This window comes from Paraburkholderia sp. GW821-FHT02A12 (assembly GCF_059422005.1).
Window position 1 is genome coordinate 686226 of sequence record NZ_JBWKWA010000001.1, and the last position, 230686, is coordinate 916911.

The following is a 230686-nucleotide window of genomic DNA, read 5'->3' on the forward strand; positions in this document are numbered from 1 at the left end:
GCCGCATACACATCGAATCCGGGACCGTCGTGCTGTCGTTGAACGTAGACCGCGGATTGCTCGCCGTGGCCAGCGATATCGCCATACATCGCCGTGGCGAGCCGCAGGTCGGTGGCCTGGGTGCGTTGCGTGGTTGCCCAACGGTAGCGTGTCGTGAGCGATGTGCAGCCTCGCATGGCGAGCTTGCCGTCGTTTTCGCCGAGGCAGTGCCGCAGCGGTGTGTAGACGAGGCCAAAGTCCCAGGGCGTCCAGCGTTGCGCCGTGTCCCATTCGTCGCAGGTCTCGGAGATCAGGAAGCCGTCGCGCTCGGCGATGCATTGCGATGTCGCGACGCTCACGAGCGCGGCGTTGCGCGCATTGCCGGGATAGACGGCCAGCGGTTGCCAATGCCATTGCTGGGTTCGCGAATCTGTGCACGCGGCAAGAAGGGGCTCGCGGCCGGCGCCGTTGGAACTCAGGCAGCGGTTCGACGCCGCATTGAACAGTTGCACGGGATGCGCCTGGAAATCCGCTACGGGGCGATCCGTGCGATCGGCAAACGCATAGCGGCGCGCGACCCAGTTACCGTCCCACTGATACTCGCCGAATACGTGCGAATACTCGCTGCCGTCGATCGCAAAGTAGCTGGCGACGATGTCGCGCTTGCGCTGCACCTCGGCGGCGGGGAGATTGGCGGGCCAGCCGCCCGTCGGATAGGTGATGTGGTATTCGATCGGCACGCTTTTGCGCAGCGTCTGGGCGACGCGGCGCGTAATGCGCGCCGCGTAAATATGATCGGGATGCTCGATAAACGGCACCGTGTCCGGATTGAGCGTGAAGATCTGCGAGGCCTCCGCGAGTATCACTTTCAGCGTCGCCGACAGGGAGGCCCGGTCGTATTGCACGCGAGCGGAGCCGTCCGCGTTCATCGGATAAGTCGAAAGCGTTGCGCTCTGTTCCCACAGCAGGCCGAGCGGTTCGCGTCCGCCGCGCACGCCGCCGCCGGGCAGACGAAGCTCGAGCAAGCGGACTTGCGGCTTCGACTTCAGCACCATTTGATGAACCAGCTTGCCGGCGATCGGGATACTGGATTCGATCCACTCGTCAGGCACGCCGGCCATGCGTGCATAAGCGAGCCGGGACGCCCGCTCGCGGGTCTGCACGTAGGCGAAATCCGCACCGTTGGCTCCGCCGATCAGATGGACCGTGGTGATACACCAGCCTGCGTCGAGACGTTCGTTGATGGCGGGGTCCACGAACAGCAGATCGTCGTCGAGGTGGGCGACGACGGTGACGAGCGTACCGGCGCCGCAGTCGGCCGCTCGCGCTGAGCGAGGCGCGACGACGGCGAAGAAAACGAGCAGAAGGAAAACAATGGATGAATCGCGAACGAGCGGAGCTGCCATGGATCGCATGTTGATTCGAGTCCTGACGGAGAACCCGATCTTACTGGACCGCCCTGACCCCGCACGTTCGCGAACTCACAATCGGAACCGGATTGTGCGCCGACAGCAGCGCATGGATCCATGCCGGCCGATGCATGCGCTAGCGGAAATACGCCTTGGTATTTTCGTGGACGTCGTCGCGCGCCAGCAGCTCGGCAGGTGTGAGCCATAGATACTCGCTGTGCTGCTCGAGCCGCCCGACCAGCGCGGTGCTGGCGAGCGTCAGCGAATACGCGAGGACGATGTAGTGGGTCGAGACGTCCGGCTCGTCTGCGAAGTTGTCGTTGTAGTGGTGCTCGAAAACCCCTTCGAAGCGCGCCGCGGAGCGATCCAGTTTCGTGATGCCCAGTTCTGCATCGACGATGCGGGCGAACGCCGCATCGAGGGTTTCGTCCTTGAGAATGCGCCCGCCGGGCACGAACCATGTGCGGCGCGCGGGGCGGTTGCGGCGATAGCCGACCAACACGCGGCCGGTGGAATCGCTGACGATCAGATCGATCGAGATCAGGGGCGTCAGACGGACGATGTCCAGGAAATCGATCTCTGACAGCAGCATGCCATCTCCTGCAAGTAGAGCGGGGGGGAACGAAAGTTGCACATAAGGCGCTATTTTACGCGGGCAAAAAGACCGGCGAACCTGTCGCGACGCGCCGAAGTATCGTCACTTCGCGACAGCGGCCGGCGGCGGGCGTTGATTGTGCGTTGCCGACGCTCGCGCGTCGGCTTATCGCGAAACGTAGCCCTCCGGCGTCGTGACGGCGTCCCTGAAAACGCCTGCGTTGGCGGAGACCACATAGATGGGGGCCGGAGACAGCTTGAGGCTGGCCACGCCATCGCGATACGGCAGTGTCGACGCGTTTCCCATCATGTCGAAAACGGTTACTTCACCCGACGTGCCCGGCGCATCGACCCTAAGACGAAAGTCGGCATTCTGACCCGTGCCGAAGCCCGCTTTGGCGTTCCATTTCTCGTTGCCATGGGTCCAGAGCGCGGTGACCACGCGGCCGTTGCCGAGCCGGCGAAATGCGTAGGCGTAGACGCCGTTAGGCACGCCCTTGAGCGGGCCGAGCGTGTCGGTTCCGTCGATGATCCGCGTCATCGCCGCCGTGGCGAGCGCTGCGGGTTTCGGGCTGATGCGAGTCGGGCCGTAAGCGCCGGTCGGATGGTCGAGCTCGAAGAACAGCCCGTAGCCGGGCGCGGCGTCCGGCATATCCGCGAGATAGAAAAGGTAGGTCATGTCCGCGCCTTCGCCGAGCAGGATCAGGTGCGTGCGCGCCACCACGGCCGCCTGTGCGTACAGCACGTTCCAGCCCGGATAGTTTTTGCCGTAGGACTCGCCGATGTCGTAACTGATGCCGGTTTCGGTCACGAACAGACGCGCGCCAGGTTTCAGGTATTGACGCATCTGGTGGCGCAGCGCCCGCATCGATGCGGGCAGCGCATTGGCCGCCACGGCCGGATCGCCGGCATTGGCGAGCCGCTCGGGCGGATGCGACGGGGACGTCCCGGCATCGTAATAGCCGTGAATGCTCAACCCGTCCAGATAGCGGCCGATACCGAGCGGACCGAGACGGCCGAGCCACTGGACGTTGCCTTGTACCGACGAATAGGTCAAACCCATCACCACGGCGTGCGGATCGGTCGAGTGGATGCCGCGCCAGACAGCCTCGTACAACGCGACGAAATTCGCGTCGCTGTCGCGCCACGGCAGCCCGCCATCCGCATCCGGCTCCCAGGTGACCTGATAGTAGTTGTCCCGCTGCTTGGGGAAATAGGTCATACGTACGCGGTTGGATTCCGCGCCTACTTTGGCCATGTAGTCCTTGAATTGCGCGAGCGAGGTCGGCGCGTAGCTGTGAGTCTCTTTGCCGGTCGGGCTTGCCCACTTCGGAATTCCGTCGAGCTGGATCAGACGCATGATGTCGCCGCGCCGGAAGAAGGGCGTCAGCTGCCGCGCCGCGGGGTCGAAGGTGCCGGCCTTGTCGGGCTCCTCCATGTACCAGTTGCGATTGTCGTTTGCCCATGACAGGCCGAGCGCCGTATAGACCGGCCGATAGCCGTCGCCATCGCAGCAGTGCTGACCGGGCGCCAGATAGGCGGTGCCTTGTCCGCCGAATCGATGCAGGTCCTGATACGGAAAACCTACGGGCGGCAATGCGGCGGATGTGTCGGGCAGCACGCCGAAGGTGACGATGCCCGCCGGACGTGTGCCGCGCGACTCGAACTGTCCGTGTGCACGCTCCAGCGAAGCGGAAATCGCGAAGTAGCCGGAGAGTGTCGACGCGCAAGTGAGTGTCGATACGGAGGCACCCGCAGGGACGGGGAATCGGCCGCTTGCGCGCACAACATTCCAGCTGTCGCGCATCTGCCAGGTGAGCGTATCGCCTTGTGTCGGCCGCGCCGTGAAGGTGACTGCAAACGGCTTGCCTGATGCGAAGAGGCGCGTTCCGTCACTGGGCGTATCCGCTTCGAGCAGGTCGCCGCTGCCGGCCGCGCCGGCTTGTGTGGCGGGGGCGGAGCAGCGCAGCCCCTGGCCGGCAGGCACGCGTGATGCTGGGCGCGCGACAGCCGCTTCCGGGGCCGCATTCTGTGGCGTGTTCCGACTCGCGGAGAGTGCCACGGCGCAGCGCTTGTCCTCGCCGAACGCCGGGTCGCCGAACACGCTGTTATTGCATTCGGTGCCGTTCGAGAACGTCTTCACGACGTGCCGCCCGGCCGTGCCGTACAGCACGTCTCGCGTGCCGCTGAATCGGCAAGTTTCGTTTTCCGCTGCACACGGCGTCCATGTCCGGCCATCGGCTGCGAAGCTAGCACTGCTGCCGGCCGCGTTGTTAGCCGCGCTGTTAGCAGCTATGTCGGCATTGCTCGCGCTGTCCTGTCCCGAAGCGCCAAGCGCGTTGCTGCTTGCGCCGGCGAAGCCAGTGACAAACGCCGCCGTCAAAGCAGCGATCCGCAGCCTGGGGACCCGGGCTGCAAAGGCGCTGGCGAGCGGCCGCAGCGCGCGATATTCGCGTACGTTCAGCATGTGTTTCCCATCCTCGTTCGGTGCGTGCCGCCACGGCGAAGGCGTGTCGGCGCGTGTCGGCGAACTGCTAGTCCACCAGGTCAGACCCGCCTTTGGCTACCTCGTACCGCGAACTGTTGCGTAAACCGCATAGTGTATTTCCGCAATTCGTTGGCGGAATTGTGCCGCCTCTCATACGACAGAATCCGCCACTGGCCCGTCTATTGCCGTATGGTCTGAAGTTGTCTTACTTGCGTGTTTCACGTTTGAAACATTAATCGTCACGTTTATATTCTTAAGCCTCGCTAACAAAGAATTAAATAATTGCATCTCGCTAAAATTGTTTTATATTCGAGACTCGCTTTAGATATCTCTGCCGGCTAATTGTATCGTCCGAAGAAAGTTTGCCGGTGCGCTCCCCGGGAGCAAGGCTAGTAAAGATAAGGCGGCTACGCTCATTCTGTCGGTTTGATTGGTAAAAGTCACTTCAAATCAATGGGATGTTGGGTTTATCAAACAGATGTTCAAGCATTCCGGGCAGTGGCTGTATGTGTGCTGGCACACAAAAAATCGTAACTAATACACATGTGAAATTCGCGAAATGTAAATTCATTCATGTGTGGAATTGATTTTTTTAATTCGTTGAAAAATTAGTGGTCGATGGTCGTTCCGAAAATAACTGGCTGGCCACCATGGCGAAGCGCCAACATGTCTGCTCTTTCGGTCATGGCGGTTAAATGCTTGATTGGGGATGGCTATGATGCACCGCACAGAGAAGCCTTCTGTGCCGGTCGTTCAAGGTGAAAAGTAGATCCGTTTTCTGGTGAGGATGACTATGACCTGTGCGAGTCTCGAGTCTTCAATGCTGCGCTGGGTGCATGCGCCGAACAAGAGTATGCGTCGCATCGCGATACTGATGTTCAACGAATGCTCGCTGCTGGGCGCGGGCGTCGTTGCCGAAGTGTTCCAGGCGGCAAACGAACTTGCCTCGTCCGGTTCAGGCGGGTGGCTGTACGACGTTTCCTTCCTGTCGGCCGACGGCGGCATGGTGACCTGTTCCTCCGCACTACGCGTCTGGACCGACGGGCTCGACGCCCGGCACTACAGCGGTTTCGATGCGTTGTACGTCGCCGGCGGCAAAGGCGCGCCCGCAGCCGCTTCCGACGAACGGCTCATCGCCTGGCTGCGGCGGGTTCGCCGCAACACGGGCATGGTTCGTCCGATCGGAGAAGGGCGCTCGCTGCTGGAGGCTGCGTCCCTCGCCGACAGTCAGGAATCCGGCGATTTCCGCCAACAGTCCGTCCCGCCAAGCCAGACCGAACAGAACGGCGACACCGGCGACCGGCTCGAATCGATGAGAAGCGCGCTTGCCATGGTCAAACGCGATCTGGGCGGCACCGCTGCACGCACCGTTGCAGAACGCCTGCTCGCCGACTCCTGCGCGAATCTGGCGCCGCTGCTCGGCGAAGACGGCGGCCTGAGCCCAGGCGACAAAGTCCGCGCGGCGGCTCGCTGGTTGCAAGAGAACTGTCAGCAGGCCATTTCGATTGCCGACGCAGCCCAGTTCGCCGCGATGAGCGAGCGCAACTTCCTGCGCCGCTTCAAGATGGAAATGGGCATCACGCCCTCGAGTTTCCTGTTGCATGAACGCCTTGCGGTGACCTGCAGCCTGTTGACCGAATCGGAATTGCCGGTCGACAAGATTGCCCGGCGCACCGGCATGGGCAATGGCGACCGGCTTGCGAAGGTGTTCCGCAAACGTATGAGAATTTCCCCCACGGAATTCCGGATTCAGAGCCGCCGCATGGTTGGCGAATAGCGCGCGCTGCTCCTCGGCCGGGCGCCCCGGCAGCGCAGTGATTGGATGAGCAGGTTCGTTGATTCTTGGGGATTGTAAGGAATGCGAATATGTTGACAAATGGAGCAGTGAGCGCTGCGTCGGTGGGCCCGGATGGTGCTTGCGACGGGACAGCCGGTTCGCGTTGCACGCGGATTGCGCCGGTCATTCTTGCGGGTGGCTCGGGCACGCGGCTGTGGCCGGTGTCGCGCGAAAACTATCCGAAGCAACTGATCGACGTGGTCGGCTCCGACTCGCTGTTGCAGGCAACCGCGCGGCGCATGGAGGGATTTCCCCCAGGCTGGAACGTGGATGCCGCGCCGATCATCGTCTGCGGCGAGGAGCACCGCTTCGTGATCGCCGAGCAGCTTCGTGAGAACGGCGTCGAGGCGCGTCTGATCGTCGAACCTGCGCGGCGCGATACGGCGCCGGCGTTGACGCTCGCCGCCTCGCTCGCGTGTGCGGACGGAGACGACGCCATTCTCATCGTGATGCCTGCCGACCATTCGATTGCCGACGTGCGCGCGTTGCAGGGCGCGCTCGAATGCGCCGCGAGGCACGCGGAGCGCGGCGCGATCGCCACGCTGGGCGTGCCGCCGACACGTCCCGATACGGGCTTCGGCTATATCCGCATCGGCGCCGAACTGCCCGACGGCGGCCACGTGATCGACGGTTTCGTCGAGAAGCCGGCAGAAGAAATCGCGGCGCAGTATGTGGCGGCCGGCACGTATTGGTGGAACAGCGGCATTTTCATCGTGCGGGCGCGCGTCTGGCTCGATACCTTGCAGCGCCTGCAGCCGGACATGCACGCCGCGTGCGAACGCGCATTCGCCAACGGTCATACCGAAGGCGCGTATTTCCGTCCGCTGGTGGACGCCTTTCTGAGCACGTCAGCGGACTCGATCGACTACGCGGTGATGGAGCGTCTGGGCGACGCGGACACGTCATCCGGCGCGGTCCCTGCCGGCGTCGTCGTGCGGCTCGATGCGGGCTGGTCGGATCTGGGTTCATGGGACGCTGTGTGGGCCGCGATGGAGAAGGACTCCTGCGGGAACGCGAGCCGTGGCCGTGTGACTTTTGAAGGCGCGGTGTCGAGTTACGCCCATTCGGAAGGGCGGCTCGTCGCCTGCGTCGGCACGAGCAACGTCGTGGTAGTCGAAACAGCCGACGCCGTGCTGGTGGTCGACCGCTCCCATGTGCAGGACGTGAAAGGGCTGGTGGCGCGCTTCAAGGCGCAGCACGCGCCCGAGGCCGACGCGCATCGCAAGGTGCGGCGGCCATGGGGTTTCTACGATTCCATCGATCGCGGCGAGCGCTTCCAGGTAAAGCGCATTGTCGTCACGCCCGGCGCCCAGCTTTCTTTGCAACTGCATCACCATCGCGCCGAGCACTGGGTCGTGGTGCGCGGCACGGCGCTCGTCACGCGCGGCGACGAGCAGTTTCTGCTGAGCGAAAACGAATCGACCTTCATTCCACTGGGCACACGTCACCGGCTCGAAAACCCGGGGAAAGTGCCGCTCGAAATCATTGAAGTCCAGTCAGGCACGTATCTGGGTGAAGACGACATTGTGAGGTTCAACGACAGCTACGGCCGCTGCTCCTAACGGCGGGCCGGGAATCATCTGCGGAAACGAACGGTAAGAACGAGGTAAGCAAAATGCGCAAGTTTCAGGATTTGCTCGCGCGAGTGTTCGATGTTGCGTTAGTGCTCGTGGGAGCGGCAGTGGCGTCCCAGATCCGTTTCGATTACCTCGCCCAATCCGGTTTCTATTGGGCGCTGGTGATGTTTTCCGCCGCGTTTGCGCTGGCCACATTTCCGGCGTTCGGCGTCTATGAATCATGGCGCGGCCGTTCAAAGCTGGGGCTGGCCGGCCAGGTTTCGCTTGCGTGGCTGATGGTGCAGGGCAGCGCGCTGGTACTGATGTACTCGCTGCATCGCATCGACTTCGTGTCGAGACTTTGGTTCTCCTACTGGACCGCGGTGACGGGCGGCCTGCTGATCGCCTACCGGCTGATCACGCATGCGGTGCTGGCGCGTGCCCGCAGCGCCGGCCTGAACCTGCATCAGGTCGCGATCGTCGGCAGCGGCTCGCAGTGCGACGCGATCATTCGCCGGATCGATTCGGCGCCCGGCACGGGTTTCCGCGCCACAGCCGTCTATAACACACACCCAGAGGTGTCCGCTGTCGCCAGCGCGCGCGTGCCGGTCTTCGATTCGGTGGATGCGCTCGCCGACTACATCCGTACCAACGACGTGCACGAGCTTTGGCTCATGTTGTCGCTTGCCGAAGAGCCGCTGATCTGCAAGCTGATCAGCGAGTTTCGCGACGATCTGGTGAATATCCGCTTCATGCCGGACGTGCGCAGCATTGCGTTGTTCGACGGCAGCGGCGTCATCGATCTGCTCGGCGTGCCGGCGATCAACCTTGTCGCCTCGCCGCTTTCCGCCAGTTCGATGCTGAAGAAGGAAATCTTCGACCGCCTGTTCGCGGCGAGCGCATTGATCGGCCTCGCGCCGCTCCTGCTCGCGATCGCGATCACGGTGAAGCTCTCGTCCCGTGGCCCGGTGCTGTTCAAACAGAAGCGCAAAGGCGCGGACGGGCGCGTCTTCACGATCTACAAGTTCCGCTCGATGCGTCTGCATACCGAGGAGAAAGGCAGCCTCAAGCAGGCGACGCGCGACGATCCGCGCGTCACGAAAGTCGGCGCGTTTCTGCGCCGCACGAGCCTCGACGAGCTGCCGCAGTTTTTCAACGTGCTGCGTGGCGACATGTCGGTCGTAGGACCGCGTCCCCATGCGCTCGAGCACGACGACCTCTATCAGAAGGTGGTCGCCGGCTACATCAATCGCTATCGGATCAAGCCGGGCATTACCGGCTGGGCGCAGATCAACGGCTTTCGTGGCGAAACCGACCGCATCGAGAAGATGGAGCGTCGCGTCGCGCACGACCTGTACTACCTGGGACATTGGTCGTTCGCACTCGACATGCGGATCATCGGCGTGACGATCGTCGCGGGACTGAGGCATCGAAACGCTTACTAAGTAGTTAACAAGCACGAGGGACGCTGTCTCCCACGAGGACAGCGACCTGGCGCAAGGAGGAAACATCATGGGCTCGCTTGGGATACGTACAGGAAGCGTTTTGGTTTGCGCAATTGCAGCTCTGCTGTCCGCGTGCTCGCTGGCACCGGGCCAGCGGATGATTACGCCTGCCGCGGTGCAGGATACGGGTGGGGATTACAGCACGGAGGCGGCGCAGCAGGTGCAGATACCGATTACCGATATCAACCTGTCGTTGCTGCGCAAGATGAACGCTGCGACGGCGTCTGCGGCACTGACTCCGCAGACGGCCGCTTTGTTCGGCAAACCGACTGCTTACAAGGTCGGTCCGGGCGATGTGCTGCAGATCGTCGTGTGGGATCACCCGGAACTCGCGGCGGCGCTCGGACAACCCGCGGCGAATCAGAAACCGTCGGATGCGGCGCCCGGCTTTCTGATCGATGACAGCGGCAACGTGCAGTTTCCGTATGCAGGCACTGTGCACGTCGCCGGGCAAGACGTCGCGACGATCCAGCGCGAACTGCATAACCGCCTGAGTAAGGTGTACCAGAAGCCCGAGGTCACGGTGCGAGTCGCGTCGTTCCGTGCGGCGCAGGTCTATGTCGACGGCGAAGTGCGGACGCCCGGCGCGCAGTCTCTCAACGACATTCCGATGTCGCTGACCAGCGCGATCAACCAGGGCGGCGGCTTCAGTGCTAACGCGGACCGCAGCCGCGTGGAGCTGGTGCGCAACGGCGTCACCTATCCGCTCAACGTGGACGATCTGATCAAACGCGGCCGCAATCCGTCGGACATCTATCTGCAACCCGGCGACCTGGTGCGCGTGGCTTCGCGCGAAGACAGCGGCGTGTATGTGATGGGCGAGGTCAACAAGCCGGCGACCATCATGCCGATGCGCAACGGTTCGCTGACGCTTTCGCAGGCGATCTCGGATAGCGGCAGCTTCGATTCGAACACGGCCCAGACGAGGCAGTTGTTCGTGATCCGCAACTCGATGAGCGAGCAGCCGCAGGTCTATCACCTCGATGCGACTTCGCCTGTGTCGATGCTGCTCGCCAACCAGTTCGAGCTTCAGCCGAAGGACGTGGTGTACGTCGGCCAGGGTTCGCTCGTTCGCTTCAACCGTGTGCTGAACCTGCTGCTGCCGGCGATCAATGCCGCCGTAACGGGAGCTGTGCTCGCGAAATAAAACTATCTGTCGAGATCTTGAACCGCCGGGCTTTGCTGGGTGATGAAAATGGCAATCAACTTCGAAAACCGCTACACCGACGTGTCCGCGCAGGATGAGCTCAACCTGTCGGACTATCTGCGTACGATCGTGCGTGGCTGGCGCACGATCGTGATGGCGATGCTGATTGCGCTGGCGCTGGGGTGCGCCTACGCGTTTCTCGCACCGCCGACTTACCGCGCGGATGTGCTGTTCCATGTCGAGGACAAGACCGGCAACAACAACGCCAACGGCAAGGAGTCGTTGCCGCCGCTCACCGGCATGTTCGACACCAAGCCGTCGACGGCGGCGGAGATCGAGTTGCTGAAGTCGCGTCTGGTCACCGAGGAAACCGTCAGGACGCTGCACCTCGACATCTCGGCGACGCCGCGCTATCTGCCATTTGTCGGCGGGATGATCGCCGGTCTGGTGAATGGGGAGTGGGGTTTCAGGCTGCCGTCGTTCATCAACCTGTCCGCTTACGCGTGGGGCAGCGAGCGTATCTCGGTGTCGCGCTTCGACACCGCGAAGGAGCTTTATGACACGACCTTCACGCTGATCAAAGGCAATGACGGATCGTATGTGCTGCGCGACAGGAACGGCATCGCCATTCTGTCCGGCCATGTCGGCGAGACCGTGCAGACCGATACCGCCGACGGGCCGATTGCGCTGCGGGTCGATGCGCTGGTCGGGCCTGCCGGTGCGCGTTTCGAATTGCAGCGCGCCTCGACGCTGAGCACCGTCGACCGGCTGCAAAAGGCGCTGGTGGTCGCCGAAACCACGCTTCAGTCCGGCGTGATTCGCGCAAGCCTTGAAGGCGGCAACAGCGCGTTGACCGCGAATATCGTCAACAGCATGGCGCGCCAATTCATCCGCCAGGATGTCGAAAGCCGCTCGACCGAAGCCGAGCACATGCTGGCGTTCCTCGATCAGCAACTACCCGGCTTGCGCAAGGAACTCGACGACGCCGAGCAACGCTATAACAAGTTCCGCAACACGCACGGCACAGTCGATCTCGGCGAAGAAAGCCGGCTGTTGCTTCAGCAGATCGTCGACAACAAGACCAAACTGCTCGACCTGCAGCAGCAGCGCGCGGAGATGTCGACCCGCTTCACGGCGAATCACCCGGCGGTGGCGGCACTCGACGCACAGATCGCGGCCTTGCAGGGCGCCCAGAACAACATGAACCGCAGCGTGGCCGTGATGCCGGATACCGAACAGAGCGCGTTGCGGCTGCTGCGCGACGTGCACGTCGACACGGAGCTCTATACCAATCTGCTCAATAGCGCGCAGCAACTCAGGGTGGCGAAAGCCGGCCAGGTGGGCAGCGTGCGCGTGGTGGATTTTGCCGAGGCGCCGGACGAACCGGTGCGTCCGAAGCGCGTGCTGGCGATCCTGATCGCGCTCGGCGGCGGCTTGCTGATCGGCGTCATGCTGACCTTCATCAAGCGGGCGATGTATGGCGGCGTGGAGCGTCCGGACGAGATCGAGGCCGTGCTCGGCGTGCCGGTGTTCGCTGTGGTGCCGAGAAGCCAGCATCAGCTGCGGCTGCAGGAAAACGTCATGCTGCGCCGCCGCGGGCTTCACGTGCTGGCCGAGCAGGCGCCGCAGGACATCGCCGTGGAAGGCGTGCGCAATCTGCGGACCTCGCTGCAGCTGTCGCTCGACCACGCCGACAACAACGTCGTGATGATCACGGGCTCGAGGCCCGATACCGGCAAGTCGTTCCTGTCGGTGAATCTGTCGGCGCTGGTCGCGTCCGCGAACAAGCGCGTGCTGATCATCGACGGCGACATGCGGCGCGGCGACGTCCATTCGCATTTCGGTATCGGACACCAGCCAGGGCTCTCGGACGTGCTGAGCGGCGGCGATCTGCATTCCATGATCCAGCGCGACGTCCTGCCCGGACTCGACGTGCTGGCCAAGGGCACGCTGCCCGCGCATCCGTCCGAGCTGCTGATGAGCAAACGCTTCGAGACGATGCTCGACGAATTGAAGTCGAGGTACGACCTCATCATCGTCGACACGCCACCCGTGCTCGCCGTGACCGACTCGACCGTCATCGGCAAATACGCGGGCACGGCGCTGCTGGTGGTGCGCTACGGCCGCCATCCATTGAACGAGATATCCGAGACCGCCAAGCGGCTGCACAACGGCGGCGTGTTGCTCAAAGGCGTGCTGCTCACCGACGTGCCGCAGGAAGGGGCATTCCTCGGTTCGGGCTATCACGGCGGCTACTACGGATACGACAGCATCGCCGGTTGAGGCGGCGGCCAGCGGCCGACCACCACCATTCAACCGCGCCGGGGGAAAGGCATCGACATGTTCACCGAGGAGATTGCTTTATGAAACGCAAGGTCGCGCTCATTACCGGCATCACTGGACAGGACGGGTCGTACCTGGCTGAGTTGCTGCTCGCCAAGGACTACGACGTGCATGGCATCAAACGCAGGTCATCGCTGTTCAACACCGACCGGATCGATCATCTTTACCGCGATCCACACGACCCGGAGCAGAGGCTCTTCCTGCATCACGCCGACCTGACCGACTCGACGAGCATCTTGCGGGTGATCCAGCGCGTCGAGCCGGACGAAATCTACAACCTCGCGGCCCAGAGCCACGTGGCGGTGTCGTTCGAGGAACCCGAATACACAGCCAACGCGGATGGCCTCGGCACCTTGCGCATTCTCGAAGCGATCAGGATTCTGGGGCTGCAGCACAAGACGCGCTTTTATCAGGCCTCGACATCGGAACTGTACGGTCTGGTGCAGCAGATTCCGCAATCGGAGACGACGCCGTTCTATCCGCGCAGCCCGTACGCGGTCGCCAAGCTCTTTGCCTACTGGACGACCGTCAATTACCGCGAGGCCTATGGGCTCTACGCGTGCAACGGGATTCTGTTCAATCACGAATCGCCGGTGCGCGGCGAGACCTTCGTGACGCGCAAGATCACGCGCGCCATGGCGCGTATTGCCGTCGGCATGCAGAAGACGCTGTACCTCGGCAATCTGTCGGCGCTGCGCGACTGGGGCCACGCGCGCGATTACGTCGAGATGCAATGGCGCATGCTGCAACAGGAGCAGCCCGAGGATTATGTGATCGCCACCGGCGTGCAGTACAGCGTGCGCGAATTCGTTCAGCGTGCCGCCGCTGAACTGGGCGCGACGGTGCGCTTCGAAGGCACCGGCGTGGATGAAGTCGGAATTGTCGAGAAGGTCGAGGGACGCGAATTCAAGATGTCGCCGGGCGATGTGATCGTGCGCGTCGATCCGCGCTACTTCAGGCCGGCGGAAGTCGACACACTGCTCGGCGATCCGTCGAAAGCGCACATGCTTCTCGGCTGGCGGCCGACCACGCCGTTCAGCGCGCTCGTCAAGGAAATGGTGCGCGCCGATTACCAGATCGCGAGACGCGATGCGCTCGTCACGCTGGCCGGCTTCACGGCACTGGAACATCACGAGTGACGGCGATGAATAAACATGCACACATCTTCGTCGCGGGCCACCGTGGCATGGTCGGCTCCGCGCTGGTTCGGCGCCTCCTCGCCGATGGCTATCGCAACATCGTCACGCGTTCCAGGACGGAACTCGATCTCACGGATCAGGCGGCCGTGAATCGCTTCTTCGAGGCGGAACAGATCGACGTCGTGCTGCTGGCGGCCGCGCGAGTGGGCGGCATTCTCGCCAATGCGACGAGACCTGGCGAATTCATCTACGAAAACCTCGTGATCGAAACCAACGTGATCCATGCCGCGTATCGAGCCCACGTCGAGCGGCTGGTGTTCTTCGGCTCGTCGTGCATTTATCCGAAACAATGCCCGCAGCCGATTCGCGAAGAGTATCTGCTGACTTCGGCGCTCGAACCGACCAACGATGCGTATGCCATCGCGAAGATCGCCGGCCTCAAGCTGTGCGACGCCTATAACCGCGAGTACAACACCCAGTTCGTCGCGTTGATGCCGACCAATCTGTACGGCCCGAACGACAACTACGACCTGAACAGCAGCCACGTATTGCCGGCCCTGCTGCGCAAGGCGCACGAAGCGAAGGTGAGCGGCGCCGCCACGTTGACGGTGTGGGGTTCGGGCACGCCGCGCCGCGAGTTTCTGCACGTCGACGACCTGGCGGCAGCGACGGTCTTCATCCTCGAGCACAACGTGACCGAGGGCCTGTTCAACGTCGGCGTCGGCGACGACCTGTCGATACGCGAACTCGCCGAATGCATCAACAAGGTGGTCGGCTTCGAGGGACAACTCGTATTCGATACGTCCAAACCGGACGGCACGCCGCGCAAGCTGCTCGACGTATCGCGGCTGGCGCGGATGGACTGGCACGCGACGATCGGCCTCGAGGAGGGCATCGCGGCCACGTATCGTGATTTCGTTGCATCACACGCCGGCTCGACGCCCGCTGCTGCCTTGCAGGCGTAGGCGGGCACAGCGAGCTGTCGAGCGCTGTTTTCGGATCTTCAGGAACGCTTGGGGCTCTTCGCGCGGGCAGTGCGCGCAACGGGCACAAAGACGATTTTTCGAGGGGTGACATACAAATGACAGCGTCAGTCACGATCTTCCACAACGTCGTATGGTCGCGCCATAAAGGTGTTGTGTTCTCCGCCTTGCATAACATTTCCGCGTCCGGAGCGATTCGCTACTCGATGGTCCAGATAGCGGATACGGAACACGACCGGGTCGGCTTTTCCGACGTCGACTATTCGTATCATCGCTATCCGATGCAGAAGCTGTTCGACGGTTGCTATGAAGACGTGCCCACGCTGAAGATGATCGCGCGGCTCACGTGGGAAGTGCTGCGCGCCAGGTCCGACCTGATCATCCTGCCGGGCTATCACCGTCCGGAATACTGGGCGATGCTGGCGGCATGCATTGTGACCGGCAAGCGGCGCGCGGTATTCGTCGATTCGACCGCGCGCGATCGGCCGAAGAGGCTTCTTACGTCGATCCCGAAACGAGTGTTCTTCTCGCTCTGCGACGGCTACTTCGGTTTCGGCGAACGCAGCCGCGATTATCTGCTGTCGCTCGGCGCCAAGCGGGACAAGATTTTCGTGCCGTGCCAGGCCGCCGCGTTGCCCGGGTCGTTTTCGCCGGAGCGCGCGCTGGTCGATCGGGTCGAGAGCCGTGCCGGCAATCCGCCGGTGTTCCTGTATGTCGGCCGTCTTTCCGAGGAGAAGGGCATCGGCACGCTGATCGAAGCCTTCGCCGGATTGCGGCGGCGGATTCCGGCAGCGAAATTGCGCATTGTCGGCACCGGGCCGATGGCCGAGGTCCTGCACGCGAAGGTCGCCGAACTCGAGCTCGGCACGGCCGTGACCTTCGCCGGCAGTCTGCAGGACGAGCCGCTGACACACGAGTACTACGGCGCGACCTGCCTCGTGCTGCCGAGCTATAGCGAGCCCTGGGGACTGGTCGTCAACGAGGCGCTCGCGCATGGCTGCCCGGCCGTCGTCAGTGAGAGTTGCGGCTGTGTGCCGGAACTCGTGATCGACGGCCTCAGCGGTTATGCGTTCGCCGCCGGCGATGTCGCCGCGTTGCAGCGCACGATGCTCAAGGCGATCGAGGCTTTCGCCGACGCGGGCGGAACCGCGCGCCGCTGCATGGACGTGATTCGCCGCTTCGATCCGCCTTCGGCCGCCGCCAATATTGCGCGCGGCTGCGCGCTGATGCTGAGCGACTGACGCGCGTTGCCCGGCCGAGTCGCGTAAGCGAAGTTCCAACCCGTTCTGGCTGCCACCATGAAGATCCTGATATACGGCCTCAACTACGCGCCTGAACTGACCGGGACGGGCAAGTACACGGCCGAAATGGCCGTGCTTCTGGCCGGCGGCGGGCACGAGGTTCGGGTGGTGTGCGCGCCGCCTTATTACCCGGAATGGCGGGTTGCAGCGGGATATTCGTGGTGGCGGTTCCGCCGCGAAATGCGCGACGGCGTGACGGTCCGGCGCGCGCCGCTATGGGTGCCGTCGCGGCCCAGCGGCATGAAGCGGATGGCGCATCTCGCGAGCTTCGCGATGACGTCGTTGCCGCTGCTTGCCATGCAGGCGCGATGGCGTCCGGATGCGGTCGTGCTGATTGCCCCGACGCTGATGTGCGCGCCCGGCGCGCTCATGCTGGCGCGCATCGCGCAGGCGAGCGCGTGGCTGCATATTCAGGACTACGAGGTCGACGCGGCATTCGATCTCGGTCTGCTGAAGAGTTCGCGCGCCGGCCGTTTCGCGCGCTGGATCGAAAGCGCGTTGCTGCGGCGCTTCGATGCGGTGTCGTCGATTTCCTGGCAAATGACCACGCGCGCGCTGATGAAGGGCGTGGACCCGGCGCGGATCGTGTGCCTGCCCAACTGGGTTGACGCTTCGACGATTTTTCCGCTCGCGCACGCGAGCGAATATCGGCGCCAGCTGCATATTCCGCACGGACAGAAGGTGGTTCTGTACTCGGGCAACATGGGCGCGAAGCAGGGCATCGAAACGCTCGCCGATGCTGCGGCATTGCTCGCCGGACGCTCCGATGTCACGTTCGTTTTCTGCGGCTGCGGGGCCGCGAAACAGGGTTTGCTCGAACGCTGCGCGGCATTGTCGAACTGCATTTTCATTCCGTTGCAGCCGGCAGAGCGTCTGAACGAATTGCTCAACCTCGCCGATATCCACGTTTTGCCGCAGCGCGGCGATGCAGCGGATCTGGTGATGCCGTCCAAGCTCACCGGCATGTTCGCAAGCGGACGCGCTGTCGTGGCGATGGCGCGTCGAGGTACGGGTCTATTCGACGAGGTAGCGCCACGTGGCGTGGTGGTGCCGCCTGACGACGTGCCTGCGCTTGCCGCGGCGATCGGCGCGTTGGCGAGCAATCCGGCGCGCCGTGCGGAACTGGGCATCGCTGCACGCGAGTATGCCGAGCGCGCGCTGTCGCCGCAGGCGACGATCCGTACATTCGAGGAGCGGCTTGCAATGCTGGTCCGCGCAGCGGGAGCGGAACAACGCGCAAAAGGCCCGGCAACGCGTTTTAGCCCGAGACCTTCGACTGCTGCGACGACGGCGACGGCGACGACGACTGCGACGGCGACGCGGACCAAGCCGGCCACCGCGGAGGAAGTCGCGCCGGATTGATCCGGCCCACGGCGCGGTTATGAATGCGACATCACCACGGAGCGCGATAAACGCCGTGCTTGCCGGTGCCGGTGAGGTCGTACGGGTCGGCGTAAGTGGTCTTCGCCGCTCCTGCGGGCAGCAGGGCGTCGTTCGGGTTCGGACGGGGCTGGGCGGCGCCGCGCGCATTGCCGTTGGCGGCCGCGACCGGCGCCTTGTGGCGCTGACCTTTGAGCGGTGCCGCCTGCCCGCCCGGACCCGCTGCGGTCACGCTCATGCGCTGCTCGTCGAGCAGGGCCGCCTGCTGGGCGTCGACGGTATTGCGTCGCGGCAAGTCTGTCGGGCTGCTGTATTCCTGCGGTGCGCCGAGCAACTTCTCTTCGCTCGCACGATGAGCCGCCCGGCCGCCTTTCTTCGGCGCCATAGCGTCGCCGCCGTAGCCGGGAGCAGGAGCCGCGGCCGGCGCAGCCGGTGCGGGGGCGGCCCCCTGGGCGAGCGCCGGGGGGGCGCAGCATACGCACGATGCAATGGCGGCGAACAGCGAGGTAGCGGTATGACGAAGCGAGGTGTTCATCGTTTTCCCCAGACAGATGCGGTCGCGATAAGCCTATCGTGCGCCAGGCAGCACGCACGTAGCCGCCAAAACGCCTCCGTGTACGGCCATAACGCAAAGCGTCGCTGGGAGCCGCAACATAATGACACCACGCGCCGTACAGATGGGTATGTTTACTACCTCGCGTATCAGGAGAGAACTGATGGGTAACGTTGCCGACGATCCGCAGATCGGCCGCATGCCGGACGTACCCGCTGCGCCGGACGTGAACGGCGTGCGCGAAAACGGCCGCGTCATCGATCTGAGTCTTGCTGGAAAGGGAAACTACCGCGCGAAGCGCGGCATCCTCATCGAGCTCATCTGGTTTGTCGTTGAAGCCTGTTTGATCAACAACAAGCTGCTGCCCCTTTCATTCATCCGCGTCGCGCTGCTGCGGCTGTTCGGCGCGAAGATCGGCACCGGTTGCCGGTTCGTCCATCCACTGCGCGTGAAGGCGCCGTGGAATCTCGAGGTGGGCGAGAACTGCTGGTTCGGCGTCGACGTCTGGATCTACAACCAGGCCATGATCCGCATCGGCTCGAACGTCTGCATCTCTCAGGGTACGTTTCTGAGCGCCGGATCTCACGACATGCGCAGCACGATGGATCTGCGCGTCGCCCCCATCGTCATCGAGGACGGTGTCTGGATTACGTCGAAGTGCGTCGTGCAGATGGGCGTGACGATCGGCCGTTCGGCCGTGGTGACGCCTTTGTCCGTCGTGCATCGTTCGCTTGAGCCGGGCGGCGTGTATGGCGGCAATCCATGCCGCTTCATCAGGAATCGCTTCGATTCCGTGGCTTGAAGCACAGATACAGAACCGCAGCGTCACTACGCTGAGGAGGCCGAGGTCGTTGCCCGCCGGGATGTCGGCGGCTGCAATGGGTTTGTCGATCGACGATTGCCGCTCGATGCCCGCTGTGGCTCCGATGACGGTTCGGAGACGGCGTGTGCGCGGTTTCTTGCCGGCCCGGCAAGAAACCGCGCACTCAAGAATTGCATGAAGAAAGATGGGGAGCAGGGATGTTTATCGATACTCGCAACGTTGAACAAAACACGGTCATCGAGACGGCAGTCTGCATCATTGGCGGCGGAGTGGCGGGCATCACGCTCGCACTCGAGATGGCGAGGGCGGGGGTCGACACCTGCATGCTCGAAAGCGGCGGCTTTGGCCCCGACGACGAAACGCGCGATCTCTATCGCGGTGAGAGCGCCGGTCTTCCCTATTCATTCGCGGACGGCTCCCGCAGCCGCTACTTCGGCGGCGGCAGCAATTGCTGGGGCGGATGGTGCCGCCCGCTGGATCCGTGGGACTTCGAGAAGCGCGACTGGATACCGCACAGCGGCTGGCCCTTCGGTCTCGACGAACTGGCGCCGTATTACGCGCGCACGCACGAGCTGCTGAAGCTCGGCCCGCAAAATTTCGACCCTGCTTACTGGGAGCGCGAGATCGGGCGCCATGACGTACGCCGCATTCCGCTCGCGACCGGCGATATGCGCGACACCGTGGCCCAGTTCAGCCCGCCTGTGCGCTTCGGCAAGCTGTATCGCGACGAGCTGTCCCGTTCGTCGCGCGTGCGGGTGTTCCTGTATGCGAACGTGCTGAACATCGACGCCGACGCCCAGGCGTCGAGCATTTCGCGAGTCCAGGTGGCGACGCTCAGCGGACGCAGGATGTCGGTGGTGAGCACGATCTTCGTGCTGGCGACGGGCGGCATCGAGAACGCGCGCCTGCTGCTCGCATCGAACAATGTCCAGGCCGCGGGCCTCGGCAATGGCAACGATCTGGTGGGCCGCTTCTTCATGGACCATCCGCGGATGATGTCGGGGACAGTGCGTTTTCGCCCAGGACTCGCGCGCAACAAACTGTATGACATCAAGTACCACTATCAGAATGCCGCGGTTTCCGCGCACGGCACGAAGATCTCCTCACAGTTCGCGCCGAAGCAGGAACTGATGGAGCGCGAGAAATTGCTCAATTCGCGCGTGTGGCTCTACTCGCGCTTTTACGGCGAGGGCAGTAAAGGGTCCGAGGCGCTGATCCGCTGCAAGGAAGCGCTGTTGTCCAAAGACCAGCCGGGCCGCAGCCTGAAGGCCGACCTCATCACCATGGCCTCACATCCGCTCGACACCGTGGGCTACGGCTTGACGCGGCTGTATCAGTGGCCGGCGCTCATTACCGGCGTGACGCTGCAGGCCATCGTCGAAGCGGAGCCCAATCGCGACAGCCGCGTCACCTTGTGCGCTCAGCGCGACCGGCTCGGCATGCCGCGCGTCAAGGTGGAATGGCGGCTTGGCGCACAGGTCCAGCGCACCTTCGACAGAACCTTCGCGTTGCTTGCGCAGGAGTTGCAGATGGCGGGGATCGCGGACGTCGAGCTCGACGCGCCGCTCGAGGGCCGGCCGTGGCCCGCGAAGCTGGAGGGAACGTGGCACCACATGGGCACGACGCGCATGCACGATTCGCCGCGCGAAGGCGTGGTCGATCGCGACTGCAAGGTGCACGGGATCGGCAATCTCTATGTGGCCGGCAGTTCGGTCTTTCCGACGGTCGGCGCCAACTTTCCGACCATCACGATTGCCGCGCTGTCGCTGCGCCTCGCCGGGCATCTGGTCCGGCAACTCGATACGCCGGACGTGGTGGGCAACAGCAGAGTCGACGCGGCCAACAGCTGCACGATGACGATGCCGACCCAGGCTCAAATCGACACCTTGCCGATCGCAGCCACCTCGTTGACGCCGTTGATGAAGGAACAGTGACCCGGAAGGAAGAGTGACCCGGCCGGTGACGGGATGCCGCGCGCATCCTCTCACTGGCTTTGCTGGGTCGCTTCCCGCAGGGCGGCGAGCGTGGGTTCGCGCATGTCGACGCTGCCTCTGCTTTCAAGCAGAGCCGTCAATGCGCCGACCATGGTTTCGATCCGGAAGCGCGCATGGAAGGTGCGGCATGCTTGCGCGCGCATGTGCTCCCGGGCGGCGTCGTCGAGTTCATACCAGCGCACGAGGTTCTGTTCGATGCCGTCGACGGTGTCGGCAGCCACGAGGCCCGCGCCGTCCGCTTCGATCTCGCGCCAGACGTTGACCTTATCGGAGATCAGCGCCGGCAGTCCGCAGCCGAGCGCTTCGGCAACCGCCACGCCAAAGTTCTCCTGGTGCGACGGCAGAACGAACACCTCGCTTGCGTGAAACGCGCCCCACTTGAGATCGCCTTGCAGCATGCCCGGCAGGCTGACGCGATGCGCGACGCCGGCCGCGAGTGCCTGCGCGCGCAGCTGCGCAACCCAGCCGGTCTCGTCGGGTCCCGCGATGACGAGATGCCATGCCGGATCGCCGCCGGCGATGCGCGCGAAGGCATCGATCAGCAGATCGCAGCCTTTCTTGGCATGCACGCGGCCGAGAAACAGCATGATGCGTTTGCCGCGCAAACCCGGCACGGCTTGCAGGAACGCTTCGCGTACGGACCCGGCGTCGAGCGGCGGAACCGTCGTGCCGAACGGCACGATCCGTTCATTGGCGCGGTACAGCCAGAAAGATTGCCGCGCGCGAGTGCGCTCTTCTTCCGTCGTGAAGATGACGGCGCGCGCGTCGCGCAGCACACGGTATTCGGCCCACGGCCAATACAACCATTTCTTGAGGTGCTTGAGCGGGTACGCCTGTTTGAACCACGGATCGAGCATGCCGTGAACGTACACGTAGTACGGCACCTCGCTTCTTCTTAGCGTCTTCCACGCGGCAAGGCCGTGGTATTGCCACAAGCCGTGGACGATAACCGCGTCGAAGCGGCGCGCGTTGGCGTGGAGCCAGGGCGCGAGGCGCGCGCTGTAGCTGTACCGGCTGGTGACCGGGCCAAAGGCGTGCACCGGAAACGGAAAGGCCGCGAGGTACGCGTCGCCCGGCGCGTCGCAGGTGGCCACTTCGATCTGGTGTCCGGCTTCTTGCATCGCTACGCCGCTGCGGCGTACGCCTTCTACGGGGCCGCCGGCGCATGGATCGACGCTTGCGAGCAGGTGGAGGATTTTCATCGGACGAGATTCGATCGACTGACGCTGTGCGTCGACGGCGTGCCGGACGACGCGAGCGGGCCGAAGTGGCCGGACCCGGCCGTGACGTTTGCCGAATGTGAGATGCCCAAGGTTGCCGCGAGGTCCGCGCGGCCCATGCCGGGCTGGATCCTGCCCGGCAACTCGGGCACGACCACCGGGCGCATGCGCTGCGGCTTGCGAAGCCGCTTCGGCCTCGCCGGGAGTGCGCGTTGCAGCCGCGCATGCGTCGCGATCATCAAGCCGAGCGCGATGCCGAACACCAGTCCCGAGAAACGCGGTCCGAGCGGATTGCCGCCTATCGACGTAGCCGGCAGCGCGGCAAACAGCATGATGGCTCGCCCCAGTACGGGGAGCATCGGCGCGTCCGGCACGACCGCTCGCCAGTGACGATAGGAGAGAAAACAGATCGCGAGGGCGACCAATACGGCAAGCGGCATGCCGATGCCGAACAGCAGCCCGCCCGCGAACAACTGATACACCCAGAAGTTATGACCGGCCGCCCATTCCCTGATCGCATAGAAGTCTTTCTCGCTGATCTGGCCGGCGAGATCCGGCAGGTAGGCGGGGGAGTAGCGATAGTAGTGTCCGAGGCCCGCGCCGAATAGCAGCGTCGCGGGATCCGCGGTGACCTGGTCGTACTGATCGCGCATTTCGGCGAGCCGGGTGATGGTGGTTGGGTCCTTGCCGGCGGCGGTTTCCTCCGACGCGAAAATACGCTGCGTCCAGTGCTGGGTGACGGTGGGGAAGCTCAATGCCGCCACGCCTGCCACGCCGGCGATCACCACGCCGGCGATCAGGCTGCGCGCGAGCGCGCGCCAGATCTGCTGAACCGTCGGCGCACACAGTCCCATCGCGATCAGGAACAGCAACACCGTACCCACCAGCAAGCTGCGTGTGACGCTCAGCAACTCGACGATCACGCTGAAGGCGAACACCGCAACGGTAAAGAAGGAAAAGCGCTTCGCGACGACGAATTCGTGCAGCAGCACGCCTTGCAGTCCGAGCAGCGTGACGGAGATGATCCGGTACCGGACCTCCTCGAGACCGCCGCCCGTCGCCATGCCGTACGCGAAGGTGAACACGAGGCTAATTGTGTTGGCAACGAGCAGGGCTTTCTCGAACTGCGAGATTCGATATTCGCTCCATGGGCGGCAGGCCACGACGTAGCCCAGCAGGAACAGCAGGAATGGCAGCAGGACACGCAGATAGTTGCCGGTGTCGTTGCCCTGCACCCACTGGGCGATGACGCTGCCTAGCACGCACAGAAGAAGGCTAAGGGTGACGAATGAGCGCAGGCGTGAGCGGTCGTGAAAGCGCGGCGCAATCAGCGCCAGGCTCAGTCCCGCGGCAAGCGCCGGAAGGACGAACACGAACTGGGCGAAGTGGCCTGTGTTTGCGTCGGTCGCTTTGTAGTCCAGCGCAAGCGGTAACAGAAAAATCCAAATCCACAGCGTCGCATACTGATGGCGCATTGTTGACCCTCCCCGGCGCCGTTGGTCTATACCAGACGGTCTCGCGTAAGTTCATTGTGCGGGAATATCCCCGCTTGCCAATTCCGCCTGCCGGTTTCGTCGCCGATTGCCTGGGTTCTGGCGACAGAGGAAAGGCCGACTGTTGCGTGACGTACCCGGCCGTCTTCAGCTTGTCGGGCAATGCCTTGATGTTGGCGCGCACGCGCGCGTAACGCCACCGAAGATGCAAAAAGGGACATTGGCCCGCGCAGGGTGTCAGGGGAGAAGAACATGAAATTATTCGGCGGCGCGAGACCCGTAACAGCCGGCAGGGCAATCGAGCTCGATTTCCTCCGCGGCATCGCCATTATCGCGGTGATGGGGTTTCACTTTCATGCTGTCCATACGAATAACTTTCTACTCCAGATTATTGAGTACCCGCTGAAAAATTTCGGACGTGAAGGCGTGAATCTGTTTTTCACGCTGAGCGGCTTTCTGGTGGGCGGTCTCCTGCTCCGGCAGTACGCCGAAAAAGGTCACGTCGACGCACGGCGTTTTATCATCCGGCGTATCTTTCGCATCTGGCCCGCGTATTACGTGCTGCTCGCTTTCCATCTGCTGGCGGGCCGCCACCCGTGGAATACGTTTCTGTTCCAGAACCTGGCCCATCTGCAGAACTATCTGGGCACCTCGATTACCCAGACCTGGAGCCTCGCGGTCGAAGAACACTTTTACCTCGTATTGCCGGCGCTCCTGTTGCTGTTCGCCCGCTGGCGTCTGGGCGTGTGGACCATCGTCAGCATCCTCACCGCAATCTGCGCGGTGGTGCTCACGGCACGCTGCTTCGCGGTGGCGGGCGGAAACCTGGAAGGCGCCTTCGCCTACACGCAGTACCGGATCGACAGTTTGCTGGTCGGCGTGATTCTGTCCGCGGTCTACTGGATGAGACCGGCCGTCTATCAGCGGTTGGCGAAGCGCACGTGGTTGCTGGTCGCAATGGTCGCCGTGCTGTGCGCGTGGCTTGCGTTCGCGACGAAAAATCTGGCGCTGGACGAAAGCATCGGCTACACGATTCAGGCGCTCGGCTTTGCCGCGTTGCTCGTGCTGGCGCTCGAACATTCCGGATCGCTTCGCTCTTCGATGGCCTATCGCGCGATTGCATGGGTCGGCCTTTATTCTTACGGCATCTACCTATGGCATTCGCTTGCTCTCGCACCCGGCGACATGCTGATTCACAAAGCGACCGCGCTTGGCCTCGCGCCGAGCCTGACGTGGATTCTTGCCCTGACCGCGCAGTTCGCGATCGCTATCCTGATCGGTTATGTGACCACGCGCGCGATCGAATTTCCGTTCCTGCTCATGCGCAACGCGCTCTTTCCGGAAAAGCGCAGCAGTGCGGTGCGCGAAGAGGCGCTCGCCGCCGAAAGCCCGCCATCGCGGCATCGGCAATCAACGACAACCCGCGCGCGGCCGGCCGCCGAGGGCACCAGTCCGACGACCGCCGAGCCTGCCGAGCCGCGCATCGCGGTGCTCGCCGCGCGGCGCGGCGCCGAGCCGGGCGCGGGCAGCGAACCGGCCGGCTGATCGCGCGCGGGTTGCCGAGGGTTGCCGCTGGTTGCCGGCGTATGCCAGGGTGTGCCGGGATGCGCCGCGGGTTGCCGGCGTATGCCAAGGTGTGCCGGAATGTGCCGCGGGTTGCCGGCGTGTGCCAAGGTGCGCCGGAATGTGCCGCTGGTTTCAGGCCATCTGCTGAAGCAAGGTTTGCTTGAATTGACCGAGCGTATGCCGCGACAGCAGATCTTCGCGTGCGGACGGGACGGCCTCGGGCGCATGCGGCCACGAGGTGGCGATTTCGGTGATGGCCTTGCCGATCGACGCCGTACTCAGGTCGCTCAATATCGGCCCCAGTTCACAGCGCCGGCTGAACCAGCCGATCAACCCGTCTTCGGTCGCGATTACCGGCTTGCCGAAGCGGTACGCCTGCACGAGCACGCCGCTCATCCCGTAGTGTCCCTTGTAGCCCAGCCAGACAGCGTCGCAGGCGGAGAACAGATCGCGCTCGAGATCGTTTGAGATGAACGCGTCGAGAACCAGCGGTGCGGGTTTCAGGCCGCGGACGTGGTTGCGCATGAAATGGCGCGTGCCCGCGTCCTGCTCGCCGGCGACGATCAGCGTGGGGGCGTTGTCCAGACGCGTCAGCGCCTCGACCAGTTCGTAGATGCCTTTGCGCTCGGTGATGGCGCCGTACACCAGCAGATAGCGCTGCTCGGGGTCCAGTCCGAGCCGTTCGCGGGCGAGCACGGGGTTTTCCGCATGTTCATCCGGAAAGGGGTCCGCCACGTAGGCGATCGCCGCGCTTGCCTTCGATGCGCTGCGTGCCGACCACTCCGGCAGCGTGGGATCGATGGTGAGCAGCGTGCGCAATCCCGCCGATCTCACCGCGCGTTTGAAGAGCTGCGCCTTGATCGCATTGACCAACGGACGGTCGGGCGCCTTGATGCCGACCTTGTGATGATGAAAGGTCGCGCGCATCGTGATGCCGATCCACGGCGTCTTGCCGAATGGCGAGCCGAGAAACGGCAGCGCATAAAAGAAATAGTCGACGTACGGAACGATCACGAGCCTGATCGGTTGCGCGCGGCTGACGATCTTGTACACGCGCTTGAAATAGCGGTGAAAGCGCCAGTATTCGTTGGGGTCGCGCAACAGGCCGCGGGGACGCTCCTCCGGATCGACAAACGCGATTTCCATGTCGCGCCGGTTGGCGGCGACGATCTGCCGGGCGAGCCGATGATCCTCGTTGGCGCTCTCGGTGGCGAGAATGCACGGATACCCGGCTTCCGCACAAGCCTGCATGGTCCACTCGACATAACGCCAGCGATGGCCGGTGAGATTGGGCTCGACAATCAGGACGTAGTCTTGTTCCATCGCGTCGGTTGACATGTGCGGCATGTGCTGTATGTGCGTTGTGGAAAAGCGCCAGGACGGCGGCTCTCGCGCACCCTCACGCGCATTGTTAACGGATCAACGTTAGCACCGCCGGCGCGAGGGGACCCGTCAATTTGACCTGATCCGTGGGTAAACGTACTAGAGCGCAATGGCTTCGGCTGAAGTGGCCTAGCTGATGGCGGTTGTTGCCGATTCTCTCGCGGTAAGGTCGTGGATGGAGTTCGATGAAAACGTCGCCAGCGTGGCTGGTGCACCTCACTCATTATGCGTCGGCGGCATATCGCAGCGATTCCGTTCAATCGTTGCGTGGCCGGGGATCAGCGGCGTTCCGATTCGACGGAGAAACAGCTTGCGGGCGATCAGGCTTCCGGCGCTTTCGATGGCGACCAGTTTCGGCGCGAGTGCGGCGACTTGGGTGTTGCTGCAGCAGTTCGTCGTGCGTGGACTGGTCGCGATCAAGTTTCTTGCGATTGGCCGGATGCTCGGACCGGCGGCGATCGGCAGCGTGAGCGTGGCGCTGCTCGCAGTAGCCATTGCCGAGGCGCTGTCGGACACCGGCCTCGCGCAGGCGGTCGTTCAAGGTGAACATCCGCCGACCCGTTCGCAACTCGGTGCGGTATGGACGACCCTGACGGCGCGCGGTGTGCTCATCTCGCTGCTGCTGGTCGCGCTGGCGCCGGTGCTGGGCAGCCAGTTTCACCTCGACGGCTCGCTTGTGTTGCTGCAACTCGCCGCGACGCTGCCGCTGTTGCGCGGCCTGGCTTCCCCCGCTTACTTCGTCGTGCAGCGTGAGCGGCGCTTCCAGCATATCGCCGGTGTCGAAGTGGCGGCGGCGTTTGTCGATTGTTCGGCCGGGCTCGCCCTTGCGTATTTCGGTGCCGGCGCGGCCTCGGTGCTGCTCGGTCTGGTGGCCGGCGAAACGCTGAAAAGCACGCTCACGTGGCTGACGATGAAGCCGCGCCCGCCGGTGCGCGCCGTGTGGTCGGGCATCGGTCAATACGTGGGCTTTAGCCGCTGGATCTGGGCAAGCAGTGTCATCAATCTGCTGCTGAATCAGTTCGACAAGGTGGTCGTCGGCAAGCTGCTCGGGCCGACGCAACTGGGCGGCTATCAGATGTCGTCGCGGCTCGCGCAAATGCTGCTGGCCGACGCCGCAATCGCCATGTCGCAATACCTGTTCCCGACCTTCGCGGCGCATCATCGCAGGAATCCGCACGCCGCGTCGCGGCTGATCAAGATCTATCTTCTGGTGATCGCACTGGGTCTGGCGGGATTCGTCGAAGTGCTGAGGCTGATTGCGCAACCGCTGTTCTCCCTGATTCTCGGTGCTGCGTGGCTGCCCGCGGTGCCACTGTTCAGAATCCTGGTGATCAACATGGCGATCGGCGCGTTGATCGCGGTGCTGGTCGCGTATCTGCGTGCGGTGGGCGACGCGAAGGCGACCGTGCATGCATCGCTGATCCAGGTCGTCGTGCTGCTTATCAGCGTTCCTCTTGCAGTCCACTGGTGGGGTGTCACGGGGATCGCGTGGTCGATGACTCTCGGTCTTGGCTGCGCGGCGGCCTGGATGCTGTTTCGAACGCTGACTGCAAGGGCTTCATGATGCGTGTTCTTCATCTCGTTCTGGCGCCGCGGCTGTCCGGCGCCGAAGTCCTCGCGAAGGATCTCGCCATCGATCAGTGCGCCGACGGCATGGCGGTGTGCGTCGCGTCGCTGTTGCCGTCGCATGCGGAATACATGCCGCTGCGGGACGAACTCCAGGGGCACGGCGTGCTGTGCTGGTTTCCGCAGCGGCGGCATCGCGCGGCCCGCAAGCTGTGGAATCTGTTCTTCACGGTGCGCCGCTTCCGTCCGGACGTGATTTTCGCGCACGCCACGATTCCGTCGTTCTACGCACGCGCGTTGCCGCTTCGCGTGCCGGTCGTCTATGTCATGCATTCGGCGACCAATGACTTCGAGCGCCCGCTGTTCCGGCGCGTCGAACACATCCTCTCGGGACGTGCCCGGGCCGTGATCGGTGTCTCGCAGCAGGGCGTGACGGACTACGCGCAGACCATCGGACCGCATCCGTCGATGATTGTCGTTCCCAACGGTGTGGACCTCGCGCGCTTCGCCTTCACCGACGGTGGGGAACGCAACGGCCGCGCGCCGCAGATCGTGCAGATCGGCAGATATGCGTCGGTGAAGAATCAGCTTCTGACGGTGCGCGCCTTCAGCGAGGTGCTCAAGCAGGTGGAAGACGCGCGCCTGACGTTGTACGGCGTGGTTGAAGATTCCGGCTATCAGCGTGCGGTCATCGAGCTGGTGGACCAGTTGGGTCTTGCGGACCGTGCCGTGGTTGCCGGGCCGCGCTCCGATGTGGCGAGCGTGCTGTCGGAGTCGAGCGTGTTCGCCATGCCGTCGCGCTCCGAGGCGCACAGCGTGGCGTTTCTTGAAGCGCTGGCTTCGGGCATTCCGATCGTTGCCAGCAAGATTCCGTCGTTTGCATTCGCGAACGGCTATCCGTGCGTTCAGCTTGTCGATACCGACAATGTGCAAAGCTATGCCGACGCCATTGTTATCGCGCTCGGGCAGGCGCGCGCGCAACGCTCGCTGGCCGGTTTGACGCTCAGGGATACCGCCGCCCGTTACCGGGCGATTGCGCATCAAGTGTGTCCTGCTGTGCCGGCCCGGTAGTGGGCTGGTATTGGCCCGGTGGTGGCCCCCGGTAATGGCCCGGTAGTTCGCGAAAGGAGGCCGGGCCGCCGGCAGTCCTGGCTGGATCGATCGTCCAATGACGCTTCAATGATGGATTGCCGGGTTGCTCTCCTCGTGCGGCGGGGCGGGCGCAGGATCGGCCGTCACAACGCTCGCGACTTCCGACTCCCGCATGGCGCGCTCGACGAGGCGCTTTGCTTCTCCGCTGCTCGAATCGACGAGTAGCGCGTTGCCGGCGTTGTGCCAGACGCACGGCCAGTGCGCGATGTATTCGCAGCCTCGCGCGACGCTGAGCAACGAGTCGCGCTGCTGTTCGCGCTCGCTCAGCGTGGAGCGCATGCGCAACGCGTCGGGGTTGCCCGGTTGGGCGGCGATGGCCGCCGAGAGCCTTGCTTTGGTCGCCGACAAATTGCTCTTTTGCAGATCGGCGCGCGCGGCTCGGAGATGCTTCGAAACGTCGGCGCGAGGTTTGTCCGGTTTGCTGACGGTGCGCTTCACATCGGGCGACACCGCCGCTGCCACTGCGACTGCCGCTGCAACTGCCGCGCGATGTGGAGCTGGCGGCGTCACGGCGGCGAGCCGCTTGGCAACGGCAACAGGCGGCTTCGCTTTCTGAACCATCACTCTGCCGGCTACCGCTGGGGCGCTGATGTCCGAGTCGCTGCTCTGTCTGATGAAGCCCAGATACGCGACGGATGCCAGCACGAGAGAGAGGATGCCAACGGCCGCCGGCCGGAGCAGTCTTCGATGGCTGGGCACGGTGGCCGTCGGCTCGCACTCGCAGGTCAGGTAGAACGAATCGCTGACGGCCCTCGAGGACGGACGCCACGGCTTCGGCAGCGGCAGCCGCAGCCGCAGCCGCGTGGCAGGCATCGGCCGGGTTGGGCCCAGCGCAATGTTGGTGGACGACGACGTGCTGGACGAAGCCACTGCCGGGCGCACGTCGAGTGCATTGATTGAGCGCGCATGGCACCAAGGGCAGGACGTGAAGCGTCCGGCTAGCAGCGCTCCGCAGTGCCCGCATCGGGGGAAATCGTGCTGATCGGACGTGATGTCGCTAAGCATTGCCATGTCGCAAACGGGCGTCGACTGCCGGCGCCGCGGTCAGAAAGAACAGGGCACAGCAACGAGGCTGCAACAGGGATTACTGCATGACGACGTATCCCCGCGCTTGCATGCAGGCCCCATATGCCGCCCAGTACCGTGTCATCGGCGGTTCGGGCGCCGGCAGCGGCGGCAGCGTCACATCGGACCCTTGGGCCGTCTGTGGCGCACTGGCCGCCGCCGTCTCCGAGGCGCCGCTCTTCGCGCTGCCCGACGCTGCCGCGGCCGAAGCCGTGGCGGTCGTCGTGGTGGTCCCCGATGCCGCTGTCGCCGCCGTCGCCGTTGCAGCGCTCGCTGCAGGCGCGCTTGCCGCTGGCGCCGACGCGGCAGCAGGCATGCTCGCGCCCATCGGGATCGCTGAAAAGCTGCTGGGGGGCAACGGCGGCCTCGACGGGGCACCCGTCGACAAGGCTTTCGACGCCGCGGGTTTGCGCGGCGGAATTTGCGGTTCGTGGACGATGTCGACTTTCGTCTGACGGTTGGCGGTGGCAAAGCACATCGCCGTGTCGATGCTGTGCTGATACGGGCTCTGACTTCGAATCGGATAGATCACCGGCTGCCACGCTTGAGCAGCACTGCTGAATAACAGCAGCGACAGCAGCGTCAAACCGGTCGATATTCTTGGTTTCATCGCAGACGCTCCCACAGCGATGTTTCGGCGATCTCGGGCAGCTCCGCCGCCGCGCTTCGCAGGTATGTCTTCGCAGGTATGTCTCATGGCAGCAGAACCTGCCGCTGAAAGGCGGCGGATGAACGCCAAGGCTGCCTGATCAGCGTAACACCGCTCTTTGTCGATCGAATGCACCGGATAGCGCGCGAAAACGCCATCCTGCAGTCGAATCAGGACATATTTGTTAGTTGGCGGGCGGTTTGGCGCAATTTGTAGGGGATATCCCTAGGCGTGGACCGAGCCGGCAACTTTATTAAATCACTGTTTTTCAAGAACAATCAACGTCTTTCCAGGTTGCGGCGAGGCTGGCGGAGCGCGTTCACTCGCTACCTGTTTCTGCAAATTCAGCCACGAGCAGCCACGAGCGCCACGAGCGCCGCGAAGCTATCCCGGGCACGGTCCCGTCGACTGCCGCACCTGCAATAGTGCACGCACCTCGTATCCGTGTTGCGGCCGTTTGCCGTCGAGCGCGTCGAGCAGGTGCTGTGCCGCGAGCCGTCCGATCTCGGCCGTGTCGACTCGCATCGTCGTCAGCGCCGGGCGCATTTCCTTCGCGATCGCGAGATCGTCGAAGCCTGTCACGGATAATTCGCCGGGAATCGCGATGCCCAGTTCCTCGGCCTCGCGCAGCACGCCAAGCGCAATGTGATCGTTGCCGCAGATGATCGCGGTCGGGTGCTCGCCCGGCAACTGCCAGATCGAGCGCAGGCTGCGCCGCCCGAAGCCGATCGTCGATTCGCCTTCGAACATGTGCTCCGGCCGTACGGCGAGGCCGTGGCGTTCGAGCGTCGAGCGGATGCCCGCGACGCGCGCCTGCACGCGATCGTTGTCGCGCGTCGGCTGGATGCAGACGGCGAACGAGCGGTGCCCGAGGCCGAGCAGATGCTCGGTGATCTCCGCGTAGGCCGCGTGATTGTCGAAGCCGATGCAGTCGTGCGGACTGCCCTCGCGATACGCATACGTGACCGCGTAGGGCACGCGATAGAGCCGCAATGCATCGAACAGTTCGGCCGGATGCGCCTCGCCCACGACGGCCATCGCCTCGACGCCGCGCGCGAGCATCGCGCGCACCTGCACGAGCGCCTGCGCCGGATCGTAGTTCGAACAGCCGAGCACGAGGGTGATGCCGCGTGCGGCGAAGGCCGCCTGCATACCGCTCACCTGCGAGGCGAACACGTGGTCATCGAGCGTCGGAATGATGATGCCGGCAATGTGGCTGCGCGTGGAGGCGAGGGCGCGTCCCGCCGCATTCGGAAACCAGTTGAGCGTGAGCGCGGCATGCTCGACGCGCCCGCGCACGTTCTCCGAGACCTTGTCCGGCTCGTTGTAGACGCGCGACACGGTCGCCGTCGATACTCCCGCGAGCCTCGCGACATCGGAAAGCACAGTGCGGCCCGTGTTGCGGCGGGCACGGCTGGTCGGGGTCCGGGCGGCGGGCGGCGGGTCGAAGGAGTCGGGCATCGGGTCGGGAAGCAGAGGGTGAGTTGGGGGAACGGCCGCCATCTTACCGCCGCATGCGCGCGCGACGCGTGAGCGAACATGGCCGTCGGCGCAGACGTCCCGGTTATCGCGAAGCTCTGACGGGAGACGCCCGTGAACCTAGCAGCCCGAACCGGGCGCGGCGATGCGCGCACGGAAATGCTCGGTGCCGGCGACGATCTTGTCGAGCACCGCATCGAGCGCCCAGAAGCGTTCGCGCACGTCATAGTCGATCACGCGGCAGCGTATCGAGTCGAACGTGCCGATGCGCTGGTGGTAGATCTTCGCGAGCGCCGGATAGCCGAGTGCTTCGGATACGGCGGCGAGCACGAGAAACGTCGCCAGTTCTTCGGCAAGCGCCGGATCCTGAGCCGCATCGTTGCGCAGCCACTTGTACAGGTCAGGGTGGAAGTTCGTGAACACGCCGTTGAAGCCGGCCGAGCCGGCCTTCATCGCGTCCCACGCGATCGCCGCGTTCGCGTTCAGGATCTTCAGCGGCGAACCCTGCGCGAGCGCGACGCGCCGCTTGACGGTATCGAGATCGCAGCTCACGTCCTTCAGCATGATGAAGCGGCCGGTATCGATGCACATCTTCAGTTCGTCGTCGGAGAGAAGCCGCCGGTACGGCGCCGGGCATTCGTATAGACCGAGCGGGATGTCTGACGGAAGGCGCGCGAGGAGCCGCTTGAGATTCGCGCCGAAGACCTCCGTGCCCTCGCGCTTCGGGTCGAGCCGGTTGGTCACGAGCACGATGCCCTGAGCCCCCGTGCCCGCGGCGACGTTGAGCTCTTCGGCCTGGGCATCGGGGTCGTCGCTGATGTGGCCGGACACCACGACGGGAATGCGGCCCGCCACTTTCTCGACCACGAAGCGGCCCAGCGCGCCGCGCTCGGCGAGGCTCAGGAACTGCATCTCGCTCGACTGCGCGACGGCGAACAGCGCGTCGGAGCCGTGCGCGATATACCACTCGATCAGGCGTTCGAGCCCGGCGTAGTCGATCGCGCCGGAGGCGTCGAACGGGGTCAGCATCACGGGGACGATGCCTTCGATCGAGGCGGTGGTTTGCGTAGTTTGCGCAGTTTGCATAGAGGTCGTCATGTTTATCTCTCGGAGAGGTTTGTATTGGCCGGGACGCGCACTGAGGTCACGCCGGCGCTCGAGCGGTGTCGGCACGCGCGGGCTGGTCCTCGATCGGCTTGCGCACGAGCAGCAGATAGCTCATCGCGCCGACGAACGCGATGCCCGCAGCCGTCAGCAGTGCGGGTACGAACGACCAGTTCTGCGCGATGTAGCCGGTCAGGATCGGCGCGAGCGCACCGCCTAAAAAGCCGCCGAAATTCTGGATCGCGCCGAGCGAGCCGACGCGGTTCGGCGGGGCGGCGGCGGTTGCGAGGGCCCAGGAGCTGGCGGATGCCGCGTTGGCCAGGAAAATCACCACCGAGATGCACACGATCGCGATCGTGTTGCTCTCGACGAGCGCAGCCGGAATCGTGAACGTGACCATGCCGAGCATCGCAATCACCACCGCGTTGCGGCGGCTCGCGACGGGGCTCGTGCTGCGGCTCGTGATGAGGTCGGAAAACCAGCCGGCCGTGAGCGAGCCGAGAAAGCCGCAGAAGAACGGCACCGATGCCGCGACGCCCGTATGCAGCAAGCTCATGTGACGCTCCATCGTCAGGTAGCCCGGCAGCCAGGTGAGGTACACCCAGTTCAGGTAGACCGAGCCGAAGAAGCCGATCAGCATGCCCCACGTCGTTCCATGCGAAAAGAGCGAACGCCAGTCGGCGAAGCTCAGCGAGGGCGCCGGCTTGCGATCTGCTTCGTCGCCTTCGAGATAGCGCCGCTCGGCGTCGGTCATCGTGGCCTTTGCGGGATCGCGATATACCGCGAGCCAGACGACCGCCACGATCAGGCCGGCGATGCCCGTCACGATGAATGCCCAGCGCCAGTGAAACTGCACGACGAGGATCGACAGGCAGAGCGGCGCGAGTGCCGTGCCGAGCGGGGACGCCGAGTTGAAGATGCCGGTCGGCTTGCCGCGCGCGCGCAGCGGAAACCAGTTGCTGACGACGCGCGCCGCCGACGGAAACTGCGGGGCCTCGCCGATGCCGAGCATGATCCGCGCAACGATGAACCAGCCGAAGGTCGAGACGAAGCCGCCGGCGGCCTGCGCGAGCGACCAGACGATCAGGCCGATGCCGAGCAGCTTGCGCGGACCGATCCGGTCGACGAGCCCGCCCACCGGCAACTGGAATAGCGCATAGCTCCAGGAGAACGCGGAGAGCAGCAGCCCCATCTGACCCAGCGACAGGCCAAGGTCATGGCGGATCAGCGAATTGGCGACGGCGAGTGTGCCGCGGTCCAGATAGTTGACGATGCCGCTCACCATCAGCAGCGAGAGCGCCACGATCTGGGCGCGGCGGATTCTCGGCGGTGCCTGCTCGTGACTCGGGGTTGCGCTCATGATCGTTGTCTCCGTTTCATGTTTTGGCTTGAGATGTGGCGGGCCGCGCCGATGCGATGTCAGGCGGCGGGAAGAGATCCATGTTGGCGCTGCCGACAACAACGACGTGCTCCCGAGTTTTTGGCGCCGCTGCCTACGGGGTCAGCATTTTTCAATGGAGACATCGTTGATGTACGTTAGCGCTTACATTTTGACTCGACGCCGAGGCATTAGCATGCTGTTTTTCGATTGGTCACGCACAAGCGGCTTCGTGTTAGCGCTTACATTGTGTGTCGCACTGAAGGGTGTTGCAAGCGCGAGAGCGGGTTTGGCGGGTAAACACCGATCATCCGCGGCCGAACGCGCCACAACCTTTCCCATCGCACGGGAACAGTGCTGTACCGCACCATCGCTGTGCCTGGCCGCGTCAGGATATGTCGTGCCGCTGACAGGATGCGTCACGTGGCATCGTTTTTTCCGGCTTCCTGGAACGCCGAACACCGAATTTCCCCGTGTGGCACGGCATATGCGTATAGAGCCCGCATAGGATCAAAGTCGATCTATCTTCATTCGAATTAATAGCAGCAACCTCGTAACGGGCATTTGGACAACGGCGTCCCCCGAATCCAGTCATCTGATTGGGTTCGCGGGACGCTTTTTTTTCGGAACGACGATGACAGACAAAGCAACCCGCATCGACCTCTTCAGCCTGCGCACGCCACCGATGCGCGCTTTCCATCTGACGTGGATGGCGTTCTTCGTCTGCTTCTTTGCGTGGTTTGCCTGTGCACCATTGATGCCGCTGATCAAGAGCGAATTCGGGCTTTCCGTCGACCAGGTCGCCAATATCAACATCGCCGCGGTCGCCGTCACGATCCTCGTGCGGCTGGTGATTGGTCCGCTATGCGACCGCTACGGCCCGCGCAAGATCTATTGCGGCCTGATGCTCGCGGGTGTGTTTCCGGTGCTCGGCGCGGCGCTATCCAGCGGCTATGAGAGCTTCCTGCTGTGCCGCCTGGGCATCGGTGCGGTCGGCGCCAGCTTCGTCATTACCCAGTATCACACCTCGATGATGTTCGCGCCGAACGTGGTCGGTACTGCCAACGCGACGACGGCCGGGTGGGGCAATGCCGGGGCAGGCGCTGCACAGGCGCTCGTACCGTTGCTGCTGGCGGCGGTCATGGTGCTCGGCGCAGGACAGTCGTCGGCGTGGCGCCTTGCGCTGGTGGTGCCGGGCCTTGCGATGCCGGTCATGGCGATGTTTTACTGGCGCTTCACGCAGGATTGCCCGCAAGGAAACTTTGCGGAACTGCGGGCGCTCGGAATCGCGATCGACGGCGGCAAGAAGGGCGGTTGGGCGAGCTTTCGAGCAGCCTGCGCGAACTATCGCGTCTGGATGCTGTTCACCACCTACGCAGCGTGTTTCGGCGTCGAGGTCTTCATTCACAACGTCGCCGCGATCTATTACGTCGATCATTTCCACCTGTCGCTGAAGGCGGCGGGCATCGCCGCCGGCAGCTTCGGTCTACTCGCCCTGTTTGCGCGCGCGCTGGGTGGCTGGCTGTCGGACAAGGTTGCCGCGCGGCGAGGCCTCGACGTCCGCGCAACTTTGCTGTTCGCGCTGATCGTCGGCGAAGGTTTGGGCCTCGTGGGCTTCGCGCACGCGGACAGCGTCGCACTGGCCGTGATCGCCATGCTGGTTTTCGGTCTGTTCACGCATATGGCTTGCGGCGCGACCTACGCGCTGGTGCCGTTCATCGACCGCAAGGCGCTGGGCGGCGTCGCGGGCGTGATTGGCGCCGGTGGCAATGTCGGCGCGGTGGCCGCGGGCTTCCTGATGAAAGGCGTCGCCAGCGTCCAGCAGACGCTGGCGATGCTCGGCATCCTGGTCACGCTTTCCGCGTTATGTGCACTGGCGGTGCGCTTCAGCGGTGAACACAAGGCCCGCGAAGCGGCGCTACGCGAGCGCGCGCTGGCTGGCGCCGGCGCCAACAGTATTGCAAATTGACGGAACCGTCTTCGCATCAAGATTGCCGTTGAAGGTAAAGGTCGCGGAACGGGTGTCCGTCAGATCCTTGAGTGCATTGGCGCAATTGTGGGTCCGTGGTTCGGATCGCGGGCGCATCGATTGCATGTGCCGGCGTCGTTGCCGGCGATCCAGGAAAGCCAGTATCCAGGCCATGCAGGCGATGACATTCGTCAGGCGCGCTGCACGGAGAAGGTGCTGCACCGCACTGCCATTGTGCTTTGCCGCATCAGAATGCATCAAGCCGCTTTGGGCAGACGCGTCTTGCGATACGCCTTTCCCTTGCGCAGGGCTCAACGGCGGTGAGTTGTCCCGCATGGCATGGCCTTTGCGTAATCCAAGGCAGCGGATCAACGATGATCCGGCCAGCACGCACCAGAAGTCACTCTGTAGATCACTGCTTGTTTTGGACAACGGCGTCCCCGAATTCAGTCACTTGACGATTGAATCCGCGGGACGCCTTTTTATTTGCCGGACGAAAATCATGCCGCGAACCGCGTTGGAAATGGATGGGACTCCAGTCATGAACGTTATCGTCATTGGCCACGGCATGGTGGGGCACAAGCTCCTCGAATGCCTTGTGAACGACGCGAGGTCCGCGCTGCACGTCACCGTGCTGTGCGAGGAGCCTCGTCCCGCGTATGACCGCGTGCATCTGTCCGAATTCTTCGCCGGCAAATCGGCGGACGATCTCTCGCTGGTCGAGCCGGGTTTCTTCGAACGCCAGAACGTGCTGCTCAGGCTCAACGCGAAGGCGGTTTCGATCGACCGGGAGGCCCGCACGGTGAGCATCTCGACCGGCGAGACGCTTTCCTATGACAAACTGGTGCTCGCCACCGGTTCCTCGCCGTTTGTTCCGCCGATGGCGGGCAGCGATCGTGAGGATTGCTTCGTCTATCGCACCATCGAGGATCTCGAGGCGATGCAGGCGTGCGGCGCGCGGGCGAAGTCGGGTGTGGTGGTAGGCGGCGGCCTGCTGGGGCTTGAATGCGCGAAGGCGCTGCATGATATGGGATTGGCCGCGCATGTCGTCGAGTTCGCACCGCGCCTGATGGCGGTGCAGGTCGACGACGGCGGCGGACGGGTTCTGCGCAGCAAGATCGAGGAGTTGGGCGTGCAGGTCCACACCGGCAAGCACACGCTCGCGATCGTCGATGGCGAATCGGGCACCCACCGCATGCAGTTCGCCGACGGCACGCATCTCGACACCGACATGATTGTGTTCTCCGCCGGGATCCGTCCGCGCGATGAGATTGCGCGTGCCTGCGGGCTGGAACTGGGCCCGCGCGGCGGCATTGCGATCGACGACACCTGCCGCACGAGCGATCCTGACATCTATGCGATCGGCGAATGCGCGGCGTGGAACGGCATGGTGTATGGCCTTGTGGCGCCGGGGTATGACATGGCACGCGTCACAGCGAAGCAATTGCTGGGCGATCAAGCCGGTTTCGCCGGCGCCGACATGAGCACCAAGCTCAAGCTGATGGGCGTGGACGTCGCGAGCATCGGCGACGCGCATGGCAAGACGCCGGGCAGCCGCGCGTACCAGTTCAGCGACGAACGCAAGCAGGTCTACAAGAAGCTGGTGGTGTCGGAGTGCGGCAAGCAACTGCTCGGCGCCGTGATGGTCGGCGATGCGACCGAATACGGCACGCTGCTGCAGATGATGCTGAACCGCATCGAATTGCCGGACGCACCGGAATTCCTGATCCTGCCGCAAGGCGACGGCAAGGCCAAGCCCGGACTTGGGGTCGACGCGCTGCCCGAGGCCGCGCAGATCTGCTCGTGCAACAACGTCTCGAAGGGCGAAATCTGCGCGGCGGTGTGTGCGGGCGCGACCAGTATCGGCGCTGTGAAGAGCGCAACATGCGCCGGCACCTCGTGCGGCGGCTGCGTACCGCTCGTCACCCAGGTGATGAAGGCCGAGATGAAGAAACAGGGGCTCGCGGTCAACAACCACCTGTGCGAGCACTTCCCGTATTCGCGCCAGGAGCTGTATCACATCGTGCGTGTCGAGGGCGTACGCAGCTTCGGCGAATTGCTCGCGAAGCATGGTCATGGGCTCGGCTGCGATATCTGCAAGCCGGCGGTGGCGAGCATCCTCGCGTCGTGCTGGAACGAATTCGTGCTGAAGAAAGAGCACGCGTCGCTGCAGGACACCAACGATTACTACCTCGCCAACATCCAGCGCGACGGCACGTATTCGGTCGTGCCGCGCATGCCGGGCGGCGAAGTGACACCCGACGGCCTGATCGCGGTCGGCCAGGTCGCGAAGAAATACGGTCTCTACACGAAGATCACCGGCGGTCAGCGAGTCGATATGTTCGGCGCGCGCGTCGAGCAACTGCCGCTGATCTGGGAAGAACTGATCGCCGCCGGTTTCGAGTCGGGCCATGCATACGGCAAGTCGCTGCGCACCGTGAAGTCGTGTGTCGGGTCGACGTGGTGCCGCTACGGCGTCGGCGATTCGGTGGGCCTCGCGGTCGAGATCGAGAACCGCTACAAGGGCCTGCGCACGCCGCACAAGATCAAGTTCGGCGTGTCGGGCTGCACCCGCGAATGCGCGGAAGCGCAGGGCAAGGACGTCGGCATCATCGCCACCGAGAAGGGCTGGAATCTCTACGTCTGCGGCAACGGCGGCATGAAACCGCGCCATGCCGAACTGCTCGCGTCGGACCTCGATCACGACACGCTGGTGCGCTACATCGACCGCTTCCTGATGTTCTACGTGCGCACCGCCGACCGGCTGCAACGCACCAGCGTGTGGCGCGACAACCTCGAAGGCGGCCTCGCGTATCTGATCGACGTGGTCGTCAACGATCGTCTGGGTGTTGCGGCGGAGCTCGAGGCGGAGATGCAGCACGTGGTCGACAGCTACGAAGACGAGTGGAAAAAGGCCGTCACCGATCCCGAAACACGCAAGCGCTTCCGTCATTTCGTCAACAGCGAGCAGGCCGACAGTAACGTCGCTTTCGTCGAGGAACGCGGCCAGATCCGGCCCGCGACGCCGGCCGAGCGGCAAGCGAAGCTGGCTGCGATTCCTGTCGTTGTCGAGACCGTTTGATTTTTTTGCGCCATTCACCGAGGACTTCCGCCATGAACAACGACCGCCTGCCGCGTGCCTGGACGCCGATTTGCCCACTCGACGACATCGTCCCCAACACGGGCGTCTGCGCGCTCGTCAATGGCGAACAGGTGGCGGTATTTCACGTGAGCGAAGGCGGCACGAACAACCGCGTGTTCGCGATCGACAACTTCGATCCGGGTTCGCAGGCGGCGGTGCTCTCGCGCGGGCTGATCGGCAGTCTTGGTGAGCGCATCGTGGTGGCCTCGCCGATCTACAAGCATCATTTCGATCTGCGCACCGGCGAGTGCCTCGAGGCGCCCGAGAATTCCGTCAACGCCTACCCGGTGCGCGTCGAGAGCGGTAAGGTGTGGGTCGCGGCATGAGACACGAATATGCCGTGCAGACTTCGGGAGGCGCATCGTTCACCGCGCCTTCCCGACCACGTCTCGTTGTCGTCGGCAACGGCATGGCCGGCATGCGCACTGTCGAGGAACTGCTCAAGCTCGCACCGGACCTCTACGACATCACCGTATTCGGTGCCGAGCCGTACGGCAACTACAACCGCATCCTGCTGTCGCCGGTGCTCGCGGGCGAGAAGAGTGTCGACGATATCATCCTCAACACGCGTGACTGGTATGCGGATAACGGTATCCGGCTGCATGCGGGCGACCCGGTGGCCGCGATCGACCGCAGGCGCCGCATCGTGCGCTCGCAAAGCGGCATCGAGGTGGGCTACGACCGGCTGCTGATCGCGACCGGGTCCACGCCATTCCTGATTCCGGTGCCGGGTCACCAGCTGCCGGGAGTGATCGCGTTTCGCGACATCCAGGACGTCGAAACGATGCTCGCCGCAGCGCGCAGTCACCGTCACGCGGTGATCATCGGCGGCGGTCTCCTCGGGCTGGAGGCGGCGAACGGGCTCATGCGCCAGGGCATGTCGGTCACGGTCGTGCACGACACCGACAGCCTGATGGACCGCCAGCTCGACAGGAGCGCATCGGCCCTGCTGCTGCAGACGCTGGAGCGCAAGGGCCTGCGTTTCCTGCTGAAGGCCCGCACCGCCGAAATCGTCGGGCCGGAGCGTGTCAGCGCAGTGCGTTTTGACGACGGCACGGAGATCCCCGCCGACCTGGTTGTCATGGCGGCCGGGGTGCGCCCGAACATCAAGCTCGCGAAGCAGGCTGGCTTGCACTGTGAGCGAGCGATCGTCGTCGATGACACGTTGCAGACCTACGATCCGCGTGTCTACGCCGTCGGCGAATGCGTGCAGCACCGGACGGCGACCTTTGGCCTCGTCGCGCCGATCTGGGATCAGGCGCGTGTCTGCGGCGCGCACCTGGCCGGTGCGGGTCACCGTCGTTACGTGCAGCGCGCGACGGCGACCAAGCTGAAAGTCACCGGCGTCGACCTTTATTCTGCCGGCGACTTCACCGGCGGCCCGGACAGTGAAGACCTTGTGCTGCGCGATCCGCGGCGAGGCGTCTACAAGCGCCTCGTGATCGAAGATAGCCGGGTGATCGGCGCAGTCCTCTACGGCGACGTCAAGGACGGAGCGTGGTACTTCGAGCTGATCCAGAACCGGACCGACATTTCTCCGCTGCGCAGCCAACTGCTGTTCGGCAAAGCCCTGTGCGAGGCGCAGCCCGCCTGAACCGGAACCGAACGTGAGTTTTCCCATCGTCATTTCCAATACGCCTGACGGTAGCCGTGACGCGGTCCGAACCACCTGTCCCTATTGCGGCGTCGGCTGCGGCGTGCTGGCGACGCCACGCCCGGACGGCCAGCCCGACATTGCCGGCGACGAACGCCATCCGGCAAACGCCGGCCGCCTGTGCGTGAAGGGCTCGGCGCTCGGTGAAACGGTCGGGCTCGATGGACGCCTGCTGCATCCGAAGCTGCGCGAGCCGGGCAGCGGTGAGTTGCGCGACGTGTCGTGGAGCGATGCGCTCGACACGGTCGCCGGCGGCTTTCGCCGGATCATCGATCAGCACGGCCCGGATGCAGTCGCGCTCTACGTCTCGGGACAACTGCTGACGGAGGACTACTACGTCGCCAACAAGCTGATGAAGGGCTATGTCGGCAGCGCGAACATCGACACCAATTCGCGCCTGTGCATGTCGTCGTCGGTCGCGGGGCACAAGCGTGCGTTCGGCGAAGACCTGGTGCCGGTGTGCTACGAAGACCTCGAACTGGCGGACCTGGTCGTGCTGGTTGGATCGAACACCGCGTGGTGCCATCCGATCCTGTTCCAGCGGATCGTCAGAATCAAGGAAACGCGACCCGATATGAAGGTCGTCGTGATCGACCCGCGCTACACCGCGACCTGCGAGATGGCCGACCTGCACCTGCCGCTGAAGGCGGGCTCCGACGTCCGGCTGTTCAACGGCCTGCTCAGTTTTCTCGCGGAACACGACACGACGGATGCAGGCTTCGTCGATGCGCATACGACCGGCTACGCGCAGGCGCTCGATGCCGCCTCAACCGACGCGGCGAACGGCTTTGACCTCGCGCAATGCGCGAAGGCCTGCAAGGTCGACCCACACGATCTGCTCGAGTTCTATCGGCTGTTTGCGCGGACCGAGCGGGTGGTGACGGTCTATTCTCAGGGCGTGAATCAGTCGACCTCCGGCACTGACAAGGTCAACAGCATCATCAATTGCCATCTGCTGACAGGTCGCATCGGCAAGCCGGGGATGGGTCCGTTCTCGTTTACCGGACAGCCGAACGCGATGGGCGGGCGTGAAGTGGGTGGCCTCGCGAACATGCTGGCGGCACATCTGGAGCTCGACAATCCGCAGCATCGCGAACTCGTGCAGACTTTCTGGGGGGCGCCCGCCATCGCGGAGCGGCCGGGACTCAAGGCGGTCGAGCTGTTCAGGGCGATCGAGACAGGCCGGATCAAGGCCGTCTGGATCATGGGCACGAACCCTGTGGTGAGCTTGCCCGACGGCGATCAGGCGAAGCGCGCTCTCGCGCGCTGCGAGCTCGTCGTCAGCTCCGACATCGTCGAGCATACCGACACCAATGCGTTTGCCCACGTCATGCTGCCGGCGCTCGGCTGGGGCGAGAAAGACGGCACCGTCACCAACTCCGAGCGCAGGATCTCGCGCCAGCGGGCGTTCCTGCAGGCACCGGGCGAAGCGCGCGCCGACTGGCGGATCATCTGCGACGTCGCGCAGCGGATGGGGTATGCGGGCTTCGATTTTTCGGATCCGCACGAGATCTTCGACGAGCATGCACGGCTGAGTGCTTATCGTAACGAGGCCGGCAACGGTAGCGAGAGCACTGACAGCTACGCGAAAACTAGCAACGCGCACATTGAAGGTGATGTGCCGCGTGTGTTCAATCTGGGCGGGCTCGTCGCGCTCGGCCGCGAGCGTTACGATGCGCTGCAGCCGATCCAGTGGCCGGTGCTGGCGGCGAACGGCGCGGCGCAGCGCGGTACAGCGCGTCTTTTCGGTGATCGCCGCTACGCCCACGCGGACGGCAAGGCGCGTTTCGTCGCGACACCCCCGCGCGCACCGATCCACGCACCGGACGGCGAGTATCCGCTAACGCTGAATACCGGCCGGGTGCGCGACCAATGGCACACGATGACCCGCACGGGCAAGTCGGAGAAGCTCGCCGGCCACGTGACGGAAGCGTTCGTCGATTTGCATCCGCAGGACGCGCTGTCGTGCGGTGTGCGTGAAGGTGAACTCGCGCGCGTGTCGAGCCGTTGGGGCACGATGGTCGCACGTGTGCAGCATGGCGGCGGCATGTCGCGTGGCAGCGTGTTTGTGCCGATCCACTGGAACGATCAGGTTGCGTCCGATGCGCGCGTCGGCGCAGTGGTGAATCCCGAGGTCGATCCGGTCTCCGGGGAGCCCGAGTTCAAACATACGCCGGTGCGCGTCGACAGGTTTGACGTCGCCTGGCACGGTTTCTCGTTGAGCCGTCACGCTCCGGTGCTGGACGACGTGACCTACTGGACGCGCGTCCACGGCGCGCAGTTCGTGCGCTACGAACTCGCGGGGCGCAAGCCGCTCGACGATCACAGTGGCTGGGCGCAAGCGCTGTTAGGTATTGACGATCCGCACGCCGACTGGCTCGAGTACGAGGATCGGACGTTGGGCATCTATCGCGCCGTGCATCTGGTCGACGAGCGTATCGAGAGTTGCATCTTCGTATCGGCGCGCCCCGGGTCGCCGTTGCCTTCGCGTACGTGGCTCGCGAGCCTGTTCGGGAAGGACGGGCTCGACGAGGAGGATCGTGCCGGCCTGCTGTTTGGACAGCCGATTGGCAAGGGCGTCGATACGGGGCCCACGGTCTGCTCGTGTTTCGGTGTCGGACGCAACACGATCTGCACGGCGATCCGTGAGCAAGGGCTAAAGACTGCGGCGGAGATCACCGCGTGCCTGAAGGCCGGCGGCAACTGCGGGTCCTGCGTGCCGGAACTGAAGAAGCTGCTGGTCGACACCGAGCTGGAACGGTTGAGCACCGCCTGAATCGGATGCCAGGCCGCGGCGTCGATATCCGCTTGGACGGTGCGAGAAGCCAGCGGCAGGCTCGCGGCATCGAATGTTATGTGATCGATGCCGCGAGCATTCCGGTCGAACGCCACCAGCGACGCGCGAAGACCGGCCGGCTCGATGCGATCAAGCTGCTCACCAACCTGCGTGCGTGTCCGTTGCGTGATTCCGGTTACTTGTGCGGACCACCCCCGCGCGATCCGCTCGCGCTCGACGGCTGAAAGTCACTGCCGAAACCACTTGAGCCGTGCCCGCCGCCGTGGCCTTCGGCGCGCGCTTCGCCGTGCCCGCCGCCGTGCCCATCGCCGTGCCTGCCGCCTGCCATGGCGCCGTCGTGATGAAAGTCACGATCATGATCATGGCCGTGATGAAAACCGAAGTCATGGTCATGGTGGTGATGGTGAAAGCGGTCGATATCGACAAAGCCGAGAAAGCCTCCTTCGTACAAGGGATACCCATAGCCGGGACCGCAGTAATATTCGGCGCCCGCAGGATGGGTCACTATGTATTCCTGATCACAGGAATACATCGATGTGTCGTAAGGCGTCGCGGCACAGCCGCCCAGCACTGCGGCTGCAAACACCCCTGTCAAAGGGGGCAAAATCATGTGCTGCACGATAAGACCTCATTTAACGCGGCGGAACGACTCCGCTAAAGATTTAGACCGCGAGGGGGCGTGCATGTCCGGGGGCCGCGCAGGGGAAATTCGTTACCGCGTGTGACAAAACGAGGTCGCCAAGCCCCTCATGACGAACCCGCCACGCCCGGCGTCTGAGTCAAATCGCCATCGTTCTGTCGTCCCACCCCGGGCGCTTCGCTCCGGCTGCGGATTGTTTCCTTTCTGAAGCTTACGGCCGCCGACAAGCGAGGCCGAAAAGCGAGGCCGACCAGCGAGTAGCCGCGCAACCCTTACCGCTCCTCTAGTTCGATCTGCGCTCCGATATTCAGTGCGAGGGTGAACCCTTAATTCATCAGACAAATTGCCGTTAACCCGTTCGAGACCCTCCCAGCCGGAACGGGAAAGCGAATGGCAACCCGGTTCAAGGGGCTCGAAGCTTGCCGCATCGAGCCCCTTTGCGCCGCTCAGGCTGTGCGCATCCGTTGCCGAAGCGTCGGCCGCCTCGCAGTGGGCGTATTGCAACGTGCCGCGATTCGCTTTCGCCTCGGGACGGGTATTGGCCCGATCGCTGAAATCCCGTTGGGGCGTCGCATTAGCGTGCTGAAGCACTGTCGATATAGGAGTTACGAACAAATGTGGATTGCAAACCTGAAAATCGGGGCCCGTCTCAGTTCAGCGTTCGGCCTCGTCGTGGCGCTGTTGATAGGGACGGCGGTCGTCGGCATCGAGCACCTCGACTCCAGCAACGCAAAGATGGACAGCATCGTCAGTGAGCGCTACTCGCTGATCGCCTTGAGCAACCAGATCAAGAACAACGGCTACAAGGCCAATGGCATTCTGAGCAACCTGTTGCTGGCCAGCTCCGAGGAGCAGGCGAAGAAATACATGGACGACTACGCCGTCATCAGAAAAACCAATGCCGACGCGTACGCCAGGCTCGAAAATCTGCTGAAGAGCGACGACAGCAAGGCGCTCTTCAAGGAGCAGTTCCAGGCGCGCACCACTTACGGCAGCAGTGTCCGCAAGTTCTTCGACCTCGTGAAGGAGAGCCGGCAGCAGGAAGCTCGCGAGCTCTATCTCGGCGGCCTTGCGCGTCAGCAGGACGAGTATTACGTACTGGTCGACAAGATGGTCGACTACCAGGCGGCCCAGATGCAAAGGGACGTCGTGCGAGCCGCCGACGAAGGGAACAACGCCAAGATCCAGATGGTTCTGCTGTCCATCGGCGCGATATTGACTGCGGTGGCAACAGCCTTCTTCATCACGCGCGGCATCACACGGCCGATCAACCGTGCAGTGAGCCTCGCCGAAGCAGTGGCACAAGGCGACCTGACTCATCGTCTCGACGTCGACTCGAAAGACGAGGTCGGCAGGCTGCTGGACGCACTGAGGCACATGATCGGGAACCTGCATGGCATCGTAGTCCGGGTACGCAAGGGGACCGAAACGATCACCCATGCGTCACGCGAAGTCGCAAGCGGAAACATGGATCTGTCCAGCCGTACGGAGCAGCAGGCAAGCGCCCTCGAGCAAACGGCGGCCGCCATGGAGCAGCTCACGTCCACAGTCAGACAGAACGCGGACAACGCGCTCGAGGCAAACCGGGTTGCATCGAACGCGTCCGTTATTGCGGCAAAGGGCGGGGAGGCCGTCAATCGCGTGGTGGACACGATGAGCGCGATCAACGACTCGTCGCGCAAGATCGTCGACATCATCGGCGTTATCGAGGGCATTGCGTTCCAGACCAACATCCTCGCGCTGAATGCCGCTGTGGAGGCCGCGCGCGCCGGCGAACACGGCCGAGGTTTCGCCGTGGTGGCGGCAGAAGTACGCAGCCTCGCCCAGCGCAGTGCGGTGGCTGCGAAAGAAATCAAGGCGCTCATCGACGACTCGGTCGGCCACGTCGGCAACGGCAGCAAGATCGTCGAAGAAGCCGGGCAGATCATTCGCGAAGTCGTGAGCAGCATCTCGCAGGTAACGGCAATCGTCGGCGAGATGAGTTCGTCCAGTCGGGAACAGAGCGACGGCATCGAGCAGATCAGCCGTGCAGTCACACAGATGGACCAGGTGACACAGGAAAACGCGGCACTGGTCGAAGAAAGCGCCGCGGCAGCGCAGGCCTTGCGCGGCCAGGCCGCCGAGCTCACCGACATGGTCGCTGAGTTCACCCTGGACGAGGCGGTGTCTCGCGATCTGCGTGGGCAATCCCCCGCGGTACGCGCGAGCGACCCGCGTCACATGATCGACGTGACGCGGCCGCCGCTACTGCTCGGCAGATGAAAGCGGCTGTCGCTGAAGCACCTGGGCATAAAGGACGGAGACACGAGCCGGTTGGGCAAAGCGGCTCGATGAAAGAAGCAAGGGAACGCGACTGCAAGTGTGCGCAACTCGCGTTCCGGGCCAACTCGCCGCCTGCTCGACGGCGCCCGTCCTGCTGCATCAGCCTGGCGCTGCCTGGGCGAGGGGCTATCGGGGAGTGGACAGCGAGATCCGATTAACGGTTTCTGTCGATACGCCTAAATAACATGTCCAACGATTATTCCGAGCCTGTCGCCGTCCCGCAGCATTCTTCCGGCATCTCCACGCAGCAGACTCCCGTCGATACGCCAACAGTCTCCTCGTTGCAGATCACCCGCTTCGTCGACGCGCATCGCCACGACGGCTACCGGATCGCGCGTCTCGATCCGCTCGCGCTCGCACCGTGCGTCGCGATGCCCGAACTCTCGCCGCAATTCTATGGGCTCGATGCGGCCCAGATGCGCCCAACTGATCAGGCGGGATTTCCCTTCGCGTTCACCGTGGCGGAGCTGGAGCAGCAACTCAAACGCGTCTACTGTGGCGCGCTCGGACTCGACTGCAGCGGTATGCGCAGCGAGTCGCGCCGGCGATGGCTCTTCAACCGCATGGAGTCCGAGCTCGTATGTCCCGCGCCGCCGCCGCAACAGCGCGACGCGGTACTGGGTCGCCTGCTGGCAGCGGAAATGTGGGAACGCCTTGTGGTTTCTCGCCACGAACATGCAAAGCGCTTTTCTCTGGAAGGCTGCGACAGCCTCGTGCCGCTGCTGGACGCGTTGATCGACAGCGCGGCCATCGACGGCGTGCAGCAGATATTTCTGGGCATGCCTCACCGCGGACGTCTCAACGTGCTCGTCAATGTGATGGACTTCCCCGTCGCGAAGATGTTGGCCTGCCTGGACCACGAATCCGACATCGCTGCCGTGCAGACCGATCTGCCCTATCACCTGGGCAGCACGGCGCGCAAGCAGACCCAGCATGGCGAAGTCGCGCTGTGGCTGGCACATAACCCGTCGCATCTGCAGAGCGTGTACCCGGTCGTCAGCGGCATGGCGCGCGGATGGCAGGATGAACATCCGGATGCGGCTTGCGTACCGATCGTCGTTCACGGCGACGCCGCATTCGCGGGCCAGGGCATCGTCATGGAGACGCTGAACCTGACTCGCAAAAGCGGCTACACGCTGGGCGGCACCATTCATGTCATCGTCAACAATCAGATTGGCTTCACGACGCCCAATCGCATGGATGTGTGCGAGAACACGTATTGCACAGACGTTGCGCGCATGATCGACGCGCCCGTCATTCACGTTAATGCCGACCACCCGGACGATGTCATCCGCGCCGCCCGGATCGCGTTCGACTACCGGATGAAACACGAAGCCGACGTTGTCATCGACCTGATCGGTTACCGGCGCCTCGGACACTCGGAGCACGACATTCCGGCCATCACACAGCCGCTGGTGCAGACAGCCGTCGCGGTTCACCCCACGGTAACGGAGCTCTATCACGCAGCAATCGGTGCCGCTGAGCCACTCGCTGATCTGCGTGCCAACGCGCTGCGGACCTTGCAGGCGCAACCGGTCGATGCGAATGCGCCTGTTCGCGCGCCCGGGACGCCCGAGAACGCTGCAACGACACCGTTCCATTCGATATCGCCAGAGCGAATCCGCTCGTTGACGGCAGCGGCGACCCGCGTGCCGGACGGCTTCCGTCTGCATGAATTCGTCGGCAACCTCATCGCAAAGTGGCAGGCGACGGCTGCCAGCCCAAGTCATGCCGCGGACTGGTGCTTTGCCGAAAACATCGCTTACGCGTCTCTGCTGGAAGAGGGGCACAGCATTCGCCTTTCGGGCATGGACGTGGGGCGCGGCACGTTCATGCACCGGCATGCGGTCTGGCACGCACAGGATCACGCTGCCGTCGGCGGCGTTCATATCCCGCTCAGACATATCGCCGCGCATCAGGGCGTGTTCGATATCGTCAATTCACCGCTTACGGAAGAAGCCGCACTTGGCTTCGAATATGGGTACAGCGTGCAGACGAAGAAGCGGCTGACGATCTGGGAGGCGCAGTTCGGCGATTTCGTGAACGGGGCACAAGTCTTCATCGACCAGTACATTGCGTCTGGCGAATACAAGTGGGGCTATCAGTCCGCGTTGACTGTCCTGTTGCCGCATGGTCACGAAGGCGTTGGCCCGGAGCATTCGAACGGTTACCTGGGACGCTTCCTTCAGCTGTGCGCCGACGACAACCTGCGCGTCGTCGTTCCGTCCACGTCGGCGCAATGGTTCCACCTGTTGCGCGAGCAGGCGATGGCGGCCCGACCCAAGCCGCTCGTCGTCATGTCGCCGAAGTCGCAGCTTTACGGCAACCCTGCCTCGCATTCGCCGCTGGAGGCGTTCATCGACGGTTCGTTCGAGCCAGTCCAGTCGGATCCGGGCATCGCAGATCGGCGTGCCGTTACCCGGGTCGTTCTCTGTAGCGGCAAGTTCTTTTATGAACTGCAGCGCAAACGCGACGAATCGCGAGATGCGTCGACAGCACTGGTTCGCATCGAACAACTGTATCCGTTTCCGCATGATGCGCTGGCGGCTGTGCTTGGCGCGTTCGAGAACCTGACCGAAGTGGTGTGGGCGCAGGAGGAGGACAGGAACCAGGGCGCGTGGCGTTTCGTGCGCGAGGAGCTCGAACAGGTGCTGCCGCCGGGCTGCCGCTTGCGCGCTGTATGCCGAGCCTCTACCGCATCGGGTGCGCATTCGTCGATCAGAGCGCATCGACATGAACAATGTCGTCTGGTGGCGGCGGCGTTGTGTTGCAAGGCTTGCTGAAAGCAGTCACGAAGAGTTTGGCTCAGGATTGAGTCGTGTTATGCGCATGGTGGCGATTGGACGTAAACTCGCCACCGGCGCGCAGCTCTTCATCAGTTCTTTGAACCTTGTCCGACAGGGGAGGTTCGGAAAGCTGCGGTTCTTTTTTAGCGCCTGCGCGGAGTTGCACCGGCTCGTTGGCATTACCACATCACTGTCAACCATTCCTTGAAAGCTTCCAGCGTGACGCCATCCCGAATCGCGACAAAACTCCTCACCCTCGTCGGTGCCACTGCTCTTCTGGCCGCCGTCGCTCTGGCCGGAATCATTGCTTTTGGAACCTCCTCTTTGCCACCGCCTCTGGCTGACGCTGACACGCCGTTCAAGAAGGTCGATTTCCACGATCTGCCACCGCTCCAATCGTTTCGGGCGCGTGATGGGGCCGCGCTTGCTTATCGCGTTTATCCGGGGCACGGCAACAGAGCTATGGTGATGCTGCACGGAGCGGCCGGCAGCAGCTTTATGCTTCACGCGCTGGCCAGGGCGGTTCAGGCTTCGGGATTCACGGTCTATGTTCCAGACCTGCGCGGCCACGGCGCCTCAGGGGTCCACGGCGACATCGCCTACAACGGCCAGCTTCAGGACGATGTGGCGGACTTGGCGCGCTTCGTGCACCAGGCCCAGCCCAGCGCCAGCCTGTCGCTGCTGGGGCATTCGGCCGGCGGTGGACTGGCATTGCGCTTTGCAGGTGGGCCGGATGGCGCGCTATTCGGACGGTATGTGCTGTTGTCGCCGATGTTGGCACGTGACGCGACGACGGTGCGGCCTGGCGTTGGAGGCTTTGCTAAACCGTTCAAGGCGCGCTACGTGGGGCTGACCATCCTGGATCGGTTTGGTGTTCATGGTTTCGAGGCGCTACCGGTCCTCGCCTTCGCTGTGCCTGCTGCGCCAGGGAACATGATGACGCCACTCTATTCGTACCGGTTGAGCGAGAATTTCACGCAGGATACGCATTATCTCGACGATCTGCGCCACATCGCCGGACCCACGGAATTGCTGGTAGGGGCCGACGACGAGTTTTTCTATGCGGATAAATTTGCGCCCCTGGTTCACGGGGTTCGGCCTGACATCCCTGTGAGCATCGTGCCCAAAGTCGGCCATACGGGCATCGTTCTCGATCCCGCTGCGATCCAGCAAGTAGTTGCGGTGTTGGGCCGGGATCCCGGTTGAGTCTGCAGTGAGGTCTGGCCGGGTACGACAGAGCGTATTTTTTGACGCAGCAAGTTTTGGAAATGGAATTACCCATTTCGGCTATTTACTTTCCGAAATTCGGACATTAGATTTGCGGTCGTCTGGATATTCTTTGCATCTGTTGTAATCCACGCAGTCCAGACCTTGGCTATGCGATGTTGCATGGCCTTTTTTTATTGTCCGCGAGAAAGATACGGAAAGTTTCCATTCCTAATTTTTGGTCGTGTTTACCCAACACTATTTTGGATCACGTTTCACCGGCAGTTATTCTGCGCTCCGCAGGTTCATCAACACAAACTTAAGGACGCAGATGAAGAAGACCACACTGGCAACTCTTTCGCTGGCAATGCTTGGCGTAACCGGCGCTGCCCATGCACAAAACAGCGTCACGCTGTACGGTATCGTCGATACGGGCCTGACGTACGTTTCCAACGACGGCGGCAGCAAGTCCTTCAGCATGACTTCGGGCAACGAGTCCGGTAGCCGTTGGGGCCTGAAAGGCTCGGAAGACCTCGGTGGTGGCCTGAAAACAATCTTCCAGTTGGAGAACGGTTTTAATTCGACCAACGGCAAGCTTGGTCAGGGTAGCCGCCTGTTCGGTCGTCAGGCGTTCGTTGGTCTGAGCAGTGACAAGTGGGGTACGCTCACGGCCGGGCGTCAATACGATCCGCTGGTTGACCTGGTTCAGCCGGTGCAGGGCGACGGCTTTCTCGGTGGCGTGTTCATCTCGCCGGGTGACATCGACAACGCCGACAACAGCGCGCGCGTCAATAACTCGATCAAATACGCGTCGCCTTCCTGGTCCGGCTTCCAGTTCGAAACCATGTACTCGCTGGGCGGGGTGGCTGGCGCGATGGGCTCGGGTCAGAGCTATGCCGCTGCAGCTGCGTACAGCAACGGTCCGGTCAACCTGGCAGCGGGCTACTACCACCTGAGCAACGGCAACCGCGCGAACCGCGGTACGACGACCTGGGATTCGTTGTTCAACACGGCTGTCAACGCCGCGTATTCCACTGCGACATCGATCAACAATGCCCGTATCGGCGGCAACTACGTGTTCGGCTCGGTGACCTTGGGCGGCTACTACAGCTACGCCGAATACACTGCAGACGGCAGTTCGACATTCAAGCACGCGGAAAAGTACAACACGGGTTCGGTGTACGCCGTGTGGCAGGTCTCGGCACCGCTGCAGACCCAGATTGGCTACGTGTACCTGAAGTCGAGCGGCAGCTCATCGGCAAAGTACAACCAGTTCGCTGTCGCAGCAGACTACTCGCTTAGCAAGCGTACGGATGTCTACGCATGGGCTGGATACACGACCGCATCGGGGACACAAGACTCGTCGGGCACGGCCGCTGTAGCTGTCGTCGGCTCGGCAACAGGCGACTCGGGCTCCAACAAGCAGGCTACTGTGACCGTGGGTATCCGCCACAAGTTCTAATCCATAGATACCCTAAAGAAAGCCCGCATAACGCGGGCTTTTTTGTTGTTGGCGCCCTCGTGCTAGCACAGCTTCTCCATGAAATGCAGGGAAAGCAAGTGGTTTTGTCGCGGTAGGACGCACGGAGAAAATGCTCTCGCTATGCGAGGCAGTACTTATGTTGCCAAGTCGTAGAATTGACCGGCGGCAGACGGATGGATTCGGTGAGAGCACTTCGTTTGTCCTTTGGCAATCATATGCATGAGTTCAATTCCGCCGGGAAGAATCCGGGCGCAGAGAAAAAACTTGAACCCCAGCATGGGTCGCGTGCGTCGCTTGATTTTGTGACCAGTTAAGCAGGGAGTCTCACGTCGAAATTATCGTAATCCAACCAGGCTCGACGGACCGTGGTTGGAGAAACACTCTGCGTGAACACCTGTCTGCTGCAGCTGTTGCCGGGTCGCGCGGCGATCAGCACAGGGTTCGTCGATCGGGTTTCCTGCTTGGGGCTCATGTAATCGTTTTCCCCTACCCGACGACTGACCGACGCGCATCCACAAAGCTGCAACCCGTCTGTACGGCACCACATCCGCCTCTTCCCCCTCGCCGCCTGCCGTACGCAGCGGGTTGCACTTCCTTGACATGCAACAAAAATTGCGTAGTATTAGTAAAGCAATATTAATTGCATAAAGATTGATATCCAATTGCCAGCCGCGCCAGGATCGCACTACGGGCGTCACGCTGCGACAGAGAACAGGAGGAGCGGGAGTCATGTATGAGAAGTTCGGTTTATTCATTGGCGGCGAGTGGCGTTCCACGGGGGGCAATGGCTCCGCAGAGGTGATCGACCCTGCCACTGAGGAGGTCCTTGGTCACATACCCCAGGCTTCGGTCGAAGACGTGGAGCAGGCGATCGATGCGGCGGCTACAGGCCTGAAGCTCTGGCGGCAGACACCTGCCTGGACGCGTGCGGACATCCTGCATCGGGTGGCCGATGAAATGCTCCGGGCGACAGAAGAGGGCGCACGGCGCATCACGCTCGAATCCGGCAAGCCGCTCGTTCAGGCGAAGCGGGAATGGCAACTGAGCGTCGACCAGTTTCGCTGGTATGCCGAAGAGGCGCGGCGCATATATGGACGGATTGTGGAAAGTCGCGTTCCGGGTGGCCGGTTCGAAGTCCTGCACGAGCCGGTCGGGATCGTGGCAGCCTTTACGGCGTGGAATTTTCCCGCGGTACTCATTGCCCGCAAGGTTGCGCCTGCGCTCGCTGCCGGGTGTTCGATCATTGTGCGTCCGTCGACCGAAGTGCCGGGTGTGGCGATGGTCATCTTCGAATGTTTGCGCAAGGCTGGTGTGCCGGCCGGTGTGGCGAATCTCGTGAGCGGTCCGACCTCGACGACCTACGCCACACTCGTTGCCTCTGCTCAGGTGAGAAAGATCACGCTGACCGGCTCGACATCTGTCGGCCAGCAGATGATCCGCGATTCGGCACAGACGCTGAAACGCGTCAGCATGGAACTGGGTGGGAATGCACCCCTTGTGGTGTTCGATGACGCCGATCTTGAAACCGCTCTGGATCTGGCCGTCGCGACGAAATATGCAAACGCGGGTCAGGTGTGCGTCACGCCTGACCGCTTCTATGTCCAGAAGGGCATCTACAGCCGCTTCGTTTCCGGTTTCACCGAGCGTGCCAAGGCGCTACGCCTCGGCAATGGGCTGGACGATGCGACGCAGATGGGGCCGCTTATCAATCAGCGCCGACGCGAGGCCATTGAGTCGATCGTGGCAGACAGCGTCGCTCTCGGGGCAAGCGTTGCAACGGGAGGACACCGTCCGCCAGGGTTCGGGAATGGCTTCTTCTTCGAACCGACGGTGCTGTCCGACGTTCCTCCACAGGCACTGGCGCTAGCTGAAGAGAATTTTGGCCCGATCGCTGCGATCACTCCATTCGGCGATCCAGAGGACGCCTATAGCTGGGCTAACGATTCCCCATACGGCCTGTCCGCCTATGTATTTACAAGGGACCCGGGGCGAATCCGGGAAGCGGTGTCACGGATAGAGGCGGGCATGATTGGTGTGAACAGTTTCGCACTCGCGGCAGCCGAAGCGCCGTTCGGCGGGATCAAATCGAGTGGCATGGGGCGGGAAGGCGGAGTCGAAGGTGTCCTTGACTTCATGAACGTCAAGCTCGCGCAGATCGCAGTCTAGGAGAGGGGCTATGAAACTCAATAATATCAAGTCGCTGTGGGCAGACGGCAAACCTGTCGTAAACGGCTGGCTTGCCTTTGCATGTCCGTTTTCCGCCGAGATCATGGCCGAGCAAGGATATGACTCGATCACGATCGACCTGCAGCATGGCCTGGTTGGCTACGAGGTTGCGACCGCCATGCTACAGGCGATGCGCGCAAGCGCGGTGGTCCCGCTTGTCCGGGTGCCATGGCTCGACCCGGGCGACATCATGAAAGCGCTCGATGCAGGCGCTTACGGGGTGATCTGTCCGATGGTCAATACTGCGGAGGATGCGGCGAGGCTGGTTTCCTACATGCGTTATCCGCCTTTGGGCTCGCGCAGTTTCGGACCGATACGCGCGAATTTTTCCGCTGGCGCTGACTATGGCCAGCACGCTGACGAGCAGGTTCTCTGCTTTGCGATGATTGAGACAGCCGAAGCCCTTGCGAACATTGACGAGATCGTCTCGACACCAGGTCTGGACGGTGTCTATATCGGACCGGCGGATTTGACGCTCGGTTTGACTGGCAAGAAATATCCGCGCGGATTCGACCGCGAGGAGCCGGAAATGGTCGAGGCCATCCAGCACATCCTGAAGCGTGCGCATCACGCCGGCATTAAGGCAGCGTTGCATAACGGAACGCCGGAATATGCGGCTCGCGCTGTGGAGTGGGGTTTCGACCTCGTGACGGTGTCCAACGACGTGCGGCTGCTTGCGGGTGCGGCACAGGCAAGCGTGAAGTCCGTGCGCGCGTTGCTCGGCAAGACGACGCCTTCGGACGCAAAGCTGGCGGGAGGTTACTGACATGCCCCACGTACTGGTAGCCGGACGCATTCACGACGCGGGGCTGGACATCCTGCGCAATGCCCGCGGTGTGACCTTCGACCTCGTTGAGGAAATTTCGGTCGAGTCCTATGCGCCACTAGCGCCGAAAGCGGACGCGATCCTCATCCGTACCCAGCCACTGCCGCGTGCGGTGATCGAATCTGCAAGCCGACTCAAGATCGTGTCGCGCCATGGCGTCGGGTTCGATGCTGTTGATGTCGGAGCATTGACAGAGCGATCCATCCCATTGGCGATTATTGGCGACGTCATCTCAAACTCGGTCGCCGAGCACAGCATGATGCTGGTGCTTGCGCTCGCCAAGCGGACGATCGTGTACGACCAGAAGACCCGAGCCTCTTCCTGGGAATATCGAAATAGCTACGATGCATGGGAGCTCAACGGCCGGACGTTGTTGCTGCTAGGGTTCGGTCGTATTGGCAAGGCGATGGCGAGAATGGCCGCAGGTTTTAACATGAAAATTCTCGCCTACGATCCCTACATTGCAGGCGAAACAATTAGTGCATTGGGTGTGACGCCTGTCGGCGATCTGCGGCAAGCTCTCGCTGAGGCTGATGTTGTGTCAGTTCACATGCCAAAGTCAGCAAATGGTCCGTTGCTTGGAGCCCGGGAATTGGGGTGGATGAAACCCTCGTCAATCGTCGTGAACACAGCGCGTGGCGGAATCGTCGATGAGGGAGCACTGCAGGAGGCGCTCTCCGCAGGCCGTCTGGCCGGTGCTGGCCTCGACGTGTTTGAGAGCGAGCCGCCGGGGCCGAATAACCCCCTGTTTGATTTCGAGAATGTCGTACTAAGTCCACACTCCGCGGGCTTGACTGAGGAAGCGGCGGCCGGCATGGCGGTGTCCGCTGCCACGAACATCGTTAACTTCTTCGCTGGTCATCTGGATCCGGCGCTGGTGGTCAACGACGTGAGAATCGCCCCGCCTGCGACGATGGACTGAGTGCTGGGCCGATGGGCAAAGCCTGCCGAACACATGCGAAGGACTTTTACGTAACGTCGTCAACGACCCAAGAGACTGGAGCCAGCTTGCGATTGGCGAACTGCGCGCTGGAGTCGGCGAGGACGGGTAGAACGGTGATGGTCGGCTAAGGGGCGTCAGGTCGAGCCAGGTCTTAATACATAAGGGTGAATACATCATGCAGGAAATTGGCATTGGCATTATCGGTACGGGCTTCATGGGAAAAACTCACGCCTTGGCCTATCGCGCCGTGGCAGGCGTGTTCCCTGAATCTTTACGTCCGAAACTCGTTGCGGTTGCCGATATCGACGCAGACGCCGCGAAGCGCGCCGCAGCGCAGTTTGGCTTTGCGCGAGCGAGCTCGGACTGGAAGTCACTCGTGACTGATCCAGCGGTCGACATTGTGTCGATCACTACGCCCAACCTGGTGCACAAGGAGCAGGCGCTCGCGGCGATTGCCGCGGGCAAGCACGTGCATTGCGAAAAACCGATCGCGCCTGGCGCTGCGGACGCGAAGATCATGATGGAAGCGGCAGAGGCCGCCGGGGTAGTGACGCAGGTGGGTTTTAACTACATCAAGAACCCCATCCTGGGTCTCGCCCGGTCGCTGATCGCCTCAGGTGAACTCGGCGACATCGTGAGCTTTCGCGGCATTCACGCGGAGGACTACATGGCCGACGCCGACGCACCATACAATTGGCGAGTGGACCCCTCTGGCGGCGGTGGTGCGATTGCCGATCTCGGCAGCCACATAATCGGAATGTCGCGCTTCCTGCTGGGGCCGATCGTGGAGATCAACGCCGATCTGCAGACGGTTGTGAAGACTCGACCGGTCGGTCCGGGGGCGACCGAGCGAAGGAAGGTCGAGGTCGATGACATCGGCCGGGCCATCGTGCGGTTCGAACGCGGCTGCAGCGGCAGCATCGAAGCCAACTGGGTCGCGCTGGGCAGGAAGATGCAACTGGGCTTCGAAGTGACAGGCACGAAGGGCACGCTCGTCTTTTCGCAGGAACGCCTGAACGAACTGCAGTTCTATCGCGCCGGTGCTGATCCCCATACGGCAGGTTTTGTCCGTATCGAGTCCGGGCCACAACACGCACCATACGGGAATTTCATCGTCGCCCCCGGACACCAGCTCGGTTTCAATGACCTGAAAACGATCGAAGTCGCCGATTTCCTGCAGGCCATCGCCGGCGGCGAGCGAAGAGGGCCCGATTTCCGCGAGGCATGGGAAATCCAGAAAGTTATCGACACCGCCATCCAGTCTTCGAGAGAGAGACGCTGGCTCGCTGTTTCGTGACACACCCGGCGCGCCCGGACTGGGCATCCGGGTTGTGGGCGCGCTGGGCCGGACCGGTAAGGGTATGTTGAGTCTGGAACCGCCGGCCCGGAGACCTCGTTACTTGGTACGGAAATCTGGCTGGCGATGGGGTGGACCAAGCTGATCGATCGACAGTACGGCGCAGGAAGGGTGCAGCTGTTCATGCAGGAGGGCATGCGCTTCGTCGCGGCCGTGCCGCGGCCTCACAGGACCGGCAGCTTGGCGGGGGAGTCATTCGGGACAGTGTGAACAGGTGTGAGATTATCGATTGAGGACGGCCACATCGGCGACGCTGACCGGGTATTGCGACTCAGACTTGCCGGAGGCGAACACTGGTGGCATCGTTTGGCTGACAGGACTACCAGCGACACGAGACGCAACCGGAATGACGAGCGAAAAGAAACCGAAGATGACCAAGGAAACGACCGCCGAGCAGATTATCCCGGAGGAGAACTACGAGGGGATCGTCAACGTCATCACCACGGAGTACCCCAGGCTGTCCGAGCGGTATCAGCAGGTAGCGCGGTTCTTTACGCAGAATCCCAACGTAGTGGCGCTGGAGTCGATCAACGCGATCGCGGCCAAATGCGGCGCACATCCATCCATTCTGGTGCGTTTTGCACAGAACTTCGGATATTCCGGCTTCAAGCAACTCCAGGCGGTGTTTCAGACCCGTCTTGCGACCACCGCTCCGGGTTTTCGTGAGCGCATCAATGCCCTGGAGGTGGATCTCAAGCGCAACGTCGATCAGGGCAACCTTGGGTTTCTGCATGACCTCGTGGTGCGCGACATCGCGACGCTTCAGGCGCTGTTGAGCAGCGTGACCGAGGAAAGCCTTACGCAGGCAGCGCACTATCTGAAGAACGCGCAGACGATTTACATCGCTGGCCAGCTTCGTTCGGAACCGATAGCGCAATTTCTGCGCTATATCCTGACGATGCTGCAACGCAAGGTGATCCTGCTCGACGCGTCCGGCGGCCTGGCACCGGAAATGGCCTCGACGATGACGGGGGAAGATGTGCTGGTCGCCATCTCATTTCGTCACTATGCCAAGGAAGTCGTCATGATCTCGGACATCGCGGCGCGGGCGGGCGTGCCCATTGTGGCGATTACGGACAGCCAGCTTTCGCCTCTTGCCAAGGACGCAGGCGTGCTCTTTACCATTCCGGAAGAGGAGTACACGTTCTCGCGTTCGCTTGCTGCTCCCATGTGCCTGACGCAGTGCATCGGCATTGCCCTCGCTGCGCTTCTTCAGCCCGGTCATGACGGAGCGCCGCGCATTGCGACCGTCACAGAGAAGGAACGGAACCGGGGCAAACGGTCCCGACAGCGCACGGAATGATGCGGCTGATCTAACAGGCGAATCACGTCCGTCCAGCATAGTAGTCGCGCCAGGTTTTCTTCCCGCACTCCCCGTTACTGCCTGGTGTCCCCGGGCTGTCGGCGCTCGTGCGCAAGGTGCAGAACGCACTGGGAGAAACCCTTAAGCAATGTTTGTTGCTAACACACGTTATCTGCAATAAAGTTTGAAAAAGCCGGGCGGTGCGACGAGCCCGCTGTTATTCCGAACGTGTGAGGAGAAGACAATGTCGACCATTCGCTGCACCGTGGCCCAAGCCATAGTGCGTTACCTGAAGAGCCAGTTTACCGAGATCGACGGAAAGCGTGTTCCGCTCTTCCCGGGCGTCTTCGGTATTTTCGGACATGGCAATGTCACCTGTCTTGCAGAAGCGCTCGAAGCGGTAAAAGACGAATTTCCTACCTGGCGTGGCCAGAACGAGCAATCGATGGCGCTCGCCGCGATTGCCTTTGCAAAGGCGAAACGTCGGCGCCAGATCATGGTCGCCACCTCGTCGATCGGGCCTGGTGCGACCAACTTTGTGACCGCAGCTGGCCTCGCACACGCCAATCGGTTGCCGATCCTCTTCCTGTCTGGCGACACATTCGCAAGCCGCCGTCCGGATCCTGTATTGCAGCAGGTTGAGCATTTCAACGATCCGTCGATGACGGTCAATGATGCGTTCAAGGCGGTCACCCGGTACTGGGACCGCATCACGCATCCGGAGCAGATCATCTCATCGCTGCCACAGGCGGTAGCCGTGATGCTGGATCCTGCGGACTGCGGCCCGGCTTTCCTCGGTTTGTGTCAAGACGTCCAGGAAGTGGCATTCGACTATCCGGCAGCGTTCTTTGAACCGACGGTTCACTCGATTCCCCGGCCGAGGCCCGATAGCGCTCGCGTGGCGCAGGCCGTGGCGGTGCTCAAAGAGGCGCAGCGTCCCATCATCATCGCCGGAGGGGGCGTACGCTACTCGGAGGCTGAGCAGGCCGTAGTGAAGCTTGCTCAAGAGCGCGGTATTCCCGTCGTAGAAACAATCGCGGGCAAAGGCACGCTCACGCACGATCACCCGGTTCACATCGGACCGCTAGGCATCATCGGATCGACCTCGGCCAACGCGCTTGCTGGCGAGGCGGACGTTGTTCTCGCGATCGGCACGCGGTTGCAGGATTTCACTACCGGCTCGTGGAGCTGCTTTTCACACAGCGCGAAGTTTGTTGCTATCAACACAGCGCGCTTTGACGCGGTCAAGCACCGGTCGCTTGCGCTAATCGGTGACGCGCGGGAAACCGTCACCGAGCTGGATGCCGCGCTCGGAGACTGGCACGTGGATGCGTCATGGCTCGAGCATGGCCGGCGTGAATTTGCACGCTGGAACGATGCCCTGGATGCAGGCCAGAAGCACACAGATGCCATCGTGCCTACGTACGCGCAGGTTGTCGGCGTCGCGAATGAAGAAGCCGCGGAACGCGACTATGTCATCTCTGCTGCGGGCGGTTTGCCCGGCGAACTGGTCAAGGGTTGGCGCGTCAAGGCGCCAGGTACGTTCGATTGCGAGTTCGGTTTTTCCTGCATGGGCTACGAGATCGCTGGCGGCTGGGGTGCAGCGATGGCTGATCCGTCACGTGACGTCTTTGTCATGGTCGGCGATGGCTCATACATGATGATGAACTCCGACATCTATTCGTCAGTGCTGGCGGGACACAAGATGATTGTTCTTGTGTGCGACAACGGCGGCTTCGGCGTCATTAACCGGCTTCAGAACGGCAAGGGCGGAGCATCGTTCAACAACCTGCTGAAGGACAGCAAGGTCAAGGAGGCCTTCCCGGTTGATTTCATCCGCCATGCCGAATCGATGGGAGCACTGGCTCGCCGCACTAATACGCTCGACGAATTGCGCGATGCCTTGAAGTGGGCGAAGTCGAACGACCGGACCACCGTCATCTCGATCGTGACCGATGCATTCGCGTGGACGCCGGGCGATGCCTGGTGGGACGTCGGGGTTCCGCAGGTAAGTGAGCGCGAAGAGGTGCAGGCCGCGCGCAAGGATCAGGAAAAGGGCCGTACGAAACAGCGCATCGGCGTTTGATCATTCCTTCTACGGGAAACAGATATGACACTCAAAGCAAAGCTGGGCATTGCTCCAATCGCCTGGTCCAACGATGACCTGCCGCAACTGGGCGGCGATACGCCGCTCGAGACGTGCCTCGCCGAGAGCGCTGAAGCCGGGTTCCTCGGCGTCGAAACGGGCGGGAAGTTTCCGAAGACGAGTGCCGAGCTGAAGCCGCTGCTGTCGCGCTTTGGCCTGCGGCTTGTGTCGGGGTGGTATTCGGGCACCGTCCTTGACTCAGACCTTGAAGCGGAAAAGGACAAAGTGCTGGCGCAGCTTGCGTTATTTCGCGAATGTGGCGCCGCGTGCCTGGTGTACGGCGAGACCGCTGGCACCATCCAGAACCGCCAGAATGTCCCTCTGACAGGTCGACGTACGCTCAACGACGACGACTTCGTGACATATGGCCGCAAGCTAACGAAGTTCGCCGAGTTCTGTGCCGAACAGGACGTGCCGCTCGCGTTTCACCATCACATGGGTACCGCGATTGAAAGCGCACAGGACATCGACCGTCTGATGGCCCATACCGGCGAGGCGGTGCATCTTCTGCTCGATACCGGGCACGCGGTGTTTGCCGGCGCCGATCCAATCGCGATCCTGAACCGGCACGGAAAACGGGTTATTCATGTGCACGCGAAGGACATCCGCGACGGTGTTCTGACCGGATTGGACCGGTCACATGAGTCCTTTCTGGACGCGGTGCTCAAAGGCGTCTATACGGTGCCCGGAGACGGCGCGATCGATTTCGCGACTGTCGCGCAAAAACTTGCCGAGATTGGTTACGAGGGCTGGTTTGTGGTCGAGGCGGAGCAGGATCCCGCCAACGCTCCGCCGCTCGAGTACGCGAGAATTGGACATCGTTCGCTCACCATGGCGTTGCAGCGAGCGGGCTACGACATCGAAAGGAGCACGACATGAATCAGTTCGAGGGAAAAATTGCTGTTGTCACCGGTGGCACTCAAGGTCTGGGCGCCGCAATTGCCACGCTCTTTGCACAGCGAGGCGCAGAGGGAATCATCATCTGCGGTCGCTCGCGTGAGAAGGGCGAAGCAAAAGCGAGAGAACTGACTGCCGCGACAAAGGCGAAAGTGGTGTTCGTACCAGCGGACCTGTCAAGCGTCGAGGACTGCCGTGTGGTCATCGCGGCCGCTGACCAGTCGTTTGGTCGGGTCGACGCGCTCGTCAACGCAGCAGCCATCAGCGATCGCGGCACGATTCTGGACACAACGCCGGAACGGTTTGACGAGATGTTTGCGACGAATGTGCGTGCGCCGTTTTTCCTGATGCAGGACGCGATCAAGCTCATGCTTCGAACGGAAACCAAAGGCACGATCGTCAACATCTGTTCGATGGCGAGTCTGGCGGGTCAACCGTTCATCTCCGCTTATTCCGCTTCCAAGGGCGCACTAGCCACCCTCACCCGAAACACCGCGTTTGCGGCGCTGAAGAACCGGATTCGCGTGAACGGCCTGAACATTGGATGGATGGCATCCGAGGGCGAAGACCGGATCATGAAAACGTACCACGGGGCAAAGGACAACTGGCTCGATGAGGCCGCGCAGAAATTGCCTTTTGGCCGCCTGATCGATCCTGCCGAGGTGGCACGCGCTGTAGCGTTCCTGAGCAGTGACGAGTCCGGGCTGATGACAGGGTCCGTGGTCGAGTATGACCAGTCCGTGTGGGGAGGATACGACGAGCCCCCAAGCCCGAACGCGGCGTTGTGACCGGTCAACGAACTCGGGCCGCCAGTGATCGCGGCGCACGTCGCGCCGCACTTCTCGAACTTGAATGAGGTCGTGGAAATCATGCGTACCATCAAGGGGCCGGGCGTTTTCCTGGCCCAGTTCGCAGGCAATGAGGCCCCCTTTAGCACGTATGCCGGACTGGTTGACTGGGCTGCAGACAAGGGCTTCACGGGAGTTCAACTGCCGGCGTGGGACGCGAGAGTCATCGATCTCGCGAAGGCCGCCGAGAGCCAGACGTATGCGGACGAAATCAGGGGCGTGGCAGCGGCACGCGGTCTGACGGTGACCGAACTCGCGACGCACCTCCAGGGCCAACTGGTAGCCTCTCATCCCGCCTACGACGTGATAGCTGATTCGTTCGCACCGCAGGCGGTGCGCGGCAATCCGCAGCGGCGTCAGGAATGGGCTCGAGAGCAGTTGTTGCTGGCTGCCAAGGCTTCGCGCCGGCTAGGACTTGACCGTCATGTCACTTTTTCGGGCACGTTACTTTGGCCCTACCTGTACCCTTATCCGCAGTGGCCCGAAGGGCTGATCGATGAGGCATTCGATGAGCAGGCACGTCGCTGGCGGCCCATCCTCGACGCGTTTGATCACGAGGGTGTCGACCTGTGCTACGAAATTCATCCGGCAGAAGATCTGCACGATGGCCTGACCTTTGAGATGTTCCTCGAGCGCGTCGGCAATCACCCTCGTTGCAACATCATGTATGACCCGAGTCACCTGGTCCTGCAATCGATCGACTACCTCTCCTACATCGATCACTACCACAAACGCATCCGTATGTTTCATGTAAAGGACGCTGAGTTCCGCCCGAACGGCAAAACCGGGGCGTACGGTGGCTTCCAGCCCTGGGCCAGTCGCGCCGGCAGGTTCCGTTCACTCGGAGACGGGCAGGTTGACTTCAAGTCCATTTTCTCGAAGCTCTCAACCTACGATTTCGACGGCTGGGCCGTCCTCGAGTGGGAATGCTTTCTGAAAAATTCCGAGGATGGCGCGGCTGAAGGTGCACGCTTTATTCGCGATCACATCATCAGCGTATCAGACCGGGCGTTTGACGATTTCGTGAAATCGGGCGCGGACCGCGCGTCGAACCGGGCGATCCTCGGCCTTGGACAGGAGGCGCAATGAATAGCACAAGGATCAACAGGCGTTTGCGTCTTGCTATGGTTGGCGGAGGCGAAGGCGCATACATCGGTGGCATCCACCGTTATGCATCGCGTCTCGATGACCAGTACGAGCTTGTAGCGGGTGCGTTCGACATCTCCGCCGAAAAAGGGCGGGCGTTTGCTGGGAGCGTTGGCGTCGAAAGCGATCGCGCGTACGGCAGCTACCTCGAACTGATCGAAGGTGAACGTACGAGAGCAGATAAGGCAGACATCGTTTCAATCTGTACGCCAAACCATACGCATTTTCCGATCGCGAAGGCATTGATTGAAGCAGGCTTTGACATCATTTGCGAAAAGCCGATGACGACCACCCTGGAGGACGCGGTGAGCCTGCATCAGTTGGCGCGGTCGAGCGGCCGCTTCGTTGGCGTCGCCTATACATATAGCGGATATCCGCTTGTACACGAAGCCCGCGCGCTGGTCGCGCAAGGCGTGATCGGCACGGTGCGGGTGGTGCAGGTCGAATACCCGCTCGAGTGGATGGCTACGGCGATCGAGGTCGCTGGAAATGCCCAGGCGCAATGGCGGACGGATCCAAAAAAATCCGGGCGGGGCGGAAGCATCGGAGACATTGGCACACATGCCTACCATCTCGCCGCCTTTGTGAGCGGATTGCAGCTCGACGCGCTATGCGCCGATCTGGCGACCTTCGTCCCGGGTCGATCATTGGATGACAATGCGCACGTGATGTTGAGGTACGAAGGAGGCGCTCGTGGCCTGCTCTGGTCGTCGCAGGTAGCGATTGGTCACTCTAATGGGTTGCGGCTTCGGATAACTGGCGACAAAGGCAGTCTCGCATGGGCTCAGGAACAACCCAATGAGCTCCTTCATACACCGCTCGGCGGCGCACCCGCCACGATCAAGCGCGGCCGTGACGATGTTTCAGACGCGGCAAGAGTCCGGACGCGTACCCCTCCGGGACATCCGGAGGGATATATCGAGGCCTTTGCCAATCTCTATGGTGGGTTCGCCGAAGCGATTCGGGCGCGGTTGGACGATCGGCAGGTCGGCCCGCTCGGCCGAGACATACCGGTGGCCTACGATGGTTTGAAAGGCGTGGCGTTTGTCGACGCGGTGGCAGACAGCTTCGAGCGTGGATCGGTGTGGGTAAAGCCGGAATTCGTCTAGTGGCGCGAGGAGTCGGTCGATAATCCAGCAAGCAGGACGCTGGCATATTCCGGGGCAGAGAAATGCAGTTTATCGTTATCGAAATTGATTGTTTCATTAGCAATGCCATGCAATAAAATCTGATCGTTCATTTCTGCGTTGAGCGCGTCAGATCCATGAGATGAGGAGGCAGAGATGACAGTAACCAATCCCAACATCATTGGCGCCTTGCTGAAATATGCTGGGCGGTACCGCTGACTTTCGTAACGGGAGAATCCCGGGCATGGTCTTGCAAGTGAACCTGTCCGGGAACTGTCTGACGCCAGCGGTCGACGAGGAGACCGTTTTCAATCGGGAAGCAGCCTCTTATGAATTGCAATTCGAAACCCGTTACAGCGGTGACTGCCAAGACTCCCGGGACTGCGGTGGGACGCAGCGTGTTTTGCCTCAGTGCGGCGGTCTTTATCTGTGGGATTACCTTTGGCGCCCTGTTGCCGGTCGTTTCTATTTTCGTCGGGCGACTGCTCGGGTTCAGCGATGTCATTGCCGGTACGGCTGTAAGCGCGCATTTTCTTGCGACACTGCTCACGCGCGGATATGCCGGACGTGAGGCTGACCATTTGGGAGCCCGCAGGTCGATGTTGCGGGGTTTGTTGGCGTGCTCCGCTGCCGGCGTGGCATTCGCTGGTGCAACGCTGTTTACGGGGGCACCCGTTTTTCAGCTGGCGTGTGTAATGGTCAGTCGAGTGTTTTCGGGTTTGGGAGAAAGCCAGCTCATCACAGGTGCGTTGACCTGGGGAATCGGCCTGGCGGGTGCGCAGCGCTCGGGCAAGGTGATGGCGTGGAACGGAATGGCGCTATATGGCGCGATTGCAGTCGGTGCGCCATGCGGCATGGCACTAGTTCACATCGGAGGCTTCACTCTGGTCGGCGTCGCGATGATTGGACTGCCGTTGATTGCGTGCGTTGCGGTACTTAGCCTTTCAGCGGTCCCAGCCAGCGGTGGACATCGCAGCGGTTTTCGTGAGGTACTCGGAGTCGTCTGGCGCCCCGGGATAACCCTCGCGTTGCAAGGTTTTGGTTTTGCTGCGATCGGCTCCTTTGTTTCCCTTTATTTCGTTGCGCGGGGATGGGCAAATCCGGGGCTGGCTTTATCAAGCTTCGGCTTTGCTTTCGTTCTGGTCAGGCTGTTGCTCGGTTCGTTGCCTGATAGGTTGGGCGGGTATCGGGTCGCCCTGGGATCGATGTGTGTCGAGGCAGTCGGCCAACTCATCATGTGCCTGGCGTCCAATAGTGCGATCGCCGTATTGGGTGCAGCCGTGACAGGAGTGGGATGTTCGTTGATGTTTCCGGCGCTCGGATCGATGACCGTGAAGCGAATGCCATCGCACAGCCGGGCCATCGCCATAGGAACCTTTACCGCTTTCCAGGATGTCGCCTATTTCGTAACGGGCCCGCTTGCGGGTCTGATCGCGTCAGGGCTGGGGTACCAGGCCATCTTCGGGGCAGGTGTGGTTACGTCGTGTGCCGGCGTCGCCATGACGGTATGGAGCAAACGGGCAACATGACTGCTCATCAGTATGCGGCAGACAGGGTGAGTCGTCTGATTGCAGTCTCGCGCAGATTGTTGGAGATCGGCCAGGTTCCATTGCCGACGCAAACACGCTTTGCGGCAACGATTTGAAACCTGGTAGCGATGCCGGAAAAGATGCCGAATTGGTCGGCTCACTGCATATAAAGTTCGTACAACATATTAAATAGAGATTGTGAAGTTGCTGAACAGAACGGAGTGTTTACGATTTGAACCAACGGATCGACTCGTGCCGCAAGACACACCGTGCGGTGAATCATGGGACCTATCGTTTTCCCTCGGTTCACCTTGCAGATCGCGCTGCCTGGCGAGGAAAAGCCTTGTCGCAAGGGGATCTTGGCTGATCCGGGCGACCTCGGGACGATCGGTGAAGGCGCACGCAAACCTTGACATGCAACAAAAATTGCATAATATAGATTATGCAACATTAAGTGCCTGTCACACCAGAGCGCCGCCCCATAGCCACATCGACGAATGACGGAATGACCCGTTTCGCACGACTGTCAGTCGCGTGTGAATGGCAGCAAGAAACCTGGTGAAAGTTAGTTTTGCATCGATGTACCTAGCCGGTCGGACCCGGCGACCGTCAATCAAATTGGAGACATGGTATGACTCGCATTGCCGTATTGGGCGCTGGACGAATCGGCAAAATCCATGCTGCAAACGCTGCTGCTAGCCGGCACGCGTCGTTAGTCGTGGTAGCTGATCCATTCGAAAATGCCGCTCGGTCGCTCGCAGAACAACTTGGATGCGAGGCGGTTTCGAATCCCCTGGACGCAATTTCGCGTGCAGATGTAGACGCTGTGATCATTGGCACGCCAACCGACACGCACGTCGACTTGATGTTGGCCGCGGCGCGTGCGGGGAAAGCTGTGCTTTGCGAAAAGCCGGTGGATCTGGACATTAAGCGCGCCGACGCCGCGGTGGCAGAACTGGAAGCACTGGGGGCACGGGTGATGCTGGCATTCAACCGGCGTTTCGATCCTAGCTCGATCGAGCTTCGACGTGCCATCGACGCAGGCGATATTGGCGACGTCAGACAGGTGATCATCTCGAGCCGAGACCCCGGGCTGCCGCCGCTGGATTATTTGAAGCATTCGGGCGGAATCTTCAGAGATATGACCATCCACGATTTCGACATGGCGCGATGGCTGCTCGGTGAAGAACCCGTGTCGGTGATGGCTGTTGCGAGCAGGGTCGTGGAGAGCACGCTCTCAGAACTCGACGACTTCGATACGTTGATGGTGATCATGCAAACGGCGTCAGGGAAGCAATGTCACATCAACTGCTGCCGGGAAGCCGTCTACGGATACGATCAGCGGTTCGAAATTTTCGGCTCGCGGGGAATGCTGCTGAACGAGAATTTGAGGCCTACAACCGTGCGTCGATATACGGCGGAGCAAACCGAGTCTCGGCAACCCTTGCTCAACTTTTTCCTTGAGCGCTATGCCGACGCATATCGGGCCGAACTCGAAGCGTTCCTTACGGCATTGCGCGACGGCCTGCCGATGCCGGTCACGCCAAAGGATGGCCGTCAGGCATTGAAGCTTGCGGATTGCGCGGTGGAATCCGTGAGAACTGGACGAATGGTAAAGGTCGACTAAGGGGCGACCCTCTGGCTCTGCGATTGGCCCGTTCCATGATTGCCAATGGCACGTTAGCGCGATTGTCAATTTCTGCCCTACGCACGCGGGATCAGATCAGCGAAGGATTTACGGCAATTTCATCGTTGCGCCCGGTCATCAACCCGGCTTCAACGATTTGAAAATAATCGAGGTCGCTGACTTCCTGAAGGCGATCGCAGGCGGGCCGATGACTGGACAGGACTCTCGCAAAGTACGGGAGATTCAAAAGGTTATCGACACTTCCATTCGCTCCTCGCGAGAGAGGAGTTGGCTCAGCGTGTCTTAAGTCACCGAAGGATCACGGCCTTGATGCCGTGACGTTTACAAAATCAGGAGACGTGGTCTATGGCTATTCTCGAGTTAAGGAATGTATCGAAAAGCTTCGGCGCGATTCAAGCCGTTTCGGACGTCAGCTGTTCGATTGCAAAGGGTGAAGTAGTCGCCCTCATGGGAGACAACGGCGCAGGAAAATCTACGCTCGTCAAAATGATTGCCGGCAACTTTTCGCCGACCGGTGGTCAGATTTCTGTGGACGGCGAGCTTTGTCATTTCAATCGGCCAATCGATGCCAGAGACAAAGGTATCGAGGTGGTTTATCAGGATCTGGCGCTGAGCGATAACCTGACGGCCGCCGGAAATGTCTTCCTCGGCCGTGAACTGAAGCGCAAAGTTGGCCCGTTCAGCATCCTGGACGACAAGGCCATGGCCGAACGCTCAGCCGAACTTTTTGCGGAACTGAAATCTGAGACTCGCCCGTGGCAACTCGTACGGAGAATGTCGGGCGGGCAGCGCCAGGCTGTGGCAATCGCCCGTACTCGTCTTTCCAATCCGAAGCTCGTTCTCATGGACGAACCGACCGCAGCCATAAGCGTTCGACAGGTCGCCGAAGTCCTTGCCCTGATCGAGCGGCTCAGAGACACGAATCACACGGTGATCTTGATCAGCCACCGCATGCCCGACGTCTTTGCGGTTTGCAGCCGCGTTCTCGTCATGCGTCGCGGTCGGAAAGTTGCGGATAAGAGCATCGCCTCAAGTTCGCCTGAAGAAGTCACAGGGCTGATCACGGGTGCGATCGAATCGGCCTGACAGCGATCCAGGAGGCAATTATGATGAACAAGCAATCCGCAACGAGGATTGATGATTTTAGCGCCATCGTCCAACGGCGCAAGTCTGGCTTTCTACAGTCCATTACACATGCTCAGCCAGTGTGGGTCTTTTTGGCGATGCTGCTCGTCTGCTTCGTAATGAGCTTTGTGAGTGACAAGTTTATGTCGACACAAAACCTCTTCAACACGAGTCGAAATTTTGCCTTTACAGGCATCATGGCACTGGGTATGACGACCGTAATTATCACCGGCGGCATCGATTTGTCGATCGGTTCGGTGATGGGCGTCTCAGGAATTGTGCTTGGGATAGTAATGGCTGGAGGGCACTCGATCTGGATCGGACTAGCGGCGTGTCTCCTGACCGCGACAGTGTGTGGTCTGGTTAACGGGGTGCTGATTGCATATTTCCGCATGTCGTCGTTTGTTGTAACACTCGGGATGCTCGCGATTGCCAGATCGCTCGCTCTGGTTTTCTCGAACAACAAGCTCTTTTGGGAGTTTGGACCTGATCAGGCACTTCTGTTTCAAATCGGAGGAGGAACGACGGCGGGCATTGCGAACCCCGCCTGGGTGCTGGCAATCATGACAGTGGTCTTTATCCTGGTGTACCGCTACTCGGCATGGGGACGGCATGTTTTCGCGCTCGGCGGAAACGCCGCGGCGGCGAAGCTGTGCGGCATCCCCATTGAGAGACTTACCGTCTCGGTCTACGTCCTGTCGAGTCTTACAGCAGGCATCACCGCTTTTCTGATGGTCGGTTGGCTTGGCTCGGTAACGAACGCCTTAGGACTATCAAGTGAGTTGCAAGTGATCGCGGCGACTGTTATCGGGGGCGCAAATCTAGCCGGTGGTATCGGCTATGCCATCGGCGCTCCGATCGGCGCAGCGTTAATCGAGGTTATCCGCAACAGCCTCTTATTGGCCGGCGTCGACCCCTACTGGCAGGGCACGTTCCTCGGCGGATTCATCATTCTTGCAGTAATGCTGGAGAAGTTGCGTCGCAAGTCGAGTGACTGACTCGACGGATTCTTAATAAAATTATGGAGGAGTGCACGATGAAAAAAGCATTGTTGCCGCTGCTGGCGCTCGGGGCTGCCCTGTGCGTCCAGTCGCTCACTGTCCGCGCTGAGGATGTCTATGCGCTAGTTCCCAAAGCAATGAACAATCCCTACTTCGACCTGGCTCGTGACGGATGCAACAGCGTAACCGACAAGTTGAAGGGCGGGAAATGCCTCTATATTGGGCCATCGGAGGCCAACGAGCAGGAGCAGATTCAAATCATCCAGGATTTGATTACGCGTCACGTCAAGGGTATTGCGGTGTCACCTGCAAATGCGCCGGCGATCGCACGTGCCTTGAAGGCGGCGCAGGAGGCTGGCATTCCGACGATTACCTGGGATTCGGATCTTCTCCCGCAAGACAAGTCATATCGGCAGGCCTACGTGGGGACGAAGAACTACGATATCGGTGTGAATCTGGCGAAGCTTCTGCAGCAAATGAAACCGCAGGGAGGCAAGATCTGTCTGCAGTCGGGCGGGGCTGCAGCCGCGAACCACAATGAACGGCTGCAGGGGATTCGTGACACGCTGGCTGGCACACATGGCAGCACCCCGCCTGGAAACCGCTTGACGGGGCAACATGGCTGGACAGAGGTCGACGGGTGTCCGCTTTTCACGAACGACGACAGCGCAAAGGCGGATCAGCAACTGTCGGATATTCTGACGAAGTATGGAAGTCAGCTGGACGCGTTTGTATCGACTGGAGCGTTCACCCAGTGGTCGGATAACGCGTACCGCCAGGCCGTACAATCGGTGCTTCCGAGGATCAAGTCAAAGCAGCTCGTCGTTCTTGTTGCGGACACGCTGCCCATGCAGTTGAAGCAGCTAAAAGATGGCTACAGTAACGGCAATGTGGGGCAGAGACCGTATGAGATGGGTGCAAAGGCGATTCTGATGCTCCAAGAAATTTCATCAGGAAAGAAGGTTTCGGACCCCACGTATACCGGCATCGATATTTGCACGGCCGACACCTTGGACACCTGTCTCAAGCATTAACGGGTGCCAACTTCCGCAGTGGCGACGGGATTTTCTTCCGTCGCCCTGCGGAGCTAGGACTGTGCCGTTCAGTGAATACCATTGTCAAAGCCCAGTGTGCGGCGAGGCTCGGATCGCGATGTTAGCGTTCGGCTTTGGCTGCGAATGTCAAGCGAGCACGTCCACTGTTTTTGTGCCAACACGCCATGCGATCAAAATCCGCCATCGTAGTTTCATCGTCCTGGAATTTGTCGAACCGTTGCGCCGGCACCATGCTTCGCTCGCGATTTCGGACTCGACTCAGCCTTGGACCTTTACACGTGCACGAGCACACCGTGTCGCAGATTGGCCGTGCGTAGCGGCGCAATTCGCGCTGAACCAGTGAGGTTGTGCGTTATGCCGTTCGACGCGCTACGGTGACCAATGGCCACTGCGACGCCCTAACACTGCCGAGCATCGCTTTGCACATATCAAACAGCTTCCTCGGAACCTCGGACAAGCGGGTAGCGCTTTGGTCTTCACCGATAGCGCTTGGCAGCCTTCGATTTTCCCGATTTCCACGAAAGAGATTCCTCATTCGGCTCTGTGTCTCCATCGTTGACGGATATACACTCGGGCCAAAGTTACACCAGAACAACGACGGAGACGCGCCATGCCGCAAGCAGCCCTCTGCTTCGAGATCCCCCGTACTTCGATGAAGCGCACTCAGCGGACGCGGTCAGCAACCGCTTTGGTCAAGTTATCGTCGGACTACGAGCGGCTACAACAAGCAAGCGTAACTGAAGACGCAGGACAGTCGGCATGCCTGAGGTGCTCTGACCGGAACCGGAAGAGAGCGACGTCTCCCTGCGAGTGATTTGCGCTCCGCACTCCCAACCGAGATCCGAATGCGATGAGGGCGGCAACGATGCGGGCACTTCTTAAACAGATGTAGGAAACGCGCTTTCCGCGCGATTGATGACGGGCGCTGGCCCGGTTTTTGGCGTTGTCGAATAATCAGGCGCTGCCGCCAATATCAAGTCGCCACGATCGGATTTTCACCAGGCAGGTGATTAATATAGTAGTACTACATACACAAATAGAGGAGATTTGATGAGAAAGGTTCTGTTTGGGCTGTTCGCAATGACGGCAGCGGCGTCGGCGAGTGCGCAAAGCAACGTCACGTTGTATGGCATCGTAGACAACGGGCTTCAATACGAGACTGGCTTGCCGAAGGGGCACGTGTTCGGCGCACAGAGTGGCGGATGGGCCCAGTCGCGATTCGGCCTCAAAGGCGTCGAAGATATCGGAGGCGGTACACAGGCTGTTTTCCACCTTGAGTCTCGCCTCAACACACAAAACGGTAGCCTGGCCAACGGCAGCTTCTTCGAAGGGCAGGCGACTGTAGGTTTGCGCAATGACACATGGGGTCAACTGAAATTTGGCAACATGGGCTCGGCCGAAATAAGTCAGTATTCGGGTGATGTCGACCCGCAGCAGACGAAGAAGTATGCGATTGGTACGCTGGTGCGTGGCCGGATCTTTTCGCAGGCGGGTAATGGTATTGAGTATCTGTCGCCGCAGGTCGCGGGATTTACGCTGCAGGGGCAATACGACCTGACGAACTCGACGAAATGGAACTCCGGGAATCCGGGAAGCGCGCCGGGCCAGTTGGGCTCATCGAGCGGTCTGGGTAGCGCTCAGGGGCGATCGGACGGCATCAAGCTGTCGTACCAGACAGGCGGCCTTTTCTGGCAGGCCACATATGATGAGGTCCGCGATCCCAACGGCCAGTTCAGCAATGTGTACCTGGCCTCGCGCTCTATCCTTACGGGTGCGACCTACGCGTTTGGCCCCGTCGTTGCGTATATTGGCTATCAGCACCTCAGCGCACCCAACGCGTCCAATGCAGGATACTTTGGTACGGCCACTCCGACAACGCTGCCGTCAGGCACATCGCTGCCGACAGCAGTCAATCACGAATGGATTGGGGCCATCTGGCAGACCACGCCAGCGCTTTCGATCACCGGTGCGGTGTATCACGCAAACGCCAATCACGGCAATGGTAACGCGACGCTATACACACTGGGCACGAACTATTCGCTGTCGAAGCGGACGCTCCTCTATACCGAGCTCGGTTACGTTCGGAATAGTTCAACGTCCAATCTTGGGCTAGACAGCGGGCTGTATGGCGCGAACACTAATAACGACCCGGTGAGCAGCGCCGCGTCCAGCACAAACCCGAACTATGGCAAGAGCCAGTTCGGCGTAATCGCGGGTATCGCCCACCAGTTCTAGGGCGCGTGGAAGGGGTTCGGGACAGTTTGTATCTCGAACCTCGGCTGGGGCGGGCGCACTTTTCCGTGTTATCTAACCGTTCCCGCCTGAAGGCTGACTTCGCGCCAGACGATTTGCGAGCGGGGTTCGACCGCGAGATTAGGAGCCGACAGGAGCCGACCAGTCGCAACCCGATCCCCGCTCGCTTTGGACACTGCCTCCATCAACATCGTTATGAACGAAACCGGCTCGCTATATGCTCCGGAATGTTCTCCGGCGTCACGACGACGACCGATGAGGAGGGCGATACGGCAGACGCTGGCAGGAGCTTGTGGAAGTGCATGATGTGTTGGCACGCCGATCGCATGTCCTGGCGCAGGTCGTGATATAGAATCACTTGCACCTTGCCCTCGCGCAGCAGGCGCACGTTGTCTTTGTCCAGATCGTGCCCGATAAAGCAAAGCGGTGATTGCTGTTGAGCTTCGAGTGCTCGGAGAATGGCGAGATTCCCACCTCCCATGGAGTAGACCGCAGCGATACGGGTATGTGCGGCGAGGACCTTGCGGACTCGTTCTTCCGTGGGCGTGTCAAGGCCGTGGCCGCCACTGGCGTCAATTAACGTAAGCTGTGGAGATCGGTTCCTCAGCGCGCGTCGAAAGCTTATTTCACGTTCCTCCTCGCCCCTGAAGCGTTCGTCGCTCATCGTTATCAGGATGTTACCGGGCTGCGGACCTAATAACCAGGCAAGAAGGTATGCGGCAGTGGCGCCGGCGGCCCGATTGTCCAGCCCCGCGTATGCGACGCGACGGGACAACGGGATATCGGTGAAGATCGTGATCACTGGAATGCCGCGGCGCTGTAGTTCGCCTATTGCCTCCGCAATTTCGGGAACATCGCGCGCCTTCAGGAAAACCCCATGGCTTCCTCTGCGGCCAATTGACCGAAGAGCTTCGAGTACCTCAGCCGTTGTCATCGTTTCGCGCATCAGGAAACGCGGCCGAAAGACGACCGGGCGCAACGCGGCCAATTCTGCTTCAAGTGCATGTTTGATTTCGTCAGAAAAGCGTGCAGGGGCTTCCACGACTACATCGACTACGAGCTTCCGACCGGCGCTCGCCAACTGCACTTCCTGTCTTTCGAGTTCCTTGATGGCTTGCTCGACTCGCTTGCGTGTGTGTTCGCGAACATGAGCGCGCCCATTCAGCACCCGGTCGACTGTTGCCACTCCGAGCCCTGCCTGCAGAGCTATCTCCTTTATAAGAAAGCGGTGAGCCATTCCTGCGCCTCGTGTTTGATGGTCTTTTGATGGTTCATGATATCCCGGCACCAGCTACGGATGCCATGTTTCAGAAGCAGGGTGACTGCTGCCCGACGCGTGATGCGGCGGACGTCAGGCAGCGGATCCCGTTGTTCGACTGTCAGCAGATCGTTCACATCGCGTGTGAGTAAATGATCACACGTTGCCACGCAACACGGCACAAATTCACGGCCAGGTCAGGGTAACTCCGAATATTGATGTGTTTTTGATGTGTTTCGTGTCTCCCGTCGATAGATTTTCTGGCTTATGATCTGCTGCGTGCGGGAAGTGGCTGGCTGGACGTACTTATCGATGGCGCTCGCCTGCGTGCACTGTCGTGCTGCGTGAGCTTGAGGAAAGGTGGGAAGGTGCAAGCAGATGGACCAGTTCAAAGAATTACAGCTATTCGTTGAGGTTGCCGAGACGGGCAGTATCAGTCGGGCTGCGGAGGCTGTGGACCTCTCCATCTCCGCAGCAAGCCGCTACCTGATCTCGCTGGAGACTCGACTGAATGTCCAGTTGGTGCGCAGGACGACGCGGAATCTCTATCTCACGGAGGCTGGCGCAGAATTTCACCGGCGCTGCAAGTCCATCCTGGCAGACCTCGGCGAAGCTGAGTCGGTCATCAAGGAAGCGATCGTACGGCCAAGTGGCGTGCTTCGCGTTACTGCGTCGCTCTCGTTCTGCATGCTGCATATTGCGCCTATGCTCCGTGAGTTTACGGCGTGTTATCCGGACGTCACGGTGGATGTTGTGGCAGCCAATCGCTACTATGACATCATCGAAAATGGCATTGACGTCGCAATCCGTACCAAGGTTCTTGAGGCGGACAGCAACATAACGGTCAGGCGGCTTGCCGCGACCCGGCGAATCCTGGTTGCGGCTCCTTCGTATATCGAAGCAAATGGTTTGCCATGCTTCCCGGCAGAATTGGTCAGGCACAAGGTATTGAATTACGCACTCGCCGACAATCCCCGGGAACTCGCATTCTGTCGCACAGGCGAATCGGTTCTCGTCAAGATCAAGCCTCTTCTTGAATCCAACGACGGCCAGATACTTCGGGTCGCCGCGCTCGACGGTATGGGCATTCTCGTGCAGCCCAAGTACATTGTGTACGACGACCTCAAGGCGGGCCGCCTGGTTCCAGTGCTGAATGACTGGGACCTGCCCCGGCTCACGATGAACATTGCATTCCAGACCCGCGCTCATATGCCGGCAAAGGTTCGCCTGTTTATCGACGCACTTGTCGAGCGGTTCCAGCAGAACGAGTACGAGCGGCACTGGACCGCATGACGGTCGCGCGGCACAGTCAACCTGCCGGCCCTTCCCACTTTCCCACCTTGCACGAAAGAGATTCCCTTTTCAGCTCTGTTTTGCCGGCTTCGAGGAATATAGACTCGTCTCAAAGCTGTACGAAAACATTGAAGGAGACGCTCCATGCAACATGCAGCACCCTCTGTTTCGCCATCCCCATCACCGTATTTCGATGAAGCGCGCTCGGCCGACGTCGTCAACGCTCGCATGGGACAGAATGCCGACGAGCGGCTGCAACAGGTCATGACGACTCTGGTCAAGCATCTGCATGCGGCGGTGAAGGAAATCGAGCCGACGCACGAAGAGTGGTTTGCCGCGATTCGCTTCCTGACTGAAACCGGTCAGATGTGCACCGACTGGCGACAGGAGTACATCCTGCTGTCGGACATCCTCGGCGTTTCGATGCTTGTCGACGCGATCAATCATCGCCGGCCGAACGGGGCCACACCGAATACGATTCTCGGCCCGTTCTATGTCGCGAATGCACCCGAATATGAGCACGGCACGAACATCTGCCTGGACGGAAAGGGCGAGCCTCTGGTCGTTGCAGGGCGTGTGACGGACATCGAGGGCACACCTATCGCGAACGCGAAGCTCGAAGTCTGGCAGACCAATGACGATGGCTTCTACGACGTCCAGCAAAAGGGGATTCAGCCGGAATCGAATCTGCGTGGCGTATTTACCTCGGATGCAGAAGGCCGGTACTGGTTCAGGTCCGTCAAGCCGCGCCACTATCCGATTCCCTCGGACGGGCCGGTCGGGAAATTGCTCGGCGCAATGGGGCGCCACCCGAACCGTGCGGCGCATCTGCATTTCATCGTGACCGCGCCGGGCTACGACCCTGTCATTACCCACATCTTCACGCCTGATTGCCCTTATCTCCCCGAGGACGCGGTTTTCGGCGTGAAGCGGGAACTGATTGCCGAATTCAACAAGATTGACGACCTCGGCGCAGCATGGGAGCTCGGCTTCTCAGCTCCCTTTTGGTCAGTGACCTGGGATTTCACTCTGGCAACTTCCACGAATCCGGCGCGGGCAATCGCATGACTGTGCTGCATGTAGCACCAAGTTTCGTCGAACATTTTGAACCGTCTTGAATTGCAGGAGCAAACTGAAATGAGCACCAAAGACATCGAACTGCTGGCTGCGTACTGGACTATTGCCGGCGACGTCTATCCGTGTGGACCGGCCGAAATCAGTCCGTTCCCGCTGCGAGACCGTTGCGAAGCGGCATCGCGTGCTGGCTGGAGCGGCATCGGCCTCATCCTCGATGACCTCGAGTACAGCGTCGGGAAATACGGGCTCTCCGGCGTCAAGAATATTCTGGACGACACGGGCATGAAGAACTTCGAGCTCGAAATTCTTATGGACTGGTACCTCGACGGCGAGGCCCGTGCCAAATCGGACAGTTTCCGTCGCCGTGTCATCGAACTGGGCGGCGAACTTGGCATGCGCAATTTAAAAATCGGCGCGAGCCCCTTCGACGAAAGTCCGGCTGACTTTGCGCGCATGACCGACGAATTCGCGAAACTTTGCCAGGACGTCGCGACAGTTGGCGCGACGGTCGCAATCGAATTTATGCCTTTTTCTCCCATCCGAAACATCGGAGACGCGCTGAAGATTGCTGAAGGCGCCGACCAACCCAATGGTGGCCTGATGGTTGACCACTGGCACGTAGCACGCGGTGGCAGCCCCTATAGCGAGGTCGCCCGAATCCCAGCGCGCTTCATCAAGGGAGTAGAACTGAATGACGTAGGCGCGCAGGTTAAAGGAACGCTGTTTGAGGACTCGAGCTTTAACCGCCAGCTTTGTGGCGAAGGTGCCGGCGACTGTCCCGCCTTTATTGATGCCCTGCAACAAGCAGGTTGCACGCTTCCTTATTACGGCGTGGAGCTCATCTCCGAGAAGCACCGGAAGTTGCCGCTCGACGAGATGGCAAAGCGCGCCTACGACACCACCATCGCTCAGTTCTCGGCAAAAAGCGCGACTTCTGCCTGAAGCGCTTGACCTTAAACCACAAAGTACTTCTGGAGACTCACATGATTCGAATCGCTGTACTCGGCGCTGGCCGGATTGGTCGTATTCATGCAGGCAACGTTGCCGCTAGCCCGAACGCGAAGCTGGTTGTCGTAGCAGACCCCTTTGAGAAGGCTGCCACCTCGCTCGCCGAACGACTCGGCTGCGAAGCGTCGACGGATGCCTCGGCTGTCCTCGAGCGTGATGACATCGATGCCGTTGTCATCGGCACACCGACGGACACCCACATCACGTTCATGTTGCAAGCGGTGGCGAAAGGCAAGGCCGTGCTGTGCGAAAAGCCCATCGATCTGGACATGGAGAAGTCGCTCGCAGCGGCGAACGAGGTCGAGCGCCTCGGCGGTCGTGTGATGCTTGCGTTCAACCGCCGCTTCGACCCGACGTCCCAGGCATTCCGCAAGGCGATCGACGCAGGCGATGTGGGCGAGGTACGCCAGGTTGTCATCTCCAGTCGCGATCCGGGTATGCCACCCCGCGATTACGTCGAACACTCCGGCGGGATCTTCCGGGACATGGTGATTCACGACCTCGACATGGCCCGCTGGCTCCTGGGCGAGGAACCGGTCGAAGTAATGGCAATGGCGAGCCGGCTCGTCGATTCGTCGCTGGCAGAGCTCTCCGATTTCGATACGGTGATGGTGCAGTTGCGGACCGCTTCGGGCAAGCAATGCCACATCAATTGCTGCCGCGAGGCTGTGTACGGCTACGACCAGCGCATGGAGGTGTCCGGGTCCAAAGGCATGCTCCTGCAGGAGAACCTCCGGCCTTCGACGATCCGTCGCTGGACGAAGGAGGCAACCGATGTCCGCGAACCCCTCCTCAACTTCTTCCTCGAGCGGTACGAAGCGGCCTACAAGGCTGAACTCGAAGCGTTCGTCGAGGCACTGCGTACGAATGCACCCCTGCCGACCTCGGTGCAGGACGGCCTCAAGGCATTGCGTCTGGCTGACTGCGCACTCGAGTCCGCGGTGTCGGGGAAATCGGTCAAGGTGTAACTGGCAATCAGGAGGAGACAAGACATGACGCGAAAGATTGATGCCAACGAAACGGTAGGCGTGGCGTGCCTCGGCATTACCCATCCGCACACGTCCGGTCGGGTCAAGGCAATCCAGCGTCGTTCCGACGCGAAGATGCTCGGTGCGTGGGACACCAGTCCGTTGCTCGAGCCGTTCGTGGACGCGCTCGGCCTCGAAGCGCGCACGAAAGACGACATTCTCGCCGACGACAACGTGCACGTCGTACTCGTCCACTCGAAGAGCGAGAAGATGGCCGACCTGACCATCGAGGCACTCGAGGCCGGCAAGGCAGTGCTGTGCGAAAAACCTGCTGGCCGCAGTTCCGCGGATGCCAAACGCATCGTCGAAGCGGTCGAGCGTACGGGCGGTCTCGTGCAGGTGGGCTACTGCTGGCGCTTTGCTCCGTCGGTTGACGCCATGCAGGCGGCGCTCAAGAGCGGCCGCCTCGGAAAGGTGGTCCAGGTGCGAGCGCACGGCGGCTGCTCACATGACGAGGCGGGAACGGCACACATGACCCAGCCGGGCGACATCGGCGGCGCCGTTTTTGTCATCGGCTGCCACCTCGTCGACCGCATTCTGCTGCATTTTGGCCTGCCGCGATCCGTCAATGCCCGTATCACGAAGTTCCCGAACTTCCACGGCGACGAGTCGCGCGAGGATGCAGCGGGCGCCGTGCTGAACTACGAAGACAAGATTGTCGTCATCGACTTCATGTCGTGGGACGTGCTGCCCTGGACGGAAAGCTGGGACATCACGGCGTACGGCACCGAAGGCATCATGTCTTCCCGTTCGCTGCCGTCGAGCTACAAGATCTACGACGCGGGCAAGGGCGCCCATCCGGAAGGATGGACCGAATGGCAGGAAACGAGTTTCCCCGAAATCTGGGCCACGAAGAAGACCGAATATTCGCCCGACATTGCGGAAATCGGGAACCCGGTTTACTTCGACCGCGAATCGAACGCATTCTTTGACGCGCTTCGCAACAGCACGCCGTCGGTTGTTCCCGCCACACAGGCGTACAACATCAGCCGCGTCATTGAGGCGATGTTCGCTTCGTCGAAGCGGGCCGGCGCAGAGGTCTTTATCGAGTAGGAAGGTGAGCGGCTGGCCTCGTTTCGGGGCCAGCCATCAAGAACTGACTAACGAAAGTCAGAAGTAAATTATGTAATCCTTATCAGGAGACAAACGATGAGCATCATCAAAAACGTCGCGGTGGTTGTGGCCGTCTCGATTGCACTGTCTGCGGCTTCCCTATCCGCTTACGCGCAGGACAAGGGCGTCATTGGGATTTCGCTGCCGGACAAGACGGAGTCGCGGTGGATTACCGATGGCAAAAGCATGATTGACGCGCTGAAAGCGAAGGGCTATTCCGCCGATCTCCAGTACGCCAACTACGACGTGCCGACTCAGGTCAACCAGGTCGAGAACATGCTGGCCAAGGGCGTCAAGGCGCTCGTGATCGCCCCGATCGATGGCAAGACCTTTTCCGACGCTCTGGCGCTTGCACAACAGAAGGGCATCAAGGTCATCTCGTACGATCGCCTGATCAGCCAGACCAAGAACGTTGACTACTACGCCACGTTCGACAACTACGGCGTGGGTGTCCTGCAGGGCCAGAGCATCGTCGCCGCCTGGCAGAAGAAGGGCAGCAAGACCCCCTTCAACATCGAGGTCTTTGGCGGCTCGTCGGACGATAACAACGCGCATATGGTCTACGCCGGTGGCATGTCTGTGCTCAAGCCGTATATCGACAGCGGGAAGTTCGTCGTTCGCAGCAAGCAGGTGCCATTCGAGAAAGTCGCCACCCGCAACTGGGACGGCGCCACGGCCCAGTCCCGCATGGACAATCTGCTGAGCGCCTTCTATGGCAACAACCGGCTCGATGCCGTGTGGACGCCGAACGACGCCATCGCGATCGGTGTGATTTCTTCGCTCAAGGGTGTCGGCTACGGTTCGGCGCAACAGCCGATGCCGGTCGTCACGGGACAGGACGCGGACCTGCAGAACGTCAAGGGAATCATCCGCGGCGACCAGACCACGACCGTGTTCAAGGATACGCGCAAGCTGGCCAGCATCACGGCCGATATCGTGGACGACGCGCTGACTGGAAAGCCGGTGCCAGTGAACGACACGAAGAGCTACAACAACGGCGCCAAGATCGTTCCGACCTATCTCGTGAAGCCCGCACTCGTCGACAAGGACAACTGGCAGTCGGAGCTCGTCAATAGCGGGTATTACACGCAGGCGCAGCTGAAGTAACGAAGTTCTGGCTTTCGTGGGTGCCGGGCGTGTAGTTATAGCCGGCACCACACAGACACGTATTGCACGTGACCGACCCGAGGAATACGACGATGGAAACCATTCTGGAGATGAGCGAAATTCAGAAGAGCTTTGGCGCGGTCAAAGCCCTGAATAACGTCAATCTTAAAGTCCGCAAAGGCGAGATTCACGCCATATGCGGCGAGAACGGCGCGGGTAAGTCGACGCTGATGAAGATCCTGAGCGGCGTCTATCCACACGGCTCTTACGCGGGCAATGTGGTCTACGACGGTGAAGATCGTGCGTTCTCCGATATTTCCGACAGCGAGGAGGTGGGGATCATCATCATCCATCAGGAACTCGCACTCGTGCCCATGCTCTCGATTACCGAGAACATCTTTCTGGGGAATGAGCAGTCGAGGCGGGGCGTTATCGACTGGCAGGGCTCCCGGTCCAAGGCGAAGGAACTGCTGGCGAAGGTCGGTCTGACTGACTCCCCCGATACCCCCGTAGGCACGCTCGGCATCGGCAAGCAGCAGCTTGTAGAAATCGCCAAGGCATTGTCGAAAGAGGTCCGTCTGTTGATCCTGGACGAGCCTACGGCAAGCCTCAACGAAAAGGACAGCGACACGCTGCTCAACCTCCTGCTGGAGCTGAAGGCGCGAGGCGTGACGTCCATCATCATTTCGCACAAGCTCAACGAGATTTCACGGGTTGCCGATGGCATCACGGTCATCCGCGATGGCTCGACTGTCGATGCGCTCGACTGCAAGGCCGAAAGTGTGAGCGAAGACCGCATCATCAAGGCGATGGTCGGCCGTGAGATGTCCGACCGTTATCCGAAGCGTGTTCCGAATATCGACGACGTGATTTTCGAAGTCAGGGACTGGCGCGCACAGCATCCGACCCAGCGGGAGCGCGCCGTCATCAAGGGCGTCAATCTCAAGGCGCGAAAGGGCGAGATCGTCGGTATCGCCGGTCTTATGGGCTCCGGGCGGACCGAGTTTGCCATGAGTGTCTTTGGCGGAACGTACGGTCAGGACATTTCCGGGACCGTGCTCATGCACGGAAAGCCGGTAGACGTGTCGTCGGTACAGAAGGCCATCAAGGCGGGTCTCGCGTATGTGACCGAAGACCGTAAAGGAAACGGCTTGGTCCTTGACGACAACATTCAGCGGAACATCACATTGGCGAACCTCGCAGGCGTGTCGAAACTCGGGGTGATCAACGAACACGAAGAAATATCGGTCGCGGCGGATTTCCTGAAGAAGCTCCGTATCCGCGCCCAGGGAGTAACACATGTGGTCGCCAATCTGTCTGGCGGCAATCAGCAGAAAGTCGTGCTGAGCAAGTGGCTGTTTTCGGAACCCGAAGTACTCATTCTGGACGAGCCCACACGCGGCATTGATGTGGGAGCGAAGTACGAGATTTATAGCATCATCAATCAGGCGGTTGAAGCGGGTAAGTGCGTCGTCATGATTTCTTCGGAAATGCCGGAGCTTCTTGGCATGTGCGATCGCGTTTATGTCATGAACGAAGGCCGCTTCGTCGGCGAGTTCACCGCGGAAGAGGTCTCGCAGGAGAAGATCATGCGGGCAATCATGCGAAATGGAGGCATCTAAAATGCGTAAGGCACTCTCGCCGGCGGCGCCGCAGGACGCCGGAGTCAAAAATAGCGAAATCGTTCGGGCGCTCAAGCGCGGCGCCAGTGAGTACGGGCTGCTGATTTCGCTCATCGTCATCATGGCATTCTTCCAGGTGTCGACGAGCGGGGTGTTGATGCAGCCGCTCAATCTGACGAATCTGGTACTTCAGAACAGCTACATCGTCATCATGGCCCTCGGCATGCTGATGGTGATCGTTGCGGGCCACATCGATCTCTCGGTCGGTTCGACCGCGGGGCTCGTGGGCGCGCTCGCAGCGGTGCTGATGGTGCAGTTCAATGTCAACTACGTGCTGGCCACCGTCATCTGTATAGTCACCGGCGCGCTGATCGGAGCCGTCCAGGGTTACTGGATTGCGTTCTGGCGGATGCCGTCGTTTATCGTCACGCTGGCCGGCATGCTGGTATTTCGCGGGCTGACGAACCTCGTGCTGCAGGGCCAGTCCATTGGACCGTTCCCGGACGCTTTCGCTACGGTCAGTTCCGGCTTCATTCCGGACGTCTTTCATGGGCAGAGCCTTCACATCACATCCATCCTGCTTGGAATTCTCGTGGGCGCATTGTTTTTCGTGATCGAACTTCGACACCGCGCGAGCGCAACCAGATACGGTATGGATAGCGGGTCGTTCTCGATGTTCATCGCGAAGAACGTCATCCTGACGGCCCTGATCGTCTTCTTCTGCTACATCCTTGCCTCCTATCGCGGCCTGCCGACGGTTCTCGTCATCATGGGAGTACTGATTGGCGTCTATACGTTCGTCATGAATCGCACCACCGTTGGCCGTCGTGTTTACGCGGTGGGCGGCAATGCGAAGGCAGCCAGACTGTCAGGCGTCAGTGTTCCGACGATCAGTTTCCTCACCTTCGTGAATATGGGTGTTCTGGCCGCATTGGCCGGCCTCATTTTCGCGGCCCGCCTGAACAGCGGCACACCGAAAGCAGGAACGGGCTTTGAACTGGATGTGATCGCTGCATGCTTCATTGGCGGTGCGTCCGCTTCTGGCGGTGTCGGGAGGGTGGTCGGCGCGGTAGTGGGTGCCTTCATCATGGGTGTGATGAACAACGGGATGTCCATTATGGGTATCGGCGTTGACTACCAGCAGGTGATCAAGGGGGTGGTGTTGCTCGCGGCTGTCTTTGTTGATGTGTACAACAAGAACAAGGTTTGAGCATCGGATTCCGGACGCGCAGCCAGATGGTGTGGCCGAGACGCAGTCAATTTCAATGGCAGAGTGCCCGGCAATCCGGGGCGAAGCGGCTACATATACGGATGCCTAACCGGATGGATCGTGCGGGCATCACTAGTAAACACGGAATCGACATGATTAAGCACATCGTTATGTGGAATGTTCGCGGTGAGACGCCCGAGCAAAAGAAGCAAACGGCTCAACTGGTGAAAAGCGCCTTCGAAAGTCTGATCGGAAAAATCCCCGGACTAACGAAGCTCGAAGTCGGCATGGACGTGAGCGGTGTCGATTACGCCTGTGACGTCGTGCTCTACACCGAGTTTGAAGATCCGCAGTCGCTGGATGCATACGCGTCACATCCCGAGCATCTGCGCGTCAAGCAGGTCATTGGGGACAGCCGTATCGCGCGACACCAGGTCGATTACGTTTGAGTCGGTGAACGAAAGGGAAACTTATGTACGAATTTACCTACACGACGCCTGCCTCGCGGGTGGTGTTCGGCGCCGGCAGCATGAAGCTCATCCAGCAGGAAGTTGAGACGCTGGGCGCTCGCAGGGCGCTGGTTCTGTGCACCCCGGAGCAGAGAGCGCAGGCCGAGGTCGTTTCGTCCCTTCTCGGTCCATCGAGTGCGGGAGTCTTCGACGGGGCGCAGATGCATGTTCCTATCGAGAACGCCCGGCGGGCGCGCGAGTACGCGAAGGCGGTTGACGCGGATTGTGCGGTGGCCATTGGCGGAGGCTCGACGATCGGTCTCGGCAAGGCCATCGCGCTCGAATCGTCCCTGCCGATTATCGCCATTCCGACGACCTACGCGGGTTCGGAAATGACCCCGATCTACGGCATAACTGAGAATGGACTCAAGCAGACGGGCCGTGACCAAAGGGTTCTGCCGAAAACGGTTCTTTACGACCCGGAGCTGTCGGTCGGTTTGCCGGTTCATCTCTCGTTCGTGAGCGGCCTGAATGCAATTGCACATGCTGCCGAGGGGTTGTATTCAAAGGATGGAAACCCGGTCATGTCGCTGATGGCTGAAGAGGGAATCCGCGCACTCGCCAATGGTCTGCGTGGCGTGAAGAAGAGCAGCACGGACAAGACGGCGCGCAGTGATTGTCTCTATGGCGCGTGGCTTTGTGGGATGGTTCTCGGCAATGTCGGCATGGCGCTCCATCACAAGCTCTGCCACACACTTGGCGGGACGTTCAACCTTCCGCACGCGGAGACACATGCGATTGTTCTTCCACATGCGCTCGCCTACAACAGCATCGTCGCAGCGGAGGCAATGACACGAATTGCGCGTGCACTCGATGCGGAGTCTGCCGCAGACGGCCTGTATGACCTGAGCCAGGAACTCGGTGTACCTCGTGGTCTGCGTGAGATCGGACTGCGTGAGAGTGACCTTGATCGTGCGTGCGAGGTCGCGATGTCGAATCCGTACTGGAATCCGCGTCCGGTGGAGCAAGCGCCACTCAGAGCATTGATCCAGCGCGCCTGGGAGGGAAGTCGGCCTCGTCCTTGAGAAGCGGCTCGGGGCATACGCAAATGCATTGATTAGTTTTGAAGCTACACATATATGACAGTGAGAGTCCACCAGCCACATAAGTGACAGACTGCAGGCGTTACCTCGACTTCGAGATTGCTCTCCTCACACTCGCGGTATTCCGGAGGCAGTCTTTGCAATGGGGATCGGCAAAACAGACATGTGGCGCACCGCGATACCGCCCGTCCGAGGTCCCAAGAAACATCGCTGTAGTCCCAAATGGCCATCTCTCAGTTCCCGACTTCGTTCTCAATAGCGGCTTGCGTGGGATGCCCGCTGAGAATGTTCCGACCAGTTGGCTCGCGCGCCGTCGCCTTCGCCAGCATAGCAACAGCGCTCTCGTCTCTTCCACCAACCGCACGGCCATCGTGTCGAAGTTGGCGCGAAATATTCTCGGCTGCCAGTGGATTACGGGATTTCCCTGGGTGGACGATTGCAAAGAAAATTCGAGGAATTTGGTCGTCGATCAGCCTGTTCGCGAGTGAGCGATGTCCAGTTTGACGGCGGCAAGAACGTACGGGTAGAGCCCTGTTTTAAAAGGAAGTTACTGCAATTCGTCAGGATTTTGCTGCGGTGCAAGGTTCAGACTCAAGCGAACAAAGTTCAAAATTAAGCGAATCTCGACACCCGCCCCATATCACTTCTTGAATTTGTCACCACCCGTCCATATAATTAGCACTCGCTGCACGAGAGTGCTAACAACATCGCCGGTTGGCTCAGCCAACCGGGTTTTCTCAGCGTTCTTCAGTCTCAATCAAGAGAGGAGTATGTATGAACCTTCGTCCTTTGCATGATCGCGTGATCGTCAAACGTCTGGATCAAGAAACCAAGACTGCGTCGGGCATCGTGATCCCCGAAGCCGCAGCGGAAAAGCCGGATCAAGGCGAAATCCTGGCAGTCGGCCCGGGCAAGCGTGACGACAAGGGTGCACAAATCGCACTCGACGTGAAGGTTGGTGACCGCGTCCTGTTCGGCAAGTACGCAGGCCAGACCGTCAAGGTCGACGGCAACGAACTGCTGGTCATGCGCGAAGAAGACATCATGGCCGTGGTGCAGAAGTAAGCGCAGGTCGCTACTTCCCAGGTTATATCCCAAGAATTCAAGGAGTTAGAAGATGGCAGCTAAAGACGTCGTATTCGGTGATTCCGCCCGTGCCAAGATGGTTGAAGGCGTGAACATCCTCGCGAACGCTGTGAAGGTCACGCTGGGTCCGAAGGGCCGCAACGTGGTGCTGGAACGCAGCTTCGGCGGCCCGACGGTCACCAAGGATGGTGTTTCGGTCGCGAAAGAGATCGAACTGAAAGACAAGCTCCAGAACATGGGCGCGCAAATGGTCAAGGAAGTCGCTTCCAAGACCAGCGACAACGCAGGCGACGGCACCACGACCGCAACGGTTCTGGCTCAGTCGATCGTCCGCGAAGGCATGAAGTACGTCGCATCGGGCATGAACCCGATGGACCTGAAGCGCGGCATCGACAAGGCAGTGGCTGCCGCGATCGAAGAACTGCGCAAGATCAGCAAGCCGTGCACGACCAACAAGGAAATCGCTCAAGTCGGCGCGATCTCGGCGAACAGCGATTCGTCGATCGGCGACCGTATCGCTGAAGCGATGGACAAGGTCGGCAAGGAAGGCGTCATCACGGTTGAAGACGGCAAGTCGTTGCAAGACGAGCTGGACGTTGTCGAAGGTATGCAATTCGACCGCGGCTACCTGTCGCCGTACTTCATCAACAACCCGGACAAGCAAGTTGCTGTGCTCGAAAACCCGTTCGTGCTGCTGCACGACAAGAAGGTTTCGAACATCCGTGATCTGCTGCCGGTACTGGAACAAGTCGCCAAGGCTGGCCGTCCGCTGCTGATCATCGCAGAAGACGTCGAAGGCGAAGCGCTGGCTACGCTGGTCGTGAACAACATCCGCGGCATCCTGAAGACGGTTGCTGTGAAGGCTCCGGGCTTCGGCGATCGCCGCAAGGCCATGCTGGAAGACATCGCGATCCTGACCGGCGGCCAGGTCATCGCTGAAGAAACCGGCCTGACGCTCGAAAAGGCAACGCTGGCTGAACTGGGTCAAGCGAAGCGTATCGAAGTGGGCAAGGAAAACACCACGATCATCGACGGCGCTGGCGAAGCTGCAAACATCGAAGCACGTGTGAAGCAGGTTCGCACGCAAATCGAAGAAGCTACGTCGGACTACGACCGTGAAAAGCTGCAAGAGCGCGTTGCCAAGCTGGCAGGCGGCGTTGCAGTGATCAAGGTCGGTGCTGCGACCGAAGTCGAAATGAAGGAAAAGAAGGCACGTGTCGAAGACGCACTGCACGCAACGCGCGCAGCTGTGGAAGAAGGCATCGTTGCTGGCGGCGGCGTCGCGCTGATCCGTGCACGTACGGCGATCGCCGGCCTGAAGGGCGCTAACGCCGATCAGGACGCAGGTATCAAGATCGTGCTGCGCGCAATGGAAGAGCCGCTGCGCCAGATCGTCACGAACGGCGGCGAAGAAGCCAGCGTCGTGGTGGCAGCAGTTGCTGCTGGCCAAGGCAACTACGGCTACAACGCAGCAACCGGCGAGTACGTCGACCTGGTTGACGCAGGTGTCGTGGACCCGACGAAGGTGACGCGCACGGCGCTGCAAAACGCGGCATCGGTGGCAGGTCTCCTGCTGACGACCGACGCAGCTGTTTGCGAACTGCCGAAGGAAGATGCAGCGATGCCTGGCGGCATGCCCGGCGGCATGGGCGGCATGGGCATGGACATGTAATTTCAGTTGGGCCTCGTTCGAGGCTCAGTTGGAAGCACATGGGGAAGCGCGCCGCGAGGCGTGCTTCCCAAAAGAAAAAACCCGCAGAAATGAACTGACCCCGCAAAGTTGGACATTCGTCCAACGATTTGGGGTGCAGTTCAGAAATGCGGGTTTTTTTATGCCCTCGTTCGTCAGCGCGCCTGGGTGGCGTTGCCGGGCGTGGCTAATCCCGCGCCGTTACGGTCGAAGCGAAGCGCGAGCAGGAAAGTTGGACCGCGCAGGCTAATCAATGCCGTGCTTCGCCGGGCGTAGCGTCCTTGCCGGCCGTCGGCGGCGTGTCGTCGTCGCTGCTGCGCGCCCAGAAGAACCGATCCGGCAGATACGCGCCCATCCCCGGACGGAAAGCGCTACGCACCGCTTGATACAGATACTCCTGCGCTTCGCGAACCGCTTCGGCCGGGTCTTGGCCGTTGGCCAGCAACGCGGCAATCGCCGCGCCCAGCGTATCGGTCAAACCCATGATGCGATGGGTGCCGCGGTCCCACATGTCCTGACGCAATTGGCCGTCTTCGCTGTACAGCGTATTGACGAGCCGGTGCGTGCCGGTTTCCGTCGACAGAATGTATTCGCAGCCTTGCGACAGCAGGTGCGAGATCGCTGCATCGAGGCTCGGCGCCTCGGCGTCGCCATCCGGCTGGGCGAGCGCGAGCAGGGTGGCATGGTCGGCGACCAGCAGCGTGGTTTGCGGCGCGAGCAGATCGGCGATCGCTTCGCGCAGTTCGTCGGCGGCGAGCACATGTTCGTCGTCGAGCGTGAAGTCGGGCGCGAGAATCAGTGGAACGTCGTCGTAATCGGCGACCACCTCGGCGATCGCGCTCACCACTTCCGCGCGCGTGCACGCGCCAACCTTGAACGCGGCGATCGGCATGTCTTCGAGCAGCATCCGCGCCTGGGTCGCGACGACTTCCGGATCGAGCCCGGTGACTTCGTCGCAACTGGCCGAGTCGCGCACCGTATAGCCCGTGAGCACGCTGACGCCATGACACCCCATGCTGGCAAGTGTCATCAGGTCGGCTTGCAGGCCGGAGCCGCCGGTGGGATCGGAAAGGCCGAAGGTGAGGACGATCGGAGGCGTGTCGCTGGGCATGAAAATTGACTAAAAGGACCGTTATTTAAGCGCAGCCGGTGCGCAATCGGCTCAATTATGCGGCCTAAACCGTCGCGGGGGCGTTTTTTCGCATCCTCGGCCCGGCGGGTTCATGCAGGCAGCACACCAGGCTGCGCACAAGCAGCGGCAAGGCGCCGCAACCGCCGCGCAAGCCGACCCAGCCGGCATAGCCAAAGCCGCTGCACGCCGCGATTGGGCGCGTTTCCGATTGCTAGGCATTGGGGCGGCAACACGGTACCATCATGGCTCCCGTTTCAACGGACTCTACGACGCGACACAAGAATGGAATATCAAAGCTGGATGTGCCTGATTTGCGGCTGGATTTACGACGAAGAAGCCGGGTTGCCGGACGAAGGCATTGCGCCGGGCACGCGCTGGGAGGACGTGCCGATCAACTGGACGTGTCCGGAATGCGGGGCGCGCAAAGAAGACTTCGAGATGGTCCAGATCTGAGATCCGGCGGGCCGTCGGCGGTTGCCGGCGGAAGCAATGCCGCACATGCGGCAGCGTCGGCCGGAACGAATGCATTCAGCCGGAACGAATGCATTCAATGTGTGCAAGCCGTGTGTGCCCAAGCCGTGCCGCCGCATATGTCGACGCGGAACGTCCCGCTTGCGCTGTGTTGCAGCGGTAGTCTGTCATTGTTCTGTTGCCAGTTCACGCGTTAGCCGATCAGCAGGCGCGCGGCGCTGTGCAACGGCCCGTCAGCTTCGTGTCGCCTGCCCATGACTCTTCGATCCGCTGCACCCGATTCCTTCGACGCATTGCCGAATCCTCGCGGCGGCGCCGTCCGTCCCGCCGAGCTCGCGCTGGCAGAAGCGCTGCTGGCGTTCGAACAGCACAGCGAGAGCACCGCGGCGTTGCTGCGCGCGTCGCACGCCTTGCGTGAAGCCGGCTGGCTCGCCGCGCAGCGTTTTGCCGACGCCCTGGTGCTGGTGTCGCCGCTGGCATCGGGCAATCCGGCGGACGCCGACAGCGCGCGGCCTGTATTCGGCGCGGCGCTGAATGATTTCCGCGCGGCCCTCGAGCGTCACAATCTGCGCGAACTGTCCTGTTCGCCAACTCTGTTTGCGCACTATCGCGCGCTCAGCACGCATCTGTCGCAGCACGCGCCCGGTTCCACGGTTGCGTTCGAAGACCTCGCGCTGGCTGCGCGCCCGGTGCCGCCGGTGTCGCTGCACGCCCAATCCGCCGATCAACTTGCGCACTTGCGGGCGCGCTACGAGCGCGCGCTGCTGCCGGTGTTGCGCTCGCAGCCGGACAGCAGCGGCGCGGCTCTCGCCGCCACGAACGCCGCGCTCGACGAACTGGAAGCCTGCCTCACCGAACTCGCCGGCCCTGATCCCTACGATTTCTGGCGGCTCGCGAGAGCCTGCGCCAAGGCGTTGCGCGTCAGCGGCCGCGCCACCGGCGAAACCGAAGCACGGCGTTTCTACGCCCGCTGCAACCTGGCGCTGGCCGATCACGCGCGCGGCATCCAGCGCGCGCCGCGCTCGCTGGTGCGCGCGGCGCTGGCGCTGTTATGGCGCGACTACGCGTTATTCGGCGCCGCGGCGGAGGATGCCGACCAGGTCGAAGTGCTGCACGACTACGGCCTGACGGTCGATTGGCACGTCGCCGGCACCCAGGCATCGGAAATGCTTTGGGAAGCGGGCGCCGCGCAGGCCCAGGCGTTCACCGCCGCGCGCGCCACGCTGACGCGCGAACTGGGCGTGCTGACCGTCAACGCGCACGCCTACGAAGATTTTCTGCAAACCGCGGATGCCTCGATCTCCGCATTGACCGAGCACGCGCGCGCTGCCGATCAGCCCGAGAAAGCCGATGCGAGCGAAGCGCTGCAAGCCGGCGACGCCGCCTACCGGCTCGGCGCCGCCGCCTGCGCGCTGGGCCTCGGCCACGTGGCGCTGGTGGCCGATGCGCTGGGGCTCGCGTGGCGCCGGCGCGCGCACGCCGGTGTGTCGACGCCCGCGGTGCGTTCGCATGTGATCGTCGACGCGCCGGCGGCGCGCACGCTCGAGCAGACCGCCGAAGCCTTGCGCGCGATGCTGCACAAGGTGGCCGCAGGTGTGGTGCCGCCAGGCAGCGCCGCGGCGCTGGCCGCCTTGACGCGCTCGATCGAACAAGGCGGGGCCTGAACCGTATCGGCATGGCGCGTGCGCGCCGGCACGCACCAGCCGGCGCGCGGCAAGTAGCACGCGGGAACCCGGAGCAGCCCGAAGAACGGGTGACACGCCGCATGCGTGTCGCAAAACACCTCGATCACACACCGTGGCGAGGGTCTGAGTGCGTGATAGAGTTCAACTTGAAGCGCCGTTGATGGCTCCTGGCACATCTCGCGGTCCCACGCTCAAAGCCTGCCATCCTGCATCGTCTTTGCTAAAATCCGAACTATGTCCAAGAGTACCGATCGCATCAATCTGACCAACCAGTTCCTGATCGCCATGCCGAACATGGCGGATCCTACGTTTTCAGGAACGGTGGTCTACCTTTGCGATCACAGTGAGCGCGGCGCGCTCGGCCTCGTGATCAACCGGCCGACCGATATCGATCTTGAAGCGCTCTTCAGTCGCATCGATCTCAAGCTCGAGATCGAACCCCTTCTGCATGTGCCCGTGTATTTCGGCGGCCCGGTGCAAACCGAGCGCGGCTTCGTGCTGCACGATCCGAAAGACGGCAATGCGTACACGTCGTCGATGTCGGTGCCCGGCGGGCTGGAAATGACTACCTCGAAAGACGTGCTCGAAGCCGTCGCGAGCGGCACCGGCCCGGAACGTTTCCTGCTTACGCTCGGCCACGCCGGCTGGGGCGCGGGCCAGCTCGAAGAAGAAATTTCGAAGAACGGCTGGCTCACGGTCGAAGCCGACCCGAAAATCGTCTTCGACGTGCCTGCTGAAGAACGTTTCGAAGCGGCGCTCGCGCTGCTCGGCATTTCGCTGTCGATGCTGTCGGGCGAAGCAGGTCACGCATGAGTCTGCCGGCCGGACGTGAGGCGACGCTGCTTGCGTTCGACTATGGTGAAAAACGGATCGGCGTGGCGGTCGGCAATTCGCTCACACGCAGCGCGCGGCCGCTCGTGATCGTGCAGAACCGCAGCCGCGAATACCGTTTCGAGGAAGTCGGCAAGCTGATCGCCGAGTGGAAGCCGGACGCGCTGATCGTCGGCCTGCCGATGCACCCGGACGGCACGCCACACGAAATGACCCAACTCGCGAAGCGCTTCGGCAACCAGCTGAACGGCCGCTTCAATCTGCCGGTGAGCTGGATCGACGAGCGCTATTCGTCGGTCGAGGCGAAGGCGGGAATCCGCGCCGGCAAAGGCCGCGCCGACATGCTCGACGCCGAAGCCGCCAGCATCATCCTCCAGCAATATCTAGACGGACTTTCCGACGATCATGAGTTCCATTGACGCCGAAGCGCTCTATCGCGCATTGCTCGAACAGATTCTCGCGGTTTACGGTGACAAACTCGGCGGCAAACCCGGCGGCCAACCCGGCGGTGCGGACGGCGCCGTGCTGGCCGGTATCCACAGCGGCGGCGCATGGCTCGCCGAGCGCCTCGCGCGCGACCTGCACCTGCCGAGCTTCGGCGTGGTGAACGTCGCGCTGCATCGCGACGACTACGCGAAAAAAGGCCTGCACTCGCAGGCGAGCCCGACCTCGCTGCCGTTCCCGGTGGACAAGAGCCGCATCGTGCTGGTCGACGATGTCCTGTACACCGGCCGCACAATTCGCGCGGCGGTGAACGAACTGTACGACTATGGCCGCCCGGCATCGGTCGAACTGGCCGTGCTCGCCGATCGCGGCGGGCGCGAGTTGCCGGTGGCGGCGCGCTTCGTCGGCGGCGTGGTGGAGGTGCCGGCCGATGCGACGCTCGTTCTCGCTCGCGAAGAGGGCGGCGCCGGCGGCAACCTGAACGAAGGCGCGCGGTTCACGCGGTTCACTTTCCACACTGAAGCACGCGTCGATTGAACGCGGCTCCACGCATCGAGCAAAGCATCAGCAGCACGGTTTTGAGGCCGCCATCGCGAGGTTGTACGCGCGCGTTGCCGGTCTGGAACCCTCACCCGCAGTCAGCATCGACACCGATCACGTTGAAGCCCGTATTTGAAGCAGGTACACGATGAACACCGCCACCCAGGCTCCCAAGGATTCAACCGATAGCGCCACCGAGCGCTTCCGTTATGGCTTCCTGAAGGGCAATCCGCAGCTCACGAAAAACGGCGAGCTCAAACATCTGTTGTCGATCGAAGGCTTGCCGAAGGCGATCGTCAATCACATTCTCGACACCGCCGAGCAGTTCGTCAGCGTGACCGATCGCGAGGTGAAGAAGGTGCCGCTGTTGCGCGGCAAGTCGGTGTTCAACCTGTTCTTCGAGAACTCGACGCGCACCCGCACCACCTTCGAGATCGCCGCGACGCGCCTGTCCGCGGACGTGCTGAATCTGAACATCAACGCGTCTTCGACCAGCAAGGGCGAATCGCTGCTCGACACGATCAACAACCTGTCGGCGATGCATGCCGACATGTTCGTCGTGCGCCATGCATCGAGCGGCGCGCCGTATCTGATCGCGCAGCATTGCGCGCCGCACGTGCACGTGATCAACGCCGGCGACGGCCGTCATGCACACCCCACCCAGGGTCTGCTCGACATGTACACGATCCGCCACTACAAAAAGGATTTCACGAACCTGCGCGTGGCGATCGTCGGCGACATTCTGCATTCGCGGGTCGCGCGTTCGGACATTCATGCGCTGACCACGCTCGGCGTGCCGGAAGTGCGCGCGATCGGTCCGCGCACGCTGCTGCCGGGCGGCCTCGAGCAGATGGGCGTGAGCGTGTTCCACAACCTCGACGAAGGCCTGAAGGACGTCGACGTGATCATCATGCTGCGACTGCAGAACGAGCGGATGAGCGGCGCGCTGCTGCCGTCCGCGCAGGAGTACTTCAAGAGCTGGGGTTTGACGCCGGAGCGCCTCGCGCTCGCCAGGCCCGATGCGATCGTGATGCACCCGGGGCCGATGAACCGCGGCGTCGAAATCGATTCGCAGGTGGCCGACGGCCCGCAATCGGTGATTCTCAATCAGGTGACGTTCGGCATCGCGGTGCGCATGGCGGTGATGGGGATCGTCGCGGGCAATCACGATTGATCTCGCCACGGCACACAACGCCTACGCGGCAAGCACCCGACAAATCACGCAGAACTTAGCTGAACATAGCTGAACATAAGGCAGCGCATGAAGATTCATATTCAAGGCGGCACGCTGATCGATCCGGCAGCGGGCACCGAACAGCAGCAGGACATTTTTATCGCAGTGGGCAAGATCGTCGCCATCGGCAACGCGCCCGCCGATTTCAACGCGGCGAAGACGATCGACGCCAAAGGCCTGCATATCGCGCCGGGTCTTGTCGACCTGTCCGCGCGCCTGCGCGAGCCGGGCTACGAACACAAGGCGACGCTCGAATCCGAAATGGCCGCGGCGCTCGCGGGCGGCGTGACGAGCCTCGTGTGTCCGCCGGACACCGACCCGACGCTCGATGAACCCGGCCTCGTCGAGATGCTGAAGTTCCGCGCGCGCAATCTGAACCAGGCACATGTGTATCCGCTCGGCGCATTGACCGTCGGCCTCAAGGGCCAGGTCATCACCGAGATGGTCGAGTTGACCGAAGCGGGCTGCATCGGCTTTTCGCAGGCCGACGTGCCGGTGGTCGACACGCAGGTGCTGATGCGCGCGTTGCAGTACGCGGCGACTTACGGCTATACCGTGTGGCTGCGTCCCGTGGATGCGTACCTGGGCAAGGGTGGCGTGGCCGCGAGCGGCGCGCTGGCGTCGCGGCTCGGCTTGTCGGGCGTGCCGGTGTCGGCGGAAACCATCGCGCTGCATACGATTTTCGAACTGGTCCGCGTGACCGGGGCGCGCGTGCATCTGTCGCATGTGTCGTCGGCGGCGGGCATTGCGCTGGTGCGCGCGGCAAAGGCCGAAGGTTTGCCGATGACGTGCGACGTCACCGTGAATCATGTGCATCTGATCGACGTCGACATCGGCTACTTCGACGCCCAGTTCCGGCTCGACCCGCCGCTGCGCCAGCAGCGCGATCGCGAAGCGATTCGCGCGGGCCTCGCGGACGGCACGATCGACGCGATCTGCTCCGACCACACCCCGGTCGACGACGACGAAAAGCTGCTGCCGTTCGCCGAAGCCACGCCGGGCGCGACCGGGCTGGAGCTGTTCCTTTCGCTGACCGTCAAATGGGCCGACGAAGCGGGTGTGCCGCTGGCGAAGGCGTTGAACCGCATTACCGCAGCGCCGGCCGGCGTGCTGAAGCTGGAGGCCGCCGGACGCATCGCCGTGGGCGCCGTCGCCGATCTCTGCGTGTTCGACCGCCACGCGCATTGGCGCGTCGAGCCGCGCGCGTTGAAGAGCCAGGGGCACAACACGCCGTTCCTCGGCTACGAACTGCCGGCGCGCGTGCGTGCGACGATCGTGTCCGGTCACGTCGCGTTCGAACAGCGCTAATATCCGCGCCATTGCCCAGTTACGGAAAGCTCAGACTATGAAGCTCGCGTTACGCAAGGCCCGTCTCATCGCGCATCTGTTGCACGGCATGTGGATTGTCGCGACACGTTTTCCCAAAACCGGCGCTGAAGTCCGTCATGCGCTCAATCGGGAATGGTCGCTGAAAATGCTGCGGCTGTGCGGCATGCGGCTCGTCGTGCATAACGACAGTGCGCGGCTCGATCGCGGCGCGCTGGTGGTCGCCAATCACATTTCGTGGATCGACATCTATGTGATCAATGCGTGGCGGCCCACGCCGTTCGTCTCGAAGGCCGAGATCCGTCAGTGGCCGGTGGTCGGCTGGCTCGCGCAGCAACTGGACACGGTGTTCATCCAGCGCGAAAAGCGCAGCGACGCGAAGCGGATCATGCATGAACTGGCTGACCGTCTGAGCGCGGGCGAACTGATGTGCGTGTTTCCGGAAGGCACCACGTCCAATGGCCTCGCGCTGCTGCCGTTTCACGCGAACATGTTCCAGGCGGCCGTGTCGGCGTCGGCGCCGGTTCAGCCGCTGTGCATCATGTACGAGGACGCGCAGGGTCGGCAGTCGACCGCGCCCGCCTATATCGACGACGTCACGCTGGCCGATTCGCTGAATATGCTGCTGCGCGGCGGGCCGCTGACCGCGCACGTGTATGTCGGCGCGCCGCTCGCGCCGGGCGCCGACCGGCGCACGCTGGCGGCGGAAGCGGAAGGGGTGATCGCCGCGGCATTGCGGGAGATGCAGGCGGGCACGGCGGGTTCCACAGCGGTGATCGCGGCGCAAGCCGCGTCGTCTGCCGTCACGCCGGCGCTGATCGACCCGGTCGAACCGTGCGACCCGTCCAGCCGTTCGGCTTAATTGCCGCCGTCCATCGGCACGCGGCAGCTTGCGCAATCGACCTGGGTGAGCGTGCGTTCTGCCGGATTGCTGGCAAGACGCACGGCCGAGAGCTTCTCGCCCCATACGCAGCCCGAGTCCAGGCCGATCAGGTTGTCGCGCAAGGTCAAGCCGAGCGCGGCCCAATGGCCGAAGACCACCGTGATATCGGCGGTCTTGCGCGACGGCACATCGAACCACGGCATATAGCCGGCCGGCGCGGAATTCAGGCCGCCGCTGGTGCTGAAATCCATCGTGCCTTCGAGATTGCAGAAGCGGATGCGCGTCAATGCCATGCACGTCACGCGCAGCCGGTCGATGCCTTTGAGGCCCGGCTTCCAGTAATTCGGCTCGTTGCCGTATAGGCCCGCGAGCGTCTCCTTCCAGGTCGGCGCGCGCAGCGCACGCTGCAATTCGTCGGCGAGTTCCAGGGTCAGGGCGGCGTCCCACTGCGGCAACACGCCCGCGTGCACCATCAGCATGCCGTTTTCAAAGTGTGCGAGCGGCCGGTGGCGGATCCATTCGAGCAGGTCCTCGGCGTCCGGTGCGGCGAGAATATCGTCGATCGTGTCGCCTTTTTTCGACTTGCGAATCCCCGCCGACACCGACAGCAGGTGCAGATCGTGATTGCCCAGCACCGGCACTGCGCGATCGCCGAGCGCGATGATGTCGCGCAGCGTGGCGAGCGATTCGGCGCCGCGGTTGATCAGGTCGCCGGCGAACCACAGCGGCGTGCCGGCCGGCGGCGCGGCCTTGGCCAGCAGTTGCTGGAACGGCGTGCGGCAGCCTTGCAGGTCGCCGAAGGCGAGAGGAAACGGGTGCGGCTCGGAGCGGTTGGTGGGGGCGGTGGAGGCTGTCATCGGGAGTCGGTGCAAAACGGTACGCGCTGTTACACGTTGATACGCGCGAGACGTGCCGCGTTGGGCGGTGCAACATATAAGCGTGACATAATAGCCCGTTTGAAGCACTGGTATTGCGACCCGTGCCGTCTGGAGCCGGGCGGCGGCGGCGCCGGCAAGGCCGCGCGCGATACTGCAACACAACAGGATGACCCTCGTGAACGGAGAAAGCATGTCGTCTTCCCATGCGAAACACCCTATCCGCACGCTCGTCACCGGGGCGAGTGGTTTCACTGGCCGCTATCTGGTTGATAACCTGCTCGCCAAAGGTCACACCGTGATCGAAACGGTGGCAGGACGCGACGAGCCCGAAACGCCGACGCGGCTCAGGCTCGACATCACGTCGCCCGACGCCTGCCGGCGCGTGATCGAAACGGCGCGGCCCGACTACATCGTGCATCTGGCGGCCATCAGCTTTGTGGGCCATAACGATCCGCTCGACTTCTATCGCGTCAACGTGATCGGCACGCTGAATCTGCTGGAGGCCTGCGCAGCAGTCGGCCACACGCCGCGCAAGCTGCTGATCGCGAGCAGCGCGAATGTTTACGGCAACGTCACCAGCGACGCCATCGACGAAACCTTTCCGGTCACGCCGGTCAATCACTACGCCGCCAGCAAGGCGGCCATGGAAACGATGGTCCGCACCTGGTTCGACCGGCTGCCGATTCTGATCGTGCGGCCGTTCAACTACACCGGTCGCGGGCAGGCATCGAACTTCCTCGTGCCGAAGATCGTCGAGCATTTTGCGCGGCGCGAGCCTTCCATTTCGCTCGGCAATATCGACGTTGCGCGTGATTTTTCGGACGTGCGCTACGTGGCGAGCGCTTATGAAGCCTTGCTCGATTCTGCGGTCGCTGGCGAAACGGTCAATGTCTGTACCGGCACGCCTTATACCCTGCGGGAGATTCTCTCGGCAGCGAGCGACCTGACCGGGCACGAGCTCGAGATACAGATCAATCCCGCGTTCGTGCGTCAAACCGACGTGAAAATGCTGGCTGGTTCGCCGGCCAAGCTGCGCTCGCTGGTGCCGGAAGTCGAGGCTATTCCCTTCATGGATACGCTGCGCTGGATGCTGGCGGCTTAGTCGAGGGCCTGGCTTGGTCAGGTGCCTGATCGGCGCCTTTCAACTCCTTTCAGCGTCTTTCACCGATATTCGTCCTGCATCGCAGCGCGCCGGCTCGTTACCGCGGACGCGTACGCATCTACTTGTCAATCGCGCGCGGCGCCTGGCCGCGCGATCGTGCCCCAACAGTCCGAACCAGGCGTCGATCAGGCGCGTGCCTTTCTGCGTCCGTGGGCTGCCGGCAGCAGCGCAGGTGGCAAATTGTCCCGAATCGACCTCAAGAGAAACTTGGTTTGTCAAGCTGTTTCAAGTTGTTAGGGTTCTGGTTTTTACCCGGGGCGGCTTTATAATCGTGGCTTCATAAGATTGGCGTCTGAGCGTCCGCTTGCGGTATGAGGATTGGCGACGGCGTTGACAAGAATCGAAAACCACAATTTGGGGCGTGTGCTCGGGCCTGCTGTGTCCGATCCACCACGAACATCTGGAAGGGAATTTCATGATCCTGGTAACGGGCGGCGCCGGTTTTATCGGCGCCAATTTCGTGCTCGACTGGCTCAATGCGTCGGACGAAGCGGTGCTGAACGTCGACAAGCTGACCTACGCCGGCAATCTCGGTACGCTCAAGTCGCAACAGGCGAATCCCCGCCATGTTTTCGTGCGGGCCGATATCTGCGATCGTGCTGCGCTCGACGCGCTCTTCGTCGAACACAAGCCGCGCGCCGTGCTGCATTTTGCTGCGGAAAGCCACGTGGATCGCTCGATTCACGGCCCGGCCGATTTCGTGCAAACCAACGTGGTCGGCACCTTCACGCTGCTCGAAGCGACCCGCAGCTACTGGAATGCGCTCGGCGAAGCCGACAAGGCCGCGTTCCGTTTCCTGCACGTCTCGACCGACGAGGTGTTCGGTTCGCTCTCCGCTACCGATCCGCAATTCTCCGAAACCACGCCGTACGCGCCGAATAGCCCCTATTCGGCCACCAAGGCGGGTTCCGACCATCTGGTGCGCGCCTACCATCACACGTATGGCCTGCCGGTGCTCACCACCAACTGCTCGAACAACTACGGTCCGTACCAGTTCCCCGAGAAGCTGATTCCGCTGATGATCGCCAATGCGCTGGGTGGCAAGGCGCTGCCGGTGTACGGCGACGGTCAGAACGTGCGCGACTGGCTGTATGTCGGCGACCATTGCAGCGCGATCCGCGAAGTGCTCGCGCGCGGCGTGCCGGGCGAGACGTACAACATCGGCGGCTGGAACGAGAAGAAGAACCTCGACGTCGTGCACACGCTGTGCGATCTGCTCGATCAGTTGCGGCCGAAGGCGGGCGCCTCGTACCGCGATCAGATCACCTATGTGAAGGATCGTCCGGGCCACGACCGCCGCTATGCGATCGACGCCCGCAAGCTCGAGCGCGAGCTCGGCTGGAAGCCGGCTGAAACGTTTGAAACCGGCCTCGCGAAGACGGTTCAGTGGTACCTGGACAATCAGGCATGGTCCGACGAAGTCGCTTCGGGTGAGTACCGGAAGTGGGTCGAGACCAACTACGCGCAGCGCGCGTAAGGGCACGGCTATGGCGCGCAAAGGCATTATTCTCGCAGGCGGATCGGGTACGCGGCTGTATCCGATTACCCATGTCGTATCCAAGCAGCTGCTGCCGGTCTACGACAAGCCGATGATCTACTATCCGCTGTCCACGCTGATGGTGGCGGGCATTCGCGACGTGCTGATCATCTCGACGCCGCAGGACACGCCGCGCTTCGAGACCATGCTCGGCGACGGCAGTCAGTGGGGCATGAATATTCAGTACGCCGTTCAGCCTTCGCCGGACGGCCTCGCGCAGGCGTTTATCATCGGCCGCGACTTCGTGGGCAACGATCCGTCGGCGCTGATTCTCGGCGACAACATTTTCTACGGCCACGATCTCGCGAAGCAGCTGGAACGCGCCAATGACAAGGATCAAGGCGCGACCGTCTTCGCGTATCACGTGCACGATCCGGAGCGGTACGGCGTCGTTGAATTCGACAAGCAGTTTCGCGCGCTGTCGATCGAGGAGAAGCCGGTCAAGCCGCGCTCCAACTACGCCGTCACCGGTCTGTACTTCTACGACAAGCAGGTTTGCGATATCGCCGCCGATATCAAACCGTCGCCGCGTGGCGAGCTTGAAATTACCGACGTCAACTCGCGTTATCTGGCGAACGCCGCACTCAATGTGGAAATCATGGGGCGTGGCTATGCGTGGCTCGACACGGGCACGCATGATTCGCTGATCGAAGCGGCAACCTTCATCGCGACGCTGCAAAAACGCCAGGGTCTGGTGGTTGCGTGTCCGGAAGAGATCGCATACCGGAAGCAGTGGATCGATGGAGAGCAACTGTTGACGCTCGCCAAACCGCTCGCGAAGAACGCCTACGGGCAGTATCTGCAAAACATTCTTACGGACCAAGTTGCATGGCCATCCAAGTAACCGCTACGGCGCTGCCCGAAGTCAAGATCATCGAGCCGAAGGTGTTCGGCGATGCGCGTGGCTTCTTCTTCGAAAGCTTCAATGCGCAGGAGTTTGCCGAGCAGGTCGAGCCTGGCGTCGAGTTCCTGCAGGACAACCACTCGCGCTCGGCGAGGGGCGTGTTGCGTGGGCTGCATTACCAGATCCAGCATGCGCAGGGGAAGCTCGTGCGGGTGGTTGAAGGCGAGGTGTTCGATGTGGCTGTCGACATCCGCAAGAGCTCGCCGAATTTCGGCAAGTGGGTCGGCGTGACGCTGTCGGTCGAGAATCATCGGCAGTTGTGGGTGCCGCCGGGTTTTGCGCACGGTTTCGTGGTGTTGTCCGAATCCGCGCAGTTCCTCTACAAGACCACCGATTACTGGTTCCCCGAGCATGAGCGCAGCATCGTCTGGAACGATCCGGCGATCGGCATCGAGTGGCCGATCGACTTCGAGCCGTTGCTGGCTGCGAAGGATGCGGCGGGTAAGCGCCTTGCCGATGCTGAAGTCTTCGCATAAGGGGCGGCAGCATGAGCGCACATGATGTCAGGCGGACGATTCTCGTCACCGGCGTGAATGGCCAGGTTGGCTTCGAACTCGCCCGCACGTTACAAGGGCTCGGACAAGTGGTGGCGGTCGATCGCTCGCGGCTGGATCTGTCCAATCTGGACCAGGTGCGTGCCGTGGTTCGCGAAGTTCGGCCGGCCCTGATCGTCAATCCCGCGGCCTATACCGCGGTCGACAAGGCTGAGGACGAATTCGACCTCGCCATGCGGATCAACGGCGAAGCGCCGGGTGTGCTGGCTGAAGAAGCGAAAAAGCTGGGTGCGGCGCTGATCCACTATTCGACCGATTATGTGTTCAACGGCGAGAAAGACGGCGCCTACGTCGAAGACGATCCGACCGATCCGCAGAACGCGTATGGGCGCACCAAGCTGGCCGGCGAGCAGGCGATCGCTGCCGCTGGCGTCAACCATCTGGTGCTTCGTACGAGCTGGGTGTACGGCACCCGCGGCAAGAATTTTCTGCTCACGATGCTGCGCCTCGGCGCAGATCGGCCTGAGTTGAAGGTCGTTGCCGACCAGTTCGGCGCGCCGACCTGGAGCAACACGATCGCCACGCTCACGGCGCATCTGGTTGCACAGGCGTTCGCCGCTGATGACAGCGCTGCGTGGTGGAACGAGTGCTCCGGCATCTACCACCTGTGCGCCGGCGACTCGACTTCGTGGCACGGTTTCGCCTCGGCCATTTTCGAACTGGCGAATCTGCCGAACCGGCCGAAGACGCTGCCGATTCCCGCATCCGACTATCCGACGCCGGCGAAGCGTCCATCCAATTCGAGGATGTCCAACGAGAAGCTGGCGCAGGTGTTCGGGCTAGCTGCTCCGCATTGGCGCGATGCCTTGCAACTGTGTCTGACGGACGCTTTTCCGGTGTCTCCCGCGGCCCGTTCTTAACCAGCTGGGACGCGCCCTTGCCCAAGCTCGCCACGTAGCGCAGCGCCGCAGCTGTCTAACGATAGTGAAAGGGGGCGGGGGTAGAATATCGACGGGTTGGGAGCCCCGCACAGGCTCGGCAATCGGGCGTAGACATGGCGCTGCTCATGACGGGCCCGTCGCGTGATCAACCTGATTGTGGGTTGTGCTGAGCGTTCATAGTCAGGGCACTTCCGTAATAAGTACGGTACTGAGAGGACTCTGTGAGTTTGTTACCGATCATCCTTTGTGGCGGAGCGGGGTCGAGGCTTTGGCCGGTTTCGCGTGAGTCGCACCCGAAGCCCTTCATCCGTCTCGCGGATGGCGAGAGCCTGCTGCAGAAGGCTTTCTTGCGGGCGGTCGCGCTGCCCGGCGTGAAAGAAGTGCTCACCGTAACGAACCGCGATCTGTTCTTCAAGACCGAAGACGACTTTCGCGAGGTGAACGCGAAAGGCTGTACAACCTCGTTCATTCTTGAACCGTTTGGCCGCAACACGGCCGCCGCGATCGCGACGGCCGCATTGCATACGGCGAAAGTGCATGGCGACAAGACGGTCATGCTCGTCCTGGCCGCCGATCATCTGATTGCCGACCAGCCGGCGTTCGCCGTGGCCGTCGAGGTTGCGAAGAAACTTGCGCAAGCGGGCAAGGTGGTGACCTTCGGCATGCATCCGGACACGCCGGAGACCGGCTACGGCTATATCGAAGCGGACGGCGAGAACGTGGTGCGCTTTGTCGAGAAGCCGTCGCTCGAAAAGGCTCGCGAGTATCTCGCCTCCGGCAAGTTCGTGTGGAACTCGGGCATGTTCTGCTTCACCGCCGGCACGATCCTGAAGGAGATGGAGCAGCATTGTCCCGAGATTCTCAGCGCGGCTGCCGAGTGTATGGAAAAGTCGCCATCTGCCGAGGGTAAGGACGGCGCGCAGATCCGTCTTGAGCCCGCGAGCTTCGGCGCCGTGCCGGAAGTGTCATTCGACTATGCGGTGATGGAGAAATGCGAACACGCCGCGGTGGTTCGTTGCGACATCGGCTGGACGGACGTCGGTTCGTGGACGGCGCTAAGCGATCTCTCGCCGCCGGACGGCAGCGGCAACCGCGTCGAAGGCGAAGCGCTGCTGCTCGACGTGAAGAATTGCTACCTGCGTGGCGGCGACCGCCTGATCGGCGCCGTGGGCATCGAAAATCTGATCGTCATCGACACACCGGACGCGCTTCTCGTCGCGGACCGGGAGCGGGCTCAGGACGTCAAGCAGATTTTTGCCGAACTCAAGGCGCGCGGCCACGAAACCTATAAGGTGCATCGCACGGTGCATCGGCCGTGGGGTACCTATTCGGTGCTCGAAGAAGGCCCGCGCTTCAAGATCAAACGCATCGAGGTCAAGCCGGGCGCGAGCCTCAGCTTGCAGATGCATCATCATCGCAACGAGCATTGGGTGGTGGTCAGCGGAATGGCCAAGGTCGTCAACGGAGACCAGGAGTTCTTCGTGTCGACCAATGAGTCGACCTACATCCCGGCGGGTCACAAACACCGCCTCGAGAATCCGGGCGTAGTCGAGCTCGTGATGATCGAAGTGCAGAGCGGCGAATATCTAGGCGAAGACGACATCGTCCGCTTTGAAGACATTTACGGACGTACTTGAGATGGATATCAGTTTTATCAACGATACGGAAGACCTGACCCGCCATACCGAAACCGACGATCTGCTCGTCGGCATGAAAGCGATGCGGGTGTGGGGCACGCTGGGCTGGCATGACATTCGTCAGCGTTACCGCCGCTCGGTGCTCGGGCCTTTCTGGTTCACATTGAGCACGATCATCATGGTCGTGGTGCTGGGCGCGCTGTATTCCACGCTGCTGCACCAGGAAATTTCCAACTATCTGCCCTATCTTGCCGTTGGTCTGGTGATCTGGGCTTATCTTGCGGCGGTTGCCAATGAAGGCTGCATAGCCTTCATTGGCGCGGCGTATCTCATCAAGCAGATTCGCCTGCCGCTCACCGTGCACGTATGCCGGATCGCGTGGCGCAATTTTGTGATTCTGCTGCACAGCTTGCCAGTGGTCGTGGTCCTGTTGCTCGTCTTCGGGCGCTGGCCCGGGTGGGAGTTTATGCTGGTTCCGCTCGCGCTCGCCATGCTGCTGCTGCACGGCGTCTGGCTCGGCGTGACGCTCGGCGTGCTGTGCGCGCGTTTTCGCGACATTCCGCCGATCGTGACCAATCTGATTCAGGTCGTGTTCTTCTTCACGCCCGTCATGTGGTCACCTGAAATTCTGAAGGACCGTGCCTGGGTTGCCGAATACAACCCGCTTTACCACCTGATCGAAACGGTGCGTGCGCCGTTGACCGGCCGCCCGACCCATTGGGAATCGTGGGCCTGGTCGTTTGGTTTGCTGATCGTAGGCTTTGCCTTCGCGCAAATCCTGATGAAACGTTTCCGTAATCGCGTTCCTTACTGGCTTTGATATTGTGAGTTCTTCATCGATTGTTGCTCGTAACATCTCCGTCGAATTTCCGATTTACGAGAACTCCCATCGCTCACTGAAAAAGGCGGTGCTCAATCTCACGACGGGTGGCCGGATCGGCCAGGATGCCGGTCGTCACGCGGTTGTCAAAGCGATCGACGACCTCAGCTTCAGCTTCACCGAAGGCGATCGTGTCGGTTTGATCGGCCACAACGGCTCGGGCAAGACAACCCTGCTGCGCACGCTGTCGGGCGTGTACGCGCCGGTGCGCGGCGAGCTCAAGGTGCACGGCAAGATTGCTTCGCTGCTGGACGTTTCGATGGGCCTCGATCCCGACGCGACCGGCTTCGAGAACATCTATCTGCGCGGCATTCTCGACGGCCTGAAACCGGCGCGCATCCGCAGCAAGATCGACGAGATCGCCGATTTCAGCGAATTGGGCGACTACCTGAATCTGCCGGTGCGCACCTATTCGAGCGGGATGATGCTGCGTCTCGCGTTCGCGATTTCGACCAGTGTCGAAGCCGACATCCTGATCATGGACGAGTGGCTCAGCGTGGGCGATGCGGAGTTCAGCATCAAGGCAGCCGAGCGTCTCGAGAGCCTGGTTGGCAAGGCTTCAGTGCTGGTGGTTGCGTCGCACGATCCGTCGCTGGTGGCGCGGGTGTGCAACCGCAAGATTTCCATGGAGCACGGCAAGATGATCGCCGACGAACCGGTGATCGCGCCGCAGCTGAGCGAAGGGCCGCTGGTCAGCCAGTCGGCGCAGTTGCCGCATTAATTTCCGCAAACGGGTGTGCCGAACCCGGTCGTATGACCGCGGGGCTGCCCGGTGCGTGCCCCACAGGCGCAACAAGGTTCGAATGTCATGCGAGCTAATCATCCATTTCTGCGGTACTCCGAGTCTTTGCTGGTGCGACAGCCGTTTCGCACGCTCAAGGGCTTTGCCGGCGGCTATATCGCCTATCCGATTGCCGAGAGCCGCGAAAAGCGCAGCGTCCGTCCAAAGATCGAAGAGTTGCGGCAGCACTATGTGCTGCCGATGCCGGAGCGCCGCCGCATCGCGCTCGACCGGCTGGCCGGCATGCTCGAGTTCGCCGGCGCACAAGTGCCGTATTATCGCGACCTGTTTCAGGCGCGGCAGTTCGATCCGGCGAAGGTCAAGCAGGACCCGCGCTATCTGGACGAGCTTCCGTATCTGACCAAGGACATCATCCGCGAGCAGGGGCCGCGCCTGCTGTCGGGGCCGCTCGAAGCGGGCCGGCATCACGCGTGCAAGACCGGCGGCTCGACCGGACTGTCGACCACGATCTACTACGATCAGGTCGGCGCTGATTATTCATCGGCTGTGACGTTCTATGCGCGCGAACGGATCGGCAAGCTGCGCCATCGCTCGGAACTGCACTTTGCCTGCCGCTTCCCGGATCAGGTGATTCCGGAATGGCCGTCGCGTGAAGACTTCAAGTGCTTCGCGATGAATCGCAGCAACATTTTCTTCGATCGCATCGACGATCAGGGTCTCGAAGAAATGTGGCAGACGCTCAAGCGCCGCAAGCCGTACCTGGCGCACTCGCATCCGTCGACCATGTATGCGCTCGCTTGCTATGTGCAGCGCAAGTACGGCGGCGGCAAAGCATTCGAGGTGTTCGAGTCGAGCGGCGAACTGCTCGAGCCGCATGCGCGCGAGATGATTGCGTCGGCGCTGCGTTGCCGGGTGATTGACCGCTACGGTCTCGCCGAGCTCGGCGTGATGGCCTATGAGCTCGACGGACACGACGGCGGTTTCCAGATTCTCGAATCCGAAGGATGGCCGGAGAGCCGCGTGTCCGAAGGCAATCCCGACGGTGCGCACGAACTCGTGTTCACGGGTTTCCGCAACCGGTTGATGCCGTTGATCCGCTACGCGACGGGCGACCTCGCGCGCGTGGAAGAGACCGCGAAGGGCTTCTTCCTGACGAACGTCGTCGGACGGATTCATGACGTCGTGCCGATCAACGGCGTGGCGCATCCGACGCACCATATCCAGGACATGCTCGACCATCGCGTCGGCGGGATTCAGGAGTTTCAGATCGATCTGCGAACCACGCCGCCGACCCTGCGGATCGTGCTCGAGCCGTTCGCAAACGCAGAAGAAACGACCAACAAGCTGCGTCACTTCTGGCAGGACGCTTTCACGATTGCTTATGTTGGGCACGACGATCTGGTGCGCGTCGGCAGCCGGGCCAAATTTCGCCACGTGGTGACCGCATGATCGGAATTCTGTTCTCAGACGCGTCGGCAGAGGCCGGCCAATATGTATTGGCGGCCGTGCAGCGCTCTGTCAGCGCCACCCAGGCGCAATCGATCTCGCGCAGTGCGTTGCGCTCGATCGCGCCGGGCGTGGTATTCGCAGTCGACGTGCCCGACGATTGGGGCGTCGACCTGCTCGAATGGTTGCGCGATCAACCACGCAAGCTCGTGGTGTTCGGCCGCGTGCCCGCCGCGCTGGCGCAGCATCTGAACTATCAGGCTGAGGCGTTGCCGGCCGAGTTGGCAACTGCGAGCCGCAGTGAGTCGACGCCATCAGGCGAAGCGCGTGAGAGCGGCGCGGTTGTGCGTTACACAGCGTTGGCGCAAGCACTAGGTGGGCGGCAATGGCGCCGGCCATTCGAGCGTTTCGACTTCACCGACGAATGGAACAATCTCGGCTTCGGCGCCGTTCGCGGCGACGGCTCGATCTGGGCGGTCTCGCAAGCGGGCCAGGCTCCCGCGGACGCGGAGCTCGCATCGGTCGATATAGCGGGTGAGCGGCGATTCTCGTACGCAGCGCTGTGGGACGCCGGCCCGGCGAGCGTGCTGTGGTTCAACCGCGCGGTCGGCCCGTGCGATTCATTCGAGTGGCGCACCGTCGAAAATTTCCTGTCGGGCTACCGGTCGCAAACGCTGCTGTGTCATCCGGTGCTGAGCGAGCTGCCGTGGGGCTACGACGCCGCGATTACGTCGCGGCTCGATTGCGACGAAGACGTCGAGTCGGCGCGTCCGTTGTGGCAGACCTATCAACGCCTGGGCGTGCCTTTCACCCTGGCTGTTCACACGCAAAACCTGAGCCGCGCGGAGCATCACGGCATTCTTCGCGAACTGCTGGCTGACAAGGACGGCGCGGTGCTCTCGCACACGGCGACGCACGCGCCGAACTGGGGCGGCAGCTACGGCGCCGCGCTCGAAGAAGGGCGTCAATCCGCGGCCTTGCTCAAAGAGGTGACCGGCAAGCCGGTGCGCTACGCCGTTTCGCCGTTTCACCAGTCGCCGCCGTATGCGATGCGAGGCCTGGCTGATGCCGGCTACGAAGGATGCATCGGCGGGATCATCCGCAACGATCCGGAGTTCCTGGCGGCCCGTGGCGGCGCGTTGGCGGGCCTGCCGGCAGGCTTCATCGGGCATAGCCAGCAGTGCATGCTGCACGGCGATTGCATGCTCAAGGCGGGCGATCCGCTGGCCATTTTCAAGCAGGCCTTCGATCTTGCCTACGAAACCAATACGCTGTTCGGCTATCTCGACCATCCGTTCTCCGAACGTTATCAGTATGGTTGGCCGGACGAGCCGTTGCGCATCGTTGCGCACGAGCAGTTCATTGCGTACATCAGGAGCCGGGCGCAAAAGCCGCTCTTCATGAACGAAGAAGCCGCGCTCGATTTTCTCAAGCTCAGATCGCTGACGCAGGTGATCGAAGAAGGCGGCGTATTCCGTATCCAGACTCCGTCTGGCGGCGCAGCGCCTTTGGCACTGGGCGTCGAGTTTCGCGGTGCTCACGTGCAGGTCGAGGTCGGGAAGCCATTGCAATGAAAGTCATGGTTGTGATGGGCACGCGGCCCGAGGTCATCAAGCTGGCGCCGGTCGTGCGTGCGTTGCGCGCCGAGGTCGACACCATCGTTTGCGCGAGCGGCCAGCACAAGGAAATGGCTGCGCAGGCGCTCGAATTCTTCGGCATCGAACCGGATATCACGCTCGACACGATGAGCCCGGGGCAATCGCTGAATGCGTTGTCGTCGCGCCTGTTGGCCGCGCTCGACCGGGCGCTGGAGCAGGTGCGTCCCGATTGGGTGATCGTGCAAGGCGATACGACGACGGCGTTTTGCGCCGGCCTCGCGGCGTTTCATCGCGGGATTCCGGTTGGACACGTGGAAGCCGGCTTGCGCACCGGCGATCTGGCGAGCCCGTTTCCCGAGGAAGCGAATCGCAGCCTGCTGAGCCGCATCACGACGCTGCATTTCGCCCCTACCGAGCTTGCCCGCCAGAATCTGCTGAACGAGGGAATTGCAGCGGAAAGAATCGTCGTCACGGGCAACACGGTGGTCGACGCGATTGCGGCAGTGCGCCGGAGTTGGGACGATACGCCCCCGGAAAGTCCGTTGCCGGAATGGCAAGGCGCCGAGAAGCAGCACATTCTCGTCACCTGCCATCGGCGTGAAAATTTCGGCGAGGTGCTGCAAGGCATCTGCCGCGTGCTGCGCGATCTGTGCCAACGCTATAGCGATTATCGGTGGGTCTTCCCGGTGCATTTGAATCCAGCCGTGCGCGGGCCTGTGCTGCGTGAACTGGATGGCATCTCGAACCTCGCCTTGATCGAGCCGGTCGATTATCCGACCAGCCTTTACCTGATCAGCCGCAGCGCGTTGGTGGTGAGCGATTCGGGCGGTATTCAGGAAGAAGCGCCGACCTTCGGCGTGCCGGTCGTCGTGATGCGCAATCATACCGAGCGGCGCGAAGGCGTCGATGCAGGCTTTGCGACGCTGGCCGGTCAGGCGGCGGAGAGTATCGAACGCGCGGCGATCGGCTGGCTCGACGATCCGGCGCGCCGTGAGGCGCTGCGCAATCGCGCGAACCCGTATGGCGACGGCCTCGCGTCGCAGCGCATTCTCGAGAGCCTGCTGGGCCGCCCCGTTGAGGTGTTCAGTGGTTGAGCGCGAGAACAGCGTGCGCGCCGCGCGAGACACCGTGTTGTTTTCGACTGCCGACTGGGACGAACCTTATTGGACGAACAAGCAGCATACGGCGAGCATTCTGGCCGCGCGCGGCTGGCGGGTGCTGTATGTGGAGAGCGTCGGGTTCCGTTCGCCGAAGGTCGGCAGCGGGCGCGACTGGGCCCGCTTGTGGCGCCGCTTGTGGCGCGGCATGCAGTCGCTCGTCGTCGGGCCGCCGCGGCGTGCCGCGAACATCTGGGTGTTGTCGCCACTGATGGTGCCCGCCAAGCATCACTGGCCGTTTGTGCGTGCGCTGAATCAGGCGTTGCTGCGCTGGTCGGTGAGCCGGTTCGCGAAAGGACATCGGTTCGTCGAACCGGTTGTGTGGACCTACCACCCGTTCATGCTGGACGCGATCGCCACACTCGAGCGCGGGCCGCTCGTTTATCACTGCGTCGACGATATCGCTGCGATTCCGGGCGTCGATGTCGCTGCGTTCAACGATGCGCAGAAAGCGCTGCTCGCGCAATGCGAAGCTGTTTTCACGACTGCGAAATCGTTGCAGGAGACGTGCCTGCCGTATAACCCGAACACGCATTATTTCGGCAACGTGGTGGACGACGCGCACTTCGCTCAGGCGCGTGAAGCGGGGCCGTTGCCTGCCGAACTGGCGGCTATTCCCGAACCGCGACTCGTGTATCACGGCGTGCTTTCCGACTTCAAGGTTGACTTTCCGTTGCTCTTGCAGACTGCACAGGCGCGGCCGGCATGGCAGTGGATCGTCATCGGCGAGGAGCGTGAGGGGCAGCGCAGCGACTTGCTGGCGCAACTGGCGCGCTTGCCGAATGTGCATCTGCTCGGCTATCGCAGCTATCGAAACTTGCCGCAGTATTTGCGCGGCATGCAGGTCGGCGTGTTGCCGACTTTGCTGAACGAGTACACGCGTTCGATGTTCCCGATGAAGTTTTACGAGTACCTGGCGGCGGGTTTGCCGGTGGTGTCGACGCCGCTCGACTTCGCGAAAGAGCCGCGCGCAGGTCTCGAAGTGGGCGGAGATCTTCAGGCCATTGTCGCGGCGATCGAGAAACAGCTCGCGCGCGGCAAGCTGAGCGCCGACGAGGCGCGGGCGGCGGTGGGCGACAACACGTGGGAGCGGCGGCTGGACAAGATGCTGGCCATCACGTTTCATGTCGGCGATCGGGATGGATCGGGCAAGCCGGCCTCGCTGGGTGCGGCTGCATGAAAGTTCTCCACATCTACCGCACCTATTTTCCCGATCCGCCTGGCGGCCTGCAGGAGGCCATCAGGCAAATCAGCCTCTCTACGCGGGCCTGCGGTGTCGATCCGCGGATTTTCACGTTGTCGCCCAACCCGGTGCCGCGCGACATCCAGTTTCCCGAGGGCATCGTCACCCGCTCGCGCTCGTGGGCGGCGCCCGCTTCGTGCGACCTTGGGGGGCTCGACTCATTGCGACAGTATCGTGCGCAGGCCGAATGGGCCGATGTCCTGCACTTCCACTTTCCCTGGCCTTTCGCGGACGTGCTGCACCTGCTGGGCCGCGCCAACAAGCCTGCGGTGATGACCTACCACTCGGACGTGGTGCGCCAGCGGGCGCTTGGGTATGTGTACGGGCCGTTGATGCGCTCGACCTTGCGCGCGATGTCAGCGGTGGTAGCGACGTCACCGGTCTATGCGCAAAGCAGTGCCATCCTGACCAGTGTCGTCGACAAGCAACGCCTGAAAGCTATTCCGCTGGGCATGATCGATTACCGCGATGATCCGGAACTCGGGCGTTTTGCGCCTGATTGCCTGGAACGGCTTGCGCTTGGGAACGAGCCATACGTTCTGGCGTTGGGCGTGTTGAGGTACTACAAAGGGCTTCACACGCTGATCGAGTCGGCGCCATCGATCGCTTCAAAAATTGTGATTGCCGGTTCCGGGCCGGAACTGGAGCGTCTGACCTCGCTTGCCAAACGGGTCGGCGCGTCAAACGTCGTGTTCGCGGGGCAGGTGTCGCACGAAGAAAAGGTGGCGTTGCTGAACGGGTGCCGTGCGCTGGTCATGCCGTCGCATTTGCGCTCGGAAGCGTTCGGTATGGTGCTGGTCGAGGCTGAGATGTTCGGCAAGCCGATGGTGTGCTGCGAGATGGGTTCGGGCACTTCCTATGTGAACGAGCATGACGTGACGGGCTTTGTGGTGCAGCCCGAGGCGCCGGAGCAATTTGCCGCGGCGGTCAACGAGTTGGTTCGGGATGAAGCGCTCGCGCGGAGAATGGGGGCGGCCGCGCGGGAGCGGTATGAGCGGCTGTTTTCGGGGCCTGCGCTGGGGAATGCTTATCGGGGGCTTTATGCGGAGGTATTGGGGGGGTAGCAGATCGCCCAAGCCGGACTGGTCCATATTGAATGTGAGCGTTTTTTCCGACACCGAGCGTTATGAATTAGAGCTCTTCGTGACTTTGAGGGCGTCAGACGAGCGGGATCGAATCGTCAATAGCTGGGCTCATATAAAAAACTCCACGACGGCTTCTGTTTTGCACGGGGCTACGCCAAACGAGGAACTGGTTTCCGATATATTGACTTTTGAGCGGTCGCGTGTCGTTGAGCTTTCGCACGAGTTGGACGCGGCACGCCGAACTATCCGTGATATCAAAGAATCCCCATCGTGGAAGCTGACCGGGCCGCTGCGGTCTTTGGTGTCAGCACTGCGACGGATGAAGTTGGGGCATAGCTGAGACATCTTCGGCATTGCGGGACCCAATCCTCTCGCGCGAGTCGCGAGTGAGACGTGCGCTTTTCAGAAGCATGCCGCTCTGAGTCGATGGGTGGCACCGACTCGACTGCGCTACAAACCTACAACGGTCTGCCTTCGTTCTTGCCGAACCGAATGTAATGCTCAGCGCCGGATTTGAACTGTCCATTCGCTATGGCTTGTTCAACATCGGGGTTGCGGGAAAGATACGATGCTTCGTCGTATCTGGGAATTCGTGTTGCGTAGAGCAGCACTGACGGACCAGCGTCATGGTCCTTGTCTTCAATACCGATAATGACCGTCATCCCCAGGTCTTCAAGCACGCCGATGAGATTTTCGCGGGTCATCCATTGGCTGTATGGGGCCGTCCCGCCGGCAAATTTCGGATCGTCAAGGAATTGCAGGTAGCTGTGCCGATAGGTGTTGATGGTCCTTCCTTGAAACTCCGAGACTGTGGGCGTGTTGCTCACGTGACGTTTCATCCGCTCGTTGGTTTTGGCAACCACGGGGTCATAATAATGTGTCCAGATACACAGGGAATCTGAGGCATGTGTCATGTCATCCAGAAGCGAAATTGGGTTAGCCATGTGGTAAAGAACACCGATGGCGACAACCAAATCAAACTTCTGATTTCTCTTTGCGAGCAGTTGCCGGAAGTCTCCGAACATAAATTCTGCTTCGAATTTTAAGGCGTTCTGGACGAGCAGGCATTTGAGAAACGCCTTGGAATTCGACTCAATTGCAACAATTCGAGCCGCACCGGCCGTCGACATCATGTAGGTATGTCCACCCTCAAGCGGGCCAAGCTCCAAGACGTTCTTGTTGTTGAATCCACCGCATTGGGCTGCCAGCCAGTTGATACGATGATCGTCAAAAAGGGGTACGGACCCCAAGCCATATCCAGGTACGTAGGAAATCCACGATCCATCAAAAAGCGAAAACGCAAGGTTGTGACTCGGTGTTTCGAGCGTATATAGATCTAGAGCCGTTTCTTTCAAGACGAACTCCCAGTATCTCTGGACAACGATGAATTGATTGTAGCAAAGCAGGCGCAAGTCTCCGGTCATATGTGCTGCGCGACAATCCCGCCGTATGCTCGGGCGAACCGCCGTCGGACGGTTCGTTCATCTTGCGTTGTTCGTTGCGTATTTATCCTTCAATGAGCCGAAGTCTTTGTAGTTGGCTTGGTCGCAGGGGAGAACAGCAGATTTGTGAACGTCTGTTTTCCGTCATTCACAAATACTTCCACCGACTCTACGTCTAGTAAAACCAAGAACCGGAGGTGGTGCTTGACAGGAATCGCCCGAGTTGTCTGCGGCGCTTTGTCAGTGTCAAAAACGTAGCCCGCGTAGCTGCGCCGGTCTACCGAGACTTCGGAGAGCCCAGCATCGTAGCGAACGGAAAACTGTTGACCTCCGTGTTCGAATGCAGCGAGTTCAAATTTTCCACTACTTGTTGGGCGCAAGGTAATGTCGGTCTTGATCAGTGCGGGAACGGAGGTCTGAATCATTTTGACAGGGTGCGCGTCATCGAGTGCGACGTTTATGGTTCGTTCGCGCATAGGAACAATTGCGGCCCGGATCGGTTTTTGAGTCAGGTAGTAGCCGGACTCATCGTATTGCAGAGTGACATCCCGCGGAATCGTCATTGAGCCGCGGTACTTGGAGGTCGGCAGGGTTTTCGCGTAAGTCCAGTTAGCCATCCACCCGATCATCGTGCGATGGCTCAGATGCGCTGTCGGTGTTTGCCAAGTTCGTGATGCGTAATTGTCACTGCCGTAGTCCAGCCACTTGGTGTCGGCTGCGCTAGATATGTTTTTGAATGTCTTCCCGTCGAAGTCTCCGACGAAGTATCTAGTCCCGAAGCTTCCGCTTGGAGCGCCATGTTGAACACTCACGACCAATACCCACTTGATCTCCGTTTTTCCGTTTCTCCTCACCTGCAGCGGAAATATATCGGGACATTCCCAAGGGACTTCCGAGCCCGACTCTTCCTTGCCAAACTCACCCACTTTTGACCATTGCTTCAGATTGGGCGAGTTGTAGAAGCACACTCTGTCACCGCACGAAATTACCATCGCCCATTTTGAATCGCCACCAAACCAAAAGACTTGAGGGTCTCGAAATGTTTCGCTGTTGTTGTAGGGAAGTACTGGATTACCCCGGTACTTCTTCCAGATTGTGCCGTTGTCAAGACTGTATGCGATCGCCTGCCGCTGCCCACTCCCTGCGCCGAAGGTATCAGCGAGCGTGTACACGGCTACCATCGGCGGATGTTCGCTGGTCCCGAGGCCACTTGTGTTCTTGCTATCGAATACGGCGCTTCCGGAAAAGATCATTCCTTCCACTGCGGTATTCCCGATGCGCTTGTCAGGACTTAGAGCGACGGGCTGGGTTTGCCAGTGCACCAAGTCTCGACTTGTTGCGTGCCCCCAATGCATAGGCCCCCAGACCATGGGGTCTTTGAATTGACCGTCAGCAAGGGCCCATCCACCGTTGTAATACTGGTAAAACAAGTGATAGAGGCCGTTAATTTTCACCAATCCGCTGGGATCATTCATCCAGCCACTGGCCGGAGTGAAGTGATAGATAGGGCGATCTTGCGCGGCATTGACTTGCCAAGATAGCAGGCACATCGCGAGAATTGCTGTTTGTGCGAATCTTTTCACTTGAGTTCTCGTTTCTTCGACAGTCGAGTTGATTGGCCGTTAGCGCTACACCTCGAAGGTCGCTACATGGTCCCGGCAGTCGGAGGCGGAGGCCGCGTTTCCTCTTTGAAGACCCTGGTAACGTGCAGCAGAAAAGTACTTGGCAACCGAGTAAAGTGCATAGAAGCGCTGGATTCGTGCTGTTGTGCGCCAATCGAAAATTCAGTACTTGGCCATTACGCCCGGAAGAAGACTACGTATTCACTCGTACATGCGACTCTCTTTCCTGGCTAAGTGCGCGATTCAGTTTACGCATCGTCCCGTATGCGGATGCGGTCGCACTGCGAAGTAGTCGAAGAACTGCTGTTGCCAGAGTTCACAAGCAATATCCATCTGTTTGATAAGCGTGGGATCGAATTTACCGACGGCGTCGGCTTCATCGATTTGCGGCTTCATACGTGTGACGAGACGTTGTTCGTATTCGTTGACGCAATAGTCCTGCACATTGACGTTTTCATGCCGATACGCTGAAATCTTTAGGTCGGGACGCTGCGAGATATAGGTGCTGAAAAGCCGCTCGACGATGAACGGCAAGAACGGAGCAGGGTCCGTATGCGTCGTATCTTCCATCACCTTGCGCGTGACCTCGTGACCAGGGTTTTGCTCTAGAAACTCTGCGATCCGCACCAGCACGCCCCCTACGTACTCTTCCCAAAACCGTTCTGAGCCCACCCAAAAATTGGAGTAAGCCAATAATCCTGGTCCATGGCGAGGAGTGCATTTGATATCGAAATCCAGTTCGCACGCGTCGAGAAGCGATTGCGCCGCGTCAGCTAATCCAGGGTGCGCATGTTCGCCCTGCATCCACACGTTAAACGACCAGTAAGCGATCTGTGGGAACGGATTGATGAAACAGACATCGGCCCCAGTTTGGCAATGCACAAAGCGCACGAACTCCGGCCCCGAGATCTTTGATTTCAAGCTGAACTTTGGCGAGAAAATGCCGGTATATCCGTGGCGGCGGTGTTCGTCGGCGCGATACATGTCGACAAATAGCTTGAATTCGCGCCACCCGGCCTGCGAGTTGTCCTGCACGACGAGCGGCAAAAAATTCTTTTCGACCTGAACCTGATCTTGAGCGTAGATCGGTTCGAATATCGCCACGCCCGTGTTCATACCTGACCGGCCCGCTCAAGGCAGTAGCGGCCGAGGTCGCCACGCCATTTCAGATAAGTGAGCGACGCGTTGGGCACCGTAAAGGTCGGATAGTGCGTTTCAATAGGAACATTCAAAAGGTGCTGCAGCACGACGCTGATGGGCCCGCCGTGCGCCACAGCGGCCATTAACCCAGGCTCGCTGGTGCGTGGCAGGACTTCCGCGTCAACCCACTCACGCACGCGATCAGCCATGTCGAGATGGGATTCTCCGTCCTCGTAGCGATTGGTAATCAGCTTGTTGAAGTCGGGAAACGCTTGGTTGAAGTCTGCTTCCAGCCATGTCCCGTATTTGCCAGGGTGCGTTTCGGCTAGTCGGGCGTCGAATGTCAATCGCGTCGAGCCGTCGAAAACCCGCTCCGCGGTCTGACGCGCGCGCATCCACGGGCTGCAGAAGATTGGCGACGGCGAATAGCTGAACTTGCCAAGGGTCGCTGCAAGCTCCACAGACTGCCGTTTTCCCAGCTCTGTCAATTCATCCTGATCGGTGGAGATGAGCAGCCCCTTCGCGTTCGCGTTTGATTGACCGTGCCTGATGAGGAGAAGATCCATCGCAGTATCCCGTGGTTAAAATCAGTCAAGCCGTCAAGAGGTTGAGGAAGGTCTGTGCGGGTTCGGCAAGCCCGAAGCGGCTGCGCGTGTCCACGTGCGCGTTATGACGCAACCCATCCCGTAGCTCTGCGCGTTCATACAGTTCTTGCATCGCTGCCGCCCATTCGTCCTCGATGTTGTTGACTAAAAGTCCAGTGACGCGGTCGACAACGGCTTCTTCGTACACGGGCGACCGGGAGTAAATACCGGGAATCCCAAGGCTGCCGTAGTCGATGTACTTGATACAGGATTTGCAACTGTTGAAGAACAGTGCGTCTTTGTCCTCGCGGCCCCCGAGGGGCACGACGGAGAACATATAGCCCGCGTCACGAATCGCACTTTTATACGCAGAATTCTCGAGGAAGCCTTTCGACGTGAGCCTTGGGATCTGCGACATCTCGGGGAAGCCGTCACCCCAGAATTCAAGTGTGACATCCTGATTTCGATTCAGAAAGTCGAGCAGTACGCCAAAAAATCCTTTCCGGAATTGCACGAGCTTGATTCCGTCAGTATTCGAAAACAGGATCTTGCGCGGAACGGCTTCTTGCCAGTCTTCGGGGGAGGAGGGTATTGCTTCATGGTCGAACCCGTTGCGAATTACCACAACTGAAGCGCGAAGGCGCTGCAGCTTCGCGCGCAAAATCTCGTTGGAGACCGTCGCGACCGAGGCTTGCCGGATGAGCCACGTAATGTTGGCCAGCAAGTCGTCATTGAGATCGGTAACGCTGTACATCGGCAAATCGATGATCCAGTCGTCCATGTCATAGATGGTCCGCAAACCGAGATCATTTGCCATCCGCATCACATCGATAGCCCGATTGGAACTGTGCTTGTTGAAGAGTACGGCATCGAACCGCCGAAGCTGTCCAATCGTCACTTCACTTTCGACGATCTCCTCCCACTCGATCATTCCATGTTTGGCCATGTACGTCAGCAGCGGGCCGAAGCGCGCCGCGATGGACCTGGACATAAGTCGATCGTGGGAGAGCGAAATTCGCTGAACTACAAGTAGGCGAGGCACTTTTTGCATCTTAGATACTTTCTCGGGCCAGTAACGCGACGAGTTTCGGGCCTATAGTCGAAGCCGAGTGGCGCGAAAGGACGCGTTCGTAATTGCTCGTGATCTTGGTGTCCCGGTCCAGCTCGGTACGCGCGCGGTCGATCGCGGCGGCAAGCGCATCGACCGAGTCGGTTTGTGTGTACCAGACCTTGTCCGCGAAATGTTCCTGTTGCCAAGGACCATCACTGATGACAAGCGGCTTCTGCATGATTGCGCCCTCGAGCGCGGAGCGCCCTGGTGGGTCGATACTGGGTTCGACCATGACCGAACAATTGGCAATGATCGAACGTAGCAAGGCGCTGCAAGGCTGCACGAACGGTAGGAACTGAATGCCGGAGTGTGCCTCCGCCACGCATGCCTGGTAATAGTCATCGTCACGCGCGCCACCGACAAACACGCCGTCTAGTTGCAAGGCGTTCAGCGCCTTGACGAGCCGAAGCTGGTTCTTGATCGGCTCGATCAGCCCGAGGCACAGCGCGAAGTTGGACGCGTTGCAGATCGTCGATGCGAGGTCTCTATCGGGTTCGGCCAGAAAACGGTTCGAGACGCACGTGGGGATCACTTCCAATTTCTGAGCAGGTACGTCGACGTATCGCGTGAAATTCTCCAGCTCGGCGTCGGACTTGAAGATCAGCTTGTGCGCGTTCCTCGCCATTTCGGCGATTCGCTGTACTTCACCGTCGGATGGCGTTTCCGACCACCAGACGTTCGGCCAAAGGAACACACGTTTCTTCTTGAGTGCCGCTTCGCGCAGTATGGCGTGTCCGTCCGCATGGACAGAGAAGTGAATGACACCGTCATAGAAACTGAGCGGCCGACTGCCGATACCGTAGATGTCGGTGTGAACGCCGGAGGACTTCAGTATTTCCGCGACTTGAACCAACTCTGACTCACCGCCGCCGCTGACAGTAAACGCGGTACTGTAAGTCGTGAGAAGGAATTTTAGGCCGGTCATGTGTTTCCTCTTTCGCCACCTGCGAGCAATATCTGTTGCCACACCGAAGCGTCGGTGCGGAGCAATATTTCGTGCGAGCGATTCATTTCCGCGCGAGCGGAGTCAGAGCGGGCGCCAGCCGGATCGGAGAGTTGGGTGGCGATGGCATCGGCCCATCCCTCAAGCGGACCGTCCGCGTCGAACACGCTTTCCGGTGCGCACAATTCCTGTGCGGCTGTCCCGCCACGAACGAACACCGGGTTGCCGAAATGGATGGCCTCGAGCACCGGCACGCAGAAACCTTCGTGTCGGCTCATCGCCAGCAGGCCGCTCGATGCGTCGTAGCTATCGAGCAGATCTTCGTCGTCGATCATGCCGAGGAAGTCGACCTGATCAAGCACGCCAAGAGATCGGGCGTGGTTGATGAGGAACTTCGAATATTCGTAGTTCGGCATGCTGCCGATGACAGACAGCGTGAACTCGAGTTTGCGCTTGTGCAACAGCGCAAGCACCTCGATAGCGTCTTCTACGCGCTTGTGAGGGACGACACGCCCAACCACCATGAGATTGGGCCGCAGGCGATGCTGCGTCTGTCCAGTCGGTACGCGTTGAAATGCCGGCATGTCAGCGAAAACCGGTGGAACGACCTTCATCGATGCAGGTTCGATCCATTCGGCCACGCTGCGTGCTGTCGAATGCGAATTGGCGATGACGGATTCGAAACGGGAAAGCAGCGGAAATTGCGCGAGCGATGCCTCGCAAAGATCTGCTGTTCGGGGTTCGAATTCACGCAGCAGGTCCGGATCGGTTACCCCGTGGAAATAGCAAAGCTTACGGCACGGAAGCGCAAGTAACTGTTCGAGAAATGGATCGAATATCGAATAGCTAACGAGCAACAGGTCGTCCGCGTCGATTTGTTCGAACAGGTCCGTCAGAGGACGAATAGGAAGTACAGTCGCATCAAAGCGCTGCGCGTAGAGCTCTGCTTCCATGCCGAGACGTATCGCCATACGAGCAATGCCGATGCAGTGGTTGCCGACTGCGTCGCCCGCAAAAATATCTGGAGCACAAATCCGGAGTTTCATCGGGTCGCCCCCTCCGAATGGATTTCAGCCAGGCGCTTCGCATAGGCTCTGCCGACGGCCTCAATCGAGTAGTTAGTTTGGATGCGGAGTGTGCCCGCTGCTGCGATGCGCTCCCGCTCCTTGACATCGTCGACTACGCGTACGAGCTGGCGCGACGCCGCGGACACGTCGGGGTCGCACCAGTATTGACCTTCATGGAAGAGATAGTCGCCCGGTCGCAACGGAACCAGTTCGCCGTCGACCAGGAACGACGTGTTGGCATCGCAGAAATCAACGTTACCTGAGAAGTTGGTCACCACGACGGGTTGCCCGATCGCCATGGCTTCGGCAATTACGCGGCCAAACCCCTCGCTTCTATGCAGCGAAATGTAGGCGTCGCAACAGGCCATGAAGTCGATCGAATCCTGACGGCTCAGACGCTCTGAAATTAGATGGATGCGACGATCTTTTGCCGCGATATCGGCAACCTCACGCCAGATCGGATCGTCTTCGCGGATGTTCATTGCCTTGATCACGAGACCAACGCCGCTTTGGCGACCAGCGAAGGCTTCCTGAAATGCGCGCACGCCGGCCACCGGATTCTTCCGAGTAAGCCAGGAGTTGCCATCGAACATCAGATAAAACAGGAACTTACCCTCTGGCAGGCCGAAACGACTGCGCACGGCCGCGACAGGAGCGGGGATTTCGACCGCCATCGGCATGTGATGAACGGGCGTTTCCCCTTGGCGGGCAAGGGCAGTCTGGACGAATTTGCTTTGGGCCCATAACTCGTCCACGAAAGTGTGGACCTTGCCGAACGCGCTTGGCCATTGCGGCAGCTCCCACGGCCATGCGCCGATCTTGTACGTGTCCGACTCGATGATTTTTCGACCTCCCTCGAGCGCGAGCCGCACCATTTCAGGCGGTGGCAGGCAAAACAGACTGACGTCGTGCTTGAGGTCTTCGCTCAACAGATGATTGATCGACATGTCGAGCTTAGGCGGCCCGATCATCGGTGCGTTTACAAGTACCGATGGTATCGCTGCGGTAGCAAGTGCGCGCGCAGCGGTGCGTGCGTCTTCACCCAGACCGAGAACGCCTTGCGGGAAGCCGACAATATTGACCCCGACCGGGCGTGCTCGACTAAGGGGTGAGATCGAGACGGAGCACCGCTCCTTCTCGCCGGACGTATCGTCGTCACTCGGCACGCTCACTGACAGGCGGCTCAGCACTCGATATTCGTTCCGCCCGCTGTCTTGCCACCAGCGGACGAGGTGTCGCCTACCTTCACTGGTCGAGATATCAAAGGCAGCTTGCAAGTCCGACCGGCCGTCCTGCAGCCATAAGAGAAATCGCGGCAGTCCGATCAGTCCGTTCGACTGCGATCCATTCAGTCCTGTCAACTGCTCAAGAGCGCTCGAGGTTGTCCACGTTAAATAGGGATATTCATGTATCCCGCTGTCTTGCCACCATTGCAGGCAATTGACCTGGCCCGCGAACGTGGCGATGTCAATGCTGGCATGCAGGTCGGGGCGAGAATTGATCAGAGGCGCCACAAAACGCGGCACTTTCATCAGATTGCCTTCGATCGTCTCGTCGAGTTCGTCAAAGTATTCGACGATCGATGACGTGGACCATCGCAGTGTGGGGAACTCGGTTTTTCCGCGTTTTTCCCACCAGCCGACTGCCGCCAGTTGTCCTTGATCGGTTCTAAGGTCGAGATCCTTCTGAAGGTCGGGGCGGTGTTTGATGATCAATGGGAGAAAGCGAGGAAATCGCTGTTCCACCAATCCATCGATGTTGTCCAACTGATCTAGAAAGTTTGAAATCTGCGCCGTCGACCAGATCAGGTCTGGATATTCCTTTTGACCATATTTGTCCCACCAGTTAATCGCTGCAAGCTGGCCCGGGAACGTTGTCAGATCGATATCCTTCAAATCCGCGCGATGTTTGACGACTAGCGGCAGGAAGTGTGGAAAGTGCAAGTCGCCGACGAGGACGGCCTCGTCGGGTTCATTCAGATAACTGATGATTTGCGCCGTCGACCAGGTCAGGCTGGGATATTCCCTTTGACCATATTTGTCCCACCAGTTAATCGCTGCAAGCTGGCCCGGGAAGGTTGTCAGATCGATATCCTTCAAATCCGCGCGATGTTTGATGACTAGCGGCAGGAAGTGTGGAAAGTGCAAGTCGCCGACGAGGACGGCCTCGTCGGGTTCATTCAGATAACTGATGATTTGCGCCGACGACCAGGTCAGGTTGGGATATTCCTTTTGACCATATTTGTCCCACCAGTTAATCGCTGCAAGCTGGCCCGGGAAGGTTGTCAGATCGATATCCTTCAAATCCGCGCGATGTTTGATGACTAGCGGCAGGAAGTGTGGAAAGTGCAAGTTGCCTACGAGGACGGCCTCGTCGGGTTCATTCAGATAGCTGATGATTTGCGCCGTCGACCAGGTCAGGTTGGGATATTCCTTCCGACCATGTTTCTCCCACCATGTCACCGCTGCGAGTTGGCCCGGCAACGTCGAGAGATCGAGATTGGTTATCAGGTCGGGTCGACTCTCGAGAACGAGAGGCAGGAATCGCGGAAAGTACATGGCGCCATATGATTCGCGCTTTTCAAGGTGATTCAGCGATGCATAGATGCTCGCAGGCGACCATGCGACCTTGGGATATTCAAACTGGCCGTGCTTTTCCCACCAGTTCAGACTTGCCAGTTGTCCTGGGAACTGATCCAACGTCAAATACTGGCGGAGGTCAGGGCGATTCCGAATGATCAGATCAAGAAAGCGCGGGAACTCGAGATCACTCGCCGCCGCGAAGCTCTCGCTCTGCAGAAGGGCTTGGATGAGCGGGCCCTCTTCGAGTACGTCAGGCAATGTACCGCGAAGCCAATGGGCAATGCATTCCTGGTATTCCACGATCAGCGTGTTCGTATCCAGTTGTCGGACGTACGCGACATCCTGAGGGCGCAGAACCCACTCAAAATCCGGGTAATTGGTTTTTCCAACCGAATTCCACCAGAAATACAGCACCATCCGGTCTTTGATGGATTTGTATTTGAAATGGGCCAGGTCCGCACGGAACTTGATCAGAAAGTAGATTGCGTCGGGCAGGGAAAACGGTTCACCCGATGACGGGTGTCGGCAATCCTTGAGCCATTCGGTGTTCGATGTCATTTGTTAAAGGAAGTCCGAGACGCGCGAATGCCAAGCCATAGAGAAGTCTTCAGTATCCAGGCTAAGGTTTGGCGAGTAGCACGGGTCGTTGAGCAACGTTTCGCCCCAGCGCTGTTTGACAAATGCAACCTCTGCGTCAAAACGGGCGATCTTTTCGGGCGTGTCTTCGTAGCCGCGCGATGCTGACTCGTGATGGTAGAGCTCGGCGTAGGGCGTCCAAACGTTCCGGTAGCCGGCCTTTTGCACGCGTAAGCAGAAATCAACGTCGTTAAATGCGACTTGCAGCTTCTCGTCGAGTCCGCCTACTTCCCTGAAGATCGATGTGCGAATAACAAGGCACGCAGCGGTGACTGCGCTCATCCGGCTGCGCAATAGCGTGCGGAAGAAGTACCCCGGCGCCTTGCGGTCGGAGTGCTTGTGCGAGTGTCCTGCAACGCCTCCAAGGCCGACGATTACGCCACCGTGCTGAAGCGTGTCGTTCGGATAGAGAAGCTTGGCTCCGACGGCGCCCACGCCAGGTTGAATGGCGATCGACATCATTTCATACAGCCAGGTCGGCGTGATGACTTCGATGTCGTTATTCATCAGGCAAACAAAGTCTGCTTCGCTCGCCAGTCCAACGCGATTGTTCAGTGCGGAGTAATTGAAGGGCGCATCGTCTCTGGCGACGCGGATGCGCTCATCATCCTTGAAGGATGCAAACAGGTCGAACGTTTCCTGTTCCGTCGATCCGTTATCGATAATCGTAATGAGGAAATTGTCGTAGACAGTCTTTTCACGGATCGAGTCCACGCATTGACGGACCAGCCCCGCTGCGTCTCGCGTCGGAATAATAATTTCGACGCGAGGATGTGGATCAGGAATGATGTAGCTGATCTTGTTGAACGCAGGGGCGTCGGGAGCCGGTTCCACCTTGCCGGGAACCTTGTTGCGCTCGAGGTGATCTGCAAGTGCGCGTGCAGCAGCGGACACCGCGTAAGGCTTGGCTTCGTGAGTGGAGGCGGTGCTTTCCGGAATGACGCGCCAGTGATACAGCACCCGCGCGATGTGATAGATGTTCTCCGCACCAGCCTGGTCCAGCACGCGCAATGCGAGATCGTAGTCTTGCGCGCCCTCGAAACCGATTCTGAACCCACCGATTTCCTTCAACGATGAAGTCTTGTACACGCCAAAATGACAAATCATATTTTGGTTCAGGAACAAGTCATAGTTGAAGTCGCACTTGAAGTACGGCTCCGACCGAACGCCTTCGACCGAGATCTTGTCTTCGTCGCTGTAAATCAATGCGGCGTTCGGGAGCGCGCGAATCGCTTCGGCTACGTAAAAGAGCGCCAGCGGGTGCAGTTCATCGTCGTGGTCGAGTAGCGCGACGAACTCGCCGGTGGCCATATCGAGCGCCGTGTTGCTTGCGGCACTGATGTGGCCGTTTTCGGTGCGATAGGTTACTTTGAAGCGCTGATCTTTTGCCGCGTATTCGTCGAGGATGGCCTTCACGTGGGGTGACGCGGAGCAATCGTCTGCGATGCAGAATTCCCAGTTTTCGTAGACCTGATCGAGGACAGAATCGATTGCCTTCCTGAGCCATTTCGCAGGAGTCTGATAGGTCGGCATTACGATGCTGATCAGCGGGTTGTGATCCCACGACGCTGCGCGCTCACGGAGCGTGTCGTATCTCTGCCGCGGCGTCTCGTTGATCTTGATCCAGTTTTCGTATGTTAGCTCGGTAACCGGATTGCCTAGCTGATCGAGTACTCCAGTATGAGTGGGCTCAATATGATAAGAATCCAGCAGACGCTTGATCTGCTCGTTCGAACGGGCGAGGATCTCGATGTTGAAATCGACGAGGGAAAACAGCCCGGGATGCGCAAGCGGGTCGAAGCGCAGGGCGCGCAAAGACTCCGGGAAAGCAATTTCCTGATCCACATTTCCATCGGCGTCGACAGACAGTCGCATCGCACTTTGCTCCGACATGCCGGTACCGGTGTCCATGTAGAAGATGCAGACGGATCGACGTGAGTTGCTCGTTGAGAGACGGAAAGAAATTCGTAAAGCGCGCCCGCGCAGTATTTCCCAGTTGGCGATAGAGAACTGAGGATCGCCATTCGTCGCTTTCCAGTCGAAAGCCTGTTCGGAAGACGCCTCGACATTGCTCAATGGTTGTAAATCGAATTTCATTTTGTCGTCAGGGAGCTATAGATGGATTGCAGGGGCTGAACCACGTTCTGCCAGTTCAGTTGATGTCGGTCGCTATCTGTTCGTGAGTTTGCGTCGGCGCTAGCTGCATTGCGGATGGCGCACGCTATGCTGTCGGCATCTGCGGGATCGAGATATTCGACGCGGTCTCCGAAATATTCCTTTGTCGAACCCACTTCGGTAATCGCCGCTCGGCATCCTGCTGCGTACGCTTCTAAAGCGGCGAGTCCTGGTGTTTCCAGCGTGCTCGGCAGGCAGAACACGTCGCAGGCGGCATATGCGGAGCGCAGTAGCTCAGAATCGTGTGGTAGCGGGCCGAGATAGATGACCTGGTCGCCGCCTTCATCGCGGCACGCACGCGCATAAGCTGTGTCGCGCTCATGACCGATTAGTACAAGCTTCCGTTCTGGCATTGACTTTATTGCCCTGACGAGTTGCAGCTGATTCTTGCGCGGCTCGATATTGCCTACGTTGAGAACAAACTTCTCGCGCAGGTCGAAGTGAGAGCGGAACAAGTCCGGGGAGACCTTTTCATAAAACGTGTTTTCGACGCCGTTCAACACGGTCACAAATTTTTCGCGCGGTAAATCGAATACCCGCGCGAGCGTCTCGCATTCGATATCCGAGTTCGCCACCACGCGATCCGCCAGCGAAAACTGATGATGAATCTCGCCGATCGGATAAAGATGCTTGGTCTCCTCCGTCACCCAAAGGCTAGACGAAACCACCAACGGTAAGCCCAACTGTTTGACAAAGTTACAGAAATGGACCGAGCCGCCGACGCACGAGAAGAAGTGGACCACGTCATGTTCGAGGAACCTTGGGTTCCATGGATCGAACAGCGTGACGTCGATTCCATGAGCGGGCAGATGCTTGTGATACGCAAGCAGCTGTATTTCTCCGCCTCCGGGGGTATGGAAAGCCATTGGGTAAGTGGCGAACAGCACTTTCATGGATGGAGACTCTATCTGCTCAAACGTTTATTCAGATCAATACTTCCTGCCAGCGCACAGGTGGCATGACGCGCCCACTTTTCAAGCGGTGCGAAACAGCGATCCGTGAAATGCGTGGCTGCGATCCGGCCGGCACGTTGCGGGACGTGCGCGTTGCGGCGCAATGCAAAGTTCAGTGGTAACAGTAGTAACTAAGTGTTGGCTCACTGGAGCGCGGGCCGTTGCGCACCCACGTCGCTCGGGGGCGAAACTGATTGTGCTGTCGAGCACGTCGGATCGAAACCGCGAATTCCACATGCGCGAATATGTTTGAGATGTTAAGAAGTGTTCGGACTGGGCGTCTGGGTAGCTTGTCCGTTTTATCATCACGGGCTTGGATATGCGCTTTGCTTTCAGTCTGTTAGCTGCGCGCATATTTTAGCGCCTAACGCTTACGAGGAGCGGACTGAGGCGGAAGCTGCCCGCATACAATACGCCTTCCAAACGAATTCCCTTATAAGCATCGCCGATGCCAGATTGTATCGTGTCTCATCAGCCTGTCCCGCCGTATCGAGGCGTAGGCGGCGCAAGCCTCACTGCAGCGCGGTCGCGTCCGGGGTCGCGTCATCAACCGCCGCGCGTCGGCGCGACGACGGTGGTTGCGGCTCGTAGTGGGCCGGGCAAGCCGGCTCCAGACGGCAAGCGTGCGTCCCGCCTTGCAACTGGGATGATGTGCCGTCCGGCCAGCATCCGCTCATGCGAGGCCAGCCGATGACTCAGCACGTGTTGATCACCGGCGCCAACGGTTTCGTCGGCAAGGCGGTTTCGCGCGCATTGCTGCAGCGCGGGGACCGCGTCACGGGTCTGGTGCGTCGGCCGGAAACGACCGCCGACGGAGTCAGCGAATGGCTCCTCGACACCGACGACTTCGAGGGCGTTGACCAACGGTGGCCGCTGGCAATGCATTGCGATACGGTCATCCATCTCGCCGCCCGTGTTCACATGATGCGGGAAACGACTGCCGATCCGCTCGCGGCGTACCGCTCCACCAACGTCACCGGCGCCCTGCGCGTCGCGGCTGCCGCCCGCCACGCAGGCGCGCGTCGCTTCGTTTTTGTCAGCAGCATCAAAGCCGTTGCCGAGAGCAGCGCGGGACATCCGATCGGGGAAGACGCCAACCCCGCCCCCACCGATCCCTACGGCATCTCCAAACTCGAAGCCGAACGCGCCCTGATCGAGTACGGCCATGAATCGGGCCTCGAAATCGTGATCGTCCGTCCGCCGCTCGTCTACGGTCCGGGCGTGCGAGCCAACTTTCTGCAACTGATGCGCGCGATCGCGAATGGCGTCCCTCTGCCGCTAGGCGCGATCGGCGCGCAGCGCAGCCTTATATTCGTCGACAACCTCGCGGACGCGCTAGTGCACTGCACAACCGACCCCCGCGCCGCCGGCCAGACCTTCCACGTCACCGACGGCCGCGATCTGAGCGTCGCCGAACTGGCGCGGGCGCTAGCCACGCAACTGCACGCGCCAGCACGCCTTGTCCCGGTTCCCGTCGGCCTGCTGCGCCTCGTCGGCCGCCTGACGGGGCGCTCGGCCCAGATCGACCGGCTGATCGGCGAGTTGCGGTTGGACAGTTCCCATATCTGCGAATGTCTCGGCTGGTATCCGCCCTATACCGTTGAACACGGCCTGCTGGAGACAGCGGCCTGGTATCGCTCTACCCACTGAAATATCCGACATGCCGATCGCTTCACTCTTCGCTGATCCAGCCGTGCATCTGCTCCTTTGGGGGCTGGTCGCGCTGTGCGCATGCGCCGCGATTCTGTGGGCTTTGCTCAGGAGCGGCCTCGCGTGGCGCCTCGCTACCGACATCCCCAACGATCGCTCGCTGCATACGCGCCCGACGCCGCGCGTCGGCGGCTGGGGCATCGTGCCGGTGGTCGTGATCCTGATCTGGCTTGCGGCGCCCGCGCTGTGGCTGCCGGCCCTCGCGGCGGCGCTGCTTGCTGCCTTGTCGCAGATCGACGACCGCCGCGGCTTGCCCGCGCGCGTGCGGTTCGGCGGCCACGCGCTGGCCGTGGCGGCGCTGGTCGCCGTCTATCCGGCCGACGTGCCCTGGTGGGCGCTTGCCGCGCTGGCGTTCTTACTCGTCTGGCTGGTCAATTTGTACAACTTTATGGACGGCTCCGACGGCCTCGCAGGCGGCATGGCGCTGTTCGGCTTCGGCGGCTATGCGGTCGCCGCGTCGATCGCCGCCCATCCGGACCACGCGCTCGCGCTCGCCTGCGCAACGGTGGCGGGGGCAGCGGCGGGTTTTCTTCTGTTCAACTTCCATCCCGCGCGAATTTTTCTCGGCGACGCCGGCTCGATCCCGCTGGGATTCCTCGCGGGCGCCCTCGGTTATTGGGGCTGGCGCGAAGGCGTGTGGCCGATCTGGTTTCCGGCGGTAAGTTTTGCTCCTTTCATTGGCGACGCATCGGTAACTTTGCTCAAACGCTTGGTTCGTGGCGAAAAATTTTGGCAGGCGCACCGCGAACACTACTATCAAAGACTGGTGCAAGCCGGTTTCGGCCATGCGTCGACGGCGCGAGTTTGGTATTTCTTCATGGCGGCGGGCATAATGCTTGCTTTGTGGGCGATGGGCCTTGCTGTGGTGTATCAATGGCTGGTTGTCGTTGTCTGGGCTGCTGTGCTTGTGCTTGCCGGTGTCTGCATTGATCGGTACTGGCGGCGTCACTTGTCCCGTTCCGGGCAATCCTGAGGTTCTGCACAATGAAAAGATTCAAGGCCCGATGGCTGTCGTTCAGTGCGTTTGTGTTCGATTTGTTGGCGGTGGCCCTGGCCTGGATGCTGGCATATGTGATCCGTTTCAATGGTCCCGTGCCTGAGCCGTTCTGGATGGGCGGGCTGCATGCGTTGGTCTGGGTACTGGTGATCTACGCAGTGATGTTCCGCAGCTACGGGCTGTATCGCGGCATGTGGGTCTTCGCCAGCCTGCCCGACCTCGTGCGGATCGCCAAGGCGATCGGCGTCGGCGCGGTGGTAGTCGTCATCGGTTCGGCGCTCGTGCAGCCGAGCCCGGTGGTGCCGCGCTCCGTCCTGATCGTTTCGCCGATGCTGCTGTTCCTTGCCATGGGCGGTTCGCGCGCGCTGTACCGTGCCGCCAAGGAGTTTTATCGCTACGGCGGCCTGGTCGGGCAGGGCAAGCCCGTGCTGGTGCTCGGCGCGGGCAATGCGGGCGCGAACCTGGTGCGTGAGCTGAAACGCTCCGGCGAATGGCGGCTCGCGGGTCTGCTCGACGACGATCCGGTCAAACAGGGCCGCGAAATCTACGGCTATCGCGTACTCGGCGCCATCAGCGATCTGCAGAAGATCACCGCTGAAATGAAGGTCGAGCACGTGATCATTGCCGTGCCGTCTGCTTCGGTGGAAGCGCATCGGCGGATTGCAACGCTGTGCGTGCGCGCTGGCGTGCGTGCCATGACACTGCCGGCGTTGACTCAGCTCACGCAAGGCCAGGCGTTCCTGTCGCGGGTCCGTCAGATCGATCTGGAAGACCTGCTGGGCCGCGATCCGGTGATGATCGATACGCAGCACGTCGAAGCGCTGCTCAAGAACCGCGTCGTGATGGTGACCGGCGCGGGCGGTTCGATCGGCTCCGAACTGTGCCGGCAGATCCTGCGCTACGGGCCGGCGCAGCTGGTGGCGTTCGATATTTCCGAATTCTCGATCTACCGGCTCAACGAAGAGCTGCGCGACAAGTATCCCGAGGTATCGGTGGTGCCGATCATCGGCGATGTGAAGGATTCCTTGCTGCTCGACCAGGTGATGGCGCGGTACTGCCCGCACATCGTCTTTCATGCGGCGGCGTACAAGCACGTGCCGCTGATGGAAGAGGTCAACACGTGGCAGGCGGTGCGCAACAACGTGCTCGGCACGTATCGCGTCGCGCGTGCCGCGATTCGTCACGACGTCGCTCAGTTCGTGCTGATTTCCACCGATAAGGCTGTCAACCCGACCAATGTGATGGGCGCGAGCAAGCGCCTGGCGGAGATGGCCTGTTCGGCGTTGCAGCAGCAGGGCACGAAGCGCACGCAGTTCGAAACGGTGCGGTTCGGCAATGTGCTCGGCAGCGCCGGCAGCGTGATTCCGAAGTTCCAGGAGCAGATTGCGCGCGGCGGCCCGGTGACGGTCACGCATCCGGAAATCACCCGCTTTTTCATGACGATTCCGGAAGCGTCGCAACTGGTGTTGCAGGCGTCGAGCATGGGACATGGCGGCGAAATCTTCATCCTCGACATGGGCAAGCCGGTACGGATCGCCGACCTCGCACACGACCTGATCCGCCTGTACGGCTTCACCGAAGAACAGATCCGCGTGGTGTTCACCGGTCTGCGCCCGGGCGAGAAGCTATACGAAGAGCTTCTCGCCGACGACGAAACCACCACGCGCACGCCGCATCCCAAGCTGCGCATCGCGCGGGCGCGTGAAGTGCCGGACAGCCTCATCGACAACCTGCTGCCGTGGCTGATGCAGCATCGAGTCCCGACCGACGACGAAGTGCGGCGCGATCTGCGCCGCTGGGTGCCGGAATATCAACCGGCCAGCGCTCCGACGTTGCGCAGTGTCACGCCGGCCACGCGGGCTTCCTAAAGTTTGCGATTGCTGCTGTCAGACATTAAAGAAACAGGCGCTTCTGAGCCAAGGCGGTCGCTTAATCTGTTGAAACAGGCGTTCTGATTCGTCAAAACAGCCCCTGTCGGTCAATGACTTACAGGGGCTTCTTCATGTCCGGTCTTTTCGCCGACGCAAAGGTGTTCGAGCAGGGATGCGATTGCAAAGGCGCACTCGGCTGCCGACGCGTTCTTGCCAGACGGGCGTAAGCGGTCAACTCAGGGCACTTTTGTAAGAATCCTACGTGTGTCAAACCTTGGTGGCGTACCGGGCTTCGTCATCGGGCGCGAAGGTCCTTGAGATACAGCACCCAGCGAGAGAGAATTCGACACGTTTCGGACAATTTGTCTTGGCTATTCAGCATGTTTCGGACAAACAGCCCAGAATCATCTATCCAATTGGGCGCTTTTCGGACATAAACAGGGCCGGTCGACGGTGCGATTCACGTGCGTCGCGGACAGCGGCGCCGCACCCTTGAGATGCCTGGGCTGATTGTCGAAGTGCACATCGGTGATGGGCCTTTGCTTGAGCCGCCCGCGCCCGACGTGCCGCACCGAAGCATCTACCTGCCGAGCGAAGCGCGTGGCTTCCTCGAGAACATGGCAACAGCGCGCGGTTCATCTGGGCGGGTGCTGCCGCAGGAAGATATCGAATCCCGTCTCGACAAAATTCTCACGATTCGGGGCGACTTCAAGCTCAACGACCTGCGCGACCAGGCAAAAACGGTTGCCGACAAGCTCGACATGCAGACGGCCGGCAAGCGCCTGGACGGCATTATCGGCGCACTGCTCGGCACGCACGAAGAAAAGAAGCTGAGCAGCAAGCTGGCGCTCGCGCGCGCGTCGGGCAAACCGTATGACCCGGACCGGCTGGAGCTGTTCGATGTTTTGCATGCCGCACTGGCGGGCGAGGTGTTTGCACATCCAGCAAACCCGGCTGCATCGGGAAGAGCGCTTGAGAACTTTGCTTTCTTCGAAGCGTATTTTTCAAATTTCATCGAAGGTACGACGTTCGAGGTTGAGGAAGCCGAGCAAATTGTCTTTCAGGGCGCCATCATTCCGAACCGTTCTGAGGACTCACACGACATTCTTGGCACGTTCCAGGCTGCCGCCACGGCGCCCTGGCGGGGCCGGCCGGCGACGACTCCCGATGACTTTCTTGTCTGGCTCAAGAACGTGAATGCGCTCGTGATGCAGGCGCGTCCGGACAAGGGCCCGGGACAGTGGAAAGAAAAACGGAATATGGCGGGCAACACGCTCTTTGTCCTGCCGGAGCAGGTCCCGGCAACCCTGGCAGAAGGCTTTTCACGCATCAACGCGCTCACTGACCCAGTAGCTCGCGCGCTCATGACGATGTTCGTTGTGTCAGAAGTCCATCCCTTTCAGGACGGCAACGGTCGCACGGCGCGGCTTGCAATGAACTGCGTGCTCACCGACGCCGGCCTTTGCCGAATCGTCATTCCGACCGTATGTCGTGAGGACTATCTGCTACCGCTGAAGCGGTTGACCAACGACCGCGAAGCCGGTCCGTACGTAAGGGGAATGACGCGTATTTACGACTGGACTTCACGCTTTGAGTACAAGCAGCCACTGCACGATGTGCAGGAGCAGCTCGGGCGCTGCAATGCGTTCAAAGAGGACCTGAAGAACTACCGGCTGATATTTCCTGAGAATTCCGCCTCCACTGAGCGGTAGCCACGCGAAGTCCTGGTAATCGCCGGCGCACGGTCGCTCGCCACCAGAGTCTGGTTCACTGTCGGTAAGTCCTATCGCGGGTGACGCGTCAAAGTACCTGCATCCCCTCGGTCTCGGCCACCTTTTCAACAGGTTAAGCGACCGGCTTGCTTCTGAGCGCCTTTTTCTATTACCGCCGACCCTTCCTCACCACCATCCACCGTGGCGACTTGAACCGCACGATACTCATATACAGCCAGACATAAGTCGCCGCGAACACCACCACAAAGCAGAACAGATGCAGCGTATGCCGCCAGAATAAAGTCGCCGGCACCACGGCGATCAGGCACAGCAGCCAGAGATACGGCGACGTCAGCGAATTGCGCCGCGTCAGTTCGCGTGCGGTGCGCGTGCCGACCGCCCAGCGCATCAGCCGCTTATAGACCAGCATATGCAGATGCACGCCATCGGGAATCCCTGGCGACATGCCGCGAATGAACTTCTTCCGGTAGATCGAGAAGCAGGTCTCGAAGATCGGATACATGAAGAGCAGCACCGGATACCACGCCGACACGTCGCGATTGCGCATCACCAGCATGATCGACAGTTCGGCGAGCATGAAGCCGATGAAATACGCGCCGCCGTCGCCGAGAAAGATCAGCCCGGCCGGAAAATTCCAGATGAAGAAGCCGAGCACCGCGCCCATCATCATGAACGATGCCGACAGCACGATCGGATCGGACACCTCGAACGCCACGTAAGCGAGCGACGCGAACATCATGAACGCGACCATCGAGGCGAGGCCGTTGAAGCCGTCGATGATATTGATCGCGTTGGCGAGCGCCGCGACGGCCAGCACCGTGACCGCGCAGGAGATCACCGCATACGACAGCAGAAAATCGAGCGGCGGCACGCTGATGCGCGTGACGGCGATATTCAGCAGAAAGTAGGCGAGGGCGGCGGCGGCCATCGTGCAGACAAGCCGCGCGAGCGGCGACACGCGCTTGGTCAGATCCTCGGCGAGGCCCGAGCCGAACGCCGGCATGCCGCACGCGATCAGCCCCAGAATGCCGCCCGACACGGCCGGATACGTGTGATGCAACTGCACCGCCGAAACGATCAGCCCGATCAGAATCCCGGTCCCGCCGATGCGCGGCACCGGGCGCACATGGAATTTCTGCACGCCGGCCAGATCGGTGTCGGTGGAGAATTTTTCATGCAGATGCGCATAGCGCACGATCAACAGCGTGATCAGCAGTGAAACGAGAAAGCCGAGCGCAAAACTAAGCATGAAAGTGGGCCTGAGCGATGACGCCGAATTATACAAATGAAATGCGCTGCGCCCGAAAAAGCAGCAGTCGCCTAGATCACGCGAAATGTCCCAGATAGTGAGTCCAAAGCGCTCCGCAAAGCCCCGCCTGTCATGGATTCCACCTATTTAACCGGGTTTCGCGAAGGCCGTTAACCTGGATGCGGCGAAGTGTAAATGGCGCATCAAACAATACCGCGCGCCGGCGTTTTCCCGATTTCGCCGCCGACCGACCAGACGTTCCGGAGACCCAATGCTCAACAACATCACCATTCGTGGCGGGCTGACGCTAGTGATCAGCGTGTTCGTCGCTTTCCTGCTGACCGTGATCGGTGTCGGCTACGGCGCGCTCAAGCTCGCGAATAGCAGCCTCGACGAAACCCAGCGCAGCGCGGCCGCGCTATCGCATCTGAAGGCGAGCTCCGAGAAGCTGCTGCAAGTGCAGCTTGCGCTCGGCACGTATCAGACGCTCTTCAGCGTCGGCAAGCAGACCGACGATCTGCTGCCGGCCGCGCACAAGGTGCTGGTCGAGTCGAACAAGGACTTCCGCAACTACATGGTCGGCCCGTTCGTCAACGAAGAGGAAAAGAAGCTTGCGCAGGCTGTCGAACAGGCGCGCGCCGCGCTGGTCGATAAGGCCATCGAGCCGGAGTTCAAGGCGCTCGCCGACTTCGACTTCAACACCTTCCGCAACATCCAGGGCGAAACCGCGAACAATTTTTACGCGGCGTATTCGAAAGCCATCGATGCGCTCGAGCACGTGCAGGTCGACAATCAGCACCAGCAGGCCGAGACCGGCGCACAGCGTTTCCGTCTCGCGACGCTGCTGTTCGCCGCGATCGGCGCAATCGCCATCGTGATCGGAGTGGCGGCGCGGATCGGTTTGTCGGCGGCGCTGATCAAGCCGGTCAATGTGACCATCAAACATTTCGAGCGGATCGCCGCCGGCGATCTGACGATCGCGATCGCCAGCAAATCGCGCAACGAGATGGGCCAGTTGCTCAGTGCGCTGACGAAGATGCGCGACGGCCTCGTGGAGACGGTGGCGAAGGTGCGCGGCAGCACGACGGCGATCACGCACGGCGCGAACGAGATTGCGTCGGGCAACGCGGATCTGTCGTCGCGCACCGAGCAACAGGCCGCGGCGCTTCAGCAGACGGCGGCGAGTATGGAGCAACTGTCGGCGACGGTGAAGCAGAACGCGGACAACGCGAAGCAGGCGAACCGCCTGGCGCAGGGCGCGCTGGATACGGTCACGCGTGGCGGCTCGGTGGTGTCGCGCGTGACGCAGACGATGGATGGGATCACCGAGTCGTCGCGCAAGGTGGCCGAGATCATCGGCATGATCGAAGGGATCGCCTTTCAGACCAATATTCTTGCGCTGAACGCCGCGGTTGAGGCGGCCCGCGCGGGTGAACAGGGCCGCGGGTTCGCGGTTGTCGCATCAGAAGTGCGCAGCCTTGCACAGCGCTCAGGCGCGGCGGCGAAGGAAATCAAGGAGTTGATCGGCGAATCGGCGGCCAAGGTGCAGGAGGGGGCATCACTTGTGTCCGACGCGCAGAAGACGATTCAGGAAGCCATGAGCGCGGTCCAGCGCGTCACAGGCGTCATGAACGAGATCGAGGCGTCCGCGCTTGAACAGAGCGATGGCATCGAGCAGGTCAACAAGGCGGTTTCACAGATCGACGAAGTCACGCAGCACAACGCGGCGCTCGTCGAAGAAGCGGCAGCCGCGGCGAAATCGCTGGAAGAACAGGCGGCCGTTTTGCGCGACGCCGTCGCGGTGTTTCGGCTTGATGGGAACCCGTCAGTGTTGGCCACCCGTGATCGAGCGTTATTGGATTCCGGCGGCCGCAGTCGTGCATCGCTACCGAAAAACATCTCATCTGTTCAGGTCATTTAAGTCCTGACGCTACTCTGCCCGGCCGGTATTCTCGCGTCGAACGCGGCCCGGAAGCGGTGCCTGCCGGTGAACGCGGCGCGGTCTCGCGGTGGTGGCCCGGAACTGCGCAGTCTCGCGCCGCGCTCGGGCGCGGCGGCGGAGGTGAAAGGCCGCATCGCTCCTGTCCGAAGCGCTGAGGACGATTCACGAAGCCATGAGCGCGGTCGATCACGTTACCCGCGTGATGAACGAGATTGAGGCGTCCGCATTGGGGCAGGGCGACGGGAACGAACGGGGAACAAGGCCGCTTCACAGATCGACGAAGTCGCGCAGCGCAATGCGGCGCCCGTCGAGGAAGCGGCCCGGGCGACGAAATCGCTGGAATGTCAGGCGACGGTGGCTCGCGATTCAGTAGAGGTCTTTCTACTTGACGATGATGCGTCAGCCATGGCTGCAAAGACATCGCTTGACGGAATCGCGCACCGTCCGAGTACAACACTCGGCGAAATCCCGTGTGCCTTCGTACTACGCGCGCTATCGCGATAAGGTCGCTGGGCGCTGTCAGAATTATGTGTGCGGAGTTCATCGGGCGGTACGTCAAGATAGCCCCATGCTGACTGAACGAGCATGGCGAGGAGGAGCGGGAAACCCCAAATAGCTTTAGGTGGTTCCCGTCTTATTGCCTACTTGACGGAGACGCACAAATTATCTCTAGAACATGACGGAGCGCCAGGCAAACGGATATTTATTCAACCGATTTTCCAACTTGCATGACGACGCGCGCATAGGAGACTGAGGATACTTCCTCAATCTACAGAGATTTCCATGTCACTGCCCCCTCGCCCTGTCTCCTCACTTGGGCGCACAACTCGCCAGCGGTACACGGACCGCATTCAAGCAGTCGCTGACGGTCCAGATACCTTCAACATCCTTATCGATGGGCAACTGCGCTTCCGCTTGGAAGGCGAGAGCCAGTGGCCGGCCCAATGGCGACTGTACGCCATTACGGATGTCGCGCGCGCCGCCCAGTGCCTCGCGATCGAGAACGAATATTGGGATATCGTTTCCCAGCTCGAGTGCGGCGTGCACTTGATGCCGAGCGAGAACATTAGACCCGTGACGAGTAGGGCATCGGGCGACTCAACCTATGCTCGCTGGCCGGAGTATTTGCGCGAGCGCTAATCGATGCCGCTGGTGATGTGTTCATCGCGCAAAAGTCGCCACAGGCCGCGACGAAGTGCACGGCAAGTAAGAACGCCTTGTCATCGCAGGCCGCGATGAGACGCTCCCTGACTGTCAATCCGGTATCCACTTCACGGGATCGCGCATGCCTCGACGAGCAGCTTTCTTGCATAGCACTGCTACGTCGCCCTCAGGAAATTCCGATCAAACGCTGCTGCCATGATGGCGTTTATCACCCGAAGAGTGTTCGGCGGGCGTCACGCCGAGCCAGGCCATCAGCTGGCGGGGATGCACGAAGCGTGAGAGATCGCCGAGTTCGGCGAGCATGCCCACCGCCGTGGTGAACTGGACGCCGCGCATCGCCTGCAGGCCCAGTACGGCCGGATAGAAGCGCCAGTTAATCACCGCCTCGCGCAAGGCAGCCTCAAGACGGCTGCATTGCGCGAGGCGGTCCTCGATCGTGCGCCGATGCTCCTCAAAGGCCAGTTGTTGCCACGCGCTGTCGAACGAATACTCGCTCAGCCAACGCCGGTGGGCCGGGCCCCAGTTCGCGGTGCCCGTATAGCGCACCCCGTGCGAAAGCAGAAAGGCCTTCACCCGTTGGCGCGCCTGTTTCAGATCATCTTTAGCGGTGACCCAGGCGCGCGCCAGATCCCGGAACGCTTCATCTTCAACGCTCGGTACGTACACCGCGGACAGGTCGCCCGCACGCAGCGAGCGTACAAGCTTGACGGCATCACGTCGATCGGTCTTGACGCGCTCGCCGGGCTTCTTCGGAATCAGCGAGGGGGTACACACCATGCACTCGAATCCTCTTTCGACCAGTTGGCGATAGAGGCCATAACCGCACGGGCCGGCTTCGTAGACGATGCGTATGCGGCGCGCTTTGGACTGCAGGCGTTTGCACAGCCGATCGATATCCGTCTTTGTGGTACCGAATTTACCCAGCAGTTCGACTTCGCCCATGCCGATCGCGTACGCCACCGTAATCGACTCCTTGTGAACATCGAGTCCAACGTACGCCGTGCTATCTTGTTCCATGCTGGCCTCCGTGCCGGAAATCGCCGGGTGTGGCCCTGTCCACACCGTGCGGCTCTGGCAGCAATGCTAACCCGCGTTGGATTTCTCGCGGCAGGCCAGCCTCTGCCTCACGGGAAGTCATACTGCCTAGCCCCAACTTGCGTTTCGTGGACCCCATGTGATCCTAGACCTGTCCTTGCGTCGAAGACGTAGTTAGACAGACCGGGAGCAGTTAGATCGTAGGCACCCGATCTCCTGACTTAATGGGCAATTTCGCAAGCTGCGTACCGTGGCAACGGATCGCCATTCTCACAGGACCACAAAATGGAAATCAAACGTTTCATCTTTCAATCCAACGGCGCGGAGGTCATCAAGGTGACAGACGCCGGTGTAACAGGTTATATCGCCGCATCCATTCCACTGGAAGCGCTTGCAATCTGGCACCGGCGAATTGGCGCTCAACTGAAGCGGATCAGCCGGCTCCGGTATCGTCAGCGACTCGGGAAACGTCGCAGATTGAAGCCAGTGCGCGTTCGCACGCGCCGCCGCCGTCCAGAGAAACGCTATCGCGGCCGCATGCGCCATTGGAGCGGCGCCCCGCGCCAATTGTGCAGGCAATAGCGTGCACCTGAACAGGTGTGCCTAAGAATGACATTGTTTGAACGGGCGCACGGCATCGCGGGCGTTGATCGCTGTCCGAGCCTGTCTTCGAACCTGAATTGTTGAGGTGAAACGCCGAACCGATTCAACGCGTCGACCTTACTTTCGTGCACTCGCCGTGCCAGGTGCCGCCAGGGTGCCGACTAGTGCCCGAGGTTGCTAAATTAGCGTCACGCTTTGACCAGAGCATCCAGAGCATCCAGAGCATCCAGAGCATCCAGAGCATCCAGCGCATCCGGCGCGGCCAGATGTCCGCGCGCCATCGGCCGACGAGTCTTCGGCACGTCATAAACAGTCGCCGACGAACTGAACACAAACTGATTCACATCGAGCGCGCATCACGTCGAGCAAGGTCAGCAGACTGACGAGGTTGTTGCGGTAGTGCTCGATAGGCTTCGCGGCGATCCGCCGACTGCCTTTAACGCCGCGAAGCCTCGGCTTCCGCATTGTGCCCGATGGGTCATCGTGTAAAGGCGGCGTCTGCTTGCATTCGCTGAATCTTCCCTGACACTTGGCTCGCGATTGTGCGCTGGCTGTATCAGCAGATTCACAGTCGTCAACCAACATCAACCAGACTGGAATCCTCACGAAAATGAAAAAACGACTTGCTGAACATCTGTTTCCGCCCGACAAGAGCATCGTGCGCTACGGCGGCTTGTCCGTCGTGTCGCTGTTATCGGCTGCCGGGTGACGTATGCGCCACCGTCACTGATGAAGCGGCACATGACACGCGGCACTTGCCTAGAGCAAAGTGAGCGGCAGGCGGGTGAAGAGACGACTTTCTCTTAGCCCGTACGGTGCTCACGATTAAGGAACGCGATCTTCATTTCCATCACTGGACTGCACCTTGCAGTCCGTCACTATTGATGTAACCCGATGACCAATATCCACAGATACTGGCGCGTGTTCTGGGGCGAGTATTTCGCCCTCTTCATGGAGTGCATCCACTACCAGTCGCCGTAGCGTGCCGCCTGACCCGCAGCCGCAAAAAGTAAGTTAATTTTATCCGGCCGAGTGCTTTGCTGATCTGAAATCAGGCGTTCAGCGACACGCACTCGCGACGTTTGCGTTCAGTTATTCAGAAGAGAGACTGGCATTGCGTCGGTTATCTGTTTCTTCCGTCGCGCAATAGTCTCACTTTCACACTCAATAAAATGGAGTCCGAATGAACGTTTTGAAAAAACTAGCTGAATATCTCTTTCCATACGACAACGGCAATATCGGCCTTCTATTGCTCGCTATCGCGACGGCTGCATTGAGCAGTGGCGTCGTTGCCATATGCTTATGGATCGTGCATTCCCCTCCCGCACTGTCAGCGTCGGACGCGGTGCAGCTCGATTGTCTCGAACGCTGCGAGAAGATGTGCGACAGACAAACCCGTTAGCTCTCGCGCCACGCGAAATTTCTCACCAACTCTAGAGAGGAAACACACATGGGAAACTTTCGATCCTACTGGCACGTTTTCTGGACAGAATGTCTTGCCATATTCCTTGATTACGTCCAGCCGTTGGTCGTCGTCGCGCGATGGCTGCGTAGTAGAAAATAAGATGTAGTCTGCCATCCGCTTTACGCCCACGCCCGAGACGGTGTGGGCGGCTCGCCTCACGATTCCTTCCGCCCGTCTCCTCCCGAGTTTCCCTTCTGCGTCATCCGCTCCGCGATCCTTCGCGTGGGCACGTCGCATCTCCATCTCCAATATCCGCTCACCGTGCGCCTTTCGCGGTCGCCCATCCACAGAGCCGTTCCTGCGCGTCCTGATTCGTCGACTTGCATCCGTCTTTTCGTGCGCGACGATGGGTCTGTGTTCTTCGCATCTGAACGAACCACCTGTCCCATTCATCAAGGAGAAACTTCATGCAGAGCGATCGTCCTCAGTCCCGTCTGAACTTCATTGACCCGGCTTACGCAGAAATCCCGTGGTATTTCCACTGGCTGTTGAACACCCTGGGCGCGATCGGCCTGGCTGCTCCGTATCTGACGGTGCTGATCCCGTGCTTCGCAGCGGTGTGGGGAGCCGGCCAGTTGCAGTTGCTCTTCGGCTCCGCCGCATACGGAACCGTGCCGGCCCTGATGTCGATGATCAGGACCGGTGCGACGATATTTGGCATCGAGATGCTGTTCACGATGTATTGCACCCGTCACGAGTGGGAGGAGGTCGTGCGCAGGATCATCCACGAGGCGTGCGAGGAATTCCTGCAGCCGTGGTTGCGCTGACCATCCGACGTCCTTTCCATCTTTACCAGGAACAACCATGAGACACCTCGTCCGTTCTGTATCCGGATTTGTCCTGCATTTCGTGCTTGCGACAGCGCTGTATGGCTGGGCACACGCGATCCTGCATGAACTCGCATCAGGGAAGCTGATGCATGCCAGAAACCGACCCCTGATACTGGGCGTCACCGTCGCGCTGGCGGTGCTGTTCTGGTTCCTGTATCACAGATATCACTTCGTTCGGCGCATCGCCCTCTTCATGCTCGGGCTGGCGGTTCTTCAATCTCTTGTCCATCTGAATCGCCCCTGGCTGACGGCGTTTGCCGGGTGTCTGGTGCTCGCGCTGGTGGCAGGCGTCTGGTACCGACGGGCCCACCCGCTCTCGCCGTCAACCCGCAGGGCAAACGTCTCCGACGCCCGGCGCGAAAGTTATTTCCAGGCTGTCTTTCCCGGAGCAGCGTCACCGACGCGGCCGTCGCAGCCAGCAGCGCCTGCGTTCGCCCCTGATCCGGTTCGTGCCGCTGAACCTGTCTACAGTTTTGACGAACTCGTCGCGCAACCGCGTTTCGATTTCTCCCAGATCGTCGGGATGGCTGCGACGAAAGCGAGATTGCTGGGTGCCGCACGCGAAGTTATCGGAAATCCAGAGCGCGCGCGCAACGGCGTCCTCCTGTTCGGAGAGCCCGGCAACGGCAAGACCATGTTTGCCGAGGCGCTCGCTGGCGAACTGGGCGTGCCATTCTTCGCGCTCGACTACGGTTCGGTCGCAAGCAAGTGGATCAATGAGACGCCGGCGAAGGTCAAGGCTGCATTCGCCCAGGCACTGAAGCTCGGCCACGGGGTCTTCTTCATCGATGAATTCGATAGCTACGTCAAACCCCGCGGGGACGGAACACACCACATGGACCGGGACCTCACGAATGTGATGCTCACTGAGATCGTACGCCTGCGCGGCACGCGAATCGTCCTGGTCGCCGCGACAAACAACGTCGCCGCACTGGATAGCGCGGCGATTCGCGAAGGCCGGTTCGACTTCAAGGTTGAAGCACCTCCGCCAGATCTCGAAGCCCGCAAGGCCATACTCCGTCGCTCGGTAGGCGAAGCAATGGGTTTCCATGCGCTCACCGCACCGATGCTCGCAAATCTCGCAGCGCGCTGGGAGGGATTCAGCGCCGCACGCCTCGCATCGGTCGGGCGCGAGCTGGCTGACATGCGTCGTGAGGGCGCCATCGGCGAAGGCAGCCTGAGCTTCGATGTTGCGATGCGTGCGATGCGACGCCTACAGGGCTCGAAAGGCAGGCTTCCTGAAAACGTGAAGTCGATCGACGAAATCATCATGCCGGATGTCTCGCGCAACGATCTGCATGATCTCGCCTTCAGGCTGCGACACGCCGACGGCCTCGAGCGGCTCGGCGGCAGCCTGCCGCGCGGCGTGCTGTTCTACGGGCCACCGGGTACTGGCAAGACACAGGCGGCCATGGCGCTCGCTAAAGCCAGTGGGTACGCGTTTCTGAAGACGACGGGGGCCGAACTGCTCGCGAACCCCTCCGCGTGGGACAGGCTCGTCAGGGACGCGAAGGACCTCCGGCCAGCGATCGTCTTCATCGACGAGGCGGACGATGTGCTGGGCGAGCGCCGTATGTCAGGCGTCGCCCCGGTCACGAACAAAGTGCTGACGACACTGGACGGTGCGGACGGGCGGCTGCCGGACGTTCTGTACATCTGCGCAACGAACCATCAGGACGCGCTCGACCGGGCTGTGCTTCGTGGCGGGCGACTTGAAGAGAAGGTCGCGTTCTCGGTACCGGAGCATGAAGCCCTGACGTCCTACGTCCGCATGCGTTTCAGGGTCATGGCCGGCGACGTGTTCGCCGTCTCACGCCACACGATGGACTGCGCTGTCGCCGGTCTGAAAGGCCATTCGATTGCGGATGCTGACGCGGTGTTGCAGCGAACCATTGACGCCGCAGCCGTGCGGCATCTACGCGAAGGCACTGCGGTGATCACCGCGGAGGATGTGCGTACCGCGTTGCGCAGCAGGTTCGCGCTGGGCTGAAGACAGTACCGGAAGCGTGTCGCGTTGCAATCCAGAGTTGGCGCGATATCGTCACGATGTGCGCCACCAGTGTCGCACATCTCCCTATAGAGAAGGAATGACCATGCGACTTCTTATCCTCGAGACCACTTCGTTTGACGCCATGCAAGAGCGTATGGACGCAATCCTCGACGGTCAACACCCCGATTCAACATTCATATTCTTCGAGGAGCCAGAGGGGTTGCTGAGGACCACTACCGCGAAACGCATGGAGATGATCCGGCTGCTGCTGCACGACGAAGGACCGATGACGGCGGAGGCGATTGCCATGCGTCTGAAGCGTGGCAGGATGATGGTAGGCCGCGATCTCGAAGCGCTTCTCGAGTCGGAAATCATCGACCTCGATCGGGATGCACGTTACCTGTTCGAGTTCGATGGCATCAGGATCCGGTTGCAATTCCCGCACTCTGAACACAGGGTGGCGCAGTCTTGAACACGGACACGTGCGAAATGGTATTTGGTTTCCATGAATCGGGCACCATGCGAATCAGCCGTCTCGAGTATCTATCGGTTCCGGAGGACGGGAAGCTGCCCTCCGGTGCGTTCATCGAAGTAGATGGTCTGTACCTCGTCAGCGCTCCCCAGGGCGGCGACGGTATGGACGGGATCGTACGCGACCCGGCGCACTGGGCGGTGTGTCTGTTCCCGCGCGACGCTCATGGCAACGTCTTGGGCTGGTTCATGGAATTCGATTCAAGACGCGACCTCATTAACGCTCTGGGAGATGGCATCTCGACAAACGCAATCATGTGGCTGCAGTGACGAGCGAGACGATCATGTTGCGGCGAGGATGAAAGCTCTTGTGGACCCCCTCGCCTTCGGGCGAAGCTTCCTGCGACTCTAAACGCTGCGGAGGTCGGTGGCTTGGATCACTGGTACCACCGATCTTTGCCGAACTGTTTCCAGCAAGCGTCCGCGCTACCGCTCAAGGTCTTATATACAACACTTGCCGTGCGACGGGCGCGCTTGCGCCCGCGCTCGTCCGGCCGATGTCGAAGGGCCACAATGTCGGCGCTGCGCTCGGAGCGACAGCGAGCTTCTTTGCGCCCGCGGCGGTGATCGTTTTTTCTTCCTGCCGGAAACTCGAGGGCAAGAACTCGAGTGACGACAGTTTCCGCAGGGCTTTAAGATCATCGGGCGCATCAGGCCGAATGGGTCCCGTTGCGGCGTCCACCGGATGTTGTATAGCGCGCGCATGCCGCCCCGCTGTCCGGCAACTCGGCATCGAGTTCGAAGATCGCATCGACTTCGCGCGCCGGCGCCAGTGCAACAGAAATAGCGATGACGTTATCAGTAGTTTCTTAAATAGTACTGATACTACGATCTTGCAACAACCCGGTATTCGTTTTGTTGAAGTACCCCAACTCCAGAGAGCCGCGCCAGCGACATCCTTCAGGGAAGCCGGCATCTCGCGCTTTCACGTCGACCTGCTGCCCCCGTCGCCCGATGAAAGCTTCCCGATCCGGGCAGTGCCTGAGTTGAAAGCCCACGCCGTTGGACTACCGTATCTGGCGTACCTGTTGGGTACGTCGCAGACAGGCACCCTTCTTTCGCGGCACGGGGCCGTCCCCGTGCGAGTTCCCGATGCGAATCGCTTCGCAATACACAAACTGCTGGTCTCGCAGCTGCGTGATCATGCGAGCACAAAGGTTCTGAAAGACGTACAGCAGGCGGCAGTCCTTCTGGCATGCCTTGGCGAGCATCATCCGGGCAGCATTGAAGACGCTTGCGCTGCGTTGCCGAAGAGTGCACGGCGCCGTACCACGCGGGCCTTGAAGGTTCTGGAGCCTTTGCTGAATCCCCATCCGGCCGCGTGGAACGAGATAACGGAAGCGTTATCGGCCTGAGTGAACACGGCAGGCCGCTGCTGTCCTTCCGCTGGCAGGTCGGTAACGATGCGGCAGGGCAGGGCGGGCGTCCCCGCGGTAGCACGGGCAGCGCACGATAAACCTTACCGCCGACTTCCCAATCAATGGAGACGATAGTTGCCGGTCCAATGGTCGTCCCACTAACACTTCAACGATGGCAGGGGTGTCGGCCTTGTGCAAACCTTTTTATCGCATCGCCCACGGGGTGGCAGAGGACCATTTTGGTGAAGCAGTTTGTTATTGCAACTCCGAAGCGCACAGGAGTATCGAGTAAATCCCTCCGGCTGAGCTGGATGACGCACGTCACCAGTCACCAGTGACAATGCGTGATTCCTCTGGACGGGCGGTAACCGGGTGTTTTGGAGTGCGAGCGCGCAACTTGCGGAATTCGTTGCGTGGCGGAATCCAACTTCCTCCGTTAAATCAACGGCATGATCCTGGAGGCCTGTCTCACTGTGAGACAAACTGCCCTCGATGACGGGTGCTGCGATGCGTCTCCTGATCGTGGGTGGTATGCCCGTGCGCTATACCATGGCTCCCTATCTGTGGGCTGGAAATGAACCGCCACTTGCCACCTTCGGCTGGTACGTGAACCCCGTGCTTGCCCTGGCCGTCGAGACAAGAGTGGGGTCATGGCTTGGCGCGGCGTGAGGAAGGTATGGCGCCTCTAGCTCTCTACCGGCCCCAACGATGACAAATATGAAAGGGGTAATTTCCTCCGCATTTTTGGCTCTCTGCGACTGTCTGAACGAACGGGGCCGCCTCTAAGCGCCCGTCCGGCGTAACCGTAAAAATTATTTTCACTTCCCCCTGAAATCCGCCTCGCACAGTCCGATAAAGGTTGCAGCGGACATCACCAGCCGCTAGACCCGGAAATCCGGAGTCTTCGTGCTGAAAGCGCGTATCAGGGACGCGCGCTTTCAGACGCTAAGTGTGGGCCGCTATCGGAAAATCGGAACTTCTGTTCAGAGTCTACGGAAGTTCGGCATCGGCGCGGACTCGGTCGGCCTTGCGGCGACCGTCATCCGTCTCAGCGCGGCCACGAAGCGTCATTCGCCCGCCCCGCCGCTCGGACATTCAGGCGTCGGTTCCACCCAGGAGGCGGCCATTCAATTCGCGATGTTGAACGTTGCTTCATCGGCCGAAGCGGCCATTGCCCCTGCCTCACTCGTGACTGCCAGTGAATGACCGCTTCCGCGCAAAGCCAACGTCCTGCATCGACCTAATGTCGGCCTTGCCCCCGAGACTCGCCCTGGTCAGGACGAAGGCGCTCAGCCTCCTAATGCCGGAACGGCGTTCTGCAAGATCGCTTCGATCCCTTCGATCCTTTTCCATACGTTGTTACTCAGCAGTGTTCGGGGCATTCCGTCTCACGCGCAAAAAGCAGGATGCAAACACATTTCAGCAAATCCAAACAGAGCCTGGCCCATGTGCCGCAACGGATCGTTTCGACATCGCAAGGCGCCATGCTTGCGGGGGCCGGGGTAGGCTTCGGTCGAGCAATCCGGATCGAGAAATCGGTCAGCGGGCTACTGCCGGCCGCCTCGGATTGAGATGCTGCGTCGGCGGCACCGGCGAATGCGAATGTCGCGTCCGCCAGCGACGACATCAGAACCTCCAGAAGAGGAAGTGTCGATGCCGTCGCGCATGGACCGTGCGTGGTGGCCGCGTCTCGGGGCCGAACTGCGCATCCGGATCAATGACCCTCGCGCGCAGCGCCATGTCGTAGAACGCGCCCACCACCGGTAAGGCGCTGTGCGCGCCCTCGCCCCAATAGTCGTTGCCGAGCGTCACACGTGCATCGTCGAAACCTACCCACGCGCCTGCGACCAGTTGCGAATGCATCAGGATGAACCAGCTATCCGTGTTGTCCTGCGTCGTGCCCGTCTTGCCGGCCACGTCGGCGCGAATCCCGAAGCGCGTCCGGATACCTGCGCCGGTGCCCCGGTTAACGACGTCGCGCATCACGTCGACGAGCGTTTGCGCGGCGCCGGCGGGCAGCGCCTGTTCCGGCGATGCGCTCGCGAATTCGGCGAGCACCTTGCCGTCGTGATCCTCGATGCGCGTGACCATGCGCGGTTCGAGATAGGCGCCGCGGTTCGCGATCGTGCTGTACGCCGAGACCATTTCCTTGAGCGTGACGGGGCTCGTGCCGAGCGCGAGCGACGGCACCGCTTCGAGCGGACTCTCGCGCACGCCCATCGCACGCGCGAGCTGTGCGACCTTCTCGGGACCTTCCTTTTGCATGAGCTGAGCGGTGACACGGTTGCGCGAATACACAAGTGCGTCGCGCAGCGTCATCGGTCGGCCGGTGGGCGGTTCCGCGTCGGTAGGCCGCCAGCTCGCATGCCCAGTCAGCGGAATGGCGACGTTCCGGTCGACGATCGTATCGCTCGGCCGCGCGCCGTCCGCAAAAGCCGCGCCGTAGACGAACGGCTTGAACGTCGAACCCGGCTGGCGCCGCGCCTGCTGCACGTGATCGAACGGCTCGTCACTGAAGTCGCGGCTGCCGACCCATGCCTTGATATCTCCGTTGCGCGGATCGATCGCGACAAACCCCGCCTGGATCTGCGTCTTGCTCCGGCAGAGCGCGCGGACGAACGTGGGGTTCGTGCCGAGCTTCCTGAGCGCGGCCGGATCCGATTGACCAGCATCGCGTGCGGCGCGGTAATCGGGCGTCTGCCGGATGAATGTCTGGAACAGGTCGTTGCCCGGCCAGCAGCCCGTGCGTTCGTTCCATGCGTCGTTCGCGATCGATTGCAACTGGTTCGTCTGCCAGTCCATCGCCTGCGTCGCCATCGCCTGCAGGCGGGAATCGATGGTCGCGCGCACGACCAGCCCGTCGGTATAGATGTTATAGCCATTGCGATCGGCCCATGCGATCAGCCACTTCCGCAATTGCGCCGAGAAATGAGGCGCGGTGCCTGGTGGCGCGGTCTGCAACTCGAAATCGACCTTAAGCGGTTGTCGCTTCAACCAGTTGTAAGCGTCGACCTTGAGCTTCCCGTACTTGTTCATCTGCCCGAGCACTGTGTTTCGCCGCTGCAACGCGCGCTCGGGATTGAGCACCGGGTTGTAGGCGCTGTTGGCCTTTAGCATGCCGACGAGCGTCGCGCTTTCGAGGATGTCGAGCTGATCGGCCGATTTGCCGAAGTAGGTGCGTGCGGCCATTTCCACGCCGTAGGCGTTGTACAGGAACGGCACCGTGTTCAGGTACGTCTCGAGGATCTGATCCTTGCTGTACACGGCTTCGATCTTGAACGCCGTGATCGCTTCCTTAAGCTTGCGCGTGAGGGTCGGCGCGCGGCCGATTTCGTCGGGATACAGGTTGCGCGCGAGCTGCTGCGTGATCGTCGAGCCTCCCTGCCGGTCGCCGGAGAACGTATGCAGCGCGGCCGACGCGGTGCGCTTCCAGTCGATGCCGTGATGCTCGTAGAAGCGGCGGTCCTCGGTCGCTATCAATGCATCCACCATGTACGGCGAGATCTGTTTGAGCGACACCCACTCGCGATTGACTGGCTTGAATTCCTCGAGCAGTGTGCCGTCGGCCGACACGATCAACGCTGGCCGTTCGATGCGGGCTTTGCGGATGTCGCCGATGCCCGGCGTAAACGGCACGAGCGCAAGCACGTACAGCAGGAAGAACGCCGGCAACGCGGCGAGCGTCAGCGCGATGCCCCGTCGCGTTGGGTGGCGAAGGCGTCGCAGCGCGCTGTTAAAGTCGAGTCTGGCCTTCGTGCTGCCGGCGGCGGCCAGCGGTTGGATGCGGGCGAGCCACCGTGCGCAATGTTCACGAAACAACGATAAATATCGGCGATTCACGGTAGCGGGGCGCTGGCGGAAAAGCCGGGATCGTACCAAAACGGAACGGCGCTTCCGTCGTCAAAAAAGGGCCCCGGCGCACGGCATTAACAGATGATTACATCTGTTTCGTGTGGACAACGTTCTCTGCCTATGGCCCCGGATTTGCGGTGGGCCTTTGCACGCGATCAGGACGCGGAAATATGGTCGAACGCGATTGCATCAGGCGCGAAGACGGAGGCACGCCTCATATGGATCACTCGCTGAGAATGTCGATCCGGGGATCAGCAGGCTGAGCGCCTTCTTCATAACCAGGGTGAGTCAGATTCCAAGTGTTCTTATTGGGGTGCCGTCAAGATTCGGGCTGGCTTGTACGCTTGCGATCTGGAAAGTCCCACTGCATAGGGATCGGCACAAACCGTGCTTCGAGCGGTTGAGCCGGGGACAATCTCATCACAGCAAGTGCTTGATTTGATTAATTGTGCAGCGCCGCTATCGTACGTTGGCGTCCGAATTCTTGACGGCACCCCAAATACGACGCCGTGCGTGACAGGGTACTCGCCCTGTCGCGCGAGAACTCACAGGAAGCGTTCACGCTCGCCAAGGAACAGATCAGGCGGCACAGATAATCAGTCACGCACTGTGCCCCCGATGCTGGGACGACCGCTTTTCGGGTTGAACCCGCCAGTCGGCAAGCCGAGTCCGGCCCTCAGGCACAGCCCCTCGAACGCGATCGGTAAAATGGCATTAACGCGACCGCGTTACGGATAGCTTCGACAATATCGTACGAGGACGACCGTTCCCGGAAAATCTGCTCAAATACCTCCCAGTGGTATTGCCAGCTGCCTCACCCTGAAAAAGGAAATCCGTTGTTTCAACTCGACAGTTTGCCGAACCAGTGAGGCTGCAGTAGCTGACGCCTGCTCGACGAGCGCTGCGTTTTGCTGCGTAGCCTCGTCCATAAGTGAGACTGCCTGATTGACCTGTTCGATACCAGTGCTTTGCTCGCGAGATGCGCTCGATATTTCGCTCATAAGCGCCGTAACCTGCGCCACGACCGTGCTTACCTGACGCATGGAATCGCCCGCTCCCTGAGCGAGCAACGCGCCGCTTGTCACCCGTTTATTCGAAGTCAGGATCAGATCCCTGATTTCTTTCGCGGCGGCCGCGCTGCGTTGTGCCAGCATGCGGACCTCTGACGCCACCACTGCAAAGCCGCGCCCCTGCTCGCCCGCACGGGCGGCCTCGACAGCCGCGTTTAGCGCCAGTATGTTGGTCTGAAACGCTATTCCCTCGATGACACCAATGATGCTGCTCATTTGCTGGGCGCCCGTCGCCAGCTGACTGATCATCCCGGCAACACGACCCACCTCCGCGCTACTGCCGCCAGTCGCTTCGGACGCGGCGCTCGCCAACGTGCTCGCCTGCATGGCATTCTCGGCAGTGTGTTTAACGGTGGCCGTCAGTTGCTCCATACTTGCCGCCGTTTCTTCCAGGGACGCGGCCTGTTGCTCCGTGCGCCGTGACAGGTCGTCATTGCCGGCTGAGATCTGTGTTGATGCTGTCGCGACGGACTCGGCGGTCTGGTGAACGTGACGGACGACGTCGGAGACCCTCTCATTCATACTGCGCATGGCGTCCAGCAATTGCCCCGTTTCGTCAGTTCTGTCGACGATGATTTCGCTAGTGAGGTCACCGCTTGCGACTGCCCTGGCGACGGTCACAGCGGCCCCGATCGGGCGCGTGATGCTTCGGGTCATGAAGATGGCGAGCAACGTCGCGGCAATCAGCGCGGCAATCGTGACCACCACGACAGCGACTTCCGCGACATGCGCCAACTCGGTAATCGTCGCGCCCTGTTCGGTCGTGCGCTGCATGACGATCTGGATCATTGCGTCCAGCGCCTTTCCGATCGGCTTGTCTGCGCCGGCGACGCTCCTGTCCCGAACATCAATTGCCGCCCCTGACTCCACAAGCGGAGACAGTCGGTCCATCGACGCCCGATACGCTCTCGTTGCATCGAAAAGCGCCTCACTTGCCGTCTGTTCGTCCGGGCCGAGATGCCCACCGGTTTCCAGCGCCTTGACAGCAGCATCGATGTCGTCCAGGTTCGCCAGAAATTTCGCGTTGTAGGCGCCCCCACGAAGTACATAGTCCTTGTAATTATGAACGGCATCGCCGAAAGTGCCTTTGGCGTGCTGCAGAACCTTTAGCTTGGCAAGAGTGACCGATTCAAAATCGGTCCATTCATTTGTGATTCGCGTGAGCTTGATGAATGCCGTCGCGCCGAGTACCACTGTGAGGAGCGCAGCAAGGGAGAATGCGATTGCGAGACGCACCCCGATACGGAGATTTCTGAAACGAAGGAAAGTACCTGTCATTGTTTGTCCTTATCCTGGTCGTGAGAATCGAGAACCCCTTCAGATGCATCGCTGCTGGTCTCATCGAACCGATCGGGCTCAGGCAGATTCCGGCAGCGTGCCATGCATCATGTATTACGGCCTGATTCAACGCGGACTTAAGAGACGGAGCGGCACGAAAAGGTTTGCGACCGGATTATTTTTTCATCAGAATTTACCGATAATTGACCAAGTAATTTCCTAATCGCGAAAGGAACCTGACTAACCTTCAGGTAAATGCCATAGAGCCTCTGCTAGAGTTCCCGATATGGTCCACAGCAATATCCTGGTGCAAGGTAGAAGACACCCAGGCAGGCGATTCCGGGCACGGGCCGACGCGGCACCCGAGAGGTAGTCGGACGGGCATCCAGATCAGTCAGAGCCAGACGCACATCAGGTAGAGGACCCATCTGTTGTTCGATCTGCCACGTTCAAGATCGCTTGCCGGTTAGCGGCCGAACGTTATTGGCTTTCGTGACTAAAAAGATCATCGACAATTCGCCGTGCAGCGCTGTAACCGCCCATCAAGGCATCTGCCTCCGTCGCAAACGGGCGACCGCCGACCTCACCGAAGCGCAGCGGCGAAAATACCGCGACCGCATTGCCTGCCTGAAGAATTCTGACTATCGCCACGTAGCCCGCGCGCGCAGCAGCCTCGGCATTCGGCCGCCAGCTAAAGTCAGATTCGACACCCACCACAAGGGTGTACCCGTGATATTCATACGTACGCGTCATGGCCTACTCCGCTTTCATCTGCCATCCGGCACTCACGGACGCCCGGCATCGCTGCCAGCCGTGTGCGGATCATCTCGAATTGGCCGTCGCGCGCGACAGCCCGATCTGCACGTCGTCGAGTTCAGGGTTGTCTTCCGATTGCTGGACCATGAGCTGCTTGACCCGGACACTTCCCGTGCCCAGGGCGTTGTGCCCACTGTCGAGCGATACGCTGCAGCGTTCGACCAACAGGGTTATGTTGCGCTGTTGTTTGACCGAAATGAAGCGACGTTCGAGCAGTTTCACGCCTGCAAGGATGATCAGGAAAATGATCGTCACGCCGAGGGCGGCGGTGTACATCCCACCACCGACCGCCAGACCGATTCCTGCGACCGACCAGAGGCTGGCAGCGGTCGCCAAACCTCGCATGATCTCTCCACGCAACAGGATTGGCGCCAACCACTATAAATGGCCGCTCAGGATCGAACCGAGTCGGCCGCGTCGGGCAGAGGTCGGCCATGAACGGTCGTTCCACATACGCCCTTGAATTGTTGGCAATCGCTATCCCGAGCGGGAGCAGCCTCCGGCTAAACTACGGTTCACAGGCAGCGGTGTGACAGACGTTGAATGATCTAAGCCGCACGAACGCGGTGAACCGGAAGATCCTCTGACCATGAAAGGAAAGGAGAGACCTCATGCCGAGCCTTGAGCGAGCGCGATCGACTATGCTTATCGACTCTGTCTGGCGCATGGTGCTTCGCCTCGGATTTCCGCTCGCTCGCGCCTGGTGGCACCTTCGACGGCCTCGCCATGAGGGCGCGCTAGTAGCAATCTACGTCGGGCAGGCGCTGTTGCTGGTGAAGTCATCGTACCGGACCGAGTGGAGTTTTCCCGGCGGTAGTATCCGGCCCGGTGAGACGCCTGATGCAGCGGCGCAGCGCGAAATGGAGGAGGAGATTGGTCTCTCGTCGTACCCATTACTCCCCGCGGGCAGTGTCTGCGGCGTTTGGGACGGACGAAGAGACCGGGTGCATTTCTTTGAGCTGCACCTCGATTGCATACCCGAGCTGCGGCTTGATAATCGTGAGATTATCGCCGCGCATCTGGCATCGCCGGGGGAATTGCCCGGCATCGCGCTGACAGGGGCGGTCGCTGCGTATCTCGGCAGAAATCTCTGCTGTTAGTTGGCCCTTTTCCTTTCGGGACATCTCGACGGGCCCTGGTGACGGCAAAGCAGCCGCTCGGTCTTCGTCACTTCTGGTTAGAGCGTATGTGATGGCAGCTTTTGAGGAAATCGAGTGACGCTTACGGGTCGAACTGAGCTGCTCGCGACTCGGCTGCGTTCTGCCAAGTTGAGCCGCTCACACAGGCATTCCGACCGTTCGTTGCTGGGCTAGGAACGAGCTAATCACGCGTTAAAAAGCCGGCCATCCGTGTGGGACATATGGGCATAACACGTTAGCACGCTGGACTACCGTTCGATATCGATGGGTGTTGCTTCACATCGCCCGCCAAAACACAGGTCCCAACTGGCGGAAGTTTGTTCGGCCTCCGGCCGGCGTCTATGCTTAATCGGCGCATTCGCACACTATGATCCAGGAGGCGTGTCATGAAATCCGCGCTATGTGTCGCCGTCGTCAGCATGCTTTTCGGAGTCCAGCTGGCGCACGCCGCCTGCTCGCACGACGCCATCTTTCTCACGCTCGGTGATCAGATTCGCGGTTACTCCGCGCGCGCCAACGGAGCGACCGAACCCTGCCAGGTACTGCAAGGGCCGCTCACTACCCTGATGACGGCCGGGGCGACGGTGATCGACAGGAAGGACGCCTTTCACGTTGCGCAGTTTGGCAATGACACCGTCGACATCTTTCCGCGGAAAGCGGAGGGCAATCAGGCGCCTGGTCGCTCGTTCATGCCGGGGATGACAAATGACCTGCCCGGCATCGCGGTGGACTCTCGCCTCAACGACTTCGTCCTGAGCGTTCGTCTCTCGACTGCGGGCGTGATGGTCGTTCCCGCCAATAGCTCCGGGCCAATACCCAATCCGGTCCGCATTACCGATCCGAATATCACCCAATACCAGAGCATCGCGATCGACGGCGACGACAATCTGCTGATCGCGGGTTATGACATACAGGGAACGGCGATCATTGACACGTTCGGCACGAGCCGAAGCGTGACCGCGCCACCGCTTCTGCGCAGCCTCACGGGTCCTAAAACCGACCTGTTTCCGGGCCGCGATGTTTTTTTCTCACAGATCGCCACGTCGATCGCTGTCGATCCTCGTACGGACGAATTATTCGTCTACAACACGACTGCGGATGCGAGCCAGACCCAGGTGAGCATTTTCGCCGCCAAGGCGAATGGCAACGTGCGACCGATACGGACAATCAGCGGTCCAGCCACGGGAATCATCGGCCAACGCTTGCCGCCGCCGGGTAACAGGATCGCCGTCTCGCCGGATGGACGGCTCTTCGTTGCCGAGCCGAACCTTCGCATTCTCGCGTTCGCGCCGGGAGCAAGGGGCAATGTGGCGCCGTCTCAAGTCATCGAGGACTCCACGCCCGGTCCAGCCAACTCCGGAGGGATCGCTTTCCGGTCGGGGCGAGGCGGGCAACAGGATGAAAACGAATGTTCGATGAAAACTGAAGAAGCCGGTAGAAAATAATCTGGTCAGACTTGTACCTCTAGCGTCGAACGATCGCTTTGGTTAAATCTGAAGGTCTGTTCAGGGTCGGTAGCTGACAGAGGCCTCGTGTCGACCAGGGCCTGGATCTTGTCGGGATTTGCGCCACCCGGCCCCAGCGACGCCACGCTCGCAGCCAACCCGCGCGTCACGGCGGCCATGCGCCCATAGTCGAGCGTCGCAGGGACATCGTGAGCAGTATGGTAGTGCGGGTTGCGCAGGTAGGCGGTGTCCGTCACCATGGCGGCCGGATAGCCGTGGCGCCAGAAGGAAGAATGATCGCTCAACGCAACCCCTGGCACCCACCACGGCAGCGCCGCTGCTTCGAGCGGAAAATTGGACGACGCCTGAAACGCGTTGACGAACCATCGCAATCGGCGCGCCGAGCGAAGATTGGAAACGAAACCGATAAAGTTGCCACACGCTGGATAGAAGTAACGTAGCAAAGGCGGATACCTTTGCGTGCCCGGCTCGTCCCGGTAGTAACCGAGCATCTCGAGCGAAAGCATCAGGCGTATGTGATCCCCGCGCTGCCGCGCGGCTCTCGCGTACCTCAGACTGCCCATGTCGCCGCGGAAGAAAAACGGCGCTTCCTCGTTCGCGAACGCAACGCAGCGCACAGTGTACCGAGGCGAGAGGGCCTGAAGCATCCCCGTGATCTCGAGGAGCGCGGCGACGCCGCTGGCGTTGTCGTCGGCACCGGGGCTGTTTCGCACGGTGTCGTAATGCGCGCCAAGCACAATGATTTCGTCAGACTGAACGCAGCCTGTGAGCGCAACTTCGAGATTGGCACAGGGGACCCCTAGCACCTGATAGTCCTGACGCGTCACTGCACAGCCACGCCTCGTCCACTGCTGCACGATATAGTCGGCTGCCGCGTGCAGCGCGTCCGGCCGGAACACGTTGCGCTCGCCGATGTCTTCGGCGAGAACCTTCACGTGGCGCTCCAACGCCGCAGCCAGGTCAGGGACGTGCGCAGTCACCATGCGATTCTCTCCATCCGTTCACGAACGAATCCCGCCATTGAAGCAGGGGACGGCTACCGGCGAGCGTAACTCCGGCAGCGATTCATATCTCAAATGTGCGCCGCTTCGTGCCCGCATTGCAATCGTCGAGTCGCATGAGCAGGTCCGGGCCGAACGCAACAGCCGCGCGACCGTGGCGTAAGCGCGGCACAGTCCCGCGGCGGCGGCACGTGACCCGGCCCGCGATGTTGGTTTGAACTACCGGCAATTCGTCAACGGCGACAGGGTGGTGATAGCGCTGGCCCGCCGTCAGGATGTACAAAGCTCAAGGAGCGCCTTGCCGTCGGTCACCGGTGCGGCGCACGTGCGGCTTCGGCACACGTAGGCCGTAGGGCGGCCCTTGACCGGGTGGCGCCCCCGGCCAATCGGCACATCTTCGGCAAAGGCCAGCACGCGCGCGGGGAGGTATGCGCGGTGAACACTTGTTACCAGCGCGGCGGCGTCCGATTTGTCGCCCGCAAAGATGATCTCGAGCGGGCTGCGTTGCGCGAAGTCCCAAGCGGCAAGGAGGTGCGTGAAGCCGGCTGGCGCCTTGGCGGCTGCGAGCTCGTATCTCCGGAATTCGTGCTCGGCGCGGTCACGGTAGAGATCGTGGCCGGTGAGCTCATACAGGCGCAAGAACGCAAACACGCTCGTTGAGATGCCCGACGGCCACGCATTGTCGTACGGTGCGCGCGGCCTGTGCACCAATGGCTCGCCGTCACACGGTGTGAAATACAGCCCGTCCTCCCAGAACTTGTCGAGGATGAGTGCCGCGAGTTCGATGGCACGCTCGAGGTAGCGCTTATCGAAGCATGACTCGTACAGGTCGAGCAGCGCATTGGACAGGAAGGCGTAGTCCTCGAGAAACCCTGGTACCTTGGCTCTCCCGTCGTTCCAGGCACGGTACACGCCGCCGTCGGGCAGGGTCAGCTCGCTCTGGATGAAATGGGCGGCACGCTGTGCTGCGCTGAGATACTCGAGGCAGCCCGTCGCCTGGAAAGCGGCACAGAACCCTTCGATCATCAGGCCGTTCCAGCCGGTGAGAATGTTGTCGTCCCGGGCCGGGCGCACGCGTCGGCCGCGCGCCGCCAGCAACCGCTCGCGCCAGCCCGCCAGAAGCGCCGCTTGCAGCGCATCGAGCTCGACCGCACGGTGGAGCACTGTAGCACCGTGTTCGAAGTTGCCGTGTTCTGTCACACCGTAGACCTGGCACGCCATTGCACCGTCGGTATCGCCAAGGACTGCCTCGATGGCGGCTGCTGTCCAGACATAGAATTTGCCTTCCTGTCCTTCGCTGTCGGCATCTTCGCCGGCATAAAAGCCGCCACCGGGGTGCGTCATGTCGCGCAGGACGTAGGCGATGGTTTCCTCCACCACGCGAAGCCAGGCCTGCTTGCCGGTCAGCCGGTAGGCGTCCGCGTACAGCTTCACGAGCTGGCCGTTGTCATAGAGCATTTTCTCGAAGTGCGGCACGGCCCAACGCGCGTCGACACTGTAGCGGGCAAATCCACCGCCGAGCTGGTCGTAGATGCCGCCGGCCGCCATGTGGTCGAGCGTGCGTTCCACCGCGTCAAGCAGCGCGGGCTCGCCACTTCGATGATAGACGCGCAGCATGAGGTCATAGCAGCTCGGGTTGGGAAACTTGGGGGCGCCCCCAAGCCCGCCATGGACCGGGTCAGTGTTCCGTGCCAGGGCGCAGGCTGCCTCTGCCGGCAGATACCCGACGCCGGCGGCTTCGCCGCCCAGATTCGCTTGATCGAGCTGTCGGAACCCCTCCCGAAACTGCGCAATAGTGTCGCGCAGCTCCGCTCGCCGATGCCGCCAGGCTTCGCTCAGAATCATCAGCACGCGCACGAACCCGGGGCGGCCATAGCGGTCGTCCGGCGGGAAGTAGGTGCCGCCGAAAAACGGCTCTCCCTGTGGCGTAAGGAACACGGTCAGCGGCCAGCCGCCTCCTCGTCCCGTCAACTGGCTGACTTGTTGGTAGATGTTATCGATATCGGGACGCTCCTGCCGATCGACTTTGATGCTGATGTAGCGCTCGTTCATCAGGCTTGCGATACGCGGATTCTCGAAGGATTCGTGTGCCATGACGTGGCACCAGTGGCATGCGGCGTAGCCCACGGAGAGCAGGATCGGCTTGTCTTCCTCGCGGGCGCGGCGAAACGCCTCTTCGCTCCACGGATACCAGTCCACCGGGTTCTTTGCGTGTTGCCGGAGGTAAGGGGAGGTTTCAGTGGCGAGCCGGTTAGTCATGGCGGTCTCCAGCCGGGCTTACGCGCCGGTCATCATGACAAATGTCGCGCAGAGCCCTGCGCTGTGCAAGTGTGCGGCTGGCGGGTTTCTGGCCGACGGTTTTCCCTGCGCGCACGGAACCTGGGCGCACGCCCTCCGGCCTCGATCGCCGTCCGCTTCGTGCTATCGGGGGATTGCCTGCCGAGCCACATCGCGCAGGCCAATCGCGGCACGGCAGCCGTACCCGCCCGGAGACTGCTGTCGGGCGTGGCTTGCGGCATGGGGGCGCACCGGGAGGAAGTTCCGCCGGCTTTCGGTCGGCGCGCTATAGGGTCGCGATGAACTCGTTCCACGCGGTCCCTTGCAGGGTCTCGGTGGTGGCGTGTCCACAGGCGCGGATGATCAACGCTGCTCTTTCGAGCTGTTTCAGATCGTCAGACTCGACGATGTCCACCACATCGAAGCGCCCGAGTGTCAGATAGCTGTCTTTCCAGGTGACCGCAGGGCATTCGGCCTTGATTTTCCCGGCGACTGTGGCGGCGAGTTGTTTCAGGTCTTTGGGATCCTTGAACGCGTCAGGCGACAGACGGCTAAGGATGACGTACGTGGCCATGGAATACCTCCGTACAAATAATTGACCCGCAACAGGGCACGGCAGGCACACGAAGGAAAATAGCCTCCCATCAAGGGCTAGCGCCCCCGTGCTCTTTGATTATAGCGGTGCCCCACGTCCTGGGTGCCCGAAACCCGGTCGTATCGTTTTCAGAGCAAGGGATGTCCCGAGACGCGACCGTGCCTTCGGCTTTCGCAAACCGTCGAATAAGCGCCTAGTGTTGAACCCGGCTGGTCGCGATCGTCGCAAACCGGCCAATTTGAGCCGCTCGAAGATAATTTGTGACCGTCCGCTAGCTGACCCACAGGCGACCGTCGCCGGTGATAACTTGACTTTTCCGTTCATCAGCCTATCAAGAACAGAATCTGCGCCGCACGCTCGCGGTGAGCGCGTCGCTGTCGGTCAACAGATGGACGGTGTCGTGCGCGCCGTTGTGAGAGGATAGGACGATCACCGAGCGCAATTGAAAACGCGGCCCGTAGAGGCGCCGCGTTTGCTGCGATGATTGGGGGAGCGAATGGGTTTGTTGAGTTCGGCTCCTGACTTCGGGTCTTGGCTTCGTTGGCGCACTCAGTTGGTTCCCTTACTTGGATTCTTGTGCCTCATTCTTGATCGCCTGGCCTCCCTTCGAAATGTCCTGGCCTGCGCCCGCCATCGTGTTGCAGCCGGCGAGAACTGCGGTACCGGCAATCAGCATCCATGCAATCAATCGAATCATTATCTTCCCCTTGTTCAAATCAGGATCGGACCAGATTAATTTTAGACGATTTTGCCGTCGGTTCTGCCTGTTTCGCCTATTGGCATCGTTTGACGCGGCATCCGTTGAAGTTCGTTAAGTCTGCTAGGGGTTCCCTTTGATTATGCGTTTTACCGGGGTAGCACGATCTTGGTCTCATGTCGATGCGCTCGTGGAAACCGGCGTTTTGCCCTGTTCCTTTCATTTCGGAAAACGTGACGTTACCCGTCGATTGGTACGTCGAACCGCGTCCGACAACCTGGGCATTTGAATGGCTCGAAGTTACCTTGCGCCGGCAATGCTGCGAGCGGCTGCTCCTCGCCAGCGAGGTAGCAGACTGGGCACGGAAACGCTTCGTGCGATCGAAGTCGGTGCCACCGATCGACAAACCGCTGAATGTCGATAGGCTGGGTGCCGTTCGCTTCGAGGTGGTCGAGAAGCACGTGGAACAGAGCGGGGCTTTGCATTGAGACCTCCGCAGCAATTTCCAGCCATCGTAGCATCCGCCACCCATGCACGGCTGGCGCTCCAGCAGTTCCGCGCGCAAGCCACAGCGGATGTTCACTGCTAGTGTGGTGGTGGGGATTTTCCCCGGTCATCGGGAGAAGGCGATGTCGTCAGACCCCGCCACAAAATCCGCCGAGCCACCTGCGCCGCGAGACAAGCCGCTTCCTGCTGCGGCGCAGCAGGCCGAGTCATCTGCACGGGACGCAAATAAAGACGAGCCGGTACCGCATGAGCGCCCGCCAGTCCGATCAGACGACAACTGACTTTCCGCCGCGCCCTCGGCTTAACGGAAGGGTTCGTGTGTGCGGAGGTCAGAGGCCTCTCGACAGGTAGTAGCTACGCACCAGTGAAATCTGAGAGCGACTCGACTGCCCATCTCGGCCGCTTCAATGAAGAATTTTCGCCCGGGAGCGAACTCCCTGCAGCGCAAAGTCCGGCGCCGTCGCTTATCGTCCGGTTTGTGGCAGGACAGCGGACCTAAACTCGTGGCAGTTGACCGGCAGCAACGGGTCGAACTCGGTCATGCGTCGCAAACGACGACGAGCTTGTATGTGCACGTCGACGAACACTGTCAACGTTGTGAAAGAGAAGACGAGCCCTGCGCTACTTACGCAACGTCCCAACATAGGCCGATCAGTGACCCCATTGGGTGGAAGCGAAGTTTCCTCGACTGGGCGTCTGGAGCACGAAGCTGTCCGACAAGGGGAGTAATCAAGTGGCTCAGCGCGGCGTCACGCCGGCGCGACTCAAGATTATTTTTGCTCGGTCGATGACGGGCCTATCGATCATGCGTCCGTCCATCATGACCGCATGTGAATCGCGCGTTGCTTCGATTACTTGTTTGGCCCACTCGATTTCAGCCGCCGAAGGAGCAAAAATCCTACGAGCTGCGGCGAGCTGTGTGGGATGCACACATAGCTTTCCAAGGAACCCGAGATTTCGCTCGAAGCGCGTTGAGCGTTCGAATACCTCCATGTCGGCGATGTTTTCAGTCGCACCCGAGATAGGGGCGGACAGACCGGCGGCACGGGAAGCGATGACCATTCTTGAGCTTGGATAGATCGAGCCCACCATTTCTTCCGGCGGCAACTGGAGTTCGGTCTGGTAATCCATGCTGCCGAAAGCGAGACGGCGGATCTGCTTATGGCGGTCGACGGACTTCCCGACATCGCGGCACTGCGAGCTGCTGGCGTGCGTCGTACGCGCCTGCGCTCTACGCGCCGCCGCATATTTCGTGGCTGCTTGCTACCAAGGCGACAGCGACACGACGCTCGCGGCCAATCCGAGCGTCACTTCGCTCAGGCGACGAAAATCAAGCGTCGTCGGGACATCCTGCGCGGTGTGGTAGTGCGGATTGCGCAGGTAAGCAGTGTCCGTCACCATCACGGCGGGGTAACCCTGGCGCCAGAAAGACGAGTGGTCGCTCAATGCGACGCCCGGCACCCACCACGGCAGTGACGCTGCTTCAAGCGGAAAACTGGACGAGGCTTCGAATGCGTCGACAAGCCATCGCAGCTGACGCGCCGAGCGTAGATTCGACACAAAGCCGATAAAGTTGCCCTGGGCTGGATAGAAGTAACGCAGCAGAGGCGGATACCTTTGAGTGCTAGGCTCGTCCCGGTAGTAGCCAAGCATTTCGAGCGAAAGCATCAGGCGAATGCGATCCCCACGCAGCCGCGCGGCGCGCGCGTATCTGAGGCTGCCCATGTCGCCGCGGAAGAAAAACGGCGCCTCTTCGTTCACAAACGCGACGCAGCGCACGGTATACGGAGGCGAGAGTGTCCGGAGCATCCTGGCGATCTCGAGCAGCGCCGCGATACCGCTGGCGTTATCGTCAGCTCCGGGGCTGTGCCGAACGGTGTCGTAGTGCGCGCCCAGCACGATCAGTTCGTCAGGCTGAACGCTGCCCGCGGTCTCGACTTGGATATTCGCGCAGGGGACACCGCGTACCCTATATTCCTGACGCGTCGCTGTGCAGCCATACGCAGTCCATTGCCGTTCGATATAGTCGGCTGCCGCGTGGAGCGCACCAGGCCGGAACACATTGCGTTCGCCGATTTCGCCGGCCAGAACTCTTACGTGACGCTCCAATCCTGCGGGCAAGTCGGAGACGTCCAGTGTCAGCATGCGTTTCACTCCTCTGTCGAACGCGATCTGGATGGCACCGCGCGCGCTACATGTCGATGCGGATGGGGATTCGCCGCGGACCGAAGGGGCGATCGAACCGCGCAAACCTGCCGGCCACTAGCGTGCCGCACGAGGGACAATGGCCCTCGGTCGTGAGCCGATAGTCGTCGATGCGATACCAGTCGCGTACGATGAGCGCGGCGCCGCATGCGGGGCAGAAGGTGGTGCCGCCGTCGACGTCGTGCACGTTGCCCGTGTAGACGTATCGCAAGCCCTCCGCGAGCGCGATCGTGCGCGCACGGGTGAGCGTGGCGGGCGGTGTGGGCGGGACATCGGTCATCCTGTAGTCGGGATGAAATGCCGTGAAGTGCAGCGGCACGTCGTCACCCAGTTCCTTCACAAGCCACTGCGCCTCGGCGCGGATTTCCGCGTCGCTGTCGTTCTTGCCGGGAATGAGCAGCGTGGTGATTTCCAGCCAGACGCCGGTTTCGTGCCTCAGATATCGAAGGGTGTCCAAAACCGGCTCGAGGCGCGCGCCCGTGACCCTGAAATAAAAATCATCGGTGAACGCCTTCAGGTCGACATTGGCCGCGTCCATGGTGGCGTAGAAGTCGCGCCGCGCCTCTTCCCCCATGTAGCCGGCGGTCACCGCTACAGCCATGATGCCGCGTGCGTGGCAGGCGTTGGCCACATCCATCGCGTACTCCGCGAAGATCACCGGGTCGTTATAGGTGAAGGCGACGCTTTTGCAGCCATATGCCTCGGCTGCCTCGGCAATCGCCGCCGGGGCCGCCGAATCGGCAAGCGTATCCATCTCGCGCGACTTGCTGATGTCCCAGTTCTGGCAGAACTTGCAGGCCAGATTGCAGCCGGCGGTACCGAAAGACAGCACACTGGTGCCGGGATAGAAATGGTTCAGCGGCTTCTTTTCGATCGGATCGACGCAGAATCCCGATGAGCGGCCATAAGCGGTCAGAATCATGCGGTCATCGACGCGCTGGCGCACGAAGCAGGCGCCGCGCTGTCCGGCGTGCAGGCGGCAGTTGCGCGGACACAGGTCGCACTCGATGCGTCCGTCGTTCAGAAAGTGCCAGTAACGGCCGGGATAGGGCGATTCCTTCATACCTGTGGCGGCCTTGACGATCGCTACGGAACTTCATTATCGACCGAATCGTTGCGCGTGTGATCTGACAGGCTGTCCTTCGCGTTGAAACCGTCGCGTGATTATCGATCGTTCGCAGCATCGTGTCGCTGCACGGCGAAACCTGGCGCGCAAACAGCAGCGAAGGCGTGACGCGATTTGCGTTGGCGTTTCCGTGCCGGCTCACGTTTCCCGCAAAGCAACATGCTGAAGCCGATCGGAGCCGCGTAGTTCGTTGGCTGGTGCTCGAAGTCGAAACGTGCAATGCTGATCCTGTCCCGCCGGATAGCCGGCGCAAGGAGGATCGCGGACATGAGCATCATGCTGAATCACACCATCGTGCACTCGCGCGACCGGGACGCCGCGGCGAAATTCTTCACGGAGATCTTCGGCCTTCCCGACGCGACTCCGTTCGGCTCGTTCCTTGCAGTGCGACTCGGTAACGACGTCACGCTCGACTTTTACGGGGCCGGTCGTGAGGTTGAGTCGCAGCACTTCGCGTTTCTAGTGGGCGAACCGGCATTCGACGAAATTCTGGGCCGCATCCAGCGTCGCGGGTTGCCGTACTGGGCCGATCCCGTTCATCGCCGGCCGGGCGAAATCAATATGAGCGACGGCGGCCGAGGCGTCTACTTCCAGGACCCGAGCGGCCACAATCTCGAGATCATTACGCGCCCATACAGCAGCGACATTTCGCCGTGACAGGCCCGTAGATTCTCGGAGAGTTTTTCAAACAAAATCGGTCGACTATGGCCGACCGCATCGGGCAGACGTCGGCCATTTGCGGACGTTGGCTGAAGGCACCAGGATTTTGCATCGCTTCCCAGGTTTACTACGACGGCACAGTTACTACACTTCGTAAGGGTCGCGGATATTAGGTGGGCGGCCTTCTCAATTAGTTGCACGCACTACACGCTGTCGGAAAGAGCAGCTAGAAGCTGCAGACATTGCTTGTGCGGCGTGCTTGTCTCGTTGGTCCATCAAACAGGAGGATCCAATCATGCAAACTGTTATAAGGAGATATTCCGGAAAGGGTGCAAAGGAGTTATTCGATCTGTTGGAGAAGCGAACGGCTGACGTCGAAGAACTGCTGCGTTCGGTCAAAGGCTTTGTCGGCTACACCCTCGCACGCAGCGGCGATGGCGGATTCTCGGTGACTGTTTGCCAGGACAAGGCCGGCATCGATGAAAGCGTGCAAAAGGCGAAGGACTGGATCGCGAAAAACGCCGGAAACACGGGCGCGGCCGCGCCGGAAGTATCGGAGGGATCAGTCCTCATTCACCTGAAGTAACTTCGCCTTGCGACTGGCAGCGCGTGAGTTCAGCGGGCGGATTGGGACGTATGTAACCGGCCTCACCGGCTGCTCCTCACGCACACTTCTTGCCAGGTTCGTCCAGACCGGCCTTTGTACGTTGATCAGGAAGATCCCACAGAGCGGATTGGGAATTCGGCGATCTCGTAACGGGCTGCTGATGGCTTGTCTTGAACCCGGCAGCGCTCTCCGGGAACGAGCAATACCACGCCGCTCGCCGGTCCAACGTACGGCAATCCGTTTTCTTCTTCATCGAGCGGCGAGTCGCGGACAAGCCGCGCAAGCGACTCATGTCAAACTTTGAACGGCTGCTCCGGAGAGGATTGACTGGCCGGAGTGGGTCGTGAAGCGCCAGTCATGTCTCCGACAACGGTCGTTCTCGAATGCGATGGCCCCGGGTCGAGAAGCGGTCTCACTGCTATTGCGATAACTACCTCCCACTACAACCTGCTGATCGCCCGACTGATGTGCGCAGCTGCGAGCCATCATGATATCGAGGCCCTCGAGCTGCTCAGCCTGCGGCGATCTTGTCGAGATGATGGCTGAACGGGGTTTGTTGCTGGCTCACAAAACGCGACAACACGTCGGTGCTGTACATCTTTGAAGCGGTAACCATGCGGGACGGGAGAACGTCCGGCCGGGACAGCCGGCCGGACGCGCGCGTGTTACGGAGTAGGTGAAACAAATACGTCCGTGCGATTGGCCGGATTTTCCGTGGTTTGAATGAAGAACGGCACAAATGGGAGCGCGCCCACCCTCACGTCGAGTCCCTGGTAGTCTCCGATGAAGAAGCCCCTCGCGATCGGTGCCGTCTTCATGTCGAACGGGCCAGCAATATGCAGTTCGTTGCCGAAGCTCTGCCCCCCGTTGCTCGACTCCGTGCGCCAGTAGTTCGTCGGCAGCGTCGTCGTATTGCCGTCCGCCAGGTCGCGGAAGTCGTCGTATGTGACGCCCACGACGCCCGACGAATTGACCCGCACCGACGGATTGAACGCCGGCCGCCCTGTGGGGGTGTTGACCCGTATCGGCGCGCTCCAGGTCCGGCCGCCGTTGGTGGACGTCGACAACGCGACCTCGTCGAAGTGGCCGCCGTTGAAGCGCGAATCCTGCCAGACCACATAGAGCTGCCCGGTTGCCGGGTCGATCGCCGGCTCGGGGATGATGTCGCCCGTGCGCAACGGTTCACCGGTGTTGGGGTCCTTTACCCCTACGGTGCGCAGATCGGCGATGATTTGCGGCTTGGTCCATGTGGCGCCATCGTCAGTCGATTTGATGAACGCAACCTTGGAGGCCGTTACGTTGAACGGCGGGGTGATCAGGTTGAAGAAGTCGTAAAGCGTCCCGTTCTGCGAGTCGACCACGATCTGGTTACCGATCGTCTGCTGCCGTGACGGGGTCGGCACGATGATGCTGGGCGAGCTCCAGGTCAGACCGCCGTTGACGGTCTTCGAGAAAAACGCCGGTCCGCGGAACGCGGCTGTGTGCCGATCGGCATACGGATTGCCGTTTGGTGACTCGAGCCGGTCCCATACCGTATAGGCAACACCGTTCCTGATCGGATTTGCCGTCACCGATTCCTTGTCGTTGAAGAACTGCGTCGTGGGCTCGTTGTCGGCGATGATGACGCTCAGATTCCCCCAGGTCAGGCCGCCGTCCCTGGAGACCGCGGCGGCCACCGAATTGCTGTTGCTGGACTGGTTGAAGGAGATCGACACGGTATAGGCAGTACCGTCCGGTCCGATGGACACCCATGGGTCGGAGGCGCGCTCGTATCCGAGTCCGTTGGCGCAGGCGCTGAAGGGCAGGGGCGTCTCTGTCCAATGCGCGCCGCCATCGAAGGAGGCGCCCGCAACCAGACCGTGCGCGCCGCCGTTCGACCAGCGATCCTGCTGCCATACACCGATGATGTTCGACTGATTACCCGGGTTGACCGCCACCCACGGCTCGACTTCGGCATTCACGTAGTTCGTGCCGGGTCCGCCGATGGTGCAGGTGGCAAAGGGGCTCGGGCCGGAGACCAGTACGGGTGCCGCCCGACTGGCTGTGCTCGCGGCCATCGCTGCAAAAAGTGTGGTACCGATCAGAACTGCAACAGGCTTGCTGCGGCGCATGGAAGTCTCCAGTATCCGTATGCGGCCTGCGACAGCAGAACCGGTTGCGTGTGGCGGCTGGAAAACGGCGGGGGCGACATCGGTCCCGCCTGCCCGGGCGTCAGCCAGGAGATCGTCGGCGTGCCTTGTTTCCGCCATTCTTTGCTCGCCATACTCTGCCGCTTCAACTGCCACAGGCCGACAGCGCTGGTTCGCCAGCGCGTCGGCCACGACTCCGTCACAAATGGTCAGCCAGTCCCTGGCCGGTCGGCAATGTCATTACCCTGCCGCACCGACAGCGCCAATTTCCGGCTATGAAAACTGCCACGTGGAGTGGGCTTTCTCAACATAGGTCGCGCCGGGAAAAATTGCATGAAGATTTTGTTACCGACAGGTCTTGTCGCCGCACTCGGGGGAGCGGTCTTGTGCGGCGCAACTGAGGCAAGCGCTAACCCAACTATCGGCAGGCGAAGAAGCTGATGCAGGCGTGCCCCTATGTGTTTCGTCAAGCATTAGGGGCGGATTTCGGTTGGTAGAAAGTGCCGTCGCGCAGCATGGCGAACAGCACGTCGCAGCGTCTTGTGGCGAGGGCGATGAGCGCCTGATTGTGGCGCTTGCCCTGCTGGACCTTGCGGGCGCACCTTGTTGCTGCGCCCAGACGGGTGTGAGATTGCCCCAGGCTGAGGTCAACATGGTTGCGGGCGGTGTTTCAAAGCGCAGTGCCTGAGCCGCCATCAACGATCGCTTCTCCATGGAACAGCAGGCGCTGATCGGTCCGGTTGGTGAACGCGCCGATTGACTACGACCCTGCGTTAGGCAGCAACCGGCCAACTACGGCCTTTGGCCCGCGCTCTCGCCCGGACATTCGAACGTCGGCTTTTTGCCAAGGCAACGGACCTTCACGCGCCGATCGTGACCCTCGGCCATACCCGCCATTCACGTTTCAGCAATAGCGACCGGCCACCCTCCTTGACGCCATCTACATCAGCGTCCGCTTCAGTTTTCGGAGCGTCACTTTCGATCCCTATGCGCACGTCGCAATTATGCGCAGATCGTACCGGGGGCACGTGGTTGTTTCAGCGGCGATGCGGCTTCTGGCGAGATCGATCAGCGTAGATCTCGACCGCGCTGAATTGCGCCGCGTGCTCGCGACACTGAGCCGCCTCTCGGCAATTTCGATTTCGCCGAAGAGGCGCAGCGCGGCGCCTTTGAGGCTGAGAGTGGGCCTGACATCTGAGAGAGATTTCGCTGTTCGTGTGGTCTCCCGTCGGATACCGCAACGGTGAGCCGTGTCTTCGCCGGTTCAATCCGCGAATGGCCGGGTTGCAACTGTCTACAGCTCGTTCCCGACGTTGAATGAATGGCTTACGCGGTTAGCCATAGCTTTGGGGAGCTGCTTACAGCGTCCAGGCTCCGCTTATGCACAGCGCTGATCGCTTGACCGACGGTCATTTGATCGTCGTCACCTTCGGAGGGTCCCGAAAGGCCATTCCGGAGCTGACCGCGGAAACCGGTAGCCGCACTTACGGATGCGGATGAATCGGATCAACCCAATAGACATCTTCCGGCGGCTCGGCGGGCTCGATATCCAGGTTAACGACTATCGGCTCTTGATCGCTACGGACCACAACGCAACTGAGCACCTCGGTCTTGCTCGCATTGATCTCTTGATGGGGTACGAACGGGGGCACATAAATGAAATCGCCAGGCCCTGCCTCTGCGGCGAACTCGAGATGTTCACCCCATCGCATACGTGCCCTGCCGCGCACAACGTAGATGACGCTTTCCAGTTCACCATGATGGTGGGCGCCCGTTTTGGCGTCGGCGTCGATGGTGACCGTACCGGCCCAAAGTTTGCTGGCGCCCGCCCGGGCGTGAGTGATTGCAGCTGCTCTCGTCATGCCAGACGTTTGGGGCGTATTCATATCGAGGCGGGAACCCGGAACGATCTTGACGCCGTGATCGCGCCAATTCGGCTTAGCCTGAGAATTCATACCATGCTCCTCGGAACGCTGAGGAATCCCCGACACAACTGCAAAAAATTTCGCGAATAGGACGATCGCGAGACCCGACGGCTTTGGGCTGCGATCTGTTCTCCTGCGCGACTGGCTGCAGGCCGTGGATTGACCATCTGCAGTGAAGTATAGTCGCTCGCGTCATGAGCAGACTTGCCTCTACCGGGCATGCTGCGCGTCACCGTGCTGCGGCGCATTTATTGCCCATTACTCCACGCTTGATGGCTGCAATTTGGCCGAGCGCGGCCGCTCGGCCAGCTCCAGGAAGCAGCCGCCGGAACGCGGCGCGGACGGTGCCGAACGCGACGGGCTGACGGAGCCGCTTCACCAGCCACTGGCGCGATCGATTTCCGGGGGCGCGGCTGGAGGCTCTGCAGCGCCGTTCCATAAACCGGACCATCTGCGTTCGATCTTTTCTGAGCTCGACTTTGACCACCGACCCGCAGTAAGCTGATCGAACCGACGTCCCGGGAAGCCGCCATGGCTCTGTTCGTTGTGCGGCATCAGCACGCTGCCGAGCGCTGCCCCGCTCAGGATCCCTATATGGGGGCCATGCTATTGAATCACCTGAGCCGCCCAAACGTCGCGCGGCACGGGGTGGAGATCCGGGGCGAGGCCGTCGTGCGGGGTGAGCACACCTTGTACCTCATCGTGGAAGCTGAGGATGAGGGCCGCCTGCGCGAGTTCATGAAGCCGTTCCAGATGGTCGGCAGCCTGGACATCTACCCCGCCTCGACATGCGCACGCGTAGTCGCCAGCGGCGGCTGCGGCGCAGCGCTGCCCGTGAGCGAACTCGTGCCGGCGCTGGATCCCGAAGAGGCCTGCCAGAAGGCTATTGAAGCCGGCCTGGTGGTCCATCGCGCGCATCCGCTCAACTGTGAGACTTCGATTCCTGCGCTGATCGGCGGCGTGGTCATGCCGAACGCCCACTTTTATGTCCGCAATCACTTCCAGATCCCCGACCTCGACCCGGCCGCCTTTCGGCTCGCCGTTGGCGGCCTCGTAGAACGACCGCTGAGCCTTGGCTTGCGCGACCTCCGCAACATGCCGTCGCAGACACTCATCGTCACCCTCGAGTGCGCCGGAAACGGCCGCATGAAGTTTGACCCGCCCATCGAGGGCGAGAAATGGGACCTGGGGGCCGTCAGCACCGCAGAGTGGACCGGCGTGTCGCTGACGGAAGTGCTGGACCGGGCTGGCGTGCGGACGGGCGCGACGGAGGTGTTGTTCCGGGGGGCGGACGGCGGAACCGTGGAGGGCCACTCAGGACCGTTGCGCTTCGAGCGCAGTCTCCAGCTTGGTCATGCCCGCGATCCTGACGTGCTGCTGGCCTATGCGATGAACGGCGAGCCGCTGCCCATTCAGCACGGCTACCCCGTGCGCCTCGTCGTCCCGGGCTGGTATGCCGTGGCGTCGGTCAAATGGCTGACTGAAATCGAGCTCATCGACCGGCCGTTCGCCGGGCATTACCAGGCCGCCAAGTATTGGTATGAATGGGAACGCGATGGCGCGGCCGTCCGCGAACCGGTCACGCTGCAGCGGGTGCGGGCCTTGATCACCGAGCCGGCGCCTGAGCAGGAGGTCCGGTGCGGTGAACTGGCCATCCGCGGCGTAGCCTGGTCCGGCGCCGCTCAGATTGCGCGCGTGGAGATAAGCGTGGGCGGCGGAGGCTGGCAGGGGGCGCATCTCGTCAGCGAGCGCAAGCGTCACAGCTGGCAGTGGTGGGAGCTGATCACCCGGGCCCATGCGCCGGGCGTCGTCACCTTGCGTGCCCGGGCCACCGATCTTGCCGGCCGCACTCAGCCCGAGCGCGCCGAATGGAACCGGCTGGGCTACGGCAACAACGCTATCCACGAAGTGCCGGTTCGGATAGTGTGATCGGTCGACTCGATTTTCCGCCTCGAAGGGACATTACCGACTGGCCACTCTTGGAAAGACTTGAACGGCCGGTATGGCCGAGCACTTGTCGCACAGTTCGTGGGGCTGTGTCCGTTGTTCTCAACAAGCTGCCGTTGAGTTGACGGAGAGGCGAACGGCGGAGGTGGGTCGCCACCGGTCAGATGCGCATGACGTCAACCCACGGTTCTAGAACCGTCCAAGCGGCTCACGAGTATTCCACAGCCCCAGATAGGCGTGAGCGGGCGGGACCGACGAGCGATTGTGCATCAGCTGCGGAAAGCGCGCCTCAGTTACCGTGCCGTCACACTGCCGCTGACCATGCCTTTTGGTCGCCAAGGGCGATTTTATGAACGTTCGCTGCATACACCCATTCGCGGGCTTGGCGCTCTATGAGATCCATGAAAGCAGGGGGGCCGCTGCAGTAAATCTGTGTGTTGGCATGAGTTGGACTCATTGCGTGGGAACTCTTCTGCACGAATAGATCATCGGACAGGCCGAAATGGTGATAGACCTCACCGTGACTTCGAAGCGCGTCAAATTCTTCTCGAAGAACTGCGCGGTCGGCCGATCGGGCGAAGTTGTGCACCTCGAACCTTTGACCCGCCGATGCAAGCCGCTTCGCGATTCCCGCGATCGATGCTGCGCCTATTCCGCCAGCAAAAAGGATAGATCGCGCACGATCGTCCAAAATTGTCGGCGGGCTTTTGGGGGTGCCGACATACACTTCGTCTCGTTCATTCAACGGAAACTTGGATAGCAGACTATCCGTTCTGCCATCACCTTCTTGTCTCATGCCTACCACGTAACCATCGGACAGGGATGAAACACCGAGCAAAGGATAGATTCTTTGCTTGTCGCCAGCGCTATTCAGAAAGAGAGTGACGCACGACCCATCGTTAAACGGCGGAAGCGCCGATTTGGACATTGTTCGAAGTTCAACGGCATGGTACCCCTTAGCAATTTGCCATTTTCGGCCCACGATGACGGGAATCAGGTTGTCGCGCATGTCTTCTCCAATAGGACCTGCTTCACAGGTGGAACTCTAGCCGATAGCGCGTAAGGGATGGAGAGGGGAGCCGGGTTGTAGCGAATCCGCAGTGATGATCGGGCGTCGAAACCCGCGTGGTTAAAGGCGTTGAGCGATTAGTGCAAGGATGGTATTTCCAGAACGTACTTTTTGATTATCGATTACATCACGTTGACGATACTTGGCATAACATAGTAAATGCACTTGGGAACGGTATGTCCATCAAGGGTGACAAGGCAATGCTGCTGCTTTCACACCGATCCATGCACGATCGCTAATGCACACGATAAGAAACTTCAACTTTATCTTGTGGGCGGGAGAAGGCACTATAGCTTCCCGTCCGCTTTACAAGGCCTGTCGACCCGCAACGAGGCGTCACGTTCGACCACTGCAGACAGGCGAGCGAGGAATCGTTTTCGCCGTCGTCAATAGATGAAGACAGCTGTATCCTTGGCAAGGCTGCCCACGCATCGCGCACGTCAGAGCGGATTTCATGCACAAGCTCACGACTCGGCTCTGCCGCGAGAACCAAGCGGTGGTTATCGAGGACCTGAACGTCAAAGGGATGCCGGCGAACGAACGACTTGCCGGGGCGATCTCGGATGTAGGCTTTGGGATCTTTCGCCCCTTGATGCGCCGCTACGTCGCGCTGAGGTATTTCAACATCGGAGCCGCATCGATTTACGTCGTCAAGTTCCTGACCGAGCCGCTGCTGGGAGGCAAGCCCAGATGAACGTTGCGCGTCCTCGCGGTTCGTATTGCCTGAAGGCAGCCGCCCGCTGCGCGCCACTGGCGGCTGCCGCCGGCTTCGCCGTGGCAACCCCGTTGCCAACGCCGCCGTGCGGGACACCGCCGGTGCCGGCCTACGCGTCGCTGGGCGTGCAACCAGCAATGGCGATCCTGGGCGCCGAGGAGCTCGATGCGAGTGTGTGGCGGCCGTCCTCGTGTACCGGATGGCCTGCCGCGTCCCGCTCCCGGGTTGTCGTCGCGGTCGCAGGGCTGGTCCACGTCGCTGGCGGTCCCGAGACGCTGTTGGCACGTGCCGGGGCGGTCTCCACCCTGCGCAGCATGCGCTACTGGTCCACAACCGACAAGACGTGGCGTCCCTTGTTCCTGGATGCCGCAGCGCTGGCCGGACCCGCCGAGGGCGGGGACCGGCGGGGTGATTTCCGTCCGTCTGAACTGCAAGCCGGTCGAACCTTGTACTTCTGGGTGCGCGACAGCCGCTCCGGCCCCCTGGTGTACCGGATGCGGGTGCTGGAGCACAGCCCGCAGCGGATGGCGCTGGCCGAGGAAAATGTGTCGCCGGTCCGTGCCTTCGGACTGACACTGTTTCAGCCGGCTGCGCTGCAGACGGTGGTGTTCGCACAGCGCCATGCGAACGACGTATGGGGCCTGTATATTCTCGCGCGCATCGACCGGCAAGCCAGCAGTTTCATTGCGAGCGGGCACGAGGCCTCTACGGCGAACCGGGCGCTGGCACTGTTCCGGTACCTGGCCGGCGTCCCGACCGACGCGGAACCACCGGCCGTGCGATGACTTGGGTCGTGACGCAACAGGCCCCTCGTCGATGCGTCAAACGCCTGCTGCGGCGCTCTCGCGCGTTTTCCTGCAGTACGCGGCCGCGGCCGCGGTGTACGGTTTCACATTTCCCGGTGTTGTTCGTCTGGGTCGAAAACTGTCAGTAGCTCACAATAATCCCCGCTTGTGCGAACTCATTTTCTCCCACCCATTTTCTGACCAGGGGCTACGGAATTCCCACGTCCGACTACGAGCAGTTCGCGCTAACGGCGCGTATCGGCCGCTGTTCTCTATGTACGGCAGCACCCGGCCGAGGGTGTGTCAAAACTCAGGCTCACGCCTCTCGTTCAAAAAGTCGGCTTTCGAGAAGGGCTTACAACGGCTTGGTGGCGTGTCGGGAAGGGTAAAGTGACCCCTCGAAACCTTCAACTTTTGTGTTTTGACACACCCTCGGCCAAGAGCAGACATTCGACCGGGCGTCTTGAATCGTTGACAATTTTCGCCCGGCTGTGCGCCTGAGATGCGAGAAGAAAGCGCGTCGATCGACGATCTGACGTATAAACCGCGACCCGCCGCCACGTGTCGTCGGCGCGTTGCCATCAAGTGCATGGCCGCCGCATGGAAATTACAACGGACTCGCGGACGCGTATCTGCGCCGGCAACTACTCGTCAGGGCGGGGAAATTCAGGTTTGCCCTAGCTAAAGTATTTGCGTCTGTTGTCGATATGCAGTGTAGGCACCGCCCCGTTTAATTTGCCTCATCCGCCGCCATGGCCAAACATACGCGTCCCAGCCGTCGTAAGCGCTTCCCGATGTGGATTGGCTGCGTATTTACGTTGTATATGCAGGCCCTGTTTTGTAAAGAATCAGTTGCCGATAGCGTTGGGTTCGTCGATGACACGATTTCGAAGGGCAGCGCGAAGGGCCTAGTAACGACGGCCGCGCAGCTGTCGGACGCTATGTTTCCGCATGCGAGACCTGTCGGTCGCGACAGCGCCAGGCTTTTGGCCTATGCCAGTGTTCTCTGGCTGACCGGCGACGACGCGATTTCCGTTGCCGGCCCAACACGGCAACGCGTGGAACCGGTGGCGATTGTCCGTCGAGATCAATCCCGTGTTGTGTCGTTAGTTTACCTGACTTGCCGGCAGAGATACTGCGGCGCCTGGTTGTCCGTACTCGAGGTTCAGACCGATCGAGTCGACGTATTGGACGACACAATTTCGCTCCCGGTTGATGATGTCGGGGCTAAAGAAGGCTGCGAGGGAGCCCTGCGCGGCAGCCGGCCAGCAGGTGTCGGCCATTGTCTGTTCGGGGCGTCTGCCGATAGCAGTAGTGGCGACGGTAAGCCGGTTCACGCTGGGGGCAGCGGCATCCTGGACTCCGTTGCAATTTACCGTGACAGCGACGCCACCATGCTTATGCCATCGGCTCTCCCGCGATGCTAGTTCCAACGGTTCGCTTCCTGGTGCGTCAAAAATGCCTTCTGAGGCTTGGCCGATCCATCCCGAAACCGAAAAGTGAACCTCAAGTGCGACGAATTGAGTTTGCCTCCCTGCTAGCTGGTCTGGTCAGTCTCATTCTTTTGTCCTTGTGCGGTTGTCAACAGCAAGACCACGCTTCTTCGAGCACACCCGTGCCGACCGGGACCACCATTACTGCGTTGATATGGGCTCCAGACTGGCCGGAAGAGATGTTCCAGATTGCTGCTGAATTCAGCAAGCTCAATCCAGACATACGCGTGAATGTGCAGTTCATGATTGGCAATTCGGTCGAAGAAAATATCAAGCCCCGGATCGCCTCTGGCAACTTACCGGATTTGGTGAGTGTCAACCCGAATGCGTATGCGGCTGAATTGGCCGATCAAGGCATTCTGGCCGACGTTAGCAAGACATCAGCATGGAAGAACATGCTCGACCCTCTCAAGAGGGACTGGACCAGTCGCCAATCCGGGAGTTTTGGAGTATCCGGTGGAGTGGCTACGACGCTGATCTATTACAACCAGGACATGTTCGCGAAGGCAGGGATCAAGGAACTGCCGACCAATTTTCACGAGTTCCTGATGGTTTGCGAGCAGCTCAAACGTGCGGGATTTACACCCATTATGTGGAACGGTGGCTTCCCGAACATGCTCGGCAACGGTCCCTTCGCTTCCGGTTTCGCCAACAATGTGGTGGCACGCGAGCCGGCTTGGAAGAGAAAAATCGGTGATGGCACGCTGGATTTGAACACGCCTGAGGTAGCCGATATTTTTGCCAGGATTCTGCTGATGGCAGAACGTGGTTACGTACAAGAGGCATTCATGGCGACGGATTACGATGAAGGCATACGGTTGTTCAAGGAAGGCAAAGTTGCGATGGCTTTTCACGGCAGTTGGGCGGCCGGCCTTATGCTGCGCGGCAACCCCTTCGAGGTTGGCGTGTTTATTCCGCCCTGGAACGCGCCTGACAAGCGGGTGGTGCCTGTGATCGGCAGCGAAACTGGGTTTGCGGTGTGTGAGACTCCCAACAAGGCCGCAGCGATGCGTTTCCTCGAATTCATCGCCGGGAAGGGGTTCTCCATTCTCCAAAGAAAACGCCAGAACATCCCCCCGTTCAAGCAAGTCCCGGGAATGATCGTGAGCGATCAGAAGATTGTCAACTACACGAACATGGTCAGTCGCTATCCGCTGACCGCCAGCCCGTACTATTCAGTTCTACCCTCCAACTCGATCGAGCGGCTGCATCAATTGATGCAGGATGTGCTGTTCAAGAAGATCACGCCCAGACAGGCAGCAAAACTCCTGGACGAGTCTGTCAAGAATGAAGCAAAGATGCAATACAAATGAGCTCAATCATCGGTTCGCTGCGAAGCGCTTTCGCGTACTTCTCGCTGGATCTATTGCGCCGTGTCGAAATTCGTTACCGGCTGATCACCGCGTTCATACTGCTTTCGCTGATACCGATACTTATTTCGGGTTATATATCGTATGTAGAGTCGACCGCAGCGATCAAGGAGAACGCGGAGATATTCTCGAAAGAGGTAGTCAAGCAGGTATCCAAAAACATCTTGTTGCGGATGGAACAGGTCGAGACGGAAAGCAGCCTCGTTGTGCTCTCTGATCGAGTTCAAGGCGCGCTTACAAGGGTTGCAAACGGCAGTGCAAAGGAGCAGAGCGAGGCGCGCCAGGATATGACCCGGCTGCTCCTGGAGCACTACGGATCGGTTGATTTCATCAACCAGAAATATCTGCTGGACAGCAACAACCGAATCATGGACACCCAGGCGTTCGCGCAACTGACTCGGGGTGTGATGCGCCTGGTCAAGCAGGCTCCCGATCGGAATGGCCGCCCTTACTGGGGCAGTTACGACAACGGCGTTGGACAACAAAACATCGGGATGGTGCGTGCCATCATCGGCAAAAGCAACAATCACCAGATCGGCAATCTGGTTCTGGTTATTCGCCCCGAACATTTCTCGACGATTTTTAATGACGTCGCCTTGGGGACCGGAACGGAAATCTACGTTCTCGATTCCAGCAACAACAAGCTGATTGTCCGTGCCGACGGCACACCCACGGACACCGATGGGACGGCCGAACCTGGCCCGATAAAAAAAATCGCGAACAACGAGCCACGCGGCGAGCCGAGTGGTTTCGTCGACTTCGAGGGCAAGCGCGGGAGGCGCTACCTTGCCGCGTACACAAGAATTCCTGGCACGACATGGTTTGTGGTCAGCACAATCCCGGAAAAGAAGTTGACGGCAGAGGCACAGTCCGTGCGCAACCAGATCGTACTGGTTGGCATCTCGGGATTCTTGCTTTCGATCTTCCTGGCCTACTTCATTTCCCACAGCATTTCGGCACCGCTTAAAGAACTGGTGCGAAAGATGCACGATACAGGCAACGATGCGGGAGCCGAGACGGAGGCGCTTGCGGAAGCGCGCACTGATGCTGGCGGTAAGGATGAACTAGGCAGACTGGCGCAGCGTTTTGAAAGAATGAGTGCGGCGATCAAGCAGAAGATCCAGAAGATCAACGAGGTCAACGCCTCCCTTGAGCAGACCGTCATCGAGCGAACGGCGGAACTCGTCACCAGGGAGCAGGAGTCGCGAACGTTGATTGAGAACTCGCCGGACACGATTACCCGCTACGACCAAGACCTCCGCCGCATTTACGCCAATCCCGCTTTCTGTGCCTTGGCGGAGTGCAGCCTCGGCGAATCGCTCGGCAAGCGGCCCTCGGAGATCCCCGGCGGCCCTAATGCGCTGATCTACGAGAAGAAGATAAGCGAAACCATTTCAAGCGGGAAAAGTGCGCAATTTGAGCTGAGATGGGTCAGTAAGGATGGTCAGGAACAGTGCACCCATATCCGCCTGACTCCAGAGATTGACCGGTCGGGCAAGGTGAACTCGGTGCTGGCTGTCGGTCGTGATTTGTCGGACCGGATAGCATTTGAGGCGACAATCTGGAAACAAGCCAATTTCGATGCGCTGACCCATCTTCCGAATCGCCAGATGTTTCAAGACCGTCTCGAGCATGAAGCCAGAATATCGCATCGCTCCGGGCAGCATATGGCCTTGATGCTGATCGACCTGGATCGCTTTAAAGAGGTCAACGACTCCTTGGGACACGACACAGGGGACATCCTGCTGATCGAGGCCGCCAGGCGCATCACGTCGTGCGTGCGCGAATCGGACACTGTCGCTCGACTTGGTGGTGACGAGTTCACCGTCATTCTGCCCAACCTGAATGACACCGAAAGCATTGAACGGATCGCAAAGACTATCATCAACAAGCTGGCCGAACCCTTCAAACTCGGCTCCGATGAGGTTTTCATTTCTGCCAGCGTCGGCGTCACACTTTACCCCGACGACGCCAGCGAACTTGATGTCCTTTTCAAGAATGCTGACCAGGCCATGTATGCGGCCAAAAACGCTGGGCGTAACCGTTTCAGCTACTTCACGCCCGACTTGCAAGTGGCCGCAGAAACGCGCCTGCGTCTCACGAGCGATCTACGTGCCGCCCTGCATGGCGAACAGTTCCAGGTCTATTACCAGCCCATCGTTGACCTGGCGACTAGGGAAATTTACAAAGCCGAGGCACTGATCCGCTGGCTGCACCCCGAACGCGGCACGATCAGCCCGCTGAATTTCATTCCATTGGCCGAAGACACGGGGCTAATCGTTCCCATCGGCGATTGGGTGTTCAAGCAGGCCGTTCATCAGGCACGGCAATGGCGCAGCCGATTCCATCCGTCTTTCCAGATCAGCGTCAACATGTCACCGGTGCAGATTCGTCAAGACAGCCTCGTTTGTATTCAATGGTCCGAATATCTCATTCGGGAAGGGATGCCCGGGCAGAGTATTGCGGTTGAAATAACCGAGGGGCTGTTACTGGACGCCGAATTGAACGAAAAACTGCTGACCTTCCGTGATGCGGGGATTCGGATCTCGATCGACGACTTCGGGACTGGTTACTCGTCCCTGGCCTATCTCAAGCGCTTTGACATCGATTACCTCAAGATTGACCGTTCATTCGTACAAAACCTCGGCTTTGACGGCGGCAATCAGTCGCTTTGCGAGGCAATGGTCATGCTAGCTCACAAACTGGGATTAAAAGTCATTGCCGAGGGGGTGGAGACGACAGAGCAACGTGATTTTCTCATCGCCGTGGGTTGTGATTTTGCCCAGGGTTTTTTGTATTCCGAGCCCGTTCCGCCTGATCAATTTGAGGTGTTGGTGTGGCCGAATATCGAGGGCAAGCAAGTCGCGGAAAGCTAACTTCAATGTCCGCTTTCGGCGTTAATGTCGGTCCGCTTCGGGTCGACCACGGCCTGTCGCGTCGAGCTGCATTTAACTAATTCGGACGACTACGTAATTGAGCGGCTGGCGGTCACCACCGGACGGTCCGGCCGCGATAATCGAGGTATTCGAGCCCGGGATGGCCCTGCTTGGCCAGCAACACATTCACGACCCCGGGAACGCTCTCCTCGATCGACAGTCGCCCCTCGGGCCCACCCAGGTCGGTGCGTACCCAGCCCGGCGCCATCAGCAGCATGGCGCGCGGTGTTTGCACCTGGCGCGCGGCAAAGCTGCGCATGAACTGGTTCAATGCCGCCTTGCTGCCGCGATAGACCTCCCGCTGGCCGGACTCGTTGTCCGCGATACTACCTTGCCCGGACGACATAACCCCTATCAGGCCGGCCGGCGGAACGAGGTCGGACAGGCTCTCCACCACCCGCATCGGGCTGAGCGCGCTGGTAATCATGAGGTTTGCGAAATCCTCGGTCGACACCTCGCCGATGGTCTGGGTCGGATCCGGATTGGTCGTGCCGGCGTTGACGAACAGAATATCGAACATCCGGCCGGAAAAGTGCTCGCGCAAGGCCCGGATCTGGTCGGGCCGGGTGATGTCCAGCGTCTCGATCTCGACCTGGTCCGGATGCGCGTCGGCCAGGTCGTGCAGCAGGGTCCGGCCGCAGTCGGCACGGACGGTGCCCATGACGTTCCATCCCTTCGTCAGGAACTCGGCTGCCATGGCGTAGCCGAGGCCGCGCGAGGCGCCGATGAGCAGGATCGTGGGCGTGTGAGTGGGGTTTGGGGCCTGGGGCATGAGACTCTCCTTTTTCATCGAAGGTGACGCCATGGATTCTGGTGATCACTACGGATTTGCGCCAGACGCCCCGTATGCAATCCATGATTGCACCGGACGCGCTACCTAGCCCAGCTTTCCACTATGCTAGAGGCATGCCACGCGTCGACCTCAACCTCAACCTCCTGGCCGCCTTGGATGCGCTGCTGACCGAACGCAGCGTCACGGGAGCGGCAAAGCGCATGAACCTCAGCGTCTCCGCCATGAGCCGCACGCTCACCCGCCTGCGCTCGGCCACAGGCGACCGCCTGCTGCTGCAGGCCGGCCGCACGCTGGTCCTAACCCCTTACGCCGAACAACTGAGCCAGCGCATCCCCGTCTTGGCTCGCGAAGCGGAGGCGGTATTGAGCCCCGCCGACCACCGGTTCGACGTCGCCACCCTTGAACAAAGCTTCACCCTTCGAGCGGGCGAAGGCTTCATCGACCTGCTTGGCGCGGCCTTGATGGACCGGATCCATCGCGCGGCGCCCGGCGTGCAGCTTCGCTTCACGCCCAAGCCGGATTGGGGCGCCCAGCCACTGCGGGAAGGCACAGTCGATCTCGAGATCGGCACCGTTAGGACCTCGGCCCCCGAGGTGCGTACGCGCCGGCTTTTCCGTGACCGTTACGTGGGCGTGTGTCGCGTCGGCCATCCCCTCTTGGGTGGCGCCGGCATCAGCGTCGAGCACTGGACTGCGTGCGGCCACGTGGTGACCTCGCGCATGGGGGACATGGAGAACCCGGTGGCCGTGGCCTTGGAGCCACGGGGCCTGCAGCGGAAGGTGTTGATGGTGGTACCCGCCTATACCAGCGCCATGCAGGTAGCCCGCCACTCGGACTTGCTCGCCGTCGTCCCGCATTCCTGCCTCGGTAATCCGTTCACGCCTGATCACGCCTTCGCCAACGGGCTGCAGTGCTTTGAGCTGCCCGTACCCACGGCGGCGTTCAACGTCTCGGCGATCTGGCATCCACGCCTCGACCAGGATCCGGCCCATCGCTGGCTTCGCGCTGAGGTGCTGGAGGTGTGCCTGGCCGCTTATCCGCACGATCCGCTTACGGACTCGCTGCAGTCTGCATGAACCCATCGGCCGGCGAGCAACGTCGGCTCCTGCGGCAGAGTTCGGGGTGCGAACGCACAGCCGCAGTTCGATGCGGAGCAACTACGGCGCGCGCTGGACAATCTTCTGCTCAATGCGCTGCGCCATGTTCCGCAGGGAGGGATGGTGACGGTCATTGCCGGAAAGGAACCCTCAGACGTGCGAACAAACCTGAGGATCGCCGTACGTGATGATGGACCCGGCGTGCCGCCCGAACAGCGTGAGCGGATTTTTGAGCCCTTCGTGACGGGCAGGCCTGATGGCTCGGGACTGGGCCTTGCCGTTGTACGGCAGGTGGCTGCGGCGCACGGAGGCCGCGCCTACCTTGAGGATTCGCCTTCGGGCGCGTGCTTTGTGATCGAGATTCCATGGCAACCATTCTCATAGTCGACGACGACGCGGCGTTCCGCGACGGGCTGACGGAAACGCTCGCCGACCTCGGGCATCGTGTGATCGAGGCAACGTCAGGCGAAGCTGCGCTGACGACGCTCGTTGGCACCGCCGTGATCGACTGCGTATTTCTGGACTTCCGCCTGCCCGGCATGGACGGACTCGAGGTGCTTGAGCGCCTGCGCGAGCTGGACCATCGCGGCTCGACGCCTGTGGTCATGCTGACTGCCCACGCGACCAGCGACAACACCATTGGCGCGATGGGACTGGGTGCCTTCGAGCATCTGACGAAGCCAGTAGGCCGCGCCGAAATTGCTGCGCTGCTGGAACAGATATTCCGCGCGAACGTCGGCCCCATCGTTGCCGACCTTGCCGTCGACGAAAGCGCCGACCTGCGTTCGACCCGTGCTCGACTGCTCGGCGTGAGCGACGCGATTCGGGAAGTGCAGAAGCGCCTGGGACGAGCCTCGCAGTCCGATTCGACCGTGCTGATCACCGGGGAGACAGGAACCGGCAAGGAAGTCGCGGCGCGCGTGCTGCACGAGGCATCGTCGCGTCGCACCGGTCCCTTTGTCGCGGTCAATTGCGCGGCCATTCCGGCGGAGCTTCTCGAAAGCGAACTGTTCGGTCACCGTCGCGGCGCTTTTACGTGAGCTTCGAATGATCGTACCGGGCGGCTCATCGAGGCGCATGGCGGGACGCTCTTTCTCGATGAAATCGGCGACATGCCGCCGCCCATGCAGGCGAAACTCCTGCGCGTGCTGCAGGAGCGCCAGGTGACCCCGCTCGGCTCGGACAAGCCGATGGAAATCGACATCCGTGTGATTGCGGCGACGCATAGAGACCTCGACTCGATGGTGGCCGAAGGGACGTTCCGGCGGGATCTGCTGTACCGGCTCAACGTTATTCCACTGCATCTGCCACCGCTCGCGGACCGCGTAGCGGACATCTTGCCGCTCGCCGCGAACTTCCTGTCGCTCGCTCTCGTGGGCAGCGCACGACGCATGCATCTCAGCAACACCGCGCAGCGCGCGTTGCTAGCGCACAGCTGGCCCGGTAACGTCCGGGAACTGCGCAACGTCATGGAGCGCGCTGCTGCGCTCGCGCCGGGCCCAGCGATCACGGAGCATGACCTAGGGCTGACGGCCGCGACCGTCGCAGCGGACGGCGCCGCGCCGCCGTCCCTGGCACTGCCGGCCACGTTACTGGAGCAGCCGCTCGCCGATGCACTGGCCCAGGTGGAGCGGGCCATGATCGTGCGGGCGCTCGAGCGCTCGGGTGGTAACCGTGCCGAAGCGGCCCGGCGTCTTGGCATCAGCCGTCAGTCGCTATATTCGCGGATAGCTAACCTCGGACTGGACTAAACCTGTCCAGCAATCCGACACCGATGTCAACGAACCGGACGCATGTCGGCATGCCAATCACGGCGAATCCCTTGATTGGCTGGCGCTCGCAGATTGGCATGGGCGTTGCGTATAGCTCGGTATTCCGTTACCGGAGCGAATCATGCAACGCTTCCCGTCCTCATCGGCCTCGACGTACCCGGTGCTCCAGCAACGACGCCCCGGAGCATCGACGAGAGCGATCGTCGCGCTCACGTTCGTTGCTTTGACCGCTGCGTGTGCTGCCCAGACGCCGGTCACGTCGCCCGCGCCCGCTCCTCCGCCTGAAGCAGGGCAGCCACTGCCTCCAGCGCCTGCCGCAGTACGTCCCCCGATGCCGCTCCAGCAGACGCCCTTGGTGCAGGGCACGGTGAGTCGGTTCACGATCAACCCGGAAGGCGACGTCGACGGCTTCCTGCTTAGCGACGGCACGCTCGTCAGCTTTCCGCCGCATATGGGCTCGGAGCTCGTCGCACTCGTCCAGCCTCGCGACCGTGTCGCAGTCGACGGTTTGCGCGCCGGCACCGGGGACGTCAAGGCTCGACAGATCCAGAATCTGCGCACGGGTCAGCAACTTGTCGACCAGCCTCGGCCGCCGCCCGATGCGCGCCGTCTGCCTCCGACGCTGCGCGGTGCGGGTCTTGTGAAGCTGACGGCGCAGGGAACGATCCTGCATGTCACGACGGCGCCGCTAGGCGAACCCGATGGCGTGTTGCTGCGTGATGGCACGATCATCAAGCTCACTCCGCTCGCCGCTCAGCAGTTCATCGACATCCTGAAGCCAGAAACTGAGGTCGTCGCGGCTGGCTACGATACGCGTAACCAGTACGGTGAGGCCCTTCAGGCGACCTCCTTTGGCACGCCGGGACGCATGGTGAATCTCTACGGCAGCACCACCCGATGAGCATTGCTCCAACCCGATTCGTATAACCCATTCACACGCCCAACTGAGGAGTTGAACCATGCATTGGATCGATCCGTCCTTTCTTCCTGAAACCCGCGGCCGGGTTTCGCAGTTCCTGCTCAATCCACGCGGCGAGGTTGACGGCCTGATTCTCGACGGCAACCGGCAGGTGCATGTGCCGCCCCACCTGTCGACGCAGGTTACCCGGCAAATCGCAACCGGCGACCGGGTGCGCGTGCGCGGCGTCAAACCCCGCACAGCAGAGATGGTCGCAGCCGTGTCGCTGACGTCGGATCAGGGTGTGGAAATCATCGACAACGGTCCGGACCACGACGCTCCAAAACTGCCGAAAGCCGAAGGCCAGCCGATGGAGGCAAGCGGAGAAGTCATCCTCTCGCTCTACGGGCCAAAGGGCGAGCTGCGCGGCGCGCTGCTCGAGGAGGGTACTTCGCTGCGGATGCCCGCACATGCCGCCGCAGAACTCGTCGATTACCTGAGCACGGGAGCGCATGTGCACGCGTGGGGGCACGGGGTGAGGTCGAAACACGGCCGCACGATCGACGTGCACGAGATTGCTGAACTCGTCGACTCCTCCGACGGCGTCGTAGAACACACCTGAGTGGTCGCCATCATGAAACCTACCCGCGCACTCGAGGCACTTAACTTCTTCATGGCCGACGTGCAGGCGGGCATCGGACCGTTCATCGGTGTGGTCCTTCTGGGGCGCGGATGGGGTGCCGACGCGATCGGCACCGTGATGACGCTCGGCGGCATCGCAGGGATGGTCGCGACTTCCCCCGCGGGTGCACTTGTCGATTCGACAAGGCACAAACGCACCGTCATCGTCGCAGCCGGTGCGATGAGCACGCTCGCTTCGCTCGCATTGTGGTTATCGCACGGATACTGGATGGTTGCCGCTTCGCAGGTCGCAACCGCGGTGACCGGCGCCGCACTCGGCCCCGCTGTGGCCGGGGTCACGCTGGGTATTGTGCGTCAGCACGGTTTCGACCGCCAGTTCGGTCGCAACCAGATGGCCAACCACGCTGGCAACGTCGCCGGTGCGGCCCTTTCCGGGTGGCTCGGCTGGCGCTTCGGCTTTGGTGCGGTGTTTGCCCTTGCGGCGATTTTTGGCGCGCTGACGGTGCTCACTGTCCTGAAGATCTCCGGCCACGCGATTGATCACAACAGCGCCCGCGGACTTGCACCATCAGCATCCGCTGACGGGCACGCCGGTCATCGGGCGAGCGGTCTGGGAATCCTGTTCGAAAGCAGGCCGTTGCGACTGCTCGCAGCATCGCTCGCGCTATTCCACCTGGGTAACGCCGCGATGCTGCCGCTTTACGGGATCGCGATCGTCGCTACCCATCAGGGCGATCCGAGTGCATTCACTGCCGAGACGATCGTGATCGCCCAGACTGTGATGGTCGGTACCGCGTGGATTGCGCCCCGCCTCATTCGTTGGCGGGGCTACTGGGCGACGATCCTGATCACGTACCTGGCACTTCCGATGCGAGGAATGATTGCGTCCTTTCTGATGAGCGCGTGGGGCGTGTGGCCGGTACAGGTACTAGATGGCGTCGGGGCGGGCCTCCAAAGCGTTGCCGTGCCGGCGCTGGTCGTACGCCTGTTGCAGGGGACAGGCCGGGTGAACATCGGTCAGGGCGTGGTGATGACGGTCCAGGGGATCGGCGCTGCGCTCAGTCCCGCGCTGGGCGGTGTGCTGGCCCAGCGATTCGGTTACGCGACCGCGTTTCTCGCACTCGGTGCGATTTCGATGGGCTCCCTGGCACTGTGGCTCGGCTTCGGGCGCGCGGTGAGGCACGCGTGCCGCGCACAACCGGAATCGCTGCAGCCGAACCGTGGCGCCGCGACCGCGACGTCGTGATCGATTTCATTGATCCATTGCAGACACAGGCACGTGAATCCAGTTCTTCTCTCCTGGTGCATCGCCGCGCTGGCGACCGCCGGCGTCATTGCCAGACCATTTAACTGGCCCGAAGCGGTGTGGGTGGTCGCGGGCGCGATACTGCTCCAGTGGCTCGGATTATTGCCAATGAGTCTTGCGTTGCAGGCGGTCGGCAAGGGCACCGATGTCTATCTCTTCCTCATCGGCATGATGCTCCTCTCGGAAATCGGCAGGCGGGAGGGACTCTTCGATTGGTTCGCAGTGCTCGCGGTGAACCACGCCAGAGGTTCTCCGCGACGGCTGTTCGTGTTGGTCTATCTCCTGGGCATGGTGATCACGACGTTTCTCTCCAACGACGCGACAGCTGTCGTGCTGACCCCAGCGGTATTCGCAGCGGCAAGGAAGGCGAAAACCAAACCGTTGCCGCTGCTGTTCGTCTGCGCGTTGATTGCCAACGCCGCGAGCTTCGTTTTGCCGATCTCGAACCCGGCCAATCTCGTGCTGTATGGCAATCACACGCCCGCGCTCGGCAGGTGGCTTGTGCGATTCGCCTTGCCTTCTCTACTCTCGATTGTCGTAACCTTCGTCATGCTGCGATGGTCACAACGCCGCGAATTGGCAGGGATGTGCGCAGCGGATGTGCCTGCCGTTGATCTGTCCGCCGGGGGGCGTTTCGCGCTGGCTGGCATAGGGGTGACGGCTGCCGTGCTGCTGGCCGTCTCATCGCTCGATCTGCAACTCGGGCTACCGACGGCGATTCTCGGCACGCTGACCATGGTCGTCGTGCTATGGCGCGACCGCACATCGCCCTGGCCTCTTTTGAAGGAAGTATCGTGGAGCGTGCTGCCGCTGGTGGCAGGACTCTTCGTGCTGGTGGAGGCGCTCGATTACACCGGAGTGATCCGGATGCTTGCCGGCCTGCTGCAGGTATTCACGTTGCAACATGAACCCGTGGCGGCCGCATCGGCCGGTATGATCATCGCGCTCGCGAGCAACGTGATCAACAACCTGCCCGCCGGCCTCATGGCGAGTTCGACGTTGTTGCAGGCGCATAGTCCGGAGCGCATCATCGATTCGGTGTTGATCGGCGTCGACATCGGTCCGAATCTATCGGTCACCGGGTCGCTCGCGACCATCCTGTGGCTCACGGCTATCCGGCGCGAGGGCGAGCGTGTAGGCTTTTTCCAGTTCCTCGTGGTGGGTGGAGTCGTGATGCTGCCGGCGCTCCTGGTCGCACTTGGCGCACGATTGCTGACAGGCGGGTAACCCGCAAGATCAAAGTGCTGGCGGTGAAAGTCGGCGTCTCTTATTGCGGGGGAAGCGGTCATTCGACGGCTAAGTTTCAATGACGCTTATGGGTCGGCTATGGAGCTCGACGGGCGGATGCGACCGACGATCATCGGAGGTCGCTCGATTTCCAGGATCGGCCAGGAAGGGACACTCAACCCTGACACATGGATCGTTGACGATTTGCCTATCTGCTGCCGATTAGCCGCGTCGAACTGGAGGTCGCAGGCTTCGTTAAACTACGGTATCCGCGCCTCTCATGCGCGACGGGGACTAATTCTGTGGCAAGAGACGAAGTGGTGACCCTTTACGGAGCCGCATGGAGCGTCTATGTGCGCATCGTGCGGCTTGCGCTGGAAGAGAAACAGGTTAAATATGGCTTGGTCGAGGTAGATGTATTCGCAGACGCAGGCGTTCCGCACGAGCATCTGACGCGTCACCCATTTGGCCGCATTCCGGCCTTCGAGCATGGCGATTTCCATCTTTACGAGACAGGCGCGATTGTTCGCTACATCGATGACGCTTTTCCTGGATGCAAACTCCAGCCGCCCGATCCGAAAGCTCGGGCCAAGGTAAACCAGATCGTTGGAATACTGGACGCATACGCTTACAGAACATTCGTTTGGGACATATACGTTGAACGGGTGGTTTCAGCCCGCGAAGGCCGGTTAGCAGATGAGCACAAGATCGCCGCCGCGCTACCGCGTGCCGCCGTATGTTTATCCGAGCTGACCAGGCTGTCTGATGACCAAGGGTTCATGATTGGCGGTGGCGTGACCCTTGCCGATCTGTACGCCGCTCCGATCTTCGCATGCTTCATGCAGGCACCTGAAGCCGTCAACTTAATGCACACGTGCGAAAAGCTCGTCGATTGGTGGCAACGATTCGCATCTCGCACCAGCATGTCCCGAACAGGACCGTGAGCAGATGCCTGCTGCACGCAACGGCCAAAACGCCACATCCGTGCGTGCAACTGGAATCGTCGAAAATCGGCTCAAGGGACTTGATGTCCCTTTTCCTTTCGTGAGACACAACGATGAAGGTAACGATTGCCTATATCGAGGAACCACCGTTCGGTTGGACGGAAGCGGACGGAACACCCACTGGTGCTGACATTGAGCTCGCCGAAGCGATTCTGCGGCAGATCGGTGTCTCCCGGATCGAGCATCGTCTGACGACGTTTAGTGAACTGCTACCTGGCGTCGAAGCCGGTCGGTGGGACATGAACGTTCCACTTTTCGTAACGCCCGAACGGGCTGCTCGGGTGGCGTTCAGCGTGCCCGTATGGGCGATCGGGGACGGCTTCCTAGTTCGGGCGGGCAATCCAAAGTCGCTTAAGAGCTATGCGTCACTTGCCAAACGCCGGGATGCGCGCCTTGGCATCATTGCGGGCCAGGTGCAGCACGACTCGGCAAGGGCAGCGGGAGCAACCGAGGAACAGATAGCCATCTTCGAGCATCAGAGCGACGCTATCGCAGCGGTGCGCTCGGGGGCGATCGATGCATACGCAAGCACCGCCTTGGGAAATCGCATACTTGCGGAGAGCATCGACGATTCGGTCCTCGAGGCTGTGGAGCACGACCGGGAAGCGAGTGAGAAGCACCGAAATCTTCCTGTCGGAGCATTCTCGTTTAATAGAAAAAACAGAGATTTGCTCAATGCGGTGAACGAGCACCTGAGTTCATATTTGGGCTCATCAAGCCACCGCGCTCGCATGGCGAGATTCGGCCTGACACACAACGAGATTGATCCTGCTCTCGTCCGTCGGGCATAAGACAGCCATCGGCCACAACCGGTCACTCGACGCTTCGGTCCAAATCGTCAACAATCGACTCTTCGGGTCAGTGTTCATCCGCGAGCGACTTCAGCGTCCTCCCAATACCGGGCGTAAAGCGCCTGCAACTCGTCGCCCTTGCGACGCAGGGTTGCCACCGCATCGAAGAACAGGCTACGCTTCTCTTCGCCGGGCAGACCAATCATCGCGCCCTCGGCGGTGCCAAGCGCGGTGAAGATCCGCGCTGCCAGTCGTTCGGTTTCCGTGCGCACGCGGCCGATGCGCTCACAAATCGTCTCCAGCACCGCGGCATGGTCCTGCAGGTGCCAGCCTAGACGGTTCAGACGGAAGCGCACGCACACATCCGACCCCTCCCACCAGCTACGCGCGAAGTCCAGCTCAGCGTCCGTCACGCCGGCGAACTCTTCCTGCAGCTCATTGTGACGCCGCTCCCAAGTCTGCAGCAGATCAGCGAGTGTTCCGAAGTTGGCGGGCGGCGGGCCGCACTTCTTCCAGATGGCATCCACCGGCCTCGCGCCATCGTGCTTGACGCCTGCGTAAGCTGCTCGCGCATTGCGGATCGCCGACCCGTGGGCCCAGAACTCCGCCATCACGCAGTGCACGATGTTGTTGCGGACCGTGCGCTGCTTGCCCAGCGAATAGTTCTCGTGCAAATGCTGGCGGTCCCAGTCGCTCAGGCGCAGTCCATGTAGCGTGCCTTGCAGCGAACGGTACGACACCTGCCAGTGCTGCAGGATCAACTGGGCCTGCGTCAGCGGAGCACCCTTCGACTGCCGCAGTCGCATTGCAGTGTTTCCGGCATCCAGCAGCGTCTGGTAGACGCCGAGACACACTTCGCGCAGACAGTCCGAGTAATGCGCCCAACCGCCTTCGCCCGGCGTGCCGGGCCAGTCGGTCATCAGATCCGTATCGGGGATCGCGGTCAGCAGCGAGCAGAAGCGCCGCACCTCATTCGCGATCTCCGACAGAGCCGGCAGCGCCGGTGCGACCGGATGGGCACGCGCTTCTTCCGGATATCGCCCACTGTTTTGTGCGACGGGCAGCCAATACCGCGCCTCCTCATAGGTCAGCGAATCGGTCGCCTGCGCGACGACCTCGCTCAGCGCCTGCCCGGCGAGCGCGAAGTCGCCGTTGAACAGGTGGCGCTTGCCCAGCCCCAAGGCTAGCTGCCCGAGGAACTGCGCGACGCCGAGGTTGCCGGCCACGTCGTGGTACACCCGGGTATAGCCAAGATCCAGCCGGGTATGCAACGGCGCACCCAGGAACTTGTGGAAGATGTCCCCGTTCGAGGAGATGAGCTGCACGACCGGCGACATGATGAAGATGTGGCTGCCCACCAGCGAAGCGACACGCGTGTCCACCCGCCCCTGCTCGACCTCCACCCACATCGGGATGGCGGCCATGCCGATGGCGTTCTGGACGGCCTCGTTGGACAGTACCTCGTGTGCCAGCCGCTGGCAGCCGCCGCACGACTGGCTGTGGAAGTAGATCAGGATGGGCTTGTCGTTGGCCACGGAAGCCGCGATCGCTTCCTCGTGACGGTCTTGTGTGATCCAGTCGATCGTCATGACGCACTCCTTGGGTTGGCGCGTGAAAAGAAGGTCATACCGAACGGGCGCGCAGCCAGCGCTGCACCGGGTCGCTTTGCCACTGCGCCTCGACGTAGTCGACAAGGCGTTGAGGGACTGGGTCGTCGTTGGCGACCAGGCGCTTGAGCATCACGGCAAGGTCCAGATCAGCGATGCTCCAGTCCCCATACAGATGGGCGTTGCCCTGAGGCAGAAGCTTGTCGGCCACCTCGTACAGATGCTGGGCGCAGGCTTGCGCGCGCGCAGACAGCGGCTTCTGCGACAGGGCGATGAAGATGACCTCGGTGGGACGCTCGTTGCGGATCGGCTGCAGGTCGCTGCGCAGCCACGCCTGCAACTGACGCGCGCGGGCGCGCGCATGGGTGTCCCGCGGATACAACGCCGGTGCATCCGGCGGCGGTAGCAGCTCCTCCAGGTACTCCGCGATGGCAGAGGACTCCGTGAGGAAGAAGTCGCCGTGGCGCAGCAGCGGCACCCGCGCAGTGAGCGACGGGATCGCGAAGTCCGGCTCCCGGTTCTGGCGTTGCGCCAGGTTGACCGAGCGCACCGAGAAATCCAGGCCCTTGTGGGTAAGTGCCGCGTAGGCACTCAAACCCCACGGGCTGGTGAAGTCGGAGTCGACCACCAACTCCATGCTGTTGCGATTCATTTCGTTGCACTCCTTGTGGTTCAAGTACGCTCGCACGATCGAAGATTCCCTGCGGGCTCCAGGTTCCGCTGTCGCGCCCGCTTGCCCTCGTAGTTGGTGGCCCACACCTCACCCGTTGCTCCGTCTTGCATGACGTAGGTGGGCAGCATGGGCATTTTCCCGAGGCCGCCTGTGCCATCCACGACGAAGGTCGGTACGGCCGGTCCGCTGATCCAGCCGCGCAGTCCCCGAGCGATCTCGGTCATCTCCTCCAGCGGCACCGTGAACTGCCAGTTCCCCTCGGCGCTGTCGTTGGAGTAGACGTAGTAGGGACGTACGCCGATCTCGACCAGCCGCATGCACAATTCCCGCTGAATCGCGATGCTGTCATTGACGCCGCGCAGCAGTACTGCCTGGTTGCCAAGCATCACCCCCGCCTTGCGAAGCATGGCCAGGCGGCGCACCAACAGCGGCGTGATCTCCTTCGGATGGTTGATGTGGAGGTTGATCATCTGCACGTTATGCCGGGCCAGCAGCTCGCACAGCTCGGCCGTGATGCGCGTAGGAAGCTGGACCGGCAGGCGCGAGCCGATTCGAAGAAGCCGCACGTGCGGTGCTTCAGCACGGATCCTGGCCAGGATCTCGTCGAGCTTTCTGTCGTTGAGGATCAGCGGGTCACCGCCGCTCAGCAGCACATCCTCGATCTCCCGGTGCGAGGCGATATACCGGATACCTGCATCGATGACATCGCCGGTGATGGCCGCCTCGGCGTCGGACACCAGGCGCTTGCGAGTACAGTACCGGCAGTAGGCACCGCACGTGTTCTGGACGAGGAACAGCACGCGCTGCGGGTACCTGTGCACCACCGACGACCCGGCCACCCCAATCGCGTCGTCCTCGGCCAGCGAGTCCCGCACCTCATACGGCCGGATCACCAGCTCGTTGTTCGTGGGGAGGTACTGCCGGCGGATCGGGCACGACTGATCGGCCGGATCCATCAGCTGCGCCATATACGGGGTGACCCGGAAGTTGAAGAACGAGTACAGGTCTTCTGGCACGTCCTCCACGTGCTCGAGGATCCCGGCGAGCTGTGAGTGGTGCGTGTACCGCCTCGACAGCTGCTGCGTCCATGACTCACGCTCGGGGTCGTAGGCGATCAACGCCTCGCGTGTCCTCAGCATGCGAGGCCGCATCGCGACGGTTTGACCGGCGCCCGGCGCAACTGCGATCGGCTCGTCAGGGAGCACGGCGTCCTGGCCACTCATTGCACCGGCTCCGTCACGAGTTGAACCTTGGCGATCAGCTCTTCGATGCTGCGGCGGATGTCACCGGAAGTCGGCGCACGCAGAGCGAAGGCGATGTAGTCATAGGCGTGCTCGATCTTTCGTCCCAGCTTGACGGAGCGCATTGCGTACATGCAGTTCTCCGCGGACAACGGGGCGCAGTGAAAGCCCGTGAAGGTGCGGGGCCGCTGCGCGAAGTTCATGAGAAGCCAGCCGGCTGCCGCCTTCTGTCCCAGCCGCCGTAGCCGAGGCTGCAAGCCCAGGTCGGTCTCGATGTGAAACTTCAGCAGGTCCATGCCGTAGACATCGATGAAGTTCCGATAGATCTCGCCGCCTCCCACCCGGCAAGCGATCTCCAGAAAGACAAGCTCGTCGGCCCTGTTATGCACCACTTCGAGGTGGAATACCCCTTCGCGCAGCGGCAGGGCCTTGACCACCATTTCTGTGAATTCGACCAGACGCTGGTTCAGGACGGGCTCATCGACCTTCACCGACCCGATAGGCTGGGCGTTCACGTAGTGCTGGTAGCAGGTGATGGTGTACGCGTGCGGCACGCAGACGACCTGACCATCGCGATACCCGCCGTCGATGTGGAAGACCTCGCCATCGACGAACTCCTCGACCAGCACCGAAGCCTCCGCGGCCGCGAGCGCGGCCTCGGCCTGCGCGGCGGTGTGGCAGATCGTGACGCCCATTGCGGCGGCGCCGTCCGGGCGCTTCACGACGCAAGGCACGAAGGAACCGGTATCGACCTTGGCGGGCAGTTCGCGCGGCACGCGGATGCCGCGTTCTGCCACGTGCCGCTTCATCAGACGCTTATCACGATAGAGCTCCACATCCGCGGCGCGAGGACCGGGGATGTGAAGGGCATCGCGGATGCGGGCGGCCGGAAGCACGCTGAATTCGTCGACGCCAATGACGCGCTCGAACGGAAACGTCTGGTGCAGACCCACCGCAGCATTCACCATTTCGTCGTGGTTATCGAAGTCCTTGACGGTGGTCATCCCATGGATGTGGTCCGGGTCGAGGAACGTGCGCACCGCCTTGACGCCACTGTCGTCACACAGGTAGTGGACCTCATGCACATCGTGGTCTACATACTGATGGAAGAAGTGCATCAAGCCACTCCAGTTGTTCAGAATCAAAATCTTCACGAGACGTCCTCCTGCAGGGTCGCGCCCAACTGGCGCATCTGGGTCATTCGGCGGTGTGAGACGAGCGGCAGCAGCGGCCAGCACAACAGGGTCAGGATCGCGGCCACCGTGCAGGTCTGCGTCACGCCGGCACACGCCGACACAACCCCGGCGAACAGGGCGCCCAGCGGCGCGCTGCCGTAGGAAACCAGGCGATAGAAGGCGTTTGCCCGCCCCAGCAACTGCGCCGGCACCACCTCCTGGCGAAACGTGACCGCAATGGTTCCCCACAGGCTGACCGCCACGCCGATCGCCACGAACCCCGCCAATGCGATCGGCAGGCGCTCCGCTGTCGCGACGGCGCCGAGGGCGATTGTGAGCAGTACGATCGCGCCACGCAGCACCCGGGCGTCGCCCAACCAGCGGCGAGCTGGACCGATCAGGCCTAGCGCCAGCACGGAGCCGGCCGACACTGCCGTTAGCGACGCGGCAAAGAGGTACTGTGTGTCCTCTCCGAACCGATGTACGTAAAGCACCAGGAGGCTGAAGAACGCGGTCATCGCGAAATTTGCCAGCCCCGTCACGACGGCCAGCGTCAGCAAGATTCTGTTGCCGCACACGAAGCGCACACCGTCCAGCAGATGGCCCCACTCTTGCCCACCAGCCAGCTCGGGGCGTATCTCGCGCGGGCTCAGCGTGCTGACCAGGACCGTTGCCCCGAAACAGGCGATTGCGACGATGACGAATGGCAGCCACTTCTCGACCCCGAACAGCGTGGCGCCCAATGCGACACCGAAAAACGAGTTCATGACCAACTCGAGCACGCTCAACCTTGCGTTGGTTTTCGCCAGAGCATCGGCCGCCACGACTGCCGGCACGAGCGTCGGCTCCGCGGTGTTGACAAACACCTCCAGTACGCCTAGCGCGAAGATGACCGCCAGCAGCAGCGAGACCGCTGCGCCAGATGCTGCCACCGCCAACGCCGGCAGCATCAGCAGCGCCCGCGTCGCGTGCGACGCAACGAGTACGCGCCGGGCGCCATGCCGGTCCACCGCCAGGCCGGCATACAGCGCGAACAGCAGCCACGGCAGGTGCGTCAGCGCCGTGGTCAAGGCGACGACCAACGGCGAGCGCGTGAGCCCCGCGACCAGCAACGGGAACGCGGACACGCGGACTCCATCGGCCAGATTCCCGACGGTTGCCGCCAGCAGTAGACGACCGCCTCCGCGCGCGCTCATCGGGCAACCTCCAGGCACTTGTCGATCTCGCGGGCGAGGCGTGGCAATACGGGTGCGGCCAGCTCCGAGAGACCGCGCAGCCATTGGCCGGCGCTCGCCGCCGGGCGCAGCGACACCCACTTATCGATGGCCCGGGGAAAGACGGCGATGTCCGCGACGCCATCCTGCATAGCATCGCGTACCGTCTCCCGCAGGTGTCCCAGAACCCCGTTGATCTCTTCGGACAAGCGCGAAGTTCTCGTCGCATAGACGCTCGCCGAGCGCGCCATATCGACGAGCCTTGCGTAAGCCGCCTCTTCGCTGCGAAGTTCGACCAGGGAGAGGTCAACATCTCGCTGCGCGTCGAATTTGCGGCACACGTACATGCGGATCGCTTCTGCATCGCTGCCGCTGGCATCGCGCACCCAGATGGCGTAGTTGCCGCTCGTCGACATTTTCCGGCCGTCGAGGTTGTAGAAAGGGCTGATCCACTGGTAACGGTACGGCCGGTAGTAGCCGGTGGTCATCGCCAGCGCGGGGATGTCGGCCAACAACAGCCCCACGTTGTCCTTGCCGTACGCAAGGATGGAGACCACATCGCTGCTCGGACCGAAGGCGTTTTCCTTGAGCTCAAGGGACGCACAAGCGAGGTCGCCGAGAAGTAGTTGCTCCACCAAGGTGAAGTTGCGGTTATAAAAGACCACACTCTGAGCTAGCGACAGGCCCCAGGTGTCCACATTGGTCCATTGCAGCTGCAACTGGGGCGCATTAAGGCGTGCCGTCACGAGAGGTAGGTATGGGCGGGCGGACGGAAGAGACTCGAGATAGGCATGCAGCCCATGAACGGGCGTGGTCACGAATTCGACGTCTACGGTATGCCAGTGGATCGTCGAGCCGTCGACTGTCTCAGTGTCGCTCAGCTCGGACGGCAACAGCGAACGGCCGCACGGGTCGCAGGCGTATCCCTTCACCGCCGCCTTGCAGTATGCGCACCGCCCGCGAAGCCAGTTCCCGCCGAGCGGCCGTCCCGCATCGTCAAACGGAAACTTCGCGCCGCGTTGACTCACGCGAGGGCCGTACGTCTCTCGCAGCGCGCCGACCAACTGGCGCGCTAGCCCCGAGTACGCAGTGTCGGCATAGTTGATCAGCCCATCGATGTGAATCTCGAGGTACCGGAGCTCCGCCGCGATCTGCGCCGTGATCAGAGCGGCGTGCGCTTGCGGCGTGCGGCCTTCGCGTTGCGCCGCGACGCAGACCGCGTTGTCGAAGACGTCGAAGCCGCCGTAATAGGCCACCCGGTGGCCCTGCTGCTCCTGATACCTGCGAAACACATCCAGCGGCAGGTATTGCGCGCCTACGTGCCCCAGGTGCAGGGCGCCGTTGGGCGTCGGCATGGCCGCGACGAGGAGGTACTTCTTGGGCAGCATTGAGATTCCCTCCGCCTGCGAGAAAAGAGTCTGCCCACCGTCGCCAGTACACCCTCTGCGCCGTTGGAGCCAACATAAAGACGAACAATGCGCGCCGCAGCGCGTCGCGTTAGACGCCGCTGTCATATCGGTCTGCGTTGTCAGTCCGAGCAGCCGAACATTGAATCGTCTTTGCCGGTCCAATGCATAGAACGGGCCACATACACGGTAAAGCTGCGCGCTGACCCGGCCACTGCCGGAAATCGCGGCGCCATGCCCATCCCAGGCGAGCGCCGAGCGATGGCTTTGAAGCCGGCGAGAGGGAGTGTGATGGTCTGCACCCAACACATACGTGCGGTGCTGTTGGCAAAATCCTGTGAAGACGAAACACGCTCCGGTTGCGCTTGAAGATTTCGATGCCGGCGCCTCGGCATTGCGCATCGTACCGGGTACGTCGAACGCTCCACGCAACACGTCCTCGATGTGTCGTGGAGTTTGCGATTGGGGTAGAAATTGGCACTGGCTGCGGCCACGGGTTTCGCCCAGACGTCGCGCTTCTCGATATCTGTCTGGCAGGGGGTGTACGGGGACGTGGTCGTGAGAGAACTGCGGCAACCTTGTGCGACGCGTGCGCGATACATGTGGCGGCCAGATATGGCATGCCCTCGGACCGGATACGGTCAACGGAGGCTCCCAAGCTCCTTCGCATTCTCCCTGGACGCAAGAAAAAAGGATCTCAAGACCGCGAACGGTGCCGGGCGTCTCCCTTGAGTTCACGAGACCGAGGGATCGAAGTAGGAACCGGGCCCGGTTCGACGCGTTTGAACGACCGTTACTGAGAAATGCGACCGGCCCTTGTGGGTCGAGTCCGGAAGCTGACTTCGTGCGGAAGCGCATCGTTCGATGCCCGTCATCCATGGAGCTGCACCGATAAACGCAAGGGCCGAATTCCGGTTCTGGTCCAAACGGCGGCGTCCAATCACGGTGTAATATTCCATGGATGTCCACGTTATTTCTCGGCCTCGACGCCGCGCAGATTTAAAGCATCCATGACGAGGACGGCAGGCTGGTCAAAAGGCCTGGAAACCGCTCCAGCGGTACCTATGGTGGCGTCGGCCGTAACAACGGCATTGATGGGAAATACATCATGTCAACCGAGTGGAAGCGCCGCGCCTGGCTGTTTATCCAGCGTTTCTGGCAGCCGACCAGCGCGTGCATGACCTGCATGCCGGGGAGTTGGGGCAATGTCATGAGCCTTGCCCACTGGACGATTGCATTCCATACTGGTCTGCTCACCGGACTCCTGGCCGTACTTTTGACCTTCACGCCTGCGGCGAAACTCTACGTGCATCGATACGGCAATGCGCTGGTCGTCGGCGTCCTGACAACGTTAGGCGACGCCTACTCGCACGCGAGTCACTACCGCATCCCCTATGTCGAGCACATCGTGACGGGTGTTATTTCAGGTCTCTTGACGCTGGCTGCCTCATATCTCTTTGAAGACCGCGCGCGACGCCTTCGGGCGGCATGGGCTCGGGTTTTCGAATAACTAATCCGTTGACTTTCTGAACCCTCCTGGTCGAACCGAAAGAGGCTCCCCGGTTTGGTTGCGCATCATTGCTGGGCAGCCTGAGCGTGGACAACGGCCGTTTGGGGCGGGTACATGTCCCAGCGTCAGGGTTCGGCCACGAAGCGACGTTCGTAGTGCCGTCTACACCTGGTTAAAGGACGAGACAGGGCGCGGCCCGTGAGACAGCGTGTTAGACAGGCGACATCATGCTGGGCACTGCAGGAGATTCGTTCGCTCTATCTAAAACACGCATACGATTAAATCTTTTGCGATTGACATCCGATAGCGCCTTGTTCATTATGCGACGCATGCGAGCACATCGCATCCGATGTAAAGCCGCTTAACACCCTTCACGAAGGAATGCATCATGACCAAGATCGAACAAGTCCTCCACTCAGGCAACAGCCACGCCACGATCAATCGCGACCCCAATGTCAAGCGCGGCGAGCTCGGTGTCCTCGACCTCAAGCTGTCAGCGCCCGACGGTGAAAGCCGCGAGTTCATCGCCACCGAGTTACACCCGAGAGCCGAGCAGTTGTTTTCGGGCGCGTGGTCGGCCTGTTACATCAGCGCGTTCGAGATTGCGGCCTCGCTGAAGAAGGTCACGCTGCCGTCCGACTACTCCGTGGACATCCAGGTAAGCATTGGGTCGGTCGGTGCCGGGCATTGCCTCGGCGCCCAGTTCACCATCCGCGTGCCGGGTCTGGCAACGGAAGTCGTCGAGGCACTCGCGCGCCACGCCCATCAGCTCTGCCCGTACTCGAAGGCTGTGCACGGCAACATCGAGGTCGGCCTGAGCGTCGTCACGGTGTGATCGGACAAGGCATGCGGGTCTCGCTAAATATCTTTTGAGGAATTTGGTCAACGCAAGGTTGTCATCCATGCCAATTTAAACTCGCATGCGATGAGATCGGATACGTTTTACACAAAGAACATTTTTGTCCATCATGCAACGCATACGATCAAATCGCGCGCGCATCAAATCAGCTTAACACCCTTATTCACGAAGGAATCCATCATGGAAAAGATCGAAAAAGTCCTCGCCTCAGGCAACTCCCACGCCATGGTCAATCGCGACCCCAATCTCCAGCGCGGCGAGTTTGGCGTCTTTGACCTCAAGCTGTCAGCGCCCGGCGTGGAAAGCCTCGAGTTCATCGCCACCGAGCCGCACCCGACAGCCGAGAAGTTGTTTGCGGGCGCGTGGTCGGCCTGTTACACCACCGTGTTCGGGATCGCGGCCTCGCTGAAGAAGGTCACGCTGCCGTCCGACTATTCCGTGGACATTCAGGTAAGCGTTGGGCAAACGGGTACCGCGTGGTTCCTCGGCGCCCAGTTCACCATCCGCGTGCCGGGTCTGGCAAAGGAAGTCGTCGAGGAAATCGCGCACCTGACCCATACCATCTGCCCGTACTCGAAGTCTGTGCGCGGCAACATCGAGATCGGCACGAACATTGTCACGGTGTGATCGGATAAGGCGTGCGCGTCTCACAAAACAACTTTTTAGGGACTTCCCATCATGAAGACCAAGCTCATCGTTGCACTGCTCGTCGCAGTTTCGGCGTCCGCCGCCGCACCCGCGTTTGCCAGCGGCTATGGACCGGCCCCCTTCTACAAGCCCTCGGTTGGCGCACCGGCGTCGCAAAGCGGTCAGAGCGTGCGAACCATCGCCGCCGAACGCGACGACGTCACTGGCTCGGAAGAGGCGTATGGCGGTGCCGTCTCCGGACTGTCCCAAGCGGGGAGCCATGTCGCCGTGACGCCGCGCGATAGCCTCTTCGCACGCCACTAGACCGTGCATCCATCCGACGCTGGGCCGTCACGCATCGTCGCTCTTTATGCGCGTCGGCCACCGCATCGGATGGGTCGTGGTTTATTTACTAAGGAGGACGGAAGCAATGTTCAGTCACGTAGTGGTCGGCACCAACGACCTGAAAAAAGCAAAGCGCTTCTACGACGCGGTTCTAGGCGCGCTCGGCTACGGTGAAGGTGTCAGCGATGACAACGATCAGCGCCGGCGCTATGTCTATCGCGCCCACGCAGCGCTTTTCATCATCACCCAGCCGCTCGATGGTCAGTCGGCTACCCCTGCCAATGGTGGAACGATCGGCTTTACCTGCCAATCGACCAAGCAGGTCGATCGGTGGCATGCCGCCGGGGTTGCCAACGGTGGAACCTCTGCTGAGGCGCCGCCCGGCGTGCGTGAGGCCGCGTTTGGCAGCCTCTATCTTGCCTATCTGCGCGATCCGGACGGCAACAAGCTCGGCGCCCTGTATCGCGTGCCGGCCTGAAGCGGCCGACGGCGCCAAAGGCGCACCAGACCAGCGGCGTTCCGGCGTTCTTTATATCGCGATATAATCGCATGCGATATATATCACTTCGTATGTCTTGTAAAGCATCAGGCTCTAGCCAAAGAGGATACAGATGAAAACTACGAACCAAGCGCCCGCTGCGGCCATGCCGCTGTCAGACTATTTGTGTTTTGCGATCTACTCGGCGAACCTGGCGTTCGGCAAGGCATACAAGCCGATACTCGAGGAGCTTGGGCTCACTTACACGCAATACATCACGATCGTTGCGCTTTGGGAGGAAGACAACCAGACCGTCAGCGGTCTGGGAGAAAAGCTGTTTCTTGAATCCAACACGCTCACGCCGATGTTGAAGAAGCTCGAGGTGATGGGATATCTGGAGAGGCAGCGCGATCCCGAAGACGAGCGTCAGGTGCGGGTCAGGCTCACGAAAAACGGTCGACGGCTGCGCGAAAAATCCCTAACGATGAGTCTCTCAGGAGCGACTGGCCTCGCGCCAGACGAATTCGCTAAAGTGCAGAAGGCGATCGTGGCGCTGCGGAACAATCTTATCAAGTCAGTCCAAAGCGCCGAATGAGCGCTTAGCGGTCGTATGCCGCTGCCCTTTTCCGGCCTTGACGCATCGTAGGCCCGGCGGTCTTTGACGCCGGCGGGCGGCGGATGTTGCCGGCCGTTAGGCGGTGCAACGATTCGGTACGCGATTGCAGCCTTGTTTACACCGGATCTCACGCGCGCGGCGAACCGGCGCGCATGCGGATTCATCATTCGAAAGGAAAGGTTATGAAGATCAAAGGTGCTGTCGTTTTCGTGACGGGCGCGAACCGTGGGCTTGGCCTCGAGTTCGCGAAACAGGCGCTCGAAAGAGGGGCGTGGAAGGTATATGCGGGCGCACGCGATCCGGCCAGCGTGACGCTGCCGGGAGTCGTGCCTGTGAAGCTCGACGTGACCGATCCGGCGGCCGTGGCCGCGGCCGCCCACGCGGCGCGCGACGTCACGTTGCTGATCAACAACGCGGGCATCGCGCGGCTCGGTAGCCTGACGGACGACGGTGCGCTCGAGGCGTTGCGCGATCACTTCGAAACCAATGTGTTCGGCATGCTGGCGATGTCGCGGGCGTTCGCGGGGAGCCTCGCCGGCAACGGCGGAGGCGCGATCCTGAACGTGCTGTCCGTCGCGAGCTGGGTGAACCGGCCGATTCTGTCTGCCTACGGTGTGTCGAAGTCGGCCGCGTGGGCGCTGACTAATGGCCTGCGCCAATCGCTGCGCGAGCAGCGCACACAGGTCGTCGGGCTGCATGCTGGCTTCATCGATACGGATCTGGTGCGCGGGCTGGAAGTGCCGAAGGCGACGCCGGCCGACGTCGTGCGCCAGGCGTACGACGCGATCGAGGCGGGCGCGGAGGAAGTGTCCACCGACGAGTTCACACGGCAGGTGAAGGCCGGGCTGTCGGCGGGCGTCTATCTGAATGAGCCGACGCCGCACTAACGGCGTCGGAGCGGTCGCCCGGGATCTGCACGTCCGGGTTCAGTCCACTTCGTAGTCGACGCCGGCGATCTCGGAGTCGAACAGACGCGGGAAGCCGGTCCCTGTAGCTGACGGCAACAGGTCCGATAGCAGCCAAATTCTGCTACTCCTGACGTTGGAAGTTACGGCCGACGCCTGCTGAAAAGTTCAGAGACGAATGAACCAAACGGCGGAAAGTTCAGAGTTAGCTGAACAGTCAGTTCAGACTTACGTGACTGCGAACGTGCGAAGCGGCGAGAAAAGCGCCCGTCGAGTTCAACGCTACGTGAATCTCGACACATGTCGAGATTCACGTAAGTCTCAACCTTCTTCACTTAACTCTGAACTCTCCCGCGGCCGACGTGCGGCGCGGATCGAGGTAAAAGTCGAGAAATACGGGCAGGATGTGGCCGGCGAGTTTGTAAGGGGAGTGGCGGATGGAAGCCTTGGACGGCGCGGCTACGTCGTGGGCAGGACGCCGTCCGACTCAGTTCGGCCACAAGCGGTCGGTCGAGGCCGCCATCCAATTTAGATACCAAGGCCTCGTCCGCCGTCGCTCAATGGCCGGTTTCCGGCGAGCGAATTGCCGGTGGCACTTCCTCGACACGGCCAGAAGGCGACGTTCAGCGCCTGGAACGACCCAGCGCTGGAATGGCCGGACTAGCTCCGGTAGCAGCCGCAAAGTAGCGCTTGCGACGGAGAACGCAAGATCACGAAGCCAAAGGCCATGGGACCTCTCATTGTGATCGGGGCGACGGCGCTTGGAAGCCCGCGGTCCGATCGATGAGTTTTTTTCACTGCGGAAGGCTTTCAAGCAGTTCGAGAATTCTCCCGCAATGTTGACCTTTTTTGCGAGCGCGACTGGCTGCCAAATCGGTCCGCGCGCGTCATAAATATCGCCCTTCCCCGTCGCCCCCGGTGCGTAGAAACTAGAGGCGGTCCTCAAAGTGCGCAGTCGCCCACACTGCACGCGACATTCTTGACAGTCCGCAGCCGCTGCGCTGCGCCGGGGAGCGTCTGCCGAGGCCGTCGCGTCTCGATTTCCTGTCAGCGAGTTTTTCTCACCGTAAGCCGAGATAAAGTCGTTTGTTGAGGAGCGGCGCGTCCGCTACTCTAAATGCACGCACCGATCTGACCGGCGCGTCAAATCAAAAGCGCACCAAGACGTTCCTTCGACCCATCCCGTTCGGGAAGGGCGGCTAAGCATATAAAGCGCAAGTCCTTGACGGACGATTATTCAAATCGTTGGAGACAAACATGGGATTCAATCGCAGAAATTTTCTCATTACCGGAACAGGAGCAGCCGTTGTCGCTGCGACCGGCCTCTTGGGTGGTCCGTGGGTTCGGCGCGCCAACGCGGCAGAATTCGCGTATAAGGTCGGGACGAACCTGCCGGCAAATCATCCGCTGAATGTTCGTATTCAGGAGGCATCGGATGCGATCAAAAAGGAGACAGACGGTCGAGTCGACCTTCGGGTGTTTCCGAATAATCAGCTCGGTGGCGACCCCGACATGTTCTCGCAGTTACGGGCTGGCGCACTGGAATTTTATACGGTCTCGGGCGCTAATACCCTTTCGACTCTGGTTCCGAAGGCATCCATCTCTGGCGTCGGCTTTGCATATAAAGACTATGACCAGGTATTCGCGGCATTCGATGGGGACCTTGGCGCCCATATTCGCGGGATGATTGGAAAGGCGAATCTGATCGTGCAGGACAAGATCTGGAACAACGGGTTCCGGCAGATCACGACCAGTACAAAGCCCATCAAGACGCCTGCCGACCTGCAGGGGATGAAAATCCGGGTGCCGGGTGGTCGTCTCTGGATCTCGCTGTTCAAGTCGCTTTCCGCCGCTCCGGCGTCGATCAGCTTCAACGAAGTCTATTCTTCGTTGCAGACAAAGGTCGTCGACGGGCAGGAGAACGCGCTGGCTGTAGTAGACGCCGCGAAGCTTTATGAAGTCCAGAAATACTGCTCGATGACGAACCACATGTGGGACGGCTACTGGTTCTTGGGTAACAAGACAGCGTGGGAAAAGATGCCTCCCACCGTCCGTGACATCGTCTCAAAGCACCTCAATGCAGGGGCACTGAAGCAACGACAAGACGTAATTCAATTGAACGCCTCCCTGCAGAAGACGCTTGAGGGCAGAGGGCTTGCGTTTAACACCGCTGACGCGAACGCGTTTCGCCAGGCCCTGAAATCTGCGAACTTCTACACGGAGCAGAAGCAATTCTTCGGCGACGAGGAATGGGCTCTTATGGAGAAGTACACGGGGAAGCTGGCATGAGAACGGAAACGCTGAAAGACGTGGACGACGCACTCGAGCAACAGACCAGCGCAACCGTCCACCAGACGACAAAGACGATGCCCCGCTGGCTGTCCCATCTGGACTTCGCGCTTGGCCTGATCGTCTCTGTGCCGGCGGCACTGCTGGTGCTGGCAGAAATTGTCCTGCTTTTCAGCGGTGTTGTTGCTCGTTATGTCCTGCATCACCCATTAATCTGGAGTGACGAGCTCGCTGCCATCCTGTTTCTCTGGCTCGCCATGACAGGTGCCGCTACCGCGTTGCATCGAGGAAGCCACATGCGCATGACGGCACTGGTCAACCGCATGGGCGAGCACTGGGATCCCTTCTGGGACACCATTTCGATGGTGGCGAGCATGCTCTTTCTCGGACTCATACTTGTTCCGTCCATCGCTTACATCAAGCAGCAGTGGGACATTCTGACCCCGACAATGGAGATCAATGACGGCCTACGCGTCGCGGCTATCATCTTCGGGATTGTGTCGATGCTGCTGATCTGCGTGGTCAAGTTGTTAGCAATCGGCTGGAAGACTGCTATCACTGGGATTGCGGTGTCGCTAGTGACTGTGTTTGCGCTGGAACATGCCGGACCGGTTTTGCAATCGCTTGGAAACCTGAACCTGGTGATTTTCTTCGTTGGTGTGGTCGGTTTCACCGTCTTGAGCGGAATGCCTATCGCATTCTCCTTCGGCCTTTCCGTGTTTGCTTATCTTTCAATGTCAACGTCCATGCCGTTGGAAATTGTCGTCAGCCGCATGGACGAGGGAATGTCTCAAATCCTTCTGTTGGCTGTGCCGATGTTTATTTTCCTTGGCCTTCTCATTGAGATGACAGGGATGGCACGGGCGATGATCAACTTCCTGGCATCGTTGCTGGGTCACGTGCGAGGTGGCCTCTCATATGTTCTGGTTGGCGCGATGTACCTGATTTCCGGGATTTCGGGGTCAAAGGCGGCTGATATGGCGGCCGTTGCTCCAATTCTGTTCCCTGAGATGAAAAAGCGTGGCGAGAATCCCGGCGAGCTTGTCGCACTGCTATCAGCGACCGGCGCACAGACTGAAACGGTCCCGCCAAGCATCGTGCTCATCACGATCGGATCGGTCACTGGCGTATCAATCTCTGCGCTTTTCACCGGCGGTCTCCTGCCGGGGCTCGTACTGGCTTTCATGTTGTGCACGCTTGTCTGGTGGCGGGCCCGACAATTCGAGCCCACGTCCTCCACGAGGGCCGCGTGGTCGTTGGTCGGAAAGGCGTTTGTGGTATCGATCCCGGCGTTGGCCCTTCCGGTTGTCATCCGCATGGCTGTGGTGGAAGGCGTGGCCACGGCAACGGAAGTTTCGACAGTCGGCATCGCCTATGCTGTTGTCGCCGGGCTCATGGTGTATCGATGCTTTGATTGGAAGCGTGTTGGCCCCATGCTCGTGGAGACGGCCGCTCTTTCCGGTGCGATCCTCATCATCATTGGTACGGCTACAGCGATGGCGTGGGCGCTCACACAGTCCGGCTTCTCTCACGGACTGGCGGATTTCATGCAGCATCTGCCAGGGGGCGCTTTCACCTTCATGGTTGTGTCAATCTTCATGTTCATCATCCTGGGCAGCGTCCTCGAGGGAATACCAGCCATCGTGCTCTTCGGGCCGTTACTTTTCCCCATTGCCCGGGCTGTCGGTATCCATGAAGTTCAATACGCGATGGTTGTCATTCTTTCGATGGGTTTGGGGCTGTTCTCGCCGCCGTTCGGGGTCGGGTATTACGGCGCGTGCGCGGTCAGCAAGATCTCGCCGAACCTGGGCATCCGTCCGATCATGGGTTATATGGCTGCACTGTTCATTGGCATCGTGGTCATCGCAGCGGTACCATGGATTTCGACCGGCTTTCTGAAAAGCTAAAAGGCGCCTACACGCAGAAATCGAAGAGGCTGGACCCACGTCCAGCCTTTTTTGTTTGGACGTCGCTTCGGGGCATCAGGCGATCGTGGCGATGTTGATAAGTTGATAAGGCCATGAGATGGTGGGAAGCAACTATCGCCAGCGCGGATTGGACACGGCGTCAGTGCGTTCCCGCCGGTATCAAGTTGCGGAACAAGAGAACAGAACGGTGCCTTCAACACGCTCGCCTCTGCCGGCCGATACGATACGCCGGATTGAAGATCAGTCCCTCGTGGTTTTATCGGCGCTTCTGGATTGATCATGCTGCAGCAAGGCTTCCCCGGATCTGACGACCAACATGCCAAGCAGCTGTTCCAACTTTGCCTGGCATCGTGTGAAAAGTCCGGCGGATATGCCGCCAAGCTGGACGTCGTAGATACATACGATCTTCTCGAGTATCGAGCTAGCGTTCTCACTGAGCATCCACGGCCCGCCGCCTGCGCGAACAGCCGCTATGGCCTCTATCTCGCGTTCAGCGTCGCAGTAAAGCTGATACGCACCGGCGCCCAGCCCCTCCTTCCACATCAGATATGAGAGATATGTCGTTCGGATGAGTTGATATAGCAGATGCTGGCTGCCGTGGCCGGATTGAAACGAAGCGAGGGCGAGGTGCGAGACTAAAGACAGGTCTTTGACAAGCGGCAAGGGAAGCGGAAGAAGCATCTGCTTTGACAGCGCCGGTCCGCGTCGTGGTTGTTTGAGATTCCGTGCTTTCGTTACCATGGCGGATACCAGCGCCTTGCCGAAACTCATGGGGGCCCGCACAGCGCGCCCCCATGCCCTGACGTATGAATGAAAGATCAGGAAGGGTAGACGATTCTCAGAAGGTTACTGATGCCGGGCGTGCCAAACGGGACACCTGCTGCGATCAGCAATGGTTTGCGGCGGTCGACCCCAATCCGATGCGCCGCCGCCGTGGCCTTCGTGACCATATCTTCAACGTTCTGCGCATCGTCGACATGTAAAGGACAGGCACCCCAGGTCAACGTAAGCTGACGCGCAACGGCCTCATCAGGAGTGAGCGACAGGATGAGGGAGGCTGGCCGCTCGCGAGCAATCCGCGCAGCAGTCGCGCCCGAAGTGGTGTAGGCGACGATTGCTGCGATCGGCAACATCGATGTGATGGTAAATATCGCTGCGCTGATCGCCTCCGGCGCGTCAGCAGAGGCGGGCGGCCTGACTGCTCTAAGCAGTTGACGATACGAGGGCGCATTCTCTGTGCGCTCGATAATCCTATTCATCATCGAAACCGCTTGGACGGGGAAGGCACCTGACGCTGACTCCGCGGACAGCATAACGGCATCGGCGCCGTCAAAAACGGCCGTCGCCACGTCGGACGTCTCTGCTCGCGTGGGCACGGCAGAGTTCACCATCGACTCCAGCATCTGCGTTGCCACAACGACAGGCTTTCCTGCCTCCCGGCATAAACCCACGATTCGCTTCTGGATGACCGGGACCTCCTCGGGTGGTAACTCAACACCCATATCGCCACGCGCAATCATGATTCCGTCAGAAGCCTCGATGATCTCCTCGATCGAATCAACGGCGGATGGCTTCTCAATCTTGGCGATAATCTTAGCCCGGCCTTTGATCAGATTGCGCGTGTCGCGCACATCGCCTGCCCGCTGCACAAAAGACAGTGCGATCCACTCTACGCCTTGTTCCAGGCCAAATTGCAGGTCTTTCCTGTCCTTATCGGTCAGCGCTGGAATGGGGAGGACCACGCTCGGGACGTTGACGCCTTTTCGGTCCGAAAGGATGCCGCCGATGACAACTTCGGTGGTCATGCGGGTAAGCGATGTATCGACGATCTTGAACTTCAGCAGGCCGTCGTTGGCGAGCAAAGTATCGCCGATCGCGGCGACTGCGAAGATTTCCGGGTGGGGGAGACAGACCCTCGACTCATCACCGGGTGCGCTATCAAGGTCAAAGCTGAAAGTCTGTCCTGGCCGCAGGTCCACCTTGCCATCCTTGAACTGCGCGACTCGTAGCTTCGGTCCTTGCAGATCAAGCAGCACGCCGATCGGACGACCATGTCGGGCCCCGATACTGCGAATTGCTTGCAGTCGCTGAGCCTGTTCCGCGTGGCTGCCATGGCTCATGTTCAACCTGAAAACGTCGGCGCCCGAGACATACAGGCTTTCAATCAGGCTCTCGGCGGAACTTGAAGGTCCGAGCGTCGCAACGATTTTCGTGGAGCGGTTTCTGTTCATCGATGAAGAATTTGAGGTTGCGGAAGACTTCGTGCGAAAGAGACGAGGAATCGAAGCGGGCCGGAGATGACGCCGCGTGGGCAAGCGAGAAAGCGAGCAACTCCCCCCTTCGGATGTGACGACATTGCACTCGGTGCCGATCCGTACAGGGAGCTTATGCGATAGGGATCTGCTCCGCGTGACTCTGTGCCACGGCCCTCCTGGTCACAATCGCCGAACCGTCGGGCCGGTGTCCGACGTGTTTGATTGACCAAACGGGACCGCGCTTTAGGGCGCGGATCCCGTCAGTATCTACTTTGCGGCGTGAAGAAAGTGTGGCTGCGCCGCGGGACGCGGCGATTATGTCGTGGTGCCATCCCGGGCGATGACAAAGAAGTTCTCGTCGCCCATCTGGCCGCCTTTCAGGGCAAGCTGCACGTCTTGCAAATGAGGCTTATCGGAAAGCACCCGGCACAGCGGCGCGCCCGCGGCGAGGCGGCCGTCAATCTCAAGTGCATCGGGCCCAAGAACCTGTGTGACTTGACTCGACGTATCGCCGCCTGAGAGAACCAGGCGGCGCAAATGAGTGGCCTCGAGGACAGCATTCGCGACTGCGCCAAGCCGTTGGCCCAGCAATCGCCCGCCTTGATGCCGAGCGTCGTTCTCGGTCAGTCCGTCGGCGGTAAAGCACTCAAGCATTGCGGCGATGCGCGTATCGCGCGGACCACGCGCAGTATGCATGATGACACTGCGCCCTTCGCTGACCAGCGCAATCGTGCGTCCGACGATATCTGCAGCTGTTTGCTGCCAGGAGTCTTCCCGCACAAGCGCTTTTGCATCGATGGCAATCTCGGCGAAGCCTGCGGCGATCGCCGTGTCAATCTGTGCGGAAGACAGCGGTGACGCACTGCCAGAGATGGCAAGAATTTGACTCGTGGGCGCGATATGGTCGTAAGATCGCCGCGTATCGGGAAGATTGCCGAGCTCCCGCCACCATTGCGTCATCGCATATTCGACGCCAGACGAACCAATGGTAAAGATAGGGCCGACGGTCGTAGCGTACCTGTCAAGAAGGCGACCGACTTCGGTCAGATGACGTGGAGTCACTGTATCGAGCAAGATTCCCGCGTCGCCGGTTGAAGTTGCTTCCGACCACGCCCGGTCTATTTCTTCGCGAGCGCCCTCCAGACTGGGCAGGAAGATCCCGGAGAGAGGCAGGTCTGTCTGCAGCGCCAGATGACGCAGAAGATCTCCTTCCATCATCGGTGTGACCGGATGGACACTCATAATCGGATGGCGATCGATTCGATAAGTCTTGTTATCGGTACCGGATCGGGCAAACAGGTTGCCAAAGGCGCAGTAGCGTTTTAATGCTGGAGTACCGGCAACAATCGGAACTGGCGTACTCGTGATTCCAGCGCGGGCTATCTCCAACGCTTTTCCGATGCTTCCTATCGTCGGGCCGCTGTCGAAAGTTGAACACACTTTGTAGTGAAGAATTGGGGCATTCAGGTCGCGTAGAGCACCGAATACGGACGGAAGAGACGCGTCCATTTCGGACGGACTCATTCCTCGACTGTCACCTGCGACACCGATAGCGTCAAATCCGCCGAGTCGCGATAGTTTTTCGGACGAAGGCGCTTTCAAGAAAAGGGCGCACCGCAGCCCCGCGAAAGCCAGGACTTCCAGAGCGTCAGTCGACCCGGTAAAGTCGTCGCCGTAGAAAGCCAGACGCAATGCCGCGTCGGATTGTTCAGCTTTTGCACTCATCCTGGATTACGCCGATTGGAAGTGAGACAGCGCAGCACGCAGCGCAGGTCGGGACTCCGCGAAGGTTTTCAGATCTACTCCTTCGACTGCTGCTTCCCACCCTTCTCGCATACTGGCAACACCCGCGGCGATTCCATGCGGATGTCCGATGATTCCGCCGCCGGCCAGATGCATCAGGTCCAAGGAGCCCAGCTGAGCGTAGAGGTCAGGGGCTTGAGACGCCCACTGGCCCGATGAAAAAACTGGCATCAACGGCTGCACACCCGCGAACGGTGCCAGGCAGGCACGGGCCGAATCGATGACGGATGTATCTGGCTCCCAGAATTTGCTGCGAATGCCGTTGACGTGCAGATGATCTACTCCGGCAAGTCGCCACAACTTCTGAAACGCCTCAAAGGAGAACCCGAGTTGCGGGCAGCGCGTGAACGCACCCCAGCCGTTGCGGTGGCCGTGGATAGGTAATTGGGCATGCGTTCGAAGATGCTCGACGCCAGCAAAGCCAACCCAATTAATGGAAACCATCACGCACGTACCGCCGGCCTGCAGAACCGCATCGTGTCGGTGGAGCATCTCGTCGATTGTGCCGGAGATGTTGATCGCGTACATCGGCATGCGACCCATGCGGTCGGCGTGTCGATGCAAGACCGGCATCACAGCAGCGAGACGCTCATCAAAGCTCGCGTATGCCGGATCGGCGAGCAGCTCATCATCCTTGATGAAGTCGATGTCTGCGGCGCAAAGGCTGTCTACGATTTCCGCCGTCTGTTCCGGAAGCAAGCCAATGCTTGGTTTGATGATCGTTCCGATCATTGGTCTGTCGTAGACCTTAGCGAAGTCACGGGTTCCACCAATGCCGAATTGAGGACCGGGGAATTGTGCTGCGTAGGTTACTGGCAGATCGATGTCAAGCAGGCGCAGCCCTGTGATTTCTCCTAACTCAAACAGGTTGCCTGCAACAGTCGACAAAAGGGTGGGCAGATTGGCGCCAATGTTGTCCACCGGGAAGGCGATCTCGATCTCCCCTCGGTAATAGACGCTCGGCGAACCCCTGCGTTCGACGTGAGCACTGCGAAGCGACGGCTCGAGAACGGGTGGGTGCGAATCGACCTTCACCACACGAGCTCGGGCACGATGTTTTAGCGCATCAGTCTCTCCCGGGAGCGCGAGAAACGTTCCGCTCGACTGTTCGCCGGCAATGACTTCGGCGGCTTTTGCAATCGGTACTGAGCTTTCGACGAAATAGCGCGCAGTAAATTCCGCTCTTTGACTGGAGGTTTCGACCATGTTCGACTCTGCGTCCTGGGGATATTAGACCTGAAACCGGGCGCATGGACGTATCGTCGGAAGCATGCGCTTAAGCCGGGGATGTCCAGAATATAGATTTGACGACCCACGACATCAAACGATATGATTTCTCGACGCGGAGCGAAAAACTCACAATAGGCCACTTCCATCAGCACTGGGCCTCGGGCCCACAGGAGCCCACGTGCCTCGTCTTTCATTGAATGCGCTGCGCGCATTTGAAGCCACAGCTCGCCTGCGGAGCTTCGGTGCCGCTGCCGAAGAGCTAAGCGTGACTCATGGTGCGGTCAGCCGACATATCCGTGCACTCGAAGACCAACTGGGCGTGCTACTGCTGTCACGTAATGCACACTTGACGGAGCCGACGCCCGAAGGGGCGCAGATGGCCGAAGGCCTGAGCGTGGCGTTCAACCTTATCCAAAAGACCGTCGATCAGCTCAAGCCGGGGCCGTTGACCCTCTCGTGCTCGGCCTCGATCATGATGTACTGGCTGCTGCCGCGCCTCTCAAAGCTAAAAAGTGCGATCCCATCGCTTGAGCTGAGTTTCAACACGAGTCATGGCGAGATTGATTTCACCCGAGACAACATAACGGTGGCAATTCGGCTTTCATCAATCCCGGTACCAAAAGGTGTCACCCCGATACCGTTGATTGAGGAATGGATCGGGGCAGTGTGCTCGCCGGAGTACATGCGCACAAACCGGATCAAAAAACCGAGCGATCTTGAGCGGGTGCGGCTTCTAGCAACCAATACGAGACCGTCCGCGTGGGCCGACTGGTTTAAGGCGACCTCGACTGTGCTCGAAAACCCGCCCGAGATCGCTGAATCGTTCGATCATTTCTATCTTCAGATCCAGGCCGCTAAATGCGGATTGGGAGTCGCTGCAGTGCCGAGAATGCTTGTCCGGGACGAATTGGACTCAGCTGGTCTTGTCGCGCCGTTTGGCTTTGTCCCAGGCCCCGTAAGCATTGTGCTGTGGGTTGCTCCTCACGCGGAGAGTCAGTCGAAAACCGTCGCCTTGGTGGAATGGCTGAGGAACGAGCTACAGCAAATGGAGGGATGAAGCCTCATCAGCCTGTTTTCTCGCCGCGATCTACGTAATGAGTGTGACTTTTTTTCACAATGTGCGGCCTTATTATCCTTTGACCGTGTCCGCTTAGGCTCCAATAATCTCCACACGGGATGGCGCGCAGCGCCGTCGTTCTACGCTTACGGGCATCCTGTCGATGCCGCTAGCGGTCTGACATCAAAAGGGACAAGGTGGAGCAGATGGAGCAGAAAGACGCAAGCCGCGTTGCAGTGGTCACGGGCGGCGCAATGGGCATCGGTGCAGATTCAGCAGAACAGCTTGCAAAACGGGGTTATCACGTCGTTCTTGCCGATATCAACAAGAACGCCGCAGAGGAAGCGGCGTCAAACTTGCGGCGCGCGGGCCTGTCAGTTTCGGCTACGGAGATGGATGTCTCAAGCGCCGAATCGATTGCCGCTGCGTTCGATGCGATCGACAAGACGCACGGGCGTTGTGACGTGTTGGTGAACGGCGCCGGCATTGCCAAGCTGGTGCCATTCTTAGACTATCCCCTCGACACATTTCTCAAAACCATGCAGGTCAATGTAACTGGCGCGTTTCTATGCTCCCAACATGCCGCGCGTCTGATGGTTAAGAACCGCTGGGGCCGCATCATCAATATAGCGTCGGTGGCCGGCATGCGAGCGGTCGGTAAGGGACGCACGGCCTACGGCACGTCGAAAGGCGCTGTCATCGCTTTAACGCGCCAGATGGCGGTGGAGCTCTGTGACTACGGCATCACCGCTAACGCAATCGCCCCGGGTCCAGTTGATACGCCGATGACTAAGGCGCTCCACAGCGAAGAGTTCCGTGCCGAATACTCAAATGCGATTCCGATGAAGCGATACGGCACGACGTCGGAAATCGCCGCAGCCGTCTGCTACTTGGCGTCCGAGGAAGCTGGATATACGAACGGGATCGTGCTTCCGGTGGACGGTGGATTCCTCGCATGGGGCGCAGGCGCGGTTTGAACGGCATTCGAGGGCTCGGGACACCAACCGCTGGGAGCAAAGGATAGTGGCATCCGATTGGCTTCTAAATCCGTACGCAGTCGGTGAGCGCCGGCTTGACCGGCAGCAGCCTTTCAGCGCGTCCTGAGCATTAGCAGGCAGGGCGGCGTCCTTGAGGGCCCGTTATACCGCTCGGGAGCGGCCGTTCAGGTCACGGAAAGGCTGAACGGCAAGTTAGGGTCGGGAGTACGCACTGCCGACTGGCCGCTTGCGGGCAGCTGATTCCACTGGCCGCTTTCCAGCGATGAGTTTAAAGAGCGGACGGACGCAGCACGACCCACATCCGCCGTTCGAACCTCCGCTGCCCGGGCGGCTGCTCTCAAGGTATAACGGCCGTCCGCCCGGGAGACTCGATCAGATGCGGCGGGCCGCCTTTGTTTCCCCGGAATGGTCGCCCGTTTTCCGGGCATACCAATCACCTCATCTTGACAACGACTTTGCCTTTGGCTCGCCCGGTGTCGACGTAGGCCATCGCCTCCCTGGTCGACTCAAACGGAAAGATCCGATCCACAACCGGGCGTATGACGCCAGAATCGATGAGGGACGTTATCTGGCGTAGCTGGTCTCCGCTTGCCCTCATGAACAGAAACGAATAGCTAACCTTAAGACGTTTTGCTTCCTTCCTGATCCGATAACTCAGGAGACGCATCACCAGTCCCAGGAGCCGGGACAAACCAAGCTCCTTTGCAAAATCCGGATCCGGTGGCCCAGAGATCGAGATGAGCTGTCCGCCGGGTTTGAGCACGCGCAGGGATTTGGTGAGCGTCTTTGCGTCGAGACTATTTATAACCACGTCATAGTCGGAAAGGATATTCTCGAAATCGTCCTTCCTGTAATCGATGACGACGTCTGCACCGAGGCGCTTGACCCAGTCCACGTTCGCCGTGCTTGTTGTCGTCGCGACGAACGCGCCGACATGCTTCGCCAGCTGGATCGCAAACGTCCCGACGCCACCGGAGCCCGCGTGGATGAGAACCTTTTGTCCTTTTGCGAGGTGCGCTTTTTCGATCAACGCCTGCCAGGCAGTCAGACCAACCAACGGAATGGAGGCGGCCTCTTCCATGGTGAGCGTCTCCGGTTTGATCGAGAGGTCCGCTTCGTTCACTGCAATCAGCTCCGCAAACGCGCCGATTCGATCTTTATCGGGCCGCGCATAGACTTCGTCGCCGGCCTTGAATCGCTGCACGCGCGGTCCAACCCGGACGACCACCCCGGCCACATCGTTGCCCAGAACGAGCGGCAAGCGATAGGGCAAAACGAGCTTGAATTCGCCGTCGCGGATTTTGGAATCAAGAAGGTTCACACCTGCGGCGTGCACCTGGATCAATACGTCATCGTCGCGTAGTTCCGGTTCCGGCAACTCGCCAATACGAACGCCATCCTTGCGTCCGTAACGCTCGAGAATAAATGCTCTCATAGTGTTTTGTTTCCCAAATTTGATTTCTCGGTCCACGCGTTCTTTTCTCGGCAGCGATCGAGACCTCAGCCAGCGCCCCCGCAGCTTGCGTCGCAACTACGAACTAAAAGTTCCTGTTTCGTGGCGCGCGTGCTCGATGCGAGCGACACCCACGAACATCAGAGCAAGCGCGACTTCTATCGCGACGGCAGCCAGGATGCCGGACCGGGCATGGCTGGTGAGGAATTCGAAGACCCCAAGGCCCGCGAGAGTTAAGCAGGCAACAATCAAACCTTTGACGAGAGCGGAACGGGCGGATGATGGTTCCGCGTTCCTCGCCGAGAAGAACATAACCCCGATGCCGACATACAGAGCTGCCCCGCGCCGACCGATCAGTCCGACCTGATATGAGAACTTGACACCCCACCTTGACGGAAAGAAATTCGGCGCAAGCATCCAGGCGAATCCCAAAGCGAAGAAAACAAGCGCAGCAAGGATTGCAAGATAGCGGAAGTTGACGTTCATGGCGATTTACTATTTTTGCGGGACTGGCTTGCCAGACCTCGGCGACGGTATCGTGTCGAGCCGCAGGTCCTTCCGAAGCGCGGCGTCCACCAGACCCGCTGGCATGAATCTGCGCAGCAATTGCAGACGGCTCGCCAGCGCACCCGCTGTGTACCGGAGTTTCGGACGAGCCGCAACTGCAGCCTTCAGCACAACCTCGGCCACGACGCGGGGCTCCGTAGCAGTTGCCATCACCTCATTGACACGGTTGCTGACGACCGCACGAGCCTCGCGGTATGCATCGAGCCTGGCATCGGGCTGCAGGAAATTCGCGTCGAACGGCGTCTTCGTGTAAGCCGGCTCGATGACCGCGACACGGATGCCCCAGGTGCGAAGTTCATGGTCGAGCGATTCGGAATACCCTTCAATTGCATGCTTCGTTGCGGCATAGAGCGCCCCGTACGGCATCGGCAAAAACCCGAGCACCGAGCCGATGTTGACGATGCGACCACTTCCCTGGTGTCGCATGTGGGGCACGACGGCGCGGGTCATCCGGACGACGCCAAAGAAGTTTGTGTCGAAGATCGACCGGGCCTGCTCGATCGAGCTTTCTTCGGCGCCGGCCGGAGCCACACCAAAGCCAGCGTTATTCACCAGCACGTCGATGCGACCCGCCCGTCGTATGACTTCGTTGACCACCGCCGCGACGGATTCATCGCTGGTGACGTCAAGGGTCAGCATCTCGAAGGATCGCTGACCCGTGAGGGCAGCCCGTCTGCTCGTGCCGAAGACCGTGTAACCGGCGTCGGCCAGCCGCTGTGCGGCGGCCTGTCCGATGCCTGAAGATGCTCCCGTAACAAGGGCCACACCCAAATTCGTTTCGCCGACCATTCGAAGCTCCATGCAAGAGGGTTTCAGTCACTACCAATTTGAAATCGACTATACTGGCAAATCGAGAGCATGTCACTATCAAAATAGTATGGACGACAAGAATTTTTGCGATGAGCCGTGTCCGATCGCGCGCAGCCTGGGTGTCGCGGGCGACGCGTGGAGCATTCTTATCCTGCGCGACGCCCATGCCGGTCTCACGCGTTTTGACCAGTTCCGCAAAAGTCTGGGCATTGCACCGACCATGCTGACCCGGCGACTGGCAACGCTGACAGAGGAGGGACTACTGGAGAAACGCCGCTACTCTGAGCACCCGCCGCGCGAGGAGTACCTGCTGACGGCTGCCGGGCGAGACTTCCTGCCGGTGCTCTTCATGATCGGTGCATGGGGGCGGCAATACCGTGGCGGCGGCAAGCTGCTTCGCTTCCTGGATGCGGAAACAGGAACAGAGATCAGGGCGGTGGCGGTCGACGAGGTCACGGGAGCGAAAATCGGGACTCGTCCGATACGCGTGGTCAATCCGGACAAAGATTGACACTGCGATGATTGCGCTGCCCCGCTTCGTTGCGTAAGTCAGCCGAACGCCGTAGCGCTTCGATTTCTGATGGATCCCACTGGCAAATCAATTGGGCGGCACAGTCCGTGACAGTCCGTTAACTGAGCCCAAGCAGGCGCTCTGACGTCTGGGCGCAAGCGCGATCGAACGGCAGAAACTGGCCGGGTCCGGAAATCCACCCGCAATCACTAGCAGTTCGCGTTAAACATCAAACGTTTTCACTCCGCGTCTAAGGCTACGATGGCAAGCTTTGCAGGAGCGATTTTTGCGCTCTCGGCATATCACCGCGCGCATCACACGCCGCAATCATCGGTTCGTGCTTTCTTCTGGCTAGTGTTAGCGAGTCTTAGGCGGACCTAAGACGGCCGTAGTTCGAAGGGCGGAGCGATGTGACTAATTTGATGCTGCTCTGACGTGGAGATGACAATGATGACGATGGCATTAGGCCTAAGGTTAGTGTCGGCAGCTGTCTTGGCGATTGGCCTCGCCGGGTGCGGGGCTGGCGGCGATTCGGCCAGTGCGGATGCCACCGCATTGGAAGCATCTGCACAGGCGAAGGCATCGGCCGCGCCCAGGATCACAAAACTTCAGCGCTATCAGATCGACCCGACGAAGATCTTCGTCGCGGGTATTTCGTCCGGCGGTTTCGCGGCAGTGCAGATGCACGTTGCCCACTCTTCCACCTTCAAAGGGGCCGCTGTCTACGCTGGCGGAGTGTACTGGTGCGCTGGCGCCGGCGGAGCCGCGACAGCTTTGGCAAACTGTGGCGGCCTGACGCTTCCGACGAATCAGGCGTCCTACAACAGCACGCTTACTGAATCCGAGGCGTATCTTGAGGCGCAATCGTCCCTCGGCACCATCGACCCGGCGACGAACCTTCGAGGACAGCCGGTCTACCTCTGGTCCGGCACGCAAGACCAAGTCGTTAATCCGCTCGAGATGGCCGACCTCAACTCGGAATACCAGCGTTATGGAGCCAATGTTCACTTCGACAATTCGTTTCCCGCCGAGCACGGCTGGGAATCGCCTGACGGCGAACTTGCATGTGGCACGCTCGGGAGTCCCTACATGGTGCGCTGCTCGGCGAATGGCGCAGTGTACGATTCCGTAAAAACGTGGCTGACGATGTTCCTCGGCCCACTGACACCGCGCAACAACGGAAAGCTGTCGGGTACGCTGTCTGCATTCGATCAAACGGAGTTCGGGGCGTCGCCAAACGTTTCGATGAGTGCGACCGGGAGTGTCTTCGTTCCCAAAGCCTGCGCGCAAGGGAACAAGTGCGGATTCGTGCTCGCTCTGCACGGCTGTCTGCAAGAGGCATCACTGATCGGCAACCGCTGGGTCACCGAGGCCGGCATCAACGAATGGGCCGACACGAACAAACTGGTGGTCTTGTATCCCGACACGATTGCGTCGTCTGAGCCAGGGCCGACCAACCCGAATGCATGCTTCGACTGGTGGGGCTACTCCAATCAGTACGACCCGAACTACGCGCTCAAGAGCGGCTTGCAGATGTCGGTGCTCTACGGGATGGTGCAGCGCGTGACTGGCCGACCGTAGGGCCGTCGTGGCACGGTTCGACGCGGGCGCCGATCGCGATCGGCAAAACGGTTTGTCGGGGTGGGCAGGGCCCCGAGAGCCGGTCACCGCCTGACGGCGATCGGCGGCAGCCGACCCTTCTGAGACGCTCGTTGCACCGCACCGCGAACGGCAGGCACCCGGGGCGCAAGGGTCGTTCGCTATGACCGATTTATACTCCGGTCAATCAAAGCCGGGGATATCTATGTCAAGAGCTATCCTGATCAGCCTTGTCGCTTGCGCGCTGTCCAATGCCGCCTTTGCGGAAACCATCAAGCTCGCATGCCACTTCAATGAAGAAGTAAGTTTCCCGTCCGGGAGCAGGTCATGCCATCAAAGCCTCTAGCTCGCTAATGGCGGCTTCCAAGCCAGAAGGGACATCAATCTGACACCCCGCTCCACCGAGCGGGGGCGTTTCCCCTGTTAATCCCTGTCAGCTTGCCGGATTGCGTGCCATGACGATCCACGCCGCGCCGTCGATCATCACCGACCGCTCGCCGGGGAGGCCCGCGAAGGCGGCACGAACCGCGGCCGAGGCGCGGGCCCGGATGTCGTCGGGCTGATAAGCGAAAGCGCGCGACAGCGGGCCGACCTCGAGTGTCATCTCTACCGCGTCGTCGATCGCCGCGTCCCGCGTCCCCCCCTCGCCGAATGGGATGGAAGCATCGAATGGCGCGATAGCGATATCGGTGAAGCCGGCCGCCGTCAGGATGCGTGCCACGCGCCCCCGGTCGCCGAACGAGAATGGGCCGGGCGCTTCGGGATCGGGCGGCGCCGTCGGCGGGACGATGCCCTTGATCGCGCCCATCGGCAAGCGCACCCAATCGTTCTCGGCCATGCCGCGCCAGCAGACGAAAGCGACCCGCGCGCCCGGCTTGAGCGCACGCCGCATGTGAGCGAACGCCGCCGTAGGATCGTCAAAGAACATCACTCCGAAGCGCGAAAACAGGATGTCGAACGCGCCCTCGGGCAACTCGGTGCTGCTGGCGTCGGCCACCTGGAACAGGACCGGCGTATCCTGTGGCGCAAGCGCGCGCTCTGCCGATCAGCGGTTCGGATATGTCCACGCCTAGCACATGGCCCCCCGCGCCGACGCGGGCGGCCAGATCCAGACTAGACGCCCCCGCGCCGCAGCCGATGTCCAGAACGCGTTCGCCCGTGGCGGGCGCGGCGGCTTCGATCGCGGCCTGGCCGAACACCGCCATCATGGCATCGAGCCGGGCCTGGTAAGCGACCCAGCGCTCCCCGCTTTGGCCATTCCAGTCGGCTACCTGATAAACATTTTTCTCTGCCATGCCATCTCCTTGTTCTGATCCGTTCTTAACTAGACTATCCGTCCGCGTGGTCGTTGCCACCGTGCGCGGCGATGAACATGGCGACGGCCGACCGGCAATAGGATTCGATTTCGTTGTCGTCCTCTGCTCTCGCCTCATCGAAGCGTGCGATAAGCAGGAGATCGGATCCTTTTAAAAGCGCGGCAAACAAGCGGGCGGACCGGAGAGGATCGGGCACGTTCAGAACCGCCTTCGCGTGCAACTGACGCAACAGGGCCTCGACTTGGGCGATGACATGGGCGGGGCAGGCTTCGTAATAGAGCTTGCTTAACGACTTTTGATTCGTCTTGTCGGCCATGATCATGGCTTCGACACTGCGGACTTCCGGGCTCAACAGCGTGCGAAGCAGGGATGATCCCACCGCCATGAGCTGATCTTCGGCCGAACCGTCGACGCCTTCAAGAAGGGCCTGTGGTGCAAACTGATGACAGCGGGCCGCGATGGCCGCGCTGAACAGCGCCTCCTTGTTCTCGAAGTGCCGATAGATGCTGAGCTTGGATATCTTCGCTCGCTGGGCGACCTTGTCCAAGGTCGTCGCTTGAAAACCCAATTCCACAAAGAGTTCGCACGCGGCGTCGACTATCGTTTGGCCAAGCGCCTCGTTGGCGGGCCGGCCGCGCCGGGCCTGGCTATTTTCGGTCACGACAATTCCAGTCCTTGACAGTATCCTAATTCTTGCATTACGATACCATACAGTATCTTAAATGTGCAAGCCAATGCGTAGGTGTCCTCCAAATCAAGTTTCCCCGGGCCGCCCGGCGATATCGAATGCGACATTGTCCGGCCGGTCAACACAGTGATGGGCGACTTTCTCGTCGATGCCGAAGCCCTGGTCGCTGCCCGTCTCGAGCGCGTATCGCTGGACGATATTTCGCGCCAGGCCCAGCCCACCCCCCTCCATCCACAACACGGAGCCCATCACCATGAATGACGTCATCATTATCGGCGGCAGCTTTGCCGGCCTCGCCGCCGCCCTGCAGCTCGGCCGTGCCCGCCGTAAGGTCACCGTTCTCGATACCGGCCTGCCGCGCAATCGCTTCGCCGGCCACTCGCATGGCCTGCTCGGCCACGATCACAGGCCGCCGCTGGACATCCTGGCCGAGGCGCGGCAGCAGCTGGCGCGTTATCCCACGATCAGGCTGGTCAGTGCCCGGGCCGACAGCGTCTCCGGGGCCATCGACGATTTCTCCGTTCTCACTGGCGATGGCGAAAGCCTTGGGGCGCGCCGTCTGATCCTGAGCTATGGCGTCGCCGATCAGATGCCTGATGTTCCGGGCTTTGCCGAAGGCTGGGGCACGTCCATCGTGCCCTGCCCCTATTGCGACGGCTTTGAAGTCGCCGGCCAGCATTGGGGCCTCGTCTGGTCCGGCCCGCAGTCGCACAATTATGTCAGGCTGTACCACGATTGGACCGACACGTTGACGGTCTTCGCCGATGGTCACGAAATTCCACCGGATATCCGGGCCGATCTGGCGCACCGCAATATACCTGTCGTCGATGGCCGGATCACCGAAATCGCCCATCACGGGGGCCTTAATGCCACCGTCAAGCTCCATACCGGCCCCAATGTCTCGGTCGACATCCTGTTCGCGCATCCGCGCAACAAGCCATCCGCAAGCCTGCATGAATCACTGGGCCTCGCCACGGTCGATACGCCCCTCGGCATCGCCCTCAAGGTCGACGAGCGCCGCGAAACCAGCATGCCCGGCATTTACGCCGCCGGCGACCTCGCCAACCCCCTCATGGCCTCGGTCACCACGGCATCATCGCACGGCGCGATGGCGGGCATCTTCGCCCAGCAGTCGATGCTGGTTTGAGAGCGCAGATTCAGAGCAAATTTATCTTTTTCTTGGTCGACGGATAAAGGAGGGAAGCAAGCGTGTTCTGCGACGAGTCGACGGAGCTGTGTGGTGGCGTTGGGATTTGCCCCCCGCGAGCAGCATGAGCGCCGCCAGTGAGTTTTCACGGAAGTGGATGACGGTACTTGACGCGAAAGCCGGCTTTGTCGTCGCCATCAATGGCGCGTTGCTTGCCTTCGTGTGGACGGGCGCAAAGTTGCCCGACAGCACGCTGCATTGGGTGAAGGCGTTCGTCTATGTCTCGTCAGGCCTCGCGCTGATATCGCTTTTGCTAGCAGTTTCGGTTGTATTCCCCCGGATCAAGCTTGAAACGAAGCCTTCAGTCGAGCCGGTCACGTTGACTTCTTCGGGGCGATATTCGCAATGATCGGCAACGCGACAAATTAAACACTGTGGCGAGCGTCCGCTAAGCAGATAGGACAGGACATTTAAATGCCCGCTCGGCAGCGCGCGCGAACGGCCGGAGATGGCCGATTGGGTGAGGTCGCCAACGGCCGCTTAGTAGCGCTCGAGTTCGCAAAACCTCGATTCGGCTGACTGGCCGGTTTGGAGAAGGTCGACTGACCGGAGTGGGTCGACTGCCGCCGATCGCCAAGGGGCAGAGCCCGGCCACAAACCGCCGTTCACATGCGTCGTCGGTCGGACGTTCAAGCGTCGGCTCCGCCCCGTAACCGGTCATCCAATCGTAAAGGACGAACGCTCGTTCATCGGCCTAAGGCGACGTTGGCCGGTGATTCGGTCAGCGGCCGTTATGCGTCGCTTAGCCGCCCACGGACGTTCAGTTCGCGCGAATGTCAGCTATGACCGTTCCGCAAGGGCAGTGAACGTCCGGTAAGAGCCAGCCGATGCTCCCGATATTGGACATTACGGCCGCGTGTACGCAATAGCCGTCCCGCCCACATGCACGCGCATCGTTTTATAACAGACCGCTTCCCATGAGTGGCCGTCACCTGCTTCCTATGATCCGCTTCATGCGTTGGCCGGGAGCGCAATACCTCGATGCCGATCGCCGCGCAATACGCTACCCGCGAACCCGTATGAAACGGGTCAGCCTCGCGCACGCAAAACCGGTTTCCCCAGAAGCTACTGCGCTGCCGTGAGCTTGAGATTCAATCTCGCTGCAAGCGCACGTCAGTTGTCGCGTGCCGTCGGATAAGGACTATCAAAATCTGGGACGCTGCTGTTTGACCTGGCGCACCTGTTGAAAAAATGTCGAATGATCACCACACGATTCGCGTTTTTGGAAGCGCCGCTTTGAGATCGTCGACGTTCCTGGCCTGGGTGCCATACAGAACGAGCTCTCGCAGGCCAGTGAGCCCTTTCAGCGCGTCGACGTCTTCGACAGGGGTGTTCGCAAGGTAGAGTTCCTGCAAACCGGTCAAACCTCGCAGTGGATCGATGTTTCGAACCCTGGTGCGAAAGAGATTGAGCATTCGCAGGCTTTTCAGGTCTGTCAGCGCCTCGACGTTCTCGACCCGGGTGTCGGCGAGATTGAGCCTTTGCAGACGGGTGAGCCCTTTCAATGCATCGATGTTCGTCACTTGCGTGCGAGCGAGCACCAGCGTGTCCAGCTGGAGCATGCCCTGCGCCGCGTCGATATCATCGACCTTCGAGCCGTCCAGCACGAGCGTCCTGAGCGAGGACATTCCTCTTAGTGCGTCGATGTCTCGCAGCGGCGTGTTCGCTAGATAGAGCGCTTGCAGACCGCGGAGCTTTTTCAACTGACTGATGCTGTCGACTTGGGTTTCGTTGAGGTCGAGCGTCTGCAAGGAGGCGAGCTGGCTGAGCGCGTCGACGTTCCGGACGTTCCTCGCGCCCCCGAGTTTGAGCGTTTCCAGATGAGGCAAATCTTCGAGCGGATTGAGATCGCGAACCTGTGTATCCCGCAGGTCGAGTTCTCGCAGATCGCGCAGGTTCTTGAGCGCGTCGAGATTCGAGACGCGGGTGTCCCAGAGGTTTAGCGATTGCAGACCGGTCAGCCCTTTTAGCGTGGCGATGTTTTCGACTTCGGTGCGATGGAGCACGAGCCTTCTCAGCGAGTGCATTTCCTTCAGGGCGTCGATGTTCCAGACGGGCGTGTCCGTCAGGTCAAGCGATTCCAGATCGTCCAGTCCCTTCAGCGAATCGAGGTTATCGATCTGGGTGCCTCCCAGATTCAGTTCGATCTTGCGGTCGGAATTCTTTAGATGTGGCAAAGCGGCCGCGACCTGAGATGCCGTCATTGTCGGTTTCGCCCGCAACGCCAGGCATTCCGAGTCGGGCGTGGCTGTCGACGCGTCGCTGTCGTTACAGGTGCCTTTGATGAATCCCAGTTCGCTCAGCGCCCGTTCATCCGGGCTCTTGTGGAACGGGTTGAAGATCAGCAGCAAAATGCCGAGCAACAGCACGATTGCGCCGCCGATGGCCCACGGCTTGATGATTCGCGGCAAGGACGGGTTCGGACCTTCAGCGGTTGAGTTCGTGGTTGACGGCGGGGTTTCGGGCACGGCGGGCTCCCGTAGTACAGGCTTCCTCCTTTATACACGAAGAGCGGGGCGCATTCCGCCCAGGCAACGTCGCTCTTCGCGCTACGCGTGAGAGCCAGCGACACGTTCTGCCAGCTTGGCGTCGTAGCTCGAATGAATGTGCACGTGCTTCTTGTCCGGGAACGCGTAGTTGTAGGCTTTGCGAAGGGCAAGCGAAGCCTCGTGAAATCCGGAGAGGATCAGCTTCTGCTTGTTCGGATAGCCCGCTCCTTATCACGTTGAGTGGGCGTTTGGCGGAAAATGCAGGTGCGAGAGCCCTCGGAAGCGTTTGTCGGCTGCTCGGCCATTGCGGACATTGAGATGCGCTGGGTTCTACGTCAGCAATGTGGTGGATTGCTGACAGGCGTCGTCGAGGAGACGGACGGCAGCTTTCTGCATTAGCGAACTCACACTCTTGTTAAGGGTTATTCGATGCCTGCCCTCATTCACAGGATCGTGAGTCTGCCGCGGCGCATGTGGGCAGACGTCGAATAACCCTTAACAAAAACACCCGTTCATTGACGTTGGCAGCAGACGTTCGCCACGGCCATCGACAAATGCCAGCGCAGGCTGCTAAAGGGCGTGCTCACCATCGATGGATGGGACGATTTTTATTCTGCATGGACGCCCTGTGAGCAGGTATCGCCCTGATGGGGAATCGGAGTCACGGCAGCGCCATCGCACGTGTCCGGCACGCGCATGCTGCTTCCATCATGGAAACGGGACGCCTGTTACGGCCCGTTGCATACGTGAGTCAGCGCGCCCGGCGGCGCATGTGAGTGAGTGCGCCTACTCCCATCCCTGATATCCGGCTGGCTGCGCCGGATTGCCGTAACCGGCGGGGTACGGCCGCCGCAGTTCAGGCGGCGTGTAAATCTCGTTATATGCCGGATAGGCAGGCGGGCGGCCCACTATGATGACCTGCTGCGCCGCCGCTTGAGTGGGCGGCCGAGGTACGTAGGCGGACTGCACGTCAGCCGGTTGGTACCGAGCGGGCGGATACGGAGCGGGCGCGTACTGGTTAGCCTGAACGGTTCGAGGCGGCGGGGGCGACGGCGCGTATTCCCGCCCGGCGTACCCACCTGACTCCTGAGACTCTGTTGACATCTGGTTATAGGCCGGCGCCCCCGCGTATTGCTGGGGCTGCTGATTCTGATATTGCCGAGGTTGCCTGTTGTGCGCTGCTTGAGTCGGCGGAGCCGCTTGAGTTCCTTGCTCTACGGCGTATTGCGGTTCCTCATCGGCCTGCCGATATTGCGGCACCGCCCGCTGAGCGTTTTGGAAATCGCGCCTCTGCGTCACCTGCGCGTCGTCATCATTGTCCGATTTTGCTTCCGGCAATGCCGTCACGGCTTGCGTCGGAATCAGTATCGGAGGCTCGGACTCGGTGGCAAACAGCTTCGGCGACGTAGTCCGCGTAGAAACCTGCTTCAGAGGCACAGGTTGCATTTCAGCCCGCTTAGGAGGCGTAACCCGCACTGAAGCCTGCTTCAACGACGCGACCGGTGCAAAGACCCGCCTCGGCGGCGCAGACGCGACTTGCGCGGGACCGTGCTTCAGCGGCACAGGCCCGGCCTGCGCGACGACCTGCCTGGACGGCGTGGCTCGCGCAGCAGCATCCCGCTTCGGCGATGTGACCGGCGTGGATACTTGCCTCAGCGACGCGGCTTGCGCTACGACCCGCCTTGGGGGTGCAACCCGCTCGGCAACCGGCTTCGGCGATGCGGGCATGGCCGGCGCAGCAAGCTGCTTTTGCCGATGCTTCACCTCGTCGCCCAAGGTCGCATAGGATTTCGAGTCTTCCCTGGCGCGCGCGTTATAGCCGATGAAATACGCATAGCGCAGGTCTGCCAGGCGCGCCTGAATGTCGGCTTGGGCGGAGACGCGTTTTTTTCGCCGGGATCAAGAGATGCGTCGACGGTCGAGTCTTCGAAGGCCGAGGCTTCAGCATCAGCGGCACGGGCGGATTCGGGATGCAGCGCGCCCACAGAAGACATAAGCGCAGCGGCTACCGCGACGAGCACTTTTTTTTCCATACTTTCACCTCGGAATTCCGTGCGACAGACCGCGTGGGATTCTCCAATCTCCGGACCGGACTTCCAGTCGCGCTTCCGGGATATCGGTTCTTTTTAGCACGTCCTTAAGGGCCCAGGATAGTGTTTCCGGGTATAACCTAGGCGAAAGACTATATGCCGAACAACCATAGCAATACCGACGTTGTCGGTCCGGAAATCCTCGCCTGCTCCGGCGGCCATAGCACGCATCAGTTCGCGCCGCCGTCGGTGGAAAAGTTCGGCCTCGAGAACGCCCGCAAGGCGTTCGCCAAAGCATCGAAAATCTCCCACCCCGTGACAACGCGCGCAGCGGGCAACCGATTCATGCTCGAAACCGACGAGCATGTCATCGTCGACAGCGGCGGTGAGGAGTGTATTTCCGCCGGCAACATCTGGCGCGTGAATCGACTCGATCGCGGGCACGATCTGGTCATGGTCACGGAAGTTCAGCATCGGACGGGATCCGGCCACCTGCGGTCGTTCGATCGAGCTCTCAGATGGACATTCGAGCGCCGGCTCAGCCCAGACAACGGACCTTCCTCCGACGGTCATGCTCGTCAAGTGATCGGCCGTTACAGCCGTTTGCAATGTTCACGAAACGGTCGTTCAAGTATTGAAAATACCGTCAATCTGGTCTCTGTGAAATCCTGAACCGGATACGTCCGCTGACGCTCAACATGATCGGGAGACTTCGCCAGAGGCCGGGGTTTCCCGAGGAAAAGAATTTCATTCATCGACGTCACTCGCTTCTCGCGTAGCAATGCGAGATTGAATCGGAGTTTAACGGGACTTACCTTTCACCGGTCGAGTACTGGCGCGATTCCTTGCTGCAGCCTCTTTCGGGGTTGCAGGCGAATTCGCCACGTTTGCTTTACCGGTAACGACGTTGCCAGACATTGACTTACGTGGCCCAGCAGAGGGCTTGACTGGCGACTTCTTTGTTACCACTTTATTGTCCGCCGCAGTCTTCGCGGTCGCGGGCGGCTTCCGGGTTGGCGAGACAGCCGACTTTGCCGCCGTCTTCGCTGTCACCTTACCTGCCGATGGCTTGGTACGTCCGGCAACAGGCTTCGCCGGTGGGTAAGCTTCGGCCATCTCGATGCCAAACACATCGGCCACCAGCGCGTCGTCGAGCACCTTGGCGGTGGCCGGGCGTTTTCTCGATTTAGGCAGGCCGGCACCGACCTGACTGACGAGATCATTGGCATCGACCCGGCGCAAGGCGAAGAGGAATTCTGGCTGCTGGTCGAGGCGTGCGCCAACGCCGTAGAGCACGGCAGCAACGTGCTTGCACATCGACGCCCAGTCCGGGCAACTGCAATTGAACGTGATTTCCTTTGGCGCCGGGAAAAGACCGGTGCCAGGTTTGCAGATGCGCTCCATCACGGCTGTCGAGAGCTTGCCCTGCAAGAGTTCCACGATCGAATCGATCGACCCCGCGCAATCGGCTCCAATTGCTCGCCATTGCTTATCAGGACACGCCGTCACGTTCACGGCGACCGTGTAGAGGCTCGAACCCATTACCTGCGCGCGGACTTCGCCTGCCGTAATCTGAAGGTCGATCACGGAACCGTTGCGCACATAGGTTCGACCGCGCGGCAGGCGGTTGGCATAGTCGCTGTAGCCTTCCAGATTGTCGCACCAGGCCTTGCCCCAGAAGGTCTTGGCGATGGCGCCACGGTACGACACGATTGGCGACAGGACCGCACCAGCCTTCTTCGCCTTGGCAGCGGCCAGTTCAGCCTTTTTCCTGCGCTCGGCGACCGAGACGTAAGGCTGCCATTCCCCGTAACCCATTGCGCTTCCTCTTGACGATCAATTTTCTTGCGCGGCATAAACGTCGAGCTTCACGAGATCGAGCAACTCTCGATCGCTCATCTCGGTGAGCAGGAGTTCCGCGCCGCCCTCCAGCACATCCTTCACCAATTGCTGCTTCGCTTCAATCAACTGGTCGATACGGTCCTCGATCGTGCCACGGCAGATAAACTTATGCACCAAAACGTTCCTCTGCTGGCCGATACGAAACGCACGGTCAGTCGCCTGATTTTCCACGGCCGGGTTCCACCAGCGGTCGTAGTGGATCACATGGGAAGCGGCGGTGAGATTCAACCCCGCGCCACCTGCCTTGAGCGAGAGCACGAAGAAGGGTGTCAGCTCATCTTCCTGGAATCGCTTGACGAGTTCGCGGCGCTTGGCTACCGGAGTGCCGCCATGGAGCACCAGACCTTCGCGACCAAAGATTGAACCCAGAAATGCCGCCAGCGGCTCCGTGGTCTCCCGGAACTGGGTGAATATCAGCACCTTTTCCTGCTTGGCGGCGATGACTTCGGCCAGCTGGCGCAGGCGGGCGAACTTGCCGCTGTCGTCCTCCTTCCACGCTGCGTCGCCCAGCCATTGCGAGGGATGGTTGCATATCTGTTTGAAGCGCATCAGGAAGCTCAGCACCACACCCTTGCGACCTATGCCTTCGACGTCGTCAAGCGCGGCGGCCAGATCTTTCACCGCGCGCTGATAAAGCGCCGCCTGGCTCGGGCTCAGGTGGCACCAGGCCTTGAGTTCGGTCTTGTCCGGAAGGTCGTCGATTACCCGCTTGTCGGTCTTCAGGCGGCGCAGGATGTAGGGCCGCACGAGCGTGCGCAGCGGGCCGAAGTGCTCGGCCTTCGCCAGCCGCCTGGTAAAGTTGGCGAAGACTTTGTCCGAGCCCAGCAAACCGGGGTGGGTGAAATCGAAAATGGACCACAGATCGGACAGGCGGTTTTCCACGGGGGTTCCGGTCAGCGCGATACGCGATTGCGCATGGAGCTGCTTGACCTGTCGCGTTTGCTTGGCGCCCGGATTCTTGATCGCCTGCGCTTCATCGACGACGGCAACCCGCCATTGGATGGTACCCAGTACCGGCTGGCGAAGAAGCGAGCCAAAGCTGGTGACGACGAGATCGATGTCCGCAAGCCGCGCGGCGTCCAGCGCACGCAAATCGGCCGCCGGCATGACCGACGGATGGGCGATCAGCAGGCGCAAGCCGGGGGCGAAGCGCTCGGCCTCTGCCGCCCAGTTGGCCAGCAGCGATGCGGGGGCGACCAGCAGGCTGGGCCGCGCCTCGGCGCTTTCGCGCTTCAGCACGAGCAGCAGCGAGAGTACCTGCATGGTCTTGCCCAGGCCCATATCGTCCGCCAGGCAAGCGCCCAGTCCGAGCCGGGTGAGCAGGTACAACCACCGCACGCCGGCCTGTTGGTAGGGCCGCAGGCTGGCCTTGAGTTCCGGTCCCGGGCTGATCTGTGCCAACCCGTCCGGCTGACGCAACTTCTGCAAGATGTCGGCCAGCCATGGCCCTGCAACAAGCTGCGACCAGTCTCGGTCAGCGGGGTCGCCGCTATCGTCGAGCGAAACACCCGCCAGAATGCGTAGGGCCTCATTAAATGGCAGACCGGTTTTCGCCGCCCTTTCCATGGCCTCGAATCGCTCCAGGAGGCGACTGAGCTTTTTGTTGTCCACTTCGACCCAGCGACCACGGATGAGTTGCAACCCGTCGGCGCCTTTGAGCAGATCCCTAACCTCGGAGGCGCTGAGACTCTCGCCGTCGAGGGAGACCTCCATGCTGAAATCGAGCAACGCGTCCTTGCCCAGGAGCGAAGGCGGTCGCGCTCCGACGCTGGCTCTCACAACGGGACGAGCAGGGCGGCCCGCCTGCCAGACGCTTGGCGTGCGTACGACAATCCCGGCGGCTTCGAGTTTGGACAGGTCCGAAAGGAAGCGGTGGGCGTCAAGCGGCGTCCAGCGCAGCGGATGGTATATCTCGCCGGTATCCACCATTTCGCGAAGCCAATCGCAGTGTTCCGCGGCGCGCTGGACCGGCAGCAGTAGCGACAAGAGTTGCGCACGGCTCCTGGCTCCCGAAAATTCCGCGAGGGCTTGCGACAGTGGCTGGTGTTGCGCTTTGCCATGTGCCGACAGGCGCGAGGTGTAAGTCGCAAGGAAGGCGAACGGTGACTCCGGGTCCTTGCGGTTCTCAGCGAGGTTGAAATGCACGCGGCCGACGAGATTC

The 230686-nt window shown here is 61.0% G+C and carries 184 protein-coding genes and 10 pseudogenes (2 of these 194 only partly in view); 124 read left to right on the forward strand and 70 right to left on the reverse strand.

Features of this window, described 5'->3' with window-relative positions; genetic code table 11:
- The 3 genes from AC07WT_RS03195 to AC07WT_RS03205 form a co-directional block, all read right to left on the reverse strand.
- On the reverse strand, positions 1–1394 hold the 5' portion of the coding sequence (locus AC07WT_RS03195; RefSeq protein WP_494946012.1) for a ricin-type beta-trefoil lectin domain protein. The gene continues 991 nt to the left of window position 1, outside the view; the window shows 1394 of its 2385 coding nt (coding positions 1–1394); it begins with the start codon at positions 1392–1394; the stop codon falls past the left edge of the window.
- Between the two features lie 130 nt (positions 1395–1524).
- Complete coding sequence (locus AC07WT_RS03200; protein ID WP_494948373.1) at positions 1525–1977, reverse strand: GDP-mannose mannosyl hydrolase; 453 nt, start codon at positions 1975–1977, stop codon at positions 1525–1527.
- A 171-nt stretch (positions 1978–2148) separates the two neighbouring features.
- The gene (locus AC07WT_RS03205; RefSeq protein WP_494946013.1) at positions 2149–4449 is read right to left on the reverse strand and encodes a hypothetical protein; all 2301 of its coding nucleotides are present in this window, start codon (positions 4447–4449) and stop codon (positions 2149–2151) included.
- A gap of 814 nt (positions 4450–5263) precedes the next feature.
- On the opposite strand from AC07WT_RS03205, the gene AC07WT_RS03210 reads away from it, so the two are divergent.
- The 9 genes from AC07WT_RS03210 to AC07WT_RS03250 all read left to right on the forward strand — a co-directional run bounded on the left by AC07WT_RS03210 (position 5264) and on the right by AC07WT_RS03250 (position 17643).
- Positions 5264–6247, forward strand: coding sequence for a helix-turn-helix domain-containing protein (locus tag AC07WT_RS03210; RefSeq protein WP_492594115.1), 984 nt, complete (start codon positions 5264–5266; stop codon positions 6245–6247).
- Between the two features lie 89 nt (positions 6248–6336).
- The gene (locus tag AC07WT_RS03215; RefSeq protein ID WP_494946014.1) at positions 6337–7869 is read left to right on the forward strand and encodes a mannose-1-phosphate guanylyltransferase/mannose-6-phosphate isomerase; all 1533 of its coding nucleotides are present in this window, start codon (positions 6337–6339) and stop codon (positions 7867–7869) included.
- Positions 7870–7922: 53 nt separating this feature from the next.
- Positions 7923–9308 (forward strand): undecaprenyl-phosphate glucose phosphotransferase, encoded by a 1386-nt coding sequence (locus AC07WT_RS03220; protein ID WP_494946015.1) that lies wholly within the window; start codon positions 7923–7925, stop codon positions 9306–9308.
- A gap of 67 nt (positions 9309–9375) precedes the next feature.
- Positions 9376–10515, forward strand: a complete 1140-nt coding sequence (locus tag AC07WT_RS03225) for a polysaccharide biosynthesis/export family protein (RefSeq protein ID WP_492594112.1) — start codon at positions 9376–9378, stop codon at positions 10513–10515.
- Between the two features lie 48 nt (positions 10516–10563).
- A complete protein-coding gene (locus tag AC07WT_RS03230; RefSeq protein ID WP_492594111.1) occupies positions 10564–12798 on the forward strand; it encodes a polysaccharide biosynthesis tyrosine autokinase in 2235 nt (744 codons plus the stop codon).
- Between the two features lie 80 nt (positions 12799–12878).
- A complete protein-coding gene (gene gmd / locus AC07WT_RS03235) occupies positions 12879–13997 on the forward strand; it encodes a GDP-mannose 4,6-dehydratase (RefSeq protein ID WP_494946016.1) in 1119 nt (372 codons plus the stop codon).
- Between the two features lie 5 nt (positions 13998–14002).
- On the forward strand, positions 14003–14962 hold the full coding sequence (locus tag AC07WT_RS03240) for a GDP-L-fucose synthase family protein (protein ID WP_494946017.1): 960 nt from the start codon (positions 14003–14005) through the stop codon (positions 14960–14962).
- 116 nt (positions 14963–15078) lie between these two features.
- Complete coding sequence (locus tag AC07WT_RS03245) at positions 15079–16221, forward strand: glycosyltransferase family 4 protein (RefSeq protein ID WP_494946018.1); 1143 nt, start codon at positions 15079–15081, stop codon at positions 16219–16221.
- A gap of 57 nt (positions 16222–16278) precedes the next feature.
- Complete coding sequence (locus AC07WT_RS03250; RefSeq protein ID WP_494946019.1) at positions 16279–17643, forward strand: glycosyltransferase WbuB; 1365 nt, start codon at positions 16279–16281, stop codon at positions 17641–17643.
- A 31-nt stretch (positions 17644–17674) separates the two neighbouring features.
- Here the strand turns inward: AC07WT_RS03250 and AC07WT_RS03255 are convergent, their stop codons facing one another.
- Positions 17675–18196 (reverse strand): hypothetical protein, encoded by a 522-nt coding sequence (locus AC07WT_RS03255; RefSeq protein ID WP_494946020.1) that lies wholly within the window; start codon positions 18194–18196, stop codon positions 17675–17677.
- A gap of 181 nt (positions 18197–18377) precedes the next feature.
- Here AC07WT_RS03255 and AC07WT_RS03260 point away from each other — a divergent pair, with 181 nt between their 5' ends.
- Together AC07WT_RS03260 and AC07WT_RS03265 are read left to right on the forward strand one after the other, a co-directional pair.
- Positions 18378–19016 (forward strand): LbetaH domain-containing protein, encoded by a 639-nt coding sequence (locus AC07WT_RS03260; RefSeq protein ID WP_494946021.1) that lies wholly within the window; start codon positions 18378–18380, stop codon positions 19014–19016.
- Between the two features lie 218 nt (positions 19017–19234).
- On the forward strand, positions 19235–20971 hold the full coding sequence (locus tag AC07WT_RS03265) for an FAD-dependent oxidoreductase (protein WP_494946022.1): 1737 nt from the start codon (positions 19235–19237) through the stop codon (positions 20969–20971).
- A gap of 50 nt (positions 20972–21021) precedes the next feature.
- Here the strand turns inward: AC07WT_RS03265 and AC07WT_RS03270 are convergent, their stop codons facing one another.
- Complete coding sequence (locus tag AC07WT_RS03270) at positions 21022–22233, reverse strand: glycosyltransferase (RefSeq protein WP_494946023.1); 1212 nt, start codon at positions 22231–22233, stop codon at positions 21022–21024.
- Positions 22230–23726, reverse strand: a complete 1497-nt coding sequence (locus AC07WT_RS03275) for an O-antigen ligase family protein (RefSeq protein WP_494946024.1) — start codon at positions 23724–23726, stop codon at positions 22230–22232. The genes AC07WT_RS03270 and AC07WT_RS03275 overlap by 4 nt, the downstream gene beginning before the upstream one ends.
- Before the next feature lie 270 nt (positions 23727–23996).
- On the opposite strand from AC07WT_RS03275, the gene AC07WT_RS03280 reads away from it, so the two are divergent.
- Positions 23997–25289: an acyltransferase family protein gene (locus tag AC07WT_RS03280; protein WP_494946025.1), complete on the forward strand. Its 1293-nt coding sequence runs from the start codon at positions 23997–23999 to the stop codon at positions 25287–25289.
- A gap of 153 nt (positions 25290–25442) precedes the next feature.
- Here AC07WT_RS03280 and AC07WT_RS03285 read toward each other — a convergent pair whose 3' ends face one another.
- Positions 25443–26648, reverse strand: a complete 1206-nt coding sequence (locus tag AC07WT_RS03285) for a glycosyltransferase (RefSeq protein WP_494946026.1) — start codon at positions 26646–26648, stop codon at positions 25443–25445.
- Positions 26649–27003: 355 nt separating this feature from the next.
- Here AC07WT_RS03285 and AC07WT_RS03290 point away from each other — a divergent pair, with 355 nt between their 5' ends.
- Entirely contained in the window at positions 27004–28257 is a 1254-nt protein-coding gene (locus AC07WT_RS03290) for an oligosaccharide flippase family protein (protein WP_494946027.1), read from the forward strand.
- On the forward strand, positions 28257–29330 hold the full coding sequence (locus tag AC07WT_RS03295; RefSeq protein ID WP_494948374.1) for a glycosyltransferase: 1074 nt from the start codon (positions 28257–28259) through the stop codon (positions 29328–29330). Before AC07WT_RS03290 ends, AC07WT_RS03295 begins: the two co-directional genes overlap by 1 nt.
- A gap of 105 nt (positions 29331–29435) precedes the next feature.
- On the opposite strand, the gene AC07WT_RS03300 is transcribed toward AC07WT_RS03295, so the two are convergent.
- From AC07WT_RS03300 to AC07WT_RS03320, 5 genes are all read right to left on the reverse strand, one after another.
- Positions 29436–30422 (reverse strand): hypothetical protein, encoded by a 987-nt coding sequence (locus AC07WT_RS03300; RefSeq protein ID WP_494946028.1) that lies wholly within the window; start codon positions 30420–30422, stop codon positions 29436–29438.
- Between the two features lie 73 nt (positions 30423–30495).
- Positions 30496–31086, reverse strand: coding sequence for a hypothetical protein (locus AC07WT_RS03305; RefSeq protein ID WP_494946029.1), 591 nt, complete (start codon positions 31084–31086; stop codon positions 30496–30498).
- Positions 31087–31509: 423 nt separating this feature from the next.
- A complete protein-coding gene (locus tag AC07WT_RS03310; protein WP_492594096.1) occupies positions 31510–32586 on the reverse strand; it encodes a LacI family DNA-binding transcriptional regulator in 1077 nt (358 codons plus the stop codon).
- 138 nt (positions 32587–32724) lie between these two features.
- The gene (locus AC07WT_RS03315; RefSeq protein ID WP_494948375.1) at positions 32725–33690 is read right to left on the reverse strand and encodes a dihydrodipicolinate synthase family protein; all 966 of its coding nucleotides are present in this window, start codon (positions 33688–33690) and stop codon (positions 32725–32727) included.
- A 58-nt stretch (positions 33691–33748) separates the two neighbouring features.
- The gene (locus AC07WT_RS03320; protein ID WP_494946030.1) at positions 33749–35068 is read right to left on the reverse strand and encodes an MFS transporter; all 1320 of its coding nucleotides are present in this window, start codon (positions 35066–35068) and stop codon (positions 33749–33751) included.
- A gap of 652 nt (positions 35069–35720) precedes the next feature.
- Between AC07WT_RS03320 and AC07WT_RS03325 the strand changes: the two genes are divergently transcribed.
- The gene (locus tag AC07WT_RS03325) at positions 35721–37055 is read left to right on the forward strand and encodes an MFS transporter (protein ID WP_494946031.1); all 1335 of its coding nucleotides are present in this window, start codon (positions 35721–35723) and stop codon (positions 37053–37055) included.
- On the opposite strand, the gene AC07WT_RS03330 is transcribed toward AC07WT_RS03325, so the two are convergent.
- Complete coding sequence (locus AC07WT_RS03330; protein WP_494946032.1) at positions 37005–37487, reverse strand: hypothetical protein; 483 nt, start codon at positions 37485–37487, stop codon at positions 37005–37007. The two genes, AC07WT_RS03325 and AC07WT_RS03330, sit on opposite strands and share 51 nt — an antisense overlap.
- A gap of 109 nt (positions 37488–37596) precedes the next feature.
- Here AC07WT_RS03330 and nirB point away from each other — a divergent pair, with 109 nt between their 5' ends.
- From nirB to AC07WT_RS03355, 5 genes and pseudogenes are all read left to right on the forward strand, one after another.
- Positions 37597–40137, forward strand: coding sequence for a nitrite reductase large subunit NirB (gene nirB, locus AC07WT_RS03335; RefSeq protein WP_494946033.1), 2541 nt, complete (start codon positions 37597–37599; stop codon positions 40135–40137).
- A gap of 32 nt (positions 40138–40169) precedes the next feature.
- Positions 40170–40523, forward strand: a complete 354-nt coding sequence (nirD, locus tag AC07WT_RS03340; RefSeq protein WP_494946034.1) for a nitrite reductase small subunit NirD — start codon at positions 40170–40172, stop codon at positions 40521–40523.
- Positions 40520–41791, forward strand: a complete 1272-nt coding sequence (locus tag AC07WT_RS03345) for an NAD(P)/FAD-dependent oxidoreductase (protein WP_494946035.1) — start codon at positions 40520–40522, stop codon at positions 41789–41791. The genes nirD and AC07WT_RS03345 overlap by 4 nt, the downstream gene beginning before the upstream one ends.
- A gap of 13 nt (positions 41792–41804) precedes the next feature.
- Entirely contained in the window at positions 41805–44627 is a 2823-nt protein-coding gene (locus tag AC07WT_RS03350) for a molybdopterin-dependent oxidoreductase (RefSeq protein ID WP_494946036.1), read from the forward strand.
- A 56-nt stretch (positions 44628–44683) separates the two neighbouring features.
- Positions 44684–44803 (forward strand): annotated as a pseudogene (locus tag AC07WT_RS03355) (IS110 family RNA-guided transposase); the annotation flags it as partial.
- A gap of 20 nt (positions 44804–44823) precedes the next feature.
- On the opposite strand, the gene AC07WT_RS03360 reads toward AC07WT_RS03355, so the two are convergent.
- Positions 44824–45267: a hypothetical protein gene (locus tag AC07WT_RS03360; protein ID WP_494948460.1), complete on the reverse strand. Its 444-nt coding sequence runs from the start codon at positions 45265–45267 to the stop codon at positions 44824–44826.
- Positions 45268–45903: 636 nt separating this feature from the next.
- Here AC07WT_RS03360 and AC07WT_RS03365 point away from each other — a divergent pair.
- From AC07WT_RS03365 to AC07WT_RS03380, 4 genes are all read left to right on the forward strand, one after another.
- Complete coding sequence (locus AC07WT_RS03365) at positions 45904–47550, forward strand: methyl-accepting chemotaxis protein (RefSeq protein ID WP_494946037.1); 1647 nt, start codon at positions 45904–45906, stop codon at positions 47548–47550.
- 245 nt (positions 47551–47795) lie between these two features.
- Positions 47796–50393 carry a 2-oxoglutarate dehydrogenase E1 component gene (locus AC07WT_RS03370; protein ID WP_494946038.1) on the forward strand — a complete coding sequence of 866 codons (2598 nt, stop codon included), beginning with the start codon at positions 47796–47798 and terminating at the stop codon, positions 50391–50393.
- A gap of 207 nt (positions 50394–50600) precedes the next feature.
- Positions 50601–51602 carry an alpha/beta hydrolase gene (locus AC07WT_RS03375; RefSeq protein ID WP_494946039.1) on the forward strand — a complete coding sequence of 334 codons (1002 nt, stop codon included), beginning with the start codon at positions 50601–50603 and terminating at the stop codon, positions 51600–51602.
- Positions 51603–51933: 331 nt separating this feature from the next.
- Positions 51934–53064 carry a porin gene (locus tag AC07WT_RS03380; protein ID WP_494946040.1) on the forward strand — a complete coding sequence of 377 codons (1131 nt, stop codon included), beginning with the start codon at positions 51934–51936 and terminating at the stop codon, positions 53062–53064.
- Positions 53065–53219: 155 nt separating this feature from the next.
- Here AC07WT_RS03380 and AC07WT_RS03385 read toward each other — a convergent pair.
- Positions 53220–53384 (reverse strand): annotated as a pseudogene (locus tag AC07WT_RS03385) (IS6 family transposase); the annotation flags it as partial.
- A gap of 430 nt (positions 53385–53814) precedes the next feature.
- Between AC07WT_RS03385 and AC07WT_RS03390 the strand changes: the two are divergent.
- The 10 genes from AC07WT_RS03390 (at position 53815) to AC07WT_RS03435 (ending at position 65886) form a co-directional block, all read left to right on the forward strand.
- Positions 53815–55251, forward strand: a complete 1437-nt coding sequence (locus AC07WT_RS03390) for an NAD-dependent succinate-semialdehyde dehydrogenase (RefSeq protein WP_494946041.1) — start codon at positions 53815–53817, stop codon at positions 55249–55251.
- A gap of 10 nt (positions 55252–55261) precedes the next feature.
- Positions 55262–56077 carry an HpcH/HpaI aldolase family protein gene (locus tag AC07WT_RS03395; RefSeq protein ID WP_492592514.1) on the forward strand — a complete coding sequence of 272 codons (816 nt, stop codon included), beginning with the start codon at positions 55262–55264 and terminating at the stop codon, positions 56075–56077.
- A gap of 1 nt (position 56078) precedes the next feature.
- Positions 56079–57059: a hydroxyacid dehydrogenase gene (locus AC07WT_RS03400; protein ID WP_494946042.1), complete on the forward strand. Its 981-nt coding sequence runs from the start codon at positions 56079–56081 to the stop codon at positions 57057–57059.
- Between the two features lie 196 nt (positions 57060–57255).
- Positions 57256–58377 (forward strand): Gfo/Idh/MocA family protein, encoded by a 1122-nt coding sequence (locus AC07WT_RS03405; RefSeq protein WP_494946043.1) that lies wholly within the window; start codon positions 57256–57258, stop codon positions 58375–58377.
- 406 nt (positions 58378–58783) lie between these two features.
- Positions 58784–59740 carry a MurR/RpiR family transcriptional regulator gene (locus tag AC07WT_RS03410; RefSeq protein WP_494946044.1) on the forward strand — a complete coding sequence of 319 codons (957 nt, stop codon included), beginning with the start codon at positions 58784–58786 and terminating at the stop codon, positions 59738–59740.
- A gap of 184 nt (positions 59741–59924) precedes the next feature.
- Positions 59925–61826 carry a 3D-(3,5/4)-trihydroxycyclohexane-1,2-dione acylhydrolase (decyclizing) gene (iolD, locus tag AC07WT_RS03415; RefSeq protein WP_494946045.1) on the forward strand — a complete coding sequence of 634 codons (1902 nt, stop codon included), beginning with the start codon at positions 59925–59927 and terminating at the stop codon, positions 61824–61826.
- 24 nt (positions 61827–61850) lie between these two features.
- Positions 61851–62765, forward strand: coding sequence for a myo-inosose-2 dehydratase (gene iolE, locus AC07WT_RS03420; protein ID WP_494946046.1), 915 nt, complete (start codon positions 61851–61853; stop codon positions 62763–62765).
- Entirely contained in the window at positions 62762–63571 is an 810-nt protein-coding gene (locus AC07WT_RS03425) for an SDR family oxidoreductase (RefSeq protein ID WP_494946047.1), read from the forward strand. Before iolE ends, AC07WT_RS03425 begins: the two co-directional genes overlap by 4 nt.
- 81 nt (positions 63572–63652) lie before the next feature.
- Positions 63653–64720: a sugar phosphate isomerase/epimerase family protein gene (locus tag AC07WT_RS03430; protein ID WP_494948376.1), complete on the forward strand. Its 1068-nt coding sequence runs from the start codon at positions 63653–63655 to the stop codon at positions 64718–64720.
- Positions 64717–65886, forward strand: a complete 1170-nt coding sequence (locus tag AC07WT_RS03435) for a Gfo/Idh/MocA family protein (protein WP_494946048.1) — start codon at positions 64717–64719, stop codon at positions 65884–65886. The genes AC07WT_RS03430 and AC07WT_RS03435 overlap by 4 nt, the downstream gene beginning before the upstream one ends.
- On the opposite strand, the gene AC07WT_RS03440 is transcribed toward AC07WT_RS03435, so the two are convergent.
- Positions 65883–66086, reverse strand: coding sequence for a hypothetical protein (locus AC07WT_RS03440; protein WP_494946049.1), 204 nt, complete (start codon positions 66084–66086; stop codon positions 65883–65885). The two genes, AC07WT_RS03435 and AC07WT_RS03440, sit on opposite strands and share 4 nt — an antisense overlap.
- 147 nt (positions 66087–66233) lie before the next feature.
- On the opposite strand from AC07WT_RS03440, the gene AC07WT_RS03445 reads away from it, so the two are divergent.
- The 6 genes from AC07WT_RS03445 (at position 66234) to AC07WT_RS03470 (ending at position 74497) form a co-directional block, all read left to right on the forward strand.
- Positions 66234–67433 (forward strand): arabinose transporter, encoded by a 1200-nt coding sequence (locus AC07WT_RS03445; RefSeq protein ID WP_494946050.1) that lies wholly within the window; start codon positions 66234–66236, stop codon positions 67431–67433.
- Positions 67434–68064: 631 nt separating this feature from the next.
- On the forward strand, positions 68065–69060 hold the full coding sequence (gene iolG / locus AC07WT_RS03450) for an inositol 2-dehydrogenase (protein WP_494946051.1): 996 nt from the start codon (positions 68065–68067) through the stop codon (positions 69058–69060).
- 366 nt (positions 69061–69426) lie between these two features.
- Positions 69427–70167 (forward strand): ATP-binding cassette domain-containing protein, encoded by a 741-nt coding sequence (locus tag AC07WT_RS03455; RefSeq protein ID WP_492592525.1) that lies wholly within the window; start codon positions 69427–69429, stop codon positions 70165–70167.
- Positions 70168–70187: 20 nt separating this feature from the next.
- Complete coding sequence (locus tag AC07WT_RS03460; RefSeq protein ID WP_494946052.1) at positions 70188–71204, forward strand: ABC transporter permease; 1017 nt, start codon at positions 70188–70190, stop codon at positions 71202–71204.
- A 38-nt stretch (positions 71205–71242) separates the two neighbouring features.
- Positions 71243–72241 carry a sugar-binding protein gene (locus tag AC07WT_RS03465; protein ID WP_494946053.1) on the forward strand — a complete coding sequence of 333 codons (999 nt, stop codon included), beginning with the start codon at positions 71243–71245 and terminating at the stop codon, positions 72239–72241.
- A 1071-nt stretch (positions 72242–73312) separates the two neighbouring features.
- On the forward strand, positions 73313–74497 hold the full coding sequence (locus tag AC07WT_RS03470; protein WP_492592528.1) for a porin: 1185 nt from the start codon (positions 73313–73315) through the stop codon (positions 74495–74497).
- 211 nt (positions 74498–74708) lie between these two features.
- Here AC07WT_RS03470 and AC07WT_RS03475 read toward each other — a convergent pair whose 3' ends face one another.
- On the reverse strand, positions 74709–75752 hold the full coding sequence (locus tag AC07WT_RS03475; protein WP_494946054.1) for a LacI family DNA-binding transcriptional regulator: 1044 nt from the start codon (positions 75750–75752) through the stop codon (positions 74709–74711).
- Entirely contained in the window at positions 75731–75910 is a 180-nt protein-coding gene (locus AC07WT_RS03480; RefSeq protein WP_494946055.1) for a hypothetical protein, read from the reverse strand. The genes AC07WT_RS03475 and AC07WT_RS03480 overlap by 22 nt, the downstream gene beginning before the upstream one ends.
- Before the next feature lie 241 nt (positions 75911–76151).
- Between AC07WT_RS03480 and AC07WT_RS03485 the strand changes: the two genes are divergently transcribed.
- From AC07WT_RS03485 to groL, 12 genes are all read left to right on the forward strand, one after another.
- Positions 76152–77066, forward strand: coding sequence for a LysR family transcriptional regulator (locus AC07WT_RS03485; protein WP_494946056.1), 915 nt, complete (start codon positions 76152–76154; stop codon positions 77064–77066).
- A gap of 144 nt (positions 77067–77210) precedes the next feature.
- Positions 77211–78134: an intradiol ring-cleavage dioxygenase gene (locus AC07WT_RS03490; RefSeq protein ID WP_494946057.1), complete on the forward strand. Its 924-nt coding sequence runs from the start codon at positions 77211–77213 to the stop codon at positions 78132–78134.
- Between the two features lie 69 nt (positions 78135–78203).
- Entirely contained in the window at positions 78204–79085 is an 882-nt protein-coding gene (locus AC07WT_RS03495; RefSeq protein ID WP_494946058.1) for a sugar phosphate isomerase/epimerase family protein, read from the forward strand.
- Between the two features lie 41 nt (positions 79086–79126).
- On the forward strand, positions 79127–80119 hold the full coding sequence (gene iolG, locus AC07WT_RS03500; RefSeq protein ID WP_494946059.1) for an inositol 2-dehydrogenase: 993 nt from the start codon (positions 79127–79129) through the stop codon (positions 80117–80119).
- A gap of 24 nt (positions 80120–80143) precedes the next feature.
- Complete coding sequence (locus AC07WT_RS03505; protein ID WP_494946060.1) at positions 80144–81232, forward strand: Gfo/Idh/MocA family protein; 1089 nt, start codon at positions 80144–80146, stop codon at positions 81230–81232.
- 96 nt (positions 81233–81328) lie between these two features.
- Positions 81329–82399 (forward strand): multiple monosaccharide ABC transporter substrate-binding protein, encoded by a 1071-nt coding sequence (chvE, locus tag AC07WT_RS03510; RefSeq protein ID WP_494946061.1) that lies wholly within the window; start codon positions 81329–81331, stop codon positions 82397–82399.
- Between the two features lie 92 nt (positions 82400–82491).
- Positions 82492–84021, forward strand: a complete 1530-nt coding sequence (gene mmsA / locus AC07WT_RS03515) for a multiple monosaccharide ABC transporter ATP-binding protein (protein ID WP_494946062.1) — start codon at positions 82492–82494, stop codon at positions 84019–84021.
- Positions 84008–85231, forward strand: a complete 1224-nt coding sequence (gene mmsB, locus AC07WT_RS03520; RefSeq protein ID WP_494946063.1) for a multiple monosaccharide ABC transporter permease — start codon at positions 84008–84010, stop codon at positions 85229–85231. The genes mmsA and mmsB overlap by 14 nt, the downstream gene beginning before the upstream one ends.
- A gap of 152 nt (positions 85232–85383) precedes the next feature.
- The gene (locus AC07WT_RS03525) at positions 85384–85680 is read left to right on the forward strand and encodes a Dabb family protein (RefSeq protein ID WP_154872768.1); all 297 of its coding nucleotides are present in this window, start codon (positions 85384–85386) and stop codon (positions 85678–85680) included.
- Positions 85681–85703: 23 nt separating this feature from the next.
- Positions 85704–86765: a maleylacetate reductase gene (locus AC07WT_RS03530; protein WP_494946064.1), complete on the forward strand. Its 1062-nt coding sequence runs from the start codon at positions 85704–85706 to the stop codon at positions 86763–86765.
- Positions 86766–87557: 792 nt separating this feature from the next.
- Positions 87558–87848, forward strand: coding sequence for a co-chaperone GroES (groES, locus tag AC07WT_RS03535; protein WP_007178996.1), 291 nt, complete (start codon positions 87558–87560; stop codon positions 87846–87848).
- Positions 87849–87900: 52 nt separating this feature from the next.
- Positions 87901–89541: a chaperonin GroEL gene (gene groL / locus AC07WT_RS03540; protein ID WP_494946065.1), complete on the forward strand. Its 1641-nt coding sequence runs from the start codon at positions 87901–87903 to the stop codon at positions 89539–89541.
- Between the two features lie 268 nt (positions 89542–89809).
- On the opposite strand, the gene AC07WT_RS03545 is transcribed toward groL, so the two are convergent.
- A complete protein-coding gene (locus AC07WT_RS03545) occupies positions 89810–90670 on the reverse strand; it encodes a hydroxymethylpyrimidine/phosphomethylpyrimidine kinase (RefSeq protein WP_492592540.1) in 861 nt (286 codons plus the stop codon).
- 303 nt (positions 90671–90973) lie between these two features.
- Between AC07WT_RS03545 and AC07WT_RS03550 the strand changes: the two genes are divergently transcribed.
- The 8 genes from AC07WT_RS03550 to AC07WT_RS03585 all read left to right on the forward strand — a co-directional run bounded on the left by AC07WT_RS03550 (position 90974) and on the right by AC07WT_RS03585 (position 98084).
- Positions 90974–91144, forward strand: a complete 171-nt coding sequence (locus tag AC07WT_RS03550; protein WP_006047743.1) for a rubredoxin — start codon at positions 90974–90976, stop codon at positions 91142–91144.
- Between the two features lie 272 nt (positions 91145–91416).
- Positions 91417–92826, forward strand: a complete 1410-nt coding sequence (locus AC07WT_RS03555; RefSeq protein ID WP_494946066.1) for a FimL-related protein — start codon at positions 91417–91419, stop codon at positions 92824–92826.
- Positions 92827–93081: 255 nt separating this feature from the next.
- A complete protein-coding gene (locus tag AC07WT_RS03560) occupies positions 93082–93660 on the forward strand; it encodes a YqgE/AlgH family protein (protein WP_494946067.1) in 579 nt (192 codons plus the stop codon).
- The gene (gene ruvX / locus AC07WT_RS03565; RefSeq protein ID WP_494946068.1) at positions 93657–94097 is read left to right on the forward strand and encodes a Holliday junction resolvase RuvX; all 441 of its coding nucleotides are present in this window, start codon (positions 93657–93659) and stop codon (positions 94095–94097) included. The genes AC07WT_RS03560 and ruvX overlap by 4 nt, the downstream gene beginning before the upstream one ends.
- Positions 94084–94659: a bifunctional pyr operon transcriptional regulator/uracil phosphoribosyltransferase PyrR gene (gene pyrR, locus AC07WT_RS03570; RefSeq protein WP_494946069.1), complete on the forward strand. Its 576-nt coding sequence runs from the start codon at positions 94084–94086 to the stop codon at positions 94657–94659. The genes ruvX and pyrR overlap by 14 nt, the downstream gene beginning before the upstream one ends.
- A 151-nt stretch (positions 94660–94810) precedes the next feature.
- A complete protein-coding gene (locus AC07WT_RS03575) occupies positions 94811–95836 on the forward strand; it encodes an aspartate carbamoyltransferase catalytic subunit (protein ID WP_494946070.1) in 1026 nt (341 codons plus the stop codon).
- Positions 95837–95923: 87 nt separating this feature from the next.
- A complete protein-coding gene (locus AC07WT_RS03580) occupies positions 95924–97204 on the forward strand; it encodes a dihydroorotase (protein WP_492592546.1) in 1281 nt (426 codons plus the stop codon).
- 37 nt (positions 97205–97241) lie between these two features.
- Positions 97242–98084, forward strand: coding sequence for a lysophospholipid acyltransferase family protein (locus AC07WT_RS03585; protein ID WP_494946071.1), 843 nt, complete (start codon positions 97242–97244; stop codon positions 98082–98084).
- Here AC07WT_RS03585 and AC07WT_RS03590 read toward each other — a convergent pair.
- On the reverse strand, positions 98081–98962 hold the full coding sequence (locus tag AC07WT_RS03590; protein ID WP_494946072.1) for a symmetrical bis(5'-nucleosyl)-tetraphosphatase: 882 nt from the start codon (positions 98960–98962) through the stop codon (positions 98081–98083). The genes AC07WT_RS03585 and AC07WT_RS03590 overlap by 4 nt on opposite strands.
- Before the next feature lie 211 nt (positions 98963–99173).
- On the opposite strand from AC07WT_RS03590, the gene AC07WT_RS03595 reads away from it, so the two are divergent.
- From AC07WT_RS03595 to AC07WT_RS03655, 13 genes are all read left to right on the forward strand, one after another.
- Positions 99174–100085, forward strand: a complete 912-nt coding sequence (locus tag AC07WT_RS03595) for a GDP-mannose 4,6-dehydratase (RefSeq protein ID WP_492592549.1) — start codon at positions 99174–99176, stop codon at positions 100083–100085.
- A 475-nt stretch (positions 100086–100560) separates the two neighbouring features.
- Positions 100561–101622 (forward strand): dTDP-glucose 4,6-dehydratase, encoded by a 1062-nt coding sequence (gene rfbB, locus AC07WT_RS03600; RefSeq protein WP_494946073.1) that lies wholly within the window; start codon positions 100561–100563, stop codon positions 101620–101622.
- 10 nt (positions 101623–101632) lie between these two features.
- A complete protein-coding gene (gene rfbA / locus AC07WT_RS03605) occupies positions 101633–102526 on the forward strand; it encodes a glucose-1-phosphate thymidylyltransferase RfbA (RefSeq protein WP_494946074.1) in 894 nt (297 codons plus the stop codon).
- Entirely contained in the window at positions 102511–103062 is a 552-nt protein-coding gene (gene rfbC, locus AC07WT_RS03610; protein ID WP_494946075.1) for a dTDP-4-dehydrorhamnose 3,5-epimerase, read from the forward strand. The genes rfbA and rfbC overlap by 16 nt, the downstream gene beginning before the upstream one ends.
- 11 nt (positions 103063–103073) lie before the next feature.
- The gene (rfbD, locus tag AC07WT_RS03615; RefSeq protein WP_494946076.1) at positions 103074–104000 is read left to right on the forward strand and encodes a dTDP-4-dehydrorhamnose reductase; all 927 of its coding nucleotides are present in this window, start codon (positions 103074–103076) and stop codon (positions 103998–104000) included.
- A 242-nt stretch (positions 104001–104242) separates the two neighbouring features.
- The gene (locus tag AC07WT_RS03620) at positions 104243–105658 is read left to right on the forward strand and encodes a mannose-1-phosphate guanylyltransferase/mannose-6-phosphate isomerase (RefSeq protein ID WP_494946077.1); all 1416 of its coding nucleotides are present in this window, start codon (positions 104243–104245) and stop codon (positions 105656–105658) included.
- 1 nt (position 105659) lies between these two features.
- Positions 105660–106478: an ABC transporter permease gene (locus AC07WT_RS03625; RefSeq protein WP_494946078.1), complete on the forward strand. Its 819-nt coding sequence runs from the start codon at positions 105660–105662 to the stop codon at positions 106476–106478.
- 4 nt (positions 106479–106482) lie between these two features.
- Positions 106483–107259, forward strand: a complete 777-nt coding sequence (locus AC07WT_RS03630) for an ABC transporter ATP-binding protein (RefSeq protein ID WP_494946079.1) — start codon at positions 106483–106485, stop codon at positions 107257–107259.
- Between the two features lie 87 nt (positions 107260–107346).
- Positions 107347–108729, forward strand: coding sequence for a phenylacetate--CoA ligase family protein (locus tag AC07WT_RS03635; RefSeq protein ID WP_494946080.1), 1383 nt, complete (start codon positions 107347–107349; stop codon positions 108727–108729).
- Complete coding sequence (locus tag AC07WT_RS03640; RefSeq protein ID WP_494946081.1) at positions 108726–110300, forward strand: polysaccharide deacetylase; 1575 nt, start codon at positions 108726–108728, stop codon at positions 110298–110300. The genes AC07WT_RS03635 and AC07WT_RS03640 overlap by 4 nt, the downstream gene beginning before the upstream one ends.
- A complete protein-coding gene (wecB, locus tag AC07WT_RS03645) occupies positions 110297–111418 on the forward strand; it encodes a non-hydrolyzing UDP-N-acetylglucosamine 2-epimerase (protein ID WP_492592559.1) in 1122 nt (373 codons plus the stop codon). The genes AC07WT_RS03640 and wecB overlap by 4 nt, the downstream gene beginning before the upstream one ends.
- On the forward strand, positions 111411–112661 hold the full coding sequence (locus AC07WT_RS03650; RefSeq protein ID WP_494946082.1) for a glycosyltransferase: 1251 nt from the start codon (positions 111411–111413) through the stop codon (positions 112659–112661). The genes wecB and AC07WT_RS03650 overlap by 8 nt, the downstream gene beginning before the upstream one ends.
- The gene (locus AC07WT_RS03655; protein WP_494946083.1) at positions 112658–113788 is read left to right on the forward strand and encodes a glycosyltransferase; all 1131 of its coding nucleotides are present in this window, start codon (positions 112658–112660) and stop codon (positions 113786–113788) included. Before AC07WT_RS03650 ends, AC07WT_RS03655 begins: the two co-directional genes overlap by 4 nt.
- Before the next feature lie 479 nt (positions 113789–114267).
- Here the strand turns inward: AC07WT_RS03655 and AC07WT_RS03660 are convergent, their stop codons facing one another.
- From AC07WT_RS03660 to AC07WT_RS03705, 10 genes are all read right to left on the reverse strand, one after another.
- Positions 114268–115164, reverse strand: a complete 897-nt coding sequence (locus AC07WT_RS03660; protein WP_494946084.1) for a class I SAM-dependent methyltransferase — start codon at positions 115162–115164, stop codon at positions 114268–114270.
- Positions 115165–115322: 158 nt separating this feature from the next.
- The gene (locus AC07WT_RS03665) at positions 115323–116834 is read right to left on the reverse strand and encodes a glycoside hydrolase family 32 protein (protein ID WP_494946085.1); all 1512 of its coding nucleotides are present in this window, start codon (positions 116832–116834) and stop codon (positions 115323–115325) included.
- Between the two features lie 282 nt (positions 116835–117116).
- Complete coding sequence (locus tag AC07WT_RS03670; RefSeq protein WP_494946086.1) at positions 117117–117989, reverse strand: hypothetical protein; 873 nt, start codon at positions 117987–117989, stop codon at positions 117117–117119.
- Entirely contained in the window at positions 117986–118579 is a 594-nt protein-coding gene (locus tag AC07WT_RS03675; protein ID WP_494946087.1) for a histidine phosphatase family protein, read from the reverse strand. The genes AC07WT_RS03670 and AC07WT_RS03675 overlap by 4 nt, the downstream gene beginning before the upstream one ends.
- Positions 118580–118604: 25 nt before the next feature.
- Positions 118605–119648 carry a glycosyltransferase family protein gene (locus tag AC07WT_RS03680; protein WP_494946088.1) on the reverse strand — a complete coding sequence of 348 codons (1044 nt, stop codon included), beginning with the start codon at positions 119646–119648 and terminating at the stop codon, positions 118605–118607.
- Between the two features lies 1 nt (position 119649).
- Positions 119650–120633 carry a glycosyltransferase family 4 protein gene (locus AC07WT_RS03685; RefSeq protein WP_494946089.1) on the reverse strand — a complete coding sequence of 328 codons (984 nt, stop codon included), beginning with the start codon at positions 120631–120633 and terminating at the stop codon, positions 119650–119652.
- On the reverse strand, positions 120630–121697 hold the full coding sequence (locus AC07WT_RS03690; protein WP_494946090.1) for a glycosyltransferase: 1068 nt from the start codon (positions 121695–121697) through the stop codon (positions 120630–120632). Before AC07WT_RS03690 ends, AC07WT_RS03685 begins: the two co-directional genes overlap by 4 nt.
- Positions 121694–124858: a glycosyltransferase family 4 protein gene (locus tag AC07WT_RS03695; RefSeq protein WP_494946091.1), complete on the reverse strand. Its 3165-nt coding sequence runs from the start codon at positions 124856–124858 to the stop codon at positions 121694–121696. Before AC07WT_RS03695 ends, AC07WT_RS03690 begins: the two co-directional genes overlap by 4 nt.
- A 3-nt stretch (positions 124859–124861) precedes the next feature.
- Positions 124862–127033, reverse strand: coding sequence for a glycosyltransferase family 2 protein (locus AC07WT_RS03700; RefSeq protein ID WP_494946092.1), 2172 nt, complete (start codon positions 127031–127033; stop codon positions 124862–124864).
- Positions 127030–128004, reverse strand: a complete 975-nt coding sequence (locus tag AC07WT_RS03705; RefSeq protein ID WP_494946093.1) for a glycosyltransferase family 4 protein — start codon at positions 128002–128004, stop codon at positions 127030–127032. Before AC07WT_RS03705 ends, AC07WT_RS03700 begins: the two co-directional genes overlap by 4 nt.
- A gap of 750 nt (positions 128005–128754) precedes the next feature.
- Here AC07WT_RS03705 and AC07WT_RS03710 point away from each other — a divergent pair.
- The 4 genes from AC07WT_RS03710 (at position 128755) to AC07WT_RS03725 (ending at position 134354) form a co-directional block, all read left to right on the forward strand.
- Entirely contained in the window at positions 128755–129714 is a 960-nt protein-coding gene (locus AC07WT_RS03710; protein ID WP_494946094.1) for a UDP-glucose 4-epimerase family protein, read from the forward strand.
- Positions 129715–129724: 10 nt separating this feature from the next.
- Complete coding sequence (locus AC07WT_RS03715; protein WP_494946095.1) at positions 129725–130747, forward strand: MraY family glycosyltransferase; 1023 nt, start codon at positions 129725–129727, stop codon at positions 130745–130747.
- Positions 130748–130758: 11 nt separating this feature from the next.
- On the forward strand, positions 130759–132639 hold the full coding sequence (locus AC07WT_RS03720; protein WP_494946096.1) for a polysaccharide biosynthesis protein: 1881 nt from the start codon (positions 130759–130761) through the stop codon (positions 132637–132639).
- A gap of 500 nt (positions 132640–133139) precedes the next feature.
- Entirely contained in the window at positions 133140–134354 is a 1215-nt protein-coding gene (locus AC07WT_RS03725) for a Fic family protein (protein WP_494946097.1), read from the forward strand.
- Between the two features lie 169 nt (positions 134355–134523).
- Here the strand turns inward: AC07WT_RS03725 and AC07WT_RS03730 are convergent, their stop codons facing one another.
- The gene (locus AC07WT_RS03730) at positions 134524–135624 is read right to left on the reverse strand and encodes an MraY family glycosyltransferase (protein WP_492592582.1); all 1101 of its coding nucleotides are present in this window, start codon (positions 135622–135624) and stop codon (positions 134524–134526) included.
- Between the two features lie 271 nt (positions 135625–135895).
- On the opposite strand from AC07WT_RS03730, the gene AC07WT_RS03735 reads away from it, so the two are divergent.
- A complete protein-coding gene (locus AC07WT_RS03735) occupies positions 135896–137545 on the forward strand; it encodes a methyl-accepting chemotaxis protein (RefSeq protein ID WP_494946098.1) in 1650 nt (549 codons plus the stop codon).
- An 804-nt stretch (positions 137546–138349) separates the two neighbouring features.
- Positions 138350–138706 carry a hypothetical protein gene (locus AC07WT_RS03740; RefSeq protein ID WP_494946099.1) on the forward strand — a complete coding sequence of 119 codons (357 nt, stop codon included), beginning with the start codon at positions 138350–138352 and terminating at the stop codon, positions 138704–138706.
- A 182-nt stretch (positions 138707–138888) separates the two neighbouring features.
- On the opposite strand, the pseudogene AC07WT_RS03745 reads toward AC07WT_RS03740, so the two are convergent.
- Positions 138889–139747, reverse strand: a pseudogene (locus AC07WT_RS03745) (IS110 family RNA-guided transposase); the annotation flags it as partial.
- 303 nt (positions 139748–140050) lie between these two features.
- On the opposite strand from AC07WT_RS03745, the gene AC07WT_RS03750 reads away from it, so the two are divergent.
- On the forward strand, positions 140051–140347 hold the full coding sequence (locus tag AC07WT_RS03750; RefSeq protein ID WP_494946100.1) for a hypothetical protein: 297 nt from the start codon (positions 140051–140053) through the stop codon (positions 140345–140347).
- A 314-nt stretch (positions 140348–140661) separates the two neighbouring features.
- Here AC07WT_RS03750 and AC07WT_RS03755 read toward each other — a convergent pair.
- Positions 140662–140829, reverse strand: a pseudogene (locus tag AC07WT_RS03755) (NAD-dependent epimerase/dehydratase family protein); the annotation flags it as partial.
- Between the two features lie 722 nt (positions 140830–141551).
- On the opposite strand from AC07WT_RS03755, the gene AC07WT_RS03760 reads away from it, so the two are divergent.
- The 7 genes from AC07WT_RS03760 (at position 141552) to AC07WT_RS03790 (ending at position 147748) form a co-directional block, all read left to right on the forward strand.
- Positions 141552–141770, forward strand: coding sequence for a hypothetical protein (locus AC07WT_RS03760; RefSeq protein ID WP_494946101.1), 219 nt, complete (start codon positions 141552–141554; stop codon positions 141768–141770).
- Positions 141771–142240: 470 nt separating this feature from the next.
- Positions 142241–142600: a hypothetical protein gene (locus tag AC07WT_RS03765; protein ID WP_494946102.1), complete on the forward strand. Its 360-nt coding sequence runs from the start codon at positions 142241–142243 to the stop codon at positions 142598–142600.
- Between the two features lie 199 nt (positions 142601–142799).
- Positions 142800–144653, forward strand: coding sequence for an AAA family ATPase (locus tag AC07WT_RS03770; RefSeq protein WP_494946103.1), 1854 nt, complete (start codon positions 142800–142802; stop codon positions 144651–144653).
- Positions 144654–144756: 103 nt separating this feature from the next.
- The gene (locus AC07WT_RS03775) at positions 144757–145125 is read left to right on the forward strand and encodes an HVO_A0114 family putative DNA-binding protein (RefSeq protein ID WP_494946104.1); all 369 of its coding nucleotides are present in this window, start codon (positions 144757–144759) and stop codon (positions 145123–145125) included.
- A 17-nt stretch (positions 145126–145142) separates the two neighbouring features.
- Positions 145143–145454 carry a hypothetical protein gene (locus AC07WT_RS03780; RefSeq protein WP_492592590.1) on the forward strand — a complete coding sequence of 104 codons (312 nt, stop codon included), beginning with the start codon at positions 145143–145145 and terminating at the stop codon, positions 145452–145454.
- 227 nt (positions 145455–145681) lie between these two features.
- Positions 145682–146539 carry a GSU2403 family nucleotidyltransferase fold protein gene (locus AC07WT_RS03785; protein WP_494946105.1) on the forward strand — a complete coding sequence of 286 codons (858 nt, stop codon included), beginning with the start codon at positions 145682–145684 and terminating at the stop codon, positions 146537–146539.
- 909 nt (positions 146540–147448) lie between these two features.
- Positions 147449–147748, forward strand: coding sequence for a hypothetical protein (locus AC07WT_RS03790; RefSeq protein ID WP_492592592.1), 300 nt, complete (start codon positions 147449–147451; stop codon positions 147746–147748).
- A 157-nt stretch (positions 147749–147905) separates the two neighbouring features.
- Here AC07WT_RS03790 and AC07WT_RS03795 read toward each other — a convergent pair whose 3' ends face one another.
- The 5 genes and pseudogenes from AC07WT_RS03795 to AC07WT_RS03815 all read right to left on the reverse strand — a co-directional run.
- The gene (locus AC07WT_RS03795; protein ID WP_494946106.1) at positions 147906–148169 is read right to left on the reverse strand and encodes a hypothetical protein; all 264 of its coding nucleotides are present in this window, start codon (positions 148167–148169) and stop codon (positions 147906–147908) included.
- A complete protein-coding gene (locus AC07WT_RS03800) occupies positions 148169–150361 on the reverse strand; it encodes a penicillin-binding protein 1A (RefSeq protein ID WP_494946107.1) in 2193 nt (730 codons plus the stop codon). The genes AC07WT_RS03795 and AC07WT_RS03800 overlap by 1 nt, the downstream gene beginning before the upstream one ends.
- Positions 150362–151176: 815 nt before the next feature.
- A complete protein-coding gene (locus AC07WT_RS03805) occupies positions 151177–152742 on the reverse strand; it encodes a methyl-accepting chemotaxis protein (RefSeq protein ID WP_494946108.1) in 1566 nt (521 codons plus the stop codon).
- Between the two features lie 480 nt (positions 152743–153222).
- Positions 153223–153495, reverse strand: coding sequence for a hypothetical protein (locus AC07WT_RS03810; RefSeq protein ID WP_494946109.1), 273 nt, complete (start codon positions 153493–153495; stop codon positions 153223–153225).
- Positions 153479–153924: pseudogene (locus AC07WT_RS03815) on the reverse strand (MgtC/SapB family protein); the annotation flags it as partial. The gene AC07WT_RS03810 and the pseudogene AC07WT_RS03815, both read right to left, overlap by 17 nt.
- 245 nt (positions 153925–154169) lie before the next feature.
- Here AC07WT_RS03815 and AC07WT_RS03820 point away from each other — a divergent pair.
- Complete coding sequence (locus AC07WT_RS03820) at positions 154170–154658, forward strand: NUDIX domain-containing protein (RefSeq protein WP_492592596.1); 489 nt, start codon at positions 154170–154172, stop codon at positions 154656–154658.
- Positions 154659–155083: 425 nt separating this feature from the next.
- Positions 155084–156142, forward strand: a complete 1059-nt coding sequence (locus tag AC07WT_RS03825; protein ID WP_494946110.1) for an NHL repeat-containing protein — start codon at positions 155084–155086, stop codon at positions 156140–156142.
- A 5-nt stretch (positions 156143–156147) separates the two neighbouring features.
- Here AC07WT_RS03825 and AC07WT_RS03830 read toward each other — a convergent pair whose 3' ends face one another.
- The 4 genes from AC07WT_RS03830 to AC07WT_RS03845 form a co-directional block, all read right to left on the reverse strand.
- Positions 156148–157146 (reverse strand): M28 family peptidase, encoded by a 999-nt coding sequence (locus AC07WT_RS03830; RefSeq protein ID WP_494946111.1) that lies wholly within the window; start codon positions 157144–157146, stop codon positions 156148–156150.
- A gap of 288 nt (positions 157147–157434) precedes the next feature.
- Positions 157435–159423 (reverse strand): thioredoxin domain-containing protein, encoded by a 1989-nt coding sequence (locus tag AC07WT_RS03835; protein WP_494946112.1) that lies wholly within the window; start codon positions 159421–159423, stop codon positions 157435–157437.
- 304 nt (positions 159424–159727) lie between these two features.
- Positions 159728–160015, reverse strand: coding sequence for a GYD domain-containing protein (locus AC07WT_RS03840; RefSeq protein WP_492592600.1), 288 nt, complete (start codon positions 160013–160015; stop codon positions 159728–159730).
- Between the two features lie 583 nt (positions 160016–160598).
- The gene (locus AC07WT_RS03845) at positions 160599–160733 is read right to left on the reverse strand and encodes an entericidin A/B family lipoprotein (RefSeq protein WP_115101171.1); all 135 of its coding nucleotides are present in this window, start codon (positions 160731–160733) and stop codon (positions 160599–160601) included.
- 176 nt (positions 160734–160909) lie between these two features.
- Here AC07WT_RS03845 and AC07WT_RS03850 point away from each other — a divergent pair, with 176 nt between their 5' ends.
- Entirely contained in the window at positions 160910–161221 is a 312-nt protein-coding gene (locus tag AC07WT_RS03850; RefSeq protein ID WP_492592614.1) for a hypothetical protein, read from the forward strand.
- Positions 161222–161978: 757 nt separating this feature from the next.
- On the opposite strand, the gene AC07WT_RS03855 is transcribed toward AC07WT_RS03850, so the two are convergent.
- From AC07WT_RS03855 to amrS, 3 genes are all read right to left on the reverse strand, one after another.
- Positions 161979–162371 carry a hypothetical protein gene (locus AC07WT_RS03855; RefSeq protein ID WP_492592604.1) on the reverse strand — a complete coding sequence of 131 codons (393 nt, stop codon included), beginning with the start codon at positions 162369–162371 and terminating at the stop codon, positions 161979–161981.
- A gap of 132 nt (positions 162372–162503) precedes the next feature.
- A complete protein-coding gene (locus AC07WT_RS03860; protein WP_494946113.1) occupies positions 162504–163385 on the reverse strand; it encodes a M28 family peptidase in 882 nt (293 codons plus the stop codon).
- 46 nt (positions 163386–163431) lie between these two features.
- Positions 163432–164508, reverse strand: coding sequence for an AmmeMemoRadiSam system radical SAM enzyme (amrS, locus tag AC07WT_RS03865; RefSeq protein ID WP_492592606.1), 1077 nt, complete (start codon positions 164506–164508; stop codon positions 163432–163434).
- A 330-nt stretch (positions 164509–164838) separates the two neighbouring features.
- Here amrS and AC07WT_RS03870 point away from each other — a divergent pair, with 330 nt between their 5' ends.
- Together AC07WT_RS03870 and AC07WT_RS03875 are read left to right on the forward strand one after the other, a co-directional pair.
- On the forward strand, positions 164839–165228 hold the full coding sequence (locus AC07WT_RS03870) for a VOC family protein (protein WP_492592607.1): 390 nt from the start codon (positions 164839–164841) through the stop codon (positions 165226–165228).
- A gap of 298 nt (positions 165229–165526) precedes the next feature.
- On the forward strand, positions 165527–165817 hold the full coding sequence (locus AC07WT_RS03875; RefSeq protein ID WP_492592608.1) for a hypothetical protein: 291 nt from the start codon (positions 165527–165529) through the stop codon (positions 165815–165817).
- Between the two features lie 686 nt (positions 165818–166503).
- Here the strand turns inward: AC07WT_RS03875 and AC07WT_RS03880 are convergent.
- The 3 genes and pseudogenes from AC07WT_RS03880 to AC07WT_RS03890 form a co-directional block, all read right to left on the reverse strand.
- Positions 166504–167949, reverse strand: coding sequence for a sialidase family protein (locus AC07WT_RS03880; protein WP_492592609.1), 1446 nt, complete (start codon positions 167947–167949; stop codon positions 166504–166506).
- Positions 167950–168433: 484 nt separating this feature from the next.
- Positions 168434–168562 (reverse strand): annotated as a pseudogene (locus AC07WT_RS03885) (IS110 family transposase); the annotation flags it as partial.
- 889 nt (positions 168563–169451) lie between these two features.
- The gene (locus AC07WT_RS03890; RefSeq protein ID WP_494946114.1) at positions 169452–169922 is read right to left on the reverse strand and encodes a cupin domain-containing protein; all 471 of its coding nucleotides are present in this window, start codon (positions 169920–169922) and stop codon (positions 169452–169454) included.
- 501 nt (positions 169923–170423) lie between these two features.
- Here AC07WT_RS03890 and AC07WT_RS03895 point away from each other — a divergent pair.
- The gene (locus AC07WT_RS03895) at positions 170424–171821 is read left to right on the forward strand and encodes a sulfite oxidase (protein ID WP_494946115.1); all 1398 of its coding nucleotides are present in this window, start codon (positions 170424–170426) and stop codon (positions 171819–171821) included.
- A gap of 322 nt (positions 171822–172143) precedes the next feature.
- Here the strand turns inward: AC07WT_RS03895 and AC07WT_RS03900 are convergent, their stop codons facing one another.
- Positions 172144–172848 (reverse strand): ferredoxin reductase domain-containing protein, encoded by a 705-nt coding sequence (locus AC07WT_RS03900; protein WP_492592612.1) that lies wholly within the window; start codon positions 172846–172848, stop codon positions 172144–172146.
- 490 nt (positions 172849–173338) lie between these two features.
- On the opposite strand from AC07WT_RS03900, the gene AC07WT_RS03905 reads away from it, so the two are divergent.
- From AC07WT_RS03905 to AC07WT_RS03925, 5 genes are all read left to right on the forward strand, one after another.
- The gene (locus tag AC07WT_RS03905) at positions 173339–173602 is read left to right on the forward strand and encodes a hypothetical protein (RefSeq protein WP_328807375.1); all 264 of its coding nucleotides are present in this window, start codon (positions 173339–173341) and stop codon (positions 173600–173602) included.
- Positions 173603–173760: 158 nt separating this feature from the next.
- A complete protein-coding gene (locus AC07WT_RS03910; RefSeq protein ID WP_494946116.1) occupies positions 173761–174408 on the forward strand; it encodes a DUF6675 family protein in 648 nt (215 codons plus the stop codon).
- Between the two features lie 752 nt (positions 174409–175160).
- Entirely contained in the window at positions 175161–175835 is a 675-nt protein-coding gene (locus AC07WT_RS03915) for a hypothetical protein (RefSeq protein WP_494946117.1), read from the forward strand.
- A 188-nt stretch (positions 175836–176023) separates the two neighbouring features.
- Entirely contained in the window at positions 176024–177214 is a 1191-nt protein-coding gene (locus AC07WT_RS03920) for an ABC transporter substrate-binding protein (protein WP_494946118.1), read from the forward strand.
- Positions 177211–180147, forward strand: coding sequence for a bifunctional diguanylate cyclase/phosphodiesterase (locus AC07WT_RS03925; RefSeq protein WP_494946119.1), 2937 nt, complete (start codon positions 177211–177213; stop codon positions 180145–180147). Before AC07WT_RS03920 ends, AC07WT_RS03925 begins: the two co-directional genes overlap by 4 nt.
- A gap of 112 nt (positions 180148–180259) precedes the next feature.
- Here AC07WT_RS03925 and AC07WT_RS03930 read toward each other — a convergent pair whose 3' ends face one another.
- On the reverse strand, positions 180260–180979 hold the full coding sequence (locus tag AC07WT_RS03930; protein ID WP_494946120.1) for an SDR family NAD(P)-dependent oxidoreductase: 720 nt from the start codon (positions 180977–180979) through the stop codon (positions 180260–180262).
- Between the two features lie 134 nt (positions 180980–181113).
- Between AC07WT_RS03930 and AC07WT_RS03935 the strand changes: the two genes are divergently transcribed.
- The 9 genes and pseudogenes from AC07WT_RS03935 to AC07WT_RS03975 all read left to right on the forward strand — a co-directional run bounded on the left by AC07WT_RS03935 (position 181114) and on the right by AC07WT_RS03975 (position 189737).
- Positions 181114–182076: a LysR family transcriptional regulator gene (locus tag AC07WT_RS03935; RefSeq protein WP_494946121.1), complete on the forward strand. Its 963-nt coding sequence runs from the start codon at positions 181114–181116 to the stop codon at positions 182074–182076.
- 57 nt (positions 182077–182133) lie between these two features.
- Positions 182134–182481: pseudogene (locus tag AC07WT_RS03940) on the forward strand (ATP-binding protein); the annotation flags it as partial.
- A pseudogene (locus AC07WT_RS03945) lies at positions 182463–183848 on the forward strand (sigma-54-dependent transcriptional regulator). The pseudogenes AC07WT_RS03940 and AC07WT_RS03945, both read left to right, overlap by 19 nt.
- 142 nt (positions 183849–183990) lie before the next feature.
- Positions 183991–184770, forward strand: coding sequence for a hypothetical protein (locus tag AC07WT_RS03950; protein ID WP_494946122.1), 780 nt, complete (start codon positions 183991–183993; stop codon positions 184768–184770).
- 58 nt (positions 184771–184828) lie between these two features.
- Positions 184829–185389 carry a hypothetical protein gene (locus AC07WT_RS03955; protein WP_492591178.1) on the forward strand — a complete coding sequence of 187 codons (561 nt, stop codon included), beginning with the start codon at positions 184829–184831 and terminating at the stop codon, positions 185387–185389.
- Positions 185390–185401: 12 nt separating this feature from the next.
- On the forward strand, positions 185402–186655 hold the full coding sequence (locus AC07WT_RS03960) for an MFS transporter (protein ID WP_494946123.1): 1254 nt from the start codon (positions 185402–185404) through the stop codon (positions 186653–186655).
- Positions 186656–186688: 33 nt separating this feature from the next.
- Positions 186689–187942, forward strand: coding sequence for an arsenic transporter (locus tag AC07WT_RS03965; RefSeq protein WP_492591177.1), 1254 nt, complete (start codon positions 186689–186691; stop codon positions 187940–187942).
- A 302-nt stretch (positions 187943–188244) separates the two neighbouring features.
- Positions 188245–188886, forward strand: coding sequence for a glutathione S-transferase family protein (locus tag AC07WT_RS03970; protein ID WP_494946124.1), 642 nt, complete (start codon positions 188245–188247; stop codon positions 188884–188886).
- Between the two features lie 113 nt (positions 188887–188999).
- Positions 189000–189737: a transporter substrate-binding domain-containing protein gene (locus AC07WT_RS03975; protein WP_492591175.1), complete on the forward strand. Its 738-nt coding sequence runs from the start codon at positions 189000–189002 to the stop codon at positions 189735–189737.
- 74 nt (positions 189738–189811) lie between these two features.
- Here AC07WT_RS03975 and AC07WT_RS03980 read toward each other — a convergent pair whose 3' ends face one another.
- From AC07WT_RS03980 to AC07WT_RS04005, 6 genes are read right to left on the reverse strand one after another with little or no spacing between them, the layout of a single operon-like run.
- Positions 189812–191326: a thioredoxin family protein gene (locus AC07WT_RS03980; RefSeq protein WP_494946125.1), complete on the reverse strand. Its 1515-nt coding sequence runs from the start codon at positions 191324–191326 to the stop codon at positions 189812–189814.
- Positions 191327–191360: 34 nt separating this feature from the next.
- Positions 191361–191996 carry a glutathione transferase gene (yfcF, locus tag AC07WT_RS03985; RefSeq protein ID WP_492591173.1) on the reverse strand — a complete coding sequence of 212 codons (636 nt, stop codon included), beginning with the start codon at positions 191994–191996 and terminating at the stop codon, positions 191361–191363.
- A 20-nt stretch (positions 191997–192016) separates the two neighbouring features.
- Positions 192017–193240, reverse strand: coding sequence for a KamA family radical SAM protein (locus AC07WT_RS03990; protein WP_492591172.1), 1224 nt, complete (start codon positions 193238–193240; stop codon positions 192017–192019).
- Positions 193237–194412, reverse strand: coding sequence for an ATP-grasp domain-containing protein (locus AC07WT_RS03995; RefSeq protein ID WP_492591171.1), 1176 nt, complete (start codon positions 194410–194412; stop codon positions 193237–193239). The genes AC07WT_RS03990 and AC07WT_RS03995 overlap by 4 nt, the downstream gene beginning before the upstream one ends.
- Complete coding sequence (locus tag AC07WT_RS04000) at positions 194409–195629, reverse strand: MFS transporter (protein ID WP_494946126.1); 1221 nt, start codon at positions 195627–195629, stop codon at positions 194409–194411. The genes AC07WT_RS03995 and AC07WT_RS04000 overlap by 4 nt, the downstream gene beginning before the upstream one ends.
- The gene (locus tag AC07WT_RS04005) at positions 195626–197035 is read right to left on the reverse strand and encodes a class I tRNA ligase family protein (protein ID WP_494946127.1); all 1410 of its coding nucleotides are present in this window, start codon (positions 197033–197035) and stop codon (positions 195626–195628) included. Before AC07WT_RS04005 ends, AC07WT_RS04000 begins: the two co-directional genes overlap by 4 nt.
- Positions 197036–198161: 1126 nt before the next feature.
- On the opposite strand from AC07WT_RS04005, the gene AC07WT_RS04010 reads away from it, so the two are divergent.
- The 9 genes from AC07WT_RS04010 (at position 198162) to AC07WT_RS04050 (ending at position 206589) form a co-directional block, all read left to right on the forward strand.
- A complete protein-coding gene (locus tag AC07WT_RS04010; RefSeq protein WP_492596538.1) occupies positions 198162–198563 on the forward strand; it encodes a hypothetical protein in 402 nt (133 codons plus the stop codon).
- 388 nt (positions 198564–198951) lie between these two features.
- Positions 198952–199398 (forward strand): Ohr family peroxiredoxin, encoded by a 447-nt coding sequence (locus AC07WT_RS04015; protein WP_494946128.1) that lies wholly within the window; start codon positions 198952–198954, stop codon positions 199396–199398.
- A 204-nt stretch (positions 199399–199602) separates the two neighbouring features.
- Complete coding sequence (locus tag AC07WT_RS04020) at positions 199603–200049, forward strand: OsmC family protein (protein ID WP_494946129.1); 447 nt, start codon at positions 199603–199605, stop codon at positions 200047–200049.
- A 51-nt stretch (positions 200050–200100) separates the two neighbouring features.
- Positions 200101–200373: a hypothetical protein gene (locus AC07WT_RS04025; RefSeq protein WP_494946130.1), complete on the forward strand. Its 273-nt coding sequence runs from the start codon at positions 200101–200103 to the stop codon at positions 200371–200373.
- A gap of 106 nt (positions 200374–200479) precedes the next feature.
- On the forward strand, positions 200480–200872 hold the full coding sequence (locus AC07WT_RS04030; protein ID WP_494946131.1) for a VOC family protein: 393 nt from the start codon (positions 200480–200482) through the stop codon (positions 200870–200872).
- 133 nt (positions 200873–201005) lie between these two features.
- On the forward strand, positions 201006–201467 hold the full coding sequence (locus AC07WT_RS04035; RefSeq protein WP_494946132.1) for a MarR family winged helix-turn-helix transcriptional regulator: 462 nt from the start codon (positions 201006–201008) through the stop codon (positions 201465–201467).
- 203 nt (positions 201468–201670) lie between these two features.
- Complete coding sequence (locus tag AC07WT_RS04040) at positions 201671–202375, forward strand: SDR family oxidoreductase (RefSeq protein WP_494946133.1); 705 nt, start codon at positions 201671–201673, stop codon at positions 202373–202375.
- Between the two features lie 1275 nt (positions 202376–203650).
- Entirely contained in the window at positions 203651–204682 is a 1032-nt protein-coding gene (locus AC07WT_RS04045; protein WP_494946134.1) for a TRAP transporter substrate-binding protein, read from the forward strand.
- Positions 204679–206589 carry a TRAP transporter large permease gene (locus tag AC07WT_RS04050; RefSeq protein WP_494946135.1) on the forward strand — a complete coding sequence of 637 codons (1911 nt, stop codon included), beginning with the start codon at positions 204679–204681 and terminating at the stop codon, positions 206587–206589. Before AC07WT_RS04045 ends, AC07WT_RS04050 begins: the two co-directional genes overlap by 4 nt.
- Positions 206590–206850: 261 nt before the next feature.
- Here AC07WT_RS04050 and AC07WT_RS04055 read toward each other — a convergent pair whose 3' ends face one another.
- The 4 genes from AC07WT_RS04055 to AC07WT_RS04070 all read right to left on the reverse strand — a co-directional run bounded on the left by AC07WT_RS04055 (position 206851) and on the right by AC07WT_RS04070 (position 211874).
- On the reverse strand, positions 206851–207381 hold the full coding sequence (locus AC07WT_RS04055; protein ID WP_494946136.1) for a hypothetical protein: 531 nt from the start codon (positions 207379–207381) through the stop codon (positions 206851–206853).
- 47 nt (positions 207382–207428) lie between these two features.
- Positions 207429–208841, reverse strand: a complete 1413-nt coding sequence (pyk, locus tag AC07WT_RS04060) for a pyruvate kinase (protein ID WP_494946137.1) — start codon at positions 208839–208841, stop codon at positions 207429–207431.
- A gap of 339 nt (positions 208842–209180) precedes the next feature.
- Positions 209181–210590, reverse strand: a complete 1410-nt coding sequence (locus AC07WT_RS04065; protein WP_494946138.1) for a four-carbon acid sugar kinase family protein — start codon at positions 210588–210590, stop codon at positions 209181–209183.
- Positions 210591–210596: 6 nt separating this feature from the next.
- Positions 210597–211874, reverse strand: a complete 1278-nt coding sequence (locus AC07WT_RS04070) for a ribulose-bisphosphate carboxylase large subunit family protein (protein ID WP_494946139.1) — start codon at positions 211872–211874, stop codon at positions 210597–210599.
- Between the two features lie 202 nt (positions 211875–212076).
- On the opposite strand from AC07WT_RS04070, the gene AC07WT_RS04075 reads away from it, so the two are divergent.
- Both AC07WT_RS04075 and AC07WT_RS04080 read left to right on the forward strand, forming a co-directional pair.
- A complete protein-coding gene (locus tag AC07WT_RS04075; protein WP_494946140.1) occupies positions 212077–212955 on the forward strand; it encodes a LysR substrate-binding domain-containing protein in 879 nt (292 codons plus the stop codon).
- Positions 212956–213161: 206 nt separating this feature from the next.
- The gene (locus tag AC07WT_RS04080) at positions 213162–213932 is read left to right on the forward strand and encodes an SDR family NAD(P)-dependent oxidoreductase (RefSeq protein WP_494946141.1); all 771 of its coding nucleotides are present in this window, start codon (positions 213162–213164) and stop codon (positions 213930–213932) included.
- 454 nt (positions 213933–214386) lie between these two features.
- On the opposite strand, the gene AC07WT_RS04085 is transcribed toward AC07WT_RS04080, so the two are convergent.
- The 3 genes from AC07WT_RS04085 to AC07WT_RS04095 all read right to left on the reverse strand — a co-directional run bounded on the left by AC07WT_RS04085 (position 214387) and on the right by AC07WT_RS04095 (position 216762).
- Positions 214387–215388 (reverse strand): NADP-dependent oxidoreductase, encoded by a 1002-nt coding sequence (locus AC07WT_RS04085; protein WP_494948377.1) that lies wholly within the window; start codon positions 215386–215388, stop codon positions 214387–214389.
- Positions 215389–215484: 96 nt separating this feature from the next.
- Positions 215485–215892, reverse strand: coding sequence for a hypothetical protein (locus AC07WT_RS04090; RefSeq protein ID WP_494946142.1), 408 nt, complete (start codon positions 215890–215892; stop codon positions 215485–215487).
- Between the two features lie 9 nt (positions 215893–215901).
- Complete coding sequence (locus tag AC07WT_RS04095; protein ID WP_494946143.1) at positions 215902–216762, reverse strand: oxidoreductase; 861 nt, start codon at positions 216760–216762, stop codon at positions 215902–215904.
- A gap of 88 nt (positions 216763–216850) precedes the next feature.
- Between AC07WT_RS04095 and AC07WT_RS04100 the strand changes: the two genes are divergently transcribed.
- Both AC07WT_RS04100 and AC07WT_RS04105 read left to right on the forward strand, forming a co-directional pair.
- On the forward strand, positions 216851–217294 hold the full coding sequence (locus AC07WT_RS04100; protein WP_494946144.1) for a winged helix-turn-helix transcriptional regulator: 444 nt from the start codon (positions 216851–216853) through the stop codon (positions 217292–217294).
- Between the two features lie 447 nt (positions 217295–217741).
- A complete protein-coding gene (locus tag AC07WT_RS04105; protein WP_494946145.1) occupies positions 217742–218875 on the forward strand; it encodes an extracellular catalytic domain type 2 short-chain-length polyhydroxyalkanoate depolymerase in 1134 nt (377 codons plus the stop codon).
- A gap of 451 nt (positions 218876–219326) precedes the next feature.
- Here the strand turns inward: AC07WT_RS04105 and AC07WT_RS04110 are convergent.
- Positions 219327–220074: pseudogene (locus AC07WT_RS04110) on the reverse strand (class I SAM-dependent methyltransferase).
- On the opposite strand from AC07WT_RS04110, the gene AC07WT_RS04115 reads away from it, so the two are divergent.
- Positions 219970–220206: a hypothetical protein gene (locus AC07WT_RS04115; RefSeq protein ID WP_494948461.1), complete on the forward strand. Its 237-nt coding sequence runs from the start codon at positions 219970–219972 to the stop codon at positions 220204–220206. The pseudogene AC07WT_RS04110 and the gene AC07WT_RS04115 sit on opposite strands and share 105 nt — an antisense overlap.
- A 16-nt stretch (positions 220207–220222) precedes the next feature.
- On the opposite strand, the gene AC07WT_RS04120 is transcribed toward AC07WT_RS04115, so the two are convergent.
- The gene (locus AC07WT_RS04120; protein WP_494946146.1) at positions 220223–220870 is read right to left on the reverse strand and encodes a TetR/AcrR family transcriptional regulator; all 648 of its coding nucleotides are present in this window, start codon (positions 220868–220870) and stop codon (positions 220223–220225) included.
- Positions 220871–220963: 93 nt separating this feature from the next.
- Positions 220964–221152 (reverse strand): hypothetical protein, encoded by a 189-nt coding sequence (locus AC07WT_RS04125; protein ID WP_179839171.1) that lies wholly within the window; start codon positions 221150–221152, stop codon positions 220964–220966.
- Between AC07WT_RS04125 and AC07WT_RS04130 the strand changes: the two genes are divergently transcribed.
- Both AC07WT_RS04130 and AC07WT_RS04135 read left to right on the forward strand, forming a co-directional pair.
- Complete coding sequence (locus AC07WT_RS04130) at positions 221151–222044, forward strand: NAD(P)/FAD-dependent oxidoreductase (RefSeq protein WP_494946147.1); 894 nt, start codon at positions 221151–221153, stop codon at positions 222042–222044. The two genes, AC07WT_RS04125 and AC07WT_RS04130, sit on opposite strands and share 2 nt — an antisense overlap.
- Before the next feature lie 157 nt (positions 222045–222201).
- Positions 222202–222453 carry a Pycsar system effector family protein gene (locus AC07WT_RS04135; RefSeq protein ID WP_494946148.1) on the forward strand — a complete coding sequence of 84 codons (252 nt, stop codon included), beginning with the start codon at positions 222202–222204 and terminating at the stop codon, positions 222451–222453.
- Positions 222454–223306: 853 nt separating this feature from the next.
- Here AC07WT_RS04135 and AC07WT_RS04140 read toward each other — a convergent pair.
- Both AC07WT_RS04140 and AC07WT_RS04145 read right to left on the reverse strand, forming a co-directional pair.
- On the reverse strand, positions 223307–224572 hold the full coding sequence (locus AC07WT_RS04140) for a leucine-rich repeat domain-containing protein (protein WP_494946149.1): 1266 nt from the start codon (positions 224570–224572) through the stop codon (positions 223307–223309).
- Between the two features lie 81 nt (positions 224573–224653).
- Positions 224654–224818 (reverse strand): annotated as a pseudogene (locus AC07WT_RS04145) (NAD(P)/FAD-dependent oxidoreductase); the annotation flags it as partial.
- A 1961-nt stretch (positions 224819–226779) separates the two neighbouring features.
- On the opposite strand from AC07WT_RS04145, the gene AC07WT_RS04150 reads away from it, so the two are divergent.
- Positions 226780–227295: a hypothetical protein gene (locus AC07WT_RS04150; RefSeq protein WP_494946150.1), complete on the forward strand. Its 516-nt coding sequence runs from the start codon at positions 226780–226782 to the stop codon at positions 227293–227295.
- Positions 227296–227424: 129 nt separating this feature from the next.
- Here the strand turns inward: AC07WT_RS04150 and AC07WT_RS04155 are convergent, their stop codons facing one another.
- Together AC07WT_RS04155 and AC07WT_RS04160 are read right to left on the reverse strand one after the other, a co-directional pair.
- On the reverse strand, positions 227425–228441 hold the full coding sequence (locus AC07WT_RS04155) for an SWIM zinc finger family protein (protein ID WP_494946151.1): 1017 nt from the start codon (positions 228439–228441) through the stop codon (positions 227425–227427).
- Positions 228442–228459: 18 nt separating this feature from the next.
- Positions 228460–230686, reverse strand: partial view of a DEAD/DEAH box helicase gene (locus tag AC07WT_RS04160; protein ID WP_494946152.1) — the 3' portion only. It continues 452 nt past the right edge of the window; only the last 2227 of its 2679 coding nucleotides appear in the window; its start codon lies off the right edge, out of view; the stop codon is at positions 228460–228462.

Bases quoted from the DNA above. Each gene is read 5' to 3' on its own strand.
- AC07WT_RS03205 (WP_494946013.1), bottom strand. From the start codon at position 4,449: ATGCTGAACGTACGCGAATATCGCGCGCTGCGGCCGCTCGCCAGCGCC.
- AC07WT_RS03210 (WP_492594115.1), top strand. From the start codon at position 5,264: ATGACCTGTGCGAGTCTCGAGTCTTCAATGCTGCGCTGGGTGCATGCG.
- AC07WT_RS03215 (WP_494946014.1), top strand. From the start codon at position 6,337: ATGTTGACAAATGGAGCAGTGAGCGCTGCGTCGGTGGGCCCGGATGGT.
- AC07WT_RS03220 (WP_494946015.1), top strand. From the start codon at position 7,923: ATGCGCAAGTTTCAGGATTTGCTCGCGCGAGTGTTCGATGTTGCGTTA.
- AC07WT_RS03225 (WP_492594112.1), top strand. From the start codon at position 9,376: ATGGGCTCGCTTGGGATACGTACAGGAAGCGTTTTGGTTTGCGCAATT.
- AC07WT_RS03230 (WP_492594111.1), top strand. From the start codon at position 10,564: ATGGCAATCAACTTCGAAAACCGCTACACCGACGTGTCCGCGCAGGAT.
- gmd (WP_494946016.1), top strand. From the start codon at position 12,879: ATGAAACGCAAGGTCGCGCTCATTACCGGCATCACTGGACAGGACGGG.
- AC07WT_RS03240 (WP_494946017.1), top strand. From the start codon at position 14,003: ATGAATAAACATGCACACATCTTCGTCGCGGGCCACCGTGGCATGGTC.
- AC07WT_RS03245 (WP_494946018.1), top strand. From the start codon at position 15,079: ATGACAGCGTCAGTCACGATCTTCCACAACGTCGTATGGTCGCGCCAT.
- AC07WT_RS03250 (WP_494946019.1), top strand. From the start codon at position 16,279: ATGAAGATCCTGATATACGGCCTCAACTACGCGCCTGAACTGACCGGG.
- AC07WT_RS03255 (WP_494946020.1), bottom strand. From the start codon at position 18,196: ATGAACACCTCGCTTCGTCATACCGCTACCTCGCTGTTCGCCGCCATT.
- AC07WT_RS03260 (WP_494946021.1), top strand. From the start codon at position 18,378: ATGGGTAACGTTGCCGACGATCCGCAGATCGGCCGCATGCCGGACGTA.
- AC07WT_RS03265 (WP_494946022.1), top strand. From the start codon at position 19,235: ATGTTTATCGATACTCGCAACGTTGAACAAAACACGGTCATCGAGACG.
- AC07WT_RS03270 (WP_494946023.1), bottom strand. From the start codon at position 22,233: ATGAAAATCCTCCACCTGCTCGCAAGCGTCGATCCATGCGCCGGCGGC.
- AC07WT_RS03275 (WP_494946024.1), bottom strand. From the start codon at position 23,726: ATGCGCCATCAGTATGCGACGCTGTGGATTTGGATTTTTCTGTTACCG.
- AC07WT_RS03280 (WP_494946025.1), top strand. From the start codon at position 23,997: ATGAAATTATTCGGCGGCGCGAGACCCGTAACAGCCGGCAGGGCAATC.
- AC07WT_RS03285 (WP_494946026.1), bottom strand. From the start codon at position 26,648: ATGTCAACCGACGCGATGGAACAAGACTACGTCCTGATTGTCGAGCCC.
- AC07WT_RS03295 (WP_494948374.1), top strand. From the start codon at position 28,257: ATGCGTGTTCTTCATCTCGTTCTGGCGCCGCGGCTGTCCGGCGCCGAA.
- AC07WT_RS03300 (WP_494946028.1), bottom strand. From the start codon at position 30,422: ATGGCAATGCTTAGCGACATCACGTCCGATCAGCACGATTTCCCCCGA.
- AC07WT_RS03305 (WP_494946029.1), bottom strand. From the start codon at position 31,086: ATGAAACCAAGAATATCGACCGGTTTGACGCTGCTGTCGCTGCTGTTA.
- AC07WT_RS03310 (WP_492594096.1), bottom strand. From the start codon at position 32,586: ATGCCCGACTCCTTCGACCCGCCGCCCGCCGCCCGGACCCCGACCAGC.
- AC07WT_RS03315 (WP_494948375.1), bottom strand. From the start codon at position 33,690: ATGCAAACTGCGCAAACTACGCAAACCACCGCCTCGATCGAAGGCATC.
- AC07WT_RS03320 (WP_494946030.1), bottom strand. From the start codon at position 35,068: ATGAGCGCAACCCCGAGTCACGAGCAGGCACCGCCGAGAATCCGCCGC.
- AC07WT_RS03325 (WP_494946031.1), top strand. From the start codon at position 35,721: ATGACAGACAAAGCAACCCGCATCGACCTCTTCAGCCTGCGCACGCCA.
- nirB (WP_494946033.1), top strand. From the start codon at position 37,597: ATGAACGTTATCGTCATTGGCCACGGCATGGTGGGGCACAAGCTCCTC.
- nirD (WP_494946034.1), top strand. From the start codon at position 40,170: ATGAACAACGACCGCCTGCCGCGTGCCTGGACGCCGATTTGCCCACTC.
- AC07WT_RS03345 (WP_494946035.1), top strand. From the start codon at position 40,520: ATGAGACACGAATATGCCGTGCAGACTTCGGGAGGCGCATCGTTCACC.
- AC07WT_RS03365 (WP_494946037.1), top strand. From the start codon at position 45,904: ATGTGGATTGCAAACCTGAAAATCGGGGCCCGTCTCAGTTCAGCGTTC.
- AC07WT_RS03370 (WP_494946038.1), top strand. From the start codon at position 47,796: ATGTCCAACGATTATTCCGAGCCTGTCGCCGTCCCGCAGCATTCTTCC.
- AC07WT_RS03380 (WP_494946040.1), top strand. From the start codon at position 51,934: ATGAAGAAGACCACACTGGCAACTCTTTCGCTGGCAATGCTTGGCGTA.
- AC07WT_RS03390 (WP_494946041.1), top strand. From the start codon at position 53,815: ATGTATGAGAAGTTCGGTTTATTCATTGGCGGCGAGTGGCGTTCCACG.
- AC07WT_RS03395 (WP_492592514.1), top strand. From the start codon at position 55,262: ATGAAACTCAATAATATCAAGTCGCTGTGGGCAGACGGCAAACCTGTC.
- AC07WT_RS03400 (WP_494946042.1), top strand. From the start codon at position 56,079: ATGCCCCACGTACTGGTAGCCGGACGCATTCACGACGCGGGGCTGGAC.
- AC07WT_RS03405 (WP_494946043.1), top strand. From the start codon at position 57,256: ATGCAGGAAATTGGCATTGGCATTATCGGTACGGGCTTCATGGGAAAA.
- AC07WT_RS03410 (WP_494946044.1), top strand. From the start codon at position 58,784: ATGACGAGCGAAAAGAAACCGAAGATGACCAAGGAAACGACCGCCGAG.
- iolE (WP_494946046.1), top strand. From the start codon at position 61,851: ATGACACTCAAAGCAAAGCTGGGCATTGCTCCAATCGCCTGGTCCAAC.
- AC07WT_RS03425 (WP_494946047.1), top strand. From the start codon at position 62,762: ATGAATCAGTTCGAGGGAAAAATTGCTGTTGTCACCGGTGGCACTCAA.
- AC07WT_RS03430 (WP_494948376.1), top strand. From the start codon at position 63,653: ATGCGTACCATCAAGGGGCCGGGCGTTTTCCTGGCCCAGTTCGCAGGC.
- AC07WT_RS03435 (WP_494946048.1), top strand. From the start codon at position 64,717: ATGAATAGCACAAGGATCAACAGGCGTTTGCGTCTTGCTATGGTTGGC.
- AC07WT_RS03440 (WP_494946049.1), bottom strand. From the start codon at position 66,086: ATGATGTTGGGATTGGTTACTGTCATCTCTGCCTCCTCATCTCATGGA.
- AC07WT_RS03445 (WP_494946050.1), top strand. From the start codon at position 66,234: ATGAATTGCAATTCGAAACCCGTTACAGCGGTGACTGCCAAGACTCCC.
- iolG (WP_494946051.1), top strand. From the start codon at position 68,065: ATGACTCGCATTGCCGTATTGGGCGCTGGACGAATCGGCAAAATCCAT.
- AC07WT_RS03455 (WP_492592525.1), top strand. From the start codon at position 69,427: ATGGCTATTCTCGAGTTAAGGAATGTATCGAAAAGCTTCGGCGCGATT.
- AC07WT_RS03460 (WP_494946052.1), top strand. From the start codon at position 70,188: ATGATGAACAAGCAATCCGCAACGAGGATTGATGATTTTAGCGCCATC.
- AC07WT_RS03465 (WP_494946053.1), top strand. From the start codon at position 71,243: ATGAAAAAAGCATTGTTGCCGCTGCTGGCGCTCGGGGCTGCCCTGTGC.
- AC07WT_RS03470 (WP_492592528.1), top strand. From the start codon at position 73,313: ATGAGAAAGGTTCTGTTTGGGCTGTTCGCAATGACGGCAGCGGCGTCG.
- AC07WT_RS03475 (WP_494946054.1), bottom strand. From the start codon at position 75,752: ATGGCTCACCGCTTTCTTATAAAGGAGATAGCTCTGCAGGCAGGGCTC.
- AC07WT_RS03485 (WP_494946056.1), top strand. From the start codon at position 76,152: ATGGACCAGTTCAAAGAATTACAGCTATTCGTTGAGGTTGCCGAGACG.
- AC07WT_RS03490 (WP_494946057.1), top strand. From the start codon at position 77,211: ATGCAACATGCAGCACCCTCTGTTTCGCCATCCCCATCACCGTATTTC.
- AC07WT_RS03495 (WP_494946058.1), top strand. From the start codon at position 78,204: ATGAGCACCAAAGACATCGAACTGCTGGCTGCGTACTGGACTATTGCC.
- iolG (WP_494946059.1), top strand. From the start codon at position 79,127: ATGATTCGAATCGCTGTACTCGGCGCTGGCCGGATTGGTCGTATTCAT.
- AC07WT_RS03505 (WP_494946060.1), top strand. From the start codon at position 80,144: ATGACGCGAAAGATTGATGCCAACGAAACGGTAGGCGTGGCGTGCCTC.
- chvE (WP_494946061.1), top strand. From the start codon at position 81,329: ATGAGCATCATCAAAAACGTCGCGGTGGTTGTGGCCGTCTCGATTGCA.
- mmsA (WP_494946062.1), top strand. From the start codon at position 82,492: ATGGAAACCATTCTGGAGATGAGCGAAATTCAGAAGAGCTTTGGCGCG.
- mmsB (WP_494946063.1), top strand. From the start codon at position 84,008: ATGGAGGCATCTAAAATGCGTAAGGCACTCTCGCCGGCGGCGCCGCAG.
- AC07WT_RS03525 (WP_154872768.1), top strand. From the start codon at position 85,384: ATGATTAAGCACATCGTTATGTGGAATGTTCGCGGTGAGACGCCCGAG.
- AC07WT_RS03530 (WP_494946064.1), top strand. From the start codon at position 85,704: ATGTACGAATTTACCTACACGACGCCTGCCTCGCGGGTGGTGTTCGGC.
- groES (WP_007178996.1), top strand. From the start codon at position 87,558: ATGAACCTTCGTCCTTTGCATGATCGCGTGATCGTCAAACGTCTGGAT.
- groL (WP_494946065.1), top strand. From the start codon at position 87,901: ATGGCAGCTAAAGACGTCGTATTCGGTGATTCCGCCCGTGCCAAGATG.
- AC07WT_RS03545 (WP_492592540.1), bottom strand. From the start codon at position 90,670: ATGCCCAGCGACACGCCTCCGATCGTCCTCACCTTCGGCCTTTCCGAT.
- AC07WT_RS03550 (WP_006047743.1), top strand. From the start codon at position 90,974: ATGGAATATCAAAGCTGGATGTGCCTGATTTGCGGCTGGATTTACGAC.
- AC07WT_RS03555 (WP_494946066.1), top strand. From the start codon at position 91,417: ATGACTCTTCGATCCGCTGCACCCGATTCCTTCGACGCATTGCCGAAT.
- AC07WT_RS03560 (WP_494946067.1), top strand. From the start codon at position 93,082: ATGTCCAAGAGTACCGATCGCATCAATCTGACCAACCAGTTCCTGATC.
- ruvX (WP_494946068.1), top strand. From the start codon at position 93,657: ATGAGTCTGCCGGCCGGACGTGAGGCGACGCTGCTTGCGTTCGACTAT.
- pyrR (WP_494946069.1), top strand. From the start codon at position 94,084: ATGAGTTCCATTGACGCCGAAGCGCTCTATCGCGCATTGCTCGAACAG.
- AC07WT_RS03575 (WP_494946070.1), top strand. From the start codon at position 94,811: ATGAACACCGCCACCCAGGCTCCCAAGGATTCAACCGATAGCGCCACC.
- AC07WT_RS03580 (WP_492592546.1), top strand. From the start codon at position 95,924: ATGAAGATTCATATTCAAGGCGGCACGCTGATCGATCCGGCAGCGGGC.
- AC07WT_RS03585 (WP_494946071.1), top strand. From the start codon at position 97,242: ATGAAGCTCGCGTTACGCAAGGCCCGTCTCATCGCGCATCTGTTGCAC.
- AC07WT_RS03590 (WP_494946072.1), bottom strand. From the start codon at position 98,962: ATGACAGCCTCCACCGCCCCCACCAACCGCTCCGAGCCGCACCCGTTT.
- AC07WT_RS03595 (WP_492592549.1), top strand. From the start codon at position 99,174: ATGTCGTCTTCCCATGCGAAACACCCTATCCGCACGCTCGTCACCGGG.
- rfbB (WP_494946073.1), top strand. From the start codon at position 100,561: ATGATCCTGGTAACGGGCGGCGCCGGTTTTATCGGCGCCAATTTCGTG.
- rfbA (WP_494946074.1), top strand. From the start codon at position 101,633: ATGGCGCGCAAAGGCATTATTCTCGCAGGCGGATCGGGTACGCGGCTG.
- rfbC (WP_494946075.1), top strand. From the start codon at position 102,511: ATGGCCATCCAAGTAACCGCTACGGCGCTGCCCGAAGTCAAGATCATC.
- rfbD (WP_494946076.1), top strand. From the start codon at position 103,074: ATGAGCGCACATGATGTCAGGCGGACGATTCTCGTCACCGGCGTGAAT.
- AC07WT_RS03625 (WP_494946078.1), top strand. From the start codon at position 105,660: ATGGATATCAGTTTTATCAACGATACGGAAGACCTGACCCGCCATACC.
- AC07WT_RS03635 (WP_494946080.1), top strand. From the start codon at position 107,347: ATGCGAGCTAATCATCCATTTCTGCGGTACTCCGAGTCTTTGCTGGTG.
- AC07WT_RS03640 (WP_494946081.1), top strand. From the start codon at position 108,726: ATGATCGGAATTCTGTTCTCAGACGCGTCGGCAGAGGCCGGCCAATAT.
- wecB (WP_492592559.1), top strand. From the start codon at position 110,297: ATGAAAGTCATGGTTGTGATGGGCACGCGGCCCGAGGTCATCAAGCTG.
- AC07WT_RS03655 (WP_494946083.1), top strand. From the start codon at position 112,658: ATGAAAGTTCTCCACATCTACCGCACCTATTTTCCCGATCCGCCTGGC.
- AC07WT_RS03670 (WP_494946086.1), bottom strand. From the start codon at position 117,989: ATGAACACGGGCGTGGCGATATTCGAACCGATCTACGCTCAAGATCAG.
- AC07WT_RS03675 (WP_494946087.1), bottom strand. From the start codon at position 118,579: ATGGATCTTCTCCTCATCAGGCACGGTCAATCAAACGCGAACGCGAAG.
- AC07WT_RS03680 (WP_494946088.1), bottom strand. From the start codon at position 119,648: ATGCAAAAAGTGCCTCGCCTACTTGTAGTTCAGCGAATTTCGCTCTCC.
- AC07WT_RS03685 (WP_494946089.1), bottom strand. From the start codon at position 120,633: ATGACCGGCCTAAAATTCCTTCTCACGACTTACAGTACCGCGTTTACT.
- AC07WT_RS03690 (WP_494946090.1), bottom strand. From the start codon at position 121,697: ATGAAACTCCGGATTTGTGCTCCAGATATTTTTGCGGGCGACGCAGTC.
- AC07WT_RS03695 (WP_494946091.1), bottom strand. From the start codon at position 124,858: ATGACATCGAACACCGAATGGCTCAAGGATTGCCGACACCCGTCATCG.
- AC07WT_RS03700 (WP_494946092.1), bottom strand. From the start codon at position 127,033: ATGAAATTCGATTTACAACCATTGAGCAATGTCGAGGCGTCTTCCGAA.
- AC07WT_RS03705 (WP_494946093.1), bottom strand. From the start codon at position 128,004: ATGAAAGTGCTGTTCGCCACTTACCCAATGGCTTTCCATACCCCCGGA.
- AC07WT_RS03710 (WP_494946094.1), top strand. From the start codon at position 128,755: ATGACTCAGCACGTGTTGATCACCGGCGCCAACGGTTTCGTCGGCAAG.
- AC07WT_RS03715 (WP_494946095.1), top strand. From the start codon at position 129,725: ATGCCGATCGCTTCACTCTTCGCTGATCCAGCCGTGCATCTGCTCCTT.
- AC07WT_RS03720 (WP_494946096.1), top strand. From the start codon at position 130,759: ATGAAAAGATTCAAGGCCCGATGGCTGTCGTTCAGTGCGTTTGTGTTC.
- AC07WT_RS03725 (WP_494946097.1), top strand. From the start codon at position 133,140: ATGCCTGGGCTGATTGTCGAAGTGCACATCGGTGATGGGCCTTTGCTT.
- AC07WT_RS03730 (WP_492592582.1), bottom strand. From the start codon at position 135,624: ATGCTTAGTTTTGCGCTCGGCTTTCTCGTTTCACTGCTGATCACGCTG.
- AC07WT_RS03735 (WP_494946098.1), top strand. From the start codon at position 135,896: ATGCTCAACAACATCACCATTCGTGGCGGGCTGACGCTAGTGATCAGC.
- AC07WT_RS03740 (WP_494946099.1), top strand. From the start codon at position 138,350: ATGTCACTGCCCCCTCGCCCTGTCTCCTCACTTGGGCGCACAACTCGC.
- AC07WT_RS03750 (WP_494946100.1), top strand. From the start codon at position 140,051: ATGGAAATCAAACGTTTCATCTTTCAATCCAACGGCGCGGAGGTCATC.
- AC07WT_RS03760 (WP_494946101.1), top strand. From the start codon at position 141,552: ATGAACGTTTTGAAAAAACTAGCTGAATATCTCTTTCCATACGACAAC.
- AC07WT_RS03765 (WP_494946102.1), top strand. From the start codon at position 142,241: ATGCAGAGCGATCGTCCTCAGTCCCGTCTGAACTTCATTGACCCGGCT.
- AC07WT_RS03775 (WP_494946104.1), top strand. From the start codon at position 144,757: ATGCGACTTCTTATCCTCGAGACCACTTCGTTTGACGCCATGCAAGAG.
- AC07WT_RS03780 (WP_492592590.1), top strand. From the start codon at position 145,143: ATGGTATTTGGTTTCCATGAATCGGGCACCATGCGAATCAGCCGTCTC.
- AC07WT_RS03785 (WP_494946105.1), top strand. From the start codon at position 145,682: ATGTCGAAGGGCCACAATGTCGGCGCTGCGCTCGGAGCGACAGCGAGC.
- AC07WT_RS03795 (WP_494946106.1), bottom strand. From the start codon at position 148,169: ATGTCGTCGCTGGCGGACGCGACATTCGCATTCGCCGGTGCCGCCGAC.
- AC07WT_RS03805 (WP_494946108.1), bottom strand. From the start codon at position 152,742: ATGACAGGTACTTTCCTTCGTTTCAGAAATCTCCGTATCGGGGTGCGT.
- AC07WT_RS03810 (WP_494946109.1), bottom strand. From the start codon at position 153,495: ATGACGCGTACGTATGAATATCACGGGTACACCCTTGTGGTGGGTGTC.
- AC07WT_RS03820 (WP_492592596.1), top strand. From the start codon at position 154,170: ATGCCGAGCCTTGAGCGAGCGCGATCGACTATGCTTATCGACTCTGTC.
- AC07WT_RS03825 (WP_494946110.1), top strand. From the start codon at position 155,084: ATGAAATCCGCGCTATGTGTCGCCGTCGTCAGCATGCTTTTCGGAGTC.
- AC07WT_RS03830 (WP_494946111.1), bottom strand. From the start codon at position 157,146: ATGGTGACTGCGCACGTCCCTGACCTGGCTGCGGCGTTGGAGCGCCAC.
- AC07WT_RS03835 (WP_494946112.1), bottom strand. From the start codon at position 159,423: ATGACTAACCGGCTCGCCACTGAAACCTCCCCTTACCTCCGGCAACAC.
- AC07WT_RS03840 (WP_492592600.1), bottom strand. From the start codon at position 160,015: ATGGCCACGTACGTCATCCTTAGCCGTCTGTCGCCTGACGCGTTCAAG.
- AC07WT_RS03845 (WP_115101171.1), bottom strand. From the start codon at position 160,733: ATGATTCGATTGATTGCATGGATGCTGATTGCCGGTACCGCAGTTCTC.
- AC07WT_RS03850 (WP_492592614.1), top strand. From the start codon at position 160,910: ATGTCGATGCGCTCGTGGAAACCGGCGTTTTGCCCTGTTCCTTTCATT.
- AC07WT_RS03855 (WP_492592604.1), bottom strand. From the start codon at position 162,371: ATGGATTACCAGACCGAACTCCAGTTGCCGCCGGAAGAAATGGTGGGC.
- AC07WT_RS03860 (WP_494946113.1), bottom strand. From the start codon at position 163,385: ATGCTGACACTGGACGTCTCCGACTTGCCCGCAGGATTGGAGCGTCAC.
- amrS (WP_492592606.1), bottom strand. From the start codon at position 164,508: ATGAAGGAATCGCCCTATCCCGGCCGTTACTGGCACTTTCTGAACGAC.
- AC07WT_RS03870 (WP_492592607.1), top strand. From the start codon at position 164,839: ATGAGCATCATGCTGAATCACACCATCGTGCACTCGCGCGACCGGGAC.
- AC07WT_RS03875 (WP_492592608.1), top strand. From the start codon at position 165,527: ATGCAAACTGTTATAAGGAGATATTCCGGAAAGGGTGCAAAGGAGTTA.
- AC07WT_RS03880 (WP_492592609.1), bottom strand. From the start codon at position 167,949: ATGCGCCGCAGCAAGCCTGTTGCAGTTCTGATCGGTACCACACTTTTT.
- AC07WT_RS03890 (WP_494946114.1), bottom strand. From the start codon at position 169,922: ATGAATTCTCAGGCTAAGCCGAATTGGCGCGATCACGGCGTCAAGATC.
- AC07WT_RS03895 (WP_494946115.1), top strand. From the start codon at position 170,424: ATGGCTCTGTTCGTTGTGCGGCATCAGCACGCTGCCGAGCGCTGCCCC.
- AC07WT_RS03900 (WP_492592612.1), bottom strand. From the start codon at position 172,848: ATGCGCGACAACCTGATTCCCGTCATCGTGGGCCGAAAATGGCAAATT.
- AC07WT_RS03910 (WP_494946116.1), top strand. From the start codon at position 173,761: ATGGCGATCCTGGGCGCCGAGGAGCTCGATGCGAGTGTGTGGCGGCCG.
- AC07WT_RS03915 (WP_494946117.1), top strand. From the start codon at position 175,161: ATGGCCAAACATACGCGTCCCAGCCGTCGTAAGCGCTTCCCGATGTGG.
- AC07WT_RS03925 (WP_494946119.1), top strand. From the start codon at position 177,211: ATGAGCTCAATCATCGGTTCGCTGCGAAGCGCTTTCGCGTACTTCTCG.
- AC07WT_RS03930 (WP_494946120.1), bottom strand. From the start codon at position 180,979: ATGCCCCAGGCCCCAAACCCCACTCACACGCCCACGATCCTGCTCATC.
- AC07WT_RS03935 (WP_494946121.1), top strand. From the start codon at position 181,114: ATGCCACGCGTCGACCTCAACCTCAACCTCCTGGCCGCCTTGGATGCG.
- AC07WT_RS03950 (WP_494946122.1), top strand. From the start codon at position 183,991: ATGCAACGCTTCCCGTCCTCATCGGCCTCGACGTACCCGGTGCTCCAG.
- AC07WT_RS03955 (WP_492591178.1), top strand. From the start codon at position 184,829: ATGCATTGGATCGATCCGTCCTTTCTTCCTGAAACCCGCGGCCGGGTT.
- AC07WT_RS03960 (WP_494946123.1), top strand. From the start codon at position 185,402: ATGAAACCTACCCGCGCACTCGAGGCACTTAACTTCTTCATGGCCGAC.
- AC07WT_RS03975 (WP_492591175.1), top strand. From the start codon at position 189,000: ATGAAGGTAACGATTGCCTATATCGAGGAACCACCGTTCGGTTGGACG.
- AC07WT_RS03980 (WP_494946125.1), bottom strand. From the start codon at position 191,326: ATGACGATCGACTGGATCACACAAGACCGTCACGAGGAAGCGATCGCG.
- yfcF (WP_492591173.1), bottom strand. From the start codon at position 191,996: ATGAATCGCAACAGCATGGAGTTGGTGGTCGACTCCGACTTCACCAGC.
- AC07WT_RS03990 (WP_492591172.1), bottom strand. From the start codon at position 193,240: ATGAGTGGCCAGGACGCCGTGCTCCCTGACGAGCCGATCGCAGTTGCG.
- AC07WT_RS04000 (WP_494946126.1), bottom strand. From the start codon at position 195,629: ATGAGCGCGCGCGGAGGCGGTCGTCTACTGCTGGCGGCAACCGTCGGG.
- AC07WT_RS04005 (WP_494946127.1), bottom strand. From the start codon at position 197,035: ATGCTGCCCAAGAAGTACCTCCTCGTCGCGGCCATGCCGACGCCCAAC.
- AC07WT_RS04010 (WP_492596538.1), top strand. From the start codon at position 198,162: ATGTCAACCGAGTGGAAGCGCCGCGCCTGGCTGTTTATCCAGCGTTTC.
- AC07WT_RS04015 (WP_494946128.1), top strand. From the start codon at position 198,952: ATGACCAAGATCGAACAAGTCCTCCACTCAGGCAACAGCCACGCCACG.
- AC07WT_RS04020 (WP_494946129.1), top strand. From the start codon at position 199,603: ATGGAAAAGATCGAAAAAGTCCTCGCCTCAGGCAACTCCCACGCCATG.
- AC07WT_RS04025 (WP_494946130.1), top strand. From the start codon at position 200,101: ATGAAGACCAAGCTCATCGTTGCACTGCTCGTCGCAGTTTCGGCGTCC.
- AC07WT_RS04030 (WP_494946131.1), top strand. From the start codon at position 200,480: ATGTTCAGTCACGTAGTGGTCGGCACCAACGACCTGAAAAAAGCAAAG.
- AC07WT_RS04035 (WP_494946132.1), top strand. From the start codon at position 201,006: ATGAAAACTACGAACCAAGCGCCCGCTGCGGCCATGCCGCTGTCAGAC.
- AC07WT_RS04040 (WP_494946133.1), top strand. From the start codon at position 201,671: ATGAAGATCAAAGGTGCTGTCGTTTTCGTGACGGGCGCGAACCGTGGG.
- AC07WT_RS04045 (WP_494946134.1), top strand. From the start codon at position 203,651: ATGGGATTCAATCGCAGAAATTTTCTCATTACCGGAACAGGAGCAGCC.
- AC07WT_RS04050 (WP_494946135.1), top strand. From the start codon at position 204,679: ATGAGAACGGAAACGCTGAAAGACGTGGACGACGCACTCGAGCAACAG.
- AC07WT_RS04055 (WP_494946136.1), bottom strand. From the start codon at position 207,381: ATGAGTTTCGGCAAGGCGCTGGTATCCGCCATGGTAACGAAAGCACGG.
- pyk (WP_494946137.1), bottom strand. From the start codon at position 208,841: ATGAACAGAAACCGCTCCACGAAAATCGTTGCGACGCTCGGACCTTCA.
- AC07WT_RS04065 (WP_494946138.1), bottom strand. From the start codon at position 210,590: ATGAGTGCAAAAGCTGAACAATCCGACGCGGCATTGCGTCTGGCTTTC.
- AC07WT_RS04070 (WP_494946139.1), bottom strand. From the start codon at position 211,874: ATGGTCGAAACCTCCAGTCAAAGAGCGGAATTTACTGCGCGCTATTTC.
- AC07WT_RS04080 (WP_494946141.1), top strand. From the start codon at position 213,162: ATGGAGCAGAAAGACGCAAGCCGCGTTGCAGTGGTCACGGGCGGCGCA.
- AC07WT_RS04085 (WP_494948377.1), bottom strand. From the start codon at position 215,388: ATGAGAGCATTTATTCTCGAGCGTTACGGACGCAAGGATGGCGTTCGT.
- AC07WT_RS04090 (WP_494946142.1), bottom strand. From the start codon at position 215,892: ATGAACGTCAACTTCCGCTATCTTGCAATCCTTGCTGCGCTTGTTTTC.
- AC07WT_RS04095 (WP_494946143.1), bottom strand. From the start codon at position 216,762: ATGGTCGGCGAAACGAATTTGGGTGTGGCCCTTGTTACGGGAGCATCT.
- AC07WT_RS04100 (WP_494946144.1), top strand. From the start codon at position 216,851: ATGGACGACAAGAATTTTTGCGATGAGCCGTGTCCGATCGCGCGCAGC.
- AC07WT_RS04105 (WP_494946145.1), top strand. From the start codon at position 217,742: ATGATGACGATGGCATTAGGCCTAAGGTTAGTGTCGGCAGCTGTCTTG.
- AC07WT_RS04115 (WP_494948461.1), top strand. From the start codon at position 219,970: ATGGCCCCCCGCGCCGACGCGGGCGGCCAGATCCAGACTAGACGCCCC.
- AC07WT_RS04130 (WP_494946147.1), top strand. From the start codon at position 221,151: ATGAATGACGTCATCATTATCGGCGGCAGCTTTGCCGGCCTCGCCGCC.
- AC07WT_RS04125 (WP_179839171.1), bottom strand. From the start codon at position 221,152: ATGGTGATGGGCTCCGTGTTGTGGATGGAGGGGGGTGGGCTGGGCCTG.
- AC07WT_RS04135 (WP_494946148.1), top strand. From the start codon at position 222,202: ATGACGGTACTTGACGCGAAAGCCGGCTTTGTCGTCGCCATCAATGGC.
- AC07WT_RS04150 (WP_494946150.1), top strand. From the start codon at position 226,780: ATGCCGAACAACCATAGCAATACCGACGTTGTCGGTCCGGAAATCCTC.
- AC07WT_RS04155 (WP_494946151.1), bottom strand. From the start codon at position 228,441: ATGGGTTACGGGGAATGGCAGCCTTACGTCTCGGTCGCCGAGCGCAGG.